The organism is Streptomyces sp. NPDC003635 (genome assembly GCF_053587635.1).
This window is the reverse complement of record NZ_JBSFOK010000005.1, coordinates 2,422-228,859: the sequence shown is the minus strand read 5'-3', so window position 1 is coordinate 228,859 and position 226,438 is coordinate 2,422. Positions and strand designations below refer to the sequence as shown.

Here is a 226,438-nt window from a genome sequence, read left to right as displayed (position 1 = left end):
CGCGCATGGTTCCCGACCTCGTACGGTGCGCGCATCGCCGCGGAATGGCCGGAGCTGCGCGGACGACGCCTGCCCAGGACGGTGTCCAACCCGACAGCCGCGAGACTACGGCTGGACCACACGCTGACGGTGACCGAAACAGCGCTCCACTTCATCCAGGACGCCCGCAGCCACGGCGACTTGTGCCGCCCACTGGACTGGCTCCCCGAGGTCCACCATCCCCTCGGGGCCGGAGAGGCCGTCATACCGGACGCCCTCATGTACTACCAGCGCGGCCGCACCGAAGGCGAGGACTGGTCAATGCTGCGAGCGTTCATCGAGGTCGACCGGGCCACCATGGGCCCGGAACGCCTGGCGGCCAAGCTCAACGCCTACTCTCGCCTCCACGACTACGTCCCCACACCCGTCGCGCGCCACCAGCGGGCCACCACGCACAACCCGCTCCAGGAGGAATGGCGACGGCACTACCCCCTCTTCCCCCGCGTGCTGTTCATCCTGGACGGCACCGGCCCCGTCGGCCTCACCACCCGCATCCGGGCCCTGCACGCAGCCGCCAACGCCCCAGCGCTGACCCTCTTCCTACGCACGGTTCCCGTCCTGACGGCGGCCCTGTCCGACCTACGCACCAAGGGTCCATCCGAGCCTGTGTGGCGCCCCGTCCAGGACCCCGACCAAAGGGTCGCCTGGACTTGGTCGCCACATGCGTAGAGGGCCTGCGCGGCGCATTGCGCGGTACGCGCGAACGACTGCGCAGGCGGACAAAGGGGTCTGCGCACTGCGCACCAACCTGCGCACTCACACGGGAACCTTGGGGGCAGACGAGTCGGGCTGTACGCCGGGTTCTGTTCCCAGGGTTCCTCGCGGGGCCCTGGGCGACGGCCATCCATCTAGGACCGGTGTTGCCACCGGTCTCGTGCGGTCTACCCGCAGACTCGGGCGGGCAGCCCTCGAACGTCCGCGCAGAGCGCTTTTTACGGCGCTCCTCTTGACCTTGCTCCGGGTGGGGTTTACCTAGCCGCCTGAGTCACCTCAGGCGCTGGTGGTCTCTTACACCACCGTTTCACCCTTACCCAGCACCAAAGCGCTGGGCGGTTTGCTTTCTGTGGCACTGTCCCGCGGGTCACCCCGGGTGGCCGTTAGCCACCACCCTGCCCTGTGGAGCCCGGACGTTCCTCGGGAAGCCCCCGAAGGGACTCCACGCGGCCGCCCGCCCGGCTCGTCTGCCGTGTCGACCATGGTACCGGGCGCCGGCTCAGAGGAAGTCCGTGGTCTCCAGGTCGAAGGCGAATGGCTCGGGCAGCGTGAGAGGTTTGCCGAGCGGGCGGGTGCAGTGCTCCCGGTAGTCGTCCTTCTCCGGATCACTGAACAACGTGATTGAGGAGGCTTCGCGGTCAACGAGCAGGTAGAGCGGGATGCCACCCCGGGCGTAGCACCGGCGCTTGGCCTCACGGTCGGCCCTGGGCTTGGTGGACGTCACCTCAAGGACCATGGCCACCCCGTCACAGGGCATCCAGGAGTCGGCGCCCCGATAAAGCCTCCGCTCCCTGGGAGCGAACGTGCCGTCCGGGATCAAGCGATCCTTCGGGCCACCGCTCCCACTTCGCAAAATGAGGCCCTTCGTTCCGGCGAACTGCATCCTCGTCCCGGAATGGAGAATCACCTGCTCCACAATGAGCCCGATGTAGTCCTCGTGATCCCCGTCCGGCGGCGGCGTCACAACGATCTCCCCCTCGATCAGCTCAGCCCGGAAGCCCTCCGGCGTGTCCAGGGCGAGGAAACCCTCCAGCAGGACATCCGCCTGCGTGAGAGGCTCGTGGGCCACGGCAGTCATGTCACGCCCCTCCTTCTGTCGCTCGCCAGACTGGGACATCGGCTGATCACCTGGCCGTGAGATCGGGAACCGTTCCCTCGATCGTGGCACACGACTGGCGTTGCCGTCAGGGAGCCGTCGCCCGCTTGACCCTGCCGTCACGTCAAGGTTTCTACTGACCCCATGCGCATCGGAGAGCTCGCCGCAGCCGTCGGAGTCACCACCCGCACCGTCCGGCACTATCACCACCTCGGGCTGCTGCCGGAGCCGGAGCGGCTCAGCAATGGGTATCGGGACTACACCCTTCGGCATGCCGTCCTGCTCGCGCGGATTCGGCGGCTCACCGAACTCGGGCTCGGGCTCGGGGAGGTGCGCGACGTGCTGGCCGATGACGTCGGGAAGGAACTCGCCGAGGTGCTGCAGGAGCTCGACGAGGATCTCGCTCAGCAGGAGGCCGCCATCCGTGAGCGGCGCGAGCGGCTGCGGGCGCTCATCGAGGGCGGGGTCAGTCCGGAGGGGCCCGTCTCAGCCGAGCTTGCCGATCTCTTTCGTACGACCGAGCACCTCGCCGACTCCCCTATGGCCGTCAAAGATCGCGAGATCCTCGCTCTCATCGAGACCACCGCCGATCCTGACGATCGGGCCCGGCTCAGCTCTCTCCTCACCAGCAGCCTCACCACCCCGGACGGCCTCGAGCGGGCCCGTGCCGCCTACGCGCTGCTTGATCAGCTCGCCGACGCCTCCACCGACGACCCCAGGATCGACGACGCCGCCCGCGCCCTCGTCGACTGTCTGCCCGGAGAGCTCCTTCCGGACGCCTCCGTCGATCACGACAGCAGTTTTCTCCGCGCCCTCTACGCCGACTTCGCCCCCGCCCAGGCCGAGGCCATCCGGCGGACCATCCGCATGCTCACGCGGGAGCGAACAGCACCTTCGCCGTCGCCGGATCCGCACGGGTGAGGCGTACGCGCAGGGGTTCGCCCAGGGGCAGGGGGTCCTTTCCCTCCACCCTCGCGATCACCGCCGGGGCTCTCAGCTGGATCGTGCCTGCCTTCGGGTCGCGTTCCGCCACGTCCACCACGTACGCGTCGAAGGTCTCTCCCTCCCTGCCCTGCAGCAGGGCCGCCTCGACGGTGTCCAAACACGCGCGCTCCACCGTCCCCGCCCTCCGTGAACCGTCCGCCATCTCCTTCGGCAAGGCGTCCAGTGCCGCCAGGACCCAGTCCGGGGCCGACGAACCCCTCGCCGCCGCCAGGCACAGCTCGGTCGCGTAGCGGTCGGCCAGGCGGCGCAGGGGGGCCGTGCAGTGGGTGTACGGCGCCGCCACCGCCGAGTGCGTCGCGATGTCCGGCACGTCTCCGTCCCGGAACACCGTGTAGCCCGCGCCCCTCAGCAGCGTCGTGCACTCCTGCAGGAACGCGGCGTGGTGGGGGACCGCCGGGTCCAGTGAGCGGACCAGCGCCGCGTACGACACGTGGTGCGGCCAGTCGATGTGCAGGGCCGTCGCGGTACGGCGCAGGCGGCCCACCGCTCCGTCCGGCGCCGCCGGGAGCGTACGCAGCACTCCCGTGCCGTAGCCGAGCATCAGGTCCGCCGCCGCCATTCCCGTCAGGAGGGAGATCTGGGCGTTCCAGCCCTCCGCCGGGAGCGGGGCGCGGAAGCTCAGCTCGTAGCCGCCGTCGCGCTCCACCACCTCCTGCTCGGGGACGTTGAGAGAGATCCCGCCCCTTGCCACCTCCAGGCCTTCCCTCAGCCGGCCGACCTCCGCCAGCAGCGCCAGCGGCTCCTCCGCCGTACCGGCGTCGATCTCCTTCTGTACGCCCGCGTAGTCGAGCTTCGCCCTGCTGCGGACCAGGGAGCGGCGGACGTCCACGGCGAGCGGGCGACCCTCCGCGTCCAGGTCGATGGTCCAGAGGACCGCTGGACGTGTCTGGCCCGGCAGCAGGCTCGCCGCGCCCTCGCTGAGCAGGGCCGGGTGGAGCGGGATGCGGGTGTCCGGGAAGTACAGGGTCAGTACGCGGCGGTGGGCCTCCGCGTCCAGCGACGAGCCCGGTACCACGAAGGCCGCCACGTCCGCGATGGCGTACCGGATCCGGTAGCCGGTGCCCCGCCGGGACAGGTGCATCGCCTGGTCCAGGTCGGTGGAGGTGGGCGGGTCGATCGTGAAGAGGGGGACGTCCGTCGCGTCGTCCAGGGGAAGGGAGGGGTCCCTCGCCGTGCGTTCGGCCTCCGCCAGGGCCTCCGGCGGGAAGGCCTCGGCGATGTCGAGCTCGGTGCGCAGTGCGGTGAGGGCGGCCCGGAGGGGGGCTTCGGGGGCGCCGGTCACGCGGATGTGGCGGCGGGGCATACAGCGAGCGTAGGGCGGGGGCCCTCGGGTGGCACGCCGTACGCTGTGGCCGAGCTCTACAGAAGGAGATCCACCCGTGCTTGTCCTGCTGCCGCCCTCCGAAGGCAAGGCGTCCTCCGGCCGTGGCGCACCGCTGAAGCTGGAGTCGTTGTCGCTGCCGGGGCTCGCGGAGGCCCGTGCGGCCGTACTCGACGAGCTCGTCGAGCTGTGCGTCGGCGACGAGGAGAAGGCGCGGCAGGTTCTTGGACTGAGTGAGGGGCTTCGGGGCGAGATCGCCAAGAACGCTGCTCTCAAAAACGCAGGCGCCCGGCCCGCCGGGGAGATCTACACGGGTGTCCTCTACGACGCCCTTGGACTGTCCTCCCTCGACGCCGCCGCGAAGAAGCGCGCCGCGCGTTCGCTGCTCGTCTTCTCCGGGCTGTGGGGTGCGGTCCACGTCAACGACAGGATCCCCTCCTACCGCTGCTCGATGGGGGTGAAGCTGCCGGGGCTCGGCGCGCTGGGCACGCATTGGCGAACGGCCATGGCGGCGACCCTGCCCGAGGTCGCCGGGGACGGTCTGGTGCTGGACCTGCGGTCGGCTGCGTACGCGGCTGCCTGGAAGCCGAAGGGTGAGATCGCCGGGCGGACGGCGAGCGTACGGGTGCTGCACGCGCCGACCCGGAAGGTCGTCAGCCACTTCAACAAGGCGACCAAGGGGCGGATCGTACGGAGTCTGCTGGCGGGCGGGGTGCGGCCGGGCGGGCCCGCCGAGCTGGTGGAGGCGTTGCGGGATCTCGGGTACGTGGTGGAGGCCGAGGCGCCCAAGAAGGCGGGTACCGCCTGGTCTCTGGACGTGCTGGTGGACGAGATCCACTGATCCCGTTGCATTCTGTGCAATGACCTTTGCGCACACTGCAAACCCTCGGCAGGATGTCCGCATGACCTCCGTGCTGGACCATGCCCCTGTCGTGCCCGTCGTCGTGATCGAGGACCCCGCCGACGCCGTACCCCTCGCGCGGGCGCTGGTCGCCGGTGGGCTGCCCGCGATCGAGGTGACCCTGCGGACGCCGGGGGCCCTGGACGCGATTCGGGCCATCAGCGGCGAAGTGCCGGACGCCGTGGTCGGCGCGGGGACCGTCATCACGCCGGAGCAGGTGACGGCGGCGGTCGGGGCGGGGGCGCGGTTCCTCGTCAGCCCGGGCTGGACGGACGTACTGCTGGCGGCGATGCGGGAGTCGGGAGTGCCGTTTCTGCCGGGGGTGTCCACGACGTCGGAGGTCGTGGCGCTGTTGGAGCGTGGGGTGCGGGAGATGAAGTTCTTCCCGGCGCAGGCCGCGGGTGGGACGGCGTATCTGAAGTCCCTGTCCGGGCCCTTGCCGCAGGCGCGGTTCTGCCCTACCGGGGGGATCGGGCCGGACACCGCACCGGAGTATCTGGCCCTGCCCAACGTCGTCTGTGTCGGCGGGAGTTGGATGCTTCCCGGCGAGGCCGTCGCCGCGCGGGACTGGGCGCGGATCGAGGCGCTGGCCCGGGGTGCGGCGGGGCTCAGCGCAGGTGTGCGGCGGGGGTCAGCGCAGGTGTGACGTGTCGTTGAAGAGCCGTACGCTCGCGTTGCCGTCGGCGTAGTACGCCACCGCCGACAGGGAGGCCGCCGAGAGTTCCATGCGGAACAGGGACTCGGGCGGGGCGCCCAGGGCCAGCCGGATGAGGGTCTTGATCGGCGTGACGTGGCTGACCAGGAGGACCGTGCGGCCCGCGTAGGCCGCGACCAGCTTGTCGCGGGTGGCGGCGATGCGGGTGGCGGTCTCGGCGAAGCTCTCGCCGTCGCCGGTGGGGCGGGCCTCGGGGTCGGCGAGCCAGGCGTTGAGGTCGTCCGGGTAACGCTCGCGGACCTCGCCGAAGGTGAGGCCCTCCCAGGCACCGAAGTCCGTCTCGATCAGGCCCTCTTCGAGGGTCACCTCCAGGCCGAGGCGGTCGGCCACGGCCTGGGCGGTCTGCCGGGTACGGGCGAGGGGGGACGCGACGATCGCTTGTACGGTCCCTCGCCGGGCGAGCGCGACGGCGACCCGCTCGGCCTGCTCGCGCCCGACTTCCGACAGGGCCGGATCACTGCCCCCGCTCCCCGAGAACCGCTTCTGCGGGGTGAGCGCGGTCTCCCCGTGCCGGAGCAGTACGAAGGTGGCGGGCGCCCCCATGTCGGCGGGAGCCCAACCGGGGGCGGCGACGGTCTTCGCGGCCCGCACATCGGATTCGGCCTTGGTGGCCCGCACATCGGCGTCGATCCTGGCGGCCGGCACATCGGCCTCGGCCTTGCTGGACCGCACATCGGCCTCGGCCTTGCTGGACCGCACATCGGCCTCGGCCTCAGTGACTCGCACGCCAGCGTCGGCCTCGGTGGCCCGCACATCCCCGTCGACCTCAGCGGCCCGCACATCGGCCTCGGCCGTCACAGCCACCGGCGTTCCGGCGGCACCCGCGTCCATCGCCACGTTCGCCAGCCGGTCCGCCCGCTTGTTCTGCTCCCGGGGAATCCACTCGTACGTCACCCGGTCCGGCGGGAACACCCGGGCCGCCTCCATCGCCAGCGGCTTCATGTCGGGGTGCTTGATCTTCCAGCGGCCGGACATCTGCTCGACCACCAGCTTGGAGTCCATGCGGACGTGGACCTTGGCCGTGGGGTCCAGTTCATGCGCCGCGCGCAGGCCCGCGACCAGACCCCGGTACTCGGCCACGTTGTTCGTGACCACGCCCAGGTACTCGGCGCGCTCCGCCAGCGTCTCCCCCGTCGCCGCGTCACAGACCACCGCTCCGTAGCCCGCGGGCCCCGGGTTGCCCCGTGACCCGCCGTCCGCCTCGACGATGAACTCCCGCACCGGAAAAGCTCCTACAGGCCCGACTCGGCCGTACGCACCAGGATGCGCCGGCAGTTCTCGCAGCGCACCACCGTGTCGGGCGCCGCCGCGCGGATCTCGTTGATGTCGGTGATCGACAGCTCCTGACGGCAGCCCTGGCAGGTGCGCTGGTAGAGCTTCGCCGCGCCGATGCCGCCCTGCTGCTCGCGCAGCTTGTCGTAGAGCTTGAGGAGGTCGGCCGGGACGGCGCCCGCGATGACCTCGCGCTCCTTCGTGACCGTCGCCGCCTCGCCGTCCAGCGACTCGAACGCGGCGTCCCGGCGGGCGGTCGCGTCGTCGATCTTGCCCTGCACCGAGCCGACCCGCTCGGTCAGCTCGGCGACCCGCTCCTGCGCGGACTCGCGGCGCTCCATGACCTCGAGGACGATGTCCTCCAGGTCGCCCTGGCGCTTGGCGAGGGAGGCGATCTCGCGCTGGAGGTTCTCCAGGTCCTTGGGGGAGGTGATGGCGCCGGAGTCCAGGCGCTGCTGGTCGCGGGCGGCGCGCTGGCGGACCTGGTCGACGTCCTGCTCGGCCTTGGTCTGCTCGCGGGCGGTGTCGCTCTCCTCGGTCTGCGCGGCCACCAGCAGGTCGCGAAGCTGCGTGAGGTCCTTGCTCAGCGACTCGATCTCGGCGTGCTCGGGCAGCGACTTGCGCTTGTGCGCGAGCTGCTGGAGGCGGACGTCGAGGGCCTGGACGTCGAGAAGTCGGATCTGGTCGGCGGGCGCGGCGTTCAGTTGGGGGCTCCAGGTGAAGGGGAGTGACTGGTCCAGGGGTCGGTGACCGTCTTGGAGACGTGGACGCGAAGGTCCCAGCCATGGCGGTCGGAGATCTCGTCGAGCTGGGCGGCGGCCAGCTCGCACCAGGGCCACTCGGTGGCCCAGTGCGCCGCGTCGAGCAGCGCGAGAGGTGATTGGGCGACGGCCTCGGAGGCCGGGTGGTGGCGCAGGTCCGCGGTGAGGAAGGCATCGACGCCCGCGGCGCGCACGACGTCGAACAGGCTGTCGCCGGAGCCGCCGCTCACGGCGATCCTGCGGACGGTCGCGTCGGGGTCGCCGGCGACACGGATGCCCTGCGCGGTGGCGGGCAGCCGGGCGGCGGCGCGGTCGGCCAGCTCGCGGACGGTCACCGGGTGGTCGAGTTCGCAGATACGGCCGAGGCCGCGGCGTCCGGTCGAGTCGCTCGCGTCCGGCACCAGCGGGCCTACGACCCTGAGGTCCAGCGCGCCGGCCAGGGCGTCGCTCACCCCGGGGTCGGCCGTGTCGGCGTTGGTGTGGGCGACGTGCAGCGCGATGTCGTTCTTGATCAGCGTGTGCACGACGCGGCCCTTGAAGTGCGAGGCCGCGACCGTCGTCGTACCGCGCAGATAGAGCGGGTGGTGGGTGACCAGCAGGTCGGCGTCCAGCTTCACGGCCTCGTCGACGATCTCCTGGACCGGGTCGACCGCGAACAGGACCCGGGTGACCTCCTGGTCGGGGTCGCCCACCACGGTGCCGACCGCGTCCCAGGACTCGGCCCGCTCGACGGGCCACAGGGTCTCCAGCGCGGCGATGACTTCAGACAGACGGGGCACGGGGAAAAGGCTACCTGCCTGTTCTGCGCCGTAGAACCGTCCCTGTGCCGTGCCATGCAACCGGCGCTGTTCCGTCCGCGGAACCGGCCCTGTTCCGTCCGTGGAACCGGCCCTGCTCCGTGCCGTCGAACCGTCGGGGCGGGACGGGGCGCGTCTCGGCTCTCGCGCAGCACACCCGTCTCCGTTTCCTCAGGCGAATCGTTCCTGGGCCACACCTTTGTGTGAAGCGGGTGCATGCCGGTCCCACGTCTGTGCGTGCGAAAACTAGCTTCGTCGCCGGAGGTGACCAGACGATGACGGCCTGTGCCATCGAACCCCCCGCCGCCGACTCGCAGGCGCCGCGTGCCGGGTGCGCGATCACGGCGGACGGCGCCTACGGCGCCCGCCTCGCACTGGACGGCGACTGCTGGTTCCCGGAGCGCTGGACGCTGGGCGGGCCCGAGCCGTACGCCGTCCCGCTGCCCGGCAACCAGCCCGAGGAGCCGGGCACCGAGGTGCAGCCGATGAGCGACGGACGGGTTCTGATCTGCCGGCCCACCGACGGACGGCATGTTTTCACGCTGCTCTACCCGACCGGCCCCGGCACCGGCGAGCTGCTGATCGGCGCCGTGGAGTGCCCCGACGCCGGCACCCGGCTGCGGCTGCTGCCCCCGGCGCCGTGCGGGCTCAAGGCGTACGCCCTCGCCGTCGGCCGGCACACCAGCGACATCTGGCTGGTGGCGGGCGGTGCCTTCGGGCCCGAGCATGTCGCCGAGCTGCCGGGGCGCTGCTCGGGCGGGGTGTGGCTGGACCGCGCCGGGCGGATGCTGGCGCTGGACCGGGAGGTCGGCGGGCGGACCAAGGCGGTCGTGGTGGATCTGGAACGGGGCGGTGAGGTGTCCCCGCTGCTGCAGATCGCGGCGGAGAGCGACGACCGGCTGCTGCTCGCCGATCCCGACAGCGGGCTGCTGCTGATCGGCTCGGACGCGCCGTCGCCGGGGCAGCCGCCGCGGCTGGGGTGGGGGGTGCTGGGCAGCACGCTGCCGGTGCGGTTCCCGGAGTGTCTGCGGGTGGCGGACTGCACGGTGACGCCGTTCGCGATCCAGCCCGGGCAGGTGCTGATGCCGGAGGCCTGCGGAGTGGCGCTGCGCGTGGACGGTCCGCTGGGCAGCTGGGTTGGGGTGTGGCGGCCCGCGCAGAAGCAGATGCGTCATCTTCCGGCGCCGGACGGGTGGTTGGCGGGCGCCGGGCTCTGGACGCTGGACGGGGAGCTGCGCCTGCCGTACTCCACCGCCGAGATTCCCTGCGGAGTGTTGCACGTAGCCGCGGGCGAGACCGCTTCGGGGGATCCGGTCCGGCCCCCGGGTGAGACCGCGTCAGGGGAGCTGGTCCAGCCCCCGGGTGAGACCGTTTCGGGGCATCCGGTCCGCGACGGTGCGGCCACGTCGGAGGGGGCCTCGCCGTCCCCTGACGAGCCGTCGGACCCGGCTCCCCCGGAGCCTGTCGTGGCCCGTCCGGTGCCGTTGCAACAGGCGCCGTTGGGGCGTCTTGTAACGAAGTAGTGGCGGTTGGCGTGTGCGGCTGGATTCGGCCCGAGGTGTGCCGGTTAAACTCGCCCGGTTGTTCTGAAAGATCATGTTGACGGGGTGAATTTCTTCCGATGAGCGACGCCACTACGACCCAGCCGCCCGCCGAGACCCAGGAGGACACAGGTCACGGCAGGCACCGTGGTCCGGTCTCGTCCCACGACGGCGAGGCGGCCCCGCGCGGCCGCCACCGCAAGCCGATGGAGCAGACCGGAACGGCGGCCTGAACCGACGAAGACAGCCCCGCCCCTCACAAGGGGGCGGGGCTGTTCCGTTGTCACAGGCGCTTGAAACCCGGTCTGCGTCACCGCCGCTTGAGCCCCAGCACCTCCGCCGCCGCGAACGTCTCCCCCGGCGGCCGGTCCGCGTAGTGCGCAGTGAGTACGGCGTCCAGCTCGTCGTAGCTGAAGGTTTCCTGCTTGCTGTCGAACTGCGCCCGCACCTGAGGCCGTTCCACCACCGCGACCATGCCGCCGTGCACGACGAGCAGCTGGCCGTTGATCCGGGCGGCGGCGGGTGAGGCCAGATAGCCGACGAGTGGGGCGACATGTTCGGGCGCGAGCGGGTCGAGGCCGTCCGCGGAGGACTCACCGAACACGTCCTCGGTCATACGGGTGCGGGCGCGGGGGCAGATCGCGTTCGCGGTGACGCCGTACTTGGCCAGTGCCAGGGCGGTGGAGGTGGTCAGGCCGACGATCCCGCCCTTGGCCGCCGCGTAGTTGGGCTGCCCGGCCGAACCGGCGAGGAACGCCTCCGAGGAGGTGTTCACGATCCGCCCGTACACCGGCCCGCCCCCGGCCTTGGACCGCTCCCGCCAGTGCGCCGCCGCGAAACGGGTGGTGTTGAAGTGGCCCTTGAGATGGACCCGGATCACCGAGTCCCACTCGTCCTCGGTCATCGAGAAGACCATGCGGTCGCGCAGGATGCCCGCGTTGTTGACGAGGATGTCCAGCCTGCCGAACTCCTCAACCGCCAACCCCACCAACTGGGCGGCCTGTTGGAAGTCGGCGACGTCCCCGGCGTGCGCCAGCGCCCGGCCGCCCGCCGCGCGGATCTCGGCCGCCGTCTCCTCCGCGGGCCCGGCGCAGGACGCGCCGGAGCCGTCCCGGCCGGGCCGCCCGTAGTCGTTGACGACGACGGCCGCCCCGAGCCGGGCCAGTTCCAGCGCCTCGGCGCGGCCCAGGCCCCGGCCCGCACCGGTGACGATCGCGGTGAGCCCCTCCAGCGGTCCGGCCCCCTCCTGTGGCCGCGCCATCACAGCTCTATGCACGTGCGCAGCGCGCTGCCCGTGCGCATCTGGTCCAGCGCCTCGTTGATCTCCGCCAGCGGCACCCGGTGGGTGATCAGTCCGGCCAGGTCCACCCGGCCCGCCCGCCACAGGGCGATGGTCCGCTCGTAGGAGCGCAGCACGTCACCGCCGCCGTACAGGGACGGCAGGATCCGCTTCTCGTCGAAGAACAGCTCGAACATGTTGAGCTGGAGGAAGTCGTCCATGGCGCCCGCGCCGACGATGACGAGGGTGCCGCCGCGCCGGGTGTTCTCGTAGGCGGTGCGGGCGGTGGCGGACTTGCCGACGACCTCGAAGACGTAGTCGAAGCCCTCGCCCGCGGTGGTCCGCTGTTTGGCGTCGGGGAGTTCGTCGGGCGAGACGGCCTGCGTGGCGCCGAACCTCAGCGCGGCCTCGCGGCGGCTCGCAACCGGGTCGACGGCGACGATCTCGGCGGCGCCCTGGAGCCGGGCGCCCTGGATCGCGGAGATGCCGACGCCGCCGCAGCCGATGACGGCGACCGAGGAACCGGCCTGCACCTCGGCGGTGTTGATCGCGGCCCCCAGACCCGTGGTGACCCCGCAGCCGATGAGGGCGGCTATGTCGAAGGGCACGTCCTCGGGCATCGGCACCGCGCAGCCGGCGTCCACGACGACCTCCTCGGCGAAGGTGCCGGTGCCGGCGAACCCGAAGACATCGCCGCCGGGGCGCTTGAAGTTGGGGGTGCCGGCGTTCATGAACCCGGCCAGGCACAGCTCGGTCTGGCCGCGCTTGCAGGCGGGGCAGGCTCCGCAGGCGGGCAGCCAGCAGACGACGACCCGGTCGCCCGGCTTCAGGCTCGTGACGCCCTCGCCGACCTCCACGATCTCGCCCGCCCCCTCGTGACCGGGCACGAACGGGACCGGCTGGGGCAGGACGCCGTTCATCGCGGACAGGTCGGAGTGGCACAGCCCGGTGGCTCGCACCCGGATCCTCACCCGGCCGGGGCCGAAGCCCACCGCCTCGACGTCGTCGAGGACCTCCAGCTTGTCCTGGCCGGTCTCGTGCAGTACGGCTGCGCGCATGGTGCGGCTCCCCTCGAACGATGGGCTGGGCTCAGGAGTGGCGGACGACGGTGTCGGTGAGGGCGGGGGCGTCGTCCCGCTCGACGGCGGTCACCTCGACCCGGACGGCCTCGCCCTGGTCCCACATCCGGATGCGCAGGGTCTCCCCCGGGTACACGACCCCGGCGAACCGGGTGGCGTAGGACCGCACGCGGCTCGCGTCGCCGCCGAGCAGGGTGTCGACGACCGCCTTGAGGGTGACGCCGTAGGTGCACAGGCCGTGCAGGATGGGCCGCTCGAATCCGGCCTTCGCGGCGAAGTCGGGGTCGGCGTGCAGGGGGTTCCAGTCGCCGGAGAGACGGTAGAGCAGCGCCTGGTCCTCGCGCAGGGCGCGCTCGACGACCTTGTCGGGCTCGCCGGAGGGCGGCTCGAGGCGTGCGGAGGGACCCCGGTCGCCGCCGAAGCCGCCTTCGCCCCGGATGAAGATCTGCGAGTCGTTGGTCCACAACGGCCCGTCGACATCGGCCACTTCGGTGCGCAGTACGAGGACGGCCGCCTTGCCCTTGTCGTACACGGCGGCGATCCGCGAGGTGGTGGTCGCGGTGCCCTCGACGGGCAGTGGCCGGTGGATCTCCAGGCTCTGCCCGCCGTGCAGGACGCGGGCCAGCTCGACCTCGACGCCCGGCATGGACAGCCCGCTGATCACACCGGGGGCGCCGGAGCCGGCGACGGTGGCGAAGCTGGGCAGCACCTGCAACCGGGACTCCAGGGTGTAGCGCAGCTCGGCGGGGTCGGTGGCCGGGACACCGGCGCCGATCCCGAGGTGGTAGAGCTGCACGTCCTTGGTGGTCCAGGAGATCTTCCCGGACCGGGGGTCGGCTGCTAGGGCCTTCGCTGCGTCGATGGGCATGGGGCTCCTGACGGGTCTGAGACCTCGGCGCGGTCGTCCGCACCGTCGGCCGCACCGAGGTCGCGCATGGGCGGACCAGGATCCTGTCGCCGCCGGACAGGCAGTGTGACGGCAGGGCCTAGAACGCGTTCCAGTCCGGCGCCCTCGTTATAGCCGAGCCCCCCGCACATGTGAAGCCTCCTGACGCCGCGTCAGCTCTCCCGCCGCGCCGATTCCGCCCGTCCGCCCTACGCTTGGGCCGTGAACGAGATGCCCCGCGACCACCGCCCCGCCCAGTCCGTCCGGGTACTGCTCGCGGAGGACCGGGGGACGGTCCGCGGCGCGTTGGCGGTGCTGCTCGGCATGGAGCCGGACCTGATGGTCGTGGCCCAGGTCGGACGGGGCGACGCCGTTGTGGACGCGGCGCTCGTGCACCGGCCCGATGTCGCCCTCCTCGACGTCGACCTGCCCGGCCTGAGCGGACTGGAAGCTGCCGCCGAACTGCGCGAGCAGGTCCCGGACTGCCGGGTGCTGATCCTGGCGACCTCCGCCCGCCCGGAGTATGTGCGGCAGGCCCTGGCCGCCGGGGCCGCGGGCTTCCTGGTCAAGGACGGCCCGGTGCGCGAACTGGCGGCGGCGATCCGCCGGGTGCTGACCGGGGAGACGGTGATCGATCCGGCACTCACCGACGGGCGCGAGACCAAGGCCTGAGACCTGAACCGGGTGCCGCGCGCCACCCAGGTCCAGCCGACCGCGCCTAGGACTTCCAGGCATCCTCCGGCAGCGGCGCCACTATCATCCCCGTCTCCTGAAACTCCGTACCCTTCGGTGCCAGGCACACATACCAGTCCACAGGGGAGTCCGCGACGTAGGTGATGGTCCCTTGACCGGTGTCGGACGGCTTGCCGTAGGACTCCCGCCGGACCTCAGTGCTTGTGCCGTCCTTCCACTCGCACATGACTCCCGCGGCGTTCTTATCCACCTGACCGACCACCAGGCGATACGGGCCGTCGGAGTCCGGTTCCAGCGGAACCGCCGCGGTGGTGGCGCCGAGGTTCGTGGTCGTACCGTCGAAGGCGTTCTGCATGATCTCCGCGTAGGTGGATCCGTAGGACCTGCCCACGAAGTACGAGCTCTTGCCGATCAGTTCGGACGGTGAGTCGACGCCGTTGGGCCGCACCCCGTACTCATGCATCGCCTGCAGCTGGGCCTCGGCCTGCACCTCGTCCCGCGGCGCCGCCCACACGTCCACGGTCACGCTCCACGGCTTGCCGTCCTCCCGCCCGGCCGCGAGCGAGGTCGACCGCGGGCTCAGTAGCTCCAGCAGCGCGGACTCGGTCGGCGTCGTCGCCACCATCCCGCCCCCGTCCCCGCCGTCGCCCGGCAGTCCGGTGACCGCGAGCGCCCCCGTGCCCCCGCCGAGCACCAGCGCCGCGGCCGCCGCCACCGTCCACCGCCGCGCCCTGCGCCGACGCCCGCCCCGGATCACGGCCTGCGTGGGCGCCGTGCCGATCTCCACCCCGTCCGCCGCCTCGGCCAGCAGGAGGGCCATGTCCCTGTGTGTCATGTCGAGGTTCCTCTCCCGGTCCGCGCTCATCACATCCGCCCTCCGTACGTCACCGTCTCCGCCAGTCCCGGTATGGCGCGCAGCTTCGCGATCCCCTTGGCCGCGTTGCTCTTGACCGCGCCGACGGAACAGCCCATCGCCTCCGCCGTCTGGACCTCGGTCAGGTCCTCCCAGTAGCGCAGCACCACCGCCTCCCTCTGCCGGGGCGGCAGTTGGGCCAGCGCGGTGAGCAGGGCATTGCGGTCGTCGGCCTGGGCGATGCGGTCACCGGTGTCCGGGACCTCGCGCACCAGGCCCGAGTCGTCCTTCGGCGCCAGGAACTCCCTGAGCCGTCTGCGGTGCTTGCGCGCGTGGGCGTTGACCATCACGCGCCGTACATACGCGTCCGGTTCGTCGGCGGTGCCGACTCTGCGCCAGGCCACGTAGACCTGTTCGAGCGTCGTCTGGACCAGGTCCTCCGCGGCGTGCTGCTCCCCTGTGAGAAGAAATGCCGTACGCATCAGCCGCGGCCAGCGGCCGGTGACGAAGCTCTGGAACTCCTCGTCCCGAGCCTGTGTCCGTTCCCCCATGGGCACCTCCTTGATGAACAAAGGAGTCCACGAGCCCCGAAAAGCGTTGCCTCACTCGGCGGATTTTTCTCCCCACGGCCCCACCGACACCCGCCGCCTCACTCCGCCGAGATTTTGCGCGGCAGCCACACCAGCATCAGCAGCGCACCCGCCACCAGCACCCCGGTCCCGGTCCGGAACACCAGCGCGTACCCCTCCGTCAGCGCATGGGCCGTAGAGCCGGAGCTGCCCTCCGTCCGGGCCGCCGCGATCGTGGACATCACCGCGAGTCCCAGCGAACCGCCCATCACCCGGGAGGTGTTGACCAGCCCCGACACCAGCCCCGCCTCCTGCGGCGGCGCCCCCGAGATGGCCAGGGAGGCCAGCGGCGTCGCCGTCAGGCCCGCGCCCAGCATCATCAGGATCCCGGGGAACATGATCGCCGTGACGTACTGACTGTCCACGCCCATCAGCGACTGCCACCCGAACCCGACCGCCGCCACCACCGTGCCCAGCGCCGCCACGTTCCGCGCCCCGAGGCCCGGCATGAAGCGGGGCGCGAGCTTGGAGCCGACGACCACCCCCAGCGAGCTGGGCACCAGCGCGAGGCCCGCCTCCAGCGGGGAGTAGCCCAGGACGTTCTGCAGGTACAGCGTCATGAAGAACCACATGCAGAACATCGCGGAGCCGCACAGGAACATCGACACGTTCGCCGAGGACACCGAGCGCCGGGCGATCAGCCCGAGCGGCATCAGCGGCGCCGCCGTCCGCGCCTCCACGGCGAGGAAGAGCCCGATCATGGCGAGCCCGGCGACGAGCGGGACCAGCGTCGCGCTCGCCGTCCACCCCTCGGCCTCGGTCTGCGAGATCCCGTACGCGAGGGTCGCGAGCCCCGCCGTGACCAGCACCGCGCCCGGCAGATCGAGCCGGCGCCGGTCCCCCGCGCGGCTCTCGGCCAGGTAGCGCGCGGCCCCGAACAGCACGACCGCGCCGATCGGCACGTTGATCAGCAGCACCCACCGCCAGGACAGCACCTCGACCAGCAGCCCGCCGACCAGTCCGCCCGCCGCGCCGCCGCCCGCGCCCACCGCGGTCCAGGTGGCTATGGCCCGTGCCCGGGCCGGGCCCTCCGGCACCGCGGAGGTGAGGATGGTCAGGGTGGAGGGCGCGAGTACGGCCGCGCCGAGCCCCTGCACCGCCCGCGCGAGCAGCAGCTGCCAGTCGTCCTGGGCGAGCCCGCCGCCCAGCGAGGCCAGCGTGAACAGGCCGAGCCCGACCAGGAACATCCGCTTGCGCCCGTACAGGTCCCCGGCCCGGCCGCCGAGCAGCATGAAACCGGCGAAGGCGATGGCGTAGGCGTTGACCACCCACTGCAGTCCCTGCTCGCTCAGCCCGAGCCCGGTGCGCATCGAGGGCAGCGCGGTGTTCACCACGGACACGTCGAGCACGACGAGGAACTGCCCCGCGCAGGCGAGCGCGACCACCAGCCAGGCGGGCGGCGCGGTACGGCGGGGTGCGTGGGCGACTTCGGCGGCATCGAGCATGGGTGTCATGCTCTCAACGCCCGAACGCTCCTGGCATCGGGATTTCGGACTACGTCGCTGGGACTCCGCCCCGGGAACCCTGGTCGTCCGTCCCAAGAAAAGGTCAAGGTTTCGTTAGTGAGCCAAAGCATCGGAATAGTTGCCCGGGCGCACCGAGTTCAAGCTACACATGACAAGAACGACCAACGACCGGCCCGCTGTCGTCCCCGTACTCGCCTTCGCGGGCATCGTGGTCGCGGTGATGCAGACCCTGCTCGTGCCGGTCATCAAGGACCTGCCGCTGCTGCTGGACACCTCCCCCTCCAACGCCACCTGGGTCCTCACCTCCACCCTGCTGTCCGGCGCCGTGGCCACCCCGATCATGGGTCGGCTCGGTGACCTGTACGGCAAGCGGCGCATGCTGGTGCTCAGCCTCGCCGTGATGGTGGTCGGCGCCCTGGTCAGCGCCGTCACCAGCGCCCTCCTCCCGATGATCGTCGGCCGTACCCTCCAGGGCTTCGCGATGGGCGCCATCCCGCTCGGCATCGGCCTGATGCGCGACATGCTGCCCCGCGAGAAGCTCGGCTCGGCCATGGCCCTGATGAGCTCCTCCATCGGCGTCGGCGGCGGACTCGCGCTGCCCGCCGCCGCCCTGGTCGCCCAGAACAGCGACTGGCACGCCCTCTTCTACGGCGCCGCCGGCCTCGGCGTCCTCGCCATCGCCCTCACCCTCCTCGTCGTACCGGAGTCCCCGATGCGCGCCGAGGGCTCCTTCGACCTGCCCGGCGCGCTCGGCCTGTCCGCCGGACTCGTCCTGTTCCTGCTGCCGATCACCAAGGGCAGCGACTGGGGCTGGACCTCCACCACCACGCTCGGCCTGTTCACCGCCTCGGCGGTCGTCCTCGTCCTGTGGGGGGTCTACGAGCTGCGCACCAAGGCCCCCCTCGTGGACCTGCGCACCACCGCCCGCCCGGCCGTCCTGTTCACCAACCTCGCCTCGATCATGGTCGGCGTCTCCTTCTACGTCGTCTCCCTGGTCCTCCCCCAGCTCCTCCAGCTCCCCACCAGCACCGGCTACGGCCTCGGCCAGTCGATGGTGGTCGCGGGCCTGCTGGTCGCCCCGCTGGGCCTGACGATGATGTTCACGGCGCCCGTGTACGCCCGCCTGTCGGCGCAGCACGGCCCCAAGTTCACCCTGATCCTCGGCCTGCTGATCATCGCGGTCGGCTACGGCGCCGGCCTCGGCCTGATGAGCGCCGCCTGGCAGTCCCTCGTCATCGCGGTCGTGCTCGGCGCGGGCATCGGCCTCGCCTACTCCTCGCTGCCCGCGCTGATCGTCGGCGCGGTCCCGGCCTCGGAGACGGGCGCGGCCAACGGCCTCAACACCCTGATGCGGTCCATCGGTACGTCCGTCTCCAGCGCCGTCATCGGCATGGTGCTGGCCAACACGGCGAACACCGTGAACGGCGTGGAGGTCCCGACCATGCACGGTTTCCGGGTCTCCTTCCTGATCGCGACCGGCGCGGTGGCGATCGGGCTGCTGCTCGCCCTGTTCCTGCCGAAGCCGAACCGGGCGCCCCAACTGCGCGCCAGCAGCGAGGAGGAGGCCAACCTGGCCCGCGCCGAGGAGGCGCTGCGCGGTTTCCGCGGCCGGGTCCTGGACGCCGCCGGAGCCCCGGTCCCCCGCGCCAAGGTGACGCTGATCGACCGCCGGGGCCGCCAGGCGGGCGCCACCCTCTCGGCGGAGGACGGCAGTTACGCGCTCGCGGTCCCGGCGCGGGGCGCGTACGTCCTCGCCGCGAAGGCCGACGGACACGGCCCGCACGCCTTTTCGGCGACCCACGCGGGCGACGACGGCGAGGTGTCCGTGGACCTCGCCCTGCCCACGCCCTGACCGCCACGGGAAGACGTCCACCCGCGAAGATCACCCGATCTGACCGATCCTGGAGGACCTCTTCGCCGCGAATACACCCGCCGTTCACGGTGCCAAGAGCTCCCCCACGCACCATCCGTCCCTGCGATCTTCATGTGCACGGGGGCGGTTGGAGCGGGGTGGAGATGACAGGGACCGTTATCCGGTGCGCGGACGTGCCCGCGCGGGACAGGCTCGCCTACTGGCGTGAACGTACCGGCCGCACCGCGGCCCCCATGGACGTCACCAGTGACTACGCCGCCGACTACCAGGCGGAGTTACGTCTGCGGGACCTGGGACCGGTGGTCGCCTGGTCGGCCTCGTTCCCGCCCTCGCGCTATCTGCGCACCGCCCGCATGGTGCGCCGCTCCGACCCGGAGATCCTCCATCTGAGGCTGGTCGTGGGCGGCGGCCTCGCCTTCGAGCACAGCGGCCGGAGCACCGCCTTCGGCCCGAACGACCTCTATCTGGCGGACAGTTCGCTCCCCGGCGACCTGCGTTCGTACGACGACGGGGACGGCCGGATGCACAAGCTGCTCGGCGTCGAAGTGCCCAGAGTGCTGCTGCCGGTGCCGGCGAACCGGGAACTGCTCGGCAGACCACTGTCGGGGCGCACCGGCATCGGCGCCCTCGTGGGCGACTTCCTCACCGGCCTGGAGTGGCAGGCGCCCGCGCTGGGCCCGGCCGACACCCCGCGTCTGGGCCGGATCCTGGTCGACCTGGTGTCGGCCTGGATCGCCCAGACCCTGGAGGCGGAGGACACCCTGCCGCCGGAGACCCGGCACCGCGCGATGGCCGAGCGTATCCGGGCGTTCATCCGGCAGCGGCTGCACGACCCGGAGCTGACGCCACCGGTGATCGCCGCCGCCCACCACATCTCCCTGAGCTATCTGCACCGCATCTTCCAGCAGGAGGCGGGCGGCGAGACGGTCGCCGCCTGGATCCGCCGCCAGCGGCTGGAGGGCGCCCGCCGCGATCTCGCCGACCCCGCACACCTGAGCACCCCGATCCACGCCATCGGCGCCCGCTGGGGGCTGCCGCGCGCCTCCGACTTCTCCCGCGGCTTCCGCGCCGCCTACGGGCTGCCGCCGCGGGACTACCGCCGACAAGCGCTGCTCGACAGGCCGTAGACGCTCCGCCAAGTCGCAGTGGACCCGTTGCTAACGACATCACCGCAGGTCGGCTCGCATCCTGGTCGGGCACCAGCGACCACCCCCTGCAACCGACGGAGTTGACCCGCCCATGTTCGCCAAGACCCTGACGAAGGCCGCCGCGGTCACCGCCACCGCCGTGTGCGCCGTGTCCCTGTCCACCACCGCCCACGCGGAAGACGACTACCGGCCGCTGAAGAACGTGGCCACCGGCAAGTGTCTCGCGGTGCCCAACGCCGGCCAGGCGGCCGGTACGGGCCTGATCCAGTGGGAGTGCAACAACTTCTCCGAGCAGGACTGGACCCTGACGGGCGTCGCCGGGGGCGACGGCAACCGGTACATCATCCGCAACCTCAACAGCAAGCTGTGCGTCGCCATCCCCAACTCCAGCACGGCGCTGGGCACCCAAGCCGTTCAGTGGGGCTGCGACTCCCGCAAGACCGAGCAGGTCTTCATCAAGGACAGCTGGGGCCGACTGCGCAACCTCAACAGCGACAAGTGCCTGGCGGTCCCCAACTCCAGCACCGCCAACGGCACCGAGGTCATCCAGTGGACCTGCACCGAGAACTTCAACCAGCGGTGGACGTACTGACACCTTCCCGTTGAAGTGACGAAGGATTCTTCTCTGTCATGAACCTGCAAAGAAAGGCGGCCGCCGTTCTGGCGGCCGCCGCCCTTTTCCTGGCGCCCGTGCTGACGGGATCGTCACTGACCGGCCCGGTGCCGACGGCCGCGGCCGCCGAAGCCGTCGTCAACGCCCGCCTGTTCAACCAGGGCACCGGCTTCTGCCTGGCCAACCCCGCCTCCAGCCCGGACAACAACACCGTGATGGTGCAGTGGACGTGCAGCTACAGCGACAGCAACTACTGGTCGCTGAAGCCGATGACGGGCGGCGGCTACCACGTCGTCAACAAGGCGAGCGGCAAGTGCCTGGCCATCCCGGGCGGCAACCCGGACCCCGGCGTGAAGGCCATCCAGTGGGGCTGCGGCACCGAGCAGGGCGACGAGCAGGTCTGGCTCCACGACGGCGACGAACGACTGCGCAACGCCGAGACGGGCCTCTGCCTCGCCGTCCCCAACACCAGCTCGACCGTCGGCGTGCAGGCCATCCAGTGGACCTGCGGCACGAACAAGGACCAGCAATGGCTGTGGTGACCCGCAAGCGGGCCGTGCCCGCGCTCCTGACCGCGCTGGTCCTCGCCCTCGTGACCGGCCTGCTGCTGCCCGGACCGGCCTCCGCCGAGGGCACCTCGAGCGAGTCCGTCGCCCACGTCCAGGCGACCACCGAGGGCGACGGCCCCCGCACCCCCGACATCATCGCCACCAGCGCGAACAACGCGGTCGTGGCCTGGCGGGAGGGCATCGTCCCGGGCCAGGTCGACCACGGCTACATCCGCTACGCGTACACCACCGACGGCGGCGCGAAGTGGAGCCACCCGCAGGTCCTCGCCCAGGACACCAGCGAGTACTCCTGGCACTTCGTGGTGCTCTACCAGAACGGCGGCGAGCTGTTCGCCTACCTCGGCCGGACCAAGTCGTCCGCCGACAACAACTCGGGTCTGCCGATCGACGCCATCGTGGTCAAGCGCAGCACCGACGAGGGCCACACCTGGCAGGACCACCCCGTCACCATGCCGCTCGACCTGCCCGGCACGACCGCCGACGAGGGACTCGCGAACCTCATCTTCGCGGGACGGCCGGTCAAGCTGGCGAGCGGCAAGCACGTCATCCCGTTCTGGGCCTCGGGCCGCCAGAACGGCGTGCTGATCTCCTCGGACCTGAAGACCTGGACGGCCGGCGGCATCGTGCCCGACCCGTCGAACCTCGACGCCGCCGAACCCCAGGTCGCCGTCTCGCAGGACGACCCGAACAAGCTGGTCATGGTCGCCCGCAGCATCGGCACCCAGACCCGGGCGGCGACGGCCACGAGTTCCGACGGCGGCCTGACCTGGACCCCCTTCACGCTCGACGGCAACGTGCCGAGCCTCAACTCCAAGGTCCAGTTCATCAAGGACGGCAACGGCCAGTACCTGACCCTGTACAACACGGCCACCAGCCGCGACGTCCTGAACTACAAGACCAAACGCCCCGGTGCCGCCTGGAGCGCCGGCAAGTTCTTCGCCAACGGCGCGGTGGCCGACCAGGACCCCGACCAGCAGGGCACGACGGGCCAGGGCTGGGACACGTACCCGATGGCCGACGAGTACGCCCCGGGCAAGTTCTACGTGGCCTGGGAGTTCGACACCTCCCGGATCAAGGTGAACAAGCTCGACATCTCCGACGCGCCCTGACCCGGCCCGCACACCGCACCCCGCTGTCCCTCCGGGCGGCCCCCGCCCCGCCGTACCCCCCGGTAGCTCCCCGACCGGGGGGTGCGGCAGCATGGGGCGCCGAGACCGTCGTACGACCGAAAGGCCCCCACCATGACCCCGGAGCCCAAGCCCGAGATCCTGGCCGCGTTCGAGGCGGCGAAGGGGTTCATGCCCACGGTCGAGGGCCTGGCCCTGTACGCGGCGGCCAGGGAGGCGGGCGAGCTGGGCCTGCCCCTCCTCGAGGTCGGCACCTACTGCGGCCGCTCCACGATCCTCCTCGCCGACGCGGCCCGCGCCGCCGGAGTGACGGCCCTCACGGTCGACCACCACCGCGGCAGCGAGGAGCAGCAGCCCGGCTGGGACTACCACGACCCCGAGACGGTCGACCCCGAGATCGGCCTGATGGACACCCTGCCGACCTTCCGCCGCACCCTGCACGGAGCCGGGCTGGAGGACCACGTGATCGCCCTGGTCGGCCGCTCCCCGCAGGTGGCGAAGGTCTGGGGCACCCCCCTCGGCCTGGTCTTCATCGACGGCGGCCACACCGACGAGCACGCCACGGCCGACTACGAGGGCTGGGCCCCCCATGTGGCCGAGGGTGGCCTCCTGGTGATCCACGACGTCTTCCCCGACCCGGTGGACGAGTTCACCGGCCAGGCTCCGTACCGCGTCTATCTCCGGGCCCTGGCCTCCGGCGCCTTCCACGAGGTCTCGGCGACCGACTCGCTGCGGGTGCTGCGGCGAGCGGGGGCGGGGATCTGAGGGCACGGTTAGAGTCGCAGACGTGTCGTACGCAGGCCCCGAATTCGATCCCCAGCCCCGCCGCCCCCGCCGAAGCCCCCTGACGGTCGCGCTCGCCGCGCTCGTCCCCGGCGCGCTGCTCGGATGGGTGGTGTACGAGGCGGTGGGCACCGCGGACGACGGAGGCGGCGCGGACCGTACGGCCGCGGCGACGCCGACCCGCGCCGGCTCGCCGGCCGGTTCCCCCACCGACTCCCCCGACGACGAGAAGCCGAGCCCGAGCCCCACCGCGGACTCCACGGCCGCCACCCTCAAGGGCAAGGTCGTCGTCATCGACCCCGGCCACAACCCGAGCAACTTCCGGCACACCGCCGAGATCAACCGCAAGGTGGACATCGGCTCCGGGTACAAGGAGTGCGACACCACCGGCACGGCCACCAACTCCGGCTACACCGAGGCCGAGTTCACCCTGGACGTCGCCCACCGGCTGCGCACGCTGCTGGAACAGCAGGGCGCCACGGTGAAACTGACGCAGGACGGGGACCGGACGTACGGCCCGTGCATCGACGAGCGGGCGCGCATCGGCAACAAGGCCGAGGCCGACGCGGTGGTGTCGATCCACGCGGACGGCGCCGGCTCCGGCAACCGCGGCTTCCACGTCATCCTCCCCGGCCCGGTGAACTCCGGGGCCGCCGACACCCGTCCGATCGTCGCCTCCTCCCGCGACCTCGGCGAGCGCATCGCGGGCAACTTCGTCCGTGCCACCGGCAGCGCGCCCTCCAACTACGTGGGCGACGGCTCCGGTCTCGTCACGCGTGAGGACCTGGGCGGTCTCAATCTGTCAACGGTTCCCAAGGTGTTCATCGAGTGCGGCAACATGCGCGATAGCAAGGACGCGGCACAGCTGACCAGCGGTGCCTGGCGGCAGAAGGCGGCGCAAGGGATCTCTGGCGGAATCGTGAGTTTCCTGCGCGGGTAGTGATCAGCGCGCTGATCCCGGCGGACAGCCTGATCGTGTGGACGATAAGGTCGTCCTTACGATGAGGGGCCACCCCCGCGCTTCACACCGGGGCCTGACGGCGACATGGTGACAGCGACGCCTCTACCGATGACGAGACGACCTACGAAGGACCTGAAGTGAATATCCGCTCCCTCACTCGAGGCGACGGCGTGGTGATCGGAGCAGCGGTGTTGCTCTTCGTCGCGTCGTTCCTCGCCACGTTCGACGGCTCCGGCGACGACATCCCCAACGCCTGGGACAACCTCGGCCTGGTGATGAGCATGTACGTCGGCGGCATCCTTGGTGCGGTCCTGATCGTTGTCGCCCGTGCGCTGCCGCAGCCGCGCAAGGTCGCCGGACTCGACCTCGGCCCGCTGGGCGTCGGGCTCACGATCTTCTCGGCGTGGACCGCGCTCTGGACGATCTTCGACCCGCTGGGCGCGTTCAGCGACACCTTCGGCGCCGCCGACGTGAGCGCCGGAGCCGGCCTGATCCTCGGCCTGATCGCCGCCCTCCTGCTCGCCGGTGCCGCCGTCGCGAGCCCGCTCGTCCCCGCCCTCCAGGCCGCCCTCGTCCCGGCCCCCCGTCCCGCCGCCCCGCAGCCCTACGGCGGTCAGCCGCAGGGTGGTTACGGCTACCCCGGCGCCCCGCAGCCGCAGCAGGGGCAGCCGTTCGGTGGGCAGCCCCAGGCAGGGCAGCCGCAGGCCGGGCAGCCCTTCGGTGGTCCGGCGCCGCAGCAGGGCCAGCCGCAGGCGCCCGCGCCGCAGCCGGCCGGGGACTTCTCCCCGTTCTGGTTCGCCGTTCCGGTCGCCCGCCCGCTGTTCGCGGAGGACGGTTCGCCCACGCCGATCGCCGAACTGGCCCCCGGCACCTGGTACCTGGCCGTGGAGCAGCGCGGCCCGGCCCTGATCGCGCAGACGCAGGACGGCCGTCGCGGTGTCCTCCAGGACACCAGCGGCATCCAGCGCGGCTGATCCAAGCGGCAACAGCCGTACAACGGCCCCTCACCCTTCCCGGTGAGGGGCCGTTGTCGTACAGTCGCCACCCGGGCTGACGCATCGTCAGGAGGCACATATGCGGCTAGGTCTGGCGCTCGGCTACTGGGGCCGCGGCCCCTCCCCGGACCACCTCCCGCTCGCACAGGAGGCGGAACGCCTCGGCTACGACTCGGTCTGGACGGCGGAGAGCTGGGGCTCGGACGCCTTCACCCCCCTCACCTGGATCGCCGCCCGGACCGCAACCATCAAGCTGGGTACGGCGATTGCCCAGATGGCCGCCCGCTCCCCGACCACCACCGCCATGCACGCCCTCACCCTCGACCACCTCTCCGGAGGCCGCATGACGCTCGGCCTCGGCCTGTCCGGTCCGCAGGTGGTGGAGGGCTGGTACGGCCGCCCGTTCCCGAAGTCGCCGCTGACGGCGACGAGGGAGTACGTCGATGTCGTACGGCAGGTGCTGAGGCGCGAGTCCCCCGTGGAACTGGACGGCCACTACCACCCCCTGCCCTACCGGGCCGAGGACGCCACCGGCCTGGGCAAGCCCCTCAAACCCATCACGCACCCCCTGCGCCCCGACCTCCCCGTCCTCCTCGGCGCCGAGGGTCCGAAGAACGTGGCCCAGACGATCCGGATAGCCGACGGCTGGCTCCCTCTGTACTGGTCCCCGACCCGCCCCGAGACGTACGCCCTCCCGGAGGTTCTCCCGGAAGGCTTCCGTATCGCCCCCATGGCCCGCGTGAAGGTCTGCGACGACGTCGCCGAAGGCCTGCTCCCCGTGAAGGCGATGCTCGGCTTCTACATCGGCGGCATGGGCCACGCGCGCCGCAACTTCCACGCGGACCTCATGGCCCGCATGGGGTACGAGGAGGAGGCCCGCCGGATCCAGCGCCTGTTCCTCGAAGGCCACCGCGAGGAAGCCGTCCTGGCCGTCCCCGACGCCTTCGCCGACGAGATCTCCCTCGTCGGCCCCCGCGAACGCATCGCCGAGCGCCTGGATCTGTGGCGCAAGGGCCCGGTGACCGACCTGCTGGCCCTCGCCCCCGACCCGGAGTCCCTGCGCGTGCTGGCCGAGTTGAACTCCTAGGCTTGGGCTCCTGGGCGGGTTTCAGGCGCGTTTGAGGGGCAACCCGTGGGACATGTCCCCTCGATATCGCAACGGTGCCAATCAGGCCGGCACGGTCATAGCGATCGTCGCCGACGTCATGGCCTTCATCCTCGGCCTGTGGATCCTGATGTACCTGCTGGACGCCAACCCCGGCAACGACTTCGTGCAGTTCGTGCACGACGTCGCCCGCTGGCTGGCCGGCTGGTCCCACGACCTGTTCACGTTCGACGAGCAGTGGGCCAGGGTCGTGGCGGGGTACGGTCTCGCAGCGGTGGTCTACCTGTTCGTCGGACACGCCATCGCGAACCGCGTCCACCGCCACTGAGCGCTCCGCTGGGGTGCGGGGATGGCAGTCGATCGGCTGCGGCGCCGTCGTGGCTGGTCGCGCAGTTCCCCGCGCCCCTTGGCCCTTGAGTCAGGCGCAGCAGTCGGGGTCCAGGCCGGCAGGCAGCTGCTCGCCGCCGAACACCTGGCAGGTGGCCTCGTGTCCCCCCAGCGCGGCCACCGCGAGCAGCAGCGACCCCGCCGTCCATGTGGTCAGTTCCCTCGGCCAGATCGCGTCGTCGTCGAAGACGTAGCCCGTCCAGTACAGGCCCGTCTCGTCGTCGCGCAGATGCTGGATCGACTGCAGGATGTCCAGCGCCCGGTCGGACTCGCCCATCGCCCACAGGGCCAGGGCGAGTTCGGCCGATTCCCCGCCCGTCACCCAGGGGTTGGGGACCACGCACCGCACACCGAGGCCGGGCACGACGAACTGCTCCCAGGACTCCTCGATGCGGGCCTTGGCCTCCGTGCCGGTCAGCGCGCCGCCCAGCACCGGGTAGTACCAGTCCATCGAGTAGCGGTCCTTGTCCAGGAACCGCTCGGGGTGCCGGCGGATCGCGTGCCGCAGCGCTCCTGCCGCCAACTCCCAGTCCGGCTGGGGCTCTTCGCGTTGCTCGGCGATGGCGAGCGCGCACCGCAGCGCGTGATGGATCGACGAGGACCCGGTCAGCAGCGCGTCCGTCGCGGGCGTGCCGTCGTCGTCGCGGCGCCAGCCGATCTGCCCGCCCGGCTGCTGCAGCCGCAGCACGAACTCCGTCGCCGCGTACACGGCAGGCCACATACGGTCCAGGAACGTGTCGTCGCCCGTGGAGAGGTAGTGGTGCCACACGCCCACGGCTATGTAGGCGACGAAGTTCGTCTCCCGGCCGCGGTCGGTGACCTCGTCGAACGCTCCGTCCTGGTACGCCGCGTACCAGGAACCGTCCTCGTTCTGGTGGCGGGCGAGCCACTCGTACGCCCGCTCGGCCGCGTCGTGCTCACCGGCCGCGTCCAGGCCCATGGCCGCCTCGACGTGGTCCCAGGGGTCCAGGTGGTGGCCCCGGAACCACGGGATGGCACCGTCCTCCCGCTGTACGGCGAGCAGTCCGGCGACGGTCGCGGCGGCCTGCTCGACGGTGAGGACCCCGGGCAGGACGAGGTGTTCTGTCCGGGGCGTGGTCACGAGCCGGCCACCTGAGGCAGGTGCGGCTTGGTCGCGTACGCCACGAAGCTCTTGCCGATCAGCGGGTTCAGGGCCTGCTCGGCGACCCGCGTCGCCAGCGGCTTCTTCATGATGTCCCAGACCAGCAGCTTGTGGTACGCCCGCACCGGCAGCGCCTTGTCGTTGTCGACGCCGAACGCGCACTTCAGCCACCAGTACGGCGAGTGCAGCGCGTGCGCGTGATGGGTGCCGTACGGCTTGAGGCCCGCCTCGCGTATCTTCGCGAGCAGTTCGTCCGCCTTGTAGATGCGGATGTGACCGCCCTCCACCTCGTGGTAGGCGTCGGACAGCGCCCAGCAGACCTTCTCGGGGCCGTAGCGCGGGACCGTGATGGCTATCCGGCCGCCGGGCCTGAGCACCCGGACCATCTCGGCGAGGACTCCCTTGTCGTCCGGGATGTGCTCCATGACCTCGGAGATGATGACGACGTCGAAGGACTCGTCGGGAAAGGGCAGCGCCAGGGCGTCGCCCTCCATCGCGGTCGCGGTGGCACCCTCCGGCGCCTCGCCCGCCTCCTTCATCGCCGCGAACCACTTCGCGACCTCGCGGATCTCCTCGCCGTTCTGGTCCAGCGCGACGACCTGGGCGCCGCGCCGGTAGCACTCGAAGGCGTGCCGGCCGGCACCGCAGCCGAGATCCAGCACACGGTCGCCCGGGGCGAGCGGGAACCGGGAGAAGTCGACGGTCAGCACGTGGCCCTGCTTTCGGGGTTGAGATGGGCGTCGTTCACGGTGAGGGGTGCGGAAGCGAGGGAGGGCGCGGTGCCGGTGGTCAGGGCCTGTCGGTAGTGGGCCACCGTGCCCTCCGCCGCCCGGGCCCAGGTGAAGTGCCGCAGGACCCGCTCGCGTCCGGCCTGCCCCAGCCGCACTCTCAGTTCGGCGTCACCCAGAAGTCGGCTCAGACCGGCCGCCAGCGCCCCCGCGTCCCCCGGAGGTACGGCCAAGCAGGTCTCCCCGTCCCGGCCGGCGACCTCGGGGATCGCCCCGCCCGTCGTGGCGAGCAGGGGCGTGCCCGTCGCCATGGCCTCGGCCGCCGGGAGGGAGAACCCCTCGTACAGCGACGGCACACAGGCGACCTGCGCCGAGCGGACCAGGTCGACCAGTTCCGCGTCGGAGATGCCCTTGACGAACTCGACGGCGCCTTCGAGGCCGTACCGCTCGACCGCCGCCGCGACCGGGCCCTCGCCGGGCTTCTTGCCGACGACGACGAGATGGGCGTCGGGGTGCTCGGTGCGCACCTTGGCGAGCGCCTCGACGAGGAAGACGAGCCCCTTGAGGGGGACGTCCGCACTGGAGGTCGTGACGATCCGTCCCGGTACGACCGCCACGGACGGATCCGGCTTGAACAAGTCGGTGTCGGCGCCGATGTGCACGACGTGGACCCGCTCCTCGCGCACGCCGAGGTGCTCGACGATCTCGGATCGGGAGGTGCCGGAGACGGTGAGGACGGACGGGAGCCGGCGCGCGACGCGCTTCTGCATCCGGGTGAAGGCGTACCAGCGGCGCACCGAGTACCGCCGCTGCCAGCCCTCGGCCGCGTCCAGCTCCAACTGCCGGTCCACGGTGATGGGGTGGTGGATGGTGGTGACCAGGGGCGCGCCCACGTCGCCCAGCAGGCCGTAGCCGAGCGTCTGGTTGTCGTGGACGACGTCGAACTGCCCGCGCCTGGACCGCAGATGGCGGCGGGCGCGCAGGGAGAAGGTCAGCGGCTCGGGGAAGCCGCCGGTCCACATGGTGCCCACTTCCAGCGCGTCGATCCAGTCGCGGTACTCGCCGCGCCCGGGCGTGCGAAAGGGGTCGGGCTGGCGGTACAGGTCGAGGCTGGGCAGCTCGGTCAGTGTGACGCCCTCGTCGAGCACCGGGTACGGCTGGGCGCCGATGACCTCGACGCGGTGGCCGAGGCGGGCCAGTTCGCGGGAGAGGTGCCGGACGTAGACGCCCTGGCCGCCGCAGAACGGGTTCCCTTTGTAGGTGAGGAGCGCGATGTCGAGCGGTCGCCCGCCGTCCGCGGCGGGCTCCGTGGGGGAACCCGTCCGACTGGCCTCAGCGGTCACTCCGGGCCCCCTTCTGCCTGCACTGTCCCGCGAGATTACGCCGGGACGCTAATCTAGAACAAGTTACAGACTTGATCGTTCAAGAGGCTCCGAATCTACCGGCAGGTAGCGCCCCTGTGAGCGGTGGATCAGGTGATTCACGCCACGGCCGGCGAGCTGGCATGCTCTGTCCGATCACCTCTCCTCACCGACTGTCACGGAACGGGATCCATGCCCGCGGAAGCCAGTAGCGCAAGCCCCGCCTCGCCGCCGCTCACCGAGCGCCAGGAGGCCCGTCGCCGTCGCATCCTGCACGCCAGCGCGCAGCTCGCCAGCCGGGGCGGTTTCGACGCCGTACAGATGCGGGAGGTCGCCGAGTCCTCCCAGGTCGCCCTCGGCACCCTGTACCGCTACTTCCCGTCCAAGATCCATCTGCTGGTCGCCACGATGCAGGACCAGTTGGAGCACATGCACGGGACGCTGCGGAAGAAGCCGCCCGCGGGCGAGACGGCCGCGGAGCGGGTCGCGGAGACGCTGATGCGCGCCTTCCGCGCCCTGCAGCGCGAGCCGCATCTGGCCGACGCCATGGTCCGGGCGCTGACCTTCGCGGACCGCAGCGTGTCCCCCGAGGTGGACCAGGTGTCCCGGCAGACGACCGTGATCATCCTGGACGCGATGGGCCAGGAGAACCCGACGCCGGAGCAGTTGTCCGCGGTCCGGGTCATCGAGCACACCTGGCACTCGGCACTGATCACCTGGCTGTCCGGCCGTGCCTCGATCGCCCAGGTGAAGATCGACATCGAGACGGTCTGCCGACTGATCGACCTCACGGCGCCCACGGACACGTGAAGGACCTACGAGACGGACTCCGATTCCGACCGTCGACGTCGGCTCCGGCGGATCCCACACCTTCTGGGGTCTCGCCTGAGTCGGCTACTCCGGTGAGGAGTCGGTGCTGACTGCTCGTCCCGTAGGCCGCCTTCCATAATAGAACGCCCGTACGTGGATGGAAAGGGTCATACACCCCCATTCCTCGCCTATTCCTCGGGCGGGAACACGGGCTCCCCGCTCCCCAGCAGCGTGATCGAGATCGCCTCCACCGGGCAGTTCTCCGCCGCCGCGAGCACACCCTCGCCCGCGTCCATGTCGGCGTCGACCGGGTGGGACTGGCGGGCCGTGTCGAGGCGGAAGCCGTCGGGGGCGCGGTGGACGCACTGGGCCGAGCCGATGCACACCGACCGGTCGACCTCGACGTGCCAGCGGTCTCCCATCCCCTCTACGCCTCCCAGCCCGCCGGAAGATGGATCATCTTGTGTTCGAGGTACTCCCCGTACCCCTCGGGCCCGAACTCCCGCCCCAGACCGGAGTTCTTGTAGCCGCCGAAGGGGCCGAGCATGTCGAGGCTGAAGGTGTTGACGGAGTAGGTGCCGGTACGGACCTGGCGGGCGACCTCGATCCCGCGCTCGACGTCGGCGGTCCAGACACTGCCGCTGAGCCCGTAGTCCGAGTCGTTGGCGATCTTCACGGCCTCCGCCTCGTCGCCGTACGGCAGCAGGCAGACCACGGGCCCGAAGATCTCCTCGCGCGCGATGCGCATGGAGTTGTCGACGTCGCCGAAGAGCGTCGGCTCGACGTACCACCCCCGGTCCATGCCGTGCGGACGCCCGCCGCCGGCAAGGATCTTGGCGCCCTCCTCCTGTCCGATGCGGATGTAGTCGAGGTTGCGCTGCTGCTGGCGGCGGGCGACGAGGGGGCCGACCTGGGTCGCCGGGTCCAGGGGGTCGCCGACGACGAGGGCGTTCGCGGCGGCGGCGAGGGCCTCGGCGAACTCGTCGTAGCGGGAGCGCGGCAGGAGGATGCGGGTCTGGGCCACACAGGCCTGTCCGTTGTTCATCCAGGCAGCGGGGACGATGCCCGCCACGGCCGCGTCGACATCGGCGTCGGGCAGCACGACGGCCGCCGACTTGCCGCCCAACTCGAGGGTCACACGGGTGAGATTGCGGGCGGCGACCTCCATGACCCGCTTGCCGGCGGCGACGGACCCCGTGAAGGAGACCTTGTCGACGCCGGGATGCCCGACGAGGTACTCGCTGACCTCCCGGTCGGCGGGCAGGATGGACAGCACGCCCTCGGGCAGACCGGCCTCGCGCGCGATGTCCGCGAGGAGATAGGCGTCGAGCGGCGACTCGGGCGAGGGCTTGAGGATCACCGTGCAGCCGGTGAGCAGCGCGGGCGCGAGCTTGGCGGCGGCGACGAACTGCGGCACGTTCCAGGGGACCACGGCCGCCACGACCCCGACGGGCTCGCGCCGCACGAGGATCTTCCCGAGCACGCCGTCCCGCTGTTCCTCGTAGGTGAAGTTCCGCGCGACGGTGATCGCCGAGTCCCACACCATCATCGCGCCGAGGGCCTGGGCGAGGATGCTCCAGGAGTAGGGCGAGCCGTTCTCGGAGGAGATGACCCGGGCGATCTCCTCGTGCCGTACGGCGATGGCGTCCTTGATCCGGGAGACGACCGCGATCCGCTCCTCGAGGGAGGCCCGGGGCCAGGGCCCCTCGTCGAAGGCCTTCCGCGCCACGGCGACGGCCCGGTCGACATCCCCGTCCGACGCGTGCGGCACCCGCCCGATGACCTGCTCCGTGTGCGGCGAGATCACCTCGATGACGTCCTTGCCGAGGGGGTCGGTCAACTCCCCGCCGATGATCAGCTGTCCGTGTTCCACGAGCTCGGTCATGGCCGACTGCCTCCCCTGAGCCTGACTCTGACGAACCATCAGATACACGGAACTGATACCAGTTCCACCCCGGGGAGTCCACGGCACGCACACAACGGACCGGCGGCGAGATCCGCTTGCGGATCCGGGTGCGGGTCGGTGACTCGGGCTCCCATCGAAACCCGTTCTAGTTATAGTGGCCGAGGCTGGTGGCGGGTGCGGTGATTGGGGGAGCCCATGACGCAGGTGTACGACCATGGCGGCGGCGTCCGGTCCCTGAGGGTGCCCATCCCGGACAACCCCCTCGGCCACACCCTGGTGTACGTCCTCGACACCGACCGGGGCCCGGTGCTGATCGACACCGGCTGGGACGACCCGGAGTCCTGGGACACGCTGTCCGAGGGCCTACGAGCCTGCGGCACTACGCCCGCCGAGATCCACGGGGTGGTCGTGACCCACCACCACCCCGACCACCACGGCCTGTCCGGCAAGGTCCGAGAGGCGTCCGGCGCCTGGATCGCGATGCACGAGGCGGACGCGGCGATCGTGCGCCGCACGCGATCGGCGGAACCGGAGCGCTGGTTCACGTACATGGCGGCGAAGCTGACGGCGGCCGGCGCCCCCGAGGACCACGTGGCACCCCTGCGCACCGCCCGCCGCCGCACCCTACCCGGTCTGACCCCCGCCCTGCCGGACAGGGACATCACGCCCGGCGAACTGCTCCCGCTCCCCGGCCGCCGCCTGCGCGCGATCTGGACCCCCGGCCACACCCCGGGCCACGTCTGCCTGCACCTGGAGGAGACCCACCCCTCGGAACTGGAGGGCAACGGCCGCCTGTTCTCCGGCGACCACGTGCTCCCGGAGATCACCCCCCACATCGGTCTGTACGAGGACCCCGACGACGCCACGGTCACCGACCCCCTCGGCGACTACCTGGACTCCCTGGAACGAGTGGCCCGCCTCTCCCCCGCCGAGATCCTCCCGGCCCACCAGCACGCGTTCACCAACGCCCCGGGGCGCGTGGACGACTTGCTGGCCCACCACGAAAGCCGCCTGACCGACCTCCTCTCCCTCCTCTCCACCCCCCTCACGCCCTGGCAGCTGGCCGAGCGGATGGAGTGGAACCGCCCCTGGTCCCACATCCCCTACGGCTCCCGGAACATCGCCGTCTCCGAGGCCGAGTCCCACCTGCGCCGCCTGGTGAAGCTGGGCCGAGCGGAGGCGGTGACGGGGAGCGAACCGGTGACGTACGTGGCCGTGTGACTACCGTTCGGGATCATGCAGACACTTCCCGACCCCCAGCGCGCCTGCGAGCGTCTCGTCATCGACTTCGTCCACCGCCTCGACCTCGGCGAACCGGCCTCCGTGGCCGAGTTGTTCACCGAGGACGGCTTCTGGCAGTGGCCCGCGGGCGACCGGCTGATCAAGGGCCGCGAGGCACTGCGGGAGTACTTCGGCGCCCGCCCCGCCGACCGTCTCTCGCGCCGCCTGATGTCCAACATCCTCGTCACGGCGACGGCTCCGGACACGGCGACGGCGACCTCGTACTTCACGACGTACCGAGTCGACGGCTGCGCGGGCGGCCTGGTCGCGCCGGGCCCGCCGGTCCAGGTGGGCCACTACGAGGACACGTTCCGCCGGCAGCCCGACGGAACCTGGCTCCTCTCCTCCCGCACCCTGCATCTGGCCTTCGCCGGACCGACCCCGCGCGCCTAGCCCATGAACGACCGCACCAACTCCTCCGCCGCCCCGAGGACTTCGAGCTCCCGAGCCGTCATCGTCGGGTTGGCGGCACGGCGGCGTCGGGCCTCCGTCAGGCCGGGTGAGGTGAGGTCGGAGGGGTCGGACAGGAGAGCGGCGAGCGTCTCCCGCACGGGACCGGCGAGTTGCTCGTCCGCCGTGGCCACCTGCGCCAGGATCAGCGCCGACATGCCCCAGTCCAGGCCCGGGTCGCCTTCCTCGGCGTTGGTCCAGTCGATGACGTAGGGACCGTGCGGCGTGAGCATGACGTTGTCGGGGTGGAGGTCCAGGTGGACCACGCGGCCGGGGAGGGTGTGCAACTGCCGTAGCAGGCGGGCCAGAGTCCGCCCGGCCTCCGTCGGGCCGATCCGCCCCGCCCCGAAGGCCTCCAGCATCGTCGGCCCGTGCAGCCGCTCCATCACCAGCTCACCGCGCGTACAGTCCGCGAGCCGCACCCTCGGCACCGGATAGCCGTACCCGTGCAGCCGTTCCATCAGGGCGGCCTCCGCCACCCCGTCCCCGTACCCCTCCCGGTCCCGGCGCAGCACCCACCCCTCGTCGAGCTCGTACACATCGGACGCGCGCCCCGAACCGATCAGCCGGCCCGGCCTCCCCAAGATCGTCATGGGCCGAAGCTACCCGCGCCCACAGCCTCCCCTCAGGCGTTCCGCTACGGGCCGGTAGAGTGGCCGCGTCGTCATCACACCCGTACGGGGGGAAGCCGGTGCAAATCCGGCGCTGACCCGCAACCGTGAGCAGCCAACCACGCTGCGAGCCGGACTGCCCCACGCGGTACGTGAACGGCTCGCGTGCGTCGGCGGTCAGTCGGCGCATGGCTCCGTCGAGGTCTACGGAGCCGAGCCGCCCGGGGTTCCTCCCGTGCTGCCCGGCTCCCTTCAGGGAGAGGCACCCGCCGATCATGAACGTCCGCCGCAGCGCCGCGGTCCTTGCCGCCACCGCCGTGATCGGCCTGGCCACGCCCGCCGTGGCCGCGTCTCCGTCCCCCTCGCCGTCCGTGGCGATCCCCTCCGGGCTCTACGGCGACCACGACCCGACGTACGACGGCGTCTGGCGCCAGTCCCTGACCCTGATCGCCCAGGTCAAGTCGGGCGCCCTGCCCGCCACCAAGGCCGTCGGCTGGCTGCTGGGCCAGCAGTGCCAGAACGGCGCCTTCGCCGCCTTCCGCGCCGAGCCCGCAAAGGCCTGCGACGACAAGGTCATGGTGGACACCAACAGCACGGCAGCCGCGGCCCAGGCGCTGGCCGAGGCCGACGGCGGCGGCCTCATGGACGACGCCCTGTCCGCCGTCAAGTGGCTGAAGAGCGTGCAGAACAAGGACGGCGGCTGGGGCTACATGCCCGGCGGCCCGAGTGACGCCAACTCGACCGCGGTCGTGATCGGCGCGCTCAACGCCGTCGGCCAGGACCCCGACACCGTGGTGGTCGGCGGCAAGTCCCCCTACGACGCCCTGCGCGACCTCGCCCTCCCCTGCTCCGAGGACGGCGCCTTCGCCTACCAGCCCGACAAGAAGGGCAAGCTGGCCGCCAACGCGGACGCGACCGCCGCGGCCGTGCTCGGCATGAAGGGCATGAGCATGGCGTCGGCGAAGGCCGCCGCCGACACGGACCTCGCCTGCGCCGACACCGCCAAGGCCGACCCGGACCAGTCCGCCGAGAACGGCGCGTCCTACCTCGCCGAGACCATGAAGAAGGACGGCTACCTCAAGTCCGCCCTCGCCGGCGCCGAGGACCAGCCCGACTACGGCAACACGGCCGACGCGGTCGTCGCGCTGGCCGTCGCGGGCGGCCCGAAGGCGGCGCGGGAGCCGCTGACCTGGCTGGAGGAGAACTCCGCGGACTGGGCGAAGCAGAACGGCCCGGCCGCCTACGCGCAGCTGATCCTCGCGGCGGACGCGGCGGGCGCGAACCCGCGTGACTTCGGCGGTGCGGACCTGGTGAAGCTGCTCAACGCGACCGGCCCGGAGCCGCAGCAGCGGGCCACGGGCGCGGAGACGGCGGAGGAGAAGAAGGACGACGAGAAGAAGGACGAGGACGGTGGCGTCAGCGTCTGGTGGATCATCGGTGTCGGCCTGGTCGCGGGCATCGGCGTCGGCTTCCTGATCAGCGGCCGCAACAAGGGGCAGCAGCTGTGATACGCCGGGTCTGCGCCGCACTCGTGCTCGCGGCCCTGGCACTGTGCGCGGCGCCCCCGGCGCAGGCGGCGACGTACCGCTACTGGTCCTTCTGGGACCGGCAGGGCTCGTCGTGGATCTACGCCACCCAGGGCCCCTCCACGAGCGTCCCCTCGGACGGCGACGTCCAGGGGTTCCGCTTCACCCTGAGCGAGGACTCGTCGGAGGCGGCCCGGCCACGCGGCACGGCGACCTTCGGCACGATCTGCGCGAGAACGCCGGAGCGGCCGGGCAACAAGCGAGTAGCCCTGGTCATCGACTTCGGCACGAAGTCGGACGCCCCCTCCTCGGAAACCCCGCCCCGCCCCCGCACGGTCTGCGTCAGCGTCCCCGAGGACGCCACGACGGCCGAGGCCCTGGCGAAGGTGGCCAAGCCCCTCCGCTACGACTCCAACGCCCTGTTGTGCGCGATCGGCGGCTACCCGAGCGCGGGGTGCGGCGACGAGATCACCAAGCCGGCCGACAAGAACACGAACGACGACGACAACCCGTCCCTGGGCCTGTGGGCGGGAGCGGCGGGAGTGGCGGCACTGGGAGCGGCGGCAGTCTGGCAAGCACGCCGACGCCGAAATGCGTAACGCACGCAGCCGCGGGCAGTCGGGTGGCAGGGCGGCCTCCGCCATGAAGGAAGCAGCACCCCGCAGGCGCGGGCAGGCGCACCCCACCCCCGGCCATCAACTGCACCCCGGCGCCTGGTGGCTCTGGGCGCTCGCGCTCGGCACGGCGGCAACCCGCACCACCAACCCCCTCCTCCTCGCCCTCCTCACGGCGACGTCCGCCTACGTCGTGGCGACCTGCCGCCAGAACACCCCTTGGTCCCGCTCCTACTCCGCCTTCCTCAAACTCGCCCTCGCCGTCCTCCTCATCCGCCTCGCCTTCACGACCTTCCTCGGCTCCCCCATCCCCGGCACCCACACCCTCCTCACCCTCCCCGAGATCCCCCTCCCCTCCTGGGCCCAGGGCATCCGCCTCGGCGGAAGGGTGCACGCGGAGGGCCTCGTCTTCGCGTTCTACGACGCCCTCAGGCTCGCCACGCTCCTCATCTGCGTAGGCGCCGCGAACGCCCTCGCCAACCCCACCCGGCTCCTGAAATGCCTCCCGGGCGCCCTGTACGAGATGGGCGTCGCGGTGGTCGTCGCCCTCACCTTCGCCCCGAACCTCATCGCGGACGTCCAACGCCTGCGTTCCGCCCGCCGCCTCAGAGGCCGCCCGGACAACGGCATCCGCGGCCTCCTCCAGGTCGCCCTCCCCGTACTGGAAGGCGCCCTCGAACGCTCCGTCGCCCTGGCCGCCGCCATGGACGCCCGCGGCTACGGCCGTACCGCCGACGTCCCTGCCGCCGTCCGCCGCACCACCGCCGCCCTCACCGTCGGCGGCCTGCTCGGCGTCTGCGCCGGAACGTACGGCGTCCTCACGGCGGAAGGCGGCGCCTACGGCCTGCCGGTCCTCCTCGCCGGTCTCGCCGCCGCCCTCGTGGGCCTGCGCCTGGGCGGTCGCCGAGCCACCCGCACGCGCTACCGTCCGGATCCCTGGGACGCGAAGGCGTGGCTGGTCACGGCGTCAGGTGCGGCGGTCGCGGCGCTGATGTTCGTGGCCGCGGCACAGGACCCGGCATCCCTGGAACCGGGCGTGATCCCCCTGACGGCCCCCACCCTCCCCCTCTGGCCGGCGGCAGCGATCCTGCTCGGCCTGCTCCCCGCTTTCCTCACGCCGACCCCGAAGGACCCGTCGTGATCCGCTTCGAGAACGTCTCGGTGACCTACGACGGCCGCACCGAACCGACCGTCCAGAACGTCGACTTCGAGGTCCCGGAAGGCGAACTGGTCCTCCTGGTGGGCCCGTCCGGCGTGGGCAAGTCCACGATCCTCAACGCGGTGAGCGGCCTGGTCCCCCACTTCACGGGCGGCACCCTGCGCGGCCGCGTCACGGTGGCGGGCCGGGACACCCGCACCCACAAGCCCCGGGAACTGGCCGACGTGGTCGGCACGGTGGGCCAGGACCCGCTGTCCCACTTCGTGACGGACACGGTGGAGGACGAACTCGCCTACGGCATGGAGTCCCTGGGCCTGGCACCGGACGTGATGCGCCGCCGGGTGGAGGAAACCCTGGACCTCCTCGGCCTGGCATCCCTGCGCGACCGCCCGATCGCCACCCTCTCCGGCGGCCAGCAGCAACGAGTGGCGATCGGCTCGGTCCTCACCCCCCACCCCAGCGTCCTGATCCTCGACGAACCGACGTCAGCCCTGGACCCCGCGGCGGCCGAAGAGGTCCTGGCGGTCCTCCAGCGCCTGGTCCACGACCTGGGCACGACGGTCCTGATGGCGGAACACCGCCTGGAGCGCGTCATCCAGTACGCGGACCAGGTGGTCCTGCTCCCGGCTCCGGGCGCGACCCCGCTCCTGGGCCCCCCTTCGGACATGATGGCCGTCTCTCCGGTAACCCCACCGGTGGTGGACCTGGGCCGCCTGGCAGGTTGGTCGCCGCTGCCCCTGACGGTCCGGGACGCACGGCGACGAGCTGCGGATCTCAGGGAGCAACTCAGCAAGCGGGACAGCAACTGCCTTCAGCGCGGGGCAGCGTCTGTGTGCGGCTCCGCCGCGGGGCGCGATCAACCACAGGCAACCCGCACCCGCCGACACTCCGCACCCTCCGAACCACTGGGCGAAACGCACCAGCTCACCGTCACCCGAGACAGGATCCGCGCCCTCCACAAAACCACCCTCACCATCACCCCCGGCGAGACCATCGCACTCATGGGCCGCAACGGCGCCGGAAAGTCCACCCTCCTCAACACCCTCGTAGGCCTGCTCACGCCCACCTCCGGCACCGTGGAGGTAAACGGCGTCACCCCCCACCGCACCCGCCCCCGCGACCTGATCCGCCACGTGGGCCTGGTCCCCCAGCAACCCCTGGACCTCCTCTACGCCGACACGGTCGCCGCCGAATGCACGGCCGCGGACCACGACGCCGGGGCGGAACCCGGCACCTGCCGTACCCTCGTGCACGACCTGCTCCCCGGCGTCCAGGACGACACCCACCCGAGAGACCTCTCCGAGGGCCAGCGCCTGGCCCTCGCGCTCGCCGTCATCCTCACCGCCCGCCCGCCCCTGCTCCTCCTCGACGAACCGACCAGAGGCCTGGACTACGCGGCGAAGGCCCGCCTGGTCACCGTGCTGAGAGACCTCGCGGCGACGGGCCACGCCATCGTCCTGGCCACCCACGACGTGGAACTGGCCGCGGAGCTGGCCCACCGGGTGATCCTCCTGGCCGAGGGCGAGATCATCGCCGACGGCCCGACGGCGGACGTCGTCGTCTCCTCCCCCTCCTTCGCCCCCCAGGTCACCAAGATCCTGGCGCCGCAGCACTGGCTCACGGTCACCCAGGTCGAGCAGGCCCTGCGATGAGCCGTCCCACGGTGCGGAACACAGCCCGCCCCATCCGCTTGGGCCCTCGGTCCCTTCTCACCCTCACCCTCGTCAGCGCCATCGGCCTCGCCGCCCTGACCTGGCCCTTCTTCTCACCACCCACCTCTCAGGCGACCGAACACGCCCAAGACGCGCCCTGGCTCTTCGCCGGACTCCTCGTCCTCCTCATGGCCGTCGTCGCGGCGACGATCTCGGAGTCGGGCCTCGGCCCGAAGGCCGTGGCCATGCTCGGCGTCCTCGCCGCGACCGGCGCCGCCCTGCGCCCCCTCGGCGGCGGCACCGCCGGCATCGAGCCGATGTTCTTCCTGATGCTGCTCAGCGGCCGGGTCCTGGGTCCGGGCTTCGGCTTCGTCCTCGGCGCTCTCAGCCTGTTCGCGTCCGCCCTGCTCACCGGCGGAGTCGGCCCCTGGATGCCGTTCCAGATGCTGTCGATGGGCTGGTTCACGATGGGCGCGGGCCTCCTCCCCGGCCCGGAGACCATCCGCGGCACCAGGGAACGCCTGATGATCGCGGCCTACGGCTTTCTCGCCGCCTTCGCCTACGGCACCTTCACCAACATGGCCGGCTGGCCCTTCATCGACCGGCTCGCCTCGAACATCGCCTTCGACCCGGGCGCCTCCGCCCCGGAGAACCTGGCCCGCTTCATCACGTACTGCCTGGCCACCTCCCTCGGCTGGGACCTCGGCCGGGCCATCACGACGGTCGTCCTGACCCTGACCCTCGGCCCGGCGATCCTCAAGGCCCTCCGCCGAGCCACCCGCAGGGCCGCCTTCGAGGCCCCGGTCACATTCGAGGACCCCGTGAAGGACACCAGTCCGTAGCCCTATGGGAACCGCCCGTCAGATCCACGGTGAAGCACCCCACATGACCCACATCACCTACGATCTGACCTAGTGGTGCATATCGGACGCCATGCCCACGTCAAAATAGGCTCTGACCTGCACATTGAGAGCCACGTCACACGAGAAGCGTGTACCCCACATACGACCACAACTAGCAAAACCGGTCATTGCGGACGCCTCCCCGGCCTGTTTCTCTGGATGACGTCGCACGGCGCCGACGAGCCCCCCGGGCCTCGGCGCCGCCGCATGTCCCCGCCACGCACCGCGTGGTTCCGACGTACCGCGACCACCACGTCCCCGACGAAAGGTCACCGCCTTGTCCGCCGCTTCCTTCATCCGCAGCATCGCCACTCCGAAGAAGGCTCTCGCCGGTACCGCCGTGGCTGCTGCCGCCGCCGGTGCGATTTTCGCCGCGGCGCCCGCGCAGGCCGCCACGACCGGGGCCTCCGCTCAGGCGACCGCCAAGAAGATGATCGGCGACTCGGCCCAGTACCAGTGCTTCTCCAAGATCGTCGAGCACGAGAGCGGTTGGGACGTGAACGCCACCAACGCCTCCTCCGGTGCCTACGGTCTCGTCCAGGCCCTCCCGGCCTCGAAGATGTCCTCCGCCGGCTCCGACTGGAAGACCAACGCCGCCACCCAGATCGAGTGGGGCGTGGACTACATGAAGGACCGCTACGGCAGCCCCTGCGGCGCCTGGAACTTCTGGCAGGCCAACGGCTGGTACTGAGCCGAAGCCAGTCACGCACGAAGAACCGCACCCGTGTCCGCACGGGTGCGGTTTCGTCTTTAGGTATGTACTTCTTAGAACTACGTCTCTAAAACGAGGTCCAGTGCCTGTACGGCGGGGCTTGAGCCTCGCCTTCCCGCAGGGTCAGACCTCGAAGGAGTCGTGGCCTGACCTGTGCGCACAAATACTTGGACGTTGGCGCGCGCCCTGAACACGGCATGGACTGTTTTCGGCCGGTGAATCCGGTTGCGTTCAGCCTCTCCGCCGAAGGAACATCCGTCCGATGACGTCCCTGGAGCCGTACCCCTACGACCTCACCTGGCCCGAGCTCGACCCCGCCACGCACCCCTTCGACCGTGCCGAAGCCCTCGCCGTCGTCCGGAGTCTGGGGCCCGCCCCACGCGTTCCGGTCCGGCCCGAGCGGAAGAAGACCTCCCACCCTGACGAGGCCTCCGCCGAGTACGCCAAGCTCTGCAAGTGGTCCTACGACGAGGGCTGGGCGTGGACCAAGGCCATGACCGAGGCCCTGGTCGAGCGGTACGGGGCCTGGACCACCGGGTGGCGCTGGTCTCACGACGAGGGTGATCTCGGCGGCGGACCCGTCGGCGCCTGGTGCTGCTCCCTGCACTCCATCAGCACCCCCGACGAAACCCTGGAGCGAGTCGCCAGAGCGCTCTGCGAGTGGCGGGACTGGCTGGAGTTCCTCGCCCGCTGTTTCGACCGCTACCCCCTCGACACCGCCGAGACCGACGAGGACCGCCGCGAGATCTGGGACCGCGCCACCCAGCGGCTGATCCTGCACTCCCTCGACCGCACCGGCTCGGGAGACGCCTGGTACGCGCACGCCGCGCACGTCCTGACCTGGTTCCTCACCCGATGGAACGTCGACCGGGACACCGCCTGGACCCTCGTCAAGGAGGCGATCGGCGGCGATTTCAAGAGCTGGACCGCACCGGAGACCACCGAGGTGGACCAGGTGTCCGAGCGCCTCGCCGCCGCCCTGGCGCCACCGGGCACGACCCACGAGCCCCGCTACACCTACACCTCCTCCCGCCTCCACTCCTACCTCGACGAATGACCGAGCCCACCCGCCCCGACCAGAGCTCAACCCGCCCCGACCATCTACGCACCTGGCTCACCGTCCGCTCCGAAGTCCCCTGGCACCAGGCCCGCACCCCCGAACTCCCCACCGGCACCCCCCTCCGCGACGGCCCCGTCCACGACATCCGCACCCACGACCACCCCCGAGACCCCCGCCGCGCCGCCGCCCTCCTCGCCGCCCTCGGCCGCACCCGCGCCGACGCCGCCTCCGGCGCCCCCCTCACCTTCCGACTCCTCAGCTCCTGGCAGCGCCTGGTCCTGAACACCCCCCAGGCCCCCTTCCGCACCCACCCCGCCTACGCCAAGGCGGGCCGCGAGCGCTACGGCACCGGCGCGGACCTCCCCGCCCGCCTCGACGCCTGCCTCGAAGAAGCGGAGGCCGACGACCTCCCCCTCACCGCCCGTGCCGCCCGCGCCTACCTCGACGTCTGCTTCTTCCACCCCTTCGACGACGGCAACGCCCGCAGCGCCTTCCTGACCCTCACCCACGTCCTGGCCCGCGCCGGCGTCACCCTCGACCAGGTCGGACCCGTCCGCCGCATCGCCCGCCGGGCCGACGACCCCGAGGGCGCCCTCGCCTTCGCCGACCTGCTCGCCGTCCTCATCACGGCGACCGCTCGCCGCACTCGAACCACACCGTCTTCCCACCCCCGCTCCGCCGGTCGACCCCCCACTTGTCGGCCACCTCGCTGAGCAGCACCAGCCCCCGGCCGCCCTCCGAGTCCAGCGGCAACCCACTGTCCATGCACGGGACCTCGGCGCACCCGTCCGCCACCTCCACCCGTACGCCCGCCTCCTGCCGCAGCACCAGCAACCGGCAGCGCCGGTCCGGGACATGGCGTACGACGTTCGCCACCAACTCGGTCACGCCGAGCGCGACCGAGTCATACAGTCCGGGCACTTCCCAGTCGGTGAGCAGTGAGCGGACGATCCGGCGGATGTGCCGGGCCGAGTGCTCGCCGACCGTGATGCTCATGAAGTACCCGGGGGGAATGTATTCGTTCACGGTACGAGCCTGACCTCGCGCTACTACGGTTTGCCACGGGGCGAACACAACGCGTTCAAGTGTGTGTGGAGGCAGTTCGTGACGAATATCAACGTGCTGGATCCGGGAGCCTCGCCTCTCGACTACTACGGCTTCGAACTCCGCCGGTACCGCGAGGCCGCCGGCCTCACTCAGCGCCAGTTGGGCGACGTCCTCAACTACACCGGCTCCCTCGTGGGGCAGATCGAGACCGCCCGCAAGCTCCCGACCGTCGAGTTCAGCCAACGCGCGGACGCGGCACTGGACACCGGCGGTTTACTGTCCCGCTTGGTCGCGCTGGTGATGCGCAGTCAACTACCGGCATGGTTCCAGCAGGTGGCCGAGCTGGAAGCGCGGGCGACGGAGATCTGCACCTTCCAGACCCACATGATCCACGGTCTGCTCCAGACCAAGGGTTACGTCCGTGCGGTGCTCGGCGTGCTCGACGAGACCAACCTCGACGACCGCACCACGGTACGACTGGCTCGCCAGCGCATCTTCGAGAAGGAGGAGCCGCCGGTCCTCTGGATGATCCTCAGCGAGGCCGCGCTGCACCAGCAGGTCGGCAGCCCCGAGGTCATGCGGGACCAGCTCGCGCACCTGGTCTCATTCGAGAACAATCCGCGGATCAACATCCAGGTGCTGCCGTTCACGGCGGGCGCTCACGCGGGACTGCAAGGCTCGTTCAACGTCTACCGCTTCCCCAGCGATCCGACCATCGTCTACACCGAGGGTTACGGCAGTGGGCATCCGACCGCCAGCCCGGACACCGTCAGGGACTGCTCACTCCGTTACGATCATCTTCAAGCCGCCGCGCTCTCCCTCAAGGACTCGGCGGAGCTGATCCGGCGCGTTATGGAGGACCGCTATGGAGAGCAACTGGCGTAAGTCGAGCTACAGCGGTGACCAGGGCGGCGATTGCGTCGAGATCGCCGAAGGCGCAGGCGCCGTCGCCGTCCGCGACTCCAAGACCCCGGCGGGACCGATCCTCACCCTCGACCCCGCCGCCTTCACCACCTTCGTCAACTGGACGTCGACTACAACCGCTGAATGATCGTGCCGGTGGCCAGTCCGCCCCCGGCGCACATGGTCACCAGCGCGAACTCCTTGTCCGCGCGCTCCAGTTCGTGCAGCGCCGTCGTGATGAGCCGGGCCCCGGTGGCCCCCACCGGGTGCCCGAGCGCGATACCACCGCCGTTGACGTTGACCTTCTCCAGGCTCTGCTCGAAGACCTGGGCCCAGCTCAACACCACCGAGGCGAAGGCCTCGTTGATCTCGACCAGGTCGATGTCCTTCAGGGACATCCCGGCCTTGCCCAGCACCGCCTTGGTCGCGTCGATCGGCCCGTCGAGGTGGAAGTGCGGGTCGGAGCCCACCAGTGCCTGCGCCACGATCCGCGCCCGGGGCCGCAGCTTCAGCGCCCGCGCCATCCGCTTCGAGGCCCACATGATGGCCGCCGCCCCGTCGCTGATCTGGGACGAGTTGCCCGCCGTGTGCACGGCCGTGGGCATGACCGGCTTCAGCCTCGCCAGCGCCTCCATGGACGTGTCGCGCAGCCCCTCGTCCCGGTCCACGAGCCGCCACATGCCCTGGCCCGCCCGCTGCTCGTCCTCGGTGGTCGGCACCTGCACGGCGAACGTCTCGCGCTTGAACCGCTCCTCGGCCCAGGCGACGGCGGCCCGCTCCTGTGAGACGAGGCCGAGGGAGTCGACGTTCTCCCGGGTCAACCCCCGGTGCCGTGCGATCCGTTCCGCCGCCTCGAACTGGTTGGGCAGGTCCACGTTCCACTCGTCCGGGAACGGCTTGCCCGGGCCGTGCTTGGATCCCGACCCCAGCGGCACCCGGGACATCGCCTCCACGCCACAGCTGATCCCGACGTCGATGACCCCCGCCGCGATCATGTTCGCGGTCATGTGCGAGGCCTGCTGCGAGGAACCGCACTGGCAGTCGACGGTCGTGGCCGCCGTCTCGTAGGGCAGGCCCATGGTCAGCCAGGCCGTGCGGGCCGGGTTCATGGACTGTTCGCCGGCGTGGGTGACGGTGCCGCCGACGATCTGCTCGACGCAGTCGGCGGGGATGCCGGTGCGGCCGAGCAGTTCACGGTAGGTCTCGCCCAGCAGATAGGCGGGGTGCAGATTGGCGAGCGCGCCGCCGCGCTTGCCGATCGGGGTACGGACGGCTTCGACGATCACGGGTTCGGCGGCCATGGGGGGCGGTCCTCTCGTCCAGAGGCCAGCAGACCTGACAGACCTGACAAGGCGCACGCACAACTAGTACGCGTTCTAGTTACCGAGCAGTCTGCTGATGTGACGCCCATCACCGCAAGGGTCTTGCAGTCTTCGCCGCCCGCCTTTACTTTGCGCGATAACTGATGGTCCGTCAGATCAGCCATGGCTGGAGCTGCCCATGCCCTGTCCAGCGCTTCCCGACGGGTTCGACTTCACCGACCCCGACCTCCTCCGACACCGCGTGCCCTTCGCCGAGTACGCCGACCTGCGCCGGGCCGAGCCGGTGCGCTGGATCCCGCAGAGCGGCAACGTGGCCGGCTTCCAGGACGAGGGGTACTGGGCCGTCACCCGGCACGCGGACGTCAAGTACGTCTCCACGCACCCGGAACTCTTCTCCTCCTGGGTCAACACCGCGATCATCCGCTTCAACGAGCACATCGAGCGGGACGCGATCGACGCCCAGCGCCTGATCCTGCTGAACATGGACCCGCCCGAGCACACCCGGGTCCGGGCGATCGTGCAGCGCATCTTCACCCCGCGCGCGATACGGGCGCTGGAGGAGCGGCTGCGCGACCGGGCGGCCGCGATCACCGCCGAGGCCCGCGCCCACCCCGGCCCCTTCGACTTCGTCACGTCCGTCGCCTGCGAACTGCCGCTCCAGGCCATCGCCGAGCTGATCGGCATCCCGCAGGACGACCGGGCCAAGATCTTCGACTGGTCCAACAAGATGATCTCCTACGACGATCCCGAGTACGCGATCACCGAGGAGGTCGGCCAGGAGTCGGCCACCGAACTCATCGCCTACGCGATGAACATGGCCGCCGACCGCAAGCAGTGCCCGGCGAAGGACATCGTCACCGCGCTGGTGGCGGCGGAGGACGAGGGCAACCTCGGCTCCGACGAGTTCGGCTTCTTCGTGCTGATGCTGGCCGTCGCGGGCAACGAGACCACCCGCAACGCCATCACCCACGGCATGCACGCCTTCCTCACCCACCCCGAGCAGTGGGAGCGGTACAAGAGGGAGCGGCCCGAGACGGCCGCCGAGGAGATCGTCCGCTGGGCGACCCCGGTCAACTCCTTCCAGCGCACCGCGACCCAGGACGTGGAGCTGGGGGGCAAGCTGATCAAGAAGGGCGACCGGGTGGGCCTGTTCTACGCGGCCGCCAACCACGACCCCGAGGTCTTCGGGAACCCGGACGTCTTCGACATCACCCGCGACCCCAACCCGCACCTCGGCTTCGGCGGCGGGGGCCCGCACTACTGCCTGGGCAAGTCCCTGGCGGTCCTGGAGATCGACCTGATCTTCAACGCCATCGCCGACACCATGCCCGACCTGCGCCTCACCGGCGACCCCGACCGCTTGCGGTCCGCCTGGATCAACGGCGTGAAACACCTCCAGGTCAGCCTGGACCGATGACCGCGCCCGGCGAGTGCCGGATCAGCTCGGAGTACGGTCCTTCAGCGGCTCGCTGCTGACGGCGGCCCGGCCGACCATCCGGGCGCGCGGGCCCTGGAGCAGGTACGTCAGCCCGAACCCGGCACCGACGACGGCCGCGCCGCCGACCGCGTCCAGGATCCAGTGGTTGCCGGTGACGACGATCGCGGTGAGCGTGAGGAAGGGGTGCAGCAGGCCGAGGGCCTTCATCCACATCCTCGGCGCGACGATCGCGATGACCAGCCCGCACCACAGGGACCAGCCGAAGTGCAGCGACGGCATCGCCGCGTACTGGTTGGTCAGCGCGGTGAGCGTGCCGTAGTCCGGCTTGGTGAAGTCCTGCACCCCGTGCACGGTGTCGATGATCCCGAGACCCGGCATCAGGCGCGGCGGGGCCAGCGGGTACAGCCAGAAGCCGACCAGGGCGAACAGGGTGGCGAAACCGAGGGCGGAACGGGCCCAGCGGTAGTCGACCGGGCGGCGCCAGTACAGCAGGCCGAGAACGGTCAGCGGGACCACGAAGTGGAAGGAGGTGTAGTAGAAGTCGAAGAAGTTCCGCAGGACGTCGGCCTTCACCACGGCGTGGTTGAGCGCGTGCTCGACGTCGATGTGCAGGAAGCGTTCCAGGTCGAGGATCTGCTGCCCGTGCTCCTCGGCCCGCTCCCGCCCCGCCGAGTTGCTGCCCCCGGTCGCGGCGAGCCGCACCTTGGCGTAGGCGGCGTAGGTGACCCGGATCAGCAGCAGCTCCAGCAGCAGGTTCGGACGGGAGAGCACCCGGCGCAGGAAGGGCACCAGCGGGATGTGCTTGAACCGGGTCGGGACCGGGTCGGCGTAGTTCGTCGGGATCGGTGTCCGGTAGTACGGCGAGGTCCGCGACAGGAACGGCACGAAGGTGGCGGCGGCCAGGGCGGCGATCAGGACGACGTTGTCACGCAGCGGATAGAGGGTCGCCATGTTCGGCAGGATCATCTTCGCCGGGAGGGTCATGACGAGCACGACGGCGACCGGCCACAGATACCGGTCGGAGGCCTTCTTCCCGACCCGGCCCACTACCGCGAGCAGCACCCACAGCAACTGGTGCTGCCAGGCGGTGGGCGAGGCGACGATGGCGGCGCAGCCGGTGATGGCGACGGCGAGGAGCAGCTGCCCGTCGCGGGCGTAGCGCACGGCCCGGCGCACGCCGAGCACGGCGACACCGGCGGCGAGGGCGAGGAACAGCCCGATCTCCAGCGGCCCGCCCGGGCCGAGCCGCAGCAGGGCGCCGTGCAGGGACTGGTTGGCGAGATCGTCGGCCCGCCCGCCGAGCCCGGTCCCGGCCATGTGGTGCACCCAGTAGGTGTACGAGTCCTGCGGCATCGCCGCCCAGGCCAGCGCGGTGGCCCCGGCGAACGTGGCGCCGGTGGCGACGGCGGCCCGCTTGCGTCCGGTGAACCACAGCAGGGGCGCGAACAACAGCAGGGTCGGTTGGAGCGCTCCCGCGACACCGATGAGCACCCCGCCGGCCCGTTGCCCACGGGCGGCGAAGCAACCGAGGAGGACGAGCAGCACCGGGATGATGCTGGTCTGCCCGAGCCAGAAGCTGTTGCGCACCGGCAGCGACAGCATCAGCAGGCTGACGGCGACGGGAGCGGCGAACAGGGAGGTGCGCCGGCTGACCGGCTGCGGCAGCGCCCGCGCGGCTACGAGTCCCAGGGCGACGACCAGGAGCAGGGTGCCGAAGGTCCAGCCCCAGCCGAGCGCCTGCTCGGCGGACTTGGTGAGCGGCTTGAGGGCGAGCCCGCCGAAGGGGGTGCCGGTGAACTTCGTGGAGTCGTAGAGCGACCCGTTGACGTGCAGGACGCCGTTCTCGCCGACCCAGGTCTCCAGGGCGGTCAGCCGCTCCCCGCGCGGAGTGCTGAGGACGACGGCCACCTGCCGTACGGCGAGGACCGCGGCGACCAGCCACAGCCCGACGCGGGCCACGCGCAGGCGCGCCCCGGCCTCACCGACGGCCGTCGCTCCGAAAGCATCCGCCGGTCGCCCGCTGTGCTCCGCATTCGCCACGCCTCGTCGGCCTCCCGCCCCGTCCGTCCCGCACGGCATCCGTACGAGATCATCCCGATACGAACCCTATGGGGGCACGCACCACCCCCGGGAGAGACGCAGGCAACCCCCGATTCACCTGACGTCCGCTCTCCTTTTGTCCGGATGACGATAGTCCCGTGTGGATTCCGCCGCCTCTGCGAGAGGGAAATGGATCACATAACGGACCCGTGTCCCGCAGCTGTGTTCGGTTGCGTACCGTCTGACACCTGGCGGCGATCGGCGGAAGGCTTCTGAGGTGGGGTTCCTGCGGCTGCGGGTGGGCGCCGTCGCCTTCGCGCTGCTGGTCACTCAGGTCGGTTCGGCGGCCTGCGCGGCTGTGCTTCCCGGTCCTGGGCAGCGGGTGGCCGTCCAGCGGGAGGAGGCGCTCGTCCGGTGGGACGGGCGGCGGGAGCAGATCGTGCTGCGGATGACCCTCGCCGGGGACGCGGAGCGCGCCGCCTGGATCATGCCGGTGCCGAACCGGGCGACGGTACGGCTCGGCGATCCGGAGCTGTTCGAGGCGCTGCACTCGGTCACCGCCCCGGTGACACGGGTACGGCACCACTTCTGGCCCCACGACGACGACTGGCCCCTGACCACCGGCGACCGCCGCCACCGGCACGGCCCGCCCCCGGGCGCCCGGCACCGGCACCCCGTCGGCGTGGTCGGCCGCCAGCGGCTCGGCCCCTTCGACGTGGCCCGTCTGACCGCCACCGATCCGGAGGCCCTGGACGGCTGGCTGGACACCAACGGCTTCACCCTCCCGCCCCGCATGGCGGCAGCGCTGCGCCCCTATGTGGACCGCCACTGGGAGTACGTGGCCGTGCGCCTGACCCCCGAGAGCGCCGGGGACCGCCTGACGGGGGCGCTGGACCCGCTGCACGTCACCTTCGCCTCGACCGGCCCGGTGTACCCGATGCGCCTGTCCGGCCTGGCCGAGACCCCGCAGTCCCTCGGCCTGTACGTCCTCGCCGCGCACCGGATGGAACCGGCCTCCCGGATCGGCGGCGCACGCCCCCGGGTGACCTACGCCGGGCGGGTGAACGCGACCTCCGGCCCGCTGACGGAGCTGGCGGCGGGCGGGACGCCGTACCTGACGGCCATCGGCCAGGAGTTCCCCCGCCCGCGCTCGATCACCGGCGACCACGAGCTGCGCCGGGCGTCGACGGACGAGACCTTCCAGCAGGTGATCTACGAGGACCGGCTGCGCGAGTGGGCCGGGCTCCCCGCGTGGCTGCTGACGATCGGGGGCACTCTGGCGGTGGGCGTCACGGCCGTGTCGACGTTCCTCGTCCGCCGGTCGCGGCGGCCGGTGGGCGACTATATTCCTTAGCAACGCTACTTAGCCGCTCTAACTAGCCATATGAAAGGCACAGGGACATGAGCGAGTCGCAGCTCTGGGACGCCGTGGACGACTACTTCACCACCCACCTCTCGCCGGACGACGAAGCGCTCCGGGCGGCCCTGCGCGACAGCGAGGCGGCCGACCTCCCGCAGGTCGCGGTGACGGCCCCGCAGGGCAAACTCCTCCACCTCCTCGCCCAGATCCAGGGCGCGCGGAACATCCTGGAGATCGGCACACTGGGCGGCTACAGCACCATCTGGCTGGCCCGCGCCCTGCCCGCCGACGGGCGTCTGATCTCCCTGGAGTACAGCCCGAAGCACGCCGAGGTCGCCTCGCGGAACATCGCCCGGGCCGGCCTGGACAAGCTCGTCGACGTCCGCGTCGGCCCCGCCCTGGAGTCCCTCCCCCACCTCGCCGACGAGAACCCGGCCCCCTTCGACCTGGTCTTCATCGACGCGGACAAGGCGAACAACGTCCACTACGTGGAGTGGGCGCTCAAGCTGACCAGCGCGGGAAGCCTGATCGTCGTGGACAACGTGGTGCGCGGCGGACGGGTCGCCGACGCGTCCAGCACGGCGGAGGACGTGCGCGGGACGCGGGGAGCGATCGAACTGATCGGCAGCCACCCGCGACTGAGCGGGACGGCGATCCAGACGGTGGGGAGCAAGGGGTACGACGGGTTCGCGCTGGCGCGGGTGCTGTGAGGCCTTCGGGGGGCGCCGGCTCCTCGGACCCCGTGATCCTCAGGCCCGGTGACCCTCAGACCTCGTGGTAGAAGCCGACGTTGACGCTGCGGGGCGCGGTGCGGTCGTGGACGACGATCTCGCCGCTGCCGCCCCTCGGGAGCGGGACGGTACCGCCGTAGACGAGGGGGTGCACCTGCTGGCCGACCGTGAGCCGCACCTCGGAGGACGGGTCCGGCTGCGACCCCCGCAGCCAGGTCACCTGCCAGGTGCCGTCGGGGCCGCACAGGAACTCCAGGTGGACGCGGGAGACGAACAGCCAGTCGTCGGGCGTCACCAGCCGGCACACGGACTTGTCCCGGCCCACACGGAGCACGGCGCCCGGCTCGCTCGGTGCGTCGGCCATGAGCATGCCGGCCGTGGCACCCTCCTCCGCCGAGGTGACGGCGGCCATGGTGAGTTCGAGCACGTGCGCTCCCCTTGAAGTGTTCCTGCACAGCGGCTGAAGAGTTCCTCCTCAGCCGCCGCATGATAAATCGCCCGGCCGGACCGTGTCCGGCGTGTCCGGCACAATGGACTCATGACCGAGCGAAAGCCACCGGGCGTCCCGTTCGAGTCCTGGGTGGACAAGCAGATCCGTGACGCGGAGCGGCGCGGGGACTTCTCCCATCTGCCGGGCGCGGGGAGGCCGTTGCCGCCCGGGACGGACACCACGTACGACGAACTGTGGTGGGTCAAGCAGAAGATGGCCCGCGAGGGCCTGTCGGTCCTCCCGCCGACGCTGGCCTTGCGCAAGGAGGCGGAGGACGCGCTGGAGGCGGCGCTGCGCGCGCCGACCGAGCGGCTGGTCCGGAAGATCATCACTGATGTCAACGTGAAAATCCGCGACATGATGTTCAAGCCGCCACCGGGACCGCCGCTCGGAATGAAGCCGTACGACGTCGAGGACGTCGTACGGCGTTGGCGGGGCGAGAGCGGGTCAGAGGTGTAGCAGACGGTCCGCGAGGGCGCGGTAGTCCCGCAGGGCGAGCCGGAGCTGCTCGGTGTCGGCGTTGGAGGCGCCCTTGGCGTCGCCTCCCTGCCAGCTGCCGCGCAGGGTCCGCCGCCGCTGGTTGAGCGCCTCGGTGACCCGTCCGGTGACCTCCTCGACCACCTGCTCGGCCTCCTCCACGGCGGCGCGGGGCTTGTCGACGAACCCCGACAGGGCGTGCTGGAGCCGCAGTTCGAGCTTGTCGGCCTCGTCGCGCGGGAGGAGGGGGGCCGACTCGCCGGCCGGGCGGCTGCCGCCGCTCACCGGGCTGACGGGAGCGCCTGCCGAGCCGGTGCCCGGCGCCGGGGTCGTCGCGCGCTGGGAGTCGACGGCGGGGTCGGCGGTGGTGCTGCCGACTGCCGTGGGCTCCCCGCCGAGCGCCTTGCCGACTCGGGGATTGGTTGCCGGGTCCGTCATGTCAACTCCCCTTCGCGTGGCGCCTGGTGAACGCCCACGGCGCGTGCCCGTGGCCGTTGGTGGACTTGGTGGACTTGGTCGACTCCGCGGGAGTCGTCGTGCGGTGGCGGCTGTGCTCGGCCGGACCGACGAGCTCCTCGAAGAGCAGCCGGGCCTCGATCATGGCCTCGCGCATCTCCTCGGTACCGGCGGATCCGTTCTGCGCGGCAGCCGTGCGGTGGACGCGGCGGTAGCCGTCGACGTGCCCGGCGTGGTGGACGGAGAGCGCGGCGAGCTGCTCCTCGTAGCGTCCGCCGTCCGGGAAGCCGCGGTCGCCGGCCAGCTCGGCGAGGAGCCGGTCGGCCTCGCCGACGGCTTCCTTGGGCGAGTCGACGAAGTGCTCCTGGGCGGCCGCCCAGCGGGCCTCGTACTCCTGACGGCGCGCGGGCTCCAGCGGGCGCTCCTTGATCGAGCCGTGCCGCTCCACCCGCTCGGCGAGCTCCCGCTCGGCCGCCTTGGTGTCACCGTCGTGCCGGGCGACGGCCCGGTCGTACTCGGGCCCGAAGCGCCGCTTGAGGTTCCCCTTCTGGGGCCCTCGGGCGCGCATGCTGACAACGGCCGCAACGACGAGAACGACCGCCACAATCACTATCAAGGCGATGATCAAGCCTGTGGACATGAATGCCTTCCGGGGTTACTCGACCCAACCGACCCTCCCTACGAGTCGGTACGGGATCCGGGTTGCCCCGGCGGGCGTCCTCAAACGGCCAGGCCCTGCCGTGCCGCTCAGCCGCCCCGCGCCGACGGGCCGCCGTGGGGCTGTTCGCGGTTCGAACCGCACAGTTCGTCGTTGAGCTCCCTGACCAGTTGCGCCAGGTCGGTCGGGCGGTCCGGACCCCACCAGTCGCCCAGGAGCTCCGCCAGGGAGTCCTCGCGGGCCTGGGCCAGACGGTCCGCCACCTCGCGGCCCTGGCCGGTCAGGACCAGGTCCAGACCCTCGCGGGTGGCCAGCCGGCGTTCCTCCACCTGGCGGGCCGCCGCGAGGATCACCGAAAGGGGAACCGTGCTGCGCTCGGCCAGCTCCCCCGGCTCCACCCAGCCGTACTTCTTGATCCGCAGCAGCAGCCAGCTCGCCCCCGGCAGCAGGTCGTAGCCCGCCCTCGCGGTGATCTTCACGTAGACCTCGCGTCGGCCCTCCCTCGTCCCCAGCACCGACAAGGCCCTGCACACCTCGTCGTACGACGACCGCTCCACCGGATTGCTCGCCAGCGTCTCCGTGATGTCCGGCGCCGTCACCGACCCGCGCAGCCTGTCCTCCTTGAGGAACCAGGCCAGCACGAAGCCGAGCAGGGCGACCGGAGCGGCGTAGAGGAAGACGTCCGTGATGGAGGTGGCGTACGCGTCCACCGCCGCCGGTCGCAGGTCCGGTGGCAGTTCGCCGATGCCCCGCGGGTCCGCCTCCAGCGCGTCCGCCGAGACCCCGGCGGGAAGTTCGGCGCCCCGGAAGGCCTCGGTCAGCTTGTCGCCGAGCCGGCTCGCGAAGACCGCGCCGAAGATGGCGACGCCGAACGACGCCCCGATGGACCGGAAAAAGGTCGCGCCGGACGTGGCGACGCCCAGGTCCTCGTAGGGCACGGCGTTCTGCACGATCAGCACCAGCACCTGCATGACCAGCCCGAGGCCGAGACCGAAGACGAAGAAGAAGGTGCTCATCACGGCCGTGGAGCTGTCCGCGTGCAGTTGGTGCAGGAGCAGCAGTCCCAGCGTCGTCACGCCGGTGCCCGCGATCGGGAACACCTTCCAGCGGCCGGTCCGGCTGACGATCTGCCCGGAGACCGTGGACGCCAGCAGCAGCCCGACCACCATCGGCAGCATGTGCACCCCGGACATCGTCGGCGTCACGCCCTGGACGACCTGGAGGAACGTCGGCAGATACGTCATCGCCCCGAACATCGCGAACCCGACGATGAAGCTGATGACGGCGGCGAGTGTGAAGGTCCGCACCCGGAACAGCTTCAGCGGCAGCACGGGTTCCGCGGCCCGTCGCTCCACCGCCACAAAGGCGAGGGCCAGGACGACCCCGAGGACGGCGAGCAGCACGATCTGCGGGGAGCCCCACTCCCAGGTGGTGCCTCCGAGGGAGGCGACGAGCACCAGGCAGGTCGCGACGGAGGCGATGAGGAAGGTGCCGAGATAGTCGATGACATGGTGCGCGCTCCGGCGCGGGATGTGCAGCGCGGCGGCGATGACGGCGAGGGCGACGACTCCGATGGGCAGATTGACGTAGAAGACCCAACGCCAGCTCAGATGCTGCGTGAACAGTCCGCCGAGGAGCGGCCCGAGCACGCTGGTGGCGCCGAAGACCGCCCCGAACAGCCCCTGGTAGCGCCCGCGTTCACGCGGCGGGACCAGGTCCCCCACGATGGCCATGGACAACACCATGAGTCCGCCGCCGCCGAGCCCCTGCAGCGCCCGGAAGGCGATGAGCTGCGGCATGTCCTGCGCCATGCCGCACAGCGCGGACCCGATGAGGAAGATCACGATCGCGATCTGGAACAGCTGCTTGCGGCCGTACTGGTCACCGAGCTTGCCCCAGAGGGGGTGGCGGCGGTGGAGGCGAGCAGATAGGCGGTGACGACCCAGGACAGATGGTCCAGGCCCCCGAGGTCGCTGACGATGGTCGGCAGCGCGGTGGACACGATCGTCTGGTCGAGCGCGGCAAGCAGCATCCCGAGCAGCAGGGCGCCGATCGGGACGAGGACATTGCCGGGCACGTTCTCCTGGACCGCGGTTCCGTGCCGCGCGTGGGTATCCCCGGCCATGCGGACCTCCCGCTCCTCCCGAGGCTCGATGCACCTTCCATCGTGGAGGCTGTGGCCGGTTATGGCTTCTCGAGGGGCCTGTTCGCGACGGTGTGAAGGAAATCTGCATAATCTCTGGAGTTCGCGAGGGGAGTCGCGAAGGGGAGGAACGTACGCGTGACACAGCCGAAGGACCACGGATGCCCGGAGTGCGGGGCGCCGAGGGGATCCGACCGCACCCCGTCCTGCGCCTGCACGGAACGCGCCTCCGAGGCCCTGCGCGACGCCCGCGAGGCCCAGGCCGCCGCGGCGGAGGACTTCGACCCACTCCGCATACGGCCGTACGTGGAGCTGGGAAGCACGGCGGCCGCGGAGCCGGAGGACACGACGGGTTCGGAGCCCGGCAGTACGACGGGCTCGGGCCCCGGGAGTACGGGGCGTTCGGGCCCCGGGAGCACGGCGGAGGCGGAGCCGGACGCGACGATGCCGCTGCACGTGCGGCTGCCGCCGCCCCCACCCCCGGCGGAGCCGAGCGCGACGGACCTGCGCATGTTCGAGCCGCCGGAGGCCGCCGCCGCACCGCCGCGCGAGGAGCGCCCGCGAGGACGCCGGGGACGGGTTCTGTTGCTGAGCTCGGCGGCGGCGGTGATCGCGGTGGTGGCGGCGGCGGGAATGGCCAGCGGCCTGTTCTCCTACGAGGCCCCGACCCGCGACACGGCGAGGCCGGAGGCGGTACGGGCGAGCGTCCCGGACGCGACGGAGAGCGAGCGGCCGACGGGGCTCCCGCAGAAGTCCCCGTCGGCCACACCGTCGTCGTCCCCGTCGACGACCCCGACGGAAACGGCGTCCCCGTCCCCGTCGGCATCGACGACCTCAGCGTCCCCCACGCCGACCCCGAGCCCGACGCAGACCCCGTCCCCGGCGAAGGCATCGGACACCCCCACCCCGGAATCCGCCCCCGACCCCGAAGGCGGCCCCGTCCTCAGCCGGGGCGACAAGGGCCCGGAGGTGGTGGAACTCCAACTCCGCCTGCGCCAGCTCTGGCTCTACAACGACGACATCAACGGCAACTTCAACCACCAACTGGAACAGGCCCTGAAGACCTACCAGTGGAGCCGGGGCGTGGGCACGGAGGCGCTGGGCGTCTACACGGCGGAGACGAGAGCGAGCCTGGAGTCGGAGACGACGGAGCCGTAGCCGTCCTGACAGCGGGCGGGGCCGTCTCATCAGTCCCTGAGCCGTAGCAGCGGGCGGGGCCGAAGAATCGGGGCGGCGGGGGCGGGAGAAGACCCGCCGTCAGCCGATGCGCAGCCGCACGCCCCCGCCACCCACCGACTCCACCCGCACCTGCTCAAGATCCCGCACCACCACGTCAGGCCCATGGAACCCGGCCCGGGGCCCCACCCCGACCACCCGCATCCCCGCGGCCCGCCCCGCCTGAATCCCCGCCCCCGAGTCCTCGAAGACCACACACTCGGCCGGGTCGACACCCAACTCCGCCGCGCCCTTCAAAAAGCCCTCGGGGTCCGGCTTGCTCGCCCCCACGCACTCCGCCGTGACCCGGACATCCGGCAACGCCAACCCCGCCGCGGCCATCCGCGCGGTCGACAGAGCCACGTCCGCGGACGTCACCAACGCGTGCGCGACCCCGCCACCCCGCAAGGCGGACAGGAAGGCCGAGGCACCCGCGATCGGCACCACGCCGTCCATGTCCGCCGTCTCCTCCGCCAGCATCCGCGCGTTCTCCGCATGGTTCTGCGCCATCGGCCGCCCCGGCAGCAGCAACGCCATCGACGCGTACCCCTGCCGCCCGTGGACGACCTTCATGACCTCGTCCCCGTCCAGCCCGTGCCGATCGGCCCACCGGCGCCAGATCCGCTCGACGACGGCGTCCGAGTTGACGAGAGTGCCGTCCATGTCGAGCAGGAGGGCACGGGCGGTGAGCACGGTGGTGGCGGTGGCCGGCATCGGCAGCTCCAAACGCGGGGCGGAAGAACAAGGTGGTCCCGCCCGCCGGTCAGGGAAAACGGGCGGGAGCCACTTTGTTCCCCCACGGTACAAAATCAATCCATGATCCCGCCACCACCCCCGGGAAACGTTCACCCACCGTTCAGCCGACCGAAGATCACCCGGCCACCCACTCGGCGGCCGACCCGCCGACTCACCCGGCGATCGCCTCCCACAGGCTCCACACCCCGAGCCCCAGCATCAACAGCGCCGCCACCTGCGTGATCAGCTTCAACGGCACCCGCTTCATCAGCGCCTTGCCGCCCACGATCCCGAGACCGGCCACCGCCCACAGCGCCAGCACCGCGCCGAGGCCGACCGACAGCGGATCGTCGTAGCGCGCGGCCAGGTTCGCCGTCATGATCTGCGTCAGATCCCCGAACTCGGCGACCAGGATCAGCATGAAACCGGCGCCGGACACCTTCCAGAACGACTGGTTCTCCGGCTTGCGGATCTCCTCGTCGCCCTCGTCCTTCTTCAGCAGCAGCATCGCCGCGCCACCCAGGAACAGCACCCCGGTCAGCGCGTGCACGAGCTGCTGCGGCAGGAGCGTCAGAACACTTCCGGCCGCCACCGCCAGCGCGACATGCAGCGCGAACGCGGCCGCGACGCCCGCGAAGACGTACGACGCCCGGTAGCGCGTCCCCAGCACTAGCCCCGCCAGCGCCGTCTTGTCCGGCAGTTCCGCGAGAAAGACGACGCCGAACACGAGCGCCGTCACACTGAAGCTGATCAAGGTTCCTCAATCGGTCGGGGCCGCCCCACCGAGAGTGCAGTACCTCTTCGAGAAGAAGACACCTCGGCACGGCAGCGCACGGTCAATGCACTGCTTTGCCGAAGGTCTCGCTGGCGGGACCCCCTGAACGAGGTCCGCCTCCGGGCGCCGGCTCAGACGAGCTGAGCAGTATGTCGACGGTCCGGCGAAGAGCTACTCCCCTTCTGCTTCGAACATCCTACGTGATTCGTTCGACCGTAAACCTTGTCATGTCATGCACGCGTCACTAACTTCTCACGCAACGCACACCTCCCCGCAACGCGGCGTGGCGAGCATTCCTTCGCTCGCAACGCCCAACGCCCCCACACCCCTAGGGAGTTCGCATGCCGAAGTTCTACGCGCGTCGACGGGTCAGCATACTCGCGGCCGTGAGCGGTCTCATAGCCTCCGTCGCCCTCTTCAACGCCCCGAGCGCCTCCGCCGCGCTCCCCACGCCGGTCAGCGCGGCCACCGCCCGCACCTACCTCGCCTCGCTCACCGTGGCCACGGAGGACCGCACCGGCTACAACCGCGACCTGTTCCCGCACTGGATCACCCAGTCCGGCACCTGCAACACCCGTGAGGTCGTCCTCAAGCGCGACGGCACGAACGTCGTCCAGGACTCCGCCTGCGCCGCGACCAGCGGCAGCTGGTACTCCCCCTACGACGGCGCCACCTGGACCGCCGCCTCCGACGTCGACATCGACCACCTCGTGCCGCTGGCCGAGGCCTGGGACTCCGGCGCCGACAGCTGGACCACCTCGCGCCGCCAGTCCTTCGCCAACGACCTGACCCGCCCGCAGCTCATCGCGGTCACGGACAACGTCAACCAGGCCAAGGGCGACCAGGACCCGGCCACCTGGATGCCGTCGCGCACCGCCTACCGCTGCACCTACGTCCGCGCCTGGGTCCAGGTGAAGTACTACTACGGCCTCTCGGTGGACACCGCCGAGAAGAGCGCGCTCACCAGCTATCTGAACGCCTGCTGAGTCCGAAGATCCCGGAACCTACCCAGCGGCCTCCGTCGTTCCGTACCGTACGGGGCGACGGAGGAGGCGATCGGGTGACCGAACTGCGGCTGGGACCGCTGCTGAGATACGCCGACGGCTCGTCCGCGACCGTCTGGGTCGAGACGAGCCGTCCGTGCACCGCCGAGGTGCGGGGCGAGGGCGGCGCGCGGGGCGAGTCCCGCACCTTCCAGGTCTCCGGGCACCACTACGCGCTCGTCGAGGTGAGCGGGCTCACGCCCGGGACCACGCAGCCGTACGAGGTCCTCCTCGACGGCGCCCTCGTATGGCCGCTGCCCGACTCCCCCTTCCCGCCCTCGGTCATCCGCACCCCGGCCCCGGACGATACCGTCCGCGTGGCCTTCGGCTCCTGCCGCTGGGCCGCGCCGCCGGACGGCGGGGAGGATCCGGTGGGGCCGGACGCGCTGGACACCCTGGCGGCCCGCATCGCCGCCGATCCGGAGGGCGAACGGCCGGACGTCCTGGTGCTGTTGGGCGATCAGGTCTACGCCGACGAGGTCTCCGAGGACACCCGCCGCTGGCTCGCCGCCCGCCGCGACCTGAGCGAGCCGCCGGGCGCCGAGGTGGCCGACTACGAGGAGTACACGCACCTCTACTACGAGTCCTGGCTCGATCCCGAGGTGCGCTGGCTGCTCTCCACCGTCCCCAGCTGCATGATCTTCGACGACCACGACGTCATCGACGACTGGAACACCTCCGCCTCCTGGCTCGCCGACATGCGGGCCACCCCGTGGTGGCGGGAACGGCTGCTGAGCGGCCTGATGTCGTACTGGGTCCATCAGCACCTGGGCAATCTCACCCCGGCCGAGCTCGCCGGCGATCCGCTCTACGCCGCCGTACGCCACACCCCGGACGGGACCGACGCGTTGCGCGACTTCGCGTGCCGGGCCGACGCCGATCCGGCCTCGGTGCGCTGGAGTTACCGGCGCGACTTCGGGCGCGTCCGGCTGCTGATGGTCGACACCCGGGCGGCCCGCGTGCTCGCCGAGGACAGCCGCGCGATGCTCGACCCGGACGAGGCCGAGTGGCTGCTCGCGCAGATCAGGGACGGACGCGGGGAGTACGACCATCTTCTCATCGGCACCTCGCTGCCCTGGCTGCTGCCGCACCTGGTCCATGACGCCGAGGCCTGGGACGCCGCCCTGTGCCGGGGCGAACGCGGCGAGCGCTGGGCCCGGTTCGGGGAGCGGCTGCGCCGGGCGGCGGACCTGGAGCACTGGGCGGCCTTCCCGGAGTCCTTCGAGGCGCTGACGGAGGCCATCCGCGAGGCGGGCAGCGGTCCGGGCGCGCCGGCGACGGTGTGCGTGCTGTCGGGGGACGTCCATCACGCGTACGTGGCCGAGCCGAGCTGGCCGGAGGGGGCGCCCGAGGCCCGGGTGCTCCAGCTGACCTGTTCCCCCGTCCACAACTCCATTCCGCGTTACATCCGGCTCGGGTTCCGGTTCGGCTGGAGTGCCCTCGCGCGAGCGCTGGGGCGGCGGATCGCGGGGCACGGCGGGGTGCCGCGGTCCCGGGTCGACTGGCGGCGCACGGGCGGGCCCTGGTTCGGCAACCAGCTGATGACGCTGGTCCTGCGCGGGCGTTCGGCCACGCTGCGGCTGGACCAGGCGCGGCCCGTGAAGGGCGGTGGGGCGCGGCTGCGGACGATCGCCGAGTCCGAACTCAGCCCGTAATAAGCCTGTTTCGGGGGGTTGTCACGGCAGTGGTAGGTGATGCCAGTGACGCATCCCACAGTCCCCGCACCCCGGCCCCGGAAGCACCCCCTCCCGACGGCATGATGAGGCGGACCGTCCGCTTCCGACGAGGTTCCGGCGCAGTACCGGCGGGACTTCGGCGCTGTGGCGGGCGGTCCGCCCGCCCATGCGCCCCACCGCCCGGGAGTCACCCCCTTGTCTGCACCTTCCGCGGACCCCGTGCCCGTCTCCGTCGCCGTGGTCGGCGCCGGTCCGCGCGGCACCAGCGTCCTGGAACGCCTCTGCGCCTCCGCCCCGGAACTCCTCGCCCCCGGTGCCCGGCTGACGGTCCATGTGATCGACCCCGCGCCACCCGGCCCGGGCCACGTCTGGCGGACCGCGCAGTCGCCCGAGCTGCTGATGAACACCGTGGCCTGCCAGGTGACCCTCTTCACCGATGACAGCGTCGACTGCTCGGGCCCGGTCCGGCCCGGCCCGAGCCTGTACGAGTGGGCGGGCGGCACACTGGGCCCGGATGAGTACCCGACCCGCGCCCACTACGGCCGTTACCTGCAATGGGTGTTCGCCCGCACGGTCCGCGAGGCACCGCCCTCGGTCCGCGTCGAGACCCACCCGGCCCGCGCGATCCGCCTCGACGACGCCCCCGACGGCAGCCAGACCCTCACCCTCGAGGACGGCCGCACCCTGACCGGCCTGTCCGCCGTCGTCCTCGCCCAGGGCCACCTCCCCACGGCCCCCGACACCGCCGAACGCCGGCTCACCGCCTACGCCGAACGCCACGGCCTGCGCCATGTCCCGCCCGCCAACCCGGCCGACGTCGACCTGTCGGGCGTGCCCGCGGGCGAGCCGGTGCTGTTGCGCGGCCTGGGCCTCAACTTCTTCGACCACATGGCCCTGTTGACCACCGGAAGGGGCGGCGGATTCCTCCGGACGGCGACGGGTCTGCGGTACGTCCCGTCCGGCAACGAGCCTCGCCTGTACGCCGGTTCGCGGCGCGGCCTGCCGTACCAGGCGCGCGGCGACAACGCCAAGGGCCCGTACGGCCGCCATCTCCCGCTGTTCCTCACCCCTGAGGTGATCGCCGGGTTCCGCAAGCGCGCCGACTCCGGGGAGGCCCCGGACTTCCTCGCGGAGATATGGCCACTGGTGGCGAAGGAGGTGGAGGCGGTCTACTACCAGGCGCTGGTGGGCGCCCCCGACCTCACCGACCGCTTTCTGGCCTGCGCTCACGGGACTCCCCAAGAGACGGCCCTGCTCGACGAGTTCCGGATACCCGAGGCCCGGCGCTGGTCCTGGGACCGGGTCTTAGAGCCGTACGCGGGGCGGGAGTTCACCGGCCCCGGGGACTGGCGCGGTTGGCTGCTGGAGTATCTGCGCGCGGACGCCGAGCAGGCCGCGCTGGGGAATGTGGCGGGCCCGCTGAAGGCGGCCCTGGACGTGCTGCGCGACCTGCGCAACGAGCTGCGGCTGATCGTGGACCACGGCGGACTGACCGGCGCGTCACGGCGGGACCACCTGGACCGCTGGTACACCCCGCTCAACGCCTTCCTCTCCATCGGCCCGCCCCGGCGCCGCGTCGAGGAGTTGGCGGCACTGATCGAGGCGGGCGTGGTGGAGGTGCTGGGACCCCGCGTCGAGGTGCGCGAGGAGGGCGGGGCCTGGGTCGCGCACTCCCCGGCCGTACCGGGTTCGACGGTCCGCGTCACCACGCTCGTCGAGGCCCGCCTCCCGGAGCCCGATCTGCGCCGCACCGCCGACGAACTCCTCGCGACGCTGCTGAGGACCGGGCGGTGCCGCCCGCACACGGTCGACGGCTACGAGACCGGGGGCCTGGACGTCACCGAGCGGCCCTACCGCCTGAAGGACCGTCAAGGTCGGCCGCACACACGGCGGTTCGCGTTCGGGGTGCCGACCGAGGGGGTTCACTGGGTGACCGCGGCCGGGGCCCGGCCCGGAGTGGACTCCGTCACACTTTCGGACGCGGACGCGGTGGCGAGGGCCGCTCTGCGTACCACCAGGGCAGAGACGGACGGGTGGGCCGAGGCGGATCCTCGGCCGAATGTTGAACTTGCAAGCGTTGTTAGGTCTCCCTAACCTAGGGGGCTCATCGGCACACCCGTCCCCCACGGCTCAAGGAGCCCCGCACATGACCGGACGCCTCAACAGCGCCCAGCCGTACGCCCTCGGCCTGTTCCGCATAGTCGTCGGACTGCTCTTCACCTGCCACGGCGCCTCCTCGCTCTTCGGCGTCCTCGGCGGCCAGAGCGTCGAGACCGGCGCCTGGCCCTACTGGTACGCCGCCGTCATCGAACTGGTCGGCGGCAGCCTGGTCCTGCTCGGCCTCGCCACCCGCGCCGCCGCGCTCATCTCCTCCGGCTCGATGGCGTACGCCTACTTCAAGGTCCACCAGCCCGAGGCGCTGTGGCCCATCCAGAACAGCGGCGAGGGCGCCGCGCTGTACTGCTGGGCGATGTTCCTGCTGGTCTTCTTCGGTTCCGGCGCCTTCGGCCTGGACCGGCTGTTCACCAGGCGCGCCGCGGCGCAGGACACGCAGAGCGGCGAGCGCACACCGGTCGCCGCCTGACCCAGGCCCGACGGCGCCCGTGCCACGGGGGGACGGGCGCCGTCGTACGTCCGCCTACGCGACCCAGCCGAAGGGCACCGTGAAGCAGCCCACCCGCCCTCCCTTGCTGCCCGGTTCGGCGTGGAGCACGACGGATCCCGCCTCGCCCTGACGGAAGCCCCAGGAGTGCCGGGCCCTGGCCTCACCGGCGCCGCGCTCGTCGGCGGTGAAGTCCAGCCAGACCTCGTTCTCGGCGTTGACGTGATGCGGGTCCGAGGAGACCGCGTGCTGGTAGTGGCCGCCGGCGGCGACCGGATCGGCGCCGCAGGGTTTGCGGTGCACATGGACGCCGTACGCGTGCCCGGGCCGCAGACCGTCGACCCGCAGCCGCACGCTCGTCGCGCCGCCGGTGGTCATCCGCTGCTCGACCTCGATCCACGAGGCGGCCGGGACCAGCTCCATGTCGTACGTCAGCGCCGTCGAGGGGGCGAAGGCGCCGGGCGGCGCGAACCGCGCGTCCGTCCGCATCGAGTAGCCACCGGGGCCGTCACCGCCGCCCGCGGCGAGCACGGCCGCGACAAGGGCGCCCGCGCATATACCTGCCACCATGATCAGTACCGTTCCTCACGTGGGTCGTGTTCCCCCTCTCCGTGCTACGGGACAGCCGCCGCTCCCGCCCCCGGGGACCGCCGGGCGAGTGAACATCACGTATTGAACACACGAGCCCCCTGTGAACCACCCGTCACTCCCCGCCGCGTAGGCTGGGCGGCCACGGGGGAAACGGGGAGTCGGGGTGCTGGAGAGTTTCGAAAGTGTTGGATCACTGACCGCCAGCCCATGGATCTACGGGGTCGTGGCCCTGTCGATCCTGCTGGACGTGTTCGTGCCGGTACTGCCGAGCGGCGTACTGGTGATCATGGCCGCCACCGCGGCGGCGGCCGGTACGGCCGCACAGGTGCCCGACATCCTGGCGCTCACGCTCTGCGCCACGACCGCGTCCGTCCTGGGCGACCTGGTGGCCTACCGCCTGGCCTGGCACGGCGGCGCCCGCCTGGACCGCGCCATCGCCCGCTCCCGGCGGCTGACGACCGCGCAGGAACGTCTCGGCGCGGCCCTCGCACGCGGCGGAGGCGCCCTGGTCGTCCTCGCCCGCTTCGCCCCGGCCGGCCGCTCGGTGGTCTCCTTCTGCGCCGGCGCCGCACACCGCCGCGCCCGCGACTTCCTGCCCTGGTCAGCGCTGGCCGGCCTGTCCTGGGCCACGTACAGCGTCGCGCTCGGCTACTTCGGCGCCCAGTGGATGGGCGCGACCTGGCTGACGACGGGGGTCTCCCTCGGGGCACTGGCGGCGGCGGGCGGCGTCGCGACGTACGTGGTGCGGCGGCGACCCGCCTGAGACCGGACACTTGAGCCGCCCGGTGCCGCCCACCGACCTGTCCGGCGCCGAAAACACGAAAGGCAAGGGTGTCGAGCCATCCCTTGCCACTCTCAACGTATAGCGCACAGGGGGCCTTGCGGCAAGGCCCCCTTCGTGGCGCAGAATCGCTCCCTCAACGCCAGATGCCGCGAAATGAGTGATTCACGAAGTGACTGCTTCTCTGTCGGTTCCCCAGAGCGTGTTCGACCTCCCCGAGCGACTTGCCGCCAAGGCCGATCCCTCACTGATCGCCGCCGACGAGCGGCACTTCGCGGCCATCGCGGAGAGCCTGGAGCACACGATCACCGAACTCTCCGAGCAGCTCGCCGCCGCCCTCCGGGCACCCGGCGGCGCCGGCCGCGCGGCGATGGACCGCGACGCGGAGGTGCACCGGCTGACCGCCCGGCTGCGCGCCCTGCGCCGCTTCGGACTCGACCTGGTCCTCGGCCGCATCGTCGGCGCGGACGACCAGGAGCCCGTGTACATCGGCCGGTTCGGCCTCACCGACCCCACCGGCCACCGACTGCTGCTCGACTGGCGCTCCCCCGCGGCCGAGCCCTTCTTCGCCGCGACCCACGCCGACCCGATGGGCCTGGCCAGCCGCCGCCGCTATCGCTGGAAGGGCGGCCGGATCGGCGACTACTGGGACGAGGTCTTCACCGCCGACGCCCGCGAGGGGCACGCCGCCCTCGACGACCAGTCGGCCTTCATCGCCAGCCTGGGCGCGGGTCGCTCGGACCGGATGCGCGATGTGCTGGCCACCATCCAGTCCGACCAGGACGCCATCGTCCGCGCCGGATCGCGCGGCGCCCTCGTGGTCGACGGCGGCCCCGGCACCGGCAAGACCGTCGTCGCCCTGCACCGCTCCGCCTACCTGCTCTACTCCGACCCCCGCCTCGGCCACCGGCGCGGCGGACTGCTCTTCGTCGGCCCCCACCAGCCGTATCTCTCCTACGTCTCCGACGTCCTGCCCAGCCTCGGCGAGGAGGGCGTGCGGACCTGCACGGTGCGCGACCTCGTCGCCGAGGGAGCCGAGGCGCCGGAGGAGAGCGACCCGGAGGTGGCCCGGCTGAAGTCGTCCGCCGACATGGTGCGGGCGATCGAGAAGGCCGTCCGCTTCTACGAGGACCCGCCCACCGAGCCGATCACCGTCAGCACCCCCTGGGCCGACGTCCGGGTCACCGCCCGCGACTGGGCCGAGGCCTGCCAGGCTCCCGGCCCGAGCACCCCGCACAACGAGGCCCGCGAGCTGATCCGGGAGGAACTGGTCACCATCCTGCTGGACCAGCTCGGCGACGAGGTCCCGGCCGAGCCGTTCCGCCGCCTGCTCCTGCGGGACCGGGAACTCACCGAGGCACTGGACCGCGCCTGGCCGCTGATCGAGGCGGCCGACCTGGTCGGTGACCTGTGGTCGGTCCCCGCCTATCTGCGGCTGTGCGCCCCCTGGCTCACCCCCGACGAGGTCGGCACCCTCCAGCGCAAGGCGGCGCCCCAGGCCTGGACGGTGTCCGACCTGCCGCTGCTGGACGCGGCACGGCAACGGCTCGGCGACCCGGCGGCGGCGCGCCGCAAGCGCCGGCAGCGGGCCGCGCTGGACGCCCAGCGCGACCGCATGGCGCAGGTCGTGGAGAACCTGATCGCGGCCGATCACGACGGTGAGGGTCTGATGACCCAGCTGCGGCGGGCCGACTTCCAGCGCAACCTGGTCGACGAGTCCGAACTGGAGACCGTGGACCCCGACTTGCTGGCCGGGCCGTTCGCGCACATCGTCGTGGACGAGGCGCAGGAACTGACCGACGCGGAGTGGCAGATGCTGCTGCTGCGCTGCCCGTCCCGGAGCTTCACGATCGTCGGCGACCGCGCCCAGGCCCGGCACGGCTTCACCGAGTCCTGGCGGGAACGGCTCGAACGGATCGGCCTCGACCGGGTCGAGGTGGCGTCCCTGAGCGTCAACTACCGCACGCCGGAAGAGGTCATGACCGAGGCGGAACCGGTCATCCGGGCAGCGCTCCCGGACGCCAACGTGCCGACGTCGGTGCGGAGTTCGGGGATCCCGGTGGCGTACGCCCGCGTCGAGGAGCGGGACGGGATCATCGAGAGCTGGCTCGCCGCGAACGACGAGGGCGTCGCCTGCGTGATCGGCGACCCCGCCTTCCAGGCCTCGGCGCGGGTCCGCTCCCTCACACCGGAGCTGTCGAAGGGCCTGGAGTTCGACCTGGTGGTCCTGGTCGAACCGGATCGGTTCGGGGAGGGCATCGAGGGGGCGGTGGACCGCTATGTGGCGATGACCAGGGCGACGCAACGGCTAGTGATTCTCACCGGTTGAGGTCTCGTGGGCGTGCTTGGCCTGCATCCGCGCGTCCACCCGGTCCGCCTCGGCGACCTCGGCCCAGAAGCGATGGGTGCTGACGAACACCGCCAGCTCGTGCTCGCGCCGGCGGAGCTTCTCCACGGCTGCCTGCTCATCGGCGGTCCAGCCGGGAGAGGCGGGGCGTTCGATCTTGCGCCAGCCGTGGTCGTCGCTGAATCCGTCCAGCGGCTCCACCGACCAGGGGAGCCGCTTGAGCAGGGCCGACAGCTCGGCCCGGACCTGATGCAGCTCCTCCTGACCGGCGAGGAGGTCACTCGGAAAGTCATAGGTCGTAGCCACGGCGGCAATGGTACGCCTGTTCGATTTTGAGTGGCGAGTCGCTTCCCGGGACCGGGCCGGGGTTCATTCGAACGAGTGTCTCGAACACCCGACCGACCGCTTCGGATGTCCGGAGTGCGCCGCCCACAATGGACCCATGACCCATGACTGGACTGCCCGCCCCGAGACCGGTGCCGACATCGACGCCGTCCGTGAGATCGTCCTCTCCGCGTTCGACACCCCGCTGGAGGCCGACCTCGTGGACGCCCTGCGGACCGACGAGGCCTGGATCGACGGCCTCTCCTACGTCACCCCCGACTCCACCGGCGAACCGGTCGGCTACGCCCTCCTGACCCGCTGCCACATCGACGACGTGCCGGCCCTCTGTCTGGCCCCCGTGGCCGTACGCGCCGACCACCAGCGCACCGGCGCCGGCTCGGCCGCGATCCGGGCGGCGCTGACGGCGGCGAAGGACCGCGGCGAACGCTTCGTCACGGTCCTCGGCCACCCCCACTACTACCCCCGCTTCGGCTTCGACCGCGCCTCGGCCCACGGCATCGGCGTCACCTTCGAGGTTCCCGACGAGGCCCTGATGGCCCTCGCCCTGAGGACGGACCCGCTGCCCAGTGGCACGATCCGCTACGCCAAGCCCTTCGGGATCTGACATGCGCAGCGCGGCGACGGACGTCGACGCCTACCTCTCCGAACTGCCGGAGGACCGCAGACCCGCGCTGACCCGCCTGCGCGACCTGTGCCGCGCCGAACTCCCCGGCCACGACGAGGTGATGGCGTACGGCATGCCCGTGTACACCCGCGAGGACGCACCCGAGATCGCCTTCGCCGCGCAGAAGCAGTACATCGCCTTCTACCTCATGCGCGGCGACGTCCGAGAGGCGTTCGAGGACCGCCTGGCGGGCCAGGACATGGGCAAGGGCTGTCTGCGCTTCCGCAAGCCGGAGAAGGTCGACTACGACCTCGTACGCGACCTGCTGCGGGCGACGGCGACGGGCCCGGTGAGGGAGGACTAGAACCCGGCCGCCTGCAGCTCCCCCACGAGCCGCGCGGCCACGGGCACCGGCACCCCATGCTCGCCGGCCGCCCGCAGCAGAGCCCCGCCTGGCGGGCCAGGACATGGGCAAGGGCTGTCTGCGCTTCCGCAAGCCGGAGAAGGTCGACTACGACCTCGTACGCGACCTGCTGCGGGCGACGGCGACGGGCCCGGTGAGGGAGGACTAGAACCCGGCCGCCTGCAGCTCCCCCACGAGCCGCGCGGCCACGGGCACCGGCACCCCATGCTCATCGGCCGCCCGCAGCAGAGCCCCGCCGATGGCGTCGAGCTCGATGGCCCGCCCCGATTCCGCGTCCCGCTGCATGGAGGACTTGGTGGCGGGCGGAAAGGCGTCGTACCGGGCGAGGGCCTGCGCCGGATCGGCCGGCCCCCCACAGGCGCGGCTGACGGCGGCGGCCTCCTCGACGAGGGCGGTCAGCTCGTCCCGGTACCGCTCACGCACGTCCCCCAGGGGCAGCCCGTACCGGGTCGTGAGCAGCGCGAAGGGCGCGAGGAACGACATCTTGGCCCAGAGCACACCGCTCTCGCCCGCGAGCACACGCGTGGTCGGACCAGCGGCGCCGATCGCCGCCGCGAGGTCATCGAGCCGCTCCCGGGCCACGGCGTCGCCGGTCAGATCGACCTCGGCGAAGGGACTGGCGTGCTCGATGACACCGGGGGCCACGCGCGTGGACTCGACGCGAATGACGGCAGACGCGACGAGGTCGTCCCGATGGTGAGCCCGCAGCACATCGGGATGCTCGACACCGTTGAGAAACGGTACGAGGAGGGCGTCGCCCAGCGCCTTGGCGGGGATCCGCTCCAGGGCGGCGTCGAGCGAGGTGTGCTTGACCGCGACCAGGCAGGCGTCGACCCGCTCCCGCAACTCGGTGTCGGCCTCGACGGAGGCGTGGAAGTCGCCGAACAGCGAGCTGCGCACCTGAATCCCGGAGGTCCGCAGGGCGGCGACGGTCTCGTCCCCGGCGAGGCAGACGACCCGATGCCCGGAGCGCGAGAGCAGGGCCCCGAGCAGCCCGCCGATGCCCCCGGGCCCGAGTATCGCGAAGGTGAGGTGAGTCATGTGTCCGTATCCCTTCATCGGTCGGCCCCGAGACGTGTTCGGTGGCCGCCTCCGGCGATCATGACAGACCCCGGGAACGCGCGGGGGCGGATTGTCAGTGCCGGGAGTCAGACTGGACACATGTGCCGCAGCATCAAGACCCTCCGCCCCCCGGCGTTGCCCGAGGAGGCCACGGAGGAAGAGATCAGGGCCGCAGCCCTCCAGTTCGTCCGCAAGGTCTCCGGCTTCCGGGCCCCGGCGGCCCACAACCGCGAGGTCTTCGACCAGGCGGTGACCGCGATCGCGGAGGCCACGACAGAACTCCTGTCCGGCTTGGAGGTCCGAGGCCACCCGACGCGCAAGGCCGTATGACGCAGAAGGTCCCGGCCCATACGGCCGGGACCTCCACCACACCGGTGGGCGCGGACGGTTTCGAACCGCCGACATCCTGCTTGTAAGGCAGGCGCTCTACCCCTGAGCTACGCACCCGAGACGAGTCGACAGCCTACCTTGCCCACGGCACTGCCCTGCAAACCCGGGGGTTAACCCCACCCGGAATCCGGGAGCGGCCCGGATCCCCAGCCGGGCCCCGGGCCCATACGGTCGAAGAGGCTCGTGGGAGCTGGTCGGCCTGGTGGGGGGAGATGTGTCGTGTTCCGTTCGCGTGCTCGGGCGCTCGGGGTGAGCGGCGCTGTCGCGGTGCTTCTCGCGGGGGCCGTGGGTTGTGGGGCCTCCGCTTCTGATGACGAGGAGCCCGAGCGGCGCAGTTTCGGGGTCCCGGGGCGGACTCTCGTCGTGGATTCGGACGACTCCGCGCTGGAGATCGTGGCCTCCGAGGAGCAGCCGGAGGGGAAGGTGCGGGTCACCCGGTGGTTCCAGGGGTCCGTGGTGGCGGGGAGTGATCCCAGGGTGACCTGGGAGATGGAAGGGGACCGGCTCACCCTGCGGATGAAGTGCTCCGGGGTGATCGCCGACTGCTCCGCCAAGCATCGGATCGAGGTGCCGCGCGGGGTCGCCGTCGAGGTGCGGGAGGGGGACGGCAGTGTGCGGGCCCGGGGGTTCCGGGACGCGCTGAGCATTCGTACCGGGGATGGGTCTGTGCATGTCACCGACTCCAGTGGGCCGCTGGTCCTGCGCACCGGGGACGGATCCGTGCGGGCCGAGGTCGAGTCGCGGGAGGTGCGGACCGAGAGCGGGGACGGGTCCGTCACGCTCGAACTCGGTGTCGTGCCCGACCTCGTGGAGTCCCGCACCAGCGACGGCTCCGTCACCATCGAGGTCCCCGAGGCCACGTACCGGGTGACCACCGAGACCGGGGACGGCGGGGTGGACGTGGCCGTGCCTCGGGACGAGCGCAGCACGCATGTCGTGAACGCGCGGACCGGCGACGGGAAAGTCACCGTCCGAACCGCGAACTAACGGGCCCGTGTGTTCGTCCTTAACCGGTGGGAGAATGACAGCGCCGGGCAGGGCGGACCACAGCACGGGAGAGGGATGTGACGGCGACACCTTCGCAGTCGGACTCGCCGTTGGTGCCGCGCGCACCCCGTCAGGCACTGAAAGACACCCTCACCCTGGTCGGCCTGCCGTTGCTCGCCGCGCTCGTCCTGCCCGCCGCGTTCGCCGGCGGCGGCACCCGGCGCTGGTTCGGTGGCCGGGCCGACAGCCAGCGGGCGGAGGCCCAGGCCGCGAAGGACGCCGCCGCGGCCGCGTTCTACGAACTCGACACCGCCCAGCGGGATCTGCGGATCTCGATAGAGACCATCACGGCCGTCGACGACTCCCCCGACGCCCGGCGGGCCGTGAGCGGCTTCGAGGCCATCAGCCGGCGGATCGACGAGGTCAGTCACCAGTACATCCAGGCCGTCGACGCGCATGACCTCGACCGGGACGACCTGGAGGCCTCGGCGGCGGCACGCGCGCGCACGGAGCTGACCAAGGCCACCGACGAGCTGACGAACGTGAAGCGGGAGCTGGACCGTTTCGGCGACAGTCTGGGCCCGCTGCTGGGCAAGGCGGAGACCCAGCTGGCCCGCCTCGCGCCCGCCGTCGAGCGCGCCCGGCAAGGGCTGCTGGCCGCCTCCAACGCCCTGGACGCCGTACGGGGATCAGGGCTCAAGGCCGATGACCTCGCCGCCCGTCTCGCCGCCCTCGCCCCGGAGCTGACCAAGCTGAACCAGGGCGCCGGGCAGCACGGCGTGCCGCAGACGCTGGACCGGGCGGAGCGGGTCGCGCGAGGGGCCGAGGCGGTGCGCGTGGAGGCCGAGCGGCTGCCGGAGCGGGCCGCCGAGATCGATCACCGGCTGGTGTCGCTGCGGACCCGGGCCCAGGCCCTCACGACCCGTTCCGAGCAGGTCGAGCCGGTGCTGAGCGAGCTGCGCCGACGGTTCACGGCGGCCTGCTGGCAGGATCTGCAGGGGGTGCCGGACCACGCGGCGGAGAACGTCCGGCAGGCCGAGCTGAAGCTGACGGAGGCGCGGGCGGCCCGTGACGAGCAGCGCTGGCCGGACGCGACGGCGCTGTTGTCGACGGTCCGCGCGCTGCTGAACTCCACCGACGAGTCGGTGTCGGCCGCGGGTGACCGGCTGCGGCGGCTGAACGCCGTGCAGAAGGACCCCCAGGCGGAGATCGAGCGCACCCGGTTCGCCATCCGGGACGCGCAGCGGCTGGCGATGGCGGGGCGGAACACTCCGGATCCTCGGCACGCGCGGCCGCTGGACGACTCCGTGGGGCGGCTGGAGCGGGCGATCGGGACGCTGGAGGGACGGCATCCCGACTACTGGCACTTCCTGACGGAGCTGGAAGCGGTCCGGCAGACGGTGGCCGGGGTGGTTGCTCGGATCAGGGAGGAGCGGGGTGGCTCCGGCGGTTAACCTGTCGGCATGCCTCGCTATGACTATCGGTGCCGGACCTGCGGTGACACGTTCGAAGTCAGCCGTCCCATGGCTCAGTCCTCGGACCCCGCGAACTGCCCCGCGGGGCACGAGGACACGGTGAAGTTGTTGTCGACGGTGGCTGTGGGGGGTACGGCCAGTGCGCCCGCGCCTTCCGGTGGTGGCGGATGCTGCGGTGGGGGTTGCTGCGGCTGAGCGGCCGGCCGCGGGCGCGTGGGGGCCGGCCGCGCAGTTCCCCGCGCCCCTAGGCGGGAATCCGCGACGCCCTGAGAAACTCCCGCAGGATCCGCTCCCCCGCCAGCACCCCCCGCTCCGGCAGTGCCGCGATGGTCGGTGCCGTCCAGCCCGCGTCCGCCAGTTCCCCGTGCCCGGGGCGCCAGCCCTTGTCCGCCGCGAGGAGCAGGTCCGCGTCGAGGAGCGAGTCGCCGGCCGCAAGCGTCAGGTCGGCGCCCGTGCGCCGCGCGAGTTCGTACATCGCCGCGCTCTTCGTCAGCGGCTTCGGTACGGCGTAGATCTTGCGGCCCTGGAGCGAGACCGTCCAGCCCCGGTTCTCCGCCCAGACGGCGAGCTCCTTCACCCAGTCCTCGGGCAGCAGCTCCCGCTCCACGACGAGATAGGCGAAGAGGTCCTCGGCGACCCGGTGCTTGCGCACCCACATCGGGTCGGCCGTGGCCATCAGGTGCTCGCGGACCTCGTCGAGCGGTGCGCACTCGTCGGCGAGGCGGGCCGCGACCCGGGCCTGCCAGTCGGGGTCGGAGACGCCGTCCACCAGCAGGTGGCCGCCGTTGGCGCAGATCGCGTACTTCGGCGGCGGGCCGGGCAGGTTGATGCGCTGGTACTGCTTGCGCGTGCGGGTCGTGGTCGGCACGAACAGCGCCGCGTCACCGAGTTCCGCCAGCAACTGCGAGGCGGTCTCGGTCATGTACGACAGCGGTCTGCTCTCGTGCACCTCCACGCACAGCAGCCGGGGCGCCCGTGCGTCCGGCATGGTCAGCGCGAGGGCCGCCGAGGAGTAGATGAGGGTACGGTCCAGGTCGCTCGCCACCAGCACCGGCATCAGACGTTCACCGCCTTGCCGTCGGCGCCCGTCGCGCCCCGCGTGTACTTGGGGTGGATCAACCCCACGCAGGTGTACGGCAGTTCGGCGACCTCTTCCACCGGGACCCCTCTCTGTTCGGCGAGCAGGCGGACGTGGTCCAGGTCGGCCCCGGCCCCCGCTCGCGCCAGGATCTTCCACGGCACCCGGCGCAGCAGCACGCGGGTGGTCTCACCGACGCCGGGCTTGACGAGGTTCACGTCGTGGATGCCGTACTCCTCGCTGATGCGCTCGACCGCCGCCCAGCCCTCCCAGGTCGGCGTCCGATCGGCCGACAGCAGTTCCTTGGCCTGGACGTCCACCGCGTCGGCGACCTCGGGGAAGCGGGCGGCGACGGCGTCCAGGAAGGCCACCGAGACATCGGAGCCGGCGAGTTCGCGGTAGAACTTCGCGCCGTGGAAGTCGTTCGGGCCGACCAGGTCCGCGCGCAGGACGGTACGCGAAATGAGGCCGGACACCGTGGAGTTGAGGCACGCGGACGGGATCAGGTAGTCCTCGCGGGTGCCGTACGTCCGTACGCAGGAGCCCGGGTCGGCCAGTACCGCGATCTCCGGGTCGAAGCCGGTGACGCCCTCGGTGGCCTCGAACTCCTCGATGGCGGCGGCCAGTTCGCGGGTGATCGCGCCCTTGCCGGTCCAGCCGTCGACGAAGACGACGTCACGCGGGTCGTGGTGGGCGGCCAGCCAGCGCAGCGCGTTGGCGTCGATGCCGCGTCCGCGCACGATGGACACGGCGTAGTGCGGCAGGTCCAGCCCGTGCCGGTGCTGGGCCCAGCGGCGCATCAGGACGCCGACGGGGGTCCCCGCGCGGGCCAGCGAGACCAGCACCGGGCGCGGGGTGGGGGTCCCCCCGTGCTTTCGACGCAGGGGGAGTTCGGCGAGCACGACCTCGGTCACGGCACCGACGGCCTGCGCGAGGCGGGCCGCGGACTCCTCCAGGGCCGCCTGGAACAGCTCCTGGTACTGCTCGCTCGGCTGGTACTCCACCGGCAGCGACTCGGCGTAGTGCGCGCCACCGCTCTGGATGGCCTCCTCGCGCTCCTCGGTCGGCGCCTCCAGGGTGACGTCGGAGAGATCCTGGAGCAGCCAGCCGACGTCCTCCGCCGCGTACGAGGAGAAGGCGGGGCCACGGAGGGGCTCGGGCAGCATCGAGGACCTTTCGGGTACGTACGAGGGGACGACCGCGAGGACGACCCGCGAGGTGTGCGCGGTCAACTGCGCGAGCAGGCCGTCGGGAGCGTGCAGTTCGGGGGTGTCCGCGGTGGAGTCCACGATCACCACCACGGCGTCGAAGCCGGCGCCGGCCACGTTGTAGGCGTAGCGCTCGCCCGGGCCGTCGGCGGGGTCGTCGTGGGCGGGGAAGACGAGGCGGCTGCGGATCGCGTAGCCGGGGTCGTCCACCGCGAGGACGGGTGAGCGGGTGGTGGTCGAGTAGCGGACCTCGGTGTCGGTGATCTGTTCCAGCTCGCGGGCGAGGCGGAGGGGGGCGTACATCAGCTCCTCGAAGCCGAGGACGTGCACGCGGTGCGCGGTGTCGGGGAGTGCCTCGGCGAGCCTTGCGGCCATGGCGGGGAGGGCGTTCTCGAGGCGTATTCGGTGGGTGGGGGTGAAGCCGTGTCTTCCGCCGTCGGGGAGGCCCTGGGGCCAGTGGAGGTCCACTCGCTCGACTGCCAGGTGCGGGGCGGTGGGGGTTTCTCGCGCGGTTCCCCGCGCCCCCGGGTTGGAGGCCTCGAACCTCGCTACAAGGTCCTGGCCCTTTTGCAGTACGCCCTCCGGCAGGCTTACGGTCCCCGTCGCCGCCGCCACCAGGTCCACCTGCGCGCCGATCTCCCGCGCGAACTCCTCCAGGCGCCCGGCGTCCGCGGCCGAGCGCATGTCCACCAGCGCGACCACCACGTACCGGCGCCTCGGGTACCGCTCGTGCAGGTCACGGATCGTGTTCAGGACCGTGTTGCCCGTGGAGAACTCGTCGTCGACCAGGACCAGCGGGCCGTCGCCCGCCAGCAGGGCCGGGTTCTCGGGCAGCAGCAGGTGGGACGTGGCGTGGCTGTGGGACTCCTCGAAGCCGCCCGCCGGGGCGACCCCGGGGACCGGGCGGCGGGTGGAGTGGAGGTACGGGGCCGAGCCGATGCCGTCGGCCACCGAGTGGCCGAGGCCGGTCGCCGTCTCCGCGTAGCCCAGGACCACCGCGGCGGAGGCCTCCTCGGCGCCCAGCAGGTCCCGCACCCGGCGTCCGAGGGCGAAGCCATGGCCGTAGACCACGGTCGGTGACTGCGGGATGTGTTTGCCGAGCACATGGGATACGAGGAGATGCGCGCGCTTGGGGTTGCGGCGCAGCGCGAGTCCCAGGAGGCCTTGGAGCGTGTCGTCGCCCTGAAGCTCGACCCCGAGCCGCTCCGCGACCCAGGCGCCGGACCAGACCCCGTCGTTCACTGCCTTGTTCATGCGTCCCTTGGTTGTCAGGTGTCGGCCGAAGAATGCGGCGCCGGCCGGGGTTCTTCCGGTGTCAGCCGGGGATTCCGGCGGCGAGCAGCTCCACGAAGCCGACGTCCTCGTTGGCCACCCCGAAGACCTCGGCACGCAACAGGGTGCGCTCCGCCCAGGCGCGGTGCGGCTTCACCTCGTTCATCTTGTTCGTGTACGCCGACCGCAGCACGCCTCCGCCGCCGCGTTCGGGTCGCAGGATGTCCTGCGCGTCGCTGAACTCCTCGTGGCTGACCACGGACAGCGCGTGCACGGGCAGGACGTGGGAGGGGTGGATGCAGGTCTTGCCGGTGAGGCCGTTGGCCTGGTCGAGGGCGATCTCGCGGAGCAGACCGTCCATGGCGTGCTCGATGAGGGCCTCGCGCAGTTCCTCGGCCTGCCCCTCCAGGAAGGGGCTGCGGCGCAGCTGGGGCTTGAACATACGTTCCTGCACCCGGAAGTACTCCCACACCGGCCCGGTCACGGTGAAACCGGTGCCGTCGGCGCGGCCCAGCATGTTGACCACGTCGGCGATGACGGAGGCGACGATCTGCACGTCGTAGGCCGTCATGTCGGGAGCCCGGCGCAGACCGTAGGAGGAGCAGAAGTCGGTCACGCCGAGCCGCAGCGCCAGCACTCTCTCACGATACTTGTCCACTGCACGGAAGATCCCCTCGAGCGTCTCCACGCGGGACTCGCGGAAGAGCAGCTCGGGCGACTCCAGCACGGGCATGGCGAACAGCCGCCGCCCGCTCGCCGCCTCGGCGGCCGCCACCGCCTCCAGGAAGGGGATGCCGCGCTCCTCGGTGAACTTCGGCAGCACGAATCCGGACAGCAGCCGTACGGCGGGGCCGAGCCGGTGCACCAGGTCGGGGATCTGCTCGGGCGCGCGGACCCGGATGAACAGCAGCGGCAGGTCGGCGCCCGCGCGTCCGGCCAGGTCGGTGAACTGGCGGACGAGGTTCTCCTCGCCGGCCGCGACGTCCTCGTCGCCGATCGAGTCCTCCAGGCACAGCACCATCGACACCACGCCACGGGCGGACTGCTTGAGGACGTCGTCCGCGAGCTTGGGCCGGGTGGCGGGGCTGTACAGCGTGGCGCCCAGGGCGGCGGCGAGCAGCCTGGCCGGGGAGTCCGCGTCGAACTCGCACGGCTCCCGGTGGAAAAGGCGCTGCCGCACCTCAGGGGCAATGTGCCCGAAATGACGCATAGATCTCCCCCGTGGTGGCTGAGCGGCCCCTGTGATCCGTTCACAGGTGGCCGGTAATAGTACGTAGATAGCGATGTCAGGGGTTCCCGTAGGGCATGAATTTCTGGTAACGCGGGTGCGGACACCGTCATGTGATCATGTACCCCGCGTTGTCGTGATCACTACCGAGAGGGCAGGATGACCGCATGACGCACGCGATGCTGAAGGGGTCGAACGTCCCGCTCGAAGCCACGACCGTACGTGCCGTGCTCCGCTGGACGCCCGGGCAGGGGGTCCCGGATGTCGATGCCTCGGCGCTGCTCCTCGGCCCCGACGGTCGAGTGCGATCCGACGAGGACTTCGTTTTCTACAACCAGCCCCGTCACCCCGCCGGGAAGGTCTGGCGGCTCGGCAAGAAGCGAGTCGCCGAAGGCCTCACCGACACGATCCAGACAGATCTCGCCGGTGTCGAGCCCGACGTCAGCCAGATTTATCTGGTCGCTTCGGCGGACGGCGCCACGTTCGACCGCGTACGGTCCCTGCGCATCCTGCTGTACGACGCCTCGGTCGCCGACGGCGAACCGCTGCTGCACTTCGACATCAAGCCGGAGACGGGCAAGGAGACGGCCCTGATCTGCGGCGAGCTGTACCGCCGCGGCGAGGGCTGGAAGTTCCGCGCGCTGGGCGAGGGCTACTCCAACGGGCTGAAGGGCCTGGCGACGGACTTCGGCATCTCGGTGGACGAGTCGGAGGCCCAGGCCCCCCAGGAACCGGCGGAGGAGCCCAAGTCCCAGCCGCTCCCCCCGGAGCAGCCGACGACCGCGGTCCCGCCCCAGCCGGCGTACGGCTACCCGCAGGCCCCGCAGGCGCCGCCCCCGACCCAGCCGGCCTACGGCTACCCCCAGCCCACCAGCCGGCCCGCCCAGGGCGGCTACGGCTACCCGCCCCAGGTCACCCCGGTCCCGGCGCCGACAGGAGATTTCCGCCTGCCGCCGCAGGGCCCACAGTTCATCGGCCGGTGAGGAAGACCCCCGCGGGGGCGCGGGAGCTCCCGGGCGACTACTTCTCCGCCTTCGCCTTGTAACCGCGCCCCCACTGCAGTCCCCACCCGTACAACCGGTCGAGTTCGGCCTGAAACCCGTACACGAACTTGACCTCGCGCCGAACGAGAAGCTCGCCCTTCACGTTCTCGATCATCACCACCGCGCACGACCGAGCCATCGGATGCCGCTCGTCCAGCCCGATCTCGATCCGCGGCCCATTGCTCGGATAGAGCGTCACCGTCGCCTGCGTACGATCGAACGCCGGCGTCTGGTCGTAGATGTACACGAACACCAGCAGCCGCCTGATCTTCTCGCGCTGGTCGAGGTTGACGTAGATCGTCTCGCCGGACGCCGACCCGAACCGGTCGTCCCCGCTGAGTTTCACGTACGGCGGCGCGTTCACATCCCCCAGCAGTCCGCCGAGCGGCTGGACGACCCCCTTCGTGCCGTCGGCCAGCTCGTACAGGCACCCGAGGTCCAGGTCGACGTTGACCATGCTCTGGCTGTGCCCGACGACCTCCGGCGGCTTCAGCGCCTTGAACGGATGCCGCAGCAGGCTCTCCCGCTGCGGACCGCCTATGTCGGAGCTGCGCATCCGCCAGTTCAGGTTGATCCGCAGATGCCCGGTGGCCGCGTCCTGCTTGGTGAGGGAGACCTGCCCGTGCCGCTTGGTCAGCTCGATCGCGTTGCTCGACGCGCTGCCCGAGTCGAACTGGTCGGCGCGTCCACGCCAAAGCAGCCCGTCCAACAACCCCATTCCCGCCCCCACAACACACACTTGGATAAGCCGACGGGGCGGCCGGAGACCCGGCCGCCCCGAACAGAAGCGTTCCTCACCCGAAGGGCTGTCACACCCCGGACGAGACCTCAGTCTTGTCCGAGGTCTCCGCTTTTCCCTCAGCGGCCGCGAGGGCGCGGTTGCGGCGCACCGAGGAGAGGAAGGACCAGCCGATCAGGATGACGCCGATGGAGCCGGTGATGAGCTCGCTGATCTGGTACTGGATGGTGATCAGCAGGATCGCGGCGAGGGCGCCGATGGCGTAGTGGGCGCCGTGCTCAAGGTAGACGTAGTCGTCGAGGGTGCCCTGGCGGACCAGGTAGACCGTGAGCGAACGGACGTACATCGCGCCGATGCCCAGACCCAGCGCCATCAGCACGATGTCGTTGGTGATGGCGAAGGCGCCGATGACGCCGTCGAAAGAGAAGGACGCGTCCAGGACCTCGAGGTAGAGGAACATGAAGAAGGCGGCCTTGCCCGCGAGCTGGATCGCCGAGCGGGGCTTGCCCTCGCGCTCCGCCGCTTCCTCGGCCTCGTGCTCGCGCTCCTCCTCTTCCTCGAGCTTGTCCTCGAAGTAGCCGGAGAGTCCGCCGACGACCATGTAGGTGATCAGACCGCCGATGCCGGAGAGCAGAACCGTCTCTGCCTTGTCCGCGGTGCCCGCGTGCAGATGGGCGTGGGTCGCGAAGGTCATCGAGGTGACCAGCAGCACGATCAGCGCGATACAGACCGACAGCATGTCGACCTTGCCGAGCTTGGCCAGCGGGCGCTCGATCCAGCCGAGCCACTTGATGTCCCGGTCCTCGAAGATGAAGTCGAGGAAGATCATCAGCAGGAACATGCCACCGAAGGCGGCGATCGCCGGGTGGGCGTCGGTGACGAGCTGCTCGTAACGGTCCTTGTCCGTCAGAGCCAGGTCGACGGCCTCGATCGGGCCCATGGAGGCGCTGATCGCGACGATGACGACGGGGAAGACCAGTCGCATACCGAAGACGGCGATCAGGATGCCGATGGTGAGGAAGATCTTCTGCCAGAAGGCATTCATCTTCTTCAGGATCCCGGCGTTGACCACCGCGTTGTCGAAGGACAGCGAGATCTCGAGCACGGAGAGGATCGCCACGATGCCGAAGGCGGTCCACCCCCCGAAGAGGACCGCTGCGACGAGGCCGAGCGCGGTGACCGCGAACGACCAGCCGAAGGTTTTCAGAACCACTGGCTACCCAATCCTGTATGTACGGGTCTCCCCCGCGCCGTACTCGGCTTTACGAACTTTTGAAGCCGAAGTCTAGTCGGGCCCTCCGCGCCGCCCAGCGGGCCCCGACTTTTGCTCATAACGAACTAGGAAACATTGACCCCGAAGTCCAGGGCGATCCCACGCAGACCGGACGCGTACCCCTGTCCCACCGCGCGGAACTTCCACTCGCCCTGGTAGCGGTAGACCTCGCCGAAGATCATCGCCGTCTCGGTGGAGGCGTCCTCGCTGAGGTCGTAACGGGCGAGTTCCTGGCCGTCGGCCTGGTTGACCACCCGGATGAAGGCGTTGCTGACCTGTCCGAAGGTCTGGCCGCGCTCGTCGGCCATATGGATCGAGACGGGGAAGACGATCTTGTCGCACTGGGTGGGCACCTTGGAGAGGTCGATCAGCAGCGACTCGTCGTCGCCGTCGCCCTCGCCGGTGAGGTTGTCGCCGGTGTGCTCCACGGAGCCGTCCGGGCTCTTGAGCTGGTTGTAGAAAACGAACCACTCGTCCCCCATCACCCGTCCGCCGTTGCACATCAGCGCGCTGGCGTCGAGGTCGAAGGGGGCGCCGGTGGTGGAGCGCGCGTCCCAGCCGAGCCCGATCATCACCTGGGTGAGGTTCGGTGCGGCCTTGGACAGGGAGACATTGCCCCCCTTGGCGAGCGTGACGCCCATGATGCTGATCCTCCCCAGGTCAGGCTTCTTTGGTTGTTTCCCTGCGCCACCGGCGCCGCACGCAAACCGTGCGGCGCCGGGTGGTTGGAGCGCGGGTCGTTACAGGCTCAGACGTTCACGCCGAAGTCCTGCGCGATACCGCGCAGGCCCGAGGCGTAGCCCTGGCCGATGGCGCGGAACTTCCACTCCGCGCCGTGGCGGTAGAGCTCACCGAAGACCATCGCGGTCTCGGTGGAGGCGTCCTCGCTGAGGTCGTAACGGGCGATCTCGGTGCCGCCGGCCTGGTTCACCACGCGGATGAAGGCGTTGCGGACCTGGCCGAAGGACTGCTGACGGTTCTCGGCGTCGTAGATCGACACCGGGAAGACGATCTTCTCCACGTCGGCGGGCACGCCGGCGAGGTTGACCTTGATCTGCTCGTCGTCGCCCTCGCCCTCACCGGTGAGGTTGTCACCCGTGTGCTCGACGGAGCCGTCCGGGCTCTTGAGGTTGTTGAAGAAGATGAAGTGCGCGTCGCTGGCAACCTTGCCGGAGTTGTTCAGCAGCAGCGCGCTCGCGTCCAGGTCGAAGTCCGTGCCGGTCGTGGTCCGGATGTCCCATCCGAGACCGATGATGACCGCGGTCAGACCAGGCGCCTCCTTGCTGAGAGATACGTTGCCGCCCTTGCTGAGGCTGACTCCCACGAGTCCTCCATTGATGTCCAGGGGCGGGGAGCCCCGCCATGCGTTTGGTACCGGATCAACGAGTCGATCCTAGTGAGGGGTTCCCGTGACCCGTAGGCCTTGGCACCCATCAATCACAGGGTGTCGAGCGCCTTGACGTACTCGTTCAGGTCACGGGCGTCCGGCAGGCCGTTGACGACCGTCCAGCGGACGACGCCCTCCTTGTCGATGACGAAGGTGCCGCGCACCGCGCAGCCCTTGTCCTCGTCGAAGACGCCGTAGTCGCGCGAGACGTTGCCGTGCGGCCAGAAGTCGCTGAGCAGCGGGTACTCCAGGCCCTCCTGCTCGGCGAAGACGCGCAGGGTGTGGATGGAGTCGTTGGAGACGGCGAGCAGCTGGGTGTCGCGGTCCGCGAACTTCGGCAGGTTGTCGCGCAGCTCGCACAGTTCGCCGGTGCAGACTCCGGTGAAGGCGAACGGGTAGAAGAGCAGCACCACGTTCTTCTGACCGCGGAAGTCGGACAGCCGCACGGCACGGCCGTGGTTGTCCTTGAGCTCGAAGTCGGGGGCCTTTTCGCCGACCTGGATGGCCATTACCGGCTTGTCCCTTCGGTGGGGCTGTTCGGGTGGTCGGGGACCACCCTACGCAGCGATCACGAAGGGCCCACGGACGGGCCGACCGAAGTCGGCCCGTCCGGTGTGTCCGAAAAGGGGATCACTTCTTGGGCGACTTGGCCGCCTTCGGCGTGGCGAGTCGGCTGCCGCTCCAGTCCTTGCCGGCGCTGACACTCTTGGCCGCGGTGAGTCCGGCGGTCCTGGCGGCGTCGGAGATGTCGCTGGGCTCGACGTAGCCGTCACGGCCGGTCTTCGGCGTCAGCAGCAGGATCGAGCCGCCCTCCTCGATGAACGAGATGGCGTCCACCAGGGCGTCTGTCAGGTCGCCGTCCTCGTCGCGGAACCACAGCACCACGGCATCGGCGACGTCGTCGTAGTCCTCGTCCACGAGATCGCTGCCGATGGCTTCCTCAATGGCCTCGCGGAGTTCCTGGTCTACGTCCTCGTCGTAGCCGATCTCCTGGACCACCTGCTCGGGCCGGAATCCCAGCCTCTCGGCAAGGCTGGTCCGCTCCTCCGCGTGGTCCGCGGTCGCGCTCACGGGTTGCCTCCTGATCATGTCTTCGGGAATAACTCAGCCACGCGCGTGCGCGAAGCATTGGCCGTAGTCCACACGGGCGGGGCGGATCGCGCAAGTACCCGGCCGTCCAGACCGCCGAAACGGTGACGTTCCGGGCCGTGTCCACGCAACTCCCGTCATGGCGTCACACCCCAAGGTGACACACGCCACACCGTTCTGCCCTCTTTGCGCTTTTGGGAACCCTCGACGAGGACCAGGCTTGGATTACCTCACGGTAGAGATGACGTTTGCCGTCCCGAGGTACACGATGGGGAACTGGCGCACACTCGAATATCAGCCCATATCAGCCCTCTGACAGGTAAGGACCAGCGTGGCTTCCGGATCCGATCGCAACCCGATCATCATTGGCGGCCTTCCGAGTCAGGTTCCTGACTTCGATCCCGAGGAAACCCAGGAGTGGCTCGACTCCCTCGACGCCGCTGTGGACGAGCGCGGCCGCGAGCGGGCCCGCTACCTGATGCTGCGGCTGATCGAGCGGGCCCGCGAGAAGCGCGTGGCCGTGCCCGAGATGCGCAGCACGGACTACGTCAACACGATCGCGACCAAGGACGAGCCGTTCTTCCCCGGCAACGAGGAGATCGAGCGCAAGATCCTCAACGCGACCCGCTGGAACGCCGCGGTCATGGTGTCCCGGGCCCAGCGTCCGGGCATCGGCGTGGGCGGCCACATCGCCACCTTCGCCTCCTCCGCCTCCCTGTACGACGTGGGCTTCAACCACTTCTTCCGGGGCAAGGACGAGGGCGACGGCGGCGACCAGGTCTTCTTCCAGGGCCACGCCTCGCCGGGCATCTACGCCCGCGCCTTCCTGCTGGACCGACTCAGCGAGCAGAACCTGGACGCGTTCCGCCAGGAGAAGTCCAAGGCCCCGTACGGCCTGTCGAGCTACCCCCACCCGCGGCTGATGCCGGACTTCTGGGAGTTCCCGACCGTCTCGATGGGCCTCGGCCCGATCGGCGCGATCTACCAGGCGCGGATGAACCGATACATGGAGGCGCGCGGGATCGCGGACACCTCCAAGTCGCATGTGTGGGCGTTCCTCGGGGACGGCGAGATGGACGAGCCGGAGTCGCTCGGCCAGCTGTCCATCGCCGCCCGTGAGGGCCTGGACAACCTCACCTTCGTCGTCAACTGCAACCTCCAGCGGCTCGACGGACCGGTGCGCGGCAATGGCAAGATCATCCAGGAGCTGGAGTCGATCTTCCGGGGCGCCGGCTGGAACGTGATCAAGCTGGTCTGGGACCGCACCTGGGACCCGCTGCTGGCCCAGGACCGGGACGGTCTGCTGGTCAACCGGATGAACACCACCCCGGACGGCCAGTTCCAGACGTACGCCACCGAGACCGGCGCGTACATCCGCGACCACTTCTTCGGCGACGACCACCGGCTGCGCGCGATGGTCGAGAACATGACCGACGACCAGATCCTGCACCTGGGACGTGGCGGTCACGACCACAAGAAGATCTTCGCGGCCTTCTCGGCGGCCAAGGCCCACAAGGGCCAGCCGACCGTGATCCTGGCCAAGACGATCAAGGGCTGGACGCTGGGCCCGAACTTCGAGGGCCGCAACGCCACGCACCAGATGAAGAAGCTGACGGTCGACGACCTCAAGCGCTTCCGGGACCGCCTCCACCTGCCGATCTCCGACAAGGAGCTGGAGTCCGGCGCGCCGCCGTACTACCACCCCGGGCGGGACACCGAGGAGATCCAGTACATGCACGACCGCCGGCAGGCGCTCGGGGGTTACGTCCCGACCCGTGTCATGCGCGCCAAGCCGCTCCCGCTGCCCGAGGACAAGACGTACGCGACCGTGAAGAAGGGGTCGGGCCAGCAGTCGATCGCGACGACCATGGCCTTTGTGCGGTTGCTGAAGGACCTCATGCGGGACAAGGAGATCGGCAAGCGGTTCGTGCTGATCGCGCCCGACGAGTACCGCACCTTCGGCATGGACTCCTTCTTCCCGAGCGCGAAGATCTACAACCCGCTCGGGCAGCAGTACGAGTCGGTGGACCGCGAGCTGCTGCTCGCCTACAAGGAGGCGCCGAACGGGCAGATGCTGCACGACGGCATCTCCGAGGCGGGCTGCACGGCTTCGCTGATCGCGGCGGGTTCCGCCTACGCCACGCACGGCGAACCGCTGATCCCGGTCTACGTCTTCTACTCGATGTTCGGTTTCCAGCGGACCGGCGACCAGTTCTGGCAGATGGCCGACCAGCTCTCGCGCGGTTTCGTGCTCGGCGCGACCGCCGGCCGCACCACCCTGACCGGTGAGGGCCTGCAGCACGCGGACGGCCACTCGCAGCTGCTGGCGTCGACGAACCCGGGCTGTGTGGCGTACGACCCGGCCTTCGGCTTCGAGATCGCGCACATCGTCCAGGACGGTCTGCGGCGGATGTACGGCCCGACGGCGGACGGCAAGCCCGGTGAGGACGTCTTCTACTACCTCACCGTCTACAACGAGCCGATCCAGCACCCCGCCGAGCCGGAGAACGTGGACGTCGAGGGCATCCTCAAGGGCGTGTACCGCTTCAGCGAGGGCACCGCGGGCTCCATCCCGGCGCAGATCATCGCCTCGGGTGTGGCGGTGCCCTGGGCGGTCGAGGCACAGAAAATCCTCGCCGAGGAGTGGAACGTGAAGGCCGACATCTGGTCGGCGACCTCCTTCAACGAGCTGCGCCGCGAGGCCGTGGCGTGCGAGGAGCACAACCTGCTGCACCCGGAGGAGGAGCAGCGGGTGCCGTGGGTGACACGGAAGCTCAGCGGCGCCGAGGGGCCGTTCGTGGCTGTGTCGGACTGGATGCGGTCGGTTCCGGACCAGATCGCGCGCTGGGTGCCGGGGACGTACCAGTCGCTGGGCGCGGACGGCTTCGGCTTCGCCGACACCCGGGGCGCCGCGCGCCGGTACTTCCACATCGACGCGCAGTCGATCGTGGTGGCCGTGCTCACGGAGCTGGCGAAGGAGGGCAAGGTGGACCGTTCGGCGCTGAAGCAGGCGATCGACCGGTACCAGCTGCTCGACGTCTCGGCGGCCGATCCGGGCGCTGCCGGGGGCGACGCGTAGAGCTCCGCTCGACGACGGATGGAGGGCCGAGGGGCCAGCGCCCCTCGGCCCTCCGGCGTTTCCTACGATTTGCGCATGAAGGAGAGACCCGCGCAGGACCGTTGGGAACAGCGCACGCAACGGCCGCTGATGGCACTGGCGGTGCTGTTCGCCGTCGCCTACGCCGTGCCGATCGTGGACAGTTCGGCGAGCCGCGCGCTGACCCGCGCGTGCGCGGTCGTCGAATGGATGGTGTGGGCCGCCTTCGCGACGGACTACCTGGTGCGGCTCGGACTGGCCGAGCGGCGGTGGGAGTTCGTACGGCGGCACTGGCTCGACCTGTGCGCGGTGGTGCTGCCGCTGATCCAGCCGCTCCGGCTGCTGCGGCTGGTCTCGACGCTGATGCTGGTGGGCCGCCGGGCCCGGATGGCGTCACAGGTCCGCCTGACGACGTACGTGGTCGGCTCGGTGGTAGGCCTGCTGATGTTCGGCTCTCTCGCGGTGCTGTCCGTGGAACGGGACGCCCCGGATGGGAACATCAAGACGCTGGGTGACGCGGTGTGGTGGTCCTTCACCACCATGACCACGGTCGGCTACGGCGACCATGCCCCGACCACCGGTCTGGGCCGCGTCCTCGCGGTGGGCCTGATGCTGTCGGGCATCGCGCTGCTGGGTGTGGTGACCGCGAACATCGCCGCCTGGTTCATCGCCCGCTTCGAGATGGACGACGCGGAGGAGCGCCGCCAGACGGAGGCCATCGAGAAGCTGACCGAGGAGGTGCGGTGTCTTCGCGCGGAGGTCGCCACACTGTCGGAGCGAGCGCCGCAGCAGTGACTACGCCCCGGAGAGCCAGATCAGGGCCAGCAGGGTGTCTATCGCGCCCAGGACCAGGGCGACGACCGCCGGGAGCGGGCGGGTTCCGGACCAGGTGCGGTTCATCGCGAGCCAGCCGCAGGCGATGGCGATCGGGCCGAGGATGATGCCCAGGGTGAAGAAGCCCGCCACCGCGCAGATGGTTCCGATGATTCCGAGCGTCGCGCGATCCGGCCCGGACCGTGACCACGACCGGCCACGCGTGCGGGGGTGCCTGCGCGTTCCGTGCCCGAATCCCGCCATCACCATTCAACTCCCGGGAACCGTTCGTTCGTTGAGTTCGGTTTCGGTTCCCTGAGCGGGTACCCCGTCTGACGCGTCTATGCGTCCGGGCTGCTGGCGCGCTGTCCCCCTCCGGCAGCGCGCCGCAGCACCGGTCACCCTCCTCGCCGTACGAACTTGCCCGAGGAACATGCCGTACGGAGGGCTTGACCCACTGTGACCTGCGGCGCGTGCCCAGGACGAGGAATCTTTAGCTTTGTCACCCTGATAGGGGAAAAGCCTCTCGAATCCCTTGCTTTCTCAGACGTCCCCGCTTCCTCAGATGTGCGCGGCTCCCGCGCCCGCCTCCGCGTTCTCGCCGCGCTTGGTGAGGAAGGCGACCGCGACGGCCACCGCCGCCACACCGGCCGCGACCAGCGAGGCGAGGCTCATCCCGGAGATGAAGGTGTCGTGCGCGACGTCCGTGATCTTCGCGGCGACCTCCTGCGGGGTGCCCGGAGCCACCGGCGCCACACCGACCTGCACCGCCTCGGAGGCCTGGGCCTCCTGAGCCGGCGTCAGCTTCGGCAGGCCCGCGTCCGCCCAGTTCCCGGCGAGGTCGCTGTCCACCTTGGAGGCCATCACGGCGCCCAGCACGGCCGTGCCGAGGCTGCCGCCGATCTGCATCGCGGCCTGCTGGAGGCCACCGGCGACACCGGAGAGCTCCATCGCGGCGTTGCCGACGATGACCTCCGTCGCGCCGACCATGACCGGCGCGAGGCCGAGGCCGAGCAGGGCGAACCAGATGGACATCAGGCCGCTGCTGGTGTCCGTCTCCAGCGTGGACATGCCGTACATGGCGATGGCGGTGAGCGCCATGCCTCCGGCCAGCGGGACCCTCGGGCCCAGCTTCGTGATCACCGCGCCCGCCAGCGGGGAGCCGACGATCATCATGCCGGTGAGCGGGAGCAGGTGCAGGCCCGCGTCGATCGGGCTCATGCCGTGCACGTTCTGGAGGTAGAACGTCACGAAGAACAGGCCGCCCATGAAGGCGATGGCCATCAGGACCATCAGCACCACCCCGGCCGACAGCGGGACCGAGCGGAACAGCGTCAGCGGGATCAGCGGTTCCCTGACCTTCGTCTCCCAGAAGGCGAAGAGCACGAACAGCGCCACCGACCCCACGATGAACAGCCAGGTCCAGCCGTCGCCCCAGCCCCACTCCGGCGCCTTGATGAGCGCCCAGACCAGGCAGAACATCGCGGCCGAGAGCAGCGCGATGCCGAGCAGGTCGAAGGAGCGCGGGGCGTTCTCGGCGCGGTGGTCCAGCAGGATCAGCACACCGAGGACGAGGGCGAGGACGCCGACCGGCACGTTGATGAAGAACACCGACTGCCAGTTCACGTGCTCGACGAGGACACCGCCGAGGATCGGGCCGCCCGCGGTGGAGGCGCCGATGACCATGCCCCAGATGCCGATCGCCATGTTGAGCTTCTCGGCCGGGAACGTCGCCCGCAGCAGACCGAGCGCGGCCGGCATGAGCAGCGCGCCGAACAGGCCCTGGAGCACCCGGAAGGCGACGACGAAGCCGATGCTGCTGGACATGCCGATCAGGCCGGAGGCGGCGGCGAAGCCGACCACCCCGATGAGGAAGGTCTGCCGGTGCCCGAATCGGTCGCCGAGCTTGCCCGCGGTGATCAGGGAGACCGCGAGGGCCAGGAAGTAGCCGTTGGTGATCCACTGCACCTCGGCGAAGGTGGCGCCGAGGTCCTTCTGGATGGCCGGGTTGGCGATCGCCACGATGGTGCCGTCCAGCGCCACCATCATCACGCCCACGGCGACGGTTATGAGCGTGAACCAGGGATGCCCGCGCAGTCCGGACGGCGGGGAGGCGTCCTGGGGCGCCTTGTCGACGATGGTCTGACTAGTCATGCGTCGGAGGCTAGTGACAGCCTCTGACAATTGACAAACCAATTCACAAGTCGGTAACTGACGGATATGCAAACACTCCGCGAACGCAAGAAGCAGCGCACCCGGGACGCCCTGCTTCGGGCGGCGCTCGAGCTCTTCACCACCAGGGGATACGAGCAGACGACCGTCGACGACATCGCCGCCGCCGTCGACGTCTCCCAGCGCACCTTCTTCCGCTACTTCGCGAACAAGGAGGAGGCCGCCTTCGCCGTACAGGAGATGGCGGAGGCGTACTACGTCGAGGCCGTGCGGCTGCGGCCGCCCGGGGAGGCGCCGATGGAGGCGCTGCGGCAGGCCGTGCTGCGCGGCTGGGACGGGCTGCACGAGGTCATCGAGTCGGTCGTCCCGGTGGCGCTGTACCTGCGGATGTACAAGGTCGTGGAGTCGACGCCGACGCTGCTCGCCGCGCATCTGCGGCGCTCGGCGGAGACCGAGGAGCGCATCGCGCGGGTGCTGGCCGAGCGCGAGGGCCTCGATGTGGACGCCGACCCCCGGCCACGGCTCGCGGTGGCGGTCTTCGGCGGGGTGATGCGAGTCACCGAGCGGCAGTGGAGCATGGGCGAGGACTTCAGCCTGGAGGGCATCCGCGAACTGACCGTCGCCTACCTGGAGCAGGTGGGACCGGCGCTGACCGAGAGCTGGCGGGAGCGCTGACCCACAGCGGGCTCGAAACGTGATCCCCGTCACTCGGTTAACGCGAGACTCGTTCGTTCTCCTAGTGTGTCCTCCCAGTGACTTCCTTCGACACGTCCCCGCAACTGAACGTCTGGCGCGCTCTGCTCGCGCTGGCCGTGGTGTTCGTCATGCTGGCGACCACCGGCTGGACCGCGCTGCGCAACCAGCGCACCACGCCCGCCCTCGAGGCCTCCATCTCGGCCTGGGAGCAGGGGCGGATCGCCGGTCACCGGCTGCCCGACCCCGACTCCGCCCCGGCCGTGCTGACCCGGTTCTTCGCCACGCTCACCGCCGACCAGCGCGCCGCCCTGGCGCGCCGCTACCCGCTCGCGGTCGGCAACATGAACGGTGCCCCGGTCCAACTGCGCTACCAGGCCAACCGGGTCGCGCTGCTGCAGGCCCGCAAGGTCGAGCTGAAACGCATGCACGACAAGCGGCTCAGCCCCGCGGGCCAGCAGGAGGCGGGTCGCCGGATGAACCGCTACGAGGCGCTGATGAGCCCCGGGCGGCACATCCTCGCCTTCGATCCGGCGGGCTCGGGCCGGATCGCCGAGGTCTTCGGCGATCTGGACAAGGCCGAGCGGGTCTCCGTCGTCGTCCCCGGCGTCGACACCGACGTGCTCACCTTCCAGCGCACCTACCGCAAGTACTCGGCCCCGGTCGGCATGGCGCAGTCGCTGTACGCGGCCGAGCGCACGGCGAACCCCTCGAAGCGGACCGCCGTGATCGCCTGGGCCGACTACACCGCGCCCGGCGGCCTCGGCATCGACTCGGCGATCGCCACTCGCGCCGAGCAGGGCGCCGTACGTCTGAACGCGCTGGTGCGGGCGCTGCCCGGCAACTCGCCGGTGGCGCTGTTCTGCCACTCCTACGGCTCGGTGGTGTGCGGAGTCGCCGCGCACACCCTGCCGGAGCGGGTGGCCGACATCGCGGTGGCGGGCAGCCCCGGGATGCGCGTCGCGAAGGCCTCGCACCTGGACACCTCGGCACGGGTGTGGGCGATGCGGGACGCCGACGACTGGATCCAGGACGTGCCGAACCTGGAGTTCGGCGGCCTCGGTCACGGCGCCGACCCGATGTCCTCGGCGTTCGGGGCGCGGGTGCTGTCGGCGCGGGACGCCAAGGGACACAGCGGGTACTTCGAGCCCGGCACGGACAGTGTGCGCAACTTCGCGGAGATCGGGGTTGGCGCGTACCACTCGGTGGACTGCGCGGAAGATGAAGAGGCGTGCCGGGAGGGTTTGTCCGGCACCACGGCGGTCGGACGCGCGTAGAGACGCAGAAACTACGGTCTGCGCGGAGAGGCGACGGAGGAGCTCGTGCCGCATACGATGAGCCGCATGGGTGACGTACTGGCCGGATTTCATGCCGCCTGGGAGTTCGAGTCCGACTCCGTGCTCATCCGTTACGAACGGGGGATTCGAACACCCAAGCTGCTCCAGACGCTCGGTGAGCGGCGTGTGCCGCTGGAGGCGATCTCCGCGGTGACCCTCTCACCCGGCAAGCGCGGCACGGTGGTGCTGCGGGCCGAGCCCCGGCCGGGAGCCGATCCGCTGATGGAGGCGGCCGGCGAGCAGCTGAAGGAGGGCAGCGATCCGTACCGTCTGGTGCTGCCCGCCGAGCGCGAGACGCTGGCCGAGTACTACGCCGACGAGCTGCGCGCTCAGCTGACCGAGTCCGGTCCGGCGGATCGTTTCCTGGTCTCGGCGCCGGAGGCTCCGCTGTCCTTCAAGGCGTACGACGGGAAGGCGTCCTTCGACGGGCGGACCGTGAAGTTCCGCTGGTTCTGGACGGGCGCGTCGTCGGCGAAGTGGAAGGCCGGGGACCAGTCCTTCGCGATCGGTGACCTGAGCGGGGTCGAGTGGCGTTCGCCGGAGGTCTTCGAGGGTCACCTAAGGCTGCTGCGGCGCGGGGAGATCGCTCCGGCGCAGGTGGACCACGATCCGGCGGCGGTGGTGTTCGGGCTGGGGTACGGCCCGGTGCACGAGTCGCTGCCGTTCGCGGCGGCGGTCCTGGAAGCGGTTCGGCGCTGCGGGCCGGCGCCGGTCGCGGCGGCACCGCGCCGCGACCCGGCCGACATCGCCGAACGGATCCGCCATCTCGGGGAGTTGCACCAGGCCGGGCTGGTCACCGATGAGGAGTTCTCCGTGAAGAAGGCGGAGCTGCTGGCGGAGCTGTAGGGACTACTCCCGTCCAGCGGAGGTGAACGTCATGTCCGCGTACCGGTCCCCCGCCACCTGTTCCGCGATCGGGTCGAGCAACCCCATTTCCTCTTCCGTCAGTTCGATGCGGGTGGCCGCCGTGTTCTCCTCCACACGGCTCGGCTTGCGGGTGCCCGGGATCGGGACGACCGGGAGGTCGTGGACCACGCTCTGCCGCTGGACCCAGGCCAGGGCGATCTGGCCGAGGGAGACCCCGTGGGCGTCGGCGATCTCGCGGATCGGGGCCAGCAGGGCCGCGTTGGCGGTGGCGTTCTCGCCGGTGAACCGGGGCTGGCGGCGGCGGAAGTCGTCGGCCGTCAGGGTGTCCGCGGTACTGAAGGACCCCGCGAGGAAGCCCCGGCCGAGCGGGGAGTACGGCACCAGCGCCACGCCGAGGTCCCGGGCCGCGGGCACCACCTGCGCCTCGATGTCCCGGCTGAACAGCGACCACTCCGACTGCACGGCGGCGATGGGGTGCACGGCGTGCGCGGCACGCAGTTCGGCGGCCGTGACCTCGCTCAGGCCCAGGTGCTTGACCTTGCCCTCGCGGACCAGCTCGGCCATGGTGGCGACGGTCTCCTCCACGGGCACGTTCACGTCCCGGCGGTGCATGTAGTAGAGGTCGATCACCTCGACGTCCAGGCGTTTCAGGCTCGCCTCGACGGCCTGCCGGATGTAGGGGGCGTCGTTGCGGATGATCCGTCGGGTCGGGTCGTCCGGCGGGATCTCCATGGCGAACTTGGTCGCGAGGACGATCTCGTCGCGGTGGGCCCGGAAGAAGGGGGACAGGAAGCGTTCGTTCTCGCCGGCGCCGTAGACGTCGGCCGTGTCGTACAGGGTGACGCCCAGTTCCAGCGCCCGCTCCAGGGTGGCCCTGGACTCCTTCGCGTCCGTGGGGCCGTAGGCGAAGCTCATGCCCATGCAGCCGAGGCCCTGCACCCCCGTCTCGGGTCCGGTGTCGCCCAGGCGTACGGTCGCGATCCTGCTGTTCTCGGTCATCGGGGCCTCTCCGACGCCAGGGCCTGCCCGGCGTCGCCGTAGAAAGCGATCTTGCGGTCGAGCACGGCGAGTGTGTCCTGGAGTTCCGCGATCCGGGCCAGCACGTCCCGGCGGGTCTCCTCCAGCAGCGCGTAGCGCTCGCCGTAGGTGTGGTCGCCCTCGCGCACCAGCTCGGCGTAGCGGACCATGTCGGCGACCGGCATACCGGTGAGCCGGAGCTTGCCGACGAGGTCGAGCCAGTCCAGGTCGCGGTTGCTGTAGCGGCGCTGGCCGGTGTGCGAGCGGTCGATGTGCGGCATCAGGCCGATGCGCTCGTACCAGCGCAGGGTGTGCGCGGTCAGGCCGGTGAACGCGGCGACCTCGCTGATCGTGTACTTGTCCTGACCGTCGGGCCGCCGGTCGACATGCGGCGGTCCCGCGCAGGTGTCGGTCCTGGTACCCGTGGTCTCCATCACCGTCATGGCCTCAACGCTATGGCCTTGGAGTGCACTCCAAGCAAGCGGAACAGGTGAGAAAACCACGGGACATGACGTGATCACCGTCGCTAGCGTGCCGCACATGAGCCTCGTACGTCGTGCCACCGCCGATGATGCCCCGGAAGTGCTGCGGCTGCGGCAGGTGATGATCGATTCGCTGGCCGGAGCCGACACCTCCACCGACTGGCACGCGCTCGGGCTGCCGGGGCTGCGGGCCCGTCTCGCCGAGCCGGAGGGGGACTTCGCGGCGTTCGTCGTCGATCATCCGGACCGGCCGGACGCGCTCGCCGCGCTGGTGGTGGGGACGGTGGAGTACCGGATCGGCAAGGCGGCCAACCCGCGCGGACTGTGCGGGTACGTCTTCAGCGTGGCGACCGACCCGGACGCGCGACGCCGCGGCTACGCCCGCGCCTGCATGGAGTCGCTCCTGGACTGGTTCCGTGAGCGGGGTGTCGGCCAGGTCGACCTCACCGCCTCCGCGGACGCCGAGCCGCTGTACGCCTCCCTGGGCTTCGCGCGCACGCCCGACCCCTTCCTGCGGCTGAAGCTCTGAGCACCTTTAGGCTCGGTGCCATGAAGAGCCTCGCGTTGATCGAGAACTGGCCGGTGCCCACTGCCGCGGCGGGTGTCGTGCGTGCCGACGGGACGGTCCTCGGGACCCGTGGCCCGACCGGGCAGCGCTTCCCGCTCGCCTCGGTCACCAAGCCGCTGGCGGCGTACGCCGCGCTGGTCGCGTACGAGGAGGGGGCGATCGAGCTCGACGAACCGGCGGGCCCTCCCGGCTCGACGGTCCGCCATCTCCTCGCCCACACCTCGGGGCTCGCCTTCGACGAGCACCGCGTGACGGCGGCGCCCGGAGAGCGGCGGCTGTACTCCAACGCCGGCTTCGAACAGCTCGGGGACCACATCGCGAAGGCCGCGGACATCCCGTTCGCCGAGTATCTGCGGCAGGCGGTGCTGGAGCCGCTGGGGATGACGTCGACGTCCCTGGAGGGCTCCCCCGCGAAGGACGGCGTCTCCACGGTGGACGACCTCCTGCGGTTCGCGGCGGAGGTCCAGGCACCGCGCCTGCTGGACCCGCGGACGGTCGCCGGGGCGATGACGGTCCAGTACCCCGGTACGAAGGGCGTCCTGCCGGGCTACGGCCACCAGAACCCCAACGACTGGGGTCTCGGCTTCGAGATCCGCGACGGCAAGTCCCCCCACTGGACCGGCGCTTCGTCCTCACCGCGCACCTTCGGCCACTTCGGCCAGTCGGGCACCTTCGTCTGGATCGACCCGGACGCACGGGCGGCCTGCGTCGCCCTCACCGACCGGGCCTTCGGACCGTGGGCGGTGGAGGTCTGGCCGGTGCTGACCGACGCGGTGCTGACCGAGCTCTAACCCATCTCCCACATCAGCAGCTCCACCCCCGTCACCCCCACCGCCTCCACGTCCCTGGCGTCATGGAGGCGTGCCGCGTCGCCCGCGGCCAGCGTCTCCTCGCCGAGGCGTACCTCACCGCGCACCACGTGCACGTAGACGTACGCCCCGTCCGGCACCGCCGTCCGCTCGCCCGGGGCGAGGCGCCGTACGTGCAGCATGGCGCCCGCCTCCGGGATCGCGTACGGCGTGGAGTCCGCGATGCCGGGGACGATCTCGTACGACGGGGTGCCGCCCGGGTCCAGGGGGGCCAGCCAGGTCTGGACGAAGGTCAGGGGGGCGGTGGTGTCGTTGCGTTCCACGTGCCGGACGCCCGCCGCCGAGCTCAGGCGCTGGACGTCGCCGGGCCGGACCGTCGTCTCGTGGCCCCGCGAGTCCCGGTGGGTCAGCTCGCCCTCCACCACCCACGTCACGATCTCCGTGTGGCTGTGCGGGTGTTCGTCGAACCCGGCGCCGGGGGCCAGGCGCTCCTCGTTGCAGGCGATCATCGCGCCGAAGCGGAGGTTGTCGGGGTCGTAGTGGGGGCCGAAGGAGAAGGCGTGCCGGGAGTCGATTCCGGCCGCCGCGTCGCCCCCTGGATAGCGCTCGTCGGCGCGCCGTACGTCCATCACGGACCCCACCGTAGACCCCGCCAGCGCACGCTCCCGTCCGGATAAGGCAGTCTTGTCCCCGTGCCCGAACCCGAAGCCCGCAAGTCCGAAGCCGCAGCGCACGCCGCCCATCCGCACTCCGCGACCCTGAAGCGGCTGGAGAAGTCCTCCGGCAGTCTCGCCGCGCAGGCCATCACGCGCATGGACGAGACGCTCCCGTGGTACCGGGCCATGCCCCCGGAGAACCGTTCCTGGATCGGTCTTGTCGCCCAGGCCGGTATCGCCGCCTTCACCGAGTGGTTCCGGCATCCCGACGCCCCCCAGGCCATCTCGACCGACGTCTTCGGGACCGCGCCGCGCGAGCTGACCCGGGCCATCACGCTCCGCCAGACCGTGGAGATGGTGCGCACCACCATCGAGGTCATGGAGTCCGCGATCGACGAGGTCGCCGCCCCCGGCGACGAGTCGGTGCTGCGCGAGGCGCTCCTCGTCTACGCCCGTGAGATCGCCTTCGCCACCGCCCAGGTCTACGCCCAGGCCGCCGAGGCACGCGGTGCCTGGGACGCCCGGCTGGAGTCCCTCGTCGTCAACGCCGTGCTCAGTGGGGAGGCCGACGAGGGCGCCGTCTCCCGGGCCGCCGCGCTCGGCTGGAACTCCCCCGAGCATGTCTGCGTCGTCCTCGGCACCGCCCCCGACGGGGACTCCGAGCTGACCGTCGAGGCGATCCGGCGGGCCGCCCGGCATGCCAAGCTCCAGGTGCTGACCGGCGTCCTCGGCGACCGGCTCGTCGTGATCGCCGGCGGCAGCGACAATCCCCTCGCCGTCGCGAAGTCCCTGATCGGCCCGTATGCCGCCGGACCCGTCGTGGCCGGGCCCATCGTGCCGGACCTGCTCGCCGCGACCCGCTCCGCGCAGGCCGCGGCGGCCGGGCTCAAGGCCTGTTCCGCCTGGCAGGACGCCCCGCGCCCGGTGCTGGCGGACGATCTGCTTCCGGAGCGCGCCATCGCCGGGGATCCCAGTGCGCGCGAGCAGTTGGTGGAGGAGATCTACAGACCGCTGGAGGAGGCCGGGTCCGCTCTTCTGGAGACCCTCTCCGTCTATCTCGAACAGGCGAGCAGTCTCGAAGGCGCCGCCCGGATGCTGTTCGTGCATCCCAACACCGTGCGCTACCGGCTCCGACGTGTGACTGACGTCACCGGCTGGTCGCCTTCCGATGTACGCTCCGCGTTCACACTGCGGATCGCGCTCATCCTGGGGCGTCTGGTGGACGGCGATCTTCAGCCGTAGGGTTTTGTCGGGGGCCCACAAAACCCCCTCGTGTTCTTCGTCCCTGTCCTCACGGGCGGTTGTGGCCGCCCTCAAGAGAGAGTGTGAGAGTGCTCGTACTCGTCGCTCCCGGCCAGGGCGCCCAGACGCCCGGCTTCCTGACTCCCTGGCTCGACCTGCCCGGCGTCGCCGACCGCGTCGCCGCCTGGTCCGACGCCATCGGCCTCGACCTCGTCCACTACGGCACCAAGGCCGACGCGGACGAGATCCGGGACACCTCCGTGGCCCAGCCGCTCCTCGTGGCGGCCGGGATCCTGTCCGCCTCGGCACTGGGTGCCGTGACGCCCGGCGCCGTCGCCGGACACAGCGTCGGTGAGATCACCGCCGCCGCCTTCGCGGGCGTGCTGGACGAGACCGCCGCGCTGACCCTCGTACGCAAGCGGGGGCTGGCCATGGCCGAGGCCGCCGCGATCACCGAGACCGGAATGTCGGCGCTGCTCGGCGGCGACCCGGAGACCTCGGTCGCGCACCTGGAGAAGCTCGGGCTGACCCCGGCGAACATCAACGGCGCCGGCCAGATCGTGGCCGCGGGCACGCTGGAGCAGCTCGCCGCGCTGGAGGCGGACAAGCCCGAGGGCGTGCGCAAGGTCGTTCCGCTGAAGGTCGCGGGCGCGTTCCACACGCACCACATGGCGCCCGCCGTCGAGAAGCTGGCCGAGGCCGCCAAGGAGCTCAGCCCCGCCGACCCGACGGTCCCCTACGTCTCCAACAAGGACGGCCGGACCGTCACCACCGGCACCGAGGTGCTCGACCGGCTGGTCGGCCAGGTCGCCAACCCGGTCCGCTGGGACCTGTGCATGGAGACCTTCGTCGGCCTCGGCGCGACCGCGCTGATCGAGGTGTGCCCCGGCGGTACGCTCACCGGTCTCGCCAAGCGCGCGATGAAGGGCGTACCGACGCTCGCCCTGAAGACCCCCGACGACCTCGACGCCGCTCGCGAGCTCATCGCCGAGCACACGGCCTGACAAGGAGTCCGAGCAGCATGGCGAAGATCAAGCCCAGCAAGGGCGCCCCGTACGCGCGCATCCTCGGTGTCGGCGGCTACCGCCCGACCCGGGTCGTGCCCAACGAGGTGATCCTCGAGAAGATCGACTCGTCCGACGAGTGGATCCGCTCGCGCTCCGGTATCGAGACCCGGCACTGGGCCTCCGACGAGGAGACCGTGGCCGCCATGTCGATCGAGGCGTCCGGGAAGGCCATCGCGGACGCCGGCATCTCCGCCGAGCAGATCGGCGGCGTGATCGTCTCGACCGTCTCCAACTTCCGGCAGACCCCGGCCGTCGCCACCGAGATCGCCGACAAGCTCGGCACGAACAAGGCCGCCGCCTTCGACATCTCGGCCGGCTGCGCGGGCTTCGGCTACGGCCTGACCCTCGCCAAGGGCATGATCGTCGAGGGCAGCGCGGAGTACGTCCTCGTCATCGGCGTGGAGCGGCTCTCCGACCTCACCGACCTGGAGGACCGCGCGACGGCCTTCCTGTTCGGCGACGGCGCCGGCGCGGTCGTCGTCGGCCCCGCCCAGGAGCCGGCCATCGGCCCCACGGTCTGGGGCTCCGAGGGCGACAAGTCCGAGACGATCAAGCAGACCGTGCCGTGGACGGACTACCGCACCGGCGAGGTCGACAAGTTCCCTGCGATCACGCAGGAGGGCCAGGCGGTGTTCCGCTGGGCCGTGTTCGAGATGGCGAAGGTCGCCCAGCAGGCGCTGGACGCGGCCGGAATCACCCCGGACGACCTGGACGTCTTCATTCCCCACCAGGCCAACGAGCGGATCATCGACTCGATGGTGAAGACGCTGAAACTGCCGGAGCACGTCACGGTCGCCCGCGATGTGCGCACCACCGGCAACACCTCGGCCGCCTCGATTCCGCTCGCGATGGAGCGGCTTCTGGCGACCGGCGAGGCGAAGAGCGGCGACACCGCGCTCGTCATCGGCTTCGGGGCGGGTCTCGTCTACGCCGCCACTGTCGTTACCCTCCCCTAGGCACTCCGTGCCGGATCATCGTTTCGGTCCGGTTCGGAACGCACTGCCAAACCCTCTGGAACATCTACGAAGGAGCGCCTGACATGGCCGCCACTCAGGAAGAGATCGTCGCCGGTCTCGCCGACATCGTGAACGAGATCGCCGGCATCCCGGTCGAGGACGTCCAGCTGGACAAGTCCTTCACCGACGACCTGGACGTCGACTCCCTGTCCATGGTCGAGGTCGTCGTCGCCGCCGAAGAGCGCTTCGACGTCAAGATCCCGGACGAGGACGTGAAGAACCTCAAGACGGTCGGCGACGCGACCGACTACATCCTCAAGCACCAGGCCTGAGTTTCCGCTTAGGCCGGATGTGCCCCGGCCCCGCCACCCGGCGGTGGCGCCGCTGAATCCTCGTATCCCGTTGGAGAAAGAATTCCCGTGAGCTCGACCAATCGCACCGTGGTCGTCACCGGTATCGGCGCAACCACACCGCTGGGTGGCGACGCGGCCTCTACCTGGGAGGGCCTCGTCGCCGGACGTTCCGGTGTCAAGCCCCTGGAGCAGGAGTGGGCCGCCGACCAGGCGGTCCGGATCGCCGCCCCGGTCGCCGTTGAGCCGACCGAGGTGATCGCCCGTCCGCAGGCCCGCCGACTGGACCGCTCGGCCCAGTTCGCGCTGATCGCGGCGAAGGAGGCCTGGGCCGACGCCGGTTTCACCGACAAGGCCGGTGAGGACGGCAACGTCGACCCGGACCGGCTCGGTGCGGTCATCGCCTCCGGCATCGGTGGCGTGACGACCCTGCTCGACCAGTACGACGTACTCAAGGAGAAGGGCGTCCGCCGCGTCTCCCCGCACACCGTCCCCATGCTGATGCCGAACGGCCCCTCCGCGAACGTGGGTCTGGCCGTGGGCGCCCGCGCGGGCGTGCACACGCCGGTCTCCGCCTGCGCCTCGGGCGCCGAGGCCATCGGCTACGCCATCGAGATGATCCGGTCCGGCCGTGCCGACGTGGTCGTCGCCGGCGGCACCGAGGCGGCGATCCACCCGCTGCCCATCGCCGCGTTCGGCAACATGATGGCGATGTCCAAGAACAACGAGGACCCCGAGGGCGCCTCGCGCCCCTACGACACCGCCCGGGACGGCTTCGTCCTCGGCGAGGGCGCCGGTGTGGTCGTCCTGGAGTCCGCCGAGCACGCCGCCAAGCGCGGTGCGCGGGTGTACGCCGAGGCGGTCGGCCAGGGCATCTCCGCCGACGGCCACGACATCGTGCAGCCGGAGCCGGAGGGCCGCGGTATCGCGCACGCCCTGCAGAACCTGCTGGACCGCACCGACCTGCAGCCGTCGGAGATCGTGCACGTCAACGCGCACGCCACCTCGACGCCGGCCGGTGACATCGCCGAGCTGAAGGCGCTGCGGAAGGTGTTCGGCGACGACACCGACCACATCGCGGTGTCGGCGACCAAGTCGATGACCGGGCATCTGCTCGGTGGCGCCGGTGGTGTCGAGACGGTCGCGACCGTGCTCGCCCTGTACCACCGGGTGGCTCCGCCGACCATCAACGTCGAGAACCTCGACCCCGAGGCCGAGGCCAACGCGGACGTGGTCCGCGGCGAGGCCCGCAAGCTGCCGGTCGAGGGCCGGATCGCCGCGCTGAACGACTCGTTCGGCTTCGGCGGGCACAACGTGGTGCTGGCGTTCAGGACCGTCTGAGCGGCTCCCCTACGCGACTGAAGGGCCCCCACCTCGTGAGGTGGGGGCCCTTCACATGTGCCTCAGACGACCTGGTGCAGCCAGCGCACCGGCGCTCCCTCTCCCGCGTACCGGAACGGCTCCAGCTCGTCGTCCCACGGCTTGCCCAGGAGTTTGGCGATCTCGGCCTCCAGGTCCGTCTCACCGCGCTGGGAGCGGGTCAGCGCGGCGCGCAGCCGGTCCTCGGGGATCAGGATGTCGCCGTGGATGCCGGTCACCGCGTGGAAGATGCCGAGGTCGGGGGTGCAGCTGTAGCGCTCGCCCTCCGCCGTGGGGCAGGGTTCGGCGGTCACCTCGAAACGCAGCAGGTGCCAGCCGCGCAGCGCCGAGGCCAGCTTGGAGGCGGTGCCGACCTCGCCCTTCCAGGAGAACTCCGAGCGCCAGGTGCCGGGCGCGGCGGGCTGCCGGATCCAGTCGAGGTTGACGCGCGTGCCGAGCACCCCGGCGACGGCCCACTCGACGTGCGGGCACAGCGCGCGCGGCGCGGAGTGCACGTACAGAACTCCACGTGTCGTCACCGGGACCTCCGGGCAGAGCGGGACATCTTGCGAACTGGCGGACGGCTGTGGCCGGGCAGCCACGTTGATGGCGAGGCTACCGTGCGGCGGCGCAAGGAGTGTGACGTACCGTCGGTCCCGATGCCGTGAAACGCCCGCCATTCACCCGGCAGGACGCCTGTGCGGGGTCGATCCGTTGCCTCGCGCGCGCTCGGGAACTCCCACGCGTTGTATGGGGAGGGGAGCAGTAGTCGACGACCGAGGGGATCAGCAGCGGATGCGGAAGACCGGTCACCGCGAACGAGCCGTGCTCGCCGTGCTGTCCGCGGCCGTCCTGGGCCTGGCCGGCTGTGACGCCGTCGGGGGGAACTCACCGGGACCGTCGGGGACGGACGTGAAGCGGGTGAAACCGAAGCCGACGCCGGTGTGGGACCGCAGCCCCGAGTCGCTCGCGGCCGTAGGCGACTCCATCACCCGCGGCTTCGACGCCTGCTCGGTGCTCTCGGACTGCCCGGAGGTGTCGTGGGCGACCGGCAGCAGCGCGGACGTGGACAGTCTCGCGGTACGGCTGCTGGGCGGGACCAGGGCCGCCGAGCGGAGCTGGAACTACGCGGTGACCGGGGCGCGGATGGCGGACCTGCCCGGGCAGATGGCGCAGGCGGCGACCCGCAGGCCCGAGCTGGTGACGGTGATGGCCGGGGCCAACGACGCCTGCCGGGACACCACCGACGCGATGACCTCGGTCGCCGACTTCCGCTCCCAGTTCGAGGAGGCGATGCGCACGCTGCGCGGGGCGCTGCCGAAGGCGCAGGTGTACGTGGCGAGCGTGCCGGATCTGAAGCGGCTGTGGTCCCAGGGGCGGACCAATCCGCTGGGGAAGCAGGTGTGGAAGCTCGGCATCTGCCCCTCGATGCTCGGTGACGCGGACTCCCTGGACTCGGCGGCGACGCTGCGCCGGGAGACCGTGCAGAAGCGGGTGGAGGACTACAACAAGGTGCTGAAGGAGGTGTGCGCCAAGGACCGGCGGTGCCGCACCGACGGGGGCGCGGTGTACGCGTACCGCTTCGGCACGGACCAGCTGAGCCGCTGGGACTGGTTCCACCCGAGTGTGAACGGCCAGGCGCGTCTGGCGGAGATCGCCTACCGCACCGTCACCGCGAAGTCGGGGTGACTTAGTGTTCGGCTCATGGTCTCGCACATGAACGAACTCTTCGGAACACTTTCCGATGGCACGGCCGTGCACCGCTGGACCCTGGAGCGGGCCGGTGTGCGGGTGCGGGTGCTCACGTACGGCGGGATCGTGCAGTCGCTGGAGGTCCCGGACCGCGACGGGGTCGCCGGGAACGTGGTGCTGGGGTTCGCGGAACTGAGCGACTACCCGGCTCGTCCGGGTCCGTACTTCGGTGCTCTGGTGGGGCGGTACGCCAACCGGATCGCGGGCGGCCGCTTCACCCTGGACGGGCTGACGTACGCGCTGCCGGTGAACAGCGGCCCGAACTGTCTGCATGGCGGTGAGCGGGGCTTCGACCAGCGGGTGTGGGAGGCGGAGCCGGTCGAGCACGGGGTGCGGCTCAGCCGGGTCGCCGCGCACGGCGAGGAGGGCTTCCCGGGGCGGCTGGAGGTGTCGGCGACGTACTCCCTGGACGCGACCGGGGCGCTGCGGATCGCGTACGAGGCGGTGACGGACGCGCCGACCGTGGTGAACCTGACGAACCACAGCTACTTCAATCTGGCCGGAGCGGGGTCGGGGAACGCGGGCGGGCATGAACTGCGCCTCTCCGCCTCCCGGTTCACGCCGGTGGACGAGGATCTGATCCCGACCGGGGTGGAGTCGGTCCTCGGGACCCGGTTCGACTTCCGTGCGCCGCGCAAGGTGGGCGCCGGCTACGACCACAACTTCGCGCTCGACAAGGGCGTGACCGAGGTCCCCTTCGAGGTCGCCGAGCTGCACGACCCGGGGTCCGGGCGGGTGCTGGCGGTCTCGACGACCGAGCCCGGCCTCCAGCTGTACACCGGCGACCATCTCGCCGAGCCGTTCGCGCCCGGCGACGGCATCGCCCTGGAGACCCAGCACTACCCCGACTCCCCCAACCGGCCGGATTTCCCGAGCACGGTGCTGCGTCCGGGCGAGCTGTACCGGTCGGCGACGGTGTACGCGTTCTCGGTGCGCTGAGACGACACGAGCCCCGGTCCGGGCGTCAGGTCCCGGACCGGGGCTGTCCATGGGGAAGGTGTCCCGCCTCAGACGTTAATCGCCGCGGTGAGCCTGCGGTCGGCGATCGAGCGGCCGACCTGGATCTCGTACGAACCCTTCACACAAGACCATGAGTTGGTCTTCTCGTCCCAGATCTCGAAAGCACGGCGCGGAATCTCCACGACCGCCTCGACCGTCTCCCCCGGCTCCGCCGCCACCTGCGCGAACCCGGCCAGCGCCCGCGCCGGGCGTTCCGCGTCGGGCTCGGCCGGAGCCAGATACAGCTGCACGACCTCGCGCCCGGCCCGCTCACCGGTGTTGCGCAGCCGGATCCGCACGGTCGTTCCCTCGATCTCCAGCGACTGGTAGGCCCACTCGGTGTAGCCGAGGCCGTGCCCGAAGGGGTACGAGGGGGTGCGGCCCCGCTTGTCCCAGGCGCGGTAGCCGATGAAGACGCCCTCGCGGTACGGCAGTTCGCCGTCCTCGGGGACGACCTGGGTGACCGGGGCGTCGGCCAGCGAGCCCCAGGTGGTGGGCAGCCGGCCGCCGGGCTCCTCGGCACCGGTCAGCACGTCGGCCAGGGCCGCGCCGCCCTCCTGGCCGGGGAACCAGCTGAGCAGGACGGCGGCGACCTGTTCGCGCCACGGCAGTTCCACTGGGGAGCCGGAGTTGACGACCACGACGGTGTGGGGGTTGGCGGCGGCGACGGCACGCACCAGGTCGTCCTGGCGGCCGGGGAGGCCGAGGTCGGTGCGGTCGAAGCCCTCCGACTCCACGCGGTCGGTGGTGGCGACGACGACCACGGCGGTGTCGGCGGCGCGCGCGGCCTCGACGGCCTCGGCGATCAGCTCGTCCGCGTCGCGCTGCGGCCCCTGGTGGGCGAGCGTGAAGCCGACGGCCTTGACCGGGGCGTCCGCGGGGAGGGCGACGACATGGGTGAGGGAGACCTCGACGGGTTCCCCGGCCGTGAGCGCGGCCTCGGCGCGGGGCTCGGGGGCGCCGAAGAAGGTGATGAAGGGGTCGTCGCTGTCCGCGCCCTGGACGCCGTCGAAGTACGTCGTACCGGCGACGGTGAGCGTGAAGGTGCCGCGGCCCTTGATGCCGAAGGTGTGCGGACCGGTCTCGCGCGGGGTGAAGGTACCGGTCAGCTCCACGCTGTGCAGGGAGTCGTGGGTGACGCCGTCGGGGAGGTCCGAACCCATCCACTGGATCTGGCCGCCCGGGACGGGGAGGGCGCCGATGACGTTCCCGTCGGCGTCGCGGCAGACGGCACGCAGGGCGAATCCCTGCCCGGCGACGGCGAGTTCGGTGTTCGGGTCGGCGCCCACGGCGTAGGTCACGTCCGGCAGCACGGCGGTGAGACCGTCCAGCGGGGAGACGATCCGGGACGGGAAGACGGTGGCGGAGCCGCCGCCGAGGACCCGGGCGTCACGGGCGGCGGCGCCGATCAGGGCGACCCGGCCCGGCTTCAGCGGGAGGGCACCTTCGTTGCGGACCAGCACGAAGGACCGGCGGGCAATCTCACGGGCCAGCGCCTCCCCGTCGACCTCGGCGGGCGGCTCGGACACCGCGGGCTCGGCGCCTTCCAGGGCACCGACCCGGGCGGCCAGGCGCAGCACGTTGCGTACGGCGTCGTCGACGACGGACTCCTCGACCTCCCCCGCGCGCACGGCCGCCGCGAGGGCCGGGCCGTACACCGTGTCCGGGCCGGGCATGGCGACGTCGAGGCCGCCCTCGACGGCGCCGGTGGTCGAGCGGGCGGCCATCCAGTCGGAGACGTTGAAGCCGTCGAAGCCCCACTCGCCGCGCAGGATCTCGTTCACGAGGTAGCGGTGCTCGGTCATCGTGGTGCCGTTGACCGAGTTGTACGCGGTCATGACCCCCCAGGGGTGGGCGTTCTCCACGATGGTCTCGAAGGGGGCCAAGTACAGCTCGCGCAGGGCGCGTTCGCCGACGGTGTTGTTCACGGTGAAGCGGTCGGTCTCGGCGTCGTTGGCGACGAAGTGCTTGACGGTGGTGCCGACGCCGCCGGACTGGACGCCGGCCACGTAGCCCGCGCCGATCAGACCGGTGAGGTACGGGTCCTCGCTGTAGGCCTCGAAGTGCCGCCCGCCGAGCGGGGAGCGGTGCAGGTTCACGGTGGGCGCGAGCAGCACGTGCACGCCCTTGCGGCGGGCCTCCTGGGCGAGCAGCACGCCGGCGCGGCGGGCGAGTTCCGGGTCCCAGGTGGCGGCGAGGGCGGTCGGGGAGGGCAGCGCGACGGAGGGGTCGTCGGCGGTCCAGCGCACGCCCCGGACGCCGATCGGGCCGTCGGACATGACGAGGGACCGCAGGCCGATCTCCGGCAGCGCGGGCAGGGTCCACATGTCCTGGCCTGCGAGCAGTCGCGCCTTCGCGTCGAGGGTGAGCCGGGCGAGGGCGGTCTCGACGGCCGCCTCGCGTGCTGCCTCGGCCTGGGTACGGGTTCCCGCCATGGCGGTGCCTCCTCGGTGAGTCCGTGCTGTGCCTCCATCCTGCATGGGCGCCCTGTAGCCCGGTAGGTTTCGTTATCCTGCTGTAATATGACACGCGGGAGGATGCCGTACGGTGACGCCATGAACGCCAGGGTCAGGAGCGAGGAGCGCCGCGCCGAGATCGTGCGCGCGGCCCTCGAGGTGATCGCCGAGCGCGGGTACCGGGGCGCCAGCCTCGCCGCGGTCGCGGAGCGGGTCGGGCTCACCCAGCAGGGGCTGCTGCACTACTTCCCGACCAAGGACGCGCTGCTGGTCGCCGTACTCAAGGAGCGCGACCAGTGGGACGCGGTGCCCGACACCCGGTGGCGGCTCGATCTGCTCGCCTCGCTGGTGGAGTACAACGCGATGCGGCCCGGCATCGTCCAGACCTTCTCCGCGCTGCTCGGCGAGAGCGTCACCGACGGTCACCCGGCCCGCGACTACTTCACCGAGCGCTACAGCCGCGTCCGCTCCAGCATGGCGGAGGTGCTGCGCGCCGAGTACGGCGACCGGCTGCCCGGCGGCCTCACCCCGGAGCGCACCGCGCCCCTGCTCGTCGCGGTCATGGACGGCCTGCAGTACCAGTGGCTGCTGGACCCGGAGTCGGTGGACATGCCGGGCGCCTTCCGCGACTTCCTCAGGCTGCTGGGCGAGGAGTGACCGCGGCCACCACCTCGATCTCGATCAGCGCCTCGGGCCGGAACAGCTTCGGCACCTCGAAGGTCATGCTGGTGGGCGGCGTCCCCGTGATCAACTCCCGCCGCACGGCGGCGTACTCGGCGAGCTGGGAGATGTCGGTCAGGTAGGTGCGGATGTTGATGATGTCGGCCAGGGTCGCGCCGTGCGCGGCGAGCAAGGACTCCAGGATCGCGAAGACGCCCCGGCTCTGCTCCCGAAGCGTCTCGCCCTCGGCGATCTGCCCCGAGACGTACAACAGCACGCCCCCGTCGCCGTGTTCGACCCGGGCGACCTGCGAATAGGCGGGGCTGTAGGGCTGGGGCGCGGCGGCGGGGTTGTCGAGCGTGACCTTCATACGGTGCTCCCGGTGCGGATGCGGGCGGCGGCGGCGGAGATGTCGGCGTCGGGGACACCGGCCTTGCGGTAGTGCTCCAGTACGGCTTCCAGGGCCGGCAGTTGAGCCGCGGAGGCGGCCAGAGCGAGGTCCTTCACGGCGAGTTCGGTGCCGAAGTGCACGCCGTCGGCGAAGGCGCGGGCGACCGCACCGCCGATCGCGGTCCCTCCGAGTGCACTCCGGGCGACGCCGTCGTCGACACCGAGCGCGTCCGCGAGCCGCAGACACTCGGCGACCAGCGCGACCCCGCCGAGCGCGGCCGAGTTCACGACGAGCTTGAGCGCGGCCCCGGTGCCGAGCGGCCCGGTACGGGTGACCGCGCCGAGCACACCGAGTACGTCGGTGACACCGTCGGCCGCTCCACCCGCGAGAATCCGCAGCTCGCCGGCGGCCGCCCGGTCGGTGCTGCCCAGCACGGGCGCGTCCACCAGGGCCACCGCGTCACCGAGCCGCGCGGCGAGATCCCGTACCGCGTCGGGGCCGACGGTCGACATGTCGATCCAGTGGGTGCCGGGACGCAGTGCGGGTGCGGCGGCATCGGCGACCGCGGCGAGGGCGTCGGGGCCCGCGAGCATGGTGACGACGACGTCCGCGTCCCGCACCGCGTCGGCGGGCCCCCCGGCCACGGACGCGCCCTCGGCGGCGAGCGGCCCGGTCTTGGCCGCCGTACGGTTCCACACGGTCAACGGATGCCCGGCGCCCAGGAGTCGACCGGCCATCGGAGCACCCATGTGCCCCAGGCCCAGAAAGGCGATCTGCTGCATGCGGCAGACGCTAGGCCCCCGCCGATTGATGCGACAAGCGAATGTCTAGCATGACGGCCATGCCGAATTCGCATGTCACGCCGGAGCCCGACCTCTCCACCGTCTGGCTTCGGGCCTTCCTGGAGGTCGCCCGGCACGGCTCCTTCACCGTCGCCGCCCGGACCCTGGGCTGGACCCAGTCCGCGGTGTCCCGGCAGATCTCCTCCCTGGAGGGCGCGCTCGGCGGCGCCCCGCTCTTCGACCGGCTGCCCAGGGGCGTATCGCTGACCGAGGCGGGCCGGATCCTCGTCCCGTACGCCGAAGCAGTGGCCGAGGCGCTGCACGGGGCCGCGCGGGAGCTGGCGGACCTGCGGGAGGCGGCGGGCGGGCGGCTGCGCTTCGGCGCCTTCGCGACCGCCGACGCGGCGCTGGTGCCGCAGGCGCTGGCCGCGTTCCGGTCCCGCCATCCACGCGTCCACGTCTCGCGCGAGGAGGGCCTGACCCCCGCCCTGCTGGACCGCCTGACGGCGGGCCACCTCGACCTGGCGGTGGTCTCCACGACGGGCGGCGCCCCGCTGGAGGCGTACACACTCCACCACCTCCTCGACGAGTCCCTGTACGTGGCGGTCCCCGCCGGCCATGAGCTGGCCGGTAAGAGCCCGGTCCGCCTCTCCGCACTCGCCGACGCCGACTGGATCTCCGGCGGCCCGCGTCCCGAGGGCACCCTGCTGGACGCGGCCCTGCGCCAGGGCTTCCGGCCCCACGTGGCCCACGTCGTCGGCGAGTGGACCGCCAAGCAGGGCTACGTCGCCGCGGGCCTCGGCGTGACCCTGGTCCCGACGCTGGCGGCGGCGTCCGTACGCCCCGACATCGCCCTTCTCCCGGTGCTCGACGAAGAGGCGCCCGCGCGGGCGGTGTACGCGGCGACGGCACGCGGGCGTTCGCTCACCCCGGCCGGGGAGGCCTTCCTGGCGGCGCTGCGGGAGGCGGTGGCGGCTTTCCCGCGCTGAGGCTCCGGCGCCTGAGGTTCCGGCGCTTGGAAGGTTCCGGCGCCCTGATGCGGGGAAGCGAGCTGTCGTCACGCTCCTCCTCCGCAACGGAAGGACCGGATTCCCCTTGAATCTCATACGCGTTGGGATCTGCGCGCTGGGTCTGGCGCTGGCCACCACCCTGACGGCGCCCACGACCGCGACGGCCGCCACGGGTCCCACGGTCGAGGAGCAGCGGCTCGGCCGGGCGGTACCCCAGGAGATCCTGAGCCGGTCCGGATTCGACACCGTGGCACCGGAGTTCGCGCGGGCGCTGTCGGGGGCGCGGTCCTACGCCGAGGCCCGCTCGGTCGTCGTACGCCAGGGAAGCGCGCTGTGGCGGCGGGCCGTGGAGCGGGCGCAGGGGCGAGGGCCCTCGGCCGGGGACCTCAGCCGGGACGACGACCGGCCGCTGTACTGGGCGCGGCTGGGGATGACGCGGGAAGTGCGGTCCTGGGAACCGGGCTTCGGGCTCTCGGACCACCAGCGGGCCGCACTGCTGGAGCGGTTGGAGCGGACCTCGCGCGGGCAGACCGCGATCCGCTATCCGCACGGCAGAGGGCTGAAGCGGATCCTGGTCACCGGGTTCGACCCGTTCACCCTGGACCGGGACATCCGGATCTCCAACCCCTCCGGGGCGACCGCGCTCGCGCTGGACGGCACGGTGATCGAGACCGCCGAGGGTCCCGCGCGGATCGAGACCGTGGTGTTCCCGGTGCGCTGGCAGGACTTCACGGACCGGACGGTGGAGCGGACGCTACGGCCGTATCTCAAGGGCGTCGACCTGCTCACCACGGTCAGCCAGGGCCGGGTCGGGCGGTTCGACATCGAGCGGACCAACGGGGCCTGGCGGGGCGGCTTCCCGGACAACGACACCATCGGCCGCACCGAAACCGTTCCGGTCGGCGATCCGGCCTCGCAGCCGCAGTGGACGACGACGACCCTGCCGTACGAGAAGATCGTGGCGGCCGCGACGGGCCGGTTCCCGGTGTACGACAACACGAGCGTGACGGAGATCCCGGCGGGCGGCACCGAGCCCGTGGTGCGGCCGGAGGGACCGACGCCGGGGTCGACCGCGCGGGCCGGGGGCGGCGGGAACTACCTCTCCAACGAGGTCGCCTATCGCGCCACGCTGCTGCGGGACCGCCTGGGCCTGCACGACTCGCTGCCGGCCGGACATGTGCACACGCCGGTGCTGCAGTTCGGGACCGGGAACACCTCCGAGGTGACCGATCCGGAGTTCGTGCGCAACCGTCTGGACATCATCGCGCAGGTGCGGGCGATCATCACGATCGCGCTCACGCGCTGACGTCCTGGCTCTCCGCCTCGCCGTCGGCCGTCTCCTCGCCGAGGAGGTCGCGGGCCATGAGGGTGGCTCCGGCCACCGCGCCCGGCATCAGGAAGATCGCGACGAACGGCACGACGAAGGCCACGCCGAGCGGGGTGCCGAAGCCCCACACCAGGGTCCTGCGGGAGCGCAGGAGGCGGAGGCGGTCGCGGAGTTCGACACCGCGGCGCTGCATGGCGACCGCGGTGAGCTCCTCGGTGAGGAAGAAGCCGGTGACCATGAACCCGATCACCGGGACCACCGTCTGGCCGGCGACCGGGACGAAGCCCAGCGCGAAGAGCAGGATGCCCCACAGCGCGGCCCGCACGACGATACGCAGGCTGTCGCGGCCCGAGATCCACAGCTCGCGCCAGAGCGGCAGCCCCGACTCGGGGGCGGTGCCGTCCGGGGAGACGTCCCGGTCGACCTTCTCGGAGAGGTTCTCGTAGAAGGGCTGGCCGATCAGCAGCGTGACCGCGGTGAAGGTGACGGCGACGAGGAGCAGGGCGAGGGCGAACAGCAGACCGGTCAGGAACCCGCGGAACAGCCCGAGCCAGGGGCTCGACCAGTCGTCGGCGAACGGCGTGGACCAGCCGACGAAGTCGTCACCCCAGAGCACGAGGCCGACGAGTGCCGCCGCGTAGAGAACGAACGTGATCAGCCCGGGGATCAGCCCGAACCCGTACTGCTTGCCGTGCCGGGCCACCCACCGCTGCCCCTCCAGCAGATACCGGAACCCCACCCCAAGATCGCGCATGCCCGAACTCTATCGGGCGGGCCGGGATCCCCCTCCGGTCAGCCCGCCGCCACCGCCACCACCACCCCCCGCTCCGCCGCCGGCGACACCGCCGCCGACACCCGTACCGCCGCCGAGCGGACCACTCGGCCTGCGCGGGACGCGCTGGAGAGGAGGAGGGGCTGGAGTTGTTCGAGGCCGGCCATCAGGAGTTCCTCCCCGGCGAGGAGCACCGGGCGGGCCGCCTTCGTGGTGGCCGCCGCCGCTTCCGTCAGGTCGGCGAGCGGGGGGAGGGTGGCTCGTACGGCGTTGGCGCCCGCCGTCGCCGCTCGCTCCGCCAGGGATACCTGGAGCGGGATCAAAGGGGCCACCGCCGCCGTCAACGCGTCGGTGATGCGGCGCAGTTCCGGCGTCGCGTCGGTCAGGACCTCCGCCGCCTCCCGCAGGACCGGGGTCAGGGCGAGCAGGATGCCCGCTGCCAGGCCCGCGCCCGCCGGGAGCAGGGGTGCGGCCGCCTCCACCAGTTCGCCCAGTGCCGTCGCGAACTCCTCCACCGCCGGTTCCACCGCGTCCAGCACCGGCAGCAGGCTGTCCCCCAGCGCGGCGAGCAGGGCCTGGGCCGGTTCGCTGACCGGGTGGACCGCCAGGGGCGCGCCCGTGGCGCCCAGGCGGGTGAGGGTCTCGACGATGCGGTAGAAGGCCTCCTGCGCCTGCGGGGACGCGCTCGCCTCGGCCAGTTCGGCGGTGGTCCGGCGTAGCACCCGGAGCATCTCCTGACCCGAACCGTCCCTTGGGTCAAGGGTGTTCACGGCGATCCTCGTGAGGTTCCCGGCCGTGTCCAGGAGCTGGCCGGTGATGTCGGTGGTGTTGCGTGCCATGCGCAGTACGTCGTCCCTGCTGGGCAGCGGAGGGATCGTCGCCATGTGCTCTCCTCGGCTCGGGCACCGTCACCCTCAGGATGCCCTCTCTCCCGCCGCCGGGTGGGCCGTCCGGGGCATCGGTGACACCAACTCCCCCTTGTTGGAGTTGAGTCGAACAGGTACACCTCGCCGTACCGATCTCAGGAAGACCCGGAGGAGGTACGCGTGCGCACCACGAGAACCGTCCCCGTCCTCGCCCTTGTGACCGCCGGATCCCTGTTCCTCACCCCGCACAGCGCCGTCGCCGACCGTCCCGCGCCCACCCGCGAGTCGGCCGCCCCCGACGACCGGGCGGCCCGCGCCCCGGAGAGCGCCGCGCTGCGGGCCCTCGCCGAGGACACCCCGCTCGCCCGTCATGTGCGGGGCTATCCACGCGAGCAGGTCCTCTCCCCCGATCCCCGGAACCCCGGCGACAAGTCCCAGAAGCTGGGTCTCACCCCGTACCACGCCATCGCGCCCGAGCTGAACGCCCTGCAGCGCCTCGGCGACCGGGTGAGCGTGGAGATCGCGGGCCGCTCGGCCGGTGGACACCGGCTCTATCTCGTCACCGTCACCGCCCCGGAGACCGCCCGCCAGGCCCGCGCGCAGGAGCGGATGCGGGAACTCATCGAGAACGCGCCCGCTGCGGCCGCCAAGTCCGCAGAGATCAAGAGGAGTTACAAGACTCCCGTCTTCCTCAACAACAACATCCACGGCAACGAGTGGGAGGGCACCGACGCCTCCCTGAAGCTGATCCGACGGCTGGCCACGGCCGAGGACAGCGGCACCAGGGGCCTCCTCGCCCACTCCCGCCTCTATTTCAACATCACCGCCAACCCGGACGGCCGGATCGCCGGCACCCGTGCCAACGCCAACGGGTTCGACCTGAACCGGGACTTCGTGACCGCCTCGCAGCCGGAGACCCGCGCGATGCGGCAGATCATGCTCGACAAGCAGCCGGCGGTCATGCTCGACCTGCACGGTTACGTCAACGGCACCCTCATCGAGCCCACCACTCCCCCGCACGGCGAGAACTACGAGTACGACCTGTTCCTGAAGAACACCTACGCCAACGCCCTCGGCATGGAGGCCGCCGTCAACGGCCTCGGCCACACCCCGCAGAAGGACGGCGTACAGCCCGCGCAGATCCCCTTCCGCGACCAGGAGGAGGGCTGGGACGACTGGCCGCCGATCTTCACCCCCCAGTACGCGGCCTTCCACGGCACGGTCGCCGCGCACACCGTGGAGATCCCGCTGCGGGTGAACAACACCGCCTACGACACCCTGCCGGTCGACGAGCTGCGCCGCCGCGCCGGCGTCAACACCGATGTGGCGGGCGCCGCGCTCCGGGCCACCCTCGACTTCGTCCGGGAGCGCGGCACCTCACTCGTCGCCGACCAGATCGAGGTGTTCCGACGCGGGGCGAGCGGGGAGCCCCAGGTGCCGGTGTCAGCGGAGACCGTTCCCGGCGTCCCCGGCATCGGTCCGGAGGACGTCTACACGACCACCTTCCCCCGCGCGTACGTGATCCCCGGGGCCACAACGGCGGCCGCCCGCCTGGTCGACCACCTGATCGCCAACGACGTCCGCGTCACCCGCGCCGCCCACTCCTTCCGGCTCGCCGGGCGGACGTACCCGAAGGGCTCCTACGTCGTCGACCTGCGCCAGCCCAGGCGCGGGATGGCGAACGTACTGCTGGCCGACGGTCGGGACATCAGCGACAAGGTCTCGGCGATGTACGACATCTCGGGCTGGAGCCTGGGACGGCTGTGGGGCGCCGAGGTGGAGCCTGTGCGCGAGGGGAGCCTGAGCGGGCTTCCGCTGCGGCCCGTGGAGGCGGCGGCCGACATCGGTCACGTCGCCCCGCGCGGCGACCTCCGCCTGCGCCTGACCGACCCGGGCGAACTGGCCGCCCTGAACCACCTGCTGGAGGAGGGTGTCTCGGTCCGGCAGGCTCCGGACGGCAGTGCCCTCGTGCCCGGGGCGGCTCGCGCCCGGGCGGCGGTGGCGGCACGGACGTACGACGTCGTGTTCGAGGCGACGCGGATGCGTGGCGGCGATGAGCTGCGCCGCCCCCGGGTGGCCGCAGCCGTCACACCGGGCGAGCTGTTCGCGCTGCGGGAGATGAACTTCGACGTCACCCCGGTCTCCACGGCGGTGCTCAACGCGGGGTTCGACTGGTCCGGGGCGGATGTGCTGTTCGTGTCGGCGGGGCTGGACCGGGAGAGCCTCACGCAGGCCGCCCGCGCCTCCCTGGACGCCTTCCTCGCCGGGCACGGGCTCGTCGGACGGGGTGCGGTGGGCGCGGCGCTCAACTCGGCGACCGGGCTGCTGGCGACGCAGCCGGTGCAGGGCAACGGGGACGCCAACGGCGTGGTGCGGCTGGTGAATCCGGACGGCACCGCCGACGCTGGTTTCGTGTACGCGCCGGTGTGGTTTACCGACCTCGGGCCGGGGGTGCGGGTGGACCAGTCGTACGCGACCGGGAATCCGCTCCTGTCCGGGCACTGGCGGGCGGACGCGGACGGCTCCGGCGGTCCGGAGGCCGCGGCGGGACAGGCGGCCGTGGTCAGCGGTCCGCACGCGGTCCTGTTCGGCACCGAGCCGCTTTTCAGAGATCATCCCAAGGGCGAGTTCGCCCAGGTGGGAAGGGCATTGTTCACTGTGGCACACACGCACAGCGGCTAGTCGACAACGAGGAGAGCGGATGACGAGGGAGATCCACGGCACCGTCGCGGATGGATTCGAGGCGGTGCGCGAGGAGTTCGCCGCCTTCGTGGCGACGGAACGGCCCGACTACGAGGGGCAGTTGTGCGCGTATGTGCACGGCCGCAGGGTCGTCGACCTGTGGACCGGGGACGGCGCGGACGGGGAGTCGCTGTACGGCGTGTTCTCCTCGACCAAGGGTGCCGCCCATCTGGTGGTCGCCCTCCTGGTGCAGGACGGCACCCTCGAACTGGACCGCAAGGTGACGTACTACTGGCCGGAGTTCGGGGCGGAGGGCAAGGACGGGCTGACCCTGCGCGATCTGCTCGCGCACCGGGCCGGTCTGGTCGGCCTGGACGCCGGGTTCTCCGCGGAGGAGCTGGCCGACGACCGGGTCATCGCGGAACGGCTCGCCGACCAGCGGCCGTTCTGGCGCCCCGGCACGGCCTTCGGCTACCACGCCCTGGTCATCGGCGCGCTGACCGGCGAGGTCGTACGGCGCGCCACGGGCCGTACGCTCCAGGAGGTCTACGAGGAGCGGGTGCGGTCCCCGTACGGGCTGGACTTCCACCTGGGTCTGCCCGCCGCCCTCGAACCCCGCTTCCGTTCGGTGCAGCCGATGGCGCCCACGCCCGAGCAGCAGGCCCTGCTGGACTCGGCGCTCACCGGTCCGCACACGCTCTCCTCGATCGCCTTCAACACCCACGTGCCCGAACCCGGCGAGCTGGTGGACCACGCCAACTCCCGTACCGTGCGCGCCAAGGGACCGGCCTCGGCGGGCGGGATCGCCGCCGCGCGCGGCCTCGCGGGGATGTACGCGGCGGCGATCAGCGAGGTGGACGGCCGTCCACCGCTGCTGAAGCCGGACACCGTGGCCGAGGTCGGCCAGATCCACTCCGTCGGCTACGACCTGGTCGCCCGCGCCCACAAGGCCTTCGGCCTGGGCTTCCAGGCGACGGCGGACGTCTGGTACCCGTTCCTGGGCGCCGGCGCGTTCGGCCACAGCGGCGCCGGTGGCTCCCAGGCCTTCGCCGACCCCCGCAGCGGCCTGGCCTACGGCTACACCCGGCGCAGGTGCGCCTTCCCGGGCGGGGCGGCACCGGAGAACGTACGGCTGGTGCGGGCCGCCCACACGGCGGCGCTGGCCGTCTGAGCGCGGCGAAGGCCGCACCCCGCGTCCGAGGGTGCGGCCTTCGTCGTAGGCGACGAGGCGGGTCAGGCCAGCGTCACGGTGATGTTGCCGCGGGTCGCCTTCGAGTACGGGCAGACCTCGTGGGCCTTCTTCAGCAGGCTCTGGGCCGTCTCCGCGTCCACGTTCGGGATGGTCGCGGAGATCTCCACGATCAGGCCGAATCCCTCGTCGTTCTTGCCGATGCCGACCTTCGCGGTGACGGTCGAGCCCGATATGTCGGCCTTCTCCTGGCGGGCGACGACGCCCAGGGCGCCCTGGAAGCAGGCGCTGTAGCCGGCGGCGAACAGCTGCTCCGGGTTGGTGCCGGCGCCGCTGCCGCCCATCTCCTTCGGCGGGTTCACTACGACGTCGAGCTTGCCGTCGTCGGTGGCGACCCGGCCGTCGCGACCGTTCTCGGCGGTGGCGACGGCGGTGTACAGGACGTCAGCTCGACCAATGGGGGTGCTGGACATGTGGTGTCTTCTCCTCCTCGGTCCGCCGCGACTCGCGCCCACGATCGACGGCGGTTTCGGAAAGAAGTTACCGCATGCCGGAAAGTCGTAGAAGACGTCAGAGCTTGACGATCATCTTTCCGGTGTTGTCGCCCCGCAGGACCCCGAGGAACGCCTCCAGGTTGTTCTCGATGCCCTCGACGACCGTCTCGCGGTACTTCAGCGCGCCCGAGGCGACCCAGGGGCCGACCTCCTGGACGAACTGCGGCTGGAGGTCGTAGTGGTCGCCGACCAGGAAGCCCTCGATCCGGCCGCGGGTCTGGATCAGCCGGGCGAGGTTGCGCGGGCCGGGGGCGGGCTCGGTGTTGTTGTAGACCGAGATCATGCCGCAGACCGCGATCCGGCCGTCCCGGTTGAGCTGCCCGATGGCGGCCTCCAGGTGGTCACCGCCGACGTTGTCGAAGTAGACGTCGACACCGTCCGGGGCGGCCTCCCGGAGCTGGTCGCCGACCTTGCCGTTCTTGTAGTTGAAGGCCGCGTCGAAGCCGTACTCCTCGACCAGCAGCTTGACCTTCTCGTCGGAGCCGGCCGAGCCGATGACCCGGGAGGCGCCCTTGAGCTTGGCGATCTGGCCGACCTGGCTGCCCACGGCACCCGCGGCGCCGGACACGAAGACGGAGTCGCCCTCCTTGAAGGAGGCGGTGCGCAGCAGGCCCGCGTAGGCGGTGAGGCCGGTCATGCCGAGCACGCCGAGGTACGTCGACAGGGGCGCGGCGTTCGCGTCGACCTTGACGGTCTGGGCGGCGCCGACGGTGGCGTACTCGCGCCAGCCGCCGAAGTGCAGGACGTGGTCGCCGGGGGCGATGCCGTCGACGTTCGAGGCGACGACCTCGCCGACGGCGCCGCCCTGCATGGCCTTGCCGAGCTCGAAGGGGGCGACGTAGGACTTGGCGGCGCTCATCCGGCCACGCATGTACGGGTCGACCGAGAGGTACTCGTTCCGCACCAGCACCTCGTCCGGCCCCGGCTGCCGGATCTCCGCCTCGACCAGGGCGAAGTCCTCGGGCTTCGGCCAGCCGACCGGGCGGCTGAGCAGGTGCCACTCACGGCTGACGGCAGGGAGCGCGGGGGTTTCGGACATGGGGGTGACCTTCCTGAATACTTCAGTACCTGAAACAACCATGCGCCTGAATATTTCATGATGTCAAGTATCGGGTTAGGCTGGATGCCATGGCTGATGAGCTGACCTTGGAGGTCGTCGACCTGATCGGGTCGGTCGTGGCGCGGTACCACGAGGAGTACGAGGACGCCGCCGCCGAGCACGCGCTGACCGGGGCGCAGGCTCGGCTGCTGGGTCTGCTGTCCCTGGAGCCCCTGCCCATGCGCAAGCTGGCACAGCGGCTGAAGTGCGAGCCGTCGAACGTGACCGGGATCGTCGACCGGCTGGAGTCACGGGGGCTCGTGGAGCGGCGGCCCGATCCCGCGGACCGGCGGGTGAAGGTCGCGGCGGCTACGACCGAGGGGCGGCGGGTGGCTCGCAGCCTGCGGGAGTCACTCCGGTTCGCGCGCGAGCCGCTCGCCGGGTTGTCCGACGACGAGCGGCTGGCCCTGCGGGATCTGCTGCGGCGGATGCTGGAGTCGTAGCCTGCGGGCCGGTGGGGGTTGATCGGGCCCGCACGGCGGAGCCGCACATCGATACAGCCCCGCGCCCCTGGGTCAGCTGCACCACCAGAGGAACCGGGTGCACGTCTCCGAAGGTTCCGGCTCCGGCTCCTGCGTTGTCGGATCCGCACTCGGAGTCGGAGTGGGGTCCGCTGCCGTCGGTTCGGGAGCCGCCGTCGTGCCGGGCTGGACGCCGCCGCCCGTCGTCGACGACTGGGGCTCCTTCGTCGGCTTGTCCTCCGGCTTCTCGGACTCCTTGGCGGACTTCGACGGTGACGGGGACGCCGAGGCACTCGGGGACGTCGAGTCGGACACCGCCTCCGCGGGGTCGCTGATGGGCTCCGCCGACTCGCCCGCCTCCTCGCCCGCGCCGCCGTCCGTCTTGGCGTCGCCCGCCGCGGCCGGGGCCGCCGGGGAGGAACCGGGGGCGTCCATACCCAACTCGGCGAGGCTCAGGCCGCCCGCGGCCAGCAGGAAACCCGCGGTGATCAGCAGGGCGCGGCGGCGCCGGCGCCGGTGTGCCGCCGCCTTGCGGTCCCGTCGGCTCGTGCCGGCGCCCGCGTCCGGGCGGGACTCCTCCTCCACCTCGGCCTCGGGCTCGTACGCTTCCTCCGCCGTGTGCGACGCCTCTTCTTCGCTCGCGTACGCGCGGAGTTCTTCGACCGGCGCGCCGCAGCCCGGGCAGGCGAGGGCGCCATTCAGGTGCCGTCGGCACGGGTGGCAGTAGTCCATGACGCCGGAAGACTAAGTTCCGCACAGACGACGTTCATAGGGCCGCCTGTGAAAGTTGTGTGCGGAATGATCGTCTCCGGTGCATCGAGGTTTCGAAAAGCCCGAAAGCGTTATGCGTTCGACCCATTGACACCCCCGCCGCCCGCTCCCTACTGTCACGTCAGCATTTCGAACGTGTGTCGAAATCTCGAACACACGCAAAGAGCTGACGACGCAGCAAGGGACAACTGCCGTGCGCATCACCGGAATCAGCACACACGTGGTCGGAACGCCGTGGCGCAACCTGACCTACGTACAGGTGCACACCGACGAGGGGATCTCGGGAGTCGGCGAGACCCGGATGCTGGGCCACACCGACGCGCTGATCGGTTACCTGCGGGAGGCCGAGGCCAACCACATTCTCGGCTCCGACCCCTTCGCCGTGGAAGACCTCGTACGCCGCATGAAGTACGGCGACTACGGCCGCGCGGGTGAAATCGTGATGTCCGGTATCGCCGTCATCGAGATGGCCTGCTGGGACATCAAGGGCAAGGCGCTGGGCGTGCCGGTCTGGCAGCTGCTCGGCGGCAAGGTCACCGACAAGGTGAAGGCGTACGCCAACGGCTGGTACACCACCGAGCGGACCCCGGAGGCGTACCACAAGGCCGCCCAGGGCGTGATGGAGCGCGGCTACCAGGCGCTCAAGATCGACCCCTTCGGCACCGGCCACTTCGAGCTCGACCACCAGCAGACCCTGTACGCCGTCTCCCTGATCGAGGCCGTGCGGGACGCCATCGGCCCCGAGGCCGAGCTGATGCTGGAGATGCACGGCCGCTTCTCCCCCGCCACCGCCGTACGCCTCGCCCGCGAGCTCGCGCCCTTCAACCCCGCCTGGCTGGAGGAGCCCTGCCCGCCGGAGAACCTCAAGGCGCTGGAGAAGGTCGCCGCCAAGGTCGACATGCCGGTCGCCACGGGTGAGCGGATCCACGACCGGATCGAGTTCCGGGAGCTCTTCGAGAGCCAGGCCGTCGACATCATCCAGCCCGACGTCGGTCACATCGGCGGCATCTGGGAGACGCGGAAGCTGGCCGCCACCGCCGAGACCCACTACATGCTCGTCGCCCCGCACAACGTCGGCGGGTCCGTGCTGACCGCCGCCTCCCTCCAGGTCGGGTTCACCTCGCCCAACTTCAAGATCCTGGAGCACTTCAACGACTTCGCGGACGCCGACATCAAGAAGGTCGTCAAGGGCGCCCCGCAGGTCGTCGACGGGTACTTCCACCTCTCCGAGGCCCCCGGTCTCGGGGTCGAGTTCGACGCCGACGCCGCCGCCGAGTTCCCGCAGCAGCAGGCCCGGTTCGACCTGTGGGCCGAGGGCTGGGAGCAGCGCAAGCCGAAGGGCACCCAGCCGTGAGCACCGCCGTCGTCATCGAGGCGCCCGGCGAGCACCGGCTGACCCCTCATGAACCGCGGCGGCCCGAGGCCGGCGAGGCGCTGGTCCGCGTCCACGCGGTCGGCATCTGCGGCAGCGACCGCGAGGTCTACCAGGGCAACCGGCCCGAGGGGTACGTCCGGTACCCGCTCACCCCCGGTCATGAGTGGTCGGGGACCGTCGAGGCGGTCGGCGCCGGAGTCCCCCCGGAGCTCGTCGGCCGGAAGGTCGTCGGGGAGGGCTTCCGCAACTGCCAGGTCTGCGACCGCTGTCACGCCGGTGAGACCACGCTGTGCACCGCGGGGTACGAGGAGACCGGGTTCACCCAGCCCGGGGCCATGGCGACCACGCTGACCCTGCCGGCGCGGCTGCTGCACGTCCTGCCGGACGACTGCGACCTGACGGCCGCCGCGCTGCTGGAACCCGCCGCCTGTATCGCCGCCGCGGCGATCAAGGCGAACGCCCGCCCGGGCGAGCGGGTCGCGGTGGTGGGCACCGGGACGCTCGGCATGTTCGCCGTGCAGTTCCTGCGCGCCGGTTCGCCGGGCGAGCTGCTGGTGGTGGGCACCCGGCGGGACCGGGAGGCGCTGGCGCGGGAGTTCGGGGCCACCGACTTCCGCACCAAGGACCAGGACCTGCCGGACGACTTCGACGTGGTCATCGAGACCGCCGGGTCCGCCGACGCCGCCCGGGTCTCGGCCGGGCTGCTCCGGCGCGGCGGGCGCCTGGTCCTGACCGGGATCCCGGCGCCGGGCGCGCTCGGTCTGGACCCCACCGATCTCGTCGTACGGCAGCTGGAGGTGCACACCGTGTTCGGGGCGCCGCCGGAGGCCTGGGCGCACACGGCGCGGGTGTTCGCGGCGGGGCTGCTCGATCCGCTGCCGCTGGTCACGCACGAGCTGCCGCTGGACGGGTTCGCGCGCGCCATCGAGCTGGTGGGGTCGGGCGATCCGAAGGTCGGCAAGGTCCTCCTGCGTCCCTGACCGTATGCCGGTGCGGGGGTTACCTGACGGCCCCCGCACCGGCGTACACCCACCACTCCCGCCTTCCCCTACCCAAAGCCGCGAACTTCGTCCGGTATATCGAACAAGAAGGACAGCTTGTGACCGACGCTTCCGCCACGGCAGCCCGTCGACCCGGTGAGCAGGCGCTCGCCGCCCTCGGCCTGGGCGCGCCCGAGCTCTCCCCCGACGACGCCTCGCCCCACGCCTTTCCGGGCGGCGGCCGCTGGCGCACCGAGATTCCCTCGTGCGAGGGCCCCGAAGCGCTGGCCGTCGTCCTGAAGGAAGCCTCGCGGCTCGATGTGCCGATCCACCGGATCAGCCAGGGCAGCGGCGTGTGGATGCTCACCGACTCGGAGGTCACCGAGATGGTCGAGGCCACCGCCGAACGCGACATCGAGCTCTGCCTGTTCACCGGGCCGCGCGGCACCTGGGACATCGGCGGCTCCACGCGCACCGACTCACGGGGGGCCGGACTGCGCGCCCGGGGCCATGACGCCGTCGCCGGGTGCGTCGAGGACGCGGTACGCGCCACGGAGCTGGGCGTGAAGTGCCTGCTCGTCGCCGACGAGGGCGTGCTGTGGACCCTGCACCGGGCGCGGGTCGCCGGGATCATCCCGGCGGACACGACGCTCAAGGTGAGCGCGCTCATCGGCCCGGTCAATCCGGCCGCGTACGCCGTGTACGAGCGGCTCGGCGCCGACTCCGTCAACGTGCCCAGCGATCTGACGCTCGATCACCTCACCGAGATCCGGCGGGTGTCCGCCGCCCCCATGGACATGTACATCGAGGCCCCCGACGATCTCGGCGGCTATGTGCGCATGTACGAGGTCGCCGAGCTGATCCGCCGCGGCGCACCGCTCTATCTGAAGTTCGGCCTGTCGAAGGCCCCCGGGATCTACCCCTACGGCCATCACCTGCGCGAGCTGACCCTGTCGACCGCCAAGGAGCGGGTGCGCCGGGGCCGGCTGGCCCTGGACCTCCTCGCCCGGCACGGCGCCGACGGGGACATGGCCCCCCTGGGCTCCCGGCTGCCCGGCGAACTCCGACGTTTCGAAACATCTTCATAAAGGTTTCGACGCCACCTCTTCACAGAAGACGACGCAGCCAAACAGAATCCCACACACCCAGTCGTGCTGAGACATCAAGGAAGATGACCATGCGCAATCGCCGAGCCGCACTCGCCGCCATAGCCACCGCCGCCTCCCTCGCCCTCACCCTGACCGCCTGCGGCCAGGACTCCGAGGGCGGCAGTGAGGAGGGCAAGGGGAGCACCGAAGGCGCCACCATCGGTATCGCGATGCCGACCAAGTCCTCCGAGCGCTGGATCGCCGACGGCAACAACGTCGAGAAGCACCTCAAGGACCTGGGCTACAAGACCAAGCTGGTCTACGGCGAGGACGACCCCGACCAGCAGGTCTCCCAGATCGAGAACCTCATCACGCAGGGCGTGAAGGCCCTGATCGTCGCGGCCATCGACAACAAGTCGATGAACAACGTGCTCCAGCAGGCCAAGGACGCCGACATCCCGGTGATCTCCTACGACCGCCTGATCCTCGGCACCGAGAACGTCGACTACTACGCCTCCTTCGACAACGAGAAGGTCGGCGAGCTGCAGGGCACCTACATCGTCGAGAAGCTCGGCCTGAAGGACGGATCCGAGAAGGGCCCCTTCAACGTCGAGCTGTTCGCCGGCTCCAACGACGACAACAACACCCGCTACTTCTTCCAGGGCGCGATGAACGTCCTGCAGCCCTACATCGACAAGAAGCAGCTCGTCGTCCGCTCCGGGCAGACCGACCTCACCCAGGTCACCACCCTGCGCTGGGACGGCGGCACCGCCCAGAAGCGCATGGACGACATCCTGACCTCGGCGTACAAGAGCGAGCGGGTCGACGCGGTGCTCTCGCCGTACGACGGCATCTCCATCGGCATCCTGTCGGCGCTGAAGTCGGACGACTACGGCTCCAAGTCCAAGCCGCTGCCGATCGTCACCGGCCAGGACGCCGAGGTCGCCTCGGTGAAGTCGATCATCGCCGACGAGCAGTCGATGACCGTCTACAAGGACACCCGCGAACTCGCCAAGGTCGCCTCCAACATGGTCGACGCCGTCCTCAACGGCAAGAAGCCCGAGGTCAACGACGAGAAGACCTACGACAACGGCTCCAAGGTCGTCCCGGCCTACCTGCTGGACCCGGTCAGCGTCGACAAGGCCAACTACAAGGCGACGGTCGTCGACTCCGGCTACATCAAGGAAAGCGACCTCAACTAACCGCCGTCACCCACTGATTGGAAGGCACGACCATGGCGGGACCCGTCCTGGAAATGCGCTCGATCGTCAAGACCTTTCCCGGCGTCAAGGCGCTGTCGGACGTCAATCTGACCGTCCGGCAGGGCGAGGTCCACGCCATCTGCGGGGAGAACGGCGCCGGCAAGTCGACCCTGATGAAGGTCCTCTCCGGCGTCCACCCGCACGGCACGTACGAGGGCGAGATCCTCTTCGAGGGGGAGCCTTGCGAGTTCAAGGACATCAGGGCCAGTGAGCATCACGGCATCGTGATCATCCACCAGGAACTGGCGCTGATCCCCTATCTCTCCATCGCGGAGAACATCTTCCTCGGCAACGAGCACGCCACGCGCGGGATCATCAGCTGGACCGAGACCCTGCGGCACGCCACCGAGCTGCTGCGCCGGGTCGGGCTCGGCGACCACCCCGACACGCGCGTCGCTGACATCGGTGTCGGCAAGCAGCAGCTGGTCGAGATCGCGAAGGCGCTGTCGAAGAAGGTGAAGCTGCTCATCCTGGACGAGCCGACCGCGGCCCTGAACGACGAGGACAGCGGCAAGCTCCTCGATCTGATCCTGGAGCTGAAGAACCAGGGCATCACCTCGATCATCATCAGCCACAAGCTCAACGAGATCCGCAAGGTCGCCGACTCGGTGACGATCCTGCGCGACGGCCGGACCATCGAGACCCTCGACGTGAAGGCCGAGGAGACCACCGAGGACCGGATCATCAGCGGGATGGTCGGCCGGGACCTGGAGCACCGCTTCCCCGACCGCACCCCGCACGAGCCGGAGGAGGGCGCGGCCCCGGCCCTGGAGATCCGCAACTGGACCGTGCACCACCCGATCGACCAGCAGCGCAAGGTCGTCGACGACGTGTCCCTGGCCGTGCGGCGCGGGGAGATCGTCGGGATCGCGGGACTGATGGGCGCGGGCCGCACCGAACTGGCGATGAGCGTCTTCGGGCGGACCTACGGCCGGTACCACGGCGGCACGGTCCTGAAGGACGGCAAGGAGATCCGTACCAAGACCGTCCCCGAGGCGGTGAGGAACGGCATCGCGTACGTCACCGAGGACCGCAAGCACTACGGCCTGAACCTCATCGACACCATCAACCGCAACATCTCGCTCAGCGCGCTGGGCAAGGTCGCCAAGCGGGGCGTGGTCGACGAGCACGGGGAGCGGCAGGTCGCCGAGGGCTTCCGCAAGTCCATGAACATCAAGGCGCCCACCGTCTTCGAGCCGGTGGGCAAGCTGTCCGGCGGCAACCAGCAGAAGGTCGTCCTCAGCAAGTGGATCTTCGCGGGCCCCGACGTGCTGATCCTGGACGAGCCGACGCGCGGGATCGACGTCGGCGCCAAGTACGAGATCTACACCGTCATCGACCAGTTGGCCGCCCAGGGCAAGGCGGTCGTCTTCATCTCCTCCGAGCTGCCGGAGCTGCTCGGCATGTGTGACCGCATCTACACGATGGCCGCGGGGCGGCTGACCGGCGAGTTCACGCGGGCCGAGGCCTCGCAGGAATCGCTGATGCGCCAGATGACCAAGGACAAAGAGGTATCCCGATGAGCACGGATGTGACCGCCAAGACGCCGGCCCCGGCGCCGCCCGGCAAGGGCGGTTCGGCCACCGGAGACGGCCTGCTCCAGCTGGTGCTGGACGGCATGCGCCGCAACATGCGGCAGTACGGCATGCTGTTCGCGCTCGGCCTGATCGTGGTGCTGTTCGCTGTGTGGACCGACGGCGACCTGCTGCTGCCGCGCAACGTCTCCAACCTGGTGCTCCAGAACAGCTACATCCTGATCCTCGCGATCGGCATGATGCTGGTCATCATCGCGGGCCATATCGACCTGTCGGTGGGCTCACTGACGGCGTTCATCGGCTCGATGGCCGCCGTGTTCATGGTCAAGAACGATCTGCCCTGGCCGGTCGCCGTCATCCTCTGTCTCGCCATGGGCGCGCTCGCGGGCGCGGTACAAGGGTTCTTCATCGCCTACGGCGGCATACCCTCCTTCATCGTCACCCTCGCGGGCATGCTGATCTTCCGCGGTCTGACCGAGATCTTCCTCGAGGGCCAGACCCTCGGACCGTTCCCCGAGGGGCTGCAGAAGGTCTCCAACGGCTTCATGCCCGAGGTCGGCCCGGACACCAACTACCACAACCTCACCCTGCTGCTCGGTCTCGCGATGATCGCGTTCGTGATCTTCCAGGAGTTCCGCGACCGGCGCCGCCAGCAGGAGTTCGCGCTGGACGTCCCGCCGTTCAACCTCTTCCTGCTGAAGCTGGTCGCGATCGGCGCCGCCATCCTCACCCTCACGATGCTGCTCGCCAGCTACAAGGGCGCGCCGTACGTCCTGCTGGTGCTCGGGGTGCTGCTGGTCGGCTTCGGCTACGTCATGCGCAACGCGATCATCGGCCGCCACATCTACGCCATCGGCGGCAACCTCCCGGCGGCCAAGCTGTCGGGTGTGAAGGACAAGAAGGTCACCTTCCTGGTCTTCCTGAACATGGGCATGCTCGCGGCCCTGGCGGGTCTGGTCTTCGCCGCCCGCTTCAACGCGGCCTCGCCCAAGGCCGGCCTCAACTTCGAGCTGGAGGCCATCGCAGCCGCGTTCATCGGCGGCGCGTCGATGAGCGGCGGTGTCGGCACCGTGCTCGGCGCGATCATCGGCGGTCTGGTCCTGGGCGTGCTGAACAACGGTATGAACCTCGTCGGCATCGGCACCGACTGGCAGCAGGTCATCAAGGGACTCGTGCTGCTGGCGGCGGTCGGGTTCGACGTGTGGAACAAGCGCAAGGTCGGTTCGTAAGTCAGCTCGGGCCCCGCCGGAAGGCGGGGCCCGCTTCACATCGCAGGAGCCGCTGCATGGAACTGAACAGACGCACCCTCATCGCCGGGGCGGCAGCCGCCGGTGTCACCGCCGCCGTGAGCGGCACCGCACACGCCACGGGAGGACACAGGCCGGTGAAGTCGCTCTTCGGCAAGCTCGCCGACGGCACTAAGGTCTACAGCTGGTCGCTGGAGAACGGCGGCACCCGCCTGAAGGTCCTCTCCTACGGCGGCATCGTCCAGTCCCTGGAGATACCGGACCGGCGCGGGCGCCGCACCAACGTCTCCGCGGGCTTCGACAACCTCGAGGACTACGTCGCCAGCAGCCCGTACTTCGGCGCGCTGATCGGCCGCTACGGCAACCGCATCGACAAGGGGCAGTTCACCCTCGACGGCAAGAGCTACCAGCTCTCCGTCAACGACGGCGACAACAGCCTGCACGGCGGCGCCCAGGGCTTCGACAAGCGCGTGTGGGACGTGGAGCCGTTCACCAAGGGCTCCGACGTCGGCCTGTACCTGTACTACACCAGCGTCGACGGTGAGATGGGCTACCCCGGCACGCTGAGGACCAAGGTCACCTACACCCTGACCCGCTCCGGCGACTGGCGCATCGACTACGAGGCCACCACCGACAAGGCCACCGTCGTCAACCTCACCAGCCACGTCTACTACAACCTGGCCGGCGAGGGCAGCGGCACGATCGAGGACCACGAGCTGACGATCGCCGCCTCCCGCTACACGCCCACCGACTCGGGACTGATCCCCACCGGTGAGCTGGCCAAGGTGGCCGGCACCCCCTTCGACTTCCGCAAGGCCAAGCCGATCGGCCGGGACATCCGCGTCGCGCACCCGCAGCTGGTCACCGCCAAGGGCTTCGACCACAACTGGGTGCTGGACAAGGGCATCACCGCCCGGCCCGAGCACATCGCCACCCTGCGGGACCCCGCCTCCGGCCGCACCATGAAGATCGCCACGACCGAGCCGGGCCTGCAGTTCTACTCCGGCAACTTCCTCGACGGCACCCTGACCGGCCCCTCCGGCCGGACCTACCGCCAGGGCGACGCCCTGTGCCTGGAGACGCAGCACTTCCCGGACTCGCCGAACCACCCGTCGTTCCCGTCGACGGTGCTGCGCCCCGGGCAGACGTACCGGACGACGACGGTGCACTCGTTCAGCGCGTGACCCTGCGTCACCGAGGGTTCACAACTTCCCAACAAATACAAAGAGGTTGAACAACGCCACTCAGGCATCCGTATCCAAGGGTGGCCCGTGCTCCCCCGCACGGGCCACCCAGACACGGAGGTTGCCTTGGCTGAGAACGTCACCTCGCTGTTCCGCAGCACGGCGGCGCACAGCCCCTCGATGGCTTCGCTGACCCGTGAGGGCGGTGACGGGGTCGGGCCGATCGACTTCTGCATCCCGTGCAACCCGTACTTCCCCACGCCCGCCATGTTCGACGACATGGCGGGCCGGTTGCGCGACATCATCACGTACTACCCCAGCAGCGCGGACACCATCACGGCCGAGCTGTGCAACCTCCTGCAACTCCCGCCGCAAGCCGTGGCGATGGGCAACGGCTCGACCGAGCTGATCACCTGGATCGACCATCTGCTGGTCCGGGAGTCCCTCGCCATCCCCGTCCCCACCTTCGGCCGCTGGACCGACCAGCCCATGGAGACCGGCAAGCGGGTCGACATGTTCCCGCTCCAGGAGTCCAGCGGCTTCGCCCTCGACCTCGCGCAGTACGCCGAGTTCATCCGGGCCCGCGGCACCCGTGTCGCCGTCATCTGCAACCCCAACAACCCCGACGGCGGGTTCCTCCACCGGCACGCGATCACGCAGTTCATGGACGCGATGGCGGATCTGGACCTGGTCGTCATCGACGAGAGCTTCCTGGAGTTCGCCGACGCGGAGGCGGAGCCGTCCGTCGTGCAGGAGGCGATGCTGCGGCCCAACGTCATCGTGCTGCGCAGCCTCGGCAAGAACTTCGGGCTGCACGGCATACGGTTCGGCTATCTCGTCGCCAACCCCGCCCTCGCCGGGCGGGTCCGTTCCATGCTCCCCAAGTGGAACCTCAACGCCTTCGCCGAGCATGTCGTCTTCATGCTGAAGAACCATGGTCAGGAGTACGCGGAGAGCCTGCACCAGGTGCGCCGGGACCGCCTCGACATGGCGAGCCAGCTCGCGGCACTGCCCGGCCTGACGGTGTACCCCTCGCAGGGCAACTTCCTGTTCGTACGACTCCCGGTGGGTGCCGAAGGCACGGTGGTCCGGGACCGGTTGCTGACCGAGCACCGGATCCTGGTCCGTGAGTGCGGCAACAAGATCGGCTCGTCCAGCCGCTTCCTGAGACTCGTGGTGCGCCCCCAGACGGACGTGCGTCGCCTGGTGTCCGGTCTGGAACAGGTGCTCTACGGGACCAGGAGGGGAGCGGCCGCCGTGCCCGAGCTGGCTACAGGGACCAGCTACAGCTCGGGTACGGCGGCCGTGGATCGGTTGGTCAGCTCCACGAACGGGGCGGGTATACCGATGCCGCAGCCCATGCCCGCGGCGGCCGTACCGGCTCCGGAGCCGATGCCGGTGGCGCCCATGCCTGTGGCGCCGATGCCCGCGGCGCCGATGCCCGCGGCGCCCATGCCCATGCCGATGCCGACGCCGGTACCGGCGCCGATGCCGGCCGCCGCGGCTGTCGGGCCTACGCCGCCAGGTGTTCCGGCCCGCGGTGGGCTGACGGCGGCGCAGGTCCGCGGGACCACCGGTCCGGGGCTCGCGCCTGCCCCGGCGACCGGGTGGCCGAGCGCCGGGGGTTGGCCCAACGCGGCCGGAATGGGGTGAAGCCGCGCATCGACACGGCCCCGCACCCCTGGCCACGTGCGTCCGGACCGAGCGCGAAGAGCGAGCGCGGTCGGCAGCGTCAGTACGCGACGGGCCATCCGCTGCTCCAGTTCAGGAGGTTGATGCCGAGCTTGGGCGTGCCGTTGTCCTGGGCGTCGTAGTAGTGGTAGACGATCAGGTCGCCGTCGACGTCGTTCATGATCGACTGCCCGCCGGGCCCGATGTAGCGGCCGTGGGACTCCAGCACCGGGGTCCCGCCGTTGTTCATCATCGCCACGCCGTTCTTGTCGTGGTACGGCCCGGTGACGCTCGTGGCCCGGCCGACCTTGACCTTGTACGTCGAGCTGGTGCCGGCGCAGCAGGTGTCGTACGAGGCGAAGAGGTAGTAGTAGCCGTTCCGCTTCACGATGTACGGGGCCTCCACCGCCTTGGTGCCGGTCGGGCGGGAGGCCAGGGAGTACCGGGTGGTGTTGGTGGAGAGCTGCTTGCCGGTGGACGGGTTGATCTGGATCATCTTGATCCCGGTCCACCAACTGCCGAACGACAGCCACCACTTGCCGTCGTCGTCGACGAAGAGGTTCGGGTCGATGGCGTTGTGGTCGCTGGCGGAGTTGGACGTGTGGACCGTGCCGTAGTCCGTCCAGCTGCCCGGCAGGCCGGTGGTGGAGGCCGCGAGTCCGATGGCTGAGGTGTTCGAGCCGAACTTCGAGACGGAGTAGTACATCAGGTACTTGCCACCGCGGTACGAGATGTCCGGCGCCCAGGCTTCCGGGACGGAGGAGTACGCCGACCACCAGCCGGGCCGGGAGGAGAAGGCGTCGGCACCCGCGCTGAAGGCGATGCGGTTGGCGGAGGTCTTGCTGGCGAGGCCTCCGCCGGTGGCGTAGAGCAGGTACTGCCCGGACGAGGTGCGGATCATCGTCGGGTCGTGGACGACCGTGGAGCCCGTGACCGTGCCGGGGTTGGGGTAGGCCGACGCGCTGGACGGAATGAGGGCCAGCAGGACGGCGGCGGGAAGGGCGAGGAGAGCGGTTCTGGTGCGGCTCACGCGAACGCTCCTGTTCTGTATGTCGAACAACGATCGCTACTTCGGACGGGACCGTAGAATCGAACACCTTGCGCGTCAATGGTCCACGCGGCAACTGTCGGCCGAAGTGACCCCGGGCTCCGGTGTTCAGTGCCCGAACACGGCCAGCCACCTCGGTACGTCCACCTCCGCGCGGACGGTCTTGCCGGGCGGCTCCCGCTCCAGCACCTCCCAGCGGTCGGCTAGCGCCTGGACGAGGACGAGGCCACGGCCGTACTCGTCGAGCGGACACGGGGGTCGTACGTCCGCCGACGCGGGCGGACGCCGTTCGGCGCAGGTGTCGCTGACCTCGACGCGGACGCTCCCGGTGACGAGGGACAGCCGCAACTCGAAGTCACGGCCGGGGACGCGGCCGTGGGTCACGGCGTTGGCGGCCAGTTCGGCGACGATCGTCGCCACGGCGTCCGACACCTCGGTGCCGTGCGGGATGCCCCACAGGTGCAGCTGGCTCTGGGCGAGATGGCGGGCGAGGCGGGCGCCGCGCGGGGTGGCGGTGAGGCGCTGGGTGAACACACGTACGGTGACCGGCGGTCGGGGGGTGCGCGGTACGAGCATGCCCCCAATCTGGCGGCCGGGCGGGGCACTTCACCAGGTCGGCGGCGCGTACGCTGCGCGAGCGTACGCGGTGACGGGGTGGACAGTACGCATGACGGACCGTGACCATGCCGAGGGGAGGTGATCGGCAGTGGTCGATGGCGCGGTGGGTACGGGTGGCGAGCCGGAGACGTCGGACAGCCTGCGGACGTTCGGGGCGGTCGTGCAGGCGCTGCGGGAGCATGCCGGGCTGAGCCGGGAGGAGTTCGCGGAGGAGGTGGGGCTGTCGAAGCACATGGTGGCCTCGCTGGAGCTGGGCCGGAGAATGCCGGACCCGACGTTCGCGGACCGGGCGGAACCGGCACTGGGCAACACGGGCGCCTTACGCAAGGCGGCACAGCATCTGGCTCGGCAGCCGGGGCTGGCGGCTTGGTTTCGGCGGTGGGCTCGGTTAGAGGCGACCGCCATCACACTGTGCACCTATGAGTGCCGGTTGATCCCAGGGTTGTTGCAGACGGAGGCGTACGCCCGCCAGCTGTTCGACGACCAGTTGCCGCCGCTGACCGACGAGCAGATCGAGGCGCAGTGGGAAGCGCGGGCAGAGCGTCAGCGGCTGTTGCGGGAGCGCCCGAACACCGAGTTCAGCTTCATCCTCGAAGAGCACCTGTTCCTGCGGCACACGGGCGGTGTCCAGGTCACGCGAGAACTCATCGATCACGTCCGGGAGATCAGCGAGCTACGGAACGTCGAGATCCAGATGATGCCGGTGATGCGGGAATCACATGCCGGGCTGCACGGCCCCATGCAACTCCTGGAGACACCCGAGAACAGGTGGTTCGCTTACATCGAGGGCCCGGAATGCGGCCAGCTCATCCCGGACTCAAAGGTGGTGGGCGTCCTCCAAAGGCGATATGCCAGGATGCGTGCGCAGGCTCTCTCACCCGAGGACTCCTTGAGCCTGTTGCGGCGGTTGCGAGGAGACCTATGAGCACCAGCGAGCTGGCATGGTTCAAGTCGAGCTATAGCAGCAGCGGTTCCGGCGACTGCCTAGAAGTCGCCGTCACCGCCGCTACCATCCACATCCGCGACTCGAAGGACCGTCAGGGGCCGCGGCTCACCGTCTCCCCGGCCGCCTGGACCGATTTCCTCGCCGGCGGTCAGTCGGTGTCCGGGCACTCCTTCCACGCCAGGTGGTAGACGGTACTGATGTCACCGTCGGTCGAGTCCATGGTCATGAAGCTGACCTTGGCCGGCGAGGAGGTACCGGCGTTCACCCGGAGCTCGGTGTTGATGTTGAAGTTGCGCTGAACTCCACAGGGCGCCCAGACGAGTTGCGCCCAGTCAGTGCTGTCGGTGGCCTGCCAGTTGTCGTTGAGGGGGCCGCTGAACGGATGGCTGCGGTACGCCGTCTGCGGTGAGCCCTGGAAGTAGTACGAGGCCCGCTGGACCGCGCTCGCACCGGACTGGAGTGAGGCGAAGCCCCGGTAGTCGGCGCTGGCGACCGCGTAGGTGAAGCCCTGCGGGACGTGGACGACCAGGTTCAGCTGACAGTTCTTGCGGAAGGCGGTCGGGTCGGAGTTGCCGCCGACCTGGGCGAGGTAGTCGCTGTAAGTCACGGTGAAGGCGGTGTTGTCCTCGGACACGGCGACGGCGGTGGTGCCCTGGGGGCAGCCGGAGCCGTTGACCGTGGCGACCTTGATGATGATCTTGTCCGGGGGCGGGTCGTCGAACGGGTCCGACGCCTCCGCGGGTAGTGCGGCGGCGACGAGAGCGGCGAGCGCGGCGCCGCTCAGCAGAAGTCCACGCGCCATGGCTTCTCCTTGGATTGGGGGGTGGCTACGCCTCCGACCCTTGGTTCACCTTTGAAGAATCTGTGGTGTTCCTGTGAAGGTAGGAGGCGCTCCGCATCGTAGGAAGCCTGGCTTGACATGGGCAGGTCGAACTTTGGCCATTCACGCAGCGGTCCCCTTGCTCTCCCGTCAGAGGGGACGGCGGTTCCTCAAGGCGCCGTATGCTTGTTCTGATCTCAAACTCTCCTGAGAGTCCAGGGAGTTGGCCCGACCCGGCAGGGGGCGAAGGAAGGGCGATGGACGTCCAGCTCAGGCTGCCCGACGATCCCGACGGTGGCGAACTCAAGCAGCTCTACGACTGGTTGCTGGCGGAGCGGCAGTCCGGGCTCGATGCCGAGATCAGTCTGCGGAACCAACTCCCCCGCAGCGACTCCGACATGGGTGACGCCTTCGACCTCATCCAGCTGGTCGTGGAGACCGTGTTCCAGGTGGCCTCCCTCGGCTTCATCATCGTGGAGTTCCGGCGGGCCCGGCGGCCCCGGTCGCACGTCGTCGTCGAGCGGGACGGGCGGCGCGCCACTCTGCGACCCGACGCGAGTCCCGAGGAGGTCGAGGAGTTCCTGCGTGAGCTCCGGGACATGGACGGCCCGCCGGACGGCACCGCGTGACGGAGGCGCTGCCCGACCCCGGCGCCTCCGCCGCCGTACTGATCGGTGTCGCCGCCTACCGGAGCATGCCGAAGCTGCCCACGGTCGCGCGCAACCTCACCCGGATGAAGGAGGCGCTGACCGACCGCGCGATCTGGGGACTGCCCGCCGACAAGTGCGTCGTCGTCCTCGACCCCAAGTCCTCCGACGACCTCATCGACCCCGTCGTCCAGGCCGCGAAGTCCGCCCGCGACACCCTGATCGTCTACTACGCCGGGCACGGCTTCGTCGATCCGCTCGGCGCCCTGCGGCTCACCGTGATCGGCTCGGCGGAGGAACTCCCGCACAGGGCCGTGCTGTACAGCGAGGTCCGCGAGGCGCTGCGTCAGCACAACCGGGCCCGGCGCCGGGTCATCATCCTGGACTGCTGCTACAGCGGACGCGCCCTCGGTGACATGGACGCCCAGTCTCGCACCCCGTTGCGCTCGGTCGCGGACGTCCAGGGCATGGCGGGCAGCTATCTGCTGACCTCCGCCGCCTCCAACGTCCGGGCGCTGGCCCCGCGGGGCGAGGAGTGCACGGCGTTCACGGGGGAGTTCGTACGGGTCCTGCGCGAGGGGATACCGGGCCGGGAGGGGCAGCCGATCCGGCCGTACCTGACCCTGGACGCGATCTACCGCGAGGTCCGCGGCTCCCTCGACCACCGCGGCCGGCCCACCCCTCGCCAGCAGGACAACAACCAGGTCGGCCAGCTCCCCTTCGTCCGCAATCTCGCCCACCCGCTCCCGCCCGACCGCTTCCTGCCCCCTCCCCCGCGACCGCGCTGGAAGCGCCGTACGGCCTTCGTCCTGGCCGCCATCGCCCCCGTCGCCTTGCTCGCCGCCGACGCCGGGAATCTCCCTTCCGACGTGTGCTCGCCGCAGGCCTCCCTGATCGGCTTCTCCGACCGGCTGGACAAGATCACGTTTCAGGGCCGGCGCGTCGTCGGTCTCTCCTCCCTCTCGGTGTCGCGGGACGACCGCACCGCCCTCTCCCTCGCGGACAACTCCTCACCCGTGCTGTTCCGGATGACGCTGGGCGACCCCGGCGAGCCCCCCGAGCCCCGGCTCACGGGCCTGACGCAACTCCTGCGACGGGACGGCAGCCCGTACGGCGCGCAGGGCTTCGACGGAGAGGCGCTGGCCGTGGAGAAGGGCGGCGACACCGTCCTCGTCGCCTCCGAGTACGCCCCCTCGATCGGCCGCTACAGCCTGGCCACCGGGAAGCTGCTGGACGAACTCCCGGTCCCGCGGGCCTTCCGGGCCAGCGCACCGGGCGGCGACGCCCAGCGCGGCGCGATCTTCGAGTCCCTCGCCCTGTCCCCCGACGGCAGCCGGCTCTACGTCGGCCTGGAGGACCCCCTCGGCCGGGACGGCACCTGGCGCGGCGGCAACCGCATCCGCATCCTGCGCTACACGGGCGAGCCGGGCGGCGCGTACCGGGTGGACGGCCAGCTCGCCTACGAGACCGACTCCGGGCTGCGCCTCGCCGACCTCGCCCCGACCGGCGACGGCGACCGCTTCCTGGCCCTGGAACGCGGCTACACCGAGGGCCAGGGCAACAGCGTCCGCGTCTACGAGGTGTCGCTGGCCGGCCTTCAGGACATCACCGGGATGCCGTCCCTGGAGAAGGCGCCCGCCGCCGCGTTCGCCGTGAAGCGCGAGCTGGTGGACCTCGGGGACTGCCCCTCCTCCGGCGCCCCGGCGAGACAGCCACAGGTCAACCCCCTGCTGGACAACGCCGAGGGCGTGGCACTCGGCGCCCCACTGACCGAGGGCCCCCACCGGGGCCGTCGGGCGCTGCACCTGATCACCGACGACAACGACAACCCAGAACAGATCACCCGCTTCTACACCCTGGCCGTCGACCTCCCCGACGACGCCCCCTGAGTCGTCCGTTCGGCCCGGTGGGCGCGGATCGACCAGGTCAGGGCCCCGGCCCAGGCGGCGTAGAGGAGGACATAGACGATCGTCGACACGGCCGCCGGAGCCGCGATCCAGTCGCTCTTCAGCAGCGTGCGGACGTTGGTGACGACGATGACGCCGCCGACCGCCGAGCCGAGGACCCGGGGCGGGAGGAGGCGGACCAGCCAGGCGGCGACGGGCGCGGCGATCAGGCCGCCGATGAGGAAGGCCGCCACCCACACGAAGTCGACGCCCTGCGAGCCCAGCGAGAGCAGGAAGCCGAGGCTGGCTGCGACGGCCACCAGGAACTCGCTGGTGTCGATCGAGCCGATCACCTTGCGCGGCTCCATCCGGCCGCCGGCCAGCAGCGCGGGCGTACCGACCGGCCCCCAGCCGCCGCCCCCGGTCGCGTCGAGGAACCCGGCGACCAGCCCGAGCGGCGCGAGGAACCGCCTGCGCAGGGGCTGGCCCAGACGGTCCTTCGGCAGCCCCCGGAAGGTGAAGCGGGTCATCACGTACAGCCCGAGGCCCAGCAGGATCAGCGACATCAGCGGTTCGGCGAGCCCGGTCGAGACCCTGGACAGGACGGTCGCGCCGAGGAAGGAGCCCACCGCCCCGGGCACGCCGATCCTCGCGACGACCTTCCAGTCCACGTTCCCGAACCGCCAGTGCGCGGCGCCCGACATCAGGGTCGTGCCGATCTCGGCGAGATGGACGGTGGCCGAGGCGACGGCCGGATTCGTGCCCATGGCCAGCAGCAGCGTGGTCGAGGTGACGCCGTAGGCCATGCCGAGGCTGCCGTCCACGAGCTGCGCGCCCAGGCCCGCGAGAGCGAGCAGTATCAGCGTGCGCATGCAGTTCCCATCCCTGGTTTCCCTACCGGCTGGGTAGGGATGACGGGACGGGACGCTAGGGGAGCAAACTGAGCGCGGGCTGAGAAGGGGTTAAGGGTTTTCCCAGGCGGCCGGCTCGGCGGCGAGCGACTTCACGGCGTCCGGTAGCGCGTCGGCCGCGATGTCGGCGATGGTGACGCCCTCCAGGATCCGCCGGACGTTGGCCCGCAGCGCGATCCACAGCGGCAGCAGCGGCTCGGCGGACCCCCCGTAGGAGAGCCCGGTGGGCCGGACCCCGCGCACGGAGACGATGGGGCCGTCGACCGCCCGGATGACATCGGCGACCGTGATCTCCGACGCCTCCCGGGCCAGCCGGTAGCCGCCGTTGCCGCCGCGCCGGCTGTCGACCAGACCGGCGCGGCGGAGGTCGCCGAGGATGCCCTCCAGGAACTTGTGCGGAATGTCCTGCACGGTGGCGATGGACTCCGCCTTCACCGGTCCGTCGTCGTGCCGTACGGCGAGCTCCAGTGCAGCCCGTACCGCGTAGTCCGCCCGTGCCGAGATCCTCATACGACCCATTGTCCCCGCTGTCACGGGTGCCCGGCGTCAGCCCAGCCGGATCACGTTCCAGGACAGCGGTTCCAGTACGGCGGTCAGGCGGCCGTTGGTGAGCTCCGCGCCCTCGCCGACGTGCGGGACGACCCGCTCGGGCTCCGCCAGGGTGTTGCGGGCGTCCGGGTCGGCGTCGGCCAGCACGCTGTGCTCGACGATCCGCGTCACGTCCAGCCCGTTCAGGGCGACTTCGAGTGGCAGCGACTCGGTACGGCCGCGGTTCACCGCGAACACGGTCACCGTGCCGTCCTCGGCTCGGACCGCGGTGGCGTGCAGCAGATCGGCCTCGCCGTACTTCCGCGTCTCGTACGTCGGCGAGTCCACCCGTACGTCGAGGACCTTGCCCTGGCCGTACCTCGCGGCCTGGGCGAACGGGAAGAACGTCGTCTGCCGCCAGGCCGGCCCGCCGGGCTCGGTCATGATCGGGGCGATGACGTTGACCAGCTGCGCGAGACAGGCGACGGTGACCCGGTCGGCGTGCCGGAGCAGGGCGATCAGGAGCGAGCCGAAGACGACGGCGTCGGTGACGCTGTAGTTGTCCTCCAGCAGCCGGGGGGCCTCCGGCCAGTCGTCCTGCGCGAACGTCGTCGCCTGCTCCTGCCAGCGGGAGAGGTACCAGACGTTCCACTCGTCGAAGGAGAGGTTGATCTTCTTCTTCGACTTCAGCCGGGCGCCGACGTGGTCGCAGGTGGCGACCACGTTCTCGATGAAGGACTCCATGTCGACGGCGGAGGCGAGGAAGGAGTCGACGTCCCCGTCCACCGGCTCGTAGTAGGCGTGCAGGGAGATGTAGTCGACGAGGTCGTACGTCTCCTGCAGGACCGTCGCCTCCCACTCGGCGAAGGTCTCCATGGACTGGCCGGAGCTGCCGCACGCGACGAGTTCGACGGTCGGGTCCAGCTGGCGCATGGCCCGTGCCGTCTCGGCGGCGACGCGGCCGTACTCCTCGGCCGTCTTGTGGCCGGTCTGCCAGGGGCCGTCCATCTCGTTGCCCAGGCACCAGAGCCGGATGCCGAAGGGGTCCTTGTCGCCGTGGCCGCGGCGCAGGTCGGAGAGGCGGGTGCCGGAGGGGTGGTTGGCGTACTCCTGGAGTTCCAGCGCCTCCTGGACGCCACGGGTGCCCAGGTTCACGGCCATCATGGGTTCGGCCCGGGGGCCTACCTTGCGCAGGAAGTCGATGTACTCGGAGAGGCCGAAGCGGTTGGACTCCGTCGAGTGCCAGGCGAGGTCGAGGCGGCGGGGGCGGTCTTCGCGCGGGCCTACCGAGTCCTCCCACTTGTAGCCCGAGACGAAGTTGCCGCCGGGGTAGCGGATGGCGGTGACGCCGAGCTCGCGGACCAGGTCGAGGACGTCCTGGCGCAGTCCTTCGGGGTCCGCGGTGGGGTGGTCGGGTTCGAAGATGCCGGTGTAGACGCAGCGGCCGAGGTGCTCCACGAAGGATCCGAAGAGCCGGGGGTTGACCTCGCCGACGGTGAAGGCGGGGTCGAGGGTGAAGCGGGCAGTACGGGACATGAGGTCCTCTCGCATAGGTGTCACTGAACGGAAGGCCAGCCATCACGACCCCAACTGAGCCTGTTGAGGCCGAGCTTGGGGGTGCCGTCGTCCTCGGCGTCGTAGTAGTGGTACGCCAGCCAGTCCTTGCCCCTGTCCTGGAAGACCGACTGGCCGCCGGTTCCGATGAAGCGGCCGTGGCCCTCCAGGAGGAGGTCGCCGCCGCCCTCCAGGAGGGGCTTGCCGGTGCTGTCGACGTAGGGGCCCCTGATGTCCGTCGAGCGGCCCGCCTTGATCTTGTAGGTGGAGTCCACGCCGGCGCAGCAGGCGTCGTAGGAGGCGAAGAGGTAGTAGTGGCGGCCGTGTTTGACGATGTACGGGCCTTCCACGGCGTACGGCGGGTCCGGTCGGGTGGCCAGGTGGTGGACCGTGGTTCCCGGTACCGCCTTGCCGGTGCGCTCGTCGAGCTCCACCATGCGGATGCCCGTCCAGTACGAGCCGAACGACATCCACAGCCTGCCGTCCGCCTTGATCAGGGCGGGGTCGATGGCGTTCCAGTGGTCGCCGGTCTCGGAGCTGAAGGCCTTGCCGTGGTCGGTCCAGGTGCCGGGGAGGCCGGAGGGTGAGGTCGCCACGCCGATCGCGGAGTGGTTCGTGCCCCAGGAGGAGACGGCGTAGTACAGCCAGTACCTGCCCGCCCGGTAGGAGATGTCCGGGGCCCAGGGGTCGCCGGTGCTGTTGTACTCGTACCACCAACTCGGCGGCTCAGTGAACGCGTTGCCCGCGCCGTCCCACTGCCTGCCGTCGCGGGAGACTCGGGCGCCGATGACGCCTCCGGTCGAATAGGCCACGTACCGGCCGGACTTGAGGCGGATGACGGTCGGGTCGTGAATGATCTGCTGGCCGCTGACGGGGCGCGGGTCGGGGTACGCCTCCGCCGCCTGAGCCGCGTTCGGCAGGAGGGTCATGACGGCCGCCGTGGCCACCGCCGTGAGGGTTCTGCTCAGGGTCACTGCCCCGCCAATCCCGTGTGGGCGACGCCCGCCACGATCTGCCGCTGGAAGAAGACGAAGACGACGATGAGGGGCAGGCCCGCCATCAGGCCGCCGGCCATGAGCTGGGCCCACTGGATGCCGTAGGAGTTCATGACGGTCGCGATGCCGTTCGGCATGGTCATCAGGTCGGGGTTGTTGGTGACCATGTAGGGCCACAGGAAGTTGTTCCAGCTCGCGATGAAGGTGAAGATGCCAACCGCCGCGAGGGACGGGCGGGCGAGCGGGACCACGATGGTGAAGAAGACCCGCCAGCGGCCCGCGCCGTCGATGAAGGCGGCCTCCTCCAACTCGCGGGGAATGCCCTGGAAGAACTTGTAGAGGATGTAGACCATCGCGGCGGGCGCGCACTGGGGCAGGATCATGCCCCAGTAGGTGTCGACCATCCCCATCTGCTGGACCGTCGTGAAGAGCGGGACCCCGAGGACGGCCGGGGAGATCATCAGCCCTGCCATGGTGACGCCGAGCAGGACGTTCTTGCCGCGGAACTCGGTGCGGGCGAATCCGTACCCGGCGAGGGCGCTGACGACCAGCACGACGGCGGTGACGCAGACCGACACGACCAGGGAGTTCACGAACCAGTTGGTGATGTTGCCGGTCTCGAAGAGGGCCTTCCAGGCCTGGCCCGTCCAGACCTCGGGCAGCCAGTGCGGCGGGATCTCGGCGGCCTCGGCCTCGGCCTTGAACGAGGTGAACAGGGCCGCGGCGATCGGCGCCACGAAGACGGCGGAGACGGCGGCGCCGAGGACGGTGAGGACGATCTGGCCGGGTGTCCAGGAACGGCGGGGCCTGAGCCTTGCTTGGACGCTGCTCATCGGGTGCCCTCCTCACGGGTGCGCAGCAGCCACATCCGCGCCAGGGCGACGACTGCGATGAGCACGAAGAAGATGATGGACATCGCGGAGGCGTAGCCCACGCGGTAGCTGGTGAAGCCCTGTTCGAGGGTGTACTGGACGAAGGAGCGGGTGCTCAGCTCGGGTCCGGGGCTGAAGTCCATCATCACGACGGCCTGGTCGAAGAGCTGGAGCGAGGCCAGGATCTGCAGGGCGACGACGAGCCCGGTGATGTGGCGCAGCAGCGGCAGGGTGATGCGGACCATGCGGTGCCAGGCGTTGGCACCGTCGAGCTTGGCGGCCTCGTACAGGTGCGCCGGGATGCCCTGGAGGGCGGCGAGGTAGAGCAGGAAGCTGAAGCCGACGGTCCACCACAGGGTCTGGATGACGATGGCGAGCATCGCGTACGACTTGTCCGTCAGCCAGGGGGTGTCGATGCCCAGGGTGTGGTTGAACAGGCCGATGCCCTGGGTGAACAGCCACTGCCACATGTTGGCCGCGACGGTCGAGGGCAGCAGGAAGGGCGCGAAGAAGCACAGCCGCCACAGCCACTTCCCGCGCTCGATGTGGTGCGCGAGCATCGCGAGCAGGAAGGCGAGGACCGTGATGCACGGGACGACGAGCAGGGTGAAGTAGGCGCTGTGGCCGAGCGCGTCCCACATCATCCGGTCCTGGAAGGCCTCGCGGTAGTTGTCGAAGCCGATGAAGCTCGCGCCGTCGCCGGAGATGTTGGCGTCGGTGAAGCTGAGGTAGACACCGCGCAGCAGCGGCCAGATCACGAACAGCGCGAACAGCCCGAGGAAGGGGGCGACGAACCAGCCCCCGTGCTGGAGGCCCTGCCTGCGGCGGACGGTCGCCACGGCGGTGGCGGTGCGCGCCCTCGCCGGTGCGACGACGGTCTGAGCACTGGTCGTCATCCGACCGCACCTCCCTGCGCGGCGGTCCTGCCGTCCATCGGGTTCTTCGCGGCGAGCAGCGCGGTGAGCCGGGACTTCATCCGCGCGGCGACGGCGTCGGGCTTGGCGGAGCCCATCGTCGAGGAGACGACGACCGGGCCGAGGTCCTGGGCGAGGACTCCGGTGGAGCCCGCGAACCACACCTTCGGCTCGGTGGCCTGGTGGTCCATGGCACCGACGTACTCGTTCTGCGGTACGAGCTTTTGGTACTCGGGCGTGGACAGGGTCGGGGTGTAGGCGGGGATGTGGCCGCCGCCGGCCCAGGCCTGGGCGTTGCGCACGATGTAGGCGGCGAGCCGGTGGGCGCCGTCGTCGGAGGCGCCGCCGCGCCCGGACTGGTGGGGCAGGACGAAGGCGTGCGACTCGGCGTGGGTCGCCGCCTTGCCGAAGACGGGCGGCAACGGGGTTGCGCCGTAGTCGAGTTCCGCGCCGGAGAAGACCGGCACCGACCAGTTGCCCTCCCAGGTGAAGGGGGCGCCGTTGACGAACTGCTCGCCGGTCGGGGCGCCGGGGATGGTGTAGCCGTCGGTGACGTGCCGCCGCAGGAACTCCAGGACCTGGGTGGCCTTGTCCGGGTCGAAGGTGACCTCGGTGTTGGTGTCGTCGAACCAGGTGCCGCCGAGCTGGGTGTAGAAGGCGACGAAGAACCACCACTGGAAGTTCTGGTCGTTGGTCCACAGGCCGACGGTCTGGAGGCCCTTCTTGGTGGTCTTCTTGGCCTCCTTGAGGACGTCGAACCACTCGGCGGTGGAGGTGACGGGCACGAGCCGGCCGTCGTCGCCGATCAGGCCGGCCGGCTTCAGCACGTCCCTGCGGTAGAAGCAGAGCTGGACGTGGATGTCGAGGGGCAGGGCGTAGAGCTTGCCGTCGATGACGCCGCGCTGCCACAGGGTGGGGTTGAAGTCGGCCTCCCTGATGCCGTACTCGGCGAGCAGGTCGACGTCCCAGGGGTCCAGGAGGCGGCCGGGTGAGAATCCCGTGACCCGGCCCATGTGCATGACGCCGAGGTCGGGGGCGCGGTTGCCCGCGGCCGCCATGGCGAGCTTGGTGTAGAAGGGGTTGCCCCACTGGAGGGTGGAGTCCTTCACGTCGATGGCGGGGTTCGCCTCGCGGAAGGCGTCCAGCATCGCGATCATGTTGTAGCCGTCGCCGCCACTGAACAGGTTCCAGTAGCGCACCCGGGTCTCGGCGCCGGAGGCGAGGGCGTCCGCGCCGGTGCCCAGCGCCGCGAAGCCGAAGCTTCCGGCGACCGTCAACCCGCCCATTCCGGCGAGGAGTTGCCTGCGACTCAGGCCAGGTCGTCCCATACCTTGCCCAACTGTTCGATATCTCGAATGATGCCCGCAACTTCGAACGGGACCGTAAAGTCGAAGCGCTTGCGCGTCAATGGGTCGCGCAGGGTTGGGTCGTCCCCCTTTGAACAACGGTGGCCGTGGAAGGGGGCGTCCGCGTACTCTCGAACGGCCTGCCGTACGGCGGCGAGAACGAAGGGGGACGGATGGATATCGCGGGCGCGCGCAGGAGGGCGGCCCGGGTCGCGGCGGCGCTGCGGCGGCGTCCGCGCGGCGGCCCCGCGATGCGTGGCCTCGCGGCCGAACTCGCCACCGCGGTGCGCTCCGACGGCCGCCGGCCGGCCGATGTGCGCGAGCTGTGCGCGGCCCTGTGCGCCGCGATGAGCGCCCGCCGGGACGGACGCCCCCTGGAACTGCGCTTCGAGCGCTTTCCGGACGAGATCGAAGTCACCGGTCTGTGCGTGGAGTTCCAGGACTTCGACCTGGTGATCGTCGAGGAGCGGGCCGAGGCGATGCAGCAACTGGTCATCCTCGGGCATGAGTTGTGGCATCTGCACGCGGGCCACCGGCACCCGCACATCGCCGGTACGGCGGCGGTGGACGCCCTCTCCGAGCGCCCCGACTGGCGGGACGTCGCCCTCGGCATCGCGGCCCGCAACGGCTCCCGGGAACGCGACGAGGCCGCGGCGGACGACTTCGGGCACCGGCTGGCGGCGCAGTTCCGGCCGTACCTGACGGGCCGGGACAGCCGTCCGCACCTCGATCCGCTGGAGCGGTCCATGGGGTACCGCGGACGCAGGGGCACGGCCCGGTGAGCGAGAGCCTCGCGTCGGGCAACTTCCTCAGCGGGGTCTACATCTCCTTCTGGCTGCCGACCCTCGTCCTCACCGCCGCCCTGGCGATCAAGCTGCCCAGCATCCTCAAGCTGTGGCGGGACCCGCTGCTGCGCGCCGTCGGCGGACTGCTGCTGTTCGCCTGCGCGGTGTTCGTCTTCGCGGCCCCCAGCACCATCGCCTGGACCAACCGCGTCACCGGCGTCCCCAACATCGCGGCGCCCTGGGTGTACTCCCTGCTCTCCGCGCTCTCCGCGTCCTGGCTGCTGCTGGTCGTGCACTGGCGCAACGGCCGCACCGACCGCCGTGCGCAGACCCGGCGCGCGACCCGCTGGGTGGTGTGCGTGTACGCGGGTGTGGTCGCCGTGCTGTGGGTGCTGTTCGCGCTCGCCGACGCGCCCGTGGAGCAGATCCGGGACCTGGACACGTACTACGCCAACACGCCGTACATGCGCGAGATGATCCTGCTCTACCTGATCGCGCACACCGTGGCCTGCTCGGTCACGGCCCGCCTGGTGTGGAACTGGATCCGCACCGACGGCCTCGACGCCTGGCTGCGCTGGGGGCTGCGCTTCCTCGGCATCGGCTACGCCACGAACCTGGTGTTCTCCGCCGCCAAACTGACGGCCGTCGTGGCCCGTTGGACCGGCCACGACCTGGACTGGCTGAACACCAACATCGCGCCGTCGGCGGCCTGCGTCGCCGCCACCTTCGTCGCGGTCGGCTTCATCGTGCCGCACGCCGGCCAGTACCTCCAGGAGCGCTGGCTGGTCCGCCACCGCCACCGCAGTCTGAAGCCCCTGTCCCGACTGGTCCGCACGGTCTCGGGAGGCCGCGAGCCCTTCGCCCTGCGCGCCACCCCCGAGATGCGCCTGATCCGCCGCGAGACCTTCATCCGCGACGCCCTCCTCCAGCTCTCCCGGCACCTCGACGAGGACCTGCGCCTCCGCTCCTACGACGCCGCCCTCGCCCTCGGCATCGAACGCGGCCGGGCCCAGGCCCTGGCGGCCGCCGTGACGATCCTCGACGCCATGGAGGCCGAGCGGCACACCTCGGACGGCGAGGGCACCTCCACCACCGACACCACGTACCTGCTGCAGGAGATCCAGGCCGTGTCCGAGGCCCTGCGCAACCCCGAGGAGATCAAGGCGGTACGCGCCCGCGCGGCCGTCCCGGCAGAGAGCATGTCCACGCATGAATGAGCGCCCCTCCCCCGCCAGAGTCGCCGTCGTCCTGGGGGGATCCCACACCGGCATGCTCGCCGCCCGCGCCCTGACCGGCCTCGCCGACCGGGTCGTCGTCGTGGAACGCGACGAACTGCCCACCGGACCCGAACCCCGTAAGGGCCTGCCTCAGGCGAGGCACGCCCACATGCTCTGGTCGGGCGGTGTCCAGGCGGTGGACGCGCTGCTGCCGGGCGCCACCCGGGCCCTCCGGGAGGCCGGGGCACGCAGGGCCCCGGTCACCACGGACATGGTCGTTTTGTCAGCACATGGCTGGTTCCGCCGCTGGACCGAGTCCCACCATGTGATCCTGGCCGGCCGGGACCTGCTCGACGCGACGATCCGGGCCCGGGTGCTCGCGGACGAGCGGATCGAGCTGCTGGACGGCACGACGGTGCTCGGCCTGGAGGGCAGCTCGGCGGCGATCACGGGGGTCCGGGTCCGCGGGCGCGACGGCCGCGACCGTACGATCGACGCCGGCCTGGTCGTCGACGCGAGCGGCCGGGGCTCCCGAGCGCCCCAGTGGCTGGCGGCGCTCGGCCTGCCCGCACCGGAGCGGCGCGAGGTCGACTCCGGTCTGGCGTACGCCAGTCGCCTCTATCTGGCCCCCGAGTCGGCCCGGGACGGTTTCCCGGTGGTCAACGTGCAGTCCGACCCCCACGCGAACGGCCCCGGCCGGGCGGGATTCCTGCTCCCCATCGAGAACGGCCGCTGGATCGTCACTCTCAACGGCACCCGGGGCGGCGAACCCACCCCGGCCAACGCCTCCGACGACGACTTCGTCCGCTTCGCCCGCGAGGAACTCCGCCACCCCCTGATCGGCGAACTGCTGGAGCAGGCGGAGCCGCTGTCTCAGGTGGCGTTCACCCGGACCACGGTCAACCGCCGCTACTTCTACGAGAAGATGCGGTCCTGGCCCGAGAACTTCACGGTCCTCGGCGACGCGCTCGCCGCCTACAACCCGGTCTACGGCCACGGCCTCGCGGTCGGCGCCCAAAGCGCCCTCATCCTGCGGAACCTGACCCGCCGTCACGGCCTGGGCGCCCCCGGCCTGTCCCGCCGGGTCCAGAAGGCGGTGGCCCGACCGGTCGGCGCGGCATGGGATCTGGCGACCGGCCAGGACGTCTTCTACCCGGGCGCCACGGAGACCGGCCCGACACGACGGGACCGGGTCCTCGCGGCGTACGTCAACCGCCTCATGCACACCGCCACGGGAAACGGCCGGGTGGCACGGGCGGTCACCGACGTGACGTCTCTGGAGAAGGCGGCGACGGTCCTGCTGACGCCGCGCGTCCTGCTGGCGGCGGCGATCGGCCCGCTCAAGCCGACGCTGAGCGGACCGCCGCTGACGGGGGACGAGTTGAAGCGGGCGGGCTTGCAGTAAGGCGTTACCCGCGGAAGGGCGGCTGGGCGAGGCCCTGGCCGGCGCCGGGTACGACGAGCAGCGAACCGGCGACGGGATGGGGGGCGTCCAGTCCGACCCGGGCCGTGGTGACGTACAGGTCGGTGAGGTCGGGACCGCCGAAGGCGCAGGCGGTGATGCGGGGGGTGGGGAGGGCGACGGTGCGGTCCAGTTCACCGTCGGGGGTGTAGCGCCGTACGGCCGAACCGTCCCACAGGGCGACCCACACACAGCCCTCGGCGTCCACGGTGAGACCGTCGGGGAACCCGGCGCCGTCCTCGATGGCGGCGAAGGGACGACGCCCGGAGACCGACCCGTGGTCGTGGTCGAAGACGTCGATCCGCCGGGTGGGCGAGTCGACGTAGTACATGAGCCGCCCGTCGGGACTCCAGCCGGTGCCGTTGCTGACGGCGACGTCGTCGAGGACGGTCGTGACGGGCCCGTCCGCGGAGATCCGGGACAGGGTTCCGCCGCCCGGGGCCTCGTCGTAGCGCATGGTGCCCGCCCAGAGGGAGCCGTCGGGGGCGACGGCGGCGTCGTTGGCGCGGCGGCCGGGAACGGGCTCGTGGTGGAGCCAGCGGAAGCTGTCGTCGGGGTCGAGGACGGCGACTCCGTCACGGAGGTTGAGGACGAGGCCGCCGCCCTCGCGGGGCTTGACGGCGCCGATGTGCTGGTCGGTCGTGCGGATGGCCCGGCGGCCGGTCGCCGGATCGTACGAGTGGATCCGGGCCCCGAGGATGTCGATCCAGATCAGCTTGCCGGTGACCGGATCCCAGGTGGGCCCCTCGCCGAGGGCGGCCTCGGCCCGCACCGCGACCTCGTACGTCATGCGGCGCTCCGGTGGCCGAGGCGCTCGGAGAGTTCGGCGGCACCCTTGGCGGCGAGCTGCTCCAGCTCGAGCCTGCGCTCGTCGCTCCAGCGGATCATGGGGACGGAGATGGAGAGCGCGGCGACGACCCGGCCGGTGCGATCACGCACGGGAGCGGCCACACAGGAGACGTCCGGGTTGGACTCACGGCTCTCGACGGCGATCCCGTTGGTACGGATCTCGGCGAGGGCCTCGCGCAGAACGGCCGAGTCGGTGATGCTGTTGGGGGTCATCGCGACCAGCTCGGCGCCGTCCGGGATGCGCGAGGCGAGCTCCTGCTCCGGCAGGGACGCCAGCAGCATCTTGCCGACGGAGGTGCAGTGGGCGGGCAGGCGACGGCCGGCCGCCGACACCATGCGCACGGCGTGGGTGGAGTCGACCTTGGCGATGTAGATGACGTCGGTGCCCTCGAGGATGGCCACGTGCACGGTCTCGTCGCAGGTCTCGGCGACCGACCGGGCCACCTGCTGGCCCTCGGCGGCGAGGTCGAGCTGTTCGGCGTACCGGCTGCCCAGCTGGTACGGCCGCACGCCCAGCCGATAGCGGCCCGGCTGCCCCGGCACCGGGACGATGTAGGACCGGGCGGCGAGCGTGGTGACGAGCTCGTGCACGGTGGTGCGCGGGAGCTGGAGCTTGCGCACGATGTCGGGGGCGGAGAGTGTGCCGTCCCCGTCGAGGAAGAGCTCGAGGATGTCGAGAGCCCGGGTCACGGCCGGTACGAGACGTCCCACGTGCGGCCCCCTCCCTTGATTGTCTAGAGGGCTGTGTTCGAAATTTCAACAGCCGATCGGAATGACGAACACAGGCTACTCGTGGCGGGTTTGCCTGGGCAATGGGCGGGCGGCCACGGGGCCGCGCTCTCACGCCTCCCGGAGGTGAGCGAACGCGGAAGCCAGCAGTTGGTGCGCCACGGCGGGCGTGCGTTCGCCTTCCGGCAGACCGGCGTACACGAACAGCGCGGAGCGCATCGCGCCGACGGCGGCCCGGGCCAGCACGGCCGCGCGCAGCGGCGTGGCCGAGTCGGGGTCGTGCTCGGCCAGCCGCTCCCGCAGGGCGTCGGCGAGGCCGTCCTCGAACTGGCTGAGCACCGGCAGGAACTGGCGCACCGGCTGGCCGGGGAAGCGCTGCGGCGGCCCACTGAACATCAGGCCGGGGGTGCCGTCGGCGATGAGGTCGAGACAGGCGCCCAGGACGGCGGCATAGGAATCCTCGCCGGCGGGCCGGGCGATGACATGGGCCCGCATGACCGGAATGAGGTCGAGGGCCTCGTCGAGGACCAGGTCCTCCTTGGAGGGGAAGTAGCGGAAGAAGGTCCGCTCGGTGACCCCGGCGGCCGCCGCGATGTCCCGCACCGTGGTCCGCGCGTAGCCACGCTCCTCGAACATGCGGTGGGCGGCCTCCTGGAGGGCCTTGCGGGTCGCCGCCTTGTGCGCCTCGCGACGCCCGCGCGGCTCCGCGGGGGAGGTGTCGAGGGTTGCCATGTGCGGAGTATCTCAGGCGCAAAACCGACGGTACAGAATCTGTCAGCCATGACAGATTAGGTATGGTGTCAGTCATGACACTTTCTCGGAGGGGGCGTGGGCTCCGCGTGCGGATCTCCCGCAGAGCCCGCGTGATGACCCTGGGCGTGGTCAGCGCGGTGCTGGTCACCGGGGTCGCGGTCGAGGCGGTGGCACGCCATCGGGCGGCCGACCGGCTCGCGGACCGCATGGAGGAGCGCCTGCACACCGCCCTTGACGTGGGCTTCGGACCGACACCGGTGATGCTGCAACTGGCCCGTGGGGCCTTCCCCCGCGTGGAGGTTTCCGGTGAGGGCGCGACCTTCCGCCGGTTCTCCGGGGTGGACCTGCACGCCGAACTCGCCGATGTGGTCCGCACCGGCGACGGACTTTCGGTGGCCGACACCCGGGTCAGCGCCGAACTGACGGACAAAGCCCTGGCCGATGCCGTCGCCACGATGACCGGGGGCGCGCTGAACATCGCAGCGGTCACCACCGACCAGGAAACGGGCGAGCTGATCGTGCACGCCGGGCCGGCCGGACGGATCTCCGTCGGTTTCCGGCCTGTCCTCGAGCAGGAGGGCATCCGGTTCGAGCGCACCGCCGTGCGCGTCGGCGAACGCGTCCTCCCCGAGGCCCTCGCCGGGCAACTGCTCGGGGACGCCCCGCGGGAGGTCGACCTGTCGGAGCTGCCCCTCGACCTGGAGCCGGAACGGCTCGACGTCACCGCCGACGGGCTGCGCCTGGAGCTGGCGGGAGGCAGTACGACCGTGAAGGCCTGACCCGCGCCGCTCCCCCGCCCTCCACTCCCCCCACCGCACTTGCCCCTACTGCACGAGGAGCATCTTCCGTGGCGACTTGGCTCTATCGGCTCGGTCTCGGCGCCTACCGCCGTCGGCGGCTCGTCCTGGCTGCCTGGTTCGCCGTGCTGACCGGCGCCGTCTGCGCGCTGCTCGTCGTGGGCGGCAGGCTCGACAACGAGTTCACGATTCCCGGCTCCGAATCCCAGCGGGCGCAGGACACGATGGCCGAGGACTTTCCGGCCGCCGCGGGCACCAGCGCGCAGATCGTGTTCACCGCGCCCGAGGGCGCCCGTCTCACCGATCCAGGCGCCACGCAGGGCATCCAGCGGACCCTGGCCGCGGCGCAGGACGCCCCGCAGGTCGCCGCTGTGATACCGCCCGACAAGGCCGGCACGGTGACCCCCGACGGACGCACCGCACTCGCCCAGGTCAACTACGACGTCAGCCGCTCCGACCTGGACGACGGCACGCTCGACTCACTGGAGGACACCACCAAGGCCGCCGAGGAGGCGGGCCTTGAGGTCTCCGTGGGCGGTCAGGCGTACGGCAACGGCGTCCTCACCCCCAGCGTCCTCGAACTGCTCGGTGTCGTGGTCGCGTTGGCGGTGCTCGCCCTCACCTTCGGTTCGCTGCTCGCCGCCGGGATGCCGCTGCTGACCGCCTTCGTCGGCATCGGCACCGGGCTCGCCGGACTGCTGACGCTGTCCTCGGGGGTGACGGTGTCGTCGACCGCGCTGAGCCTCGCGCTCATGCTCGGTCTCGCGGTGGGCATCGACTACGCGCTCTTCGTGCTGTCGCGGCACCGGACCCAGCTCGCCCGAGGGCTGGAGCCACACGAATCGGCGGGACGCGCGGTCGGTACGGCGGGCAGCGCGGTGGTCTTCGCCGGGACGACGGTCGTCGTCGCGCTGGTGGGTCTTGTCGTGGTGCGGATCCCGTTCCTGACGGTCATGGGTCTGAGCGCGGCGGCGACGGTGCTCATCGCCGTGCTGGTGGCGGTGACGCTGCTGCCGGCGCTGTTCGGCCTCGCTGGGGCACGGCTCACGCCACGTCCGGGGTCACGGGCCGCGCGGCGGGCGGCGATGGGCGCAGCGGGCGTTGCCACGGGCGACAGCGCCGCGGGCGACGATGTCGCGAAGGACGCGGAAGACACCGCCGGGACTCCCGCGGCGAAGGCGTCCGTCCTGGGGCGGCGCTGGGCTCGGCTCGTCACCCGGCGCCCGCTGCTCGTCGTCGTCGGCACCGTCGCCGCCCTGGTGACCCTGGCGCTGCCAGCCGCCGACCTGCGGCTCGCGCTGCCCGACAACGGCACGGCGGCGCACGGGACCTCGCAGCGCGAGACGTACGACACCGTCGACGAGGCGTTCGGGCCCGGGTTCAACGGGCCGCTGCTCGTCCTCGCCGAGGCGGACACCCAGGGGCAGGCCGGGCAGCGGCAGGCGGCCGCGGTGACCGGACGGCTGCAGGAGCTGCCGGGCGTGGTCAAGGTCGGTCAGCCCCAGTACGCGCCGGAGTCCGGGCGGGCGGTGATCCAGGTCGTACCGGAGGGCGGACCGCAGGACGAGTCGACGCAGGACCTGGTCGAAGCCATTCGCGGCGACGCGGCCGTCATCGAGCGGGAGACCGGCGCCGCCGTGTCGGTCACCGGCACCACGGCGATCGGGATCGACGTCTCCGACCGGCTGAGCGCGTCACTGCTGCCGTTCGCGGCGGTGGTCGTCGGGCTCTGTCTGATCCTGCTGCTGCTGGTGTTCCGTTCGCTGGTCGTGCCCGTCAAGGCGACCATCGGCTTCCTGCTCTCGGTCGGGGCGTCCTTCGGGGCGGTCGTGGCCGTGTTCCAGTGGGGCTGGCTCGCCGAGGCGCTGGACGTGGCCAGGACCGGACCCGTCGTCAGCTTCCTGCCGATCGTGCTGATGGCGGTGCTCTTCGGACTCGCCATGGACTACGAGGTCTTCCTGGTGTCCAGCATGCGCGAGGAGTGGGTGCGCACCGGCCGGGCCAGGGACGCGGTGATCGACGGCGCCGGACAGGCCTCACGGGTGGTGACGGCGGCGGCGCTCATCATGTTCTTCGTCTTCGCCAGCTTCGTGACGACGGAGGACGCCATCGTCAAACCCATCGCGTTCTCCCTGGCGTTCGGCGTGCTGGTGGACGCCTTCGTCGTACGGATGACCCTGGTGCCGGCGGTCCTGGCGATGGTGGGACGCGGCGCCTGGTGGCTGCCACGCGGACTGGACCGGCTGCTGCCCGATCTGGACATCGAGGGCGCACGGCTGCACAAGGCGGCCCGAACCGGACCCGCGCGGCCGCTGACTGAAATCAATGCCGGCTCTGGCTGAATTAACCGGACCCGATTTCAGACGTCAGAAGCGGACCGAATAACACGAAGTCGGCCTGCCTTCCGGGTTTACCCGAAGGCAGGCCGACGTTTTTGCGCCGGTCAATGTTACCGGCGAGGAAATTTACACTGGAATATTTGATTCCACCGGAAGCGTCGTGTTTGACTGAGGTCACCGGATCGCATCCGGATCGAACGGGGGAGAGTCTGACCACTCTTCTTTCATCTTTCATGCGCCCAATTTGGCGCATGTTCCATTGGGCAGTCCGACCTGCGCAAAGAAGCCCGGGCGGACTCCCATCAGCACGCACGATTCCCTCTATTACGCCACCCAAAAGCCAAGGGAACACGCATGCATCTCGAAGAGAAAATCGCCCCTGCCCGCCATGGGCTGCGTGCCGCCGCGCGCCCCGTCATCACCGGGTCCTCGCATTCCTTTCCGGATACCCGGACCAGCCAGGACGACCTGTGGAAGGAATTCTTCCTGGAGCACTACGACGGCTTCCCGCTGGCGCGCCGGATATTCGAGAATTCCGGAATCAGCTCCCGCTCCACGGCCGTGGACCCGCGCGCCGAGCGGGAAGTCTCCGGCTGGAGTACCGGACAGCGCATGGAGCGCTACATCGAGGAGGCTGTGCCGCTGGGCAAGCGCACCGTCTCCGCGGCCCTGGAGTCCGCGGGCCTGGCCCCGTCGGACGTGGGCATGCTGGCCGTCGCCTCCTGTACCGGCTACACCACACCCGGCCTCGACTTACGGCTCGCGGACGAGCTGGGCATGAGCAGCAAGGTCCAGCGGCTGTTCATCGGCCACATGGGCTGCTACGCCGCCGTCCCCTCGCTCGGCGCCGTCTCCGACTTCGTCGCCTCGCGCGGCCGTCCCGCGGTGCTGCTCTGCCTGGAGCTGACCTCGCTGCACGTCCAGCCGCCCACCCAGGACATCGAACAGATCGTGGCGCACGCCCTGTTCGCCGACGCCGCCGCGGCCGTCGTCCTGGAGCCCGACGCCGGCTCCGGCTACGAGGTCGTCGACGTCGTCGCGGTCACCGACCACAGCACCGCCGACCTCATGAGCTGGCAGATCACCGACCTCGGCTTCAAGATGGGCCTCTCGCCGAGGGTGCCCGACGTCCTCGCGCAGCACGTCGGCGAGGTGGTCCGCGACCAGTTGCTCGCCCCGCACGGACTCAGGCCCGAGGAGGTCACCGGCTGGGCCGTGCACCCGGGCGGCAAGCGCATCCTCGAGGTCGTCGGCGAGCGTCTCGAACTGCCCGCCGGCGCACTCGACGCCTCCTACGGCGTCCTCGACGAGTGCGGCAACTGCTCCTCGCCCACCGTCCTGATGGTCCTCCAGCGCCTGCCCCGCACCGAAGGACCGGTGGTCGCCATGGCCTTCGGCCCCGGGCTCACGCTGTACGCGGCCCTGCTGCGCCGGTCCTGACACCGGCCGGGGCACCGACGGACCGCACTCCGTCGGCGCCCGCGACGCCTTCCCGCACGACCCACGGACACCACCCCAAGGACGCACGGAAGGAACAGCTGCGCCATGCCCACTCCGACCTCACCGGGCCAGGTCTTCGTCACCGGCACCGGACGCTGCGGCTCGACCCTGGTCTCCGAGCTGCTGCGCGAGCACCCGCAGGCCCTCAGCCTGTCCGAGCTCTTCAACCACCTCACGGACATGTACCGGATCACCGCCCGGGTCTTCCCCGAAGGCCCCCTCACAGCGGCGGAGTTCTGGGACGTCCTGTCCTCCCGCAACACCGTCAACCGACTGCTGGGCGCCCACGGCCTGGCCCCCAGGGAAGTCCTCTACCGCCCCTCGGCGACCACCCGCTTCCAGGCCGCCACCGGTGTCCCGGCCGTCCTGATGACCACCCTCCCCCACCTCTCCGACACCCCCGACGAGCTGTACGACGAACTCGGGGCGGCCGTCGCCGACTTCCCGGACGCCCGAGCCGGCGAGCACTACCGGCGTATGTTCGCCTGGCTGTGCACCCGCTTCGGCAAGACCCTGTGGGCCGAGCGCAGCGGCGGCTCGCTGATCCTCGCCGGACAGTTCCGCGAGCACTTCCCCGACGCCCGCTATCTGCACATCGTGCGCGACGGCCGGGACACCGCGCTGTCCATGAGCCGGCACACCGGCTTCCGGATGGCGGCGGTGGTGATGGCCCTGAACCTCACTCTCGGCCACGACCCGTACGCCGGCACCCCCGCGCCGGACGTCGAACGGGATCTGGGCTTCGTACCGGAGGAGCTGCTGCCGTTCCTGCCGGATCGTTTCGACGCGGACGCCGTGCGCGACTACCGGCTCCCGGTCTCCCTGTTCGGCACGTACTGGGCCGACGAGATGCAGCGTGGCATGGAGGCGATGTCCCAACTGCCGCAGGAGAACGTGCTGCACCTGTGGTACGAGGACCTGCTGGCAGCGCCCGAGGAGTCCCTGCACCGCATCGGCGAGTTCCTCGGCGCGGACTTCGTCGACAGCGACTGGGAGCGCCGGTGCGCGGCCAAGGTGGGCGCGCCCACGTCTTCCTGGCGCGACCTGCCCGACGCCGAGCGCGCGGAGCTGGACCAGGCGTGCGCCGCCGGGTTCTCCGTGCTCGCCGCGCACGGTGTCGTCCCCATGGCCGGCTCGACGGCGAGGAGCAGCGCATGAGGACCCCGCCGACCCAAGGCGCCACGGTGTGGCTGACCGGACTGCCCAGCTCCGGCAAGACGACGCTGGCACAGGCACTGGCAAGCCGCCTCACCCGGGAAGGACGACGGGTCGAAGTACTCGACGGCGACGAGATACGCACCTTCCTCAGCGCCGGCCTCGGCTTCACCCGCGAGGACCGGGACACCAACGTGCAGCGCATCGGCCTGGTCGCCGAGGTGCTGGCACGCAACGGCATCCTGGTGCTGGTCCCGGTCATCGCGCCCTACGCAGACAGCCGGGAGGCGGTCCGCAAGCGGCACGAGGCGAGCGCCACCCCGTATCTGGAGGTGCATGTCGCGACGCCGCTCCAGGTGTGTGCCGTACGCGACGTGAAGGGCCTGTACGCGCAGGCCCGCGCCGGACGGCTGTCCGGTCTCACCGGTATCGACGACCCCTACGAGCCCCCGCAGCACCCGGACGTGAAGGTGGAGACCCAACTCCAGTCCGTGGACGAGTCGGTGAGCGCCGTGCACGCGCTGATGAGTCAACGGGGGGTGCTGTGACCACGGTTGCCGCCCGGCTCGGACACACCGACGTCCTGGAGGCGGAGGCGGCGTACATCTTCCGGGAGGTGGCCGGGGAGTTCGAGAGGCCGGTGCTGCTGTTCTCCGGCGGCAAGGACTCCGTGGTGATGCTGCATCTGGCGCTGAAGGCGTTCGCACCGGCGCCGGTGCCGTTCGCGCTGCTGCATGTGGACACCGGCCACAACTTCCCGGAGGTGCTCGCCTACCGGGACCGAGTGGTGGCCGCACATGGGCTCACCCTCCATGTGGCGTCCGTACAGGACTACATCGACCGGGGTGTGCTGCGCGAACGTCCCGACGGCACCCGCAATCCGCTCCAGACGCTGCCGCTGCTGGAGGCGATCAGCGGCGGCGGGTTCGACGCGGTGTTCGGCGGCGGACGGCGCGACGAGGAGAAGGCACGGGCCAAGGAGCGGGTCTTCTCCCTGCGGGACGAGTTCGGTACGTGGGACCCGCGCCGCCAGCGGCCCGAGCTGTGGCAGCTGTACAACGGCCGTCACCTGCCCGGCGAGCATGTGCGCATCTTCCCGCTGTCCAACTGGACCGAGCTGGACGTGTGGCAGTACATCGCCCGCGAGGGCATCGAGCTGCCGTCCATCTACTTCGCCCATGATCGGGAGGTGTTCCTGCGGTCCGGGATGTGGCTGGCGCCGGGCGACTGGGGCGGCCCCCGGGACGGTGAGCCGGTGGAGAGGCGCCGGGTGCGCTACCGCACCGTCGGCGACATGTCCTGCACCGGCGCCGTGCTGTCCGAGGCGTCCGACGTTGATGAGGTGATCGTCGAGATCACCGCCTCCCGGCTCACCGAGCGTGGCGCCACCCGCGCCGACGACCGGCTGTCGGAGGCCGCGATGGAGGACCGCAAACGCGAGGGGTACTTCTGACATGACCGCCGACCTGACGGCCCTCGGCCATCCCCCGCATTCCACTGCCCATTCCACCGCCGCGCTGATGGTGCGCGGCATCTTCCAGGAAGCCAGGTCCCGGCTGACCGCCGGGTCCGGCACGCAGAAAGGACGCGTGAATCCCATGGCCACCGCCCAGCCGTCCGAGGCGGACCTGCTCCGCTGGGCCACCGCCGGCTCGGTGGACGACGGCAAGTCCACCCTCGTGGGACGACTGCTGCACGACTCGAAGTCCGTCCTCGCCGACCAGTTGGAGGCCGTCGCCCGCGCGTCCTCCGGCGAGGGCCCCGACCTGGCGCTGCTCACCGACGGGCTGCGCGCCGAGCGCGAGCAGGGCATCACCATCGACGTCGCCCACCGCTACTTCGCCACGCCCCGGCGCCGGTTCATCCTGGCGGACACCCCCGGACACGTGCAGTACACCCGCAACATGGTCACCGGGGCCTCGACGGCCACGCTGACAGTGATCCTCGTCGACGCCCGCAAGGGCGTGGTCGAACAGACCCGGCGGCACGCGGCCGTCTCGGCGCTGCTGCGGGTGCCGCACGTGGTCCTCGCCGTCAACAAGATGGATCTCGTCGGCTACGAGCGGTCCGTGTTCGCGGACATCGCCGGGAAGTTCACCCGGCTCGCGACCGACCTCGGCATTCCCGAGGTCACCGCGATCCCGATCTCCGCGCTCGCCGGTGACAACGTCGTCGAGAGGTCCACGCGCATGGACTGGTACGAAGGCCCGACCGTCCTCGCCCACCTGGAGAACGTCCCCGTCGCGGACGAGGTGACCGACGGACCCGCCCGGTTCCCGGTCCAGTACGTCATCCGCTCCTCGGACGTCCGCCTCTACGCCGGTCAGGTCGCCGCCGGTGTGCTCAGGGTCGGCGACCGGGTCACCGTGCTGCCGTCCGGGCGCACCACCACCGTCACCGGCATCGACGTGCTGGGCGCCCCGGCCGAGCTGGTCCGCTCGCCGCAGTCCGGCGCGCTGCGGCTCGCCGACGACCTGGACATCTCCCGGGGCGACCTGATCGTCCCGGCGGCGGCGCTTCCGACGGTGTCCCGGGACGTCGAGGCAGCCGTGTGCCATCTGCACGAGCGGCCCCTCAAAGACGGGGACCACGTACTCCTGAAGCACACCACGCGCACCGTGCGCGCGGTGGTCCGCCGGATCCCCGGGCCAGGACGGCTCGACCTGAACGAGATCGGCCAGGTCTCCCTGCGCACCGCCGAACGGCTGGCGTTCGACCGGTACGAGGACAGCCGGCGCACCGGCTCCTTCGTGCTGATCGACCCGGCCGACGGCGCCACGCTGACCGCGGGCATGGTCGGCGCGACCGCTCCGGGAACTCCCGATGCGGCTGCCTGAGAGCCTGCGTCACCTCCACGGTCGGATCAGCGCACGGCGGCGACGGGGGCGCCCCCGCGCGAGTCGGCCAAGCCGTTCGAGCGTGGGGGAACGTGCGATCGCAAGGCGGCGGCCGCCCGGCCGGGGACGTGACACAGGCTCCGCGCGCAGTCCGGCGTACCCCCTCTTCCGGCGTCCGCTCCGCGCGGCCCTCGCGCTGCTCGTGCCGCTGTTCCTGGCGGCGGGCTGCGGCTACGGGTCACGGGCGCCGGAGGCGGCGGCAGCGGCCGAGGGCACCGGACCACCGCTGTCGGCGGACGAGGTCTCCGTCGGCTACTTCGCCAACGTCACCCACGCCACCGCGCTGACCGGCGTCCAGAAGGGCTACTTCACCCGCGAGCTGGGCGGCACCCGGCTGCGCACGCAGGTCTTCAACGGCGGCCCGTCGGCGCTGGAGGCGCTCAACGCGGGCGCCGTGGACATCGCGTGGATGGGACCGTCGCCCGCCGTCAACGGCTATCTGCGGTCCGAGGGCCGCGGACTGCGGATCGTCTCGGGCGCCGCCTCCGGAGGGGTCGCGCTGGTCGTCGACGGCGACACGAAGGTGCGCGGCACCGACGTCCGGGGGCTCAGGATCGCGACGCCGGAGGCGGGCAACACCCAGGACGTCGCGCTGCTGCACTGGATCCGCGAGCAGGGCTGGGAGGTGGACCCGCACACCGGTCGCGGTGACGTCACGGTGGTACGGCAGTCGTCCAAGGAGATCCCGACCAGCTTCCGGCGGGGCACGATCGACGGAGCGTGGGTGCCGGAGCCGGTGGCCGCGCAACTCGTCGCCGCCGGCGGACGAGTGCTCCTCGACGAGGCGGACCTGTGGGACGACGGCGCGTTCGTCACCGCCCTCGTGGTGGTGTCCCCGTCCTTCCTGGCCGACCATCCCGACGTCGTCGAGGCTGTGCTGCGCGGTTCGGTACGCGCGGGCGCCTGGCTGAAGAGCCGCCCCGCCGAGGGGAAGGCGGCCGTCAACGACGCCATCGAGACCGTGACCGGCCGGCCACTGGAGCCCGGCGTCCTCGACGCGGCCTGGCGGCACGTGCGCCTCACCGACGATCCGCTCGCGGCGACGCTCGCCGAGGAGGCGGACCGGGCCGACCGGCTCGGGCTGCTCGACGGAAGCAGTCGGGCCCTGGACGGAATCTTCGATCTGCGCCTGCTCAACCGGGTCCTCGCCCAGCGGGGCGAACCGGCCGTGGACGACGCCGAGCTCGGTGTCGTGGCCACTCCGACCATGGCCACTCCGACCACCTGAACCCGAAGGATTTGATCTCATGTCAGAAACAGCGCTGCGGGCCTTATCGTCGGCCCGCCCGATCGCCCTGGCCGAGGTGGAGGAGCCGGCCGTACAGCTCACCCACGTCTCCAAGTGGTTCGACACCGCGGGGCGCCGCCAGACGGTCCTCGACGACATCGGACTGACCGTCGGCGGCGGTGAGTTCGTCTGTGTGCTGGGCGCCTCCGGCTGCGGCAAGTCCACCCTGCTCAACCTGGTCGCGGGCCTGGACCGGCCGTCCGCCGGCACCATCGACGTGCCCGGTGGGCGGCGGCCCGCGCTGATGTTCCAGGACCACGCCCTGTTCCCCTGGCTCACCGCGGGCCGGAACGTCGAACTCGCCCTGCGGCTGCGCGGAGTGCCCCGGCGCGAGCGGCCCGAGGAGGCCCGTCGGCTCCTCGAACTGGTCCGGCTGAAGGACGCCCACGGCAAGCGCGTCCACGAGTTGTCCGGCGGTATGCGCCAGCGCGTCGCCCTGGCCCGCGCGCTCGCCCAGGAGAGCGATGTGCTGCTGATGGACGAGCCGTTCGCGGCGCTCGACGCCATCACCCGGGACGTGCTCCACGAGGAGCTCACCCGCATCTGGACCGAGAACAACCTCACCGTCCTGTTCGTCACCCACAACGTCCGCGAGGCGGTGCGGCTCGGGCAGCGGGTCGTGCTGCTGTCCTCCCGGCCGGGCCGGATCGCCCGCGAGTGGACCGCCACCGGCACCCCTGAAGCCGCCCTGACGTCCCTGGTCACCGACGCGCTGCGGGAGGAGATACGCCGCCATGGGCGCCGGTGAGACGGTCGCGCCCCGCAGGGTGAATGAGACCACGTCCGTCGAGGCCGGTCTCGACGCGCTGGACAGCCGGCCCGCAGGACCCACCCGGACCCCCGTCCGGCAGATCCTGCGGGAACGGGTGCTGCCACCCGTGGCCGCCGCCGTTCTCGTCCTGCTCGCCTGGCAGCTCGCCTACGAAGCCGAGGTCAAGCCGGACTACCTGCTGCCGTCACCGGCCGACGTGTGGCGGGCGCTGTCGGACCAGTGGTACGAGGGCACGCTGTTCTCCACGGTGTGGACGAGCATGCAGCGCGGCGCCCTCGGATTCGCGGCGGCCGTCGTCATCGGCACGGCGCTGGGGCTGCTGCTCGGCGCGGTGCGGTCGCTGCGCGTCGGGATCGGTCCCGTGCTGTCGGGGCTCCAGTCGCTGCCGTCGGTGGCGTGGGTGCCGGCGGCGGTCGTGTGGTTCGGGCTCACCGACGCCACCATCTACGCCGTCGTCCTGCTGGGCGCCGTACCGTCCATCGCGAACGGGCTGCTGGCGGGCGTGGACCAGGTGCCGCCCCTGTATCTGCGGGCCGGACGGGTGCTGGGCGCCACCGGGGCAGCCCGGGTCCGGCACGTCCTGCTGCCCGCCGCGCTGCCCGGCTACCTGGCAGGGCTCAAACAGGGCTGGGCCTTCTCCTGGCGGTCCCTGATGGCGGCCGAACTCATCGCCAGCTCACCTGAGTTGGGCCTCGGCCTCGGCCAACTGCTGGAGAACGCCCGCACCTACCAGGACATGGCCCTGGTCCTCGCCGCCATCGGGGAGATCCTGGTCGTCGGCATCGCCGTGGACCTCCTGCTGTTCGCGCCGCTGGAGCGGAGGGTGCTGCGCTCGCGAGGCCTTGCGGGGGCGCGGTCGTGACGAGAGGGGCGCGGGTGAGGGCGCCGTCTGCTGTACTGGCCGGGTGAGCGTGACCGCCGGTCCGGGATCCTCGTGGCTGCTGCGCCTGGCGCCGTCCGCGGTGCCGCCGGAACCGGCGTGTCCACCCGAGACGCTGGCCGTGGCCGAGCGGCCCCTGGGTCCCGGACCGGTCGGCTGGGCCGTCGAGGTGGCCAGGGACATGGCGGCGCACATCGTGCGGCAGGTGCCCGAGCACGGCACCCCCGGCGCGTACCCGCCGTTCCGGCGGGCGGTGGAGGCCACCGTCCTGACCGCCCTGCGGGGACTGGCCACCGAACCGGAGCCGACCGGCTCGCTGGTGACACCGGAGGCGGTGGCCGCCAACGCCGAACTGGCCCGGCGCAACGTGCCGTTGGACCGGGTGCTGCGCGGCGTCCGGCTCGGCCACGCCTACCTGCACGCACGGCTGATGGAGGCGCTCGACAAGGAGCCCGAGGACATCCGCGCCCAGGAAGTCCACCGGATCAGCGAGTTGCTCTTCGTCTACGCCGACCTGCAGTCCAGCCGGCTCGCCGAGGAGTACGTCGCCGAACGGGAGCGGTGGCGGCGCAGCACCGAGGCCGCCCGCCGCCGCACGGTGGACGACCTGCTGGCCGGACGGCTGATCGGCGGGGCGGTCGCCGCCCGCACCCTCGGCTACGAACTGGCCCGGCACCACATGGCGTTCATCGTCACCTCCCGCTCGCAGGACACCTCGGCCGACGAACTGCGTCAACTGGCAGCCGAGTTGTGCCGTGCGGTCGGCGGGGAGTGCCTGCTGGCCGTGACGGCGGGCTCCACCGAGCTGTGGGCGTGGGCCTGCTGGTCGGCGGAGCCGGCCCGTGACGCGCTGGCCGGGCTGCCCGCTCTGGTCCCCGAGCGCAGACCGCTGCGGGTGGCGCTGGGGCCCGTGGGATACGGCGCCGAGGGCTTCCGGCGCAGCCACCGCGGCGCCCGGGAAGCCGAGCGGGTGGCCCGCCTCGGCCGTACGGGCTGGCTGTGCGACTACGCCGACGTCAGCACGGCGGCGCTGCTCACCGCCGACGCGGAGCACGCGCGGTGGTTCGCGGCGCGGGTGCTGGGAGCGCTCGGGGCCGATGATCCGCGGGTGCGGGAGCTGCGGGAGACGCTGCGGGTGTATCTCGCGGAGGGGCGCAGTCCACAGGGGGCGGCCGAGCGGCTGTTCGTGGCGCGCAACACGGTGACGTACCGGGTGCGGCGGGCCATGGAGCTGTGGGGGCGGCCGCTGGAGCAGGACGCGCTGGAGCTGCGGGTGGCGCTGGAGATCGCCCGGCTCCTGGGGCCGGGGTAGAGGCGCCGAGGTGGGCTCCACACCCCAAAGGGCGGCCGGAGTTTGGGCTGTCGGCCCAAAGCCCTGAAGGCGTCGTCGCCGTTCACTGCGACGGAAGACCAACAGCACGTGACACGCGCCCCCATCGCGTACCCGCAGCCGCACCTTCTCTCCACCCCGGGAGCCGCCATGCCCTCCTCTCCTGCATCCCCCACCCGCCGCACCCTGCTGCGCACCGCTGCTGCCGCCTCCGTCGTCCCCCTGCACCCCACCCCCGCGCACGCAGCGTCCCAGCCGAGCCGTGGCACCGAGCTGATCCTGCTCGGCACCAGCGGCGGCCCCGTCCCCATGCACGGTCGCGCCGGTATCGCGTCGGCGCTGGTCGTCGACGGCCGGGCCTACCTCGTGGACTGCGGACCGGGCACGTTCGGCCGGTACGCGCAGGCATGGCTGACGGCCGGGCAGCTCACGGCGATCTTCGTCACGCACCTGCACTCCGATCATCTGTCGGACCTGTACGCCCTGTTGTGGCTGCGATTCGGCGGGTTCCAGCCGCTGGACGGCCCGGTGGACGTCTACGGGCCGGGTTCCGCCGGGAACCTCCCCGCCGTCTGGCCGAAGGGCCGATCGGTCGGCACCGTCAGCCCGTCGGAACCGGCCCCCGGCACGGAAGCTCTGATCGCCGGGCACATCGCCGCCACCGCGTACGACATCAACGTGCGGATGCGCAGCGAGGGCTGGCCCGACATCCGCACCCTGATCCGGCCGCACGACGTGCGCTTCCCGCTGCCGAAGGGCGCGGGGCCGCGCAAGCTGATGGCGCCACCGATGGAGCCGTTCGAGGTGATGCGGGACGAACGGGTCCGGGTGACCGCGGTGCTCGTCGACCATCCGCCGGTGTTCCCCTCCTTCGCCTACCGCTTCGACACCGCCGACGGCTCGGTGGTGTTCAGCGGCGACACCGCGCCCTGCGCGAACGTGGCGCGGCTCGCCCGGGGCGCGGACGTGCTGGTGCACGAGGTGATGGACCTGGACACGCTGGCCCTGGGCGGGCTGAGGCCGGCGCAGTTGCGGCACATGGAGATCAGCCACACGGACGCGACGCGGGTGGGCCCGCTCGCCGAACGCGCCGGCGTGGCCACGCTGGTGCTGAGCCACCTGGTCCCCGGCGCCACGAACGTCGTCTCCGACGCGACCTGGCACACCAAGGCGAGCAAGGGCTATTCGGGCCGAGTGATCGTGGGCACCGACCTCGCCCGTCTGCCCGTGGGATCCCGGCGCACCTGACTGGTGGTTTCCGGCGCGTCGGGGTGGGCCTGGGCGGATACTGGCGCCCTGCGTAGGGCCGCTCGGGGGGTACGGGTTTGTTCACGAGGGTGTTCAAGGGGCGTCTGGCCGGGATCGGAGTCGGGGAGTACACGTCGTCCGCGCACAAGCAGCTGGATCACGCGGTGGCGGACGTGGACGGGCTGGCGGCGCTGCTGGGCGGCTCCTTCGAGGGGGAGCCGCTGCGGAATCCTTCGGAGGCGGAGGCGCGGGACTACCTCGAACAGCTCCCGGAATCGCTGCCGGCCGACAGCGCGCTGGTCCTGGCCTGGAGCGGGCACGCCAACCTACCGGCGCCGGGCGCGCTGCGGCTCCTCGCCAAGGACAGCGGCACGCGCGCGTCCTCCGGCCTCGGCCTGACCGACGTCGTGCTGTACTGCGCGGAATCGGGGGCGAACCAGCTGCTTTTCGTCCTCGACACCTGCTTTTCCGGCGACGGGATCTCGGCGGACGACCTGGCGTCACAGATCATGCGGGACACGGAGGCAGCGGGGCAGCTGTGGGTGGGTGTGGTGACGTCCTGCCTGCCGCTGGAGAAAGCACGCGACGGGCTGTTCGGGCAGCGGTTCCGGAAGGTGCTGGCGGTGGGTCCGGACCTGCCTGAACTGCGGATGCGGTGGTCCGTCCACAACCAATACGTCCGCGGCGACGACGTCTGCGACGCCGTGCTGAAGGAGTGGGGCAGCGGGGCGCAGACGCCGGACTTTCGATCGCGTGGCAGCGCGTGGTGGATGTTCCCGAATCCGCTGTACGAGGCCGGGGCGCCGGAGCGGGTGGTGGAGCACCTGCTGCGGGCGGCGCGGAGTGGGGCGTCGGTGGATGAGCAGTCGTGGTTCACGGGGCGTACGGCGGAAGTGAACCAGGTGGTGGAGTGGGTGCGGGAGGGCCGACCCGGCCTGCACGTGGTGACGGGCTCGGCGGGCACGGGCAAGTCCGCGATTCTGGGGCGGGTCGTGAGCCTGTCCAACCCGGAGGAGCGGGAGCGGCTTCTCCGGGAGGGCCGCGAGTGGAGTCATGCGCTCCCTGAGGAGCGGTCGGTCGCTGCTCATGTGCATGCGCGTGGACTTACGGCGGACTTGGCGGCGGATCAGTTCGCCGGGCAGCTGGTCCGGACGGGGCTATTGCCGGCGCGGGAGACCCGGCGGAACGCCAGTGAGCTGGTGGGTGAGGTGCAGCGGGCCGTGGAGGAGGGGGCTGCGGCGCCGGTGCTGGTGATGGACGGGCTGGATGAGGCTCGGGGGGAGGCTTTCAAGATCGCGGATGAGCTGTTGGCCCGGGTGGCTCCGTATGCGGTCGTCGTGGTGTCCACACGAGACATGCACAGTGGGGAGGAGGGACGGCCGGGGCTCGTGGGGACGCTGGCTCCGGAGGGAGCGGGCCTTGATCTCGACGAGCCGGAGGTGCAGCGGCAGGGGCTGGAGGATCTTCGGGAGTATGTGCGGCTGCGGCTGAGTGGCGTGGATCAGCGGATGGACGCGGGGGCGGTGGCCGGGCATCTGTTCACGGAAGGCGCTCCGGACACGGAGGAGGCCCAGCACACCTTCCTGCTGGCGCGGTTGGTGGCGGACCAGCTCTCCGCGGCTCCGATCAACACGTCCGTGGAGGGGTGGGAGGCCAAGGTCAGTCACTCCGTGGAGGAGGCACTGGACTCGGATCTGGCGGCGGTCCCGGCGGCGTCGGTCGAACTGGCCAGGTCGCTTTTGCGCGCGCTGACCTGGGCCTTCGGAGCGGGCTTTCCGGAGGACGAGTGGCTGAGCGTTGCCAACGTCGAGGCACCGGAGGGCGTGGAGGTCACCCGGGAGGACATCAGCTGGGTACTCGAGCAGCTCGGGCGCCATGTCGTGCAGGACGGCGAGGGAGGAGTCGCCGTCTACCGGATGGCGCATCAGAGCCTCGCGGATCACTTGCGGCCAAGGTTTCGGGGGTCGGCGGAGGAACCCTTCAACCCTCAGGCGTTGGCGGTGGCCGAGACGCTTGTGGGCCTGTACCGCAAGCGCCTTGTGGCGGGGACCCCGGCGGATGCCCCGTTCTACCTGTGGCACTTCACCTGGCGTCACGCCGCGGACGCCGGCCCGGAAGGGCTCGCCCTGCTGCGCGCGTTGGTCGAGGACAGTGTCGCGCTGCTCCCCGACATCGGCCTGGCCTCGGAGCTGGTCGCCAACCGGTTCGAGCACTGGGGCAAGGACGTGGAGGCGGTGGCCCCCACGCAGGAAGCCCTGGCCCTTTACCGGGCGTTGGCGGAAGGGAATCCGGACTACCGACCCGAACTCGCCATGGCCCTCATCAACCTCAGCATCGCCTACGGCAATCTCGGCCGCCACAGCGACGCCCTCCCCCTCACCGAGGAGAGCCTCGCCCTCTACCAGACGCTGGCCCACGAGAATCCGGCCTATGGCCCCGAACTCGCCATGGCCCTCAACAACCTCGGCAACCGCTACAGCAACCTCGGCCGCCACGACGAGGCCCTGCCTCCCGCAGAGGAAGCCGTCCGGCTGCGGCGCACGCTGACCGAGGCCAATCCGGCCCAACGCCCCAACCTCGCCAGCGCCCTCAACAACCTCGGCATCCGCTACGGCAACCTCGGCCGGCTGGCCGAAGCCTTAGCCCCGGCCGAGGAAGCCATCGAGATCTACCGCGCTCTGGCCGACGAGAGTCCGGCCTTTCGCCCCGAACTCGCCAGCGCCCTCAACAACCTCGGCATCCGCTACGGCGACCTCGGCCGGCAGGCCGAGGCCCTGTCCCTCGTCGAGGAAGCCGTCACACTGTACGACGCCCTGGCCGAGGACAACCCCGCCCACCTGCCGAGCCTCGCCGACGCCCTCAACAACCTGGGCACCCGCTACAGCACCGTCGGCCGCCACGCAGAGGCCGTGCCCCCCACGGAGCGGTCCGTTCGGCTCCGGCGGGCGCTGGCCGCGACCAGCCCCGCCGCTCATCTGCCCAACCTCGCCAGCGCCCTCAGCAACCTCGGCGTCCGCTACAGCGGCCTCGCCCTGCTGGCCGAAGCGGTTGTCCCGGCCGAGGAAGCCATCGAGATCTACCGCGGACTGGTCGACGACAACGCGGCCTATCGCCCGGACCTCGCCGGATCCCTCGACAACCTCAGCAATCACTACAGCAACATCGGCCGTCACCATGACGCCCTCGAACTCTGCCAAGAGGCCGCTTACCAGTGGGGCGCCCTGGCGGAGGCCAACCCCGCGTACCTGCCCAACCTCGCCCGGTCGTTGGCCAATCTCGCCAACCGCTTCAGCCTGCTCGGCCGCCACACCGAGGCGTTGCCCCTGTCGAAAGAGGCCGTCGACCGATGGCGTGCCCTGGCCGCCGCCAACCCTGCCCTCCGGTCCGACCTCGCCAGCGCCCTCAACAACCTCGGCAGTGACTACGACAATCTCGGCCACTACGACGAGGCAATCGAAGCCACCGCCGAAGCCATCGGCATATACCGCCCCCTGGCCATGGACAACCGGGCCCACCTCCACGCGCTGGCCGGAGCCCTCAACAACTTCGGCTCCTACTACAGCAACCTCGGTCGCTACGACGACGCGCTCGAACCCACCAAGCAAGCCATCGGCATTCACCGCGCGCTGGCCGAGGACAACCCCAACAGCCTCCGCGAACTGGCCGGGTCCCTGCACAACCTTGGCGCGTACCACGGCGAACTCGGCCGCCATCTCGAGGCCCTGCAGTGCGCCGAAGAGGCGGTCGGCCGATGGCGCACGCTGGCCTCGACCCACCGCATCGTCCTTCCCGATCTCGCCGCGGCGCTTCACAGCCTGGGCATCCGCTACGGCGACCTCGGTCTCGTCCCCGAGTCACTGGCCGCCGTAGAGGAGTCCATCGCTCTCTATCGCACCCTGGTCGTAGAAAACCCGGCTGAACTCGCCCAGTTCGCTAACACCCTCGTCACGCACGCGGCCGTCTGTGAGGCGGCCGGGGGATCGCCTGAGGGCCTGTGGCCGGAGGTTCTCGGCGAGGTGGGTCCCGACCTGGCAGTAAAGCTGCTGCTGTCTCGCTCCACCCGCGCGGTTGCGGGAGAGCCGAGGGCGGCTGCCTGGCTCGCAGAGGCCCAAGAGCAGGCGGCCCTGGACGAAGGCTCGGGGCTCCTATGGGTCCTGCACTCAGAAGGCAGACGACACCGCGCCGCAGGCCCTGAGAGGTTCGACCGTGCCTGGCAGGAGTTCACCGGAGCACCCCCGCCCGCCTGGCTCACCCTCGATCCCGATCGGCTCGCGGAGGCTTGGGCCTGGATCGACACGGGGAGCTACGAGGCCGAGCGAGACTATCTCGCCGCGCACCCTCAGCTACTCGCCCCAGAGGCCGACGCCTGTGTGGAGGACGTGCTGCTCGGCGTGGTCCCCCAGCATGAAGCCGACCGCTACCGCACGCTGCGGCGCGCGGCCCAGGTCGATGGTGTCGACTCCGCTTACGGACTCCTCGTGAGCTTCGTCCTCTCCCGTAGGTTCGCTCAATCCTCGGTCGAGGCCCAGCGGTCCCTCCTCGCCGAGCGTCGCGACGAACTGCTGGACGATGTTGTCCTGGACAGGCTGTCCGATGAGGAGGACGTCGCTTACATCCGTGCGGAGTGGCTGCTCAGGCTTGCGCGGATCGACCGCGAAGGCCCGGCCTTCGACGCCCTGGAAGACCCCACCCACTTCACCGCCCTGCTCCATGACGCCGTCCGGCAGCCCGACACGGTCGTGGTGACGGCCACCGCGGTACTCGCGGCGATCTCGGCCACCGAAGAGGCCCTGGCGGCCGAGGCCGAGTTCCACCTCGCCATCGCCGCCGTGATCTCCGAGGGTGTGGAAGCGGCCACTCCCCTCCTGGACACCGCCTGCGACCTCGCCCCGGACAAGATCCCCAGCTGGATCGACGTGCTGGCGGAGGTCACCCTCCACCACCCCGCCGCCCGAACCCTCATTCCCCACCTGACCGCCCGTCTCCGGAGGCCCTCGCGCGATGACCACTGACCTCGTAGTAGTCCTCCCCGGCATCACGGGCAGCACCCTCCGCACCAAGGCCGGTCTCGTCTGGTCCCCCACCCCCGGCGCCATCCTCGACGCCATTAAGACCTTCGGCCGCTCCATCAACGTCCTCCGCCTCCCCGAAGGCATCGGCGACGACCACCCGGGTGACGGCGTCGAACCTGTCGACCTGATGCCCGACCTGCACGTCATCCCGGGCATTTGGACCCCGGTCAAGGGCTACGACACGCTCCTCGCCCGCCTCCGCTCCCTGGGCTACACCGAGCAGACGGGCAATCTCCTTCCCGTCCCCTACGACTGGCGCTTGAGCAACCGCTACAACGCCCGCCGCCTCACCAAAATCGTCGAGCCGGCCCTCGAACGCTGGCGCACCACCAGCAAGGACCCCACCGCCCAACTCACCTTCGTATGCCACTCCATGGGCGGTCTCATCGCCCGCTGGTACATCGAGAAGGAGGGCGGCGCCGGCCACACCCGCAAGCTCATCACCCTCGGCACCCCCTACCGTGGCGCGGCCAGAGCCCTCGACCAGCTCGTCAACGGCGCCCACCAACGCCTCGGCCCCCTCTCCTTCGACCTCACCACTTTCGCCCGCACCCTCCCTTCCCTCCACCAGCTCCTCCCCGAATACGCCTGCCTTCAGGGCAACGGAAGGGAGGGCCTCCTCAAGACCACCGAAGTCACCGTCCCAGAGCTCAACCACAACCAGCTCACAGACGCCATGCGCTTCCATACCGACCTCGGCGCAGCAGAAGACGCCCGCCCCGCCTCCCTCACCACCACCCACGCCATCGTCGGCATCCAGCAGCACACCCCCACCACCGCCCGCCTCACCACGAACGGCGCGCTCACGCTCTCCCCGGACTACACCGACAAGACCCTGTACGGCGACGGCACCGTCCCCCTGGTCGCCGCCTGCCGCGCCGATGTCCCCATGAACAGCAACACCCTCCGCCGAGTCCCCGACCACCACGGCAACCTCCAGCGCAACCCCGCCGCCCTCGACGAGGTCGAAGGCATCCTCACGGCGACAGACATCGTCGTAAGGGCCCCGGGAGAGATCCACCTCCGCCTCGACGTGCCCGAAGTCATCGCCGCCGGCGAAAATCTCGCCGTCCGCGTCAGCTCCGCCCACGGCGAGAGGATCGCCGTCCGTCTCACCCTCACCGACGAACACGGCAACCTCGAAGACGCCCGCGTCGTCCTCGCCGGACCCGAGCCCATCGACGCCCTCTTCGACGATCTGACGCCCGGCGCCTACACCGTCGACGCCACCGGCACCCGTCCCGGCTCGCCGGTCGCCCCCGTCAGTGCGGACACCCTCGTATGGGGATGACACAGACTCCCCACCGTGCCTGCACACGGCGTCGGTAGTGTGTGCGCTCGTCAGTCGAAGAACCGGATCAGGGACTTGAGTTGAGCGCTCCGAACGGCACGGTACCCCCACCCCCGCCTTCTCCACCCGGCGTCGGCGGACAGCCCGCGTGGGCCTGGTGGGTCGTCGGCATCGTCATCCCGGTCATCGGCATCGTGGTCACCCTCCTGACCCTCACCGACCGAGGTTCCGACGACGACGGAAGCAACAACAGCAACGCCGGCAGCGACAAGGCGGGCAGCGAAAAGGGCAGCGACTCGGACCCGGCCGCCACCGCCCCGCGCGACCCCACCCAGGCCGCGAACTCCGCCGCCCCCGCCGCTCCCGCCTACGGCCCCGCCGACTGGACGGTCGAAGCCGCCTACGGTGACGCCGGATACCTGGAGCTCGACACCGACCCGCCCCAGGAGTTCGGTCAGGACACCGACGGCCGCGACCTCTACCTGGACGCGACCGCCGCCGAACCGGTGGACGCTGAGGGGCAGATCGGACCACTGCCGGCCCAGGCCGCCGGCGCCGCCGATCCCACCGAGGCCGACTGCCGTACCGCCATCGAGAAGAACGGCCTCTCCGAGGTCGAACTCACCACCGGCACCCGCTTCTGCCTCCAGACCGGAGAGGGCCGTATCGCCTACCTGCGTCTGCTCAGCGCCCCGGTGGAGGACGAAGGCACCGTCCGCTTCAAGGTGACCGTCTGGGGACTCCCGCAGTAACGGAGCCCTGTCAGTGAGGCAGGCCCGCGCGGTGAGGCCGCACCGGGCTAGCCGCCCAACGCCTCCCCCAGCCGCCCCCGCAACCGCTGGGCCCGCAGCACCAGTTCCAGCTCGAAGCGGCGGTCGGGGTCGTCTATCTCGTCGCCCCACAGTTCGCGGATCTGGCGCAGGCGGTAGCGGACCGTCTGGGGGTGGACGCCCAGGCGGGCCGCCACCTCCGGCGCCCCGCCCCTCGTCTCCAGCCACGCCAGCAGGGTCTCGGCGAGGCGGCGGCCGTGGGTGGGGCCGCAGTGGGCCAGGGGGGCCAGACAGCGCAGGGCCAGGTCGTCTATCAGTTCCTCCGGCTGGAGCAGGACCAGCGCCTCCGTGTGCTCCGTGCAGTACAGCATCTCGCCCGCCGGTAACAGGCCCCGTTCCATCAGCCGTACCGCCGCCTCCGCCCAGCGCAGCGACTTCGCCGCGTCCGGCAGGGGGACCGGGGGGCCGATCGCGCCCGACCAGCCCGTCAGCGCGCGGTGGAGGAGTTCGGAGCGGCCCGCCGCGTCCGGTTCGGGGACGACCATGCGGGGCTGTTCGTACTCCATGTCCAGGAGGACGCCGTCCCCCACCGCCGGTGGCACCGCCTCGCGGGCCGGGCGCAGCAGGACGCCCACCGCGACCTTTCCGGGCAGCGGCCAGCCGATGCGGGCCGCGCGCTCGGTGAGGGCCTCGGCCGGGTCGCCCCGGTGGTTCTCCACCAGCAGCAGTTCCATCAGGCGGCGCTGCAGCCGCAACCGCTCCCCGGCCTGCCGCGCCGCCGCTTCCGCGTAACCCCGTACCGACTGGTCCACCAGGCCGTCCAGGTACTCGTAGCCCGCGTCCACCAGCTCGTACATCGCCGGTGGCGGGATCTCGACGCGCTGGCCTATGTCGGCGAAACGGCGCCAGGCCAGTCGTACCCCCATGCGGTAGATGGCCTGGAGGGAGTCCAGGCTCCTGCCGCCCAGGCCCTCGCCCCTGCCGAACTGCTGGAACAGGTCCGGGGGGACCCTGGGGCGGCCCTCGGCCGTCTCCAGGTGCTGGACGAAGACCTCGATCGCGCGGCGGATGCCGATCAGCGCGATCGGTTCGCCCGATTCGTCGTGGACGAACGGGAGGTGGGGGTATTCACGACGGATCTCCGTCATGATCTCCTCGGCCAGGCCCGGTGCCTCCGCCATGGCGATGGCCGCGAAGCGGCGCACCTGGAGGCGCGGGACGTCGTGCCAGGCCGAGCGGGACGCGGCGGAATCGGCGCGTGGGGCGTCGGTGCGGGCGGTGGGCGACACCGGTCAACTCCCCTGGCCGGCTTGTTCGTAGGTGATCAGGGGATTGTTCGGCTGGTCGGGGGTGGCCTCCAGCAGGGCGACCACGCCGAGCGCGGCTCCGACCGCCAGGGCGGCGGCGAGCGCGACGGTCAGCGCGGCGGCGAGCAGTCTGGACATCGCAGGGTCAGCCTCTCTGTACAACTCTGTACAACCGCTGTTCGGTCGCCCCACCCGGGCTTTCCGTCCCTGCCTGTCCGGCCCAGTGTCGACAAGACATTGACACCACGTCAAGGGGCGCCTACGGTTCCCGGCCCAGACGGGTGCCCGCACCGAACCGTGCCGCACCCCCTCTCGCACGCGCACCTTTTCCCCTTGGCGCGGCCACCCCCCATGTCGCGTCGTCCCGAGCCCCTGGAGTGCCCGGATGCGCCGTACAGCTTCACCCTTCTCGCTGGTCCTGCTGGGTCTCGGCACATTTTTGCTGGTACTGGCACCCATGCTCGCCTGGTACGTGGAACCACGGGCGGCCGTGAACCCGATCGACATCGACACCACCGCCGTCTACAAGGGCACGGGCAGCGTCTTCGACACCGAGCGGATCGAGACCGTGCCGAACCGGACGATCACCGTCACCCAACGGGTGCGCGGCAATGTCGCGGAGAGTGAGGAGAGCGGGAACGCGGTCTGGGACATCATCACGACCGTCGACACCGACAAGTCGCTGCCCGCCGAGGACCCGCACGACGCGCTGGACTACGTGCCGCACCGCTGGGTGATGGACCGGCAGACCACCCGGCCTGTGCATTGCTGCGAGGAGAAGCCGCACATCGAGGGCGAGGCGTACCTGAAGTTCCCGTTCGACGTCCAGAAGCGGGACTACCGGTGGTGGGACAACACCCTCGGCGGAACGGTCACGATGAGTTACCGGGGTACCAAGAAGGTTCAGGGGTACACCGGTTACCGGTTCACCGCGTCGGTGCCGGCGACACAGACCGGGACCCGGCTGGTGCCCGGGCGGCTCGTCGACCTGCCGGACCGGCCTCAGGTGCTGGCCGAGGAGTGGTACGCCAACCACGGGCTCGAGCTGGTGGTCGACCAGGCCACGGGCCGGGTGCTGTACGCACAGACCGGGCCGCGGCGCACCCTGCGCGCGCCGGGCGGTGCGAAGGACGCGGCGGTGCTGCTGGACAGCAAGAAGATCGCGTTCACCACCGAGACCCAGAAGGAGGCGGTCGAGCAGGCCGAGGAGGACAGCGGGATGCTGGACCTGGTGGGCACCACGGTGCCCATTGGGGCGGGTGTGGCGGGCTTTGTACTGGCCGCGATCGGGGGCGTTTTGGTGGTACGAGGAAGGCGGCATCCCGATTCGCCCGGATCGCCCCAGTCCCCCCTCACGATGTGACATTACGTCAGTTCTAATAAAGCCCGAAATTGTCACCTCGGTGAGTAGCCGTGGCGAACGGCGGGGCGAAAACTGTCCACCCCACCCAGGCACAACCCGTCCACAGTCCACACCCAGCGCGTGAACAGAAAGCCCCCGGTTCCCCCACGGAAACGCCCACCCCACCACAGCCGTAACCAATCGGCGGTTTCTTCCCCCACGCTGAGTTTCCGCACCCCGAGACATGTTGGAGCACCGATGCCCCAGCACGTGCCGTCCCCGCTGCGCGCCGCGTTCCCCACGCAGCCGCAGCACCCTCCGGCGCTCCCCCCACAGCCGCGCCGAATCGTTTTCCTGGCCCATCGCGACCTGGGCAACCGGGCCGCGGGAGGTTCCGAACTGCTCGTGGACCGCCTGGCCGACGGGCTGACCCGCCTCGGCCACCAGGTGACCCTGCTGTGCGGTGGCCCCGCGGCCTACCGCGACTACCGGGTCGTCTCCGCGGGCGGTGCCTACGGGCACTATCTGCGGGCCCGTTCCGCCTTCGCCCGTCAGGTCGGCGAGACCGATCTGCTGGTCGAGGTCTGCAACGGGGTGCCGTATCTGGCGCCCCTGTGGCACCGCGGTCCCACGCTGTGCCTGGTCAACCACGTCCACACCGATCTGTGGCGGATGCGGTTCGGCGGCGCCCTCGCCCCGGCCGCACGCCTCGGGCGAAGACTTGAGCACTGGGCCCTCACGGGGGCGCAGGGGCGGGGTCTGATGGTCGCCGTCTCGCCGTCCACCGCGCATGCCCTGCGGGCCATCGGGGTCGAGCGGGAGCGGATACGGGTCGTCCACAACGGTGTGGAGGAACCGGGTCCGCGGGCGGACCGCTCGCCCGAGCCGCTCTTCGTCGCGGTCGGCCGGCTGGTCGAGTACAAGCGGATCGATCTGCTCCTGCGGTTGTGGGAGCGGGTACGGCCGGTGACCGGTGGCCGGCTCGTGATCGTCGGGGACGGCCCCGAGCGGGGGCGACTCCAACAACTCGCCGGAACCGGCGTCCAGTTCACCGGACATGTCACCGAGGCCGAGAAACACCGGCTGCTCTGTGCGGCCTGGCTGCTGCTGCACCCCTCCGCCGTGGAGGGGTGGGGCCTGGTGGTGACGGAGGCGGCCGCTCGGGAGACCCCGACCATCGCCTTCGACGTACCCGGCCTGCGGGACTCCGTCGTCGACGGGGAGACCGGGCTGCTCGCCTCCGGTGAGTCCTCCTTCGCCGCCGCGTGGTGCACCCTGGCCCTTTCCGGGCATCGGCGGGAGCTGATGGGGAAGGCGGCGCGGGATCACGCGGCGGGGTACCGCTGGGAGCGGACGGTCCGCCAGTTCCGGGCGGTCGCGGCGGAGGCGGTGCGAAGTTGGGAGACGTGACGCCCCATCGCCGGGTGAGCGAGGCCGTGTCGCGGCTGCTGCCGCGTCGTGGCTGGTCGCGCCCCCGCGGCGGAGGCCCCGCCTCAGCTGCAGCCCCGCGCCCGTCCAGGAGTGACCCTTCGCTTCGCCGCTCCCTCGCCCTCTTCCGCGCCTTCATGCGCGAGCAGCAGGACCCCGAGGCCTGCTACGCCCTCCTCGCCCGGGACGCCGTCGATCAGGTCGAGGCCTACGACCGTCCCGTGGCCGGGCGTACCGTCGTCGACGTCGGCGGGGGCGGCGGGTACTTCACCGAGGAGTTCCGGCGGCGCGGCGCGCAGGCGTATCTCTTCGAACCGGACGTGAGCGAGCTCGGGGACAAGCCGCCCGAAGGCGCCGTGGTCGCCGACGGGTATCTGCTGCCGCTGTACGACGGGGTCGCCGACGTCACCTTCTCCTCCAATGTGCTGGAGCACGTGGCCGACCCGCAGACCTTCCTCAGCGAGCTCGTCCGGGTGACCAGGCCCGGCGGGCTGATCTATGTGTCGTTCACCAACTGGCTGTCGCCGTGGGGCGGGCACGAATGGGCCCCGTGGCACTACCTGGGTGCCGAGCGGGCCCGTGCCCGCTACCGGCGCCGTACCGGCAGGCCCGCCAAGCACACCCTCGGCGAGAACCTCTTCGCCGTGCACATCGGGCCCACCCTGCGGCAGGTCCGCGCCAGAGACGACGTGACGGTCGTCTCGGCGCGCTCCCGCTACTGGCCCTTCCTCGCGGAGACCGTCGTCAAGGCGCCGGGCATCCGCGAGGTCGCCACCTGGAATCTCCTCCTCATCCTCCGGCGGTGTCCCCCATGACGAGCACGGTCCAGGCTCCTCCCCCGGCAGCCGTCCCCACCACCGCGATCATGGCGGGCCCCCCGGAGGGTCCGCGGTCGCGGCGCTGGCTGCTGGGGTTCTGGGCCGTGGTGTTCGTGCTCCTGCTCGCCGTGCACCCGGGCCGACAGACCTTCGACACCAAGCTCGGGGTGACGAACGACCCGGGCCGGTTCCTCTCCGACCTGGGCCAGCTCTGGCAGAACCAGGGCGGCTTCGGCGGGATCTCCGACCAGTACGCCGGCTACCTCTGGCCGATGCTGCCGTTCTACTGGCTGGCCGACCTCGTACAACTGCCCGTGTGGCTCGCGGAACGCCTGTGGATGTCGCTGATCGTGTCCGCCGCCTTCTGGGGCGCGCTGCGGCTCGCCGAGCGGCTGCGGATCGGCAGCGGAACCTCCCGGCTGCTCGCCGCCGTCGTGTACGCGCTGTGGCCGGTGTTCACCATCGTCGTCGGCTCCACCTCGGCCGCCGCCCTGCCCGGCGCCTTCCTCCCCTGGGTGCTGCTGCCCCTGGTCGATGAGCGGTACAGCGCACGGGTCGCCGCGACGCGCTCGGCGCTGATCATCCCGTTCATGGGCGGGGTCAACGCGGCCTCGACCCTCGCCTCCCTGCTCCCGGTCGGGCTGTACCTGCTGTCCCGCCCGTCCGGTCCGCGGCAGCGCAAGCTGATCGCCTGGTGGGTGCCCGGGGTGATCCTGGCGACCGCCTGGTGGTGGATCCCCCTGCTGCTGCTCGGTGTCTACGGTGAGAACTTCCTCCCATACGTGGAGAGTTCGCAGACCACGACCGAGACCATGGCGGCGACCGAGGCGCTGCGCGGCGGCGGGAACTGGGTGGCCTATCTGCACTTCGGGGACGCCTGGCTGCCCGCCGGTTGGGCGGTGGCGTCCTCGGTCGTGGTGATCGTCTGCTCGGCGCTCGCCGCCGGTCTGGGGCTGGCCGGCCTCGCGAGACGGGACATGCCCGAGCGGCGGTGGCTGGTGCTGACCGTGCTGACGGTGGCGCTGGTCCTGCTCGCCGGGTACGGCGGCGCCTTCGGCGCCCCCTTCCACGGGGTCGTGCAGGACTGGCTGGACGGCGGTCTCGTCCCCTTCCGCAACATCTACAAGTTCCAGACCGGGCTCGCCCTCGCCCTCGTCCTGGGCCTGGCCCATCTCGTCGCGGTGGCCGCGGAGGCGCGCGGCGCCCGTCCGCTGCCGGGCCGGCGGTTCGCCGCGCTGATCGCGGCCGTACTCGTGCTTCCGGGGCTGATGTGGCCGTACCTCAACGGCTCGATCCTGAACCCGGGTTCGTTCAACAAGATCCCCGACTACTGGTCGGCGACGGCCGACTGGATGGAGAAGTACTCCCCGGACGCCCGCGTGCTCGTCGTCCCCGCGACCGCGCACGGCATCTACACCTGGGGCTCGACCATCGACCAGCCCCTCGACGTGGTCGCCGACTCCCGCTGGGCGCAACGCGATTACGTCCCGTTCGGCACCGCGGGGAACCGGCGCGCCATGGACGCCGTACAGCAGGCCCTGACCAGCGGCGCCGAAGTCCCGGGACTCGCCGACTTCTTGAGCCGGGCCGGGATTCACTACGTCGTCGTCCGCAACGACCTCGACCCCGACCAGATCGGCAACGTGCCGACCACGATCGTCAAGCGGACGCTGGAACAGTCCGGCTACGAGCGGGTGAAGGGCTACGGGCCCGTCGAGACCGGCGGCGTCATCGCCCCCGGCACCCCGCTCCAGGTCGAGGGCCTGTACCCGAGGCAGCGGGCGGTGGAGATCTACCAGCCGCCGCAGGACGTGCCGCGGCCGCGGCAGGCGGGGCTGAGCCCGGTCGCCGACACCGCCGTGGTCTCCGGCGGCCCCGAGTCGCTGCTGCCGGTCGCCGGCGCCCTGCGCGGCCGGGGAAGCGTGCTGACCGGTGACAACCACCCGGGGCTCGGCTCACCGCCGGTGCAGGTGGTAGGGGACGGCCTGCGGCGCGCGGACACCCGGTTCGGCCTGGTCAACGCGAACACCTCGTACACGTACACCCGCGACGAGCGCAACGCGCCGGACGCCACCCAGGACGCGGGCGAGAAACCGCATCAGATCCTGCCGACGAAGGGCCTGGCCCACCAGACGGTGGCCGAACTGCGCGGCGCCCGCTCGGTGACCGCCTCCTCCTACGGCAGCTGGCTGTTCCATCTGCCGCAGTACGACCCGGTGAACGCCTTCGACGGCAACCCCGACACCGCCTGGGCCGAAGGCTCCCAGAGCTCGGCGGACGGGGAGTGGCTGCGGATCTCCTTCACCGAGGAGTACGAGATGCCCGGCTCCTTCAAGGTGGCCCCGCTGCCCCAGGAGGGCGTGCGGCCGGCGCCGACCCGGGTTCGGGTGGAGACCGAGAAGGGCACCGAGACCAGCTACCTGGAGCCCAACGGCCGGACGCAGAGCATCCGGGCGCCGGCCGGGCCGACGGACTGGATGAAGCTGACGATCGTCGACTCGGCTCAGCGCCGCACGGGCCTGACCGGCGCGGGCTTCTCCGAGATCGCCCTGCCGGACGTCCAGGTGACCCGGCTGCTGCGGCTTCCCACGGACGCCGAGGACTCCTCCGCGGACGCCGAACTGATCTCCCTGTCCCGCCCGGCCGACCCGACGGGCCTGTCCGCGACGGGCACGGAGGCGGGGCTCCACCGCCGCTTCTCGACGGGCACCGCGGGGACGTACGAGATCGAGGCGAGCGCGGTGCCGGTGCCGGGAGAGGCGCTGGACCGGCTGCTGTACGAGGTGGCGCCGGAGCAGCGGAACCGGATCGTGGCGACCGCCGACTCGACGGCGCGGCTGGGCGCGGGCCTGTCCGCCCGCAACCTGACCGACGGCGACCTGACCACGGCGTGGATCGCGGGCGACCGCCCGACCATCCACCTGAGCTGGGAGGGCAAGCAGCCGATCGGCGAGATCGTCCTCCCCCCGGCGGGCGGACTGTCCTCCCGTCCCACCGAGGTGCACATCGCCTCCCCGGACGGCGCGGTCATCGCGGGCGTCGACGAGAACGGCAACGTCCGCTTCCCGCCGATCACCACGGACCGGCTGGACGTCACGATCACCGAGACGGCGCCGCTGACCCTGCACAACCCGTTCGTCGACGAGGACATGCAGCTTCCGGTGGGCCTGACCGAGGCGTACGTCCCGGCGCTGGACAGCTATCGCACGCCGAAGCCGGAGGCCGACCGGGCCTTCTCCCTCCCCTGCGGCAAGGGGCCGGTGCTGGCGGTGGACGGCGAGCTGTACGAGACGAGCGCGAAGGGGACCGTACGGGACCTGATGGAACGCCGTCCGGTGGACGTGACCCTGTGCCCGACGTCCGAACTGGAGCTGCCGTCCGGCTCGCACCGGGTGGAGGCCGGGGACGCGGGTCCCCTCACCGTGACCGCGGTGACCCTGACCCGGGGCACGATCCCCGAGTCGCCCGCGGCCGGCCGGGAGCTGGGCGTACGGGACTGGCTGGGCGACCGCCGCGAGGTCACCGTCGGCTCGGGTGCGGCGGCCTACCTGACGACGTACGAGAACTTCAACGACGGCTGGCGCGCCGAGCTGGACGGCAAGGAACTGACCCCGGTCCGGCTCGACGGCTGGCAGCAGGGCTGGCGGATCCCGGCCGGCGAGGGCGGCACGGTGGAGCTCTCCTACGAGCCCGCGGTGACCTACGAGGCCGGGCTGATCGGCAGCGGTGTGGGACTGGCGGCGCTGGTGGGCCTCGCGCTGTGGCGCCGCCGGGAACCGAACCCGGACGAGCCGCAGCCGGTGCCGCCCCCGCCGGGGCTGTGGCTGGGCACGGTGGCGCTGACGCTGGTGGCGGCCGTGATCGCGGGCTGGTGGGCGCTGCTGGTCCCGGCGCTGGCGCTGCTGGCCCGTCGACACCACGAACTCCTCGTCCCGCTCGCCCTGCTGGCGCTGGCGGCGGCGGGGGTGGTGACGGCGATCGGGGCCGGCGAGCCGGTGCGGGAGGCGTCGGGCGCCTTCGGGCACACGGCCCAACTACTGGCGCTGATCGGGCTGTTCGCGGCGCTGGTGAGCGTGCGGGAGCCGGCGGAACCGGGGGAGCCGGAAGAGGGTGATCGGCGTGACGACGCTGCAACAAAGGCCTGACCGCAAGCCTTCGCGCATCCCGTTCCCGGTGGTGGACGAGGTGGCCCGGCACTGCCTCCAGGAGGAGGAGCCGGAGACGGTGCACATCGAGGTGCATCTGCCGGGGCACCTCGACCCGGCCCGCCTGCGCACGGCCTTCACGGAGGCCCTGCGCCGCCACCCACGCATCCTGATGCGCGAGGCCCCGGGCCACTGGTACCGGCGCCGCTACGAGTGGGAACTGACGGGGGAACCGGACGTGGAGGTGGTCAGCTTCCCCTCCCCGGGGCGGGACGCGCTGCGGGACGCCCGGACCCGGGCGCTGACGGCGGTGCCCCCGCTGTCGGCCTCGCCACCGATCCGCGTGGAGGTGGTGGAGGGAGCGGGGCCGGTCCCCCAGGGCAGCGAGGCCACCGACGCTGTCGGTGAGGTACTCGCGGTCGGCCGGAGCTCGGACACGGATTCGCCCGCCCGCGCCGGCGGGGTGCCGCCGCGCCCACCCGCGCCGCCCCAGCGGCACGACAGCCCGCAGCTCAGCAGTCCGCACACGGTCCTGTTCCTCACCATCAACCACACCGCACTCGACGGCCCCGCCTGCCTCCGCGTGCTCGCCACCGCCGCCGAGCTGTACGGCGGCGTCGACAACTCTCCGGCCTCGCCGCCGACCCGGCCCGCGGAGACCACCTCACCCCCCACCGACACCCCTTCCAACTGGTCACGACCCGCCCGCGTCGCCCCCGGCACCCCCGAGCCCTCCCCCGGCAACGGCATGCTCGTGACCGAGCTGCGCCTCCCGAACCGCCCCAAGGGCTCCCCCTACACCGTCAATGACCAGCTCATGGTCACCACGGCCCTCACGATCGCCCACTGGAACCGCGAACACGGCGCCCCACCCCGCCCCCTGCGCATCACCATGCCCGTGGACGACCGCCCCAGAGACACCACGATGCCCATAGGAAACGGCACCCGCCTCGTCGAAGTCCCCTTCAGCCCGGACGAGTTGACCACCGACGACCTGTCCGGCCTGCTCCGCCGTACCGCCACCAGGACCCGCGCCCTCAAGTCCCTCCCCCGCCCCCAGCTGGGAAGAGGCGCCGCCCTGCTCACCGCACCCGTCACCCCGGTCGCCTGGCGCGCCGCCCTCACCCGGGGCCTGCGCAGGGCCGCCGCCCCCTGGACCTCGACCACGCTCCTCAGCAACATCGGCCGCATCCCGTACGCCCTGGACTTCGGCGAGGGAGCGGGCCGGGCGCACGCCGTCTGGTTCTCGGCCCCGGCCAGAATGCCCCGCGGCCTCACCGTCACCACCGCCTCCACCGCGGGCCGCCTCCACCTCGCCCTGCGCTGGTCGAGGGCCCTCCTCAGCCACGGCGACGGCGCCCATCTACGGGACCTGTTCGAGCACTACCTGCACACCACGGAGGTCCCCGAGTGACCACCACCGCACCCCCGAGGCAACTGCGCGACTTCTACGAAAACCCCGCCGTCCCCGTCGCCTCCGGCGCCCCCCGCAGCCTCCGCCAGGCCCGCATGCTCGCCGAGGCCCTCGGCGCCGCGACCCCCCGGACCGTCCTCGACATCGGCTGCGGCGACGGCACGGCGGCAGCCGTGGCGGCACCTCTGCTCGCCGGCCACCGCGTCATCGGCGTCGACTGGTCCCAGGACGCCCTGCGCCGGGCCCGCGCCCACCTGCGGCACCCCGTCCGCGGCGAACTCACCGACGGCGGGCTGCCGTTCAGGTCGGAGTCCGCCGACGCGGTGCTGTTCAGCGAGGTGATCGAGCACCTGGTGGACCCCGACTCCGCGCTGGACGAGATCCGCCGGGTTCTGCGGCCCGGCGGGCATCTCATGCTGTCCACCCCGAACCTCGCCGCCTGGTACAACCGCGGGCTGCTGCTCGCGGGCGTGCAACCCGTCTTCTCCGAGGTCAGCCTGCGTGCCATCCACGGCCGCCCGGGCAAGGAGGTCGTAGGACATCTGCGGCTCTACACCGCCCGTGCGCTGCGGGAGTTCGTCGCGGCCTCGGGATTCGAGGTCGTACGCGTGGCGGGCGCCCCCTTCCACGGCGTACCGCGTCCGCTCCGGGCGCTCGACCGGCTCGCCTGCTCCAGACCCCCGCTCGCCTCGATCCTGCTCCTGCACGCGCGCAAGACCTAGAGAGAAGGGCGCAGACCATGTGGTGGGGAGTGGCCGCGGCCCTGTTGGCGAACGTCCTGTACAGCACCGGATTCGTCCTGGAGAAGCGGGCGCTGGCCGCGCTGCCGGAGGTGACGATCCGGCAACCCGCGCGGCTGCTGCGGCTCGTGCTCGGCAGTCCGCTCTGGATCGGCGGGTCCCTCGCGCTCGCCGCCGGGTTCGCCGCCCAGCTCGCCGTCTACCGCACACTGCCGATCGCCGCCGCGCAGGGCCTGTTCGTCTCCGGGCTCGTCCTGCTCGTGCTGCTCTCCGCCCGGTTGCTGGGCGAGGAGACCTCCGGCCGGGAGCGGTACGCGCTCGCCGCGATCCTCGCCGCGCTGCTGATGGTGGTGCTGTCGCTGCGCGAGGGTTCGGACTCGGTCAGCCAGGAGGCGCCGTATCCGCTGATCCTGCTCGTGTGCGTGCCCTCGCTGGCCGGCGGGGTGTGGCTGTACAACTCCGCCGAGCGGCGCACCCGGCACCGGCACCGGCTGCCGACCACGGGGGTGGAGTACGGCGTGGCGGTGGGCCTGCTGTACGGGGTCAGCTCGCTGGCCATCAAGGGCGTGTCGAGCCATCTCACGGCCGACGGCTGGGGCGGTGCGCTGCTCGGGCTGCTGCGGTCGCCGTACCCGTATCTGCTGCTGTTCACCGGGGCGTTCGGCCTGGTGATGTCGCAGGCGGCGCTCCAGCGCTGCCGGGCCTCGCTGATCGTGCCGGTGTGCACGACCGTGACCTGCCTCTACACGGCGGTGCTCGGCACGCTCTCGTTCGGCGAGGCGCTGCCGGAGGACCCGGTGCGGCTCGCACTGCGTGTCGCGGGCATCGCGCTCGCCGTCGCCGTCCTGCTGTCCATGCCCCGGCACGACCAGCCGGCGCGCACCCCACCCCCCATCGGTGCCAAGGAGCTGACGCCACCGTGAACCCCGACGATCCGCTGCTGCAGATTCTCGCGTGCCCGCTCGACAAGGGCCCGCTGCACCTGCTCCCGCCGGACGGCCCGGCCGATCCCGGCGAGTCCGCCGACGCGGGCGAGGCGCTGTACAACCCCAGACTGCGCCGCCGCTACCCGATCGTCGACGGCATCCCGCAACTGCTGCCGTCCTCCGGCGAGCAGGTCGGCGACGACGAGCACGAGGCGCTCCTCAAACGGATGGTGACATGACCCAGACCCTGGCGGCCCGTGTGGCCCCCTTCCTGCCCGTACGGCTGGTGGCCGCCGCGGCCCGGGCGGTGTACCCCCGCTTCGAGCCCGAGCTGGCCCGGCTGCCCGAACTGTGCCCGGCGCCCTGTGGCACGGCGGTGGACGTCGGCGGCTGGTACGGCCCCTGGACGCGCCGCCTGTCGCGCCGCGCCCGGCAAGTGGTGACCGTGGAACCCGTGCCCCGGCTGGCCAGGCTGCTCGCCGCCGGCGCCCCGCCGAACGTCCGGGTCGTCCAGGCCGCCGCCTCCGACCGGCCCGGCACGGCCCGCCTCTGGCTGCCGCCCGGCGACGCCGGCGACCGGGGGGTGTCCTCGCTGGTCCGACGGGACATCCACGGCCGTGCGCTCGACGTCGGCTGTGTCACGCTCGACGAACTCGGGCTGCGGAACGTCGACTTCATCAAGATCGACGTGGACGGCAGCGAACTGGCGGTCCTGCGCGGTGCGACCGGCATCCTGGCCCGCGACCGCCCGGCCCTCTTCGTCGAACTGGAGTGCCGCATTCAGCCGATCGCGCCGGTGGTCACCTACCTGTCCCTGCTGCGCTACGACGGCTGGGTGCTGCCCGGCGACAGCTGGGTCCCGCTGGCCAATTTCCCGCTCGCGGACCACCAGGCGCGCGCCGAGCACGTCGTCACCCGGGGCCTGCTGCGCCGGGTCCTGCCCGGCGGTGGTCCGCGCTACGTCAACTCGGTGCTGTTCCTGCCGGACGGCCGCCGCCCCGGCGGGCCCGTGCGCGACCATGGGACGCATGCCTTCCACCAGCCCCTTCGGCCCGCTCCACTTCCAGCTCGTCCTGCTGCGCCGGATGGCCGACCACAACCCGGACCTGGTCGAGCGCGCCCGTCATGAACTGGGCGTGTCGGTGGCCGAGATGCGGGAGGCGAACAAGAAGTGGCAGGCGATGGTCCGCTCCCCACGCTCCCGCGCCGCCGCCTCCCGGTACCGCTCGGTCCTCGGCGCGCCCGAGTCGGTGCTGACGCGGAAGGTCGGCGACCTGGAGTGCGAGGCCTGGCTGTGGCCGGTCCCGCTCTGGCCCACCCTGCGCTTCGAGGTACTGCTCGGGCCGACCGGGGCCGTCTGGAACGAGTGGCTGGTCCGCGCCCCGGGCGCCGAGCCCCCGCCGCTGCGCACCCTGGACGATCTGACCCCATGGTCCTGCACGGTCGACGAGGCGGCCCGCGCCTTCGCGCCCGCCCGCCCGCTGGAGGGCTCGGCGCCCACCCGCTGGGGCCTGGCCTTCTCGGCCCCGGACGCGAGTGGCGCGCGGCACGCGTGCGTGGCCGAGTTCTCGTGGGGGCTGCTGCAACGCGTGGCGGTGGATGGGGGGTGACTGATCACGGAGGGCGTGGAGACGGCCGTAACCGATCGGACTCCTCCGCATTTCGCCCCAGAACCGGCCCGCGAACCGATCATCGCCGGTCATCCGGGAGGACTTGCTCCCTCTGTGCCTAATGTCGCGGCATGGAGCTTCCCGAGCGGACTGTCCCCGTCGAGCGGCTGCGCCTGGGCGATCACGCCTGCTTGGAGGGGGTCGACGGCGAGTCGTCCTGGGCGGTGTTCACCGCCTACACCCGCACCAGCCTCGCCCGTCAGGAGAAGGTGCTGCTGGTGCTGGACCAGGACAACCTCCAGGACGACGAGGTGGTCGCCCTGCTGGACCAGGGCGGAGCCGGGGCCACCGCCGCCCGGGCGAGCGGACAGCTGTCGCTGAAGCGCACCCCGCAGATGTACCTGCCGGACGGCCGCTTCCACAAGGAGCGCACGATCGAGGCCTACCGCGCCGAGGTCGAACGCGCCCAGGAGGAGGGCTGGGCCGGGCTCAGGATCGCGGCGGACATGAACTGGGCGCCGCGGGCGGGCCTGGACGACGGCTGTCTGCTGGACTACGAGGCGTCGGTGGCCCCCCTCTTCGCGGATCCGCTGTTCACCGCGATCTGTTGGTACGACCGGCAGCGCTTCGGCCCGGGGCTGCTGGACGGCATGGCCCAGATCCATCCGTTCCAGGTGGCCGAACCCCTCGGCTCGGACTCCGACTTCGTCGAGTCCCTGCGCCGGTCCCTGGCCCGCCAGGACACCTCCGGTCCCACCCGGGTCACCCTCGACCTGCGTGACGTGTGCTTCATGGAGGCCCACTGCGCCTGGCAGCTCATCAGCCTCGCCGGATCACTGCCAACCGGGAGCCAGGTCACCGTGCGCTGCGGAGAACTGCTGGCCCTGGTCCTGCGCCAACTCGGGGCGGACAGGGCCCCGCAGCTGGTGCTCGACGTACTGGAGCCGACTCCCTGAACGTGCCGCCGACGACGCGGCGGAGACGACTCCGCCAGCGCGCGCCGCCGCACCCGCCACCCCGACTCCCGCACACACGGTCCGGGCCGCCGCGCACACGTTCCGGGCTCACTCTCACCCCACCCAGGCCGCCTCGCACAGCTTCCGGGCTCACTCTCACCCCACCCAGGCCGCCGCGCACACTTTCCGGGCTCACTCTCACCCCACCCGGGCCGCCTCGCACGCCACCCAGGCTCGCTCACACACCATCCCTGCCCCCTCGAACGCGCCCTCGCCCCCGGCCCGCCCCGGCCCCGCTCACACCTCCCCCGCCCGTGCCGCGAACCACGCCGCCAGTTGGCTGCGCTTGCTGAAGCCCAGCTTCACCAGGATCCGCTCGACATGGCCCTCCGCTGTCCGCTGGGCGATGACCAGGGCCTCGGCGATCTGCCGGTTGGTCAGGCCCTGCGCGACCAGGGCCGCCACCTCGGCCTCCCGCCGGGTCAGCGGCCGCGTGTCCGGCTCGGCGGCCGAGCCGGTCGTCGGGCGCCGCAGCTCGCCCAGCGCGTAGGCGATGACGTCGTTGCGGTGCAGCGCGCCGCCCGTGCGGTGGGCCCGCTCGTGGCCGTGGTCGCCGAGCACGCGCCGGGCGTGCCGTTCCGCCGCGCACGGCCGCCCCGCCCCGCCCGCCTGGGTCGGGTCGCCGCCGATGTCGTGCCAGATCCGGTCCACCGCCCCGCGCAGGACGGCCGCCCGCTCGGCCTGTCCGGCGAGGGCCTCCGCCGCCGCGAGGAGGTCGAGGGTACGGGCGAGACTCTGCCGCTGCCGCCCTGTGTACGGCAGCCGCAGGCACGCGCGCGCCTGCTCGGCGGCCCGCTCGTACTCGCCCAGCGACCAGTGCGCGAGGCCGAGGGTGCGCAGCGCCCAGGCACGGGCCCACTGTTCGCCGTGCGCCTCGCACACGGCGACGGCCTCCGCGCACAGGGGCACGGCCTCGCCCGCCCGGCCCCGGCTGACCAGGGTGCAGGCGAGTTCGACGCGGGTGAGGACGACGAAGCCGACGGTCGTGCCGGTCTCGAGGGCCTCGGCGGCCATCGGGGGCGGGGCCGGCACGGGAAGTTCCGCGTCGGCGGGCAGGGCGTGGTGCGGCGGGTCGGTGCCCGCGAGGACCGCGGCGGAGCGGGTGTGCACCAGCGACATCAGGGCGCCCGCCCACATGGCGCGGGTCAGGGCGGCGTCGGGGCGGGCCCCGGCCCGCAGCGCGCGGTCGAGCCAGTGCCGGCCCTCGCCCCAGGCGCCGCCCGCGACCCAGTGGAACCAGAGGGTGGCGGCCAGTCTGAGTCCGGCCTGCGCCTCGCCCGGGGTGGTGAGGCAGAAGTCCAGCGCGGCCCGGAAGTCGTCCTGGTCGAGCCGTATCCGGTCGGTGACGGCGACCTGGTCGGGGCCGAACCAGGCCTGTTCGTACTCGGCGGCGAGCCGGGCGAAGTAGTCGCGGTGCCGGCGCCGGGTGACGGTCACCTCGCCGATGTCCTCCAGGCGCTCCAGCCCGTAGTGGCGCAGCGAGACCAGCAGCCGGTAGCGGACCTGGCCGCCACGCTCCTCCCGGATCAGCACCGACTTGTCGACGAGCCCGGCGACGGCGTCCAGGACATCGGTGGCGCCGAGGCCCTCGCCGCCGCACACCGCCTCGGCGGCGGCCAGGTCGAAGCCGCCGACGAACACCGAGAGCCACGCCCACACCAACTGCTCCTGGGGTGTGCACAGTTCATGGCTCCAGTCCACGGCCGAGCGCAGGGTGCGATGCCGGGGAGCCGAGGCGGGACTGCCCCCGGTGAGCAGCCGGTAGCGGTCGTCGAGCCGTTCGACGAGCTGGTCCACGCCGAGCGCGCGCACCCGCACCGCCGCCAGTTCGATGGCGAGCGGTAGCCCGTCCAGACGCCGGCACAGCCGGGCCACCGCCCGCTGGTTGCCCTCGCCGACGGTGAAGCCGGGGACCACGGCCGCCGCCCGGTCCGCGAACAGCCGCAGCGCGGGGAAGTTCTCGGCGGTGCCGACCTCCTCGGGGCCGGGAGCGGCGAGTGTCGGCACCTCGTAGAGCTGTTCGCCCGCCAGCCCGAGCCGGTGCCGGCTGGTCGCCAGGACCCGTACGCCCTCGGTGGCGGCCAGCAGGGTCTGGGCGACCAGGGCGCAACTGCCCACGACGTGCTCGCAGTTGTCGAGGACGAGCAGCAGGCTGCGGCCGCGCAGGTGTTCCACGAGGACGTCGAGCGGCGGCCGTCCGGCCTCGTTGCGCACCTCCAGCGCGTCGGCGACGGCGTGCGGCACGAACGCCTCGTCGCCCAACGCGGCGAGCGGCACCAGCCACACCCCGTCCGGGAAGGTCCGCGCGATCTGCTTGGCCACATGCGAGGCGAGCCGGGTCTTGCCCACCCCTCCGGGCCCGGTCAGCGTCACCAGCCGACCCTCGGTCAACAGCCGCCTGACGTCCGCCGACTCGTCCCGTCGCCCCACGAAGCTGGTCAGCTCCGCCGGGAAGCCGGAGGTGCGCCGCGCATGGGATCCGCCCACGATCCGGTCACGCCCTCTGCAGTGGTCACGCACGCGTGGTCTTTTCCGCAGGGTAGGCAGAAGATCCCGACGACAAGGGCGGCTTCCCGGATTTCCCGCCTCTACGGGTGAGTGCGCCTTGCCTCGGCGAGTACGGCCTCCACCACGCGCGCGGTGGACACGGGATGCAGGAACAGGAAGAGGTTCGGCTCGACCAGCTCCAACTCCATCACCCGCGGCTGCCCGTCGTCCCCGTCGACGAGATCGACGCGCGCGTACAGGACCTGCGGCGCGTCGGGTACGGCGGCCAGGGCGCGCTCGGCGACGGCCAGTTCGGCCTCGGTCGGCGTCCACGGCTCCAGCCCGGGGTGGGCGACCTTGGCCGCGTCGAAGGCCGTGCCGGGCGCGAGCACGGCCTGCTTGCGGCTGGCGTGCAGCAGCCGCCCGCCGAAGAACTGCAGCGCGCGCTCGCCCGCGGTGTCGATACTGCGCACATAGGGCTGCACCATCGCCGTGAACCCCTCCTCGTGCATCCGCGCGAGATGCCGTACGGCGCTCTCGCGTTGGTCGGGGGTGTAGCGGGCGGCGTACCGGGCGCCCGCGCCGGAGGTGGGCTTGACGACGTACTCGTGGTCGCCGGGGAGGTCGGCGGCGACCCCCGGCGCCAGATACGTCGTGGGCACGACCGGCACGCCCGCCTCGGCGAGGTCCCCGAGATACCGCTTGTCGGTGTTCCATCGCACGACCGTCGCCGGATTGGCCAGCCGTGTCGCCTTGCCGCACCGCTCGGCCCAGGCCACGAACTCGGCGGTTCGCCAGCTGTAGTCCCAGGTCGACCGGATCAGCGCGAGGTCGTAGGCGCCCCAGTCGACGTCCTCGTCGTCCCAGTGGACGATCTCCGCCTCGGCCCCGGCGCCGGCGAGCGCCTCCCGCAGCACGGGCAGATCACGGTCGTGGCTGGGCTCGGGCCGGGGATCGTAGGTGACCAGGGCTATTCGGGGCACGGCGGGCTCCAGAGTCGGGGGACGAACCGCCCGCAGGCTAACCACACCCGGGGCGACCGCTTCAACCGAATTGCCCTTCCGACCCCCGCGCGCACCTGCTCCGGGAGGGCGCGCTGTTCCGGGTCACCCACGACCACACGGTGGTCCAGTCGCTGCGGTAGGAGGCCACCGCCCATCCCCGGCGCGCGCTGCTGCTGAGGGTGCTGTCCCCCACATCCGCGCACCTGCCGCACCTGCGTCTCCAGGACGCCCTTGCGGGCGACCGCTGTCTGCTCTGCTCCGAGGGCCTCGCCACGGTAATCCCCGACAGGCGGATCCGCGAGCTGCTCGCCACGGCCGCCGGCCCGGACGTCGCGGCCCGGTCCCTGATCGACGCGGCGAACGCGGCGGGCGGTCCGGACGACGTCGGTTGCGTGGTGGCGGACGTGGCGCAGCGCACGGCCTCAAGCCGAGCCGGGTAGGGCAGGATCGACTCCTGGCGGCAGACAGCGACAGCTAAGGAGTGCGGTGTGTCCTCCCTCTTCCCGGCCCTGACGGCCGGACCGGCGGGGCGGGTCGCCCTGCGGTTCGGGAACCGGTCCCTGACGTACGCGGAACTGGCCGCCGCGACCGGCGCCCTCGCGGACCGCATCGCGGGGCACGGCCGGGTGGCCGTGTGGGCGGCACCGGCGCTGGAGACCGCCGTGGCGGTGGTCGCGGCACTGGAGGCGGGGATCGCCGCCGTGCCGCTCAACCCGAAGTCCGGGGAGAAGGAGCTCGGGCACATCCTGTCCGACAGCGCCCCCGGTCTCGTCCTCGCGGCGCCCGACGACGACCTACCGGTAGCGCTCAAGGAGCTGGAACGCGTCGACGTCGACGTGACGGCCACCGGCGCCGCCCGCCCGGCCGAGGCGGCGGACGGCGAGGACCCCGCCCTGATCGTCTACACCTCCGGCACCACCGGACCGCCCAAGGGCGCCGTCCTCCCCCGCCGGGCCGTCGCCGCCACCCTGGACGCGCTCGCCGACGCCTGGCAGTGGACCGGTGACGACGTCCTGGTCCACGGCCTGCCCCTGTTCCATGTGCACGGCCTGGTGCTCGGCGTCCTCGGCCCGCTGCGGCGCGGCGGCTCCGTGCGCCACCTCGGCACATTCGGCCCGCAGGGCGTCACGCGCGAGCTGAACGACGGCGCGACCATGCTCTTCGGCGTGCCGACGATGTACCACCGCCTCGCCCAGGCGCTCCCCGGGGACCCGGAGCTGGCCGGGGCGCTCGGCGGGGCACGGCTGCTCGTCTCCGGCTCGGCCGCGCTGCCCGTGCACGACCACGAGCGGATCGCGACGGCGACCGGGCGGCGGGTCATCGAGCGCTACGGCATGACCGAGACGCTCATGAACACGAGCATCCGCGCCGACGGCGAGGCCCGCCCCGGCACCGTCGGCCTACCGCTGCCGGGCGTGGAGCTGCGGCTGGTGGAGGAGGACGGCGCGCCCGTCGAGGCGTACGACGGTGAGACGGTCGGCGAGATCCAGGTGCGCGGGCCGAACCTGTTCACCGAGTACCTCAACCGGCCCGACGCCACGGCGGAGGCGTTCACGGCGGACGGCTGGTTCCGTACCGGGGACATGGCGGTACGCGAGGCCGACGGCTATGTGCGGATCGTGGGGCGCAAGGCCACCGACCTCATCAAGAGCGGCGGTTACAAGATCGGCGCCGGGGAGATCGAGAACGCGCTGCTGGAGCATCCGGGGGTACGGGAGGCCGCGGTGACCGGGGAGCCGGACGCCGATCTGGGCGAGCGGATCGTGGCGTGGGTGGTTCCGGCCGACCCGGAACGGCCGCCGCTGCTCGACGAGTTGGCCGATCACGTGGCCCGTCGGCTGGCCCCGCACAAGCGGCCCCGGGTCGTACACCACCTGGACGCCCTGCCCCGCAACGACATGGGGAAGATCATGAAGCGGGCGCTGGGCCGTGGCTGACCGGCTCGGCGCCCGGGAGTTCCTCGCCCTCGTCGGCGACGACTTCGTCGAACTCCCGCACGCGGAAAGGGTCTCCGCGCCCGACGGCCCGCTCGGCTGGCGGGGCTACGACGGCTCCCGGCTGCGGGCCGCCGAGCGCACCGGCGAGGAGGAGTCCGTGGTCTGCGGCACCGCCCTCGTCGAGGGCACGCGGGCGGTACTGATCGCGTTCGAGTTCGGCTTCCTCGGCGGGTCGCTCGGGGAGCGCACCGGCGACCGTCTGGAGGCGGCGTACGCGCACGCCCGCCGCTACCGCCTGCCGGTCGTGCCGCTGATCGCCACCGGCGGCAGCCGGATGCAGGAGGGCATGCTCGCGCTGACCCAACTCCAGCGGGTGGCCCGCCAGTCGGCGCTGACCCGGGAGGCGGGGCTCGCCCAGATCGCCGTGCTGCGCGACCCGACGACCGGCGGCGGCTGGGCCACGCTCGGCGCGGGCGCGGACGTGGTGCTCGCCCTGCCGGGCGCGCAGATCGGCTTCGCCGGCTCCCGGGTCCGCCCACCGGACGCGGACCCGACGGCGTACACGGCCGAGGCGCAGGTGGCGGCCGGGGCGGCCGACGCACTGGTGCCACCCGAGGAACTCCGCTCGACACTGGGCCGCTGGCTACGCCTCCTGACGACGGCTTCGGACAGCCCGGCACCGGTACCGAAGGCGCTGGGGTTCCCGGAGCTTCCGGTGACGGGATGGGACGCGGTACGGCGGGCCCGCAGCCCCGAGCACCCGCGTGCCGCGCGCTACCTGGACGCCTACTTCACCCATCGGCTCGCCCTCAGCGGTGACCGCGCGGGCGGCACCGACCCCGACGGCATGCTCTGCGGCTTCGGCGAGCACGAGGGCCGCACGGTCGCCTACGCGGCCCAGACCGGGGCGGCGACCCGGCCCGCCGGTTATCGCACGGCCGCCCGGCTGATCCGGCTCGCGGACCGGCTCGGCATCCCGGTGCTGACGCTGGTGGACACCCCGGGCGCGGCCAATGACGCGGAGGCGGAGCGGCAGGGCGCGGGCGGCGCCATCGCGGAGGTGTTCTCGGCGGTGGCCTCGGCCCGCACCCCCGTCACCACCCTGGTGATCGGCGAGGGCGGTTCCGGCGGGGCACTGGCGCTCGCGGCGCCCGGCAACACCTGGGCCACGCCGGACAGCTACTTCTCGGTGATCGCCCCGGAGCTCGCGGCGGCGATCCTGAAACGGCCACCGGAGCAGATCGAGGCGACGGCGGACCAACTGCGCATCCGACCACAGGACTTGGTGGAGCTGGGCGTGGTCCAGGGCATCGCCGACGCGTGCGGCGGGGTTGTTCCCCGGGAACGGCGACAATCCAAGCACCGTCCGTAACAATGGAGTTCATCAAGGTCACACATCACGGGGGAGCGAGCGGCGCCATGGACGGGCTGATGCAGTTCAAGACCGAGGACGGCGCCCTGGTGGCCGTCGAGGGCGTCGAGGACGAGTCGGGCGCCCGCCTGGTCGCCCGCGACGACGGCCCGGCCCGCGCGGCCCGCACCTTCGAGGGCGCGCTGGACGGCGTCCGGGCGGCGGCCGAGTCCGCGCTGAGGGTCTTCCGGGACGGATCACTCCGGCCCGACTCCGTGGAACTGGAGTTCGGCGTGAAGCTCACCGCGGAGGCCGGAGCGGTGATCGCCAAGGGGACCGCGGAAGGGCACCTGGTGGTCAAGCTCAGCTGGTCACCGGGCCCCTCCGAGGCCGCCCCGGAGGCCCGCGAGCGGTCATGAGCGGCGCGGCTTGGCACGCCCGCGTCGAGTGCGGCCCCGAGGTGGGCGCGGGCTTCCTGGTCTCCGGCCGTCATGTCCTCACCTGCGCCCATGTGGTGCGCCGACGTGCGCTCTCCCCGGTCGTCGTCAGCTTCCCGGGCCGCCGTGAGCTGACCGGGATACCGGCGACCGTGGCCGTGCACGGCGGCTGGCAGGGCGGCCCCACCGACCCGGGCGACCTCGCCGTACTCGAACTCGACCGAGAAGTGTCCTTGCAGCCGGCGGAGTTCGCCTCTCCCGGTGCCGAGCAGGATCACTCCGAGCTCATCGCGTACGGCTTCCCCAAGGGGTACGACGAGGGCATGCTCGCCTCCTACCGGGCGCTGCCCGGACCGCTGATCTCCGACGAGTGGGCGCAGTTGGAGGCGGTGACCGCGCACGGGCAGCCGCTGGCACCGGGGTTCAGCGGGGCGGCGGCGACCCTGGCCGACGGCCGGGTGGTCGGGATGGTGTCGACCGTCGCGGGCGGCCGGGACATACGGGTCGGCCGGATGCTGCCGACCCAGGTGCTGGTCCGCTACTGGCCCGAGCTGTGCGAGCTGATCCCCGCCTCCGACCACGACCCGAAGGCGGTGCGCGGACTGTACGCGCTGGTGCGGCGGGCGGTCGCCGAGGGCGTCGACTGTTCCCCGGACGGGCTCTATCTGGACGCCGTGGGCCCCTTCGGGCCACCGCTGCCGGAGGGCGGCTTCGCCTCGCTGGGCGCGGCGGCCGGGTACGTGCAGTGGGAGGTGCAGGAGGCGGAGGCGGTGACCCGGTTCGCGCAGCGGCTGCGCGAACTGCTCGACGCCCCGTCCCCGTCACCGAAGGCCACCACGCCCGCCTGGTCGCCGATCCTCGTCGAGATCGAGCACAGCGGCGCCGGAGCCGATCAGGTCACCGTGGAGGTGTCCGCCTACCGCGACGGGCACCGGCGGCGCGTGGACTCCCGTCGGCTGTCACGCACCGACGTGAAGGAGCACGTCCAGCGGCGTGTGGACGAGGCCTTCGACCAGCTCGCGCCGGGCGCCGAGGCGCTGGTGACGTTCGTCCTGCCGCGCGAGTGGCTGAACGAGCCGGTGGCGCACTGGGAGTGCGGCCCCGAGGACTCCACCCCGCTGGGCTGCGCCCACCCGTTGGTCGTGGTGGACCGATCCCGCTACCGCAGCGGACGGCTGCGCCATCAACTGGCCAAGAAATGGCAGGCGCTGGACACCCGTACGGCGGCCCGGCTGCACCGCGTCGACTGCGGCGGGCGGGAGCGGCCGCCCAGCCTGCGCAAGCGGCTGCGCGACGGCGACGCCGACCTGGCCGGCTACTCCTACCCGCCCTCCGCCGCCCGCCCGCACTTCGAGGCGGGCCTCAACACCCCGGTGCCGGTCCTGCTGTGGCCCCGCACCGGCTGCCCGGAGCCCGGTCACGAAGGGCCCTGTCCGGGCACCGCGTTCCTCGACGAGCTGGCCGCCTCGGTGACCGGTGTGCCGCCCACCGAACTCCCGCGCCGTGTTATGGAGTTGCGGGAGACCGCGGACGCCGACGACGACCCGGACCGGCACTGGGCCAAGGACGTACAACTGCTGTGGGACGACCCGCGTTGCTTCCCCCAGCCCGCCGCCAGCCTGCACTCCCCGGTGCTCTGACCAGCAGGAGAGAAGAGACCATGCCCCTGTGGCCCGTCTACACCGGCAGCAACGAGCCGCACGACGGCATCACCGAGCTGCCGCCACCCCCGCCCTGGCGGGCCTTCGACGGCGGCCCACCGCTCGACGCGCCGCACGAGACGGCCGACGCCGCCGCGGTCTCCCCCGACCGCACCCACCGCGCCGCGACCTACCAGGCCACTCCGCAGACGGTCCAACTCGTCAACGCGGCCCTCTACTTGCGCCGCCCGCTGCTCGTCACGGGCCCGCCCGGCACCGGCAAGTCCTCCCTCGTCTACGCCGTCGCCCGCGAACTGCGACTCGGCCCGGTCCTGCGCTGGAACATCACCAGCCGCAGCACCCTCCACGACGGCCTCTACCAGTACGACCCGCTCTCCCGCCTGTACGCGGCGCGGCACACCACCGTGCCCGACGGCCCCGGAAGCGAGGGCATCGAGGACCACCTGCGCCTCGGCCCCCTCGGCACCGCCCTGCTCCCCTACACCCGCCCCCGCGCCCTGCTCATCGACGAGATCGACAAGAGCGACCTGGACCTGCCGAACGACCTCCTCAACGTCCTGGAGGAGGGCCAGTACGAAATCCCCGAACTGATCCGCGGCGCCCGGGACACGCCCCTCGCCCAGGTGATGATCGACGGCACCGACCAGCGGGTCGCGGTCGAGCGCGGCCGGGTGCGCTGCCACGCCTTCCCGTTCGTCGTGCTCACCAGCAACGGCGAGCGTGAGTTCCCGCCCGCCTTCCTGCGCCGCTGCGTCACCCTGCGGCTGCGCCAGCCGGACGACTCCCGGCTCGCCGACATCGTCCGCGCCCACTTCGCCGAGGAGCCCGACGCCTACGCCCAGCGCCTGATCACCCGCTTCCTGTCCCGGATCGGCGGCGGCGACCTGGCCACCGACCAGCTCCTGAACGCCATCTACCTGGCCCGCTCCTCCGACCTGGCCGCCGATTCCCTCGACGAACTCGCCGAGCAGCTGATGCCGTACCTGGGGGAGGCCCAGAGCACCGATGCCTTCTGAGCGCCACCGCCCACCCCTGGTCCGCCTGGCCGACGTACTGGCCGAGGCGACCGGCGGCGTACGCCCGACCGCGCTCGAACTGGCGGAACTGCTGTGGCTGGCACGGCGGATGGAGCAGCCGGAGGAGACCGGGACCACGGCGGCACCGAAGCCCACGCCGGAGGCCGGGGACGACGTACGACTGCCGGACCCGCCCCCGGTGGAGCGGCGGGAGGAACCCCCGGCAACCACCCCGCCACCTCCACGGCCCCCGCGCGCCCCGCTCCACCTCCCCACCCGCGCCCCCGAGCCCTCCCCCGAACCCCACGCCGCGCTCCTGGCCCCCGCGCCCCCGATGCTCCACCACCCGCTCGCCCTGCAGCGCTCCCTGCGCCCGCTCAAACGCCGTACGGCCGCCCCCGACCGCCTGGAACTCGACGAACGCGCCACCGCCGACCGCATCGCCCGCCTCGGCGCGGAGCCGGAGTGGTGGCTGCCGGTACTGCGCCCCGCGCAGGAACGCTGGCTCAGCCTGGCCCTGATCCACGACACGGGCCCCACGATGCCGGTCTGGCGTCCGCTGATCCGGGAACTGCACACCACGCTGGCCCAGTCGGGCATCTTCCGCACGGTCACGATCCACGGCGCGGGCGCCGACGGCAGGGTGCGCACCCCGGACCCGGCCGACGGCCGCACGGTCACCCTCCTGATCAGCGACTGCATGGGCCCGCAGTGGCGCGCGGGCCCGGCCGGGGCGAGGTGGTACGACACCCTGCGCCGCTGGTCCGGCCGGATGCCGCTGGCCGTCGTGCAGCCGCTGCCGGAGCATCTGTGGCGGGACACGGCACTGCCCACGACCGCGGGCCTCGTGTCCGCGCCGCATCCGGCGGCGCCCAACTCCGCGCTGTCCTTCACGCCGTACGACGACGTGGTCGACGGTGCCGCCGTACCACTGCCGGTCCTGGAACCGGGCCCCCGGTGGCTGGCGAACTGGGCGGGTCTGGTCGCGGCGCCGGGGGGTCAGCGGTTCCCGGGAGCGGTGGGGTGGTTGGGCGGGCCGGCGGACACCGAGGACCGTACGGACATCGGCGAGCTGTCCGCCGAGGAGCTGGTGCTGCGGTTCCGTGCCGCCGCCTCCCCCGAGGCCTTCCGGCTGGCCGGGCATCTCGCGCTGGGGCGTCCGGACCTGCCGGTGATGCGGCTGGTGCAGGCCGCGCTGGAACGGCGGCCGCGTCCGCAGCACCTCGCGGAGGTGATCCTCAGCGGCATGGTCACGGGAGTGGCGGGACCGCCCGGCAGCTACGCCTTCCGCTCCGGCGTCCGGGAGTTGCTGGTGCGCAGCCTGCCGCGCACGGCCCGACGCAGGACGACGGACCTCCTCTCCCGCCTGGGAGCGCTGATCGACGAGCGCGCGGGGGTGACGGCGGGCGAGATCCACGCGACGACACCCATGTCCTCCGGCACGGTCACGGCCCCCCGGAGCGAGCCGATCGCGACGGTGGCGGAGGAGACTCGGGATCTGCTGGTGGGGGCGCGGGAGGAACGGCGGTCGCGGATCGGTACGAGGTACCGGCTCCTGAGACGACTCGGTCCGGGCTCCCTGTGGTACGCCGAGGACACCGAACTGCGGCGGCCGGTGCTGGTGCGGGTCCACTCGGCGCCGAGCGACCCCGCCCGGCTCGAGGCGTTCCTCCGGGACGCCCGGATCCTGGCGTCCGTGCACCACCCGAACGTGGTGGCCGTCCTCGACTACGGGATCACGGAGCCAGGCGAACCGTACGTCGTCATGGAGCATCTCGACGGCATCGCACTGAACTCCCTGGCGTCGCCCGGTGGATACCGGCTGCCGACGCCACTCCTCGTCTCACTCGGACGTCAACTCGCCGACGCGCTCTCGACGATCCACGACGCCGGTGTCGCGCACGGCGGCCTCGGCATGACCCGGGTGATGCTCCTGCCGGACGGCACGGCGAAGCTCACGCTCTTCCAGCTCGGAGCGGGACGACGGTCCGCGTACTCGGCGGATCTGCGAGCACTCGGGGAACTGATCTTCCAGCTGTCCGCGGGCAGGCCCGTGGCGGCGGGTACCCCCGTCGACGAGGGGCACTTCTACGGGGCGGCGTGCCGCGCTCTCCTTCACGACCGGCTGCCCAAGCAGCAAGAGGGCCTGCGCCTGCTCCGGCTCCAGGCGCGGCGCCCCCAGGAACGGGCCGCCTACGAGCCCCTGCACTACGGGCTCCTCGGCCCCGTCCAAGTCCTCCGCACCACAGCACGCCCCCTGGCCACCGGCTCCCCGCAGGAGCAGGCCATGCTGGCCATGCTGCTGCTGCACCACGGCCGCGAGGTCACGCACGCGCAGCTCACCGAGGGCATCTGGGGCCGCAAACCCCCCTCCCGCTCCGACGCCCTGCTCGGCACCTACGCGTCCCGGCTGCGCAACGCCCTGGGGCCCGGCGTGCTGGCCACCCTGTCCGGTGGATACGCCCTGCACACCAGCGTGGACTTCGTGGACGTCATCCACTGCCAGCAGCTGGTGGACCAGGCGGAGACGGAACGCTCGGCGGGCGATCCCGTCGCCGCCCGCGAGGCGGTTCAGGGCGCGCTGAACCTCTGGCGGGGGGAGGCACTGGCCGACGTCCCCGGCCCCGCCGCCGCCTCCGCCCGCACCGGCTTCCACCAGCTCCGCCTCTCCCTGTGCACCACCCGGGCCGAACTCGACCTGGAAGTCGGCGAGTTCGAGCAGGCGCGCACCGACCTCGCCGGCCTCGTCCACACCCACCCCTCCCGCGAGGACTTCCGCCGTCTGTACCTGATCGCCCTCCAACGCCAGGGCCGCATGGAGGAGGCCCTGGAGGTGTTCGAGGAGTACGAGATGTCGGGCGGCGACAATCCCGAGCTGCTGGCTCTGGGCCATGAGTTGCGCGAGGCATTGGAACAGGCGCCGGAATCCGACCCCGAGGAACCCACGTACGGGCCGCCCGCCGAGGAGGATCCCCCGCTTCTCGACGAGGACGAGCCGGACCGCCTGCTGGCCGACGAGGACACGGACGACGAGCCGGAGGTCGAGCAACACGACTTCGCCCGCTACGAGTTCACGGACGGACGACCCGGCAGTGAGGCCATGGCGGCCCTGCGTCGCCTGGTCGGGGAGCTGGTGCGGGCCAGTGGTCTCGCCCCGGGCGAGTACCAGCTGGTGCAGACCGACCAGGGTGTGACCGCGCGCGTCGAGCCGTACGTGGACGGGGCCCCGCTGTTCCGGGCGACGCTGGGCGGACTGTCCGCGCACCTTCCGGCCCTTGGCGACTTGCGGCTCGCTGTCACCTTCTGGCAGGCGCACCTGAGGTTCCTGAGCGAGGTCTCCAGTGACCGGCCGGACTTCGGGGCGGTCAGGTCGGCCCTGCGCGCCTCCGAGGCGCAGGCGATCGTCGCGCTGTCGGACTTCTGGCACGACGTGGAGGTCCTGGACGGCGAGGCGGCCGACCCGCGCGACTTCCACCGCCTCGACGGCACCACCGGCTGGTACCGCCTCTTCGACCCACCCGACCGCGCGAGCGTCCCGGCGGAGGGCCGGGCGGTGCGCGGGCCTTTCCGGATGCCGTACGACGGACGGATCCCCGGCCCCACGAGCCCGGACAAGGTCGTCGTCCTGTCCGACAGGGACGGCGCGCTCTTCCTCGCGGACGCGCCGACCATGCGGCAGTCCGCCGCCGTGCCCCTCCCCGAGTGGCACTACTTCGAGGTCGACCTGCGAGAGCGCCACCTCTCCCTCTCCGACGCCCCCGGTGTCTCCGTTGCGTGGCGCGTGGACGATCCGCTCAAGGCGGCGGCCAGTCCCGGACTCGACCTGCCGAGGATGCTGAACGACGTGTTCTCCGGGGCCCGCCGCGGGGACCGGGACTCACTGACCGACACGCTCGCCCGGTGGAGGGTGCCCGGGTACGCGCTGCGCTGGACCGTTCCGCCGGGGCCGACGCGTCCGGCCGTCAACCGCTCGGCCACGGAGGTGATCCGTGCGGCGGACTACGTGCTGCTCGGCTTCGACGAGGTGTTCACGCGGCTCTACCCCGGGGACACCGAACGGGAGGTGCTCCGGGACATCGCCCGGATGCTCGTGGCGGAGCGGGACCCCGAGGACGCGTTGGCCGGGCGGCCACTGCTGCCGGCCGGCGGCCCGATCGACTCCATCGAGGGCTACGCCGGCTCCCTGGACCTGCTGCGGGCCTTCGCGGGCCACGAGCTGGAGCGAGAGGTGCGGGCACTGGTGGACTCGCACGACATCCGGGCGGCGAGGGACGCACGGCGGCCCCACCCGCTCGCCGCCGACCTTCTCAAGGCTCTGCGCACGGCCAGGGTCGCGACCGGTGTGGTGGGCGATCGATCGATCGTCGCGATGGAGCGGTATCTGACACAGCACCGGCTGAACGACCAGGTGCCGTGGGGGGTGTACGGCCGCACGCTCGGCTCGGGCCCCCTCATGCCCCATCCCCATGTCCTGCTCAAGGCGCTCGACCATGCGGGGGTGCTCGCGCGCGCCGGCGTGCTGGTCGCCTCCACCGTCGCCGAGTTGACCGCGGCCCGCGGCATCGGCCTGCCTTTCATCGGCTGCGGGACCGAGCTGACCCTCAGTCGTCTGCGTGCGGCGGATCCCGACGTCCTGCTCGTCCCCAGCCTCCTGCACCTCGTCGAAGCAGCCCACTCCCGCCCGACTTAACCACACCTTTATAACGGACATAACAGACAAAAACCCCCATTCAGCGGCGCCCCGCCCGGCCCACCACAACACGCGCCGCCCTCCCCCACCCCCGCACGATGCCAGTGAGGCCACCACCCGGCGGCCCACGGTCTGTGCTCTCGGGAGGACCTGCCATGACCGCCAGTCTGGAGCAGCTGCGCCGCTGCCACTTCGCCGTCGACCTGGGCGCGGCGAGGACGCGGGTGTACGTGAAGGGGGCCGGGCTCGTCGTCGACCAGCCGTCCGCCGCCGCCGTGAACACCCGTACCGGCGCGCTGATCGCGGTCGGCGAGTTCGCGGAGAAGATGACGGGCCGTACGCCCGACTACATCCGCGTGGTCCGGCCCGTCTCCGGCGGCACGGTGGTCGACATCGAGATGGCCCAGCGCATGCTCCGGCATCTGCTCGGCGACAAGGTCCGCCGCACTCTGCGCCGCAAGCCCCGCCTGCGCGCCGCCGCCTGCACCCCGCACGACGCCGATCCGCTGGCCCAGCGGGCGGCCATCGAGACGCTGGTCGGGCTCGGGGCGCGCCGGGTGGAGCTGGTGGACACGCTCATCGCCGCGGCGGTGGGCTGCGGGCTCCCCGTGGAGCGCCCCGAGGCCAGCATGATCATGGTGTGCGGGGCCGCCGCGACGCAGGTGGCCGTCCTCTCCCTCGGCTCGATCGTGACGGCCGTGCGCATCCCGGTCGGCGGCGAGGCGGTCGACCACGCGATCGTGCAGCACCTGCGCCACCAGCACGAGCTGATGCTGCCGAGCCAGTCCGTACGGCCGCTGCAGCTCGCCCTGTCCGGCAACGGGCTCACCCCGCACGGTCCCGCCTCGACGGAGATCCACGGACGGGACGTCGCCACCGGCCTCGCCCGCTCGGTGCAGGTGGATACCGCCGCCGTACGGGACGCCATCCAGACCCCGTTGACCGCCGTGCTCGACGGTATCGGCAAGGTGCTGCGGGACTGCCCGCCCGATCTGGTCGCCGACCTCGCGGACCGGGGGATCATGATGGTCGGCGGCAGCGCGCTGCTGCCCGGGTTCGACCAGATGCTGCGGCAGGCGACCGGGATGCCGGTGCACATCGCCGAACGGCCGGACGTGTGCGCGGTGCAGGGCCTCGGCACGATGCTGGAGGGCAAGATCGCGCCACTGGAGCTGGACCCGCTCGCGACGTGACGCTCCCGCGGGTCCCGCCTCTTCGGGCGGCCGAGCTGACCGGCCCGCGGTACTCGGATTTTCCGGGGCAAGGTCCTGCGCGAGGCGGGCGGAGCGGCGACGCCGCTCGGCTCTCATCCGTCGGTGGTGTTCAAGGGCGCGCGTGGACTCCACCATCCCGGACTCGCCGGCGCCCCTCGTGCCGGCAGCCCGCGCCGGGCACGGGCGAAGGCGTCGCGGCGGCCCAAGGTCATCCGGGTGGAGCTCACCATCAGCACCACGCCCCCTGCCGGACGGCGGGGAGGCCGTGACACTCACAGTCCGGGACGACAGCGCGGGCGCCCGCGAGGGCGGCACCGCCCCGCCCTGGCAGACCCCGCAGCGACTCCCGCCCGGGGCCCCCGTCAGTCACCCGTCTTCGCGATGTCCGCCGTGAGCTCCGACGCCACCCGCCCCGCGGCCGCCGTGTCCTCGCGGTCCGCGGCCTCGCGTGCCGCCGCCAGATCCTCGGTCACCTTCTGTGCCGCGGCCGAGTCGTCCTTCAGGCGCTGCCAGGCCAGTTCGAGGCTGGTCACGTCACCGGCGACCGCCCCGGCCTCGCCCGCCTCCGCGTCGATGCCCAACTGCCCCGCCCACAGGGTGAACCGCTCCAGATCCACATCCCGTACGGTCTCGTACCGCAGCTGCAGATCGGTCACGTTCTGCGCGGCCCGGAGCGCCGCGTCGACCGGGTCCTCGCCCGCCAGCGCCTCCACGTCCCGGCTCATCTGCCGCTCCAGCAGCGCGGGAACCTCATCGGCCGCCAGGTACGCCTTCCAGGCGTCCCGCACCGACCGGACGTCCGCCTCCGTCACCTCACCGTCCTGCGCCCCGCGCACCGCCGACCCCAGCTCGCCCAGTTCCGCCGGCGCCGGCCCGCGCGCCGCGTCCGTCGGCACAGCCAGCGATACCGCCTCGAGGTCGCCCTGGTCCGTGCCAGTCGAGAACTCGCCGTACCCGGGCGCGAAGACCTTGTCCTCGGTGGAGCCGTCCATGTGCACCTCGGTCACGGTGATCGCACCGTCGACCTTCCCGTAGGGGCCGTCCACCGTCTGGTCCACGGTCTTCACCGTGACCTCCTCGAACACGACCCCGGGCAGGTTCTCCGGCCGGTACACGTCCCCCTTCTCCGGAGCCGCCGGCATGATCATCGCAGCGGGCGCGTCGTCCCGCCCCGCCTGCCAGGTGCCCTCGGTGTTCTCCACGACCCCCTCGTCGTAGTTGAAGACGTCCTCCCCGAGGTACCAGACCGAGCCGTCGTCGGCCTGGGCGTACCAGTCGAGGGCGACCTCGTCGATCCGGCCGTCGGCGTAGGCGACGTACTGCGAGGTCAGGGCCGACACGGTCATCCCGTCCCACTTGATCGTCTTCGTCCCGGGCAGCAGGCTCACCTCGGTCCGGAACACCTCCCCGTCCGCCCGGCCGCCCATGACGACCTGGTCCACCTCGCTCGTCGGGTGCAGGGGGTTCGTGATCCGCATGGGGTCGGAGAAGACCGGCTTCTCCAGATCGACCCGCTCGCTCTCCGGCGCGAGCGGCAGGCACTCCTTGCCCGTCTCGCCCGTCTCCTCGTCGACCACGCGGACGCAGTCCCCCGTCCCCGCCCCCTCCGATCCGCCGGCGTCCCCGGAGCAGGCCCCGGCCATCAGCACCACGGCCCCGACGACAGCCCCCGGCCACAGCAACCTCCGCCGCGTGTTCATGGCGGCCTCCTCACCGACGTACCGACGTACCACCCGTGCATGCGATACGCCGAGCGTCTCTCCCGACCCCTGAACACCCCCTGAACGCCCCTGAACGCGCTGTCAGAAACCCCAGGTGAGAGCATCACCAGCCGAACAACTCTCCTACGGGGGAAGGAAAGCGTGACCCAGTCCCGAACCACCTACCGGATGACGTACGGCGCACCCGCGCCGGTCGTCGTCAGCTCCGCCGACCACCCCGGCGGCGGCCTGCGACTCCACCGCGACCCGTCCCACGTCCCTGCCCCCGCCCTCGACGACTCCGCCCGCGCCTTCTCCATAGCCGTCGGCCACGACACCGCCGCCGCGTCCGCCCGCGTGGTGACCGAACAGCTGCTCTCCCGCGTGACCGGCCGCCCCGCCGTCTACCGCGTCGAGGACCCCTACGGCACCCCGCTCGCCCGCGTCACCCTGCTGCGCCGTCCGCTGATGCGGACCCGGTGGACCGTGGAGCCGGTCGCGGGGCCCGTGCTGCGCGGGTTCAAGGGCCGCTGGGTGTGGTGGCTGCTGTGGTGGCCGTTCGGGCTGCCGCTCAGCGTGATCTGGGCGATCACCTCGATCTTCGGCGACTGCGGCGACGGCGGCTTCCGGGCGCCCCGCCGGGTGATCTGGCGGGACGGCTCGGGCCGGGCCCATGTCGTCTACCGGGGCATGGCGGAGGAGTACCGGGTCCGCGACGGCTGGGACCCGCGGCTCATCGCTGCCCTCATCGGCCTGCACCAGTCCTTCGACCCGGACGAGGCGGCGAACTCGGGCGACTGGTACGCCCACTGAAGCCCACTCAGTCCTCTGCCGACGGCAGCGTCACGACGAACCGCGCCCCGCCGAGGCCGCCTTCCGCCGCCTCCGCCCGCCCGCGGTGCGCCGACGCCACCTCCGCGACGATCGCGAGGCCGAGCCCGGCCCCGCCCTCCCCCCGCGCGCGGGACTCGTCCAGCCGTACGAAACGGTCGAAGACCCGTCGGCGGTCGGCGGGCGGGACGCCGGGGCCGTCGTCGTCCACCGTGAGCCGCACCTGCCCGTCCCCTGTGTCCGTCAGCGCGAACGCCACCCTCGCGCGGGCATGCCGGGCCGCGTTCTCGCCGAGGTTGCGGACCAGCCGCCGCAGCGCCTCCTCGTCGCCGGTCACCCGGGCCGCGCCGACGCCGGAGGAGTCGATCCGCGGTCCAGGGGCCGCGCGCAGCCGCCGTACCTCCTCCAGGACCAGGTCGTCCATGTCCACCGGCCGCCGTACCGCGTCCAGCGCGCTCTCGTCGGCGCGGGCGAGCAGTAGCAGGTCGTCGACGAGACGCTGCATCCGTACCGCCTCCTCCCGCACCGTCCCGGCCAGCGCCGAGGGGTCCGCCCGGTCGGGGTGCGCGAGGGCCACCTCGGCGTGCTGGCGTACGGCGGCGACCGGGGAGCGAAGTTCGTGGGAGGCGTCGGAGACGAACCGGCGCTGCGCGGCCTCGGCGCGGGCCACGCGGCCGAGCGCCCTGCCGACGGCCGCCCAGGTCGCGGCGGCGGCGAGCACGAGCAGCACGGGGACGCCGATCAACAGCAGCCTGGTGACCGTCCAGGTCGCCTCGGCCACCCCGGAGGGCGCCCGGCCGTCGAGGACCGTCAGCCGCCGGTCGCCGTCCGTCGCGCCCACCGCAACCACGAGGAAGGCGTCCTCGTCGAGGCCGGTCTCCACGGTCGTACGGCCGCCGGGCGCGAGCCGGGTCAGCGCCGGGCGGCCCTCGATGTTCTCGCTCGCCGCGACGACCGTCCCGTCCGCCGCCACGACCTGGAGGAACTCCTCGTCCTCCGCGTGCACCGCCAGCGTCGGCACGCCCCGGCCCGCCTCGATCACCCGGGCCACCTCGCCGGCCCGTTCACGGGCCGCGTCCCGGACGTCGTTGCTCAGCTCGGCTCGCAGCCCGAGCACCAGTGCGACTCCTCCGGCGATCAGCGCGAGCGCCACCGCCAGTACGGCAATGAGGGTGGCCCGCACCCGCACGGCCCGCAGCTGCCGCCGGGCCTGCTCACCGGTCCCCGGAGTCATCCCGCACCAGCCGGTACCCGTGCCCCCGCACGGTCAGCAGCGACCGTCGTCCGAAGGGCCGGTCCACCTTGTTGCGCAGCCGCCGGACGTACACCTCGACGATGTTCGGATCGCCCTCGAAGTCGTCGCCCCAGACCTGGTCGAGGATGGTCCGCTTGGACACCGCCTCGCCCGCCCGCCGCAGCAGGAACTCCAGCACCGCCAGCTCCCGCGCGGTCATCTCGATCTCCCGTCCGGCCCGCGTGACGGTCCGGGTGGCCGGGTCGAGCCGCAGGTCACCGGCGGTGAGCACGGCGGGCCGCTGATGTGCCTCGCGGCGGAGCAGGGCGCGCAGCCGGGCGAGGAGCACGGCGTAGGAGACGGGCTTGGTCAGATAGTCGTCGGCGCCGGTGTCCAGGCCCTCGATCTCGTCCCACTCGCCCTCCTTGGCGGTGAGCATGAGGATCGGCGTCCAGTCCCCGGCGCCGCGCAACTCGCGGCAGACCCGGTAGCCGTTGAGGCGGGGCAGCATGATGTCGAGGACGATGGCGTCGTAGGCGTTCTCGCGGGCCAGCCACAGCCCGTCGACGCCGTCCAGCGCAACGTCGACGGCGAAGCCCTCGGCCTCCAGGCCGTCCCTGAGCCCCGCCGCGAACCGCTCCTCGTCCTCGACGACCAGCACGCGCACGCTCTCACGCTACGGCAGCTCCCCGAGCAGAGCGGTGAAACCCCTGGCCCACGCCTCGACGGCCGGGACGGTGAACAGGTCCGCCGAGTACGCGAAGGTGACCGTGATCACCGCCTCCCCCGGTTCCAGCGGGTGGCCGCAGGGCAGTGGCAACCGCAGCGGTACTCCGGTGAGTTCGGGACATCGGTGAACCGCGCCGCAGGTCGCATCGTTTCTGCACGGAGGGTGCGTGGTGGGGCGGGTGGGACTCGAACCCACGGCCGACGGATTATGAGTCCGCTGCTCTAACCGGCTGAGCTACCGCCCCATAGCGGCGTGTCGCGTACATGTGTACGCGCCGTCTGCCGCAGCATAGCCGCTCATACGATCTCCTGCTTCGGATGGTCGACTACGCATGCCCTGAAGGACATCAGCGCACCCCGCGCGGTTCCCGGGGCCCGGAACGGGACATGAAAAAGGACCCCTGAGGGGCCCTCGTTCAACCTGCTCCCCCGACTGGACTCGAACCAGTAACCTGCCGGTTAACAGCCGGCTGCTCTGCCAATTGAGCTACGGAGGACCGAGCTCCCCCGACTGGACTCGAACCAGTAACCTGCCGGTTAACAGCCGGCTGCTCTGCCAATTGAGCTACGGAGGAATGCCTCGTTGCATCGAACGTGCCTACCTGGGTATTCGCCAGGGGGCGGGCGCTCGCTGCGACACATACATTAGCGCAAGCAGGGGGGTGCTCCGCCAATCGGTTCCCCCGGCACCGACCTACACGAGGGAAGGGTGGCCTCCATGCGCTACAAGCTCACATTCGTCGTCGGCCTGGCTCTGGGTTACGTCCTCGGCACTCGTGCCGGGCGCGAACGCTACGAGCAGCTGAAGAAATCGGCGCGGCAGGTCGCGCAGAACCCGGCGGTGCGCAACACCGCCGAGACCGCCGCGCAGCAGGGCAAGGTCTACGCGGGCAAGGCCTACCACGCGGTCAGCGACAAGGTCGGCGACCGCGTCCCCGAGTCCGTGGCCCAGCGTGTGCGCAGCCTGCGCGACCACAACGGCAGCAGGGCGGAAGCGGACGACTGGGGCACCAGCAACACGTAGGCGTGGGTACGGCGCGGGACCCATAGAATTTTCGCCATGGGGATAGTCGCCGGGCTCGACAGCTCGCCCGAGTTCACTCGAATCGTCGTCTGTGACGCGGACAGCGGAGCCGTGCTCAGGCAGGGGTATGCGCCGCACCCGGTCGAGGGGCGGCCGTCCGACGTCGATCCTCAGGCCTGGCTGCTCTCTCTCGGGGAGGCCGCCGGCGGCGGCCTGCTCGAGGGCGTGCAGGCCATCGGCGTCTCCTCGCAGCAGAACGCGGTGGTTCCGCTCGACTCCCAGGGCAACACCACCCGGCCCGCGATGGTCGGCGGGGACAAGCGGGCCCAGGTCGCCGCGGCCGATCTCATCGACGCGCTCGGCGGGCGCGAGGCGTGGGCGCAGGCCGTGGGCTCTGTGCCGCAGGCCGCGCAGCCGGTGACCAAGCTCCGCTGGCTCAGCAAGCACGAGCCCGACGCCGCCGCCCGCACCGCCGTCCTGATGCAGGCCCACGACTGGCTGGTGTGGCAGCTGCTCGGCCGCCCGGTGCGCCGCACCACCGACCGCGGCGGGGCGTCCGGCACCGGCTACTGGTCCGCCGCCACCGGCGCCTACCGCGCCGACCTGGTCGAGCTGGCCCTCGGCCACCAGACGATGCTGCCCGAGGTGATCGGCCCCGCCGAAGCGGCCGGTACGACGCCGGAGGGGCTGCTGATCTCCGCCGGGACCGGCGAGACGATGGCCGCCGCCTTCGGACTCGGCATCGGTCTCGGCGACGCGGTCGTCTCGCTCGGGGCCTCCGGGTCCGTGATGGCCGTCCACCCCGAGGCGCTGCACGACCCCACCGGGATGATCACCGCGCTGGCCGACGCGACCGGAATGCACCTCCCGGTCGTCACCACCCTCAACGCCGTACGGACCCTGCGCGGCACCACCGAGCTGCTCGGTCTGCCCGATCTGGAGAGCCTGTCCGAGCTGGCCATGAAGTCGACGCCGGGCGCGCACGGACTGGTGCTGCTGCCCTACCTGGAGGGCGAGCGCACCCCGAACCTGCCGCACACCGCCGGCACGCTGGCCGGGCTGCGCCGCGAGGCGATGCGGCCCGAGCACCTGGCGCGGGCGGCGTTCGAGGGCATGCTGTGCGGACTCGCCGACGCCCTCGACGTGCTGCGCGGCCGGGGCGTCGAGGTACGCCGGGTCTTCCTGCTGGGCGCCGCCGCCGAGCTGCCGGCGGTACAGGCCTCGGCACCCGCGCTGTTCGGCGCGCAGGTCGTCGTACCGCAGCCCGCGGACTACGCGGCGATCGGCGCCGCCCGCCAGGCGGCCTGGGCGCTCGGCGCCACCCAGGGCACGCTCGACGGGCGCACCCCGCCGGCCTGGCGGGGAGCCGCGGCCCAGGTGCTGGAGCCCGGGGACGAACTGGCGGTCGGGCAGGCGGTCCGCCAGCAGTTCGTGTCGGTGCGGGAGCAGACCCATCCGGGGGCCTTTCGCTCGTAGCGCACCCTCGTTGGGTTAATCAGTTGAGGTAACACGGGCGGAGTGTCCGACGATAGGGGCCAGGGGCAACCAACCGCCCCGCCGCCGACTCCGAGAGACACAGCGTGCTCATACGACTCCTGCGGACCTACCTCAGGCCCTACCGAAAACCCATCGCGCTGCTGGTGCTGCTCCAGTTCCTGCAGACCTGCGCCACGCTCTACCTGCCCACCCTCAACGCGGACATCATCGACAACGGTGTCGTCAACGGCGACACGGGCTACATCCTGTCCTTCGGCGCCCTGATGATCGGCATCTCGCTGGCGCAGGTCGTGTGCAACATCGGGGCCGTCTACTACGGCGCCCGGACGGCCGCGGCGCTCGGCCGGGACATGCGCGCCGGCGTCTTCGACCGGGTGCAGTCCTTCTCCGCGCGCGAGGTGGGTCACTTCGGCGCGCCCTCGCTGATCACCCGGACGACCAACGACGTCCAGCAGATCCAGATGCTGGCCCTCATGACGTTCACGCTGATGGTCTCGGCGCCGATCATGTGCGTCGGCGGGATCGTGCTGGCCCTCGGCCTGGACGTGCCGCTGTCGGCGGTGCTGGTGGCCGTGGTGCCGGTGCTGGGCATCTGCGTGACCTTGATCGTGCGGCGGCTGCGCCCGCTGTTCCGGGCCATGCAGGAGCGCCTGGACACGGTGAACCGGGTGCTGCGCGAGCAGATCACCGGCAACCGGGTGATCCGCGCCTTCGTCCGCGACGGCTACGAGCAGCAGCGCTTCCGCAAGGCCAACACCGATCTCACCGACATGGCGCTGGGCACCGGCAATCTGCTCGCGCTGATGTTCCCGATCGTGATGACGGTGGTGAACCTGTCGTCCATCGCGGTGGTGTGGTTCGGCGCGCACCGCATCGACAGCGGCGGGATGCAGATCGGTGATCTGACGGCGTTCCTCGCCTACCTGATGCAGATCGTGATGTCCGTGATGATGGCCACCTTCATGTTCATGATGGTGCCGCGCGCGGAGGTCTGCGCCGAGCGGATCCAGGAGGTGCTGGACACCTCGTCGAGCGTGGTGCCGCCGGTGGCCCCGGTCACCGAGCTGCGCCGGCACGGGCATCTGGAGATCCGCCAGGCCGGGTTCCGCTACCCGGGTGCCGAGGAGCCGGTGCTCAAGGGCATCGACCTGGTGGCGCGGCCGGGTGAGACCACCGCCGTCATCGGCTCGACCGGCAGCGGCAAGTCCACCCTGCTGGGTCTGGTGCCCCGGCTGTTCGACGCGACCGACGGACAGGTGCTCGTGGACGGCGAGGACGTGGCGGGCATCGACCCGAAGGTGCTGGCCAGGACGGTCGGCCTGGTGCCGCAGAAGCCGTATCTGTTCGCCGGGACCGTGGCCACGAACCTTCGCTACGGCAATCCGGACGCCACCGACGAGGAGCTGTGGCACGCGCTGGAGGTGGCGCAGGCCAAGGAGTTCGTGGAGCGGCTGGAGAACGGCCTCGACTCCCCCGTCGCGCAGGGCGGGACGAATGTCTCCGGCGGCCAGCGGCAGCGGCTCGCCATCGCCCGCACGCTGGTGCAGCGCCCGGAGATCTATCTCTTCGACGACTCCTTCTCCGCCCTCGACTACGCCACCGACGCGGCCCTGCGCGCCGCGCTGGCCCAGGAGACCGCCGAGGCGACCGTGGTGATCGTCGCCCAGCGGGTGGCGACCATCCGGGACGCCGACCGGATCGTCGTACTGGACGAGGGGCGGGTCGTCGGCACCGGCACGCACCACGAACTCATGGCGGACAACGAGACCTACCGGGAGATCGTGCTCTCCCAGCTGACGGAAGCGGAGGCCGCCTGATGGCCGGGCCGATGGGGCGGATGATGGCCGGCACCGGGCCCGACCACCGCTCGCTGGACTTCAAGGTGTCGGGCAGGCGGCTGGTCTCCCGGTTCAAGCCGGAGCGGCTCACCATCTGTGTGCTGCTGCTCTGTGTGGTGGTGAGCGTGGGTCTGTCGGTCGTCGGGCCGAAGATCCTCGGCAGGGCCACCGACCTGGTCTTCGCGGGCATCGTGGGTCGGGAGATGGAGCCCGGGGCGACCAAGGAGCAGGTCCTGGAGGGCATGCGGGAGCGCGGCGACGGGGACGTGGCCGACATGCTCCGCAGCACCGACTTCACGCCCGGCGAGGGCATCGACTTCACCGCCGTGGGACATGTGCTGCTGATCGCGCTGGGCGTGTTCACCGTGGCCGGGCTGCTGATGGCGGTGGCGACGCGGCTGGTGAACCGGGCGGTGAACCGGACGATGTTCCGGCTGCGCGAGGACGTGCAGGGGAAGCTGTCGCGGCTGCCGCTGTCGTACTTCGACAAGCGGCAGCGCGGTGAGGTGCTCTCCCGAGCGACGAACGACATCGACAACATCGGGCAGACGCTCCAGCAGTCGATGGGCCAGCTCATCAACTCGGTGCTGACGATCATCGGTGTGCTGGCGATGATGTTCTACGTCTCCTGGATCCTGGCGCTGGTCGCGCTGGTGACCGTGCCGGTGTCGTTCGTGGTGGCGACCCGGGTCGGCAAGCGGTCGCAGCCCCACTTCGTGCAGCAGTGGCGCTCCACCGGCCAGCTCAACGCCCACGTGGAGGAGATGTACACCGGGCACACGCTGGTGAAGGTGTTCGGGCGGCAGGAGGAGTCGGCGAAGCAGTTCGCCGAGCACAACGAGGCGCTGTACGAGGCCGGGTTCAAGGCGCAGTTCAACAGCGGGATCATGCAGCCGCTGATGATGTTCGTCTCGAACATCAACTACGTGCTGGTGGCCGTGGTCGGCGGACTCCGGGTCGCCTCGGGCTCCCTGTCCATCGGTGACGTGCAGGCCTTCATCCAGTACTCGCGGCAGTTCTCCATGCCGCTGACACAGGTCGCCTCGATGGCGAACCTGGTGCAGTCCGGGGTCGCCTCCGCCGAGCGGATCTTCGAACTCCTCGACGCCGAGGAGCAGTCGGCGGACCCGGCGCCCGGGATGCGCCCCGAGGAACTGCGGGGGCGGGTGGCGCTGGAGGGGGTGTCCTTCCGGTACGACCCCGACAAGCCGCTCATCGAGGATCTGTCGCTGAAGGTGGAGCCCGGGCAGACGGTCGCGATCGTGGGACCGACCGGCGCGGGCAAGACCACGCTGGTCAACCTCCTCATGCGGTTCTACGACGTCTCCGGCGGGCGGATCACGCTGGACGGGGTGGACATCGCGACGATGTCCCGGGACGAACTGCGGGCCGGGATCGGCATGGTGCTGCAGGACACCTGGCTGTTCGGCGGGACGATCGCGGAGAACATCGCCTACGGCGCGACCCGCGAGGTCACCCGGGGGGAGATCGAGGAAGCGGCGCGCGCGGCTCACGCCGACCGGTTCGTCCGTACGCTGCCCGAGGGCTACGACACCGTCATCGACGACGAGGGGTCCGGGGTCAGCGCGGGTGAGAAGCAGCTGATCACCATCGCCCGGGCGTTCCTGTCGGATCCGGTGATCCTGGTGCTGGACGAGGCGACGTCGTCGGTCGACACCCGTACGGAGGTGCTGATCCAGAAGGCGATGGCGAAGCTGGCGCACGGGCGGACGTCGTTCGTGATCGCGCACCGGCTTTCCACCATCCGGGACGCGGACACCATCCTGGTGATGGAGAACGGCTCGATCGTCGAACAGGGCGCGCACGGCGAGCTGTTGGCGGCGGACGGGGCGTACGCGCGGCTGTACAAGGCGCAGTTCGCGGAGGCGGTCGCGGAGGTGGACTAGCCGGGAGGGGCCGCCGAGCGGCGGCCCCTACTCAGTCCAGGTATCCCCTCAGCTGGTCCGCGAAGGCGTGGTCCCTCAGTTTGTTGAGGGTCTTCGACTCGATCTGGCGGATGCGTTCCCTGGTCACGCCGAAGATGCGGCCTATCTCCTCCAGCGTGCGGGGGCGGCCGTCGGCCAGGCCGTAGCGGAGCTGGACCACCTTGCGCTCACGCTCGCCGAGGGTGGAGAGGACCGCCTCCAGGTGCTCCCTGAGCAGCAGGAACGCCGCCGATTCCACCGGGCTCGCCGCGTCGCCGTCCTCGATGAGGTCACCGAGCGCCACGTCGTCCTCCTCGCCCACCGGGGCGTGCAGGGAGACCGGCTCCTGGGCCAGGCGCAGCACCTCACTGACCCGCTCGGGCGGCAGGTCCAGGTGGGCGGCCACCTCCTCCGGGGTCGGCTCGTAGCCGCGTTCCTGGAGCATCCGGCGCTGCACCCGGACCACCCGGTTGATCAGCTCCACCACATGGACCGGGACGCGGATCGTGCGGGCCTGGTCGGCGAGGGCGCGGGACATGGCCTGGCGGATCCACCAGGTGGCGTAGGTGGAGAACTTGTAGCCGCGGGCGTAGTCGAACTTCTCCACCGCCCGGATCAGGCCCAGGTTTCCCTCCTGGACCAGGTCCAGCATGGTCAGCCCGCGGCCGACGTAGCGTTTGGCCACCGACACGACCAGCCGGAGGTTGGCCTCGATCAACCGGCGCTTGGCCATCCGGCCCATGACCACCAGGCGGTCCAGGTCCAGCGCCAACTGGCTGTCCAGGTCGGGCGTGTTGCTCAGCTTCTCCTCGGCGAACAGGCCCGCCTCGACCCGGCGGGCGAGCTCTACCTCCTCCGCCGCCGTGAGCAGGGGGATGCGGCCGATCTCCCGCAGGTACTGGCGGAACAGGTCCGAGGACGGGCCGCCGGTGTCGGCTCGGGCGCGCGGCGGTTCGACGGGCTCCGGGGCCTCGACGGCCTCCAGCGGCTCCGTGGGCGGGCTCTCCGGCTCCGCCTCGGGGTGGTGCGCGACGCGGCTCTGCGGGGGCACCGCGACGAGAACGTCGGACTCGTCGTCCGTAGTGCTGTCGGTCTGGGTGAGGGTCTGGGTCTGCACGGGGGCGACCTCCAGGATGATCGCTGCTGAGGTGTGCGGCAGCGCGGCTTCGAGGGCGGAGTCGGCGGCCTCGCCGCTGTCCGTCCCGTACGCGATGAGCGGAATCGCGGGGGTAGGGGACCCGTGAAGGACGGGTCGGCCGCGCTCCGAGGACTCAGGCACCGGAACCCAGTGTGGAGTACGACACATCGCCGCCACGAGGGGCGTGCGGTGACTTTTTGCGTCCGGTCCGTGACCGCGTGGTGACCGCTTCGGGCCCGGCAGGCTACAGAGCTGCGGCTCCGTGCTCCCGCAGGGCCTGGTCGTACTGCTGGAGCACCCACAGTTCGTTCTGCGTAGCGGCGAGTTGGGCCGGATCCCCGCCCGCGGAGAGTCGGGCCATCTGGGACTGGATGTCCCGGATGCGGCGTTCGACGGCCCTGCGGCGGACGGTGACGAGCTGTTCGCCGGCGTAGTTCTCATCGACCGTGCGGCGCATGATCGCCTCGACCGCCAGCTCGGTGACCATCGCGCGGACCGCGTCGTCGGGGGCGGCGTCGCGGACCCGGACCAGGTAGTCCTGCGCGTCCTGCACGCCGTACAGGGCGCCGCCCGCCTCCATGACGGCCTGGCGCACGGCGGCGTAGGGGGCGGCGGTGAACTCGTCGACGCCGTACGCGTCGAAGGCCGGGGAGACCAGCTCCGGGCGCTGCAGGGCGAGCTTGAGCAGTTCGCGCTCGGTGGCGTAGACGGGGTTGCGGAGGTTGAGCGCCGGGCCGGAGGACATCGGCCGGGGGGCGGCGTCGTACGGCTGCTGCGGACCGCGCGCCGGGGCCGGGCCCTTGCCGCCGCGGTCGCGGGCCCAACGGGCCAGCTGCGCCACCCGCTTGACGACGAACTGGGTGTCGAGGATGCCGAGCATCCCGGCGAGCTGGACGGCGACCTCGTGCTGGGCGCCGCTGTTCTTGATGCGGGCGACGATGGGGGCGGCCTCGTCCAGGGCGGAGGCACGGCCCGCCGGGGTGTCCAGGTCGTACCGCACGACGATCTGGCGGAGCGCGAACTCGAAGAGCGGGGTGCGGGGTTCGACCAGGTCGGCCACCGCCTCGTCGCCCTTGGCCAGCCGCAGCTCGCAGGGGTCCATGCCGTCGGGCGCGATGGCGATGTAGGTCTCGGCGGCGAACTTCTGGTCGTCCTCGAAGGCGCGCAGGGCCGCTTTCTGGCCGGCCGCGTCGCCGTCGAAGGTGAAGATCACTCGGGCCGAGCCGTTGTCCATCAGCAGCCGACGCAGGATCTTGATGTGGTCGCCGCCGAAGGCGGTGCCGCAGGTCGCGATGGCCGTCGTCACGCCGGCGAGATGGCAGGCCATGACGTCGGTGTAGCCCTCGACGACGACCGCCCGGGAGGCCTTGGCGATGTCCTTCTTCGCCAGGTCGATGCCGTAGAGGACCTGGCTCTTCCTGTAGATCGCGGTGTCGGGGGTGTTGAGGTACTTGGGGCCGTTGTCCGCCTCGTACAGTTTGCGGGCGCCGAAGCCGACGACCTCGCCGCCGATGTCGCGGATCGGCCACATCAGACGACCCCGGAAGCGGTCGATGGGACCCCGGCGGCCCTCCTGGGACAGGCCCGAAAGGATCAGTTCCTTGTCGGTGAAGCCCTTGCCGCGCAGGAAGCGGGTGAGATGGTCCCAGCCCTGCGGGCTGTAGCCGACGCCGAAGTGGACGGCGGCGGCCTGGTCGAAGCCCCGCTCGGCGAGGAAGACCCGGCCGGTCTCGGCCTCGGGGCTGACGGCGAGCTGCTCGGCGTACCACTCGGCGGCGATCTTGTGCGCCTCGACCAGCCGGATCCGCTCACCGCGCTGGTGGGCGGGGTTGTAGCCGCCCTCCTCGTAGCGCAGGGTGATGCCGGCCTGGGCGGCGAGCCGCTCGACCGCCTCGGAGAAGGAGAGGTGGTCGACCTTCATCACGAACGTGATGGTGTCGCCGCCCTCCTGGCAGCCGAAGCAGTGGAAGAGACCCTTGCTCGGGCTGACCTGGAAGGACGGCGACTTCTCGTCGTGGAAGGGACACAGCCCCTTGAGGTTCCCGCCGCCCGCGTTGCGCAGCTGGAGGTACTCGGACACCACGGCGTCGATCGGGACCGCGTCCCGTACCGCCTTCACGTCCTCGTCGTTGATCCGTCCTGCCACGAGGAGATTCTACGGGGGCGGACCGACAGCTACGGGACGAGGTTTTCGAGCGCTGCGTGCGGGTCGGCCAGGGCTTCGGCGTTCACCTGTGCCCCGGACCGGATCAGCCGTTGGATCGGATCTGTGACGTCCCACACATTCACGTTCATCCCGGCCAGCACCCGGCCGGCCTTCAGCCAGAACGCGATGAACTCCCGCTTGCCCGCGTCCCCTCGGATCACCACTTCGTCGTAGGAGCCGGGGGGTGCCCAGCCGGAGTACTCCATCCCCAGGTCGTACTGGTCGGAGAAGAAGTAGGGCACCCGGTCGTAGACGACGTCCCGGCCGAGCATCGCGCGGGCCGCCGCCGGGCCGCCGTTGAGGGCGTTGGCCCAGTGCTCCACCCGGATCCGGGTGTCGAACAGCTTGTGCGGGAAGGAGGCCACGTCCCCGGCGGCGTGGATGTCGGGGTCGGAGGTGCGCAGCCGCCCGTCCACGACCACGCCCCCGCCGTGCGAGCCGTCGGCGATCTCCAGGCCCGCGGCCTCGGCAAGCCCGATCCGCGGCGCGGCGCCGATCGCGGCCAGCACGGCGTGCGCCGGATGCTCCTCGCCGTCGTCCGTGCGCGCGGCCAGCACCACCCCGTCCTGCCCGGCGATCTCGGTGAGCCGCGCCCCGAAGTGGAAGCGCACCCCGTGCTCGCGGTGCAGCTCGGCGAAGAGTCCGCCCAGCTCCGGGCCGAGCACGCCGTGCAGCGGGGTCGGCTCCGGTTCGACGACCGTGACCTCGGCGCCGTACTCCCGCGCCGCCGCCGCGACCTCCAGGCCGATCCAGCCGGCCCCGGCGATGACGATGTGGCCGTTGTCCCGGCCGAGCGCGGTCAGCACGCCCTTGAGCCGCTCGGCGTGCGCGAGCCGGCGCAGATGGTGCACGCCGGCCAGGTCGGTGCCCGGGATGTCCAGTCGGCGGGGCTCGGCGCCGGTCGTCAGCAGCAGCTTGTCGTAGTGGACGACGGTGCCGTCCTCACCGAAGCGGACCGTCTTCGCCGTACGGTCGATGGCGTCGACGGTCTGGCCGAGGTGCAGTTCGACGTCGTTCTGCGCGTACCAGGCGGGCTCGTGCACGAAGACGCTGTCGCGCTCCTCCTTGCCGAGCAGATAGCCCTTGGAGAGCGGGGGACGCTCGTAGGGGTGGTCGCGCTCGTCGCTGATCAGTATCACCCGCCCCGTGAAGCCCTCCGCCCGCAGGGTTTCGGCCGCCTTCGCGCCGGCGAGTCCGCCTCCGACGATGACGAATGTCTGATCCGCGTCGACCACTTGATGCCTCCTCGTAAGGGTGCCGCCACATGGGAGCGTCCCGCACGGAGCGTGATGGGGGAAGAGGGAGTGGCCCGATCAGGCCACGGAGGGTCACATTCGGGCGCGTTTCACTTCACTCATGCCTCCCCGGGCTCACGAGTGCCCCGTCAGACGTTCGTGAAGCGAACGGGCCGAGACATCGGTGAGGGACGCGATCTGGTCCACGATCACCCGCTTGCGCGCCCGGTCGTCCGGCGCCGCGTCGAACAGCGCCCGGAACTGGGGCTCGAGCCCGTCCGGCGCCCGCGCGGTGAGCGCCTCCGCCAGCTCGGCGACGACGATCCGCTGATCGGCCCGCAGCCGCTCCTGCTCGTCCCGCTGCATGACGTACCGGTCGGCGACCGCCTTCAGTACGGCGCACTCCAGCCGCGTCTCGTGCGGTACGACGAGTTCGGCGCCGTAGCGCGTGAGCCGGCCGGTGCCGTGAGCGGCGCGGGTGGCGCCCTCGGCGGCGAGGCAGAAGCGGCCGATGAGCTGGCTGGTGGCGTCCTTGAGACGGGCCTGGGCGACGGCGGTGCCGTCGTAGCCGTGCGGCCACCACTCCTGGTCCTGGAGCCGGTCGAGGGCGGCGGCGAGTTCGGCGGGGTCGGTGTCCGCGGGGACGTACCGTCCCACGGCGACCTCGAAGACCGCCCGGCGTTCCGGTTCGGCGTGCAGGCAGTTGGGGTCGATGTGGCCCGCGTGCAGGCCGTCCTCCACGTCGTGCACCGAGTACGCGACATCGTCGGACCAGTCCATCACCTGGGCCTCGAAGGTGGCCCGGGTGCCGGGGGCGCCCTCGCGGACCCAGTCGAAGACCGGCCGGTCGTCCTCGTAGACGCCGAACTTGGGCGACTTGGGGTCGGACGGGTGGGCGCCGCGCGGCCAGGGGTACTTGGTGGCCGCGTCGAGGGCGGCGCGGGTGAGGTTGAGGCCGACGGAGCCCTCCGGGGTGAACCGCTTGGGCTCGATGCGGGTGAGCAGTCTCAGGGACTGGGCGTTGCCCTCGAAACCGCCGCAGTCCTCGGCGAACTCGTTCAGGGCCTGTTCGCCGTTGTGGCCGAACGGGGGGTGGCCGAGGTCGTGGGAGAGGCAGGCGGCCTCCACGAGGTCCGGGTCGCATCCCAGGGCGGCGCCCAGCTCCCGGCCGACCTGGGCGCATTCGAGGGAGTGGGTGAGCCGGGTGCGGGGGCTGGCGTCCCAGGCGGGGCTGCGGGTTCCCGGGGTGACCACCTGGGTCTTGCCGGCGAGTCTTCTCAGGGCGGCGGAGTGCAGTACTCGCGCTCGGTCGCGTTGGAAGGCCGTCCGGCCGGGGCGCTTGTCGGGTTCTCTGGACCAGCGTTCGACCGACGTCGGGTCGTAGCCGGGGGGCGGGATGTGGTTCTCGTGCGCCATGCGACGACAGTAAGCGCACGATCGTCTCCTACGCCGACGTCAGCACTGCTTCCTTGCCCACGGACGTCCGCAGGGCCTGGTCGTAACGGTGCAGCACCAGACGGGCCATCGCCGGGTGCGGGCCCAGCGGGGCCGAGGCGAGCCACGGGGCCTGCGCCGCGCATTCCGTCGCGAAGCGGCCCGGGGCCGTGAAGTACGACGCCACCGCGATGCGGTGGTGGCCCCTCGCCGTCAGCGCCCGGATCGCGTCCGGCACCCTGGGGGCCGCCGTCGTGGCGTAGGCCGGGACCACGGGCGCTCCCAGGCGCTCGGCGAGTGCCGCCGCCGTGCGGCCCGCGTCGACCTTGGACTCCGGGTCCCGGGAGCCCGCGGCCGCCAGGACCACCGCCGTGCCGGGCCCCGGCTCCCAGCCCGCCTCCATCAGCCGGTCGTACAGGGCCTCCACCAGAAGCGGGTGCGGGCCGAGGGCTTTGGCCACCGTCGCCCGCACGCCGGAGTGCGCGGCCATCTCCGGGATGTCCCGCTTCACGTGGTAGCCGCGGCTGAGCAGCAGCGGGACCAGGATCGCCGCGTCCGTGTCCAGGGCGGCGAGGGTGTCGGGGAGCAGGGGCTCGTTCAGTTCGATGTGGCCGAGGCGCACCGGGAGGCCGGGGCGCAGCTCGCGGACCCGGTCCAGGAGGGTGCGGACGGTGCTCAGGGCCCGCGGGTCCCGGCTGCCGTGGGCCACGACCACCAGCGCGGGCGGGGCGGGGCGACGTCGGCCGTCGAGCGCGACGAGGCTGAGCTGGCTGGCGAGCTGGCTGCTGATCCGGTTCATGAGATGCGCCGTACTGTCGAGGGACGTGGACTCGTCGTGAAGGGGTTGCGACGCCGTCATGAACCGATGGTGGTGGCCCGAGGTTGCCACGCCGTTGCGCGGGCGTCACGGGTTTTTTCCACGGGTTCACGGTCCGGGACCCCGCCGGTGTGAGGCCGTATGACCTGCGGTTTCACCTCCTGACGTGAGCCTGGTCACGCAACCGCCGCCCCACCTGGTACGTCCTAGGGTGCATGAGGACCCGCCGACCGCGCCTGCCGCGCACCCGTACCGGACAGCGTCGGCTCGCGCAGACGCTGATGGCGGCGTGCGTGGTGGCGCTGCTGCCGGCGACCTGGATGTACGTCTCCACGGGCGACCGGCTGCGTACCGTCGCCGACGCGCCCCGCACCGACGTGGCCGTCGTCTTCGGGGCGGGACTGTGGCAGGGCGAGCCGTCGCCGTATCTCGCCCATCGGCTGGACGCGGCGGCCGAGCTGTACCGCGCGGGGACCGTGAAGGTGGTCCTCGTCACCGGCGACAACAGCCGCGAGGACTACGACGAGCCGGACGCGATGCGCGCCTACCTGACCCGGCACGGGGTGCCGGACTCCCGGATCGTCAGCGACTACGCCGGCTTCGACACCTGGGACTCCTGCGTGCGCGCGAAGAAGATCTTCGGCGTGGACGAGGCCGTGCTGATCAGCCAGGGCTTCCACATCCGGCGGGCCGTCGCCCTGTGCGAGGCGGCGGGGGTCACCTCCTACGGCGTCGGCGTGGACGAGGTGCACGACGCCACCTGGTACTACGGCGGCACCCGGGAGATCTTCGCGGCGGGCAAGGCGGCACTGGACGCCGGGTTCCGGCCGGACCCCAAGTTCCTCGGTCCCGAGGAGGCGGGGGTGCGGGAGGCGCTGGCGAGCGGTCGCTGACGCGGCGCCGCGGACCGGCGGGCCGGGCGCCTCACGCCGGTGGGGCCGGGGCGGGGAGGCCGAGGTCCCCTCGGCGTAACAATCCGCCGTCACGGCACGTAACACGGCCGAAGCACGCTGGATGACATGCAGAACACCGCCACGCCCACGCACTGTCCGTACTGCGCCCTGCAGTGCGGGATGAATCTGACGCCCGCCCCCGACGGGACGGTCGAGGTGAGCGAGCGGGCGGACTTCCCGGTGAACCGGGGCGCGCTGTGCGGCAAGGGCCGTACGGCGCCGGCGGTGCTCTCCTCCCGGGTGCGGCTGACCTCCCCGTTGGTGCGCTCCGAGGGCACGCTGGTGCCCGCCTCCTGGGAGGAGGCACTCGACCGGATCGCCGAGGCGCTGCGCCGCACGCGGACGGAGCACGGCCCGGACGGGGTCGGGGTGTTCGGCGGCGGCGGGCTGACCAACGAGAAGGCCTACACGCTGGGCAAGTTCGCCCGTGTGGCGCTCGGCACCTCGCAGATCGACTACAACGGCCGCTTCTGCATGTCCTCCGCCGCGGCCGCCGGGATCAAGGCGTTCGGCCTCGACCGCGGGCTGCCGTTCCCGCTGGAGGACATCCCCAAGTCGGGCTGTGTGATCCTCGTCGGCTCCAACCTCGCGGAGACCATGCCGCCGTCGCTGCGGTTCTTCAACGAGCTGCGCGAGAACGGCGGCACGCTGATCGTCGTCGACCCGCGCCGCACGAGGACGGCCGAGCAGGCCGACCTGCACCTCGCGCCCCGGCCGGGCACGGACCTGGCGCTGGCGCTGGGCCTGCTGCACCTCGTCGTCGCCGAGGGGCGCACGGACGAGGAGTACATCCGCGAGCGGACGACCGGCTGGGAGGAGGCCCGGGCGGAGGCCCTGGCGCACTGGCCGGAGTACGTGGAGCGGATCACGGGCGTGTCCGTGCCCGAACTGCGTGAAGCGGTACGGATGTTCTGCGAGCCGGAGTCGGCGATGGTGCTCACCGCGCGCGGCCCGGAACAGCAGTCCAAGGGCACCGACACCGTGGGCGCGTGGATCAACCTGTGCCTGGCCACCGGCCGCGCGGGCCGCCCGTTCTCCGGCTACGGCTGTCTCACCGGCCAGGGCAACGGCCAGGGCGGACGCGAACACGGCCAGAAGGCCGACCAGCTGCCCGGCTACCGCAAGCTGGACGACCCCGCGGCCCGGCGCCATGTCGCCGAGGTGTGGGGCGTGGACCCCGACTCCCTGCCCGGCCCCGGACGCAGCGCGTACGAACTCCTCGAAGCCCTGGGCACGGACATCAGGTCGCTGCTGCTGATGGGCTCCAACCCGGTCGTCTCGGCGCCGCGCGCCGCCCACGTCGAGGAACGCCTGAAGTCGCTGGACTTCCTCGCCGTCTGTGACGTCGTGCTGTCGGAGACCGCGGCCCTGGCGGACGTCGTGCTGCCGGTGACGCAGTGGGCGGAGGAGACGGGCACGACGACGAACCTGGAGGGCCGGGTACTGCTGCGCAAGCAGGCGATCACCCCGCCGTCGGGGGTCCGCAGCGACCTGGAGGTCATGCACGAGCTGGCCGACCGGCTCGGCGTGGAGAAGGGCTTCCCGACCGACCCCGAGGAGGTCTTCGAGGAGCTGCGCCGGGCCAGCGCGGGCGGCCCCGCCGACTACTCCGGGATCACGTACCGCAGGCTGGTGGAGGAGAACGGCGTCTTCTGGCCGTGCCCGGCGGACGAGCAGGCCCCGGAGGCGGCCCACCCCGGCACGCCCCGCCTCTTCCACGACCGGTTCGCCACGCCGGACGGCAGGGCCCGCTTCGTACCGGTCGCCCACCGGGCGACGGCGGAGGAGCCGGACGACGAGTACCCGGTGCTGCTGACGACGGGACGAGTGGTGTCCCAGTACCAGTCGGGCGCGCAGACCCGCCGGGTGGACGAGCTCAACGCCGCCGCGCCGGGCCCCTTCGTGGAACTCCACCCCCGCCTGGCGGCCCGGCTCGGCGCGTCCGAGGGTGACCCGGTGGCGGTGATCTCCCGGCGCGGGCGGGCGGTGGCCCCGGCGAGGATCACGACGACGATCCGCCCGGACACGGTCTTCATGCCGTTCCACTGGCCGGGAGAGGGCCGCGCGAACACCCTGACCAACCCGGCGCTGGATCCGACGTCCCGGATGCCGGAGTTCAAGAGCTGCGCGGTGCGCCTGGAGGCCGTCGCCCCCTAGCGCAGGGCCCAGTCGCCGCTCTCGATGAGTTTGCCGTTCGCCCGCAGGCGTGCGGCCACCGCGGGGGCGGCGACGTACACCCAGGCGCGTACGGCGACTGCGTCGGCGTCCCTGCTCACCTCCCGCTCGACGCGCTCGTAGAGGCTGCGCGGGTCGCCCGGCACGTACTCCTCCAGGCGGTCCAGTACGCCCAGTAGCTCGTCGTACTCCTCGGGGCGGGCCGTGATCAGCTCACCGCGCACCCGGGCGCCGGGTTCCTCCACGACGTACGGGTATCCGGGACCGTCGTACAGCAACGCCCCGGTGAGCGTCGCCGGTTCCTCCCGCTGCGTGCGGCCGCGCAGGAAGACGTCGTGATTGGGCTCGCCGGGGCGGAGGGTGCCGTAGACGAAGAACGGAATGCGCGGAAGGTTCGGCAGGCTCACAGAAACGATTCTGTCTCCTCACACACCTCCACGGGACGGGCCTGGCCCCTGACCTGTCATGGCCCCTTAAATCGCAGGACAAGATCACCCGCGCCTCCCGAGGAGATCCATGAGCCGGATACGGCCGCACGTCCGAGGTTCCCGTCTCGCCACCGCCGGTGTGGCCGTCACCGCCGCAGGCCTGCTGGCCGCCGCGCTCACCCCCACCGCAGACGCCACCGACCGCCCTACCCGCGCCACCGCCGTCGAGAACGCCACCGCCGCCCTCGCCGACCACGCCACCGCGTTGGGCCTGAGCTCCGCGCAGGGGACGAAGGTCAGGGACGTGATCGTGGACGCCGACGGCACCCAGCACGTGCGCTACGACCGGACGTATCGCCAACTCCCTGTGCTGGGCGGCGACTTCGTCGTCCACCTCGCCAAGGACGGGACGTACCGGAGTGCTTCCCGGGCCGTGCGGGGTTCCGTCGCCCCGGCCGCCGGCGTCACCCCCGTGCTCTCCGCGACCCGGGCCGGCGACCTCGCCGTCAACGCCCTGCGCGCCGCCAACCTCGGTGAGGCCCTGCGGCGGCTCACCGCCAAACCCCGGCTGGTGGTGGACGCCCTGCACGGCGCGCCCAAGCTGGCCTGGCAGACGGATGTCGTGGCCCAGGACTCGCTCGGCAACCCGGTCGGGCGGACCGTGCTGACCGACGCCCGCACCGGCGCGCAGATCGACGCGTGGGACACCCTGGAGTCCGTGTCCGGCGACGGGAAGTCGCTGTACGGCGGGACGGTGCCGCTGAGCACGGCGTCGACCGGATCGACGTACGAACTGCGGGACGCCTCGCGCGGCGGCACGTACACAGGTGACGCCGCCGGGAAGACGGACCTCTGCCTGCTCGGCACGATCTGCGTCAGCCGCGCCCCCTCGACGGTGTTCACCGACACCGACAACCACTGGGGCAGCGGTTCCACCACCGACCGCGCCTCGGCGGCGGTGGACGCGCAGTACGGCACCGACGTGACCTGGGACTACTTCAAGGGCGTCCACGGCCGCAATGGCATCGCGGGCGACGGCAAGGGCTCGTACAACCGGGTGCACTACGGAACGCGGTACAACAACGCCTTCTGGGACGACAGTTGCTTCTGCATGACGTACGGCGACGGCGACGGGACGAACCTCGGCCCGCTGGTCTCGCTGGACGTGGCCGGGCACGAGATGTCGCACGGCGTGACGTCCAAGACGGCGGCGCTGACGTACTCGGGCGAGTCCGGCGGCCTGAACGAGGCAACCTCCGACATCTTCGGCACGCTGGTCGAGTTCCACGCGGACAATGGATCGGACCCCGGTGACTATCTGATCGGCGAGAAGATCGTCCGCTCCGGGTTCGGCCGCGCCGCTCTGCGCTACATGGACAAGCCCTCCAAGGACGGCGCTTCGGTGGACTGCTGGAGCTCGGCGACCGCGAATCTGGACGTCCACTACTCCTCCGGCGTCGGCAACCACTTCGCCTACCTCCTGGCGGAGGGCAGCGGGGCCAGGACCATCAACGGCGTCGCCCACAACTCCCCCACCTGTGACGGCACTTCGGTCACCGGGATCGGCCGCGCCAAGCTGGGCGCGATCTGGTACCGGGCCCTGACCGTCTACATGACGTCCTCCACGAACTACGCGGGCGCCCGCACGGCGACTCTGAGCGCGGCCAAGGACCTGTACGGCGCCGGGAGTTCGGAGTACGCGGCGGTGGCGGCGGCCTGGAGCGCGGTGGGCGTGGGCTGAGCGCGGCCGGCGTCGGTGAGCGCGGCGGGCGCGGGCTGAGCGCGCGGAAATGGGGTGGCCCGGTCGAAAGGGGCGCGGATACGCTCCCCTGCCGACCCCGCCTTTGGAGCCGCATGCCGACCTCACCGCCCAAGATGCGCCCCGACGAACTGGACATCGACACCGAGCTGGTGCGGCGGCTGGTCGCCGAGCGGTTCCCCGGGTGGGCCGCGCTGGAGGTGCGGCCGGTCCGGTCGGCCGGTACCGACAACGCCATGTACCGGCTCGGCGAGGAACTCGTCGTACGGCTGCCCCGGCTGCGCGACGGCGAGGGGCAGATCCAGCGGGAGCACCTGTGGCTGCCCCGGCTGGCCCCGCGGCTGCCGCTCGCGGTTCCCGTTCCGGTGGCGGTGGGCCCGCCGGGGGCGGGGTTCCCGTTGCCGTGGGGGGTGTACCGGTGGCTGGACGGATCCAGCGCCTACGACACGCCCCCGACCCAACCCACCCGAGCCGCCGACCTGTTGGGCCGGTTCGTCGCCGCCCTTCGGAAGGCGGACACCGCCGGCGCGCCCCCGTCCTACCGGGGCGCGCCGCACGGCCGTGACGACGCGGGCCTGCGGGCCGCCATCCGCGACCTCGGCTCGGACGGCACGATCGACGCGGCGCTCGCGACGGAGGCCTGGGAGAAGACCCTGCGGCTGCCCGGCTGGGACCGCGCGCCCGTCTGGCTGCACGGCGACCTGCTGCCGGGCAACCTGCTCACCACGGACGGCGAGCTGACCGCCGTCATCGACTTCGGCTGCTCCGGCGTCGGGGATCCGGCGGCGGACCTGATGGCCGCGTGGACGGTGTTCGGCGCCGACGCGCGCGAGGCGTTCCGCGCCGCCGCCGACGTGGACGACGCGACCTGGGAGCGGGGACGGGGCTGGGCCCTGTACTTCGGCCTGACCGCGGAGCACTTCTACGGCGACGCGTTCGGCAACGGCATGAACCCGGTGCTGGCGGCCGTGGGGCGGCGGGCGGTGGCGGAAGCACTGGCGGAGTACGGGTGAGCTCAGCCCACGGCCGACCTCGTGACCAGGTCGTGCACCGGCCGCGGTGCCCTCTCCAGCAGCTCGGGCAGGTCGGAGGCCCGGACCTGGAGGAAGCCCGCGGCCATGTTGGAGCACAGCGACAGAGTGTGGGTGATCTGGTAGTCCTCCAGACCGTGGCCCGCGAGGCCGGCGCGCGCCTCGGCGAGGGACACGGGACGGTAGCCGACCGGCCTGCCGTACTCCTTGGCGAGCAGGTCCGCGAGGTCGTCGCCACCCATCGCCGTCACGCCCTCCAGCTCGTACGTCCGCCCCGCGTGCCGACCGCGCTCCCCGGCCGCCAGGGCCCGGTCGGCCTCCGCCGCCACGCGCACGGTGACGTCCGCGAGGTCCTCCCGGGCCACGACGGACATACGGCCCGTGCGGTAGGGGGCCGCGAACGTGCCGGTGTCCGCCGCCCGTCGGGCCGCGGCCGCCGACAGGCCGCCGAGGAGTTCGGCGTACAGGCCGTTGCGCAGGATCGTGGTGTCGTACGGGCCCTCCGCCAGGCGGTTCTCGGTCCAGCGGTGCGGCAGGGCGAGGGTCGTGCGCTCGCCGGAGGCCGCCAGGCTGGTGTAGACGACGTGGCGGACGCCCGCCTCGGCCGCCGCGTCGGCCGCCGCGCCGTGGCGGGCCAGCACCACGTCGTCCTCGGCGTACCCGGCCGAGATCATCACCAGTACGTCGACCCCGGCGAACCCCGCCGCCAGGCTCGCCGGGTGGTCGAAGTCGATCCGGCGCGCGGTGGAGCCGTCGCCGCGGCGGGTGCCGGCCACCACGTCGGTCCCGTCGAGCCTGGACAGGCCCCGGAGCACCAGTCGGCCGAGTCCTCCGGAAACGCCGGTCACGAGAATCATCTGAGCAGTCCTAGCGTTGACGCCTTTGCGAACAGCACCGAGCATCCGCCGGGTCCGGCGGTCCACAAAAGGAGGCACTTTCGTGTCAGCCCCGAACACGGCGGTAAGTTCCCAGGTGAGCCCGGTTGTTGCCGAGGGCCCGTGTGGCGATGACGACTGCGGGATCCGCGAGGTGCTGGACCGGCTCGGGGACCGGTGGACCGTGCTGGTGGTCGTGGAACTCACCAAGGGCAGCCGCCGCTACGGCGAGTTGGAGCGCGCGATCCCCGGCATCTCCCAGCGCATGCTGTCACTGACGACGAAACGCCTCTGCCGGGACGGGCTGGTCGAGCGCATCGTCCATCCGACCCTCCCGCCCCAGGTCGAGTACCGGCTGACCGCGATGGGCGGCAGCCTCTCCAGGATGATCTCGGCCCTGGCCGACTGGTCCCGCGACCACAAGCCGGCCATCGCGACGGCCCGGGAGAAGTGGGATGCGGAGCACGCCTGACGGGCGCGCCGGTCCGTGTCGCCGGTCCGTGGGGCGTACGACGATGACGCGACCCCTGGCGCGGGACGGGCCGCGGGCGGGGCCGCTCGGATCGGTTGCGTCAGCCTCCGTACGGCCTGCGCTCCTTCGCCTCCCGCAGAGCGGTGCCCCACCACACCAGCTGGTCCAGCATGGTCTTGGCGGCCGCGTCCGGAGCCGTCGGGTCCTTCAGACGGCCCTCGTCGTCGAAGGAGGCCCCGGCGTTGTGGAAGGAGACGGTGTCGCGGACCGTCACGGCGTGGAGTTCGGCGAAGACCTGGCGCAGGTGTTCCGTGGCGCGCAGGCCGCCCGCGAGGCCGCCGTAGGAGACGATGCCGACGGGCTTGGCGCGCCACTCGCCGTAGTGCCAGTCGATGAGGTTCTTCAGGCCGGCCGGGAAGGAGTGGTTGTACTCGGGGGTGAGGACGAGGAAGGCGTCGGCGCGGTCCAGCTTCGGGGTGACGTCGGCGAGGGCCCGGGCGGCCTCAGGGGTGCGGGCGAAGGAGGTGGGCAGCTCGATCCCGGCGACGTCGACGAGGTGCGGGGTCAGGTCCTCGCGCCGCCGGACATGGTCGAGGAGCCACTCGGCGACGACGGGGCCGAAACGGCCGTGGCGGTTGCTGCCGATGACGACGGCGACATTCAGGGGTTCCATGGCGGAAGTCATGCCGACAGCGTGATACCTCAAGCTTTGTTGAGGTCAAGCGCCGTATCAGGTCACCCGTTCACACGCGCCGCCCACGCACTTCCCGGACGGCCTGGCGCAGGGGTGCTGACCTGCCCAAACGCGCCCCTCAACCGGATTTCCTGACACCCATTCACCCCAATTCTGACGCTCCCTCAGGAAGCGGCCCGGCCCCGCTGCCCCTTACCTCGGAAGGGCAGGCACCCACCGCTGAGCTCGAAGGAGCACCGATGCGCCGTACCGCCCTCCTGCTGACCGGGAGCGTGCTCGCCATCGCGGTCGCCGCCCCCGCTCACGCGGTCGGTGCCGACCGTCTGGAGGTGTACCCCTCCTCGGTCGTGCCGGGCGAGCGGGTCACGGTGAACACGGCGGCCTGCGCGGACAGCGGTACCGCGGCGGGCGACGCCAGCGCGGTGGGCGCCGGCTCGTTCACGCTGGCGCCGAGCAGCCACGAGGACAACGCCATCGGGCAGTTCCGGGTGCCGCCGAGCGCGCAGCCGGGGACGTACGAGATCACCGCGACCTGTGCCGGGGGTGGACGGAAGGTGACCGGCGACCTCGTGGTGACGCTGACCTCGCAGCGGCAGCAGGTGCATCCGCGAGGCAGTGTGAAGACGGGGGTCGGCGGCGCACTCGGCCCCGACCCCGTGCAGACCGCGGCCGGCGTGGCGGCTCTCGCCGTCGCCGCCGCGGGCGGTACCTGGCTCCTGCATCGCCGGGCGAGAGGCGACGGGATCTGACGGACACCCTCCGCTGTCCGTCCCGCCGGTACCGCATGTCCCCTCCCCCTCCGGGTCCGACGCCCCTCGCGGCCCGGAGGGGGAACAGGGCCCGACCCATGGCGAGAAGGCACAGCCGCCGCGTGCGGGTCCCAGGGGGCGAGTGACCAAGACAGGGCGCCCGGGCGCGGGTCCCAGGGCTGAGCGCGCAGGACAGGAAGCTCGGGCGGGTCCCGGGGCTCGGGCGCACAAGACAGGAGCGTCAGGCCCGCAGGACGGGAGGCTCGGGCGCGCAAGAGCGGGAAGCTCGGGCAGGTCCCAAGGCTCGGGCGCACAAGACAGGAGCGTCAGGCCCGCAGGACGGGAGGCTCGGGCGCGCAAGAGCGGGAAGCTCGGGCAGGTCCCAAGGCTCGGGCGG

207 protein-coding genes, 4 tRNA genes, 1 other RNA gene and 3 pseudogenes (1 of these 215 cut by a window edge) are annotated in these 226,438 nt (G+C 71.5%); 129 read left to right on the top strand and 86 right to left on the bottom strand.

Translation table 11 applies throughout. The features are described 5' to 3' along the window. Window positions 1–708 carry the 3' portion of a replication-relaxation family protein gene (locus tag ACWDRW_RS07565; RefSeq protein ID WP_451721346.1) on the top strand. 195 nt of this gene lie to the left of the window's left edge, so the window shows 708 of its 903 coding nt (coding positions 196–903); the start codon falls outside the window, past its left edge; the stop codon is at window positions 706–708. A 107-nt stretch (window positions 709–815) separates the two neighbouring features. Here the strand turns inward: ACWDRW_RS07565 and rnpB are convergent. Both rnpB and ACWDRW_RS07555 read right to left on the bottom strand, forming a co-directional pair. Continuing rightward, an RNA gene (gene rnpB, locus ACWDRW_RS07560) (RNase P RNA component class A) lies at window positions 816–1,219 on the bottom strand. A 33-nt stretch (window positions 1,220–1,252) separates the two neighbouring features. Continuing rightward, a complete protein-coding gene (locus ACWDRW_RS07555; RefSeq protein ID WP_451721344.1) occupies window positions 1,253–1,831 on the bottom strand; it encodes a Uma2 family endonuclease in 579 nt (192 codons plus the stop codon). 162 nt (window positions 1,832–1,993) lie between these two features. On the opposite strand from ACWDRW_RS07555, the gene ACWDRW_RS07550 reads away from it, so the two are divergent. Continuing rightward, complete coding sequence (locus tag ACWDRW_RS07550; protein WP_451721342.1) at window positions 1,994–2,770, top strand: MerR family transcriptional regulator; 777 nt, start codon at window positions 1,994–1,996, stop codon at window positions 2,768–2,770. Here the strand turns inward: ACWDRW_RS07550 and ACWDRW_RS07545 are convergent. Continuing rightward, a complete protein-coding gene (locus tag ACWDRW_RS07545) occupies window positions 2,721–4,157 on the bottom strand; it encodes an RNB domain-containing ribonuclease (RefSeq protein ID WP_451721340.1) in 1,437 nt (478 codons plus the stop codon). The two genes, ACWDRW_RS07550 and ACWDRW_RS07545, sit on opposite strands and share 50 nt — an antisense overlap. A 76-nt stretch (window positions 4,158–4,233) precedes the next feature. Between ACWDRW_RS07545 and yaaA the strand changes: the two genes are divergently transcribed. Together yaaA and ACWDRW_RS07535 are read left to right on the top strand one after the other, a co-directional pair. Beyond that, window positions 4,234–5,016, top strand: coding sequence for a peroxide stress protein YaaA (yaaA, locus tag ACWDRW_RS07540; protein ID WP_451721338.1), 783 nt, complete (start codon window positions 4,234–4,236; stop codon window positions 5,014–5,016). Window positions 5,017–5,077: 61 nt separating this feature from the next. After that, window positions 5,078–5,722 (top strand): bifunctional 4-hydroxy-2-oxoglutarate aldolase/2-dehydro-3-deoxy-phosphogluconate aldolase, encoded by a 645-nt coding sequence (locus tag ACWDRW_RS07535; RefSeq protein WP_451721336.1) that lies wholly within the window; start codon window positions 5,078–5,080, stop codon window positions 5,720–5,722. Here ACWDRW_RS07535 and ACWDRW_RS07530 read toward each other — a convergent pair. The 3 genes from ACWDRW_RS07530 to ACWDRW_RS07520 are packed head-to-tail and all read right to left on the bottom strand — an operon-like array spanning window position 5,708 to window position 8,603. Then, window positions 5,708–7,012, bottom strand: a complete 1,305-nt coding sequence (locus ACWDRW_RS07530; protein ID WP_451721334.1) for a bifunctional RNase H/acid phosphatase — start codon at window positions 7,010–7,012, stop codon at window positions 5,708–5,710. The genes ACWDRW_RS07535 and ACWDRW_RS07530 overlap by 15 nt on opposite strands. An 11-nt stretch (window positions 7,013–7,023) precedes the next feature. Then, window positions 7,024–7,767: a zinc ribbon domain-containing protein gene (locus ACWDRW_RS07525; RefSeq protein ID WP_451721389.1), complete on the bottom strand. Its 744-nt coding sequence runs from the start codon at window positions 7,765–7,767 to the stop codon at window positions 7,024–7,026. Beyond that, entirely contained in the window at window positions 7,764–8,603 is an 840-nt protein-coding gene (locus tag ACWDRW_RS07520; RefSeq protein ID WP_451721332.1) for a Nif3-like dinuclear metal center hexameric protein, read from the bottom strand. Before ACWDRW_RS07520 ends, ACWDRW_RS07525 begins: the two co-directional genes overlap by 4 nt. 293 nt (window positions 8,604–8,896) lie before the next feature. On the opposite strand from ACWDRW_RS07520, the gene ACWDRW_RS07515 reads away from it, so the two are divergent. Together ACWDRW_RS07515 and ACWDRW_RS07510 are read left to right on the top strand one after the other, a co-directional pair. Then, window positions 8,897–10,144, top strand: a complete 1,248-nt coding sequence (locus ACWDRW_RS07515) for a hypothetical protein (protein ID WP_451721330.1) — start codon at window positions 8,897–8,899, stop codon at window positions 10,142–10,144. Between the two features lie 98 nt (window positions 10,145–10,242). Beyond that, entirely contained in the window at window positions 10,243–10,395 is a 153-nt protein-coding gene (locus ACWDRW_RS07510; RefSeq protein ID WP_451721328.1) for a hypothetical protein, read from the top strand. Between the two features lie 77 nt (window positions 10,396–10,472). Here the strand turns inward: ACWDRW_RS07510 and ACWDRW_RS07505 are convergent, their stop codons facing one another. The 3 genes from ACWDRW_RS07505 to ACWDRW_RS07495 are packed head-to-tail and all read right to left on the bottom strand — an operon-like array spanning window position 10,473 to window position 13,388. Next, window positions 10,473–11,423, bottom strand: a complete 951-nt coding sequence (locus ACWDRW_RS07505) for a 3-oxoacyl-ACP reductase (RefSeq protein ID WP_451721326.1) — start codon at window positions 11,421–11,423, stop codon at window positions 10,473–10,475. Next, the gene (locus tag ACWDRW_RS07500) at window positions 11,423–12,499 is read right to left on the bottom strand and encodes a Zn-dependent alcohol dehydrogenase (protein WP_451721324.1); all 1,077 of its coding nucleotides are present in this window, start codon (window positions 12,497–12,499) and stop codon (window positions 11,423–11,425) included. Before ACWDRW_RS07500 ends, ACWDRW_RS07505 begins: the two co-directional genes overlap by 1 nt. Window positions 12,500–12,530: 31 nt before the next feature. Next, window positions 12,531–13,388 carry a MaoC/PaaZ C-terminal domain-containing protein gene (locus ACWDRW_RS07495; protein WP_451721322.1) on the bottom strand — a complete coding sequence of 286 codons (858 nt, stop codon included), beginning with the start codon at window positions 13,386–13,388 and terminating at the stop codon, window positions 12,531–12,533. A gap of 249 nt (window positions 13,389–13,637) precedes the next feature. Between ACWDRW_RS07495 and ACWDRW_RS07490 the strand changes: the two are divergent. Next, window positions 13,638–14,051, top strand: a pseudogene (locus ACWDRW_RS07490) (response regulator); the annotation flags it as partial. Window positions 14,052–14,124: 73 nt separating this feature from the next. Here ACWDRW_RS07490 and ACWDRW_RS07485 read toward each other — a convergent pair. The 3 genes from ACWDRW_RS07485 to ACWDRW_RS07475 all read right to left on the bottom strand — a co-directional run bounded on the left by ACWDRW_RS07485 (window position 14,125) and on the right by ACWDRW_RS07475 (window position 17,035). Next, on the bottom strand, window positions 14,125–14,934 hold the full coding sequence (locus ACWDRW_RS07485; protein ID WP_451721320.1) for a hypothetical protein: 810 nt from the start codon (window positions 14,932–14,934) through the stop codon (window positions 14,125–14,127). Window positions 14,935–14,963: 29 nt separating this feature from the next. Beyond that, entirely contained in the window at window positions 14,964–15,503 is a 540-nt protein-coding gene (locus ACWDRW_RS07480) for a SigE family RNA polymerase sigma factor (protein ID WP_451721318.1), read from the bottom strand. A gap of 98 nt (window positions 15,504–15,601) precedes the next feature. Continuing rightward, window positions 15,602–17,035 carry an MFS transporter gene (locus ACWDRW_RS07475; protein ID WP_451721316.1) on the bottom strand — a complete coding sequence of 478 codons (1,434 nt, stop codon included), beginning with the start codon at window positions 17,033–17,035 and terminating at the stop codon, window positions 15,602–15,604. A 160-nt stretch (window positions 17,036–17,195) separates the two neighbouring features. Between ACWDRW_RS07475 and ACWDRW_RS07470 the strand changes: the two genes are divergently transcribed. From ACWDRW_RS07470 to ACWDRW_RS07425, 10 genes are all read left to right on the top strand, one after another. Then, a complete protein-coding gene (locus ACWDRW_RS07470; protein WP_451721314.1) occupies window positions 17,196–18,899 on the top strand; it encodes an MFS transporter in 1,704 nt (567 codons plus the stop codon). A 164-nt stretch (window positions 18,900–19,063) separates the two neighbouring features. Then, window positions 19,064–20,047, top strand: a complete 984-nt coding sequence (locus tag ACWDRW_RS07465) for a helix-turn-helix domain-containing protein (RefSeq protein WP_451721312.1) — start codon at window positions 19,064–19,066, stop codon at window positions 20,045–20,047. Between the two features lie 112 nt (window positions 20,048–20,159). Continuing rightward, entirely contained in the window at window positions 20,160–20,660 is a 501-nt protein-coding gene (locus ACWDRW_RS07460) for an RICIN domain-containing protein (RefSeq protein WP_451721310.1), read from the top strand. 38 nt (window positions 20,661–20,698) lie between these two features. Further along, the gene (locus tag ACWDRW_RS07455; protein ID WP_451721308.1) at window positions 20,699–21,223 is read left to right on the top strand and encodes an RICIN domain-containing protein; all 525 of its coding nucleotides are present in this window, start codon (window positions 20,699–20,701) and stop codon (window positions 21,221–21,223) included. Further along, complete coding sequence (locus tag ACWDRW_RS07450; RefSeq protein WP_451721306.1) at window positions 21,211–22,359, top strand: sialidase family protein; 1,149 nt, start codon at window positions 21,211–21,213, stop codon at window positions 22,357–22,359. Before ACWDRW_RS07455 ends, ACWDRW_RS07450 begins: the two co-directional genes overlap by 13 nt. 132 nt (window positions 22,360–22,491) lie before the next feature. Beyond that, window positions 22,492–23,142: a class I SAM-dependent methyltransferase gene (locus ACWDRW_RS07445; RefSeq protein ID WP_451721304.1), complete on the top strand. Its 651-nt coding sequence runs from the start codon at window positions 22,492–22,494 to the stop codon at window positions 23,140–23,142. A 22-nt stretch (window positions 23,143–23,164) separates the two neighbouring features. Beyond that, window positions 23,165–24,100: an N-acetylmuramoyl-L-alanine amidase gene (locus ACWDRW_RS07440; protein ID WP_451721302.1), complete on the top strand. Its 936-nt coding sequence runs from the start codon at window positions 23,165–23,167 to the stop codon at window positions 24,098–24,100. A 158-nt stretch (window positions 24,101–24,258) separates the two neighbouring features. Beyond that, complete coding sequence (locus tag ACWDRW_RS07435) at window positions 24,259–25,095, top strand: hypothetical protein (protein ID WP_451721300.1); 837 nt, start codon at window positions 24,259–24,261, stop codon at window positions 25,093–25,095. Window positions 25,096–25,195: 100 nt separating this feature from the next. After that, on the top strand, window positions 25,196–26,203 hold the full coding sequence (locus ACWDRW_RS07430; protein ID WP_451721298.1) for an LLM class F420-dependent oxidoreductase: 1,008 nt from the start codon (window positions 25,196–25,198) through the stop codon (window positions 26,201–26,203). A gap of 52 nt (window positions 26,204–26,255) precedes the next feature. After that, a complete protein-coding gene (locus tag ACWDRW_RS07425) occupies window positions 26,256–26,549 on the top strand; it encodes a hypothetical protein (protein ID WP_451721296.1) in 294 nt (97 codons plus the stop codon). Window positions 26,550–26,639: 90 nt separating this feature from the next. Here the strand turns inward: ACWDRW_RS07425 and ACWDRW_RS07420 are convergent, their stop codons facing one another. The 3 genes from ACWDRW_RS07420 to ACWDRW_RS07410 are packed head-to-tail and all read right to left on the bottom strand — an operon-like array spanning window position 26,640 to window position 29,802. Beyond that, window positions 26,640–27,710: a prenyltransferase gene (locus ACWDRW_RS07420; RefSeq protein ID WP_451721294.1), complete on the bottom strand. Its 1,071-nt coding sequence runs from the start codon at window positions 27,708–27,710 to the stop codon at window positions 26,640–26,642. Then, window positions 27,707–28,441: a class I SAM-dependent methyltransferase gene (locus tag ACWDRW_RS07415; protein WP_451721292.1), complete on the bottom strand. Its 735-nt coding sequence runs from the start codon at window positions 28,439–28,441 to the stop codon at window positions 27,707–27,709. Before ACWDRW_RS07415 ends, ACWDRW_RS07420 begins: the two co-directional genes overlap by 4 nt. After that, entirely contained in the window at window positions 28,435–29,802 is a 1,368-nt protein-coding gene (locus ACWDRW_RS07410) for a glycosyltransferase family 4 protein (protein ID WP_451721290.1), read from the bottom strand. The genes ACWDRW_RS07415 and ACWDRW_RS07410 overlap by 7 nt, the downstream gene beginning before the upstream one ends. Window positions 29,803–30,012: 210 nt before the next feature. Between ACWDRW_RS07410 and ACWDRW_RS07405 the strand changes: the two genes are divergently transcribed. Continuing rightward, window positions 30,013–30,630, top strand: a complete 618-nt coding sequence (locus tag ACWDRW_RS07405; RefSeq protein WP_451721288.1) for a TetR family transcriptional regulator — start codon at window positions 30,013–30,015, stop codon at window positions 30,628–30,630. A gap of 188 nt (window positions 30,631–30,818) precedes the next feature. On the opposite strand, the gene ACWDRW_RS07400 is transcribed toward ACWDRW_RS07405, so the two are convergent. Together ACWDRW_RS07400 and ACWDRW_RS07395 are read right to left on the bottom strand one after the other, a co-directional pair. Further along, complete coding sequence (locus tag ACWDRW_RS07400) at window positions 30,819–31,052, bottom strand: ferredoxin (protein ID WP_451721286.1); 234 nt, start codon at window positions 31,050–31,052, stop codon at window positions 30,819–30,821. A gap of 5 nt (window positions 31,053–31,057) precedes the next feature. Then, a complete protein-coding gene (locus tag ACWDRW_RS07395; RefSeq protein ID WP_451721284.1) occupies window positions 31,058–32,515 on the bottom strand; it encodes an aldehyde dehydrogenase in 1,458 nt (485 codons plus the stop codon). Window positions 32,516–32,731: 216 nt separating this feature from the next. On the opposite strand from ACWDRW_RS07395, the gene ACWDRW_RS07390 reads away from it, so the two are divergent. Further along, window positions 32,732–33,757 (top strand): MBL fold metallo-hydrolase, encoded by a 1,026-nt coding sequence (locus ACWDRW_RS07390; RefSeq protein ID WP_451721282.1) that lies wholly within the window; start codon window positions 32,732–32,734, stop codon window positions 33,755–33,757. 15 nt (window positions 33,758–33,772) lie between these two features. After that, entirely contained in the window at window positions 33,773–34,210 is a 438-nt protein-coding gene (locus ACWDRW_RS07385) for a nuclear transport factor 2 family protein (protein WP_451721280.1), read from the top strand. Here ACWDRW_RS07385 and ACWDRW_RS07380 read toward each other — a convergent pair. After that, window positions 34,207–34,860: a phosphotransferase gene (locus ACWDRW_RS07380; protein ID WP_451721278.1), complete on the bottom strand. Its 654-nt coding sequence runs from the start codon at window positions 34,858–34,860 to the stop codon at window positions 34,207–34,209. The two genes, ACWDRW_RS07385 and ACWDRW_RS07380, sit on opposite strands and share 4 nt — an antisense overlap. A gap of 293 nt (window positions 34,861–35,153) precedes the next feature. On the opposite strand from ACWDRW_RS07380, the gene ACWDRW_RS07375 reads away from it, so the two are divergent. The 8 genes from ACWDRW_RS07375 to ACWDRW_RS07340 all read left to right on the top strand — a co-directional run bounded on the left by ACWDRW_RS07375 (window position 35,154) and on the right by ACWDRW_RS07340 (window position 43,216). Next, window positions 35,154–36,386, top strand: coding sequence for a prenyltransferase/squalene oxidase repeat-containing protein (locus tag ACWDRW_RS07375; protein ID WP_451721276.1), 1,233 nt, complete (start codon window positions 35,154–35,156; stop codon window positions 36,384–36,386). Beyond that, complete coding sequence (locus ACWDRW_RS07370) at window positions 36,383–37,003, top strand: SCO2322 family protein (RefSeq protein WP_451721274.1); 621 nt, start codon at window positions 36,383–36,385, stop codon at window positions 37,001–37,003. The genes ACWDRW_RS07375 and ACWDRW_RS07370 overlap by 4 nt, the downstream gene beginning before the upstream one ends. Before the next feature lie 43 nt (window positions 37,004–37,046). Further along, window positions 37,047–38,159 (top strand): energy-coupling factor transporter transmembrane component T, encoded by a 1,113-nt coding sequence (locus ACWDRW_RS07365; RefSeq protein WP_451721272.1) that lies wholly within the window; start codon window positions 37,047–37,049, stop codon window positions 38,157–38,159. Beyond that, window positions 38,156–39,829 (top strand): ABC transporter ATP-binding protein, encoded by a 1,674-nt coding sequence (locus tag ACWDRW_RS07360; protein WP_451721270.1) that lies wholly within the window; start codon window positions 38,156–38,158, stop codon window positions 39,827–39,829. The genes ACWDRW_RS07365 and ACWDRW_RS07360 overlap by 4 nt, the downstream gene beginning before the upstream one ends. After that, window positions 39,826–40,671: an ECF transporter S component gene (locus ACWDRW_RS07355; protein ID WP_451721268.1), complete on the top strand. Its 846-nt coding sequence runs from the start codon at window positions 39,826–39,828 to the stop codon at window positions 40,669–40,671. Before ACWDRW_RS07360 ends, ACWDRW_RS07355 begins: the two co-directional genes overlap by 4 nt. A gap of 337 nt (window positions 40,672–41,008) precedes the next feature. Then, a complete protein-coding gene (locus ACWDRW_RS07350; protein ID WP_451721266.1) occupies window positions 41,009–41,422 on the top strand; it encodes an aggregation-promoting factor C-terminal-like domain-containing protein in 414 nt (137 codons plus the stop codon). 283 nt (window positions 41,423–41,705) lie between these two features. Beyond that, window positions 41,706–42,500, top strand: coding sequence for a hypothetical protein (locus ACWDRW_RS07345; protein ID WP_451721264.1), 795 nt, complete (start codon window positions 41,706–41,708; stop codon window positions 42,498–42,500). After that, a complete protein-coding gene (locus ACWDRW_RS07340) occupies window positions 42,497–43,216 on the top strand; it encodes a Fic family protein (protein WP_451721262.1) in 720 nt (239 codons plus the stop codon). The genes ACWDRW_RS07345 and ACWDRW_RS07340 overlap by 4 nt, the downstream gene beginning before the upstream one ends. Here ACWDRW_RS07340 and ACWDRW_RS07335 read toward each other — a convergent pair. Next, window positions 43,128–43,529, bottom strand: a complete 402-nt coding sequence (locus ACWDRW_RS07335; protein WP_451721260.1) for an ATP-binding protein — start codon at window positions 43,527–43,529, stop codon at window positions 43,128–43,130. The genes ACWDRW_RS07340 and ACWDRW_RS07335 overlap by 89 nt on opposite strands. A gap of 78 nt (window positions 43,530–43,607) precedes the next feature. Between ACWDRW_RS07335 and ACWDRW_RS07330 the strand changes: the two genes are divergently transcribed. Further along, window positions 43,608–44,435 carry a helix-turn-helix domain-containing protein gene (locus ACWDRW_RS07330; RefSeq protein ID WP_451721258.1) on the top strand — a complete coding sequence of 276 codons (828 nt, stop codon included), beginning with the start codon at window positions 43,608–43,610 and terminating at the stop codon, window positions 44,433–44,435. Continuing rightward, window positions 44,416–44,601 (top strand): DUF397 domain-containing protein, encoded by a 186-nt coding sequence (locus tag ACWDRW_RS07325; RefSeq protein ID WP_451721256.1) that lies wholly within the window; start codon window positions 44,416–44,418, stop codon window positions 44,599–44,601. The genes ACWDRW_RS07330 and ACWDRW_RS07325 overlap by 20 nt, the downstream gene beginning before the upstream one ends. On the opposite strand, the gene ACWDRW_RS07320 is transcribed toward ACWDRW_RS07325, so the two are convergent. After that, entirely contained in the window at window positions 44,585–45,754 is a 1,170-nt protein-coding gene (locus ACWDRW_RS07320) for a steroid 3-ketoacyl-CoA thiolase (RefSeq protein WP_451721254.1), read from the bottom strand. The genes ACWDRW_RS07325 and ACWDRW_RS07320 overlap by 17 nt on opposite strands. Window positions 45,755–45,953: 199 nt before the next feature. On the opposite strand from ACWDRW_RS07320, the gene ACWDRW_RS07315 reads away from it, so the two are divergent. After that, window positions 45,954–47,192: a cytochrome P450 gene (locus ACWDRW_RS07315; RefSeq protein ID WP_451721252.1), complete on the top strand. Its 1,239-nt coding sequence runs from the start codon at window positions 45,954–45,956 to the stop codon at window positions 47,190–47,192. 21 nt (window positions 47,193–47,213) lie between these two features. On the opposite strand, the gene ACWDRW_RS07310 is transcribed toward ACWDRW_RS07315, so the two are convergent. Beyond that, complete coding sequence (locus tag ACWDRW_RS07310; RefSeq protein ID WP_451721250.1) at window positions 47,214–49,253, bottom strand: bifunctional glycosyltransferase 87/phosphatase PAP2 family protein; 2,040 nt, start codon at window positions 49,251–49,253, stop codon at window positions 47,214–47,216. Window positions 49,254–49,530: 277 nt separating this feature from the next. On the opposite strand from ACWDRW_RS07310, the gene ACWDRW_RS07305 reads away from it, so the two are divergent. Next, window positions 49,531–50,607, top strand: a complete 1,077-nt coding sequence (locus ACWDRW_RS07305; protein WP_451721248.1) for a DUF2330 domain-containing protein — start codon at window positions 49,531–49,533, stop codon at window positions 50,605–50,607. Window positions 50,608–50,654: 47 nt separating this feature from the next. Continuing rightward, complete coding sequence (locus ACWDRW_RS07300) at window positions 50,655–51,323, top strand: O-methyltransferase (RefSeq protein ID WP_451721246.1); 669 nt, start codon at window positions 50,655–50,657, stop codon at window positions 51,321–51,323. A gap of 55 nt (window positions 51,324–51,378) precedes the next feature. Here ACWDRW_RS07300 and ACWDRW_RS07295 read toward each other — a convergent pair whose 3' ends face one another. Next, on the bottom strand, window positions 51,379–51,771 hold the full coding sequence (locus tag ACWDRW_RS07295) for an FHA domain-containing protein (RefSeq protein WP_451721244.1): 393 nt from the start codon (window positions 51,769–51,771) through the stop codon (window positions 51,379–51,381). 111 nt (window positions 51,772–51,882) lie between these two features. Here ACWDRW_RS07295 and ACWDRW_RS07290 point away from each other — a divergent pair, with 111 nt between their 5' ends. Continuing rightward, window positions 51,883–52,293 (top strand): DnaJ family domain-containing protein, encoded by a 411-nt coding sequence (locus ACWDRW_RS07290; protein WP_451721242.1) that lies wholly within the window; start codon window positions 51,883–51,885, stop codon window positions 52,291–52,293. Here ACWDRW_RS07290 and ACWDRW_RS07285 read toward each other — a convergent pair. The 3 genes and pseudogenes from ACWDRW_RS07285 to ACWDRW_RS07275 all read right to left on the bottom strand — a co-directional run bounded on the left by ACWDRW_RS07285 (window position 52,282) and on the right by ACWDRW_RS07275 (window position 55,550). After that, window positions 52,282–52,749 (bottom strand): hypothetical protein, encoded by a 468-nt coding sequence (locus ACWDRW_RS07285; protein WP_451721240.1) that lies wholly within the window; start codon window positions 52,747–52,749, stop codon window positions 52,282–52,284. The genes ACWDRW_RS07290 and ACWDRW_RS07285 overlap by 12 nt on opposite strands. A 1-nt stretch (window position 52,750) precedes the next feature. After that, on the bottom strand, window positions 52,751–53,407 hold the full coding sequence (locus ACWDRW_RS07280) for a hypothetical protein (RefSeq protein ID WP_451721238.1): 657 nt from the start codon (window positions 53,405–53,407) through the stop codon (window positions 52,751–52,753). A 107-nt stretch (window positions 53,408–53,514) separates the two neighbouring features. Beyond that, window positions 53,515–55,550, bottom strand: a pseudogene (locus tag ACWDRW_RS07275) (DHA2 family efflux MFS transporter permease subunit). Window positions 55,551–55,706: 156 nt separating this feature from the next. On the opposite strand from ACWDRW_RS07275, the gene ACWDRW_RS07270 reads away from it, so the two are divergent. Next, on the top strand, window positions 55,707–56,726 hold the full coding sequence (locus tag ACWDRW_RS07270; RefSeq protein ID WP_451721236.1) for a peptidoglycan-binding protein: 1,020 nt from the start codon (window positions 55,707–55,709) through the stop codon (window positions 56,724–56,726). 99 nt (window positions 56,727–56,825) lie between these two features. Here ACWDRW_RS07270 and ACWDRW_RS07265 read toward each other — a convergent pair whose 3' ends face one another. Both ACWDRW_RS07265 and ACWDRW_RS07260 read right to left on the bottom strand, forming a co-directional pair. Beyond that, window positions 56,826–57,497, bottom strand: a complete 672-nt coding sequence (locus tag ACWDRW_RS07265; RefSeq protein WP_451721234.1) for an HAD family hydrolase — start codon at window positions 57,495–57,497, stop codon at window positions 56,826–56,828. Between the two features lie 193 nt (window positions 57,498–57,690). Beyond that, the gene (locus ACWDRW_RS07260; protein WP_451721232.1) at window positions 57,691–58,272 is read right to left on the bottom strand and encodes a TMEM165/GDT1 family protein; all 582 of its coding nucleotides are present in this window, start codon (window positions 58,270–58,272) and stop codon (window positions 57,691–57,693) included. A gap of 362 nt (window positions 58,273–58,634) precedes the next feature. On the opposite strand from ACWDRW_RS07260, the gene ACWDRW_RS07255 reads away from it, so the two are divergent. From ACWDRW_RS07255 to ACWDRW_RS07240, 4 genes are all read left to right on the top strand, one after another. Then, window positions 58,635–59,279, top strand: a complete 645-nt coding sequence (locus ACWDRW_RS07255; protein WP_451721230.1) for an HNH endonuclease family protein — start codon at window positions 58,635–58,637, stop codon at window positions 59,277–59,279. 74 nt (window positions 59,280–59,353) lie between these two features. After that, window positions 59,354–60,991 carry an alkaline phosphatase D family protein gene (locus tag ACWDRW_RS07250; protein ID WP_451721228.1) on the top strand — a complete coding sequence of 546 codons (1,638 nt, stop codon included), beginning with the start codon at window positions 59,354–59,356 and terminating at the stop codon, window positions 60,989–60,991. 216 nt (window positions 60,992–61,207) lie between these two features. Next, complete coding sequence (locus ACWDRW_RS07245; protein ID WP_451721226.1) at window positions 61,208–63,106, top strand: FAD/NAD(P)-binding protein; 1,899 nt, start codon at window positions 61,208–61,210, stop codon at window positions 63,104–63,106. A gap of 52 nt (window positions 63,107–63,158) precedes the next feature. After that, window positions 63,159–63,596, top strand: coding sequence for a DoxX family protein (locus ACWDRW_RS07240; RefSeq protein ID WP_451721224.1), 438 nt, complete (start codon window positions 63,159–63,161; stop codon window positions 63,594–63,596). Window positions 63,597–63,650: 54 nt separating this feature from the next. Here the strand turns inward: ACWDRW_RS07240 and ACWDRW_RS07235 are convergent, their stop codons facing one another. Next, entirely contained in the window at window positions 63,651–64,184 is a 534-nt protein-coding gene (locus ACWDRW_RS07235; protein ID WP_451721222.1) for a superoxide dismutase family protein, read from the bottom strand. Between the two features lie 184 nt (window positions 64,185–64,368). On the opposite strand from ACWDRW_RS07235, the gene ACWDRW_RS07230 reads away from it, so the two are divergent. Continuing rightward, the gene (locus ACWDRW_RS07230) at window positions 64,369–64,968 is read left to right on the top strand and encodes a DedA family protein (RefSeq protein ID WP_451721220.1); all 600 of its coding nucleotides are present in this window, start codon (window positions 64,369–64,371) and stop codon (window positions 64,966–64,968) included. Between the two features lie 190 nt (window positions 64,969–65,158). Beyond that, the gene (gene helR / locus ACWDRW_RS07225) at window positions 65,159–67,315 is read left to right on the top strand and encodes an RNA polymerase recycling motor ATPase HelR (RefSeq protein ID WP_451721218.1); all 2,157 of its coding nucleotides are present in this window, start codon (window positions 65,159–65,161) and stop codon (window positions 67,313–67,315) included. On the opposite strand, the gene ACWDRW_RS07220 is transcribed toward helR, so the two are convergent. Next, window positions 67,295–67,639 (bottom strand): hypothetical protein, encoded by a 345-nt coding sequence (locus ACWDRW_RS07220; RefSeq protein WP_451721216.1) that lies wholly within the window; start codon window positions 67,637–67,639, stop codon window positions 67,295–67,297. The two genes, helR and ACWDRW_RS07220, sit on opposite strands and share 21 nt — an antisense overlap. Window positions 67,640–67,775: 136 nt before the next feature. On the opposite strand from ACWDRW_RS07220, the gene ACWDRW_RS07215 reads away from it, so the two are divergent. The 3 genes and pseudogenes from ACWDRW_RS07215 to ACWDRW_RS07205 all read left to right on the top strand — a co-directional run. Then, window positions 67,776–68,282: a GNAT family N-acetyltransferase gene (locus tag ACWDRW_RS07215; protein WP_451721214.1), complete on the top strand. Its 507-nt coding sequence runs from the start codon at window positions 67,776–67,778 to the stop codon at window positions 68,280–68,282. Between the two features lies 1 nt (window position 68,283). Next, the gene (locus ACWDRW_RS07210; protein ID WP_451721212.1) at window positions 68,284–68,646 is read left to right on the top strand and encodes an iron chaperone; all 363 of its coding nucleotides are present in this window, start codon (window positions 68,284–68,286) and stop codon (window positions 68,644–68,646) included. 85 nt (window positions 68,647–68,731) lie between these two features. After that, window positions 68,732–68,854 (top strand): annotated as a pseudogene (locus ACWDRW_RS07205) (DUF1801 domain-containing protein); the annotation flags it as partial. Here ACWDRW_RS07205 and ACWDRW_RS07200 read toward each other — a convergent pair. Then, a complete protein-coding gene (locus ACWDRW_RS07200; protein ID WP_451721210.1) occupies window positions 68,851–69,747 on the bottom strand; it encodes a ketopantoate reductase family protein in 897 nt (298 codons plus the stop codon). The pseudogene ACWDRW_RS07205 and the gene ACWDRW_RS07200 sit on opposite strands and share 4 nt — an antisense overlap. A gap of 120 nt (window positions 69,748–69,867) precedes the next feature. Here ACWDRW_RS07200 and ACWDRW_RS07195 point away from each other — a divergent pair, with 120 nt between their 5' ends. Continuing rightward, window positions 69,868–70,098: a DUF2277 domain-containing protein gene (locus tag ACWDRW_RS07195; protein ID WP_451721208.1), complete on the top strand. Its 231-nt coding sequence runs from the start codon at window positions 69,868–69,870 to the stop codon at window positions 70,096–70,098. 45 nt (window positions 70,099–70,143) lie between these two features. Here the strand turns inward: ACWDRW_RS07195 and ACWDRW_RS07190 are convergent. Next, window positions 70,144–70,215: transfer RNA gene (locus ACWDRW_RS07190), tRNA-Val, on the bottom strand. 162 nt (window positions 70,216–70,377) lie between these two features. On the opposite strand from ACWDRW_RS07190, the gene ACWDRW_RS07185 reads away from it, so the two are divergent. The 3 genes from ACWDRW_RS07185 (at window position 70,378) to ACWDRW_RS07175 (ending at window position 72,815) form a co-directional block, all read left to right on the top strand. Beyond that, window positions 70,378–71,145: a DUF4097 family beta strand repeat-containing protein gene (locus tag ACWDRW_RS07185; RefSeq protein WP_451721206.1), complete on the top strand. Its 768-nt coding sequence runs from the start codon at window positions 70,378–70,380 to the stop codon at window positions 71,143–71,145. Window positions 71,146–71,222: 77 nt separating this feature from the next. Then, window positions 71,223–72,599, top strand: coding sequence for a hypothetical protein (locus ACWDRW_RS07180; RefSeq protein WP_451721204.1), 1,377 nt, complete (start codon window positions 71,223–71,225; stop codon window positions 72,597–72,599). A 9-nt stretch (window positions 72,600–72,608) separates the two neighbouring features. Then, window positions 72,609–72,815, top strand: coding sequence for an FmdB family zinc ribbon protein (locus tag ACWDRW_RS07175; protein ID WP_451721202.1), 207 nt, complete (start codon window positions 72,609–72,611; stop codon window positions 72,813–72,815). 49 nt (window positions 72,816–72,864) lie between these two features. Here the strand turns inward: ACWDRW_RS07175 and ACWDRW_RS07170 are convergent, their stop codons facing one another. The 3 genes from ACWDRW_RS07170 to ACWDRW_RS07160 form a co-directional block, all read right to left on the bottom strand. Continuing rightward, window positions 72,865–73,677: an HAD family hydrolase gene (locus ACWDRW_RS07170; protein WP_451721200.1), complete on the bottom strand. Its 813-nt coding sequence runs from the start codon at window positions 73,675–73,677 to the stop codon at window positions 72,865–72,867. Further along, window positions 73,677–76,160: a phosphoribosyltransferase gene (locus ACWDRW_RS07165; protein WP_451721198.1), complete on the bottom strand. Its 2,484-nt coding sequence runs from the start codon at window positions 76,158–76,160 to the stop codon at window positions 73,677–73,679. The genes ACWDRW_RS07170 and ACWDRW_RS07165 overlap by 1 nt, the downstream gene beginning before the upstream one ends. 61 nt (window positions 76,161–76,221) lie before the next feature. Next, window positions 76,222–77,388, bottom strand: coding sequence for an HpcH/HpaI aldolase/citrate lyase family protein (locus ACWDRW_RS07160; protein WP_451721196.1), 1,167 nt, complete (start codon window positions 77,386–77,388; stop codon window positions 76,222–76,224). A gap of 185 nt (window positions 77,389–77,573) precedes the next feature. Here ACWDRW_RS07160 and ACWDRW_RS07155 point away from each other — a divergent pair, with 185 nt between their 5' ends. Further along, window positions 77,574–78,389 (top strand): TerD family protein, encoded by an 816-nt coding sequence (locus ACWDRW_RS07155; RefSeq protein WP_451721194.1) that lies wholly within the window; start codon window positions 77,574–77,576, stop codon window positions 78,387–78,389. A 37-nt stretch (window positions 78,390–78,426) separates the two neighbouring features. Here the strand turns inward: ACWDRW_RS07155 and ACWDRW_RS07150 are convergent, their stop codons facing one another. The 6 genes from ACWDRW_RS07150 to ACWDRW_RS07125 all read right to left on the bottom strand — a co-directional run bounded on the left by ACWDRW_RS07150 (window position 78,427) and on the right by ACWDRW_RS07125 (window position 82,919). Further along, window positions 78,427–79,167 carry a TerD family protein gene (locus ACWDRW_RS07150; RefSeq protein ID WP_451721192.1) on the bottom strand — a complete coding sequence of 247 codons (741 nt, stop codon included), beginning with the start codon at window positions 79,165–79,167 and terminating at the stop codon, window positions 78,427–78,429. Window positions 79,168–79,258: 91 nt separating this feature from the next. Next, a complete protein-coding gene (locus ACWDRW_RS07145; RefSeq protein ID WP_451721190.1) occupies window positions 79,259–80,401 on the bottom strand; it encodes a DUF475 domain-containing protein in 1,143 nt (380 codons plus the stop codon). Window positions 80,402–80,526: 125 nt separating this feature from the next. Further along, window positions 80,527–81,102, bottom strand: a complete 576-nt coding sequence (locus tag ACWDRW_RS07140) for a TerD family protein (protein WP_451721188.1) — start codon at window positions 81,100–81,102, stop codon at window positions 80,527–80,529. Between the two features lie 107 nt (window positions 81,103–81,209). After that, window positions 81,210–81,785 (bottom strand): calcium homeostasis/redox stress adaptation protein, encoded by a 576-nt coding sequence (locus ACWDRW_RS07135; RefSeq protein ID WP_315885426.1) that lies wholly within the window; start codon window positions 81,783–81,785, stop codon window positions 81,210–81,212. Window positions 81,786–81,898: 113 nt separating this feature from the next. Beyond that, entirely contained in the window at window positions 81,899–82,357 is a 459-nt protein-coding gene (locus tag ACWDRW_RS07130) for a peroxiredoxin (RefSeq protein WP_451721186.1), read from the bottom strand. Between the two features lie 121 nt (window positions 82,358–82,478). After that, on the bottom strand, window positions 82,479–82,919 hold the full coding sequence (locus ACWDRW_RS07125; protein WP_451721184.1) for a DUF3052 domain-containing protein: 441 nt from the start codon (window positions 82,917–82,919) through the stop codon (window positions 82,479–82,481). Window positions 82,920–83,268: 349 nt separating this feature from the next. Here ACWDRW_RS07125 and aceE point away from each other — a divergent pair, with 349 nt between their 5' ends. Continuing rightward, window positions 83,269–86,016, top strand: coding sequence for a pyruvate dehydrogenase (acetyl-transferring), homodimeric type (aceE, locus tag ACWDRW_RS07120; protein ID WP_451721182.1), 2,748 nt, complete (start codon window positions 83,269–83,271; stop codon window positions 86,014–86,016). Window positions 86,017–86,091: 75 nt separating this feature from the next. Next, window positions 86,092–86,829 carry a potassium channel family protein gene (locus ACWDRW_RS07115; RefSeq protein WP_451721180.1) on the top strand — a complete coding sequence of 246 codons (738 nt, stop codon included), beginning with the start codon at window positions 86,092–86,094 and terminating at the stop codon, window positions 86,827–86,829. Here ACWDRW_RS07115 and ACWDRW_RS07110 read toward each other — a convergent pair whose 3' ends face one another. Next, window positions 86,830–87,111, bottom strand: a complete 282-nt coding sequence (locus tag ACWDRW_RS07110; RefSeq protein WP_451721178.1) for a small hydrophobic protein — start codon at window positions 87,109–87,111, stop codon at window positions 86,830–86,832. It abuts the gene before it with no gap. Between the two features lie 297 nt (window positions 87,112–87,408). After that, window positions 87,409–89,001: an MFS transporter gene (locus ACWDRW_RS07105; RefSeq protein ID WP_451721176.1), complete on the bottom strand. Its 1,593-nt coding sequence runs from the start codon at window positions 88,999–89,001 to the stop codon at window positions 87,409–87,411. Between the two features lie 66 nt (window positions 89,002–89,067). Between ACWDRW_RS07105 and ACWDRW_RS07100 the strand changes: the two genes are divergently transcribed. The 3 genes from ACWDRW_RS07100 to ACWDRW_RS07090 all read left to right on the top strand — a co-directional run bounded on the left by ACWDRW_RS07100 (window position 89,068) and on the right by ACWDRW_RS07090 (window position 91,895). Further along, window positions 89,068–89,694: a TetR family transcriptional regulator gene (locus ACWDRW_RS07100; protein WP_451721174.1), complete on the top strand. Its 627-nt coding sequence runs from the start codon at window positions 89,068–89,070 to the stop codon at window positions 89,692–89,694. A gap of 77 nt (window positions 89,695–89,771) precedes the next feature. After that, window positions 89,772–90,989 carry an alpha/beta hydrolase gene (locus tag ACWDRW_RS07095; RefSeq protein WP_451721172.1) on the top strand — a complete coding sequence of 406 codons (1,218 nt, stop codon included), beginning with the start codon at window positions 89,772–89,774 and terminating at the stop codon, window positions 90,987–90,989. A 57-nt stretch (window positions 90,990–91,046) separates the two neighbouring features. Then, window positions 91,047–91,895 (top strand): DUF4429 domain-containing protein, encoded by an 849-nt coding sequence (locus tag ACWDRW_RS07090; protein ID WP_451721388.1) that lies wholly within the window; start codon window positions 91,047–91,049, stop codon window positions 91,893–91,895. A gap of 3 nt (window positions 91,896–91,898) precedes the next feature. On the opposite strand, the gene ACWDRW_RS07085 is transcribed toward ACWDRW_RS07090, so the two are convergent. Further along, window positions 91,899–92,915, bottom strand: coding sequence for an aldo/keto reductase (locus ACWDRW_RS07085; protein WP_451721170.1), 1,017 nt, complete (start codon window positions 92,913–92,915; stop codon window positions 91,899–91,901). After that, complete coding sequence (locus ACWDRW_RS07080; RefSeq protein WP_451721168.1) at window positions 92,912–93,376, bottom strand: MerR family transcriptional regulator; 465 nt, start codon at window positions 93,374–93,376, stop codon at window positions 92,912–92,914. Before ACWDRW_RS07080 ends, ACWDRW_RS07085 begins: the two co-directional genes overlap by 4 nt. 97 nt (window positions 93,377–93,473) lie before the next feature. On the opposite strand from ACWDRW_RS07080, the gene ACWDRW_RS07075 reads away from it, so the two are divergent. Both ACWDRW_RS07075 and ACWDRW_RS07070 read left to right on the top strand, forming a co-directional pair. Further along, window positions 93,474–93,944, top strand: a complete 471-nt coding sequence (locus ACWDRW_RS07075; protein WP_451721166.1) for a GNAT family N-acetyltransferase — start codon at window positions 93,474–93,476, stop codon at window positions 93,942–93,944. 20 nt (window positions 93,945–93,964) lie between these two features. After that, window positions 93,965–94,774 (top strand): serine hydrolase domain-containing protein, encoded by an 810-nt coding sequence (locus tag ACWDRW_RS07070; RefSeq protein WP_451721164.1) that lies wholly within the window; start codon window positions 93,965–93,967, stop codon window positions 94,772–94,774. Here ACWDRW_RS07070 and ACWDRW_RS07065 read toward each other — a convergent pair. After that, on the bottom strand, window positions 94,771–95,421 hold the full coding sequence (locus ACWDRW_RS07065; RefSeq protein ID WP_451721387.1) for a pirin family protein: 651 nt from the start codon (window positions 95,419–95,421) through the stop codon (window positions 94,771–94,773). The genes ACWDRW_RS07070 and ACWDRW_RS07065 overlap by 4 nt on opposite strands. Before the next feature lie 63 nt (window positions 95,422–95,484). On the opposite strand from ACWDRW_RS07065, the gene fasR reads away from it, so the two are divergent. From fasR to fabF, 5 genes are all read left to right on the top strand, one after another. Next, window positions 95,485–96,690, top strand: a complete 1,206-nt coding sequence (gene fasR / locus ACWDRW_RS07060; protein ID WP_451721162.1) for a fatty acid biosynthesis transcriptional regulator FasR — start codon at window positions 95,485–95,487, stop codon at window positions 96,688–96,690. An 89-nt stretch (window positions 96,691–96,779) separates the two neighbouring features. Continuing rightward, window positions 96,780–97,694 carry an ACP S-malonyltransferase gene (locus tag ACWDRW_RS07055; protein WP_451721160.1) on the top strand — a complete coding sequence of 305 codons (915 nt, stop codon included), beginning with the start codon at window positions 96,780–96,782 and terminating at the stop codon, window positions 97,692–97,694. A gap of 17 nt (window positions 97,695–97,711) precedes the next feature. Then, window positions 97,712–98,713 carry a beta-ketoacyl-ACP synthase 3 gene (locus ACWDRW_RS07050; protein WP_451721158.1) on the top strand — a complete coding sequence of 334 codons (1,002 nt, stop codon included), beginning with the start codon at window positions 97,712–97,714 and terminating at the stop codon, window positions 98,711–98,713. 83 nt (window positions 98,714–98,796) lie between these two features. Beyond that, window positions 98,797–99,045 (top strand): acyl carrier protein, encoded by a 249-nt coding sequence (locus ACWDRW_RS07045; protein WP_015660680.1) that lies wholly within the window; start codon window positions 98,797–98,799, stop codon window positions 99,043–99,045. An 87-nt stretch (window positions 99,046–99,132) separates the two neighbouring features. After that, window positions 99,133–100,404, top strand: a complete 1,272-nt coding sequence (gene fabF, locus ACWDRW_RS07040) for a beta-ketoacyl-ACP synthase II (protein WP_451721156.1) — start codon at window positions 99,133–99,135, stop codon at window positions 100,402–100,404. A 62-nt stretch (window positions 100,405–100,466) separates the two neighbouring features. Here fabF and ACWDRW_RS07035 read toward each other — a convergent pair whose 3' ends face one another. After that, window positions 100,467–100,961 carry a DUF3145 domain-containing protein gene (locus ACWDRW_RS07035; protein ID WP_356341911.1) on the bottom strand — a complete coding sequence of 165 codons (495 nt, stop codon included), beginning with the start codon at window positions 100,959–100,961 and terminating at the stop codon, window positions 100,467–100,469. A 256-nt stretch (window positions 100,962–101,217) separates the two neighbouring features. Here ACWDRW_RS07035 and ACWDRW_RS07030 point away from each other — a divergent pair, with 256 nt between their 5' ends. Together ACWDRW_RS07030 and ACWDRW_RS07025 are read left to right on the top strand one after the other, a co-directional pair. Then, window positions 101,218–102,111, top strand: coding sequence for an SGNH/GDSL hydrolase family protein (locus ACWDRW_RS07030; RefSeq protein ID WP_451721153.1), 894 nt, complete (start codon window positions 101,218–101,220; stop codon window positions 102,109–102,111). A gap of 27 nt (window positions 102,112–102,138) precedes the next feature. Further along, window positions 102,139–103,113, top strand: a complete 975-nt coding sequence (locus tag ACWDRW_RS07025) for an aldose epimerase family protein (RefSeq protein ID WP_451721151.1) — start codon at window positions 102,139–102,141, stop codon at window positions 103,111–103,113. 68 nt (window positions 103,114–103,181) lie between these two features. Here the strand turns inward: ACWDRW_RS07025 and ACWDRW_RS07020 are convergent, their stop codons facing one another. After that, window positions 103,182–105,608: a beta-glucosidase H gene (locus ACWDRW_RS07020; RefSeq protein WP_451721149.1), complete on the bottom strand. Its 2,427-nt coding sequence runs from the start codon at window positions 105,606–105,608 to the stop codon at window positions 103,182–103,184. Window positions 105,609–105,710: 102 nt separating this feature from the next. Here ACWDRW_RS07020 and ACWDRW_RS07015 point away from each other — a divergent pair, with 102 nt between their 5' ends. After that, window positions 105,711–106,286, top strand: a complete 576-nt coding sequence (locus ACWDRW_RS07015; RefSeq protein ID WP_451721386.1) for a TetR/AcrR family transcriptional regulator — start codon at window positions 105,711–105,713, stop codon at window positions 106,284–106,286. Here ACWDRW_RS07015 and ACWDRW_RS07010 read toward each other — a convergent pair. Together ACWDRW_RS07010 and ACWDRW_RS07005 are read right to left on the bottom strand one after the other, a co-directional pair. Next, complete coding sequence (locus ACWDRW_RS07010) at window positions 106,264–106,659, bottom strand: RidA family protein (protein ID WP_451721147.1); 396 nt, start codon at window positions 106,657–106,659, stop codon at window positions 106,264–106,266. The genes ACWDRW_RS07015 and ACWDRW_RS07010 overlap by 23 nt on opposite strands. Next, entirely contained in the window at window positions 106,656–107,462 is an 807-nt protein-coding gene (locus ACWDRW_RS07005; protein WP_451721145.1) for an NAD(P)-dependent oxidoreductase, read from the bottom strand. The genes ACWDRW_RS07010 and ACWDRW_RS07005 overlap by 4 nt, the downstream gene beginning before the upstream one ends. A gap of 59 nt (window positions 107,463–107,521) precedes the next feature. Here ACWDRW_RS07005 and ACWDRW_RS07000 point away from each other — a divergent pair, with 59 nt between their 5' ends. Both ACWDRW_RS07000 and ACWDRW_RS06995 read left to right on the top strand, forming a co-directional pair. Continuing rightward, the gene (locus tag ACWDRW_RS07000; protein WP_451721143.1) at window positions 107,522–108,451 is read left to right on the top strand and encodes a LysR family transcriptional regulator; all 930 of its coding nucleotides are present in this window, start codon (window positions 107,522–107,524) and stop codon (window positions 108,449–108,451) included. 106 nt (window positions 108,452–108,557) lie between these two features. Next, entirely contained in the window at window positions 108,558–109,778 is a 1,221-nt protein-coding gene (locus ACWDRW_RS06995) for a pyroglutamyl peptidase (RefSeq protein ID WP_451721141.1), read from the top strand. Here ACWDRW_RS06995 and ACWDRW_RS06990 read toward each other — a convergent pair. Next, on the bottom strand, window positions 109,768–110,553 hold the full coding sequence (locus tag ACWDRW_RS06990; protein WP_451721139.1) for an EI24 domain-containing protein: 786 nt from the start codon (window positions 110,551–110,553) through the stop codon (window positions 109,768–109,770). The two genes, ACWDRW_RS06995 and ACWDRW_RS06990, sit on opposite strands and share 11 nt — an antisense overlap. A gap of 38 nt (window positions 110,554–110,591) precedes the next feature. After that, window positions 110,592–111,455, bottom strand: a complete 864-nt coding sequence (locus ACWDRW_RS06985; protein WP_451721137.1) for a hypothetical protein — start codon at window positions 111,453–111,455, stop codon at window positions 110,592–110,594. A gap of 162 nt (window positions 111,456–111,617) precedes the next feature. Between ACWDRW_RS06985 and ACWDRW_RS06980 the strand changes: the two genes are divergently transcribed. After that, window positions 111,618–114,119: a M14 family zinc carboxypeptidase gene (locus ACWDRW_RS06980; protein ID WP_451721135.1), complete on the top strand. Its 2,502-nt coding sequence runs from the start codon at window positions 111,618–111,620 to the stop codon at window positions 114,117–114,119. A 19-nt stretch (window positions 114,120–114,138) separates the two neighbouring features. Further along, on the top strand, window positions 114,139–115,290 hold the full coding sequence (locus ACWDRW_RS06975) for a serine hydrolase domain-containing protein (protein ID WP_451721133.1): 1,152 nt from the start codon (window positions 114,139–114,141) through the stop codon (window positions 115,288–115,290). A gap of 62 nt (window positions 115,291–115,352) precedes the next feature. Here the strand turns inward: ACWDRW_RS06975 and ACWDRW_RS06970 are convergent, their stop codons facing one another. Both ACWDRW_RS06970 and ACWDRW_RS06965 read right to left on the bottom strand, forming a co-directional pair. Beyond that, window positions 115,353–115,781: an organic hydroperoxide resistance protein gene (locus ACWDRW_RS06970; RefSeq protein WP_451721131.1), complete on the bottom strand. Its 429-nt coding sequence runs from the start codon at window positions 115,779–115,781 to the stop codon at window positions 115,353–115,355. 97 nt (window positions 115,782–115,878) lie between these two features. Continuing rightward, the gene (locus tag ACWDRW_RS06965) at window positions 115,879–116,901 is read right to left on the bottom strand and encodes an NADP-dependent oxidoreductase (RefSeq protein ID WP_451721129.1); all 1,023 of its coding nucleotides are present in this window, start codon (window positions 116,899–116,901) and stop codon (window positions 115,879–115,881) included. Window positions 116,902–116,990: 89 nt separating this feature from the next. On the opposite strand from ACWDRW_RS06965, the gene ACWDRW_RS06960 reads away from it, so the two are divergent. Next, window positions 116,991–117,404 carry a MarR family winged helix-turn-helix transcriptional regulator gene (locus tag ACWDRW_RS06960; protein ID WP_451721127.1) on the top strand — a complete coding sequence of 138 codons (414 nt, stop codon included), beginning with the start codon at window positions 116,991–116,993 and terminating at the stop codon, window positions 117,402–117,404. A 72-nt stretch (window positions 117,405–117,476) separates the two neighbouring features. Here ACWDRW_RS06960 and ACWDRW_RS06955 read toward each other — a convergent pair whose 3' ends face one another. Further along, window positions 117,477–118,154: an SCO2400 family protein gene (locus ACWDRW_RS06955; protein ID WP_451721125.1), complete on the bottom strand. Its 678-nt coding sequence runs from the start codon at window positions 118,152–118,154 to the stop codon at window positions 117,477–117,479. A gap of 232 nt (window positions 118,155–118,386) precedes the next feature. On the opposite strand from ACWDRW_RS06955, the gene ACWDRW_RS06950 reads away from it, so the two are divergent. The 8 genes from ACWDRW_RS06950 (at window position 118,387) to ACWDRW_RS06915 (ending at window position 128,517) form a co-directional block, all read left to right on the top strand. Further along, a complete protein-coding gene (locus tag ACWDRW_RS06950; protein WP_451721123.1) occupies window positions 118,387–119,547 on the top strand; it encodes a mandelate racemase/muconate lactonizing enzyme family protein in 1,161 nt (386 codons plus the stop codon). Further along, on the top strand, window positions 119,544–120,548 hold the full coding sequence (locus ACWDRW_RS06945; protein ID WP_451721121.1) for a zinc-dependent alcohol dehydrogenase: 1,005 nt from the start codon (window positions 119,544–119,546) through the stop codon (window positions 120,546–120,548). The genes ACWDRW_RS06950 and ACWDRW_RS06945 overlap by 4 nt, the downstream gene beginning before the upstream one ends. A gap of 119 nt (window positions 120,549–120,667) precedes the next feature. Further along, the gene (locus ACWDRW_RS06940; RefSeq protein ID WP_451721119.1) at window positions 120,668–121,636 is read left to right on the top strand and encodes a hypothetical protein; all 969 of its coding nucleotides are present in this window, start codon (window positions 120,668–120,670) and stop codon (window positions 121,634–121,636) included. 89 nt (window positions 121,637–121,725) lie between these two features. Continuing rightward, window positions 121,726–122,838: a multiple monosaccharide ABC transporter substrate-binding protein gene (chvE, locus tag ACWDRW_RS06935; RefSeq protein ID WP_451721117.1), complete on the top strand. Its 1,113-nt coding sequence runs from the start codon at window positions 121,726–121,728 to the stop codon at window positions 122,836–122,838. 32 nt (window positions 122,839–122,870) lie between these two features. Then, the gene (gene mmsA, locus ACWDRW_RS06930) at window positions 122,871–124,421 is read left to right on the top strand and encodes a multiple monosaccharide ABC transporter ATP-binding protein (RefSeq protein WP_451721115.1); all 1,551 of its coding nucleotides are present in this window, start codon (window positions 122,871–122,873) and stop codon (window positions 124,419–124,421) included. Continuing rightward, window positions 124,418–125,662, top strand: coding sequence for a multiple monosaccharide ABC transporter permease (gene mmsB / locus ACWDRW_RS06925; RefSeq protein WP_451721113.1), 1,245 nt, complete (start codon window positions 124,418–124,420; stop codon window positions 125,660–125,662). The genes mmsA and mmsB overlap by 4 nt, the downstream gene beginning before the upstream one ends. A 56-nt stretch (window positions 125,663–125,718) precedes the next feature. After that, window positions 125,719–126,864: an aldose epimerase family protein gene (locus ACWDRW_RS06920; RefSeq protein ID WP_451721111.1), complete on the top strand. Its 1,146-nt coding sequence runs from the start codon at window positions 125,719–125,721 to the stop codon at window positions 126,862–126,864. Between the two features lie 126 nt (window positions 126,865–126,990). Further along, window positions 126,991–128,517, top strand: coding sequence for a pyridoxal phosphate-dependent aminotransferase (locus ACWDRW_RS06915; protein ID WP_451721109.1), 1,527 nt, complete (start codon window positions 126,991–126,993; stop codon window positions 128,515–128,517). A 79-nt stretch (window positions 128,518–128,596) separates the two neighbouring features. Here the strand turns inward: ACWDRW_RS06915 and ACWDRW_RS06910 are convergent, their stop codons facing one another. Then, window positions 128,597–129,565 (bottom strand): arabinan endo-1,5-alpha-L-arabinosidase, encoded by a 969-nt coding sequence (locus tag ACWDRW_RS06910; RefSeq protein WP_451721107.1) that lies wholly within the window; start codon window positions 129,563–129,565, stop codon window positions 128,597–128,599. A gap of 126 nt (window positions 129,566–129,691) precedes the next feature. Next, window positions 129,692–130,159, bottom strand: a complete 468-nt coding sequence (locus ACWDRW_RS06905; RefSeq protein ID WP_451721105.1) for an ATP-binding protein — start codon at window positions 130,157–130,159, stop codon at window positions 129,692–129,694. 130 nt (window positions 130,160–130,289) lie between these two features. Here ACWDRW_RS06905 and ACWDRW_RS06900 point away from each other — a divergent pair, with 130 nt between their 5' ends. Both ACWDRW_RS06900 and ACWDRW_RS06895 read left to right on the top strand, forming a co-directional pair. Beyond that, window positions 130,290–131,126 carry a helix-turn-helix domain-containing protein gene (locus ACWDRW_RS06900; protein WP_451721103.1) on the top strand — a complete coding sequence of 279 codons (837 nt, stop codon included), beginning with the start codon at window positions 130,290–130,292 and terminating at the stop codon, window positions 131,124–131,126. Next, on the top strand, window positions 131,123–131,335 hold the full coding sequence (locus ACWDRW_RS06895) for a DUF397 domain-containing protein (RefSeq protein WP_451721101.1): 213 nt from the start codon (window positions 131,123–131,125) through the stop codon (window positions 131,333–131,335). Before ACWDRW_RS06900 ends, ACWDRW_RS06895 begins: the two co-directional genes overlap by 4 nt. Here ACWDRW_RS06895 and ACWDRW_RS06890 read toward each other — a convergent pair. Further along, window positions 131,296–131,949: a DUF4360 domain-containing protein gene (locus tag ACWDRW_RS06890; RefSeq protein WP_451721099.1), complete on the bottom strand. Its 654-nt coding sequence runs from the start codon at window positions 131,947–131,949 to the stop codon at window positions 131,296–131,298. The genes ACWDRW_RS06895 and ACWDRW_RS06890 overlap by 40 nt on opposite strands. Before the next feature lie 275 nt (window positions 131,950–132,224). Between ACWDRW_RS06890 and ACWDRW_RS06885 the strand changes: the two genes are divergently transcribed. Both ACWDRW_RS06885 and ACWDRW_RS06880 read left to right on the top strand, forming a co-directional pair. Further along, window positions 132,225–132,596 carry an effector-associated constant component EACC1 gene (locus tag ACWDRW_RS06885; RefSeq protein ID WP_451721097.1) on the top strand — a complete coding sequence of 124 codons (372 nt, stop codon included), beginning with the start codon at window positions 132,225–132,227 and terminating at the stop codon, window positions 132,594–132,596. After that, window positions 132,593–134,503 (top strand): caspase, EACC1-associated type, encoded by a 1,911-nt coding sequence (locus ACWDRW_RS06880; RefSeq protein WP_451721095.1) that lies wholly within the window; start codon window positions 132,593–132,595, stop codon window positions 134,501–134,503. Before ACWDRW_RS06885 ends, ACWDRW_RS06880 begins: the two co-directional genes overlap by 4 nt. Here the strand turns inward: ACWDRW_RS06880 and ACWDRW_RS06875 are convergent. The 7 genes from ACWDRW_RS06875 to ACWDRW_RS06845 form a co-directional block, all read right to left on the bottom strand. Continuing rightward, window positions 134,464–135,372 (bottom strand): sulfite exporter TauE/SafE family protein, encoded by a 909-nt coding sequence (locus ACWDRW_RS06875; RefSeq protein ID WP_451721093.1) that lies wholly within the window; start codon window positions 135,370–135,372, stop codon window positions 134,464–134,466. The genes ACWDRW_RS06880 and ACWDRW_RS06875 overlap by 40 nt on opposite strands. A 90-nt stretch (window positions 135,373–135,462) precedes the next feature. Continuing rightward, window positions 135,463–135,921, bottom strand: coding sequence for an RrF2 family transcriptional regulator (locus ACWDRW_RS06870; protein WP_451721091.1), 459 nt, complete (start codon window positions 135,919–135,921; stop codon window positions 135,463–135,465). Window positions 135,922–135,957: 36 nt separating this feature from the next. Next, window positions 135,958–137,475 (bottom strand): arabinosylfuranosidase ArfA, encoded by a 1,518-nt coding sequence (gene arfA, locus ACWDRW_RS06865; protein ID WP_451721089.1) that lies wholly within the window; start codon window positions 137,473–137,475, stop codon window positions 135,958–135,960. Between the two features lie 20 nt (window positions 137,476–137,495). Continuing rightward, complete coding sequence (locus ACWDRW_RS06860) at window positions 137,496–138,422, bottom strand: arabinan endo-1,5-alpha-L-arabinosidase (RefSeq protein WP_451721385.1); 927 nt, start codon at window positions 138,420–138,422, stop codon at window positions 137,496–137,498. 41 nt (window positions 138,423–138,463) lie between these two features. Then, entirely contained in the window at window positions 138,464–139,321 is an 858-nt protein-coding gene (locus tag ACWDRW_RS06855; protein WP_451721087.1) for a carbohydrate ABC transporter permease, read from the bottom strand. Then, window positions 139,318–140,256: a carbohydrate ABC transporter permease gene (locus ACWDRW_RS06850; protein WP_451721085.1), complete on the bottom strand. Its 939-nt coding sequence runs from the start codon at window positions 140,254–140,256 to the stop codon at window positions 139,318–139,320. Before ACWDRW_RS06850 ends, ACWDRW_RS06855 begins: the two co-directional genes overlap by 4 nt. After that, entirely contained in the window at window positions 140,253–141,602 is a 1,350-nt protein-coding gene (locus tag ACWDRW_RS06845; protein ID WP_451721083.1) for an extracellular solute-binding protein, read from the bottom strand. The genes ACWDRW_RS06850 and ACWDRW_RS06845 overlap by 4 nt, the downstream gene beginning before the upstream one ends. A 191-nt stretch (window positions 141,603–141,793) precedes the next feature. Here ACWDRW_RS06845 and ACWDRW_RS06840 point away from each other — a divergent pair, with 191 nt between their 5' ends. Genes ACWDRW_RS06840 through ACWDRW_RS06830 form a run of 3 tightly spaced genes read left to right on the top strand, consistent with a single transcriptional unit; the run spans window position 141,794 to window position 145,027 of the window. Further along, on the top strand, window positions 141,794–142,402 hold the full coding sequence (locus ACWDRW_RS06840) for a toxin-antitoxin system, toxin component family protein (RefSeq protein ID WP_451721081.1): 609 nt from the start codon (window positions 141,794–141,796) through the stop codon (window positions 142,400–142,402). Then, window positions 142,399–143,622, top strand: a complete 1,224-nt coding sequence (locus tag ACWDRW_RS06835) for an MAB_1171c family putative transporter (protein ID WP_451721079.1) — start codon at window positions 142,399–142,401, stop codon at window positions 143,620–143,622. The genes ACWDRW_RS06840 and ACWDRW_RS06835 overlap by 4 nt, the downstream gene beginning before the upstream one ends. Next, window positions 143,615–145,027, top strand: a complete 1,413-nt coding sequence (locus ACWDRW_RS06830; protein ID WP_451721077.1) for an FAD-dependent oxidoreductase — start codon at window positions 143,615–143,617, stop codon at window positions 145,025–145,027. Before ACWDRW_RS06835 ends, ACWDRW_RS06830 begins: the two co-directional genes overlap by 8 nt. A 4-nt stretch (window positions 145,028–145,031) precedes the next feature. On the opposite strand, the gene ACWDRW_RS06825 is transcribed toward ACWDRW_RS06830, so the two are convergent. The 3 genes from ACWDRW_RS06825 to ACWDRW_RS06815 form a co-directional block, all read right to left on the bottom strand. Continuing rightward, window positions 145,032–145,874, bottom strand: coding sequence for an SMP-30/gluconolactonase/LRE family protein (locus ACWDRW_RS06825; protein ID WP_451721075.1), 843 nt, complete (start codon window positions 145,872–145,874; stop codon window positions 145,032–145,034). Further along, window positions 145,871–146,644 carry an IclR family transcriptional regulator gene (locus ACWDRW_RS06820; protein WP_451721073.1) on the bottom strand — a complete coding sequence of 258 codons (774 nt, stop codon included), beginning with the start codon at window positions 146,642–146,644 and terminating at the stop codon, window positions 145,871–145,873. Before ACWDRW_RS06820 ends, ACWDRW_RS06825 begins: the two co-directional genes overlap by 4 nt. 129 nt (window positions 146,645–146,773) lie before the next feature. Next, window positions 146,774–147,394, bottom strand: coding sequence for a TetR family transcriptional regulator (locus tag ACWDRW_RS06815; RefSeq protein WP_451721071.1), 621 nt, complete (start codon window positions 147,392–147,394; stop codon window positions 146,774–146,776). 74 nt (window positions 147,395–147,468) lie between these two features. On the opposite strand from ACWDRW_RS06815, the gene ACWDRW_RS06810 reads away from it, so the two are divergent. The 15 genes from ACWDRW_RS06810 (at window position 147,469) to ACWDRW_RS06740 (ending at window position 168,736) form a co-directional block, all read left to right on the top strand. Next, a complete protein-coding gene (locus tag ACWDRW_RS06810; RefSeq protein WP_451721069.1) occupies window positions 147,469–148,194 on the top strand; it encodes an LmeA family phospholipid-binding protein in 726 nt (241 codons plus the stop codon). A 68-nt stretch (window positions 148,195–148,262) separates the two neighbouring features. Beyond that, window positions 148,263–150,554: an MMPL family transporter gene (locus tag ACWDRW_RS06805; RefSeq protein ID WP_451721067.1), complete on the top strand. Its 2,292-nt coding sequence runs from the start codon at window positions 148,263–148,265 to the stop codon at window positions 150,552–150,554. 351 nt (window positions 150,555–150,905) lie between these two features. After that, window positions 150,906–151,991 carry a type III polyketide synthase gene (locus ACWDRW_RS06800; RefSeq protein ID WP_451721065.1) on the top strand — a complete coding sequence of 362 codons (1,086 nt, stop codon included), beginning with the start codon at window positions 150,906–150,908 and terminating at the stop codon, window positions 151,989–151,991. Window positions 151,992–152,096: 105 nt separating this feature from the next. Then, window positions 152,097–153,209 carry a sulfotransferase gene (locus tag ACWDRW_RS06795; protein ID WP_451721063.1) on the top strand — a complete coding sequence of 371 codons (1,113 nt, stop codon included), beginning with the start codon at window positions 152,097–152,099 and terminating at the stop codon, window positions 153,207–153,209. Next, window positions 153,206–153,754 (top strand): adenylyl-sulfate kinase, encoded by a 549-nt coding sequence (gene cysC / locus ACWDRW_RS06790; RefSeq protein ID WP_451721061.1) that lies wholly within the window; start codon window positions 153,206–153,208, stop codon window positions 153,752–153,754. The genes ACWDRW_RS06795 and cysC overlap by 4 nt, the downstream gene beginning before the upstream one ends. Beyond that, a complete protein-coding gene (cysD, locus tag ACWDRW_RS06785; RefSeq protein WP_451721059.1) occupies window positions 153,751–154,659 on the top strand; it encodes a sulfate adenylyltransferase subunit CysD in 909 nt (302 codons plus the stop codon). The genes cysC and cysD overlap by 4 nt, the downstream gene beginning before the upstream one ends. A gap of 145 nt (window positions 154,660–154,804) precedes the next feature. After that, window positions 154,805–156,043 carry a sulfate adenylyltransferase subunit 1 gene (locus tag ACWDRW_RS06780; RefSeq protein ID WP_451721384.1) on the top strand — a complete coding sequence of 413 codons (1,239 nt, stop codon included), beginning with the start codon at window positions 154,805–154,807 and terminating at the stop codon, window positions 156,041–156,043. Between the two features lie 196 nt (window positions 156,044–156,239). Further along, a complete protein-coding gene (locus ACWDRW_RS06775; protein ID WP_451721383.1) occupies window positions 156,240–157,331 on the top strand; it encodes an ABC transporter substrate-binding protein in 1,092 nt (363 codons plus the stop codon). 19 nt (window positions 157,332–157,350) lie between these two features. Continuing rightward, window positions 157,351–158,139 carry an ABC transporter ATP-binding protein gene (locus tag ACWDRW_RS06770; protein ID WP_451721057.1) on the top strand — a complete coding sequence of 263 codons (789 nt, stop codon included), beginning with the start codon at window positions 157,351–157,353 and terminating at the stop codon, window positions 158,137–158,139. Beyond that, window positions 158,126–159,025 carry an ABC transporter permease gene (locus tag ACWDRW_RS06765; RefSeq protein ID WP_451721055.1) on the top strand — a complete coding sequence of 300 codons (900 nt, stop codon included), beginning with the start codon at window positions 158,126–158,128 and terminating at the stop codon, window positions 159,023–159,025. Before ACWDRW_RS06770 ends, ACWDRW_RS06765 begins: the two co-directional genes overlap by 14 nt. A gap of 43 nt (window positions 159,026–159,068) precedes the next feature. Beyond that, window positions 159,069–160,355, top strand: a complete 1,287-nt coding sequence (locus tag ACWDRW_RS06760) for a PucR family transcriptional regulator (RefSeq protein WP_451721053.1) — start codon at window positions 159,069–159,071, stop codon at window positions 160,353–160,355. Between the two features lie 168 nt (window positions 160,356–160,523). Next, complete coding sequence (locus ACWDRW_RS06755; RefSeq protein WP_451721051.1) at window positions 160,524–161,621, top strand: MBL fold metallo-hydrolase; 1,098 nt, start codon at window positions 160,524–160,526, stop codon at window positions 161,619–161,621. Window positions 161,622–161,710: 89 nt separating this feature from the next. Beyond that, window positions 161,711–166,633, top strand: coding sequence for a tetratricopeptide repeat protein (locus ACWDRW_RS06750; RefSeq protein ID WP_451721049.1), 4,923 nt, complete (start codon window positions 161,711–161,713; stop codon window positions 166,631–166,633). Then, on the top strand, window positions 166,623–167,984 hold the full coding sequence (locus ACWDRW_RS06745; protein ID WP_451721047.1) for an esterase/lipase family protein: 1,362 nt from the start codon (window positions 166,623–166,625) through the stop codon (window positions 167,982–167,984). Before ACWDRW_RS06750 ends, ACWDRW_RS06745 begins: the two co-directional genes overlap by 11 nt. Before the next feature lie 80 nt (window positions 167,985–168,064). Further along, window positions 168,065–168,736, top strand: a complete 672-nt coding sequence (locus tag ACWDRW_RS06740; protein WP_451721045.1) for a hypothetical protein — start codon at window positions 168,065–168,067, stop codon at window positions 168,734–168,736. Window positions 168,737–168,783: 47 nt separating this feature from the next. Here ACWDRW_RS06740 and ACWDRW_RS06735 read toward each other — a convergent pair whose 3' ends face one another. Next, the gene (locus ACWDRW_RS06735) at window positions 168,784–170,043 is read right to left on the bottom strand and encodes a PucR family transcriptional regulator (protein WP_451721043.1); all 1,260 of its coding nucleotides are present in this window, start codon (window positions 170,041–170,043) and stop codon (window positions 168,784–168,786) included. Between the two features lie 3 nt (window positions 170,044–170,046). Then, complete coding sequence (locus tag ACWDRW_RS06730; protein WP_015660618.1) at window positions 170,047–170,199, bottom strand: hypothetical protein; 153 nt, start codon at window positions 170,197–170,199, stop codon at window positions 170,047–170,049. Window positions 170,200–170,446: 247 nt separating this feature from the next. On the opposite strand from ACWDRW_RS06730, the gene ACWDRW_RS06725 reads away from it, so the two are divergent. The 11 genes from ACWDRW_RS06725 to ACWDRW_RS06675 all read left to right on the top strand — a co-directional run bounded on the left by ACWDRW_RS06725 (window position 170,447) and on the right by ACWDRW_RS06675 (window position 183,440). Beyond that, on the top strand, window positions 170,447–171,424 hold the full coding sequence (locus ACWDRW_RS06725) for a DUF3068 domain-containing protein (protein ID WP_451721041.1): 978 nt from the start codon (window positions 170,447–170,449) through the stop codon (window positions 171,422–171,424). Between the two features lie 237 nt (window positions 171,425–171,661). Continuing rightward, on the top strand, window positions 171,662–172,813 hold the full coding sequence (locus tag ACWDRW_RS06720) for a glycosyltransferase family 4 protein (RefSeq protein WP_451721039.1): 1,152 nt from the start codon (window positions 171,662–171,664) through the stop codon (window positions 172,811–172,813). Window positions 172,814–172,968: 155 nt separating this feature from the next. Then, a complete protein-coding gene (locus tag ACWDRW_RS06715; RefSeq protein ID WP_451721037.1) occupies window positions 172,969–173,646 on the top strand; it encodes a class I SAM-dependent methyltransferase in 678 nt (225 codons plus the stop codon). Then, window positions 173,643–177,794, top strand: a complete 4,152-nt coding sequence (locus ACWDRW_RS06710) for an alpha-(1->3)-arabinofuranosyltransferase domain-containing protein (protein ID WP_451721035.1) — start codon at window positions 173,643–173,645, stop codon at window positions 177,792–177,794. The genes ACWDRW_RS06715 and ACWDRW_RS06710 overlap by 4 nt, the downstream gene beginning before the upstream one ends. Next, window positions 177,769–179,208, top strand: coding sequence for a condensation protein (locus ACWDRW_RS06705; protein ID WP_451721033.1), 1,440 nt, complete (start codon window positions 177,769–177,771; stop codon window positions 179,206–179,208). The genes ACWDRW_RS06710 and ACWDRW_RS06705 overlap by 26 nt, the downstream gene beginning before the upstream one ends. Further along, window positions 179,205–179,930, top strand: a complete 726-nt coding sequence (locus ACWDRW_RS06700; RefSeq protein ID WP_451721031.1) for a class I SAM-dependent methyltransferase — start codon at window positions 179,205–179,207, stop codon at window positions 179,928–179,930. Before ACWDRW_RS06705 ends, ACWDRW_RS06700 begins: the two co-directional genes overlap by 4 nt. A gap of 29 nt (window positions 179,931–179,959) precedes the next feature. Next, window positions 179,960–180,871: a hypothetical protein gene (locus ACWDRW_RS06695; RefSeq protein WP_451721382.1), complete on the top strand. Its 912-nt coding sequence runs from the start codon at window positions 179,960–179,962 to the stop codon at window positions 180,869–180,871. Continuing rightward, complete coding sequence (locus ACWDRW_RS06690) at window positions 180,868–181,113, top strand: Trm112 family protein (RefSeq protein ID WP_451721029.1); 246 nt, start codon at window positions 180,868–180,870, stop codon at window positions 181,111–181,113. Before ACWDRW_RS06695 ends, ACWDRW_RS06690 begins: the two co-directional genes overlap by 4 nt. Next, on the top strand, window positions 181,110–182,003 hold the full coding sequence (locus tag ACWDRW_RS06685) for an FkbM family methyltransferase (RefSeq protein ID WP_451721027.1): 894 nt from the start codon (window positions 181,110–181,112) through the stop codon (window positions 182,001–182,003). Before ACWDRW_RS06690 ends, ACWDRW_RS06685 begins: the two co-directional genes overlap by 4 nt. Next, window positions 181,894–182,484: a hypothetical protein gene (locus ACWDRW_RS06680; protein ID WP_451721025.1), complete on the top strand. Its 591-nt coding sequence runs from the start codon at window positions 181,894–181,896 to the stop codon at window positions 182,482–182,484. Before ACWDRW_RS06685 ends, ACWDRW_RS06680 begins: the two co-directional genes overlap by 110 nt. A gap of 131 nt (window positions 182,485–182,615) precedes the next feature. Next, complete coding sequence (locus tag ACWDRW_RS06675) at window positions 182,616–183,440, top strand: MEDS domain-containing protein (protein WP_451721023.1); 825 nt, start codon at window positions 182,616–182,618, stop codon at window positions 183,438–183,440. 297 nt (window positions 183,441–183,737) lie between these two features. Here the strand turns inward: ACWDRW_RS06675 and ACWDRW_RS06670 are convergent, their stop codons facing one another. Together ACWDRW_RS06670 and ACWDRW_RS06665 are read right to left on the bottom strand one after the other, a co-directional pair. Continuing rightward, a complete protein-coding gene (locus ACWDRW_RS06670; RefSeq protein ID WP_451721021.1) occupies window positions 183,738–185,987 on the bottom strand; it encodes an ATP-binding protein in 2,250 nt (749 codons plus the stop codon). Window positions 185,988–186,088: 101 nt separating this feature from the next. Beyond that, a complete protein-coding gene (locus tag ACWDRW_RS06665; RefSeq protein ID WP_451721019.1) occupies window positions 186,089–186,970 on the bottom strand; it encodes an ATP-grasp domain-containing protein in 882 nt (293 codons plus the stop codon). Window positions 186,971–187,170: 200 nt separating this feature from the next. Here ACWDRW_RS06665 and ACWDRW_RS06660 point away from each other — a divergent pair, with 200 nt between their 5' ends. The 8 genes from ACWDRW_RS06660 (at window position 187,171) to ACWDRW_RS06625 (ending at window position 199,276) form a co-directional block, all read left to right on the top strand. Then, complete coding sequence (locus ACWDRW_RS06660) at window positions 187,171–187,431, top strand: hypothetical protein (RefSeq protein WP_451721017.1); 261 nt, start codon at window positions 187,171–187,173, stop codon at window positions 187,429–187,431. Window positions 187,432–187,479: 48 nt separating this feature from the next. After that, a complete protein-coding gene (locus ACWDRW_RS06655) occupies window positions 187,480–188,928 on the top strand; it encodes an acyl-CoA synthetase (protein WP_451721015.1) in 1,449 nt (482 codons plus the stop codon). Further along, on the top strand, window positions 188,921–190,300 hold the full coding sequence (locus tag ACWDRW_RS06650) for a carboxyl transferase domain-containing protein (protein ID WP_451721013.1): 1,380 nt from the start codon (window positions 188,921–188,923) through the stop codon (window positions 190,298–190,300). Before ACWDRW_RS06655 ends, ACWDRW_RS06650 begins: the two co-directional genes overlap by 8 nt. Before the next feature lie 47 nt (window positions 190,301–190,347). Then, entirely contained in the window at window positions 190,348–190,698 is a 351-nt protein-coding gene (locus ACWDRW_RS06645) for a CU044_2847 family protein (RefSeq protein ID WP_451721381.1), read from the top strand. Next, the gene (locus tag ACWDRW_RS06640; RefSeq protein WP_451721011.1) at window positions 190,695–192,356 is read left to right on the top strand and encodes a VMAP-C domain-containing protein; all 1,662 of its coding nucleotides are present in this window, start codon (window positions 190,695–190,697) and stop codon (window positions 192,354–192,356) included. Before ACWDRW_RS06645 ends, ACWDRW_RS06640 begins: the two co-directional genes overlap by 4 nt. A 20-nt stretch (window positions 192,357–192,376) precedes the next feature. Continuing rightward, window positions 192,377–193,393 (top strand): AAA family ATPase, encoded by a 1,017-nt coding sequence (locus tag ACWDRW_RS06635; protein ID WP_451721009.1) that lies wholly within the window; start codon window positions 192,377–192,379, stop codon window positions 193,391–193,393. After that, window positions 193,383–198,083: an SAV_2336 N-terminal domain-related protein gene (locus ACWDRW_RS06630; RefSeq protein WP_451721007.1), complete on the top strand. Its 4,701-nt coding sequence runs from the start codon at window positions 193,383–193,385 to the stop codon at window positions 198,081–198,083. Before ACWDRW_RS06635 ends, ACWDRW_RS06630 begins: the two co-directional genes overlap by 11 nt. 155 nt (window positions 198,084–198,238) lie before the next feature. Next, window positions 198,239–199,276 carry a rod shape-determining protein gene (locus ACWDRW_RS06625; RefSeq protein ID WP_451721005.1) on the top strand — a complete coding sequence of 346 codons (1,038 nt, stop codon included), beginning with the start codon at window positions 198,239–198,241 and terminating at the stop codon, window positions 199,274–199,276. A 383-nt stretch (window positions 199,277–199,659) separates the two neighbouring features. Here ACWDRW_RS06625 and ACWDRW_RS06620 read toward each other — a convergent pair whose 3' ends face one another. After that, on the bottom strand, window positions 199,660–200,997 hold the full coding sequence (locus ACWDRW_RS06620; protein ID WP_451721003.1) for a hypothetical protein: 1,338 nt from the start codon (window positions 200,995–200,997) through the stop codon (window positions 199,660–199,662). Between the two features lie 162 nt (window positions 200,998–201,159). Between ACWDRW_RS06620 and ACWDRW_RS06615 the strand changes: the two genes are divergently transcribed. Continuing rightward, window positions 201,160–201,810, top strand: a complete 651-nt coding sequence (locus ACWDRW_RS06615; RefSeq protein ID WP_451721001.1) for a hypothetical protein — start codon at window positions 201,160–201,162, stop codon at window positions 201,808–201,810. Window positions 201,811–201,817: 7 nt separating this feature from the next. Here ACWDRW_RS06615 and ACWDRW_RS06610 read toward each other — a convergent pair whose 3' ends face one another. The 6 genes from ACWDRW_RS06610 to ACWDRW_RS06585 form a co-directional block, all read right to left on the bottom strand. After that, on the bottom strand, window positions 201,818–203,062 hold the full coding sequence (locus ACWDRW_RS06610; protein WP_451720999.1) for a sensor histidine kinase: 1,245 nt from the start codon (window positions 203,060–203,062) through the stop codon (window positions 201,818–201,820). Then, the gene (locus tag ACWDRW_RS06605) at window positions 203,043–203,729 is read right to left on the bottom strand and encodes a response regulator transcription factor (protein ID WP_451720997.1); all 687 of its coding nucleotides are present in this window, start codon (window positions 203,727–203,729) and stop codon (window positions 203,043–203,045) included. The genes ACWDRW_RS06610 and ACWDRW_RS06605 overlap by 20 nt, the downstream gene beginning before the upstream one ends. A 9-nt stretch (window positions 203,730–203,738) precedes the next feature. Then, window positions 203,739–203,882 carry a hypothetical protein gene (locus ACWDRW_RS06600; protein WP_451720993.1) on the bottom strand — a complete coding sequence of 48 codons (144 nt, stop codon included), beginning with the start codon at window positions 203,880–203,882 and terminating at the stop codon, window positions 203,739–203,741. A gap of 77 nt (window positions 203,883–203,959) precedes the next feature. Further along, a tRNA-Ile gene (locus ACWDRW_RS06595) sits at window positions 203,960–204,036 on the bottom strand. Between the two features lie 179 nt (window positions 204,037–204,215). Further along, window positions 204,216–204,288 (bottom strand) — tRNA-Asn (locus ACWDRW_RS06590). 5 nt (window positions 204,289–204,293) lie between these two features. Further along, a tRNA-Asn gene (locus ACWDRW_RS06585) sits at window positions 204,294–204,366 on the bottom strand. Between the two features lie 143 nt (window positions 204,367–204,509). On the opposite strand from ACWDRW_RS06585, the gene ACWDRW_RS06580 reads away from it, so the two are divergent. From ACWDRW_RS06580 to ACWDRW_RS06565, 4 genes are all read left to right on the top strand, one after another. Beyond that, a complete protein-coding gene (locus ACWDRW_RS06580; RefSeq protein WP_451720991.1) occupies window positions 204,510–204,815 on the top strand; it encodes a YtxH domain-containing protein in 306 nt (101 codons plus the stop codon). Window positions 204,816–204,851: 36 nt separating this feature from the next. After that, window positions 204,852–206,291, top strand: coding sequence for an FGGY family carbohydrate kinase (locus ACWDRW_RS06575; protein ID WP_451720989.1), 1,440 nt, complete (start codon window positions 204,852–204,854; stop codon window positions 206,289–206,291). 104 nt (window positions 206,292–206,395) lie between these two features. Beyond that, entirely contained in the window at window positions 206,396–208,129 is a 1,734-nt protein-coding gene (locus ACWDRW_RS06570; protein ID WP_451720987.1) for an ABC transporter ATP-binding protein, read from the top strand. Continuing rightward, window positions 208,129–210,057 carry an ABC transporter ATP-binding protein gene (locus ACWDRW_RS06565; RefSeq protein ID WP_451720985.1) on the top strand — a complete coding sequence of 643 codons (1,929 nt, stop codon included), beginning with the start codon at window positions 208,129–208,131 and terminating at the stop codon, window positions 210,055–210,057. The genes ACWDRW_RS06570 and ACWDRW_RS06565 overlap by 1 nt, the downstream gene beginning before the upstream one ends. A 31-nt stretch (window positions 210,058–210,088) precedes the next feature. Here the strand turns inward: ACWDRW_RS06565 and ACWDRW_RS06560 are convergent, their stop codons facing one another. The 5 genes from ACWDRW_RS06560 to ACWDRW_RS06540 all read right to left on the bottom strand — a co-directional run bounded on the left by ACWDRW_RS06560 (window position 210,089) and on the right by ACWDRW_RS06540 (window position 216,947). Next, window positions 210,089–211,354, bottom strand: coding sequence for an RNA polymerase sigma factor (locus tag ACWDRW_RS06560; protein WP_451720983.1), 1,266 nt, complete (start codon window positions 211,352–211,354; stop codon window positions 210,089–210,091). Between the two features lie 103 nt (window positions 211,355–211,457). Then, window positions 211,458–213,359, bottom strand: coding sequence for a DNA primase (dnaG, locus tag ACWDRW_RS06555; protein ID WP_451720981.1), 1,902 nt, complete (start codon window positions 213,357–213,359; stop codon window positions 211,458–211,460). Between the two features lie 29 nt (window positions 213,360–213,388). Then, window positions 213,389–214,654, bottom strand: a complete 1,266-nt coding sequence (locus tag ACWDRW_RS06550; RefSeq protein ID WP_451720979.1) for an NAD(P)/FAD-dependent oxidoreductase — start codon at window positions 214,652–214,654, stop codon at window positions 213,389–213,391. A 135-nt stretch (window positions 214,655–214,789) separates the two neighbouring features. Continuing rightward, window positions 214,790–216,070: a deoxyguanosinetriphosphate triphosphohydrolase gene (locus tag ACWDRW_RS06545; RefSeq protein ID WP_451720977.1), complete on the bottom strand. Its 1,281-nt coding sequence runs from the start codon at window positions 216,068–216,070 to the stop codon at window positions 214,790–214,792. Between the two features lie 28 nt (window positions 216,071–216,098). Further along, window positions 216,099–216,947, bottom strand: coding sequence for a sirohydrochlorin chelatase (locus ACWDRW_RS06540; RefSeq protein WP_451720975.1), 849 nt, complete (start codon window positions 216,945–216,947; stop codon window positions 216,099–216,101). A 173-nt stretch (window positions 216,948–217,120) separates the two neighbouring features. On the opposite strand from ACWDRW_RS06540, the gene ACWDRW_RS06535 reads away from it, so the two are divergent. Beyond that, window positions 217,121–217,798, top strand: a complete 678-nt coding sequence (locus ACWDRW_RS06535; protein WP_451720973.1) for a SanA/YdcF family protein — start codon at window positions 217,121–217,123, stop codon at window positions 217,796–217,798. A 126-nt stretch (window positions 217,799–217,924) separates the two neighbouring features. Further along, window positions 217,925–220,015, top strand: coding sequence for a molybdopterin oxidoreductase family protein (locus ACWDRW_RS06530; RefSeq protein WP_451720971.1), 2,091 nt, complete (start codon window positions 217,925–217,927; stop codon window positions 220,013–220,015). Here the strand turns inward: ACWDRW_RS06530 and ACWDRW_RS06525 are convergent. Continuing rightward, window positions 220,012–220,440 (bottom strand): gamma-glutamylcyclotransferase family protein, encoded by a 429-nt coding sequence (locus ACWDRW_RS06525; protein WP_451720969.1) that lies wholly within the window; start codon window positions 220,438–220,440, stop codon window positions 220,012–220,014. The two genes, ACWDRW_RS06530 and ACWDRW_RS06525, sit on opposite strands and share 4 nt — an antisense overlap. A 109-nt stretch (window positions 220,441–220,549) precedes the next feature. Between ACWDRW_RS06525 and ACWDRW_RS06520 the strand changes: the two genes are divergently transcribed. Both ACWDRW_RS06520 and ACWDRW_RS06515 read left to right on the top strand, forming a co-directional pair. Continuing rightward, window positions 220,550–222,202, top strand: a complete 1,653-nt coding sequence (locus tag ACWDRW_RS06520) for a M4 family metallopeptidase (RefSeq protein ID WP_451720967.1) — start codon at window positions 220,550–220,552, stop codon at window positions 222,200–222,202. Between the two features lie 113 nt (window positions 222,203–222,315). Then, a complete protein-coding gene (locus ACWDRW_RS06515) occupies window positions 222,316–223,233 on the top strand; it encodes an aminoglycoside phosphotransferase family protein (RefSeq protein WP_451720965.1) in 918 nt (305 codons plus the stop codon). Window positions 223,234–223,235: 2 nt separating this feature from the next. Here ACWDRW_RS06515 and ACWDRW_RS06510 read toward each other — a convergent pair whose 3' ends face one another. Then, a complete protein-coding gene (locus ACWDRW_RS06510; RefSeq protein ID WP_451720963.1) occupies window positions 223,236–224,108 on the bottom strand; it encodes an NmrA family NAD(P)-binding protein in 873 nt (290 codons plus the stop codon). 82 nt (window positions 224,109–224,190) lie between these two features. On the opposite strand from ACWDRW_RS06510, the gene ACWDRW_RS06505 reads away from it, so the two are divergent. Then, on the top strand, window positions 224,191–224,598 hold the full coding sequence (locus ACWDRW_RS06505) for a winged helix-turn-helix transcriptional regulator (protein ID WP_451720961.1): 408 nt from the start codon (window positions 224,191–224,193) through the stop codon (window positions 224,596–224,598). Between the two features lie 100 nt (window positions 224,599–224,698). On the opposite strand, the gene ACWDRW_RS06500 is transcribed toward ACWDRW_RS06505, so the two are convergent. Next, entirely contained in the window at window positions 224,699–225,283 is a 585-nt protein-coding gene (locus tag ACWDRW_RS06500; protein ID WP_451720959.1) for an NADPH-dependent FMN reductase, read from the bottom strand. A gap of 248 nt (window positions 225,284–225,531) precedes the next feature. Here ACWDRW_RS06500 and ACWDRW_RS06495 point away from each other — a divergent pair, with 248 nt between their 5' ends. Further along, window positions 225,532–226,041: a hypothetical protein gene (locus ACWDRW_RS06495; RefSeq protein WP_451720957.1), complete on the top strand. Its 510-nt coding sequence runs from the start codon at window positions 225,532–225,534 to the stop codon at window positions 226,039–226,041. Window positions 226,042–226,438 lie beyond the last annotated feature (397 nt).

Coding starts and splice junctions, on each gene's coding strand:
- ACWDRW_RS06685 (WP_451721027.1), top strand. CDS start 181,110: ATGACCCAGACCCTGGCGGCCCGTGTGGCCCCCTTCCTGCCCGTACGG.
- ACWDRW_RS06540 (WP_451720975.1), bottom strand. CDS start 216,947: ATGACGGCGTCGCAACCCCTTCACGACGAGTCCACGTCCCTCGACAGT.
- cysC (WP_451721061.1), top strand. CDS start 153,206: ATGAGGACCCCGCCGACCCAAGGCGCCACGGTGTGGCTGACCGGACTG.
- ACWDRW_RS07165 (WP_451721198.1), bottom strand. CDS start 76,160: ATGAACAAGGCAGTGAACGACGGGGTCTGGTCCGGCGCCTGGGTCGCG.
- ACWDRW_RS06825 (WP_451721075.1), bottom strand. CDS start 145,874: ATGACGTACGAGGTCGCGGTGCGGGCCGAGGCCGCCCTCGGCGAGGGG.
- mmsB (WP_451721113.1), top strand. CDS start 124,418: ATGAGCACGGATGTGACCGCCAAGACGCCGGCCCCGGCGCCGCCCGGC.
- ACWDRW_RS06755 (WP_451721051.1), top strand. CDS start 160,524: ATGCCCTCCTCTCCTGCATCCCCCACCCGCCGCACCCTGCTGCGCACC.
- ACWDRW_RS06985 (WP_451721137.1), bottom strand. CDS start 111,455: ATGGCGACGATCCCTCCGCTGCCCAGCAGGGACGACGTACTGCGCATG.
- ACWDRW_RS07015 (WP_451721386.1), top strand. CDS start 105,711: ATGCCGTACGGTGACGCCATGAACGCCAGGGTCAGGAGCGAGGAGCGC.
- ACWDRW_RS07105 (WP_451721176.1), bottom strand. CDS start 89,001: ATGACTAGTCAGACCATCGTCGACAAGGCGCCCCAGGACGCCTCCCCG.
- ACWDRW_RS06920 (WP_451721111.1), top strand. CDS start 125,719: ATGGAACTGAACAGACGCACCCTCATCGCCGGGGCGGCAGCCGCCGGT.
- ACWDRW_RS07285 (WP_451721240.1), bottom strand. CDS start 52,749: ATGACGGACCCGGCAACCAATCCCCGAGTCGGCAAGGCGCTCGGCGGG.
- ACWDRW_RS06795 (WP_451721063.1), top strand. CDS start 152,097: ATGCCCACTCCGACCTCACCGGGCCAGGTCTTCGTCACCGGCACCGGA.
- ACWDRW_RS07425 (WP_451721296.1), top strand. CDS start 26,256: ATGTCCCCTCGATATCGCAACGGTGCCAATCAGGCCGGCACGGTCATA.
- ACWDRW_RS06800 (WP_451721065.1), top strand. CDS start 150,906: ATGCATCTCGAAGAGAAAATCGCCCCTGCCCGCCATGGGCTGCGTGCC.
- ACWDRW_RS06500 (WP_451720959.1), bottom strand. CDS start 225,283: ATGACTTCCGCCATGGAACCCCTGAATGTCGCCGTCGTCATCGGCAGC.
- ACWDRW_RS07240 (WP_451721224.1), top strand. CDS start 63,159: ATGACCGGACGCCTCAACAGCGCCCAGCCGTACGCCCTCGGCCTGTTC.
- ACWDRW_RS07545 (WP_451721340.1), bottom strand. CDS start 4,157: ATGCCCCGCCGCCACATCCGCGTGACCGGCGCCCCCGAAGCCCCCCTC.
- ACWDRW_RS06830 (WP_451721077.1), top strand. CDS start 143,615: ATGAATGAGCGCCCCTCCCCCGCCAGAGTCGCCGTCGTCCTGGGGGGA.
- ACWDRW_RS06745 (WP_451721047.1), top strand. CDS start 166,623: ATGACCACTGACCTCGTAGTAGTCCTCCCCGGCATCACGGGCAGCACC.
- ACWDRW_RS07110 (WP_451721178.1), bottom strand. CDS start 87,111: ATGGCGGGATTCGGGCACGGAACGCGCAGGCACCCCCGCACGCGTGGC.
- ACWDRW_RS06635 (WP_451721009.1), top strand. CDS start 192,377: ATGCCCCTGTGGCCCGTCTACACCGGCAGCAACGAGCCGCACGACGGC.
- ACWDRW_RS07465 (WP_451721312.1), top strand. CDS start 19,064: ATGACAGGGACCGTTATCCGGTGCGCGGACGTGCCCGCGCGGGACAGG.
- ACWDRW_RS07085 (WP_451721170.1), bottom strand. CDS start 92,915: ATGACCGAGAACAGCAGGATCGCGACCGTACGCCTGGGCGACACCGGA.
- ACWDRW_RS07495 (WP_451721322.1), bottom strand. CDS start 13,388: ATGCCCATCGACGCAGCGAAGGCCCTAGCAGCCGACCCCCGGTCCGGG.
- ACWDRW_RS06545 (WP_451720977.1), bottom strand. CDS start 216,070: ATGGCGCACGAGAACCACATCCCGCCCCCCGGCTACGACCCGACGTCG.
- ACWDRW_RS07000 (WP_451721143.1), top strand. CDS start 107,522: ATGCCGAATTCGCATGTCACGCCGGAGCCCGACCTCTCCACCGTCTGG.
- chvE (WP_451721117.1), top strand. CDS start 121,726: ATGCGCAATCGCCGAGCCGCACTCGCCGCCATAGCCACCGCCGCCTCC.
- ACWDRW_RS07075 (WP_451721166.1), top strand. CDS start 93,474: ATGAGCCTCGTACGTCGTGCCACCGCCGATGATGCCCCGGAAGTGCTG.
- ACWDRW_RS06715 (WP_451721037.1), top strand. CDS start 172,969: ATGCGCGAGCAGCAGGACCCCGAGGCCTGCTACGCCCTCCTCGCCCGG.
- ACWDRW_RS06965 (WP_451721129.1), bottom strand. CDS start 116,901: ATGTCCGAAACCCCCGCGCTCCCTGCCGTCAGCCGTGAGTGGCACCTG.
- ACWDRW_RS06515 (WP_451720965.1), top strand. CDS start 222,316: ATGCCGACCTCACCGCCCAAGATGCGCCCCGACGAACTGGACATCGAC.
- ACWDRW_RS07400 (WP_451721286.1), bottom strand. CDS start 31,052: ATGGGAGACCGCTGGCACGTCGAGGTCGACCGGTCGGTGTGCATCGGC.
- ACWDRW_RS06675 (WP_451721023.1), top strand. CDS start 182,616: ATGGAGCTTCCCGAGCGGACTGTCCCCGTCGAGCGGCTGCGCCTGGGC.
- ACWDRW_RS07385 (WP_451721280.1), top strand. CDS start 33,773: ATGCAGACACTTCCCGACCCCCAGCGCGCCTGCGAGCGTCTCGTCATC.
- ACWDRW_RS07215 (WP_451721214.1), top strand. CDS start 67,776: ATGACCCATGACTGGACTGCCCGCCCCGAGACCGGTGCCGACATCGAC.
- ACWDRW_RS06495 (WP_451720957.1), top strand. CDS start 225,532: ATGCGCCGTACCGCCCTCCTGCTGACCGGGAGCGTGCTCGCCATCGCG.
- ACWDRW_RS06640 (WP_451721011.1), top strand. CDS start 190,695: ATGAGCGGCGCGGCTTGGCACGCCCGCGTCGAGTGCGGCCCCGAGGTG.
- ACWDRW_RS06565 (WP_451720985.1), top strand. CDS start 208,129: ATGGCCGGGCCGATGGGGCGGATGATGGCCGGCACCGGGCCCGACCAC.
- ACWDRW_RS07505 (WP_451721326.1), bottom strand. CDS start 11,423: ATGGCGCGGCCACAGGAGGGGGCCGGACCGCTGGAGGGGCTCACCGCG.
- ACWDRW_RS06955 (WP_451721125.1), bottom strand. CDS start 118,154: ATGGACTACTGCCACCCGTGCCGACGGCACCTGAATGGCGCCCTCGCC.
- ACWDRW_RS07045 (WP_015660680.1), top strand. CDS start 98,797: ATGGCCGCCACTCAGGAAGAGATCGTCGCCGGTCTCGCCGACATCGTG.
- ACWDRW_RS06530 (WP_451720971.1), top strand. CDS start 217,925: ATGCAGAACACCGCCACGCCCACGCACTGTCCGTACTGCGCCCTGCAG.
- ACWDRW_RS07130 (WP_451721186.1), bottom strand. CDS start 82,357: ATGGCCATCCAGGTCGGCGAAAAGGCCCCCGACTTCGAGCTCAAGGAC.
- ACWDRW_RS07025 (WP_451721151.1), top strand. CDS start 102,139: ATGAACGAACTCTTCGGAACACTTTCCGATGGCACGGCCGTGCACCGC.
- ACWDRW_RS07460 (WP_451721310.1), top strand. CDS start 20,160: ATGTTCGCCAAGACCCTGACGAAGGCCGCCGCGGTCACCGCCACCGCC.
- ACWDRW_RS07280 (WP_451721238.1), bottom strand. CDS start 53,407: ATGTCCACAGGCTTGATCATCGCCTTGATAGTGATTGTGGCGGTCGTT.
- ACWDRW_RS07355 (WP_451721268.1), top strand. CDS start 39,826: ATGAGCCGTCCCACGGTGCGGAACACAGCCCGCCCCATCCGCTTGGGC.
- ACWDRW_RS07555 (WP_451721344.1), bottom strand. CDS start 1,831: ATGACTGCCGTGGCCCACGAGCCTCTCACGCAGGCGGATGTCCTGCTG.
- ACWDRW_RS07345 (WP_451721264.1), top strand. CDS start 41,706: ATGACGTCCCTGGAGCCGTACCCCTACGACCTCACCTGGCCCGAGCTC.
- ACWDRW_RS06870 (WP_451721091.1), bottom strand. CDS start 135,921: ATGAGGATCTCGGCACGGGCGGACTACGCGGTACGGGCTGCACTGGAG.
- ACWDRW_RS07170 (WP_451721200.1), bottom strand. CDS start 73,677: ATGCCGGTGCTGGTGGCGAGCGACCTGGACCGTACCCTCATCTACTCC.
- ACWDRW_RS07380 (WP_451721278.1), bottom strand. CDS start 34,860: ATGACGATCTTGGGGAGGCCGGGCCGGCTGATCGGTTCGGGGCGCGCG.
- ACWDRW_RS07510 (WP_451721328.1), top strand. CDS start 10,243: ATGAGCGACGCCACTACGACCCAGCCGCCCGCCGAGACCCAGGAGGAC.
- ACWDRW_RS07005 (WP_451721145.1), bottom strand. CDS start 107,462: ATGCAGCAGATCGCCTTTCTGGGCCTGGGGCACATGGGTGCTCCGATG.
- ACWDRW_RS07210 (WP_451721212.1), top strand. CDS start 68,284: ATGCGCAGCGCGGCGACGGACGTCGACGCCTACCTCTCCGAACTGCCG.
- ACWDRW_RS07010 (WP_451721147.1), bottom strand. CDS start 106,659: ATGAAGGTCACGCTCGACAACCCCGCCGCCGCGCCCCAGCCCTACAGC.
- ACWDRW_RS06960 (WP_451721127.1), top strand. CDS start 116,991: ATGGCTGATGAGCTGACCTTGGAGGTCGTCGACCTGATCGGGTCGGTC.
- ACWDRW_RS07255 (WP_451721230.1), top strand. CDS start 58,635: ATGCCGAAGTTCTACGCGCGTCGACGGGTCAGCATACTCGCGGCCGTG.
- ACWDRW_RS06610 (WP_451720999.1), bottom strand. CDS start 203,062: ATGACTCCGGGGACCGGTGAGCAGGCCCGGCGGCAGCTGCGGGCCGTG.
- ACWDRW_RS07080 (WP_451721168.1), bottom strand. CDS start 93,376: ATGACGGTGATGGAGACCACGGGTACCAGGACCGACACCTGCGCGGGA.
- ACWDRW_RS06680 (WP_451721025.1), top strand. CDS start 181,894: ATGGGACGCATGCCTTCCACCAGCCCCTTCGGCCCGCTCCACTTCCAG.
- ACWDRW_RS07455 (WP_451721308.1), top strand. CDS start 20,699: ATGAACCTGCAAAGAAAGGCGGCCGCCGTTCTGGCGGCCGCCGCCCTT.
- ACWDRW_RS07150 (WP_451721192.1), bottom strand. CDS start 79,167: ATGGGGTTGTTGGACGGGCTGCTTTGGCGTGGACGCGCCGACCAGTTC.
- ACWDRW_RS07315 (WP_451721252.1), top strand. CDS start 45,954: ATGCCCTGTCCAGCGCTTCCCGACGGGTTCGACTTCACCGACCCCGAC.
- ACWDRW_RS07535 (WP_451721336.1), top strand. CDS start 5,078: ATGACCTCCGTGCTGGACCATGCCCCTGTCGTGCCCGTCGTCGTGATC.
- ACWDRW_RS06975 (WP_451721133.1), top strand. CDS start 114,139: ATGACGAGGGAGATCCACGGCACCGTCGCGGATGGATTCGAGGCGGTG.
- ACWDRW_RS07235 (WP_451721222.1), bottom strand. CDS start 64,184: ATGGTGGCAGGTATATGCGCGGGCGCCCTTGTCGCGGCCGTGCTCGCC.
- ACWDRW_RS07430 (WP_451721298.1), top strand. CDS start 25,196: ATGCGGCTAGGTCTGGCGCTCGGCTACTGGGGCCGCGGCCCCTCCCCG.
- ACWDRW_RS06620 (WP_451721003.1), bottom strand. CDS start 200,997: ATGAACACGCGGCGGAGGTTGCTGTGGCCGGGGGCTGTCGTCGGGGCC.
- ACWDRW_RS07340 (WP_451721262.1), top strand. CDS start 42,497: ATGACCGAGCCCACCCGCCCCGACCAGAGCTCAACCCGCCCCGACCAT.
- ACWDRW_RS07515 (WP_451721330.1), top strand. CDS start 8,897: ATGACGGCCTGTGCCATCGAACCCCCCGCCGCCGACTCGCAGGCGCCG.
- ACWDRW_RS07195 (WP_451721208.1), top strand. CDS start 69,868: ATGTGCCGCAGCATCAAGACCCTCCGCCCCCCGGCGTTGCCCGAGGAG.
- ACWDRW_RS06770 (WP_451721057.1), top strand. CDS start 157,351: ATGTCAGAAACAGCGCTGCGGGCCTTATCGTCGGCCCGCCCGATCGCC.
- ACWDRW_RS06885 (WP_451721097.1), top strand. CDS start 132,225: ATGGACGTCCAGCTCAGGCTGCCCGACGATCCCGACGGTGGCGAACTC.
- ACWDRW_RS07070 (WP_451721164.1), top strand. CDS start 93,965: ATGAAGAGCCTCGCGTTGATCGAGAACTGGCCGGTGCCCACTGCCGCG.
- ACWDRW_RS06645 (WP_451721381.1), top strand. CDS start 190,348: ATGGACGGGCTGATGCAGTTCAAGACCGAGGACGGCGCCCTGGTGGCC.
- ACWDRW_RS06510 (WP_451720963.1), bottom strand. CDS start 224,108: ATGATTCTCGTGACCGGCGTTTCCGGAGGACTCGGCCGACTGGTGCTC.
- ACWDRW_RS06575 (WP_451720989.1), top strand. CDS start 204,852: ATGGGGATAGTCGCCGGGCTCGACAGCTCGCCCGAGTTCACTCGAATC.
- ACWDRW_RS06875 (WP_451721093.1), bottom strand. CDS start 135,372: ATGCGCACGCTGATACTGCTCGCTCTCGCGGGCCTGGGCGCGCAGCTC.
- ACWDRW_RS07470 (WP_451721314.1), top strand. CDS start 17,196: ATGACAAGAACGACCAACGACCGGCCCGCTGTCGTCCCCGTACTCGCC.
- ACWDRW_RS07405 (WP_451721288.1), top strand. CDS start 30,013: ATGCCCGCGGAAGCCAGTAGCGCAAGCCCCGCCTCGCCGCCGCTCACC.
- ACWDRW_RS07375 (WP_451721276.1), top strand. CDS start 35,154: ATGAACGTCCGCCGCAGCGCCGCGGTCCTTGCCGCCACCGCCGTGATC.
- ACWDRW_RS07550 (WP_451721342.1), top strand. CDS start 1,994: ATGCGCATCGGAGAGCTCGCCGCAGCCGTCGGAGTCACCACCCGCACC.
- ACWDRW_RS07115 (WP_451721180.1), top strand. CDS start 86,092: ATGAAGGAGAGACCCGCGCAGGACCGTTGGGAACAGCGCACGCAACGG.
- ACWDRW_RS07480 (WP_451721318.1), bottom strand. CDS start 15,503: ATGGGGGAACGGACACAGGCTCGGGACGAGGAGTTCCAGAGCTTCGTC.
- ACWDRW_RS06905 (WP_451721105.1), bottom strand. CDS start 130,159: ATGCTCGTACCGCGCACCCCCCGACCGCCGGTCACCGTACGTGTGTTC.
- ACWDRW_RS06720 (WP_451721039.1), top strand. CDS start 171,662: ATGCCCCAGCACGTGCCGTCCCCGCTGCGCGCCGCGTTCCCCACGCAG.
- ACWDRW_RS06765 (WP_451721055.1), top strand. CDS start 158,126: ATGGGCGCCGGTGAGACGGTCGCGCCCCGCAGGGTGAATGAGACCACG.
- ACWDRW_RS07320 (WP_451721254.1), bottom strand. CDS start 45,754: ATGGCCGCCGAACCCGTGATCGTCGAAGCCGTCCGTACCCCGATCGGC.
- ACWDRW_RS06990 (WP_451721139.1), bottom strand. CDS start 110,553: ATGCGCGATCTTGGGGTGGGGTTCCGGTATCTGCTGGAGGGGCAGCGG.
- ACWDRW_RS06890 (WP_451721099.1), bottom strand. CDS start 131,949: ATGGCGCGTGGACTTCTGCTGAGCGGCGCCGCGCTCGCCGCTCTCGTC.
- ACWDRW_RS07050 (WP_451721158.1), top strand. CDS start 97,712: ATGGCGAAGATCAAGCCCAGCAAGGGCGCCCCGTACGCGCGCATCCTC.
- ACWDRW_RS07265 (WP_451721234.1), bottom strand. CDS start 57,497: ATGCCGGCCACCGCCACCACCGTGCTCACCGCCCGTGCCCTCCTGCTC.
- ACWDRW_RS07390 (WP_451721282.1), top strand. CDS start 32,732: ATGACGCAGGTGTACGACCATGGCGGCGGCGTCCGGTCCCTGAGGGTG.
- ACWDRW_RS07325 (WP_451721256.1), top strand. CDS start 44,416: ATGGAGAGCAACTGGCGTAAGTCGAGCTACAGCGGTGACCAGGGCGGC.
- ACWDRW_RS07485 (WP_451721320.1), bottom strand. CDS start 14,934: ATGACACACAGGGACATGGCCCTCCTGCTGGCCGAGGCGGCGGACGGG.
- ACWDRW_RS07030 (WP_451721153.1), top strand. CDS start 101,218: ATGCGGAAGACCGGTCACCGCGAACGAGCCGTGCTCGCCGTGCTGTCC.
- ACWDRW_RS07500 (WP_451721324.1), bottom strand. CDS start 12,499: ATGCGCGCAGCCGTACTGCACGAGACCGGCCAGGACAAGCTGGAGGTC.
- ACWDRW_RS06730 (WP_015660618.1), bottom strand. CDS start 170,199: ATGTCCAGACTGCTCGCCGCCGCGCTGACCGTCGCGCTCGCCGCCGCC.
- ACWDRW_RS07365 (WP_451721272.1), top strand. CDS start 37,047: ATGAAGGAAGCAGCACCCCGCAGGCGCGGGCAGGCGCACCCCACCCCC.
- ACWDRW_RS07450 (WP_451721306.1), top strand. CDS start 21,211: ATGGCTGTGGTGACCCGCAAGCGGGCCGTGCCCGCGCTCCTGACCGCG.
- ACWDRW_RS07155 (WP_451721194.1), top strand. CDS start 77,574: ATGACGCACGCGATGCTGAAGGGGTCGAACGTCCCGCTCGAAGCCACG.
- ACWDRW_RS06860 (WP_451721385.1), bottom strand. CDS start 138,422: ATGACCCTCCTGCCGAACGCGGCTCAGGCGGCGGAGGCGTACCCCGAC.
- ACWDRW_RS07445 (WP_451721304.1), top strand. CDS start 22,492: ATGACCCCGGAGCCCAAGCCCGAGATCCTGGCCGCGTTCGAGGCGGCG.
- ACWDRW_RS06840 (WP_451721081.1), top strand. CDS start 141,794: ATGGATATCGCGGGCGCGCGCAGGAGGGCGGCCCGGGTCGCGGCGGCG.
- ACWDRW_RS06845 (WP_451721083.1), bottom strand. CDS start 141,602: ATGGGACGACCTGGCCTGAGTCGCAGGCAACTCCTCGCCGGAATGGGC.
- ACWDRW_RS07100 (WP_451721174.1), top strand. CDS start 89,068: ATGCAAACACTCCGCGAACGCAAGAAGCAGCGCACCCGGGACGCCCTG.
- ACWDRW_RS07395 (WP_451721284.1), bottom strand. CDS start 32,515: ATGACCGAGCTCGTGGAACACGGACAGCTGATCATCGGCGGGGAGTTG.
- ACWDRW_RS07475 (WP_451721316.1), bottom strand. CDS start 17,035: ATGACACCCATGCTCGATGCCGCCGAAGTCGCCCACGCACCCCGCCGT.
- arfA (WP_451721089.1), bottom strand. CDS start 137,475: ATGTCCCGTACTGCCCGCTTCACCCTCGACCCCGCCTTCACCGTCGGC.
- ACWDRW_RS06725 (WP_451721041.1), top strand. CDS start 170,447: ATGCGCCGTACAGCTTCACCCTTCTCGCTGGTCCTGCTGGGTCTCGGC.
- ACWDRW_RS07300 (WP_451721246.1), top strand. CDS start 50,655: ATGAGCGAGTCGCAGCTCTGGGACGCCGTGGACGACTACTTCACCACC.
- ACWDRW_RS07065 (WP_451721387.1), bottom strand. CDS start 95,421: ATGGACGTACGGCGCGCCGACGAGCGCTATCCAGGGGGCGACGCGGCG.
- ACWDRW_RS07290 (WP_451721242.1), top strand. CDS start 51,883: ATGACCGAGCGAAAGCCACCGGGCGTCCCGTTCGAGTCCTGGGTGGAC.
- ACWDRW_RS06630 (WP_451721007.1), top strand. CDS start 193,383: ATGCCTTCTGAGCGCCACCGCCCACCCCTGGTCCGCCTGGCCGACGTA.
- ACWDRW_RS07160 (WP_451721196.1), bottom strand. CDS start 77,388: ATGCGTCATTTCGGGCACATTGCCCCTGAGGTGCGGCAGCGCCTTTTC.
- ACWDRW_RS07020 (WP_451721149.1), bottom strand. CDS start 105,608: ATGGCGGGAACCCGTACCCAGGCCGAGGCAGCACGCGAGGCGGCCGTC.
- ACWDRW_RS07140 (WP_451721188.1), bottom strand. CDS start 81,102: ATGGGCGTCACGCTCGCCAAGGGGGGCAATGTCTCCCTGTCCAAGGCC.
- ACWDRW_RS06625 (WP_451721005.1), top strand. CDS start 198,239: ATGACCGCCAGTCTGGAGCAGCTGCGCCGCTGCCACTTCGCCGTCGAC.
- ACWDRW_RS07200 (WP_451721210.1), bottom strand. CDS start 69,747: ATGACTCACCTCACCTTCGCGATACTCGGGCCCGGGGGCATCGGCGGG.
- ACWDRW_RS06895 (WP_451721101.1), top strand. CDS start 131,123: ATGAGCACCAGCGAGCTGGCATGGTTCAAGTCGAGCTATAGCAGCAGC.
- ACWDRW_RS07175 (WP_451721202.1), top strand. CDS start 72,609: ATGCCTCGCTATGACTATCGGTGCCGGACCTGCGGTGACACGTTCGAA.
- mmsA (WP_451721115.1), top strand. CDS start 122,871: ATGGCGGGACCCGTCCTGGAAATGCGCTCGATCGTCAAGACCTTTCCC.
- ACWDRW_RS06520 (WP_451720967.1), top strand. CDS start 220,550: ATGAGCCGGATACGGCCGCACGTCCGAGGTTCCCGTCTCGCCACCGCC.
- ACWDRW_RS06580 (WP_451720991.1), top strand. CDS start 204,510: ATGCGCTACAAGCTCACATTCGTCGTCGGCCTGGCTCTGGGTTACGTC.
- ACWDRW_RS06810 (WP_451721069.1), top strand. CDS start 147,469: ATGACACTTTCTCGGAGGGGGCGTGGGCTCCGCGTGCGGATCTCCCGC.
- ACWDRW_RS06970 (WP_451721131.1), bottom strand. CDS start 115,781: ATGTCCAGCACCCCCATTGGTCGAGCTGACGTCCTGTACACCGCCGTC.
- ACWDRW_RS06850 (WP_451721085.1), bottom strand. CDS start 140,256: ATGACGACCAGTGCTCAGACCGTCGTCGCACCGGCGAGGGCGCGCACC.
- ACWDRW_RS06535 (WP_451720973.1), top strand. CDS start 217,121: ATGAGGACCCGCCGACCGCGCCTGCCGCGCACCCGTACCGGACAGCGT.
- ACWDRW_RS07090 (WP_451721388.1), top strand. CDS start 91,047: ATGAGCCGCATGGGTGACGTACTGGCCGGATTTCATGCCGCCTGGGAG.
- ACWDRW_RS06855 (WP_451721087.1), bottom strand. CDS start 139,321: ATGAGCAGCGTCCAAGCAAGGCTCAGGCCCCGCCGTTCCTGGACACCC.
- ACWDRW_RS06815 (WP_451721071.1), bottom strand. CDS start 147,394: ATGGCAACCCTCGACACCTCCCCCGCGGAGCCGCGCGGGCGTCGCGAG.
- ACWDRW_RS06710 (WP_451721035.1), top strand. CDS start 173,643: ATGACGAGCACGGTCCAGGCTCCTCCCCCGGCAGCCGTCCCCACCACC.
- ACWDRW_RS06780 (WP_451721384.1), top strand. CDS start 154,805: ATGGCCACCGCCCAGCCGTCCGAGGCGGACCTGCTCCGCTGGGCCACC.